The organism is Curtobacterium sp. MCBA15_004 (genome assembly GCF_001865055.2).
Taxonomy (GTDB): domain Bacteria; phylum Actinomycetota; class Actinomycetes; order Actinomycetales; family Microbacteriaceae; genus Curtobacterium.
The window spans coordinates 2,404,768-2,627,432 of sequence record NZ_CP126266.1 but is presented as its reverse complement, the minus strand read 5'-3'; the positions used below and the strand labels follow the sequence as shown (position 1 = coordinate 2,627,432).

Here is a 222,665-nt window from a genome sequence, read left to right as displayed (position 1 = left end):
TGGTCGAGGCGATCGACGGCCTGCTCGGCGTCCTGCCGGTCACCGGGGACCTGCTCGGTGACGACACGCTCGGCACGGTCACGCGCCCCGTCACGGGCGTCACCGACGACCTGCTGGGCGGCGTCGGGAGCACCGTCGGCACGCTGCCCGGCACGGTCGGCACGGTCGTGTCGCCCGTCGAGGGCGCGCTCCCGATCGGCCCCCTGCCCGTCCCGACCCTGCCCGTCCCGACCCTGCCGACAACGCCGGTGCTGCCGGGAGGCACGACCCCCGTCACCGGGACCGCGCCGGCCCCGGAGGGTGGCGGCACCACCCCGCTCGGCGCGCGTCCGTCGGACGGTGCGCCGCAGGACCTCGGTCCCGTCGGCGCCGCGTCGAACGCGGTCGCGACCCCGGCTGGGTCCGCCGCCGCCGTCTCGCCGGTCCGTGACCGGCAGGCCCGTGTCGCGGCCGCCGGGTCCTCCGGCACCGAGCAGCCGCTGTCCGCCACCCTCGGCGGCCACGCACTGCTCGTCCCCGCGGACGGCGACCGGGACGGCGCACTGCCGACCGGGACCGGCTCCACCGGTACGACCGGTGGCAGCACCTCCGGCTCCGCGGGCAGCGCCCCGGCCGGTGTGGACGGCACCACGGGCACCCAGTTCTCCCTCGCCGCGGGGTCTCGCGGCACGCTCACCGACGACGCGGTCCCCGCATCGGTCGTCGGTGACCACGACGTCGCTCCTGACTGAGGTCGGTGCGCCTGTCCGTCTCGGCAGGCATCGCACCCGTCGACCGTGACCGCGGTCGACGTCAGATCTCGATCAGGGAGTGAACGACCATGAACAAGCACGTCTGCAGAGGGCTCTGGTTCGCCCTCTTCGTCGGTGGCCTCACGATCGGAGGGGCAGCGGCAGCGAACGCCGCCACGACCTCCGGCGCCGACGGAATCGTCTCCGGCACCCAGGTCGCGCCGCACGTCGACGCACCGGTGTCCGTCACCGGGAACGCCCTCGGGGTGCTCGGCGACGCCGTCTCCGCGGCGGTACCCGCTGCTCCGGCTCCGGCCCCGGCAACCGCGCCGGCTCCGGCACCTGCACCTGCTCCGTCCACCTCGGGGGCCGGAGGCGTCGCGTCCGGCACCCAGGTGGTCCCGGAGGTGACGGCACCCGTCCAGGCAGCCGGCAACGCGGTGGCCGTCGGCGGCGACGCCGTCGCGACGACCGCACCGGCGGCGGCGGCGCCTGCTCCGGCTCCGGCAGCTCCGGCGTCTGCGGCGCCTGCTGCTCCGGCTCGGGCGACCACCTCCGGTCAGGACGGCGTCCTGTCCGGCACCCAGGTCGTCGGTGACGTCACCGCACCGGTGACGGCGACCGGCAACGCGGTCGGTGTCCTCGGCGACGCCGAGGCCACCTCGGCACCGGCTCCGTCGACGCCCGCGACCACGCCCGCGGCGACCGGCACCGCGCCGACCACCTCGGGCGCGGACGGCACTGCCTCCGGCACGCAGATCGCGCCGGTGCTGTCCGTCCCGGTCACGGTGACGGGCAACGGCATCGGGCTGCTCGGTGACGGCACCGCGACGGGGACGACCCCGACCGCGGGTGCCGGTACCGGGACCCCGGCTGCCGGTGGGTCGACCTCGGGTTCGGACGGCTTCGCTTCGGGCACGCAGGTGTCCCCGGTGGTGAGCGTCCCGGTCACGATCGGCGGCAACGGCATCGGGCTGCTCGGTGACGGCACCGCGACGGGGACGACCCCGACCGCGGGTGCCGGTACCGGGACCCCGGCTGCCGGTGGGTCGACCTCGGGTTCGGACGGCATCGCTTCGGGCACGCAGGTGTCCCCGGTGGTGAGCGTCCCGATCACGATCGGCGGCAACGGCATCGGGCTGCTCGGTGACGGCACCGCGACCGGCACCACTCCCGCGACGGGCACGACCCCTGCTACCGGCACGGGTGCCCCCGCTGCTGGTGGAACGACCTCAGGCTCGGACGGCATCGGTTCGGGCACGCAGGTCATCCCGGTGATCGACGTCCCCGTGACCGTCGGCGGGAACGGCATCGGCGTCATCGGTGACGGCACCGCGACCGGCACCACCCCGACCACGGGTTCCGGCACCGGCACCCCGACGACCGGCGGGTCGACCTCGGGTTCGGGCGGCATCGGTTCGGGCACGCAGGTCATCCCGGTGATCGGCGTCCCCGTGACCGTCGGCGGGAACGGCATCGGCGTGATCGGTGACGGCACCGCGACCGGCACCACCCCGACCACGGGTTCCGGCACCGGGACCCCGGCGACCGGTGGCTCGACCTCGGGCTCGGGCGGCATCGGTTCGGGCACGCAGATCATCCCGGTGATCAGCATCCCCGTCACCATCGGCGGCAACGGCGTCGGCATCGTCGGCGACGGCACGAGCACCACGCCGGGCACGGGCACGAACCCGGGCACCGGCACGAACCCGGGCACCGGGACGAACCCCGGCACCGGCACGAACCCCGGCACCGGGACCGACCCGGGCACCGGCACGAACCCCGGCACCGGCACGAACCCCGGCACCGGGACCGACCCGGGCACCGGCACGAACCCCGGCACCGGGACCAACCCCGGCACGGGCACGAACCCGGGCACCACGCCCGTGGTGACCACGGTCCCGACGGCGACCACCGTCCCGACCGCAGCCGGCACCGCCGAGGTGACCACCGCCTCCCGGACGACCGCGTCCACCACGGTGGCCGCCGCGACCACGGCGACCACCCGCGGCGACCAGCCGCAGCTCGCGTACACCGGGGCCGCGTCGCAGACGCTGCCCGTCGGGATCGCCCTGCTGCTCCTGCTCGCGGGTGCGGCGGCGATGGTCCTGCGCAAGCGGCTCGCCTGACAGCACGGGTCGGAGGGGCGTCGCACGCGGCGCCCCTCCGACCCGTGCCCGGGGACCGTCGTGTCTTGGTGGCGACAGAGCGTTCCCTGGGAGCGCTCGGTGTCGAACCTGTGCGCAGTGGAAGCGGTTCCCGGCCGTACAGGAAGTCGTGCGCGCCACGATGAACGGGTGCTCCACGAACTCCTGCGCATCCCGATCACGGGTCGGTCGCTCCTCGTCCCCGTCTACGTCGTCGCCGCCGTCCTCACGGCCTGGGTCCTCGTCGGCCCGGCGCGCGAGCGACACCGCGGACGCCGACTCGCGATCCGGGCCGGTGCCGGGGTCGTGGGTGCGGTCGTCGGCCTGGTCGCGGTCTGGTGGACCGGTGACGTGCAGGACCTGTTCGGTGTGGCCTTCACCCCGATCACGAGGATGTGGATCGCCTTCGCGTTCGCCGGGGTGGCGCTCCTGATCGCGGTGCTCGTGCAGGGCGGATGGCGACGTCGGGGCCTCGCACTGGTCGCCGGCGTCGCGGTCGTCCTGTCCGCGGCGCTCGGCGTGAACGTCGACTTCGGCTTCTACAAGAACGTCGAGCAGGCCGTCGCGACCAGCCCCTACCGGACGGTGAAGCTGCCGGTCGAGCACACGACGGCGTCGACCGACCTCGCCGACTGGCACGCACCGGCCGGCATGCCCCGCAGCGGTGAGACCCTGAGCGTCGCCATCCCCGGCACGGTCTCGCACTTCCGGGCCCGCAGGGCCGTGGTCTGGCTGCCGCCGGCCGCCCGCGTCGCGAACCCGCCGAAGCTGCCCGTGATCATCGCGTTCTCCGGGCAGCCCGGCCAGCCCGCCGACCTGTTCCAGACCGGCGACATGGGGCAGTTCCTCGACCACTACGCGGCACAGCACGACGGCCTCGGCCCGATCGTGGTCTCGCCCGACCAGCTCGGCGCACCGAACCGGAACCCGATGTGCCTCGACTCGCGCCGACTGGGCCGGAGCGCCACGTACGTCACGACCGACACGGTGAACTGGATCCAGGCGCACCTGCCCGTCGAGAGCGGCCCCGCGCACTGGGGTGTCGCCGGCTTCTCGGAGGGTGCGACCTGCGCGATGCAGTTCAGCGCGTCCCGCCCCGACCTGTTCGGCACCACCCTCGCGATCTCGAGCGAGCTCGGCCCGAAGAACGGCAGCCTGCAGCAGACCATCGCCCTCGGCTTCGGCGGGGACGCGGCCGCCTACCGCGCCGCGATGCCGGTCGCCGAGATGGCCGCGCACGCGCCGTACCGTGACCACCTGACGGTGTTCGGCTACGGTCAGGACGACGCCCCGTACACGGCGTCGACCGGACTGCTCCGAGCGGCAGCGGAACGTGCCGGGATGCAGACGAGCACCATCGTCTCGCCCGGCTCCGCCCACGACTGGAACACGGTGCGGTACGTGCTCGCGCACGGACTGCCGCCGGTGCTCGCGCACCTCGGTCTCCCCGCGACGGAGGGCGCACTGTGACCACGGACGAGACGACGACGACGTCGCCCCAGGCCTCGACCCCGACCCCGTCGGCCCCGCCGCCCCGCGAGCCGGGCCGCTTCGCGACCGCTGCGTCGACCGCCTGGACGGCGACGGTGCGGGCGCTGCGGCGTCGACCGGTGACCGCGGTGGTCGTGGTGCTCGTCCTGGTGACGTCGATCGTCGGCATCGCCCTGCGCGTCTCGCACGGCGTCGAGCCGACGCACTTCGGCCCGCTCCGGGTCTTCGCGGCGTCGACCGGTGTGCTCGCCCTCGTCGCGACCGTCGCCGGCGTCGTGGTGCTGCTCGGCGCCTCCGAACGGCTGATGGGGTCGTGGCGCACCGCGATCGCGTTCGTCGTGACGGCCGTGGTCGGGACCGGGCTCGGCGCACTCGTGGCGCTCCTCGACCCCGACGGTCGCCCCGTCGGTTCGCTGCTGCTCGGTCGGGCGACGAGCTTCGACCCGTGGACCGCCCTGGTCGGCACGATCGTCACCGCGAGCGCCTTCGCCGGTCCGCTCTGGCGACGACGCATCCGGGTCAACGCGTTCGCCGTGGTCGCCGCGCTGCTGCTCTACGCCGGGCACGTCTCCGACCTGTACGCCGCGTGCGCCGCCCTCGTGGGCTGGGGCCTCGGCACCCTGCTCCGCAGCGGCCCCGCACGCATCGGGTGGGTCCGCAGCTCGCACCGCGAGACCCGGGTCCTGCTCGGCACGGTCGTGCTCGTGTCCGCGGTCGGCCCGGTCATCGCCCTGGTGTCCCGCGCCCGCGTGGGCCTGCTCGCGCCGCTCGCGGCCGTCGTCGGCGCCGGGCCGGTCACCCCGGTGCGCGGCTGCCACGCCGACGGTGCGGTCGACACGTGCCTGCGCGGCCTGCTGAACTACCGCGCGACCGACCCGTGGACGCTCGTCCTCGCGGCCGCACCGCTGCTCGTCCTGGTGGTCGGCGGCCTCGGGCTCATGCGCGGGAGCCGGTTCGCGGTGTGGCTCGTCGTCGCGGTCGAGCTCGTCACGGGCATCGCCGCCGCGGTCACCTACAGCGCGGTGCCCGGCCGGGTGCAGCAGCTGCACGGCTCGGAGAACCAGGTCGTGGTCGACCTGTCGATCGCTGCCTCCATCGTCGTGCCGCTCGCGACCGCGCTCGTGCTCGTCGTGCTGCGCCGGTCCTTCACGGTGCTGCCGTCGCGTCGGCGGGTGGCGACGTTCGGCGTCGTCGTGCTCGCAGCCGCGGCGGTCATCATCGTGCTCGTCCTCGTCACCGCCGCGTCGTCGCCGCAGCGCGTGGCCGACCCGCTCCGCCTGGTCGTGGCGGTGCTCGGACCGCTGTCGCCCGTGACGTTCTGGGACCGTCTGCCGGCGATGGACCCGGCGCTCCGGTTCCTGCTCGGCGTGTCCGGCCCGGCGCTCTGGACGGTCATCGCCCTCGCCGCGATCCGTCCGACCGGGGCCGCTCCGCACGCCCTCGACACCGACGTCGTCGGCCGTGACCGCGCTCGCGCCCGGGCGCTGCTCGAGGCCGCGGGCGGGGACACGTTCGGCTGGATGACGACCTGGCAGGGGAACGCCTACTGGTTCGCCGAGGACGGTCGCGCGGGCGTCGCGTACCGCCGCACCGGCCGGGTCGCGGTCACCGTCGGGGGACCCTTCGGCTGGCCGGACGCCCGCGACCGCGCGATGACCGCGTTCGCGCGGTACTGCGACGACAACGGCTGGACGGCCGCCTACTACGGCATCGAGGCCGACGCGGCCGCGCACCTCGTCGAGCAGGGCTGGGCGACGCTCCCGGTCGCCGAGGACGCCGACCTCGACCCCCGCACGTGGACCACGACCGGCAAGAAGAAGCAGGACGTCCGCACCTCGGTGAACAAGGCGAAGCGCGAGGGCATCACGGCCCTGTGGTCGTCGTGGCAGGACCTGCCCGTCGCCACGACCCGGCAGATCGAGGCGATCTCCGAGGAGTGGGTGTCGGAGCGCGAACTGCCGGAGATGGGCTTCACGCTCGGCGGCGTCGACGAGATGCGCGACCCCGCCGTGCGCACGCTCGTCGCGCTCGACGCCGAGGGCACGGTCCTGGGCGTGACGAGCTGGCTCCCCACCTTCCGCGAGGGCCGCGTGGTCGGCTGGACGCTCGACGTGATGCGCCGCACGGCCGCGGCACCGAACGGCGTGATGGAGTTCCTCGTCGCGAGCGCCGCCGAGCAGATGCGCCAGGACGGCGTCGAGCGGCTCAGCCTGTCGGCGGCACCGCTCGCCTCGTCGTCGGACGCGCCGCCCGCGAGCGAGGGCGTGCAGAGCCTGCTCGACCTGGTCGGCGGGGTGCTCGAGCCGGTCTACGGGTTCCGGTCGCTGCTGCGGTTCAAGGCGAAGTTCGGCCCGGAGCTGCACCCGCTCGTGCTGGCGTACCCGGACCCGGTCGCGCTGCCCGCGATCGGGATCGCGGTGGTCCGCGCGTACCTCCCCGACCTGTCGGTGCGGCAGGCGGTCGCGCTGGTCCGCGGCCGCTGACGCGGTGACGGACGGGAGGCACGTGGCGGCGCCGCCACGGGCCTCCCGTCCGTCACGTGGGACCCGGCGCCGGTGGCGGACCGCGCCACCGGACCAGGCAGCCGACCAGGCAGCGGACCGGTCACCGGTCCCGCTCCCGCACACGCTGCCGGACACGTCTCCGGTCCGTGGCGCCGCGTGACGCGGTCCCGGCACCCGTGCCGGTGGGGTGGGGTATCGTCGGGTCCACGCAAGCGCTCCGGGGTCGGTGCAATTCCGAACCGGTGGTGACAGTCCACGAGCTGAGGACGGGTGCACGCCCGACCGATGTTGACCCGGCGGAACTCCGGGACCGACGGTGAGAGTCCGGACGGGAGGAAGCGCTGGCGGCCAGGACGATCCGTCGTCCCGTCCGCCGCTGCCGACGTCCGTCGCGCACACCCGGAGTCCCGTTGAGAGGACACCAGTGTTCACCGGCATCATCGAGGAACTCGGCACCGTCACCGCCGTCGAGCAGCACGGCGACTCCGTCGCGCTCACCGTCCGCGGCCCGATCGTGGTCGCCGACGCACGGCACGGCGACTCCATCGCCACGAGCGGCGTCTGCCTGACCGTGGTCGAGCAGACCGAGGACACCTTCACCGCCTTCGTCATGCGTCAGACGCTCGACATGAGCGCACACGGGTCGCTCGCCGTTGGGGACCGGCTGAACCTCGAGCGTGCCGCGTCGGTGGGGGACCGCCTCGGCGGCCACATCGTGCAGGGGCACGTCGACGGCACCGCGACCGTCCTGTCGACCAGCGACGGTGACGGCTGGCGCCGGGTCCGGTTCTCGCTCGCGCCCGACCTCAGCCCGCTCGTGGTCGACAAGGGCTCGGTCGCGATCGACGGCGTCTCGCTCACCGTCAGCGCCGTCTCCAGCGAGGACACCGACCCCGCCGACGCGTGGTTCGAGGTCAGCCTCATCCCCGAGACACTCACCGCCACGACCCTCGGTGCGCGCGTCCCCGGCGACCGGGTGAACATCGAGACCGACGTGCTCGCCCGGCACGTGCGCCGGATGCTGCGGCTCGACGCCGCCACGGTGCCCGTCCTGGAGGCACGGTGAGCGCCGTCGACGCCGCGCACGTCGAGCGCGTGGTGCCGTCGACCCCGGTGGCGGGTCCGGTGGGGTCGTCCGTCGGTGGCACGGTGTCGGGGCTGTCCTCGGTCGAGGACGCCGTCGCGGCGATCGCGGCCGGCCGCCCGGTGATCGTGGCCGACGACGAACACCGCGAGAACGAGGGCGACGTCGTCCTCGCCGCCGAGCTCGCGTCGCCCGAGTGGATCGCGTGGACCGTGGCGCACTCCTCCGGGTTCATCTGCGCCCCGGTCAGTGCGGCGATCGCCGACGCGCTCGACCTGCCGCCGATGGTCGCGCGCAACGAGGACGTCCGCGGCACCGCGTACACCGTGACCGTCGACGCGGCCGTCGGGGTCACCACCGGCATCAGCGCGCACGACCGAGCACGGACCCTGCGGGTGCTCGCCGACCCCGCGTCGGTCCGCGACGACCTGCACCGTCCGGGGCACGTCGTCCCGCTGCGGGCACGACCCGGCGGCGTCCGCGAGCGCGCCGGGCACACCGAAGCAGCGATCGAGCTCGTCACCGCGGCCGGGCTCCGGCCCGCAGCGGCGATCTGCGAGATCGTCGGCGAGGACGGCGACATGATGCGCCTGCCGGGCCTCGTCGCACTCGGGGCACGCGAGGGCGTGCCCGTCATCACCATCGCCGCACTCGTCGACTGGCTCGACGCGGCAGACCGGGCGGCGGCAGCGTCCGCGCCCCAGGAGGGAACCACACGATGAGCGGAGCCGGAGCAGCCGAGCGCGACCACGTCGACGGGACGGGGGTGCGCGTGGCGATCGTCGCCGGGCAGTGGCACGAGACCATCGCGGGCGGCCTGCTCGCGGGGGCGCAGCGCGAGGTGCAGCGCCTCGGGGCCACCGCGCAGGTCGTCCCCGTGCCGGGCAGCTTCGAGCTGCCGGTCGTCGCGAAGGCCGCGCTCGAGGCCGGGTTCGACGCGGTCGTCGCCCTCGGGGTGATCATCCGCGGCGGCACCCCGCACTTCGAGTACGTGTCCGACGCCGCCACGAGCGGACTCACCCGCGTCGCGATCGAGACCGGCAAGCCCGTCGGCTTCGGCGTGCTCACCCTCGACGACGAGCAGCAGGGCATCGACCGCGCCGGGCTGCCCGGGTCGAAGGAGGACAAGGGCGCCGAGGCGGCGCACGCCGCGATCGCGACGGCCCTGTCGCTGCGGAGCCTGCGCGAGATCGCGGGCTGACGCCGGCGCGGCGGTCGCCCCGGGCGCGCCGCGCGGTTCCACGCGGCCGCCGTTGCGGGAGCCGTGGCGCCGCGCACAACGAGAAGCACCTCGCACCACGGAATCCCGTGGTGCGAGGTGCTTCTCCTTGTGCAGCGCGCATCGAGCGCTCCGACACGGTGATCGGCGCCGGCACCCACCGGACGCAGAACGGCCCCGCACCACCGGTGCGGGGCCGTTCCGTCGAGCGCTGGGGTCAGCGCTTGCCGAACACGTGGATCGGCAGGAAGAACGAGAGCGACATCAGGATCAGTCCGCCCATGAAGACGAACGCCTGGCCGGACTCCACCTGGAAGGCGAAACCGAACAGGTACATCGATGCCAGCAGCAGCAGGATCGAGAAGAAAGCGGCGATGACGCGGCCCACGGTGGTACCTCCGGTTCGAGCGGGTGGATCGTGCCCAGTCTATCCCCAGGTGGGGCGCCGGCGGTCCACCCCGACACCGGAGCGCCGGATCACGCGCCGGGACGGGTGGCGACGAGCCGGTCGACGACGGCGAGCAGCGCCTCCATGTCGACCGAGCCGCGGTTCGGTCGGACCTCGTCGACGGTGACGGCACCGAGCGAGGCCTGGTGGTAGAGCCCGTCGCCGAGCAGCTTCACGGCCTGTGCCGTCGGCACGTCGTGCAGGGCGTCGACGAGGGCTTCGAGCCACGCGTTCTCGGTGTCGTCCAGGGTGCGCCCGGCCTCCTCGTAGCCCGCCTGCTGCAGCCGGCTGGCCGCGAGCAGGACGAGGTCGAGCTCGCTCCCGACGTACAGGCAGTTGCGGACGAAGTACCGCGCTGCGCCGTCCTCGGCCTCGCGCATGTGCTCGACGTCGATCGCGGAGAGGTCGGACAGCCGCTCGCACAGCCCCTCGACCAGGGCGGCCTTCGAACCGAAGTGGTAGAGCAGTCCGCCCTTGGACACCCCGGCCCGGGCGGCGACGGCGTCGAGGGTCGCCGGACGCTCGCCCTCCTCGCACACGATGGCGACGAAGCTGTCCAGGACACGGTCACGGGCGCTTGCCATGCGCACGAGTCTAGGGACCCGTCCGGACCCCGGCGACCGATCGGTTCCGTGAACGTTCACGAACGCCTTGTCGGGGCACTCGGGCGCCGGTAGCGTCGCGGTGACCGGATGGTCCACCACACGAACAGGAACCGCATGTCAGCGCAGACCGCGACCCCCTCGTCCACCCCGCCCACCGGGTCCGACCGCCCCGGGTGGGCGGTGCTCGGACCGGGCTCGATCGCCCGCCGGTTCCTGTCCCAGCTGCCGACGAGCACGGGTGTCCTGGTCGCCGCGGGGAGCTCCTCGGCCGAACGGGCGCAGCGCTTCGCCGACGAGGCCGCCGAGCACGGGTTCGCCGACGTCCGCGCCGGCAGCTACGAGGACGTCCTCGCCGACGAGCGCGTCGACGCCGTGTACGTCGCGACCGTCCACACCGGTCACGCCGACCTCGTCGTCCGCGCCCTCGAGGCGGGCAAGGCCGTGCTGTGCGAGAAGCCCCTCGCCCCGAACCACGGCACCGCGATGGCCCTCGTCGACGCCGCACGCCAGGCCGGTCTCCCGCTCGTCGAGGCCTTCATGTACCGCTTCCACCCGCAGACCGCGGCGCTGCTCGACCTCGTCCGCACGGGTGCGATCGGCGACGTCGTGCACGTCGACGCGTCCTTCGCGTTCCGCGCCGCGGAGCGCACCGGGCGGCTGTACGACCCCGCGACCGCGGGCGGCGGCATCCTCGACGTCGGCGGGTACCCGGTGACGATGGCCGCCGCGGTCGTGCAGGCCGCGACCGGTGTCCCCGTCGCGGAGCCCGTCGACCTCACCGCGACCGGCACCCTCGGCCCGACGGGCGTCGACGAGTGGACCGTGGCGCACCTGACCTACCGCACCGGCATCACCGCGAGCGTCCGCACCGGCGTGCGCCTGCAGGACGACAACACGGTGACCGTGCACGGCAGCCGCGGACGGATCGTCCTCACCGACCCGTGGACGCTCTCCGACGCCCCCACCATCACGGTGCACACCGTCGACGAGGAGCCGCGCACGCTGTCGTCCACCGGCGAGCACCCCTACGCCCACGAGGCCGACGCCACCGTCGCCGCCCTCCGGTCCGGAGCGGTCGAGGCGCCGCAGATGACCCACGACGAGACCCTGGCGACCGCCCGCACGCTGGACCGCTGGCGTGCGGCGATCGGTCTGCGCTACCCGTTCGAGGCCGAGACCGCCGACATCCCCACGGTCGGCGGTCGCCCCCTGCGTGTCCGCGCCGACGCCCCCATGCAGTACGGCACGCTGCCCGGCATCGACAAGCGTGTCTCGCGGCTCGTGATGGGCGTCGACAACCAGCCGGACCTGGCGCACGCCAGCGCACTGTTCGACATGTTCGTCGAGCAGGGCGGGACCGTCTTCGACACCGGCTACATCTACGGCGGCGGCGTCCTCGAGGGCAGGCTCGGCACGTGGATCCAGAACCGCGGCATCCGCGACGACGTGGTGGTCATCACGAAGGGCGCGCACACCCCGTACTGCGACCCGGAGTCGCTGAGCCGCCAGCTCCTCGAGAGCCTCGAGCGGCAGGGCACCGACCACGCGGACGTCTACATGATGCACCGCGACAACGAGGACGTGCCGGTGGGGGAGTTCGTCGACGTCCTCGACGAGCACCGCCGCGCCGGCCGCATCCGGGTGTACGGCGGCTCGAACTGGAGCCTCGCCCGCTTCGACGAGGCGAACGCCTACGCAGCGGCGAACGGCAAGCACGGGTTCGAGGTCCTCAGCAACCACTTCGGCCTCGCCGAGGCGTACGACGTGCCGTGGGAGGGCTGCCGGCACGTCACCGACGCGGCGTCGAAGCAGTGGCTCGAGGAACGCCAGGTCCCGCTGCTGCCGTGGTCGTCGCAGGCCCGCGGGTTCTTCACCGGCCGTGCGACCCCAGGGGACACCAGCGATGCCGAGCTCGTCCGCTGCTACTACTCCGACGCGAACTTCGAGCGCCTGCGCCGTGCCCGGGAGCTCGGCGAGCAGCACGGCGTGCCCGCGACGGCGATCGCCCTGGCCTACGTGCTCCACCAGCCGTTCCCGACGTTCCCGCTGTTCGGACCGCGCACCATCGCCGAGGCCCGGTCCTCGATGACGGGCCTGTCGGTGGAGCTCAGCCCGGAGCAGGTCGCCTGGCTCGACCTGCGCGACTGACGGCACGACCGACCCGGACGACGGTGACGCAGACCCCGCCGCGCGACGCGGGCACGACCTCCCCGGCCGTGCCCGCGTCGCCGCGCGCCACGATCCACGACGTCGCGGCCGCCGCCGGGGTGTCCCGCCAGACGGTCACCCGCGCCGTGAACGGCATGTACGGCATCAGCGCGGCGACGAAGGAGCGGGTCCTCGCGGCCGCAGCGGCCCTGGACTACCGCCCGTCGCGCTTCGGCCGCGGGCTCGTCACCGGGGGCGACCGGCAGCTCGGGCTCGTGGTCAACGACCTCCGCAACCCCTACTCACCGGAACTCGCCGCCGCCGTCCTCGGGCTCGCCGCCGCCCGGGGGTGGAACGTCATGCTCGCCGACGTCGGGCTCTCCGGGGACGAGGACCGCGCGGTCCGGGCGCTCGGCGCGCAGACCGACGTCGTGATCGGGTACCTCGGTTCCCGGGCCGCGGAGTGGATCGGCCACCTCGGCTCGGTCCCGGTCGTCGAGCTCGACCCCGCGGGCGAGGTCCTGCGCGCGGCCGTCCGCCTCGACGCCACCGCCGCGGTCGAGGACCTCGCCGACCACCTCGTCGCGTCCGGCGTGCGACACCCCGTCATCGTCGACGCGTCACACGACGGCCGACCGAGCAGCCGCGGGCGGCTCATGCTCGACGCCCTGCGCCGACGCGGACACCACCCCGAGATCGCGATCGCCGACGCCGCGACCGCGGAGCACGGGGCGGCGATGGCGGCCCGCGCGCTCGAACGCTTCCCCGCGGTCGACGCGGTGCTCGCCTTCAACGACGTGATGGCCCTCGGCGTGCTCGCCGCGTGCCGCCGTGCGGGCGTCGACGTGCCCGGGACCGTCCGCGTCGTCGGGGTCGACGGGCTCGCGGCCGGCACCCTGGTCGCCCCGACCCTCACGACGCTCGCGGTCGACCTCGCGGCGGTCGCCCGCGAGGCCGTCGACCTCGCCCTCGGCATGCTCGCCGGCGACCTGCCGCGCTCCGGCGCGGCGGTGCAGCGCACCGTCCGGCACCGGCTGCTGGTGCGCGAGTCCGCCTGACCGGCCGCGGCCCGGAAGGTACGCACGAGGCGGTCGGGAGGCGCGGTGCGGGGCCGCCACGGGCCTCCCGTCCGGCGTTCGGTTGCATTTGCAACTAACACCGTCCAGACGGTACACTTACGGAGTCCTGACGGGGCGCGTGTCCACTTCCGCGTCCCGTCTCGTCTGCTCCGCCGTCGACCTGGTCCGGCTCGAAGTCCCATGGAGTCCCCGTGTCCGCACTGCTCACCAGCCCTGTCGCCACCGCCGTCACCGGCAGCCGCGCCCGACGGTTCGCGGCCCTCGCCGTGCTGATGCTGCCCGTGCTGCTCATCTCGGTGGACAACACCGTGCTGAGCTTCGCGCTGCCGACGATCGCCCGCGCACTCGACCCGAGCGCGACCACGCAGCTCTGGATCGTCGACGTCTTCCCGCTCGTGCTCGCCGGGCTGCTCGTCGTGATGGGCAGCATCGGTGACCGCATCGGCCGCCGTCGCATCCTCGTGGTCGGTGGCACCGGGTTCGCGCTGTTCTCGTTCGCCGCGGCCTTCGCCACCGAGGCCTGGATGCTCGTCGCCGCCCGCGCCGCGATGGGCGTCTTCGGCGCCATGCTCATGCCCGCGACCCTGTCGATCATCCGCAACGTCTTCACCGACGCGGGGGAGCGACGCATGGCGCTCGCCGTGTGGTCGACGATGTTCGCGGCCGGCAACGCCCTCGGCCCGCTCGTCGGTGGCGTCCTGCTCGCGCACTTCCACTGGGGGAGCGTCTTCGTCGTCGCCGTCCCGATCCTCGTGCTCATGCTCGTCGGGATCCCGTTCTTCGTCCCGGAGTCCCGCGACCCCGCGCCCGGCCCCGTCGACGTGACGAGCATGGCGCTGTCCCTCGGCGCGCTCGCCCCCACCGCGTGGGCGATCAAGTCGGTCGTGCACCCCGAGGAGCGCGGCTTCGCGATCGCCCTGCTCGCGGTCGGTGTCCTGTGCGGGATCGCGTTCGTCCGTCGGCAGCTCCGGTCCCGCACGCCGATGCTCGACCTCCGGCTGTTCCAGAGCACCGCGTTCACCGGCAGCGTGCTCATGAACATGGCGGCGATGTTCTCGCTCACCGGGTTCCTGTTCTTCGTCGCGCAGCACCTGCAGCTCGTCGCCGGCCTCGACCCGTTCGCGGCGGGGGTCGTGCTCATCCCGGGCTCGGTGCTCACCATCGTCGCGGGCCTCGTGGTCGTCCCGATCGTGGCCCGGGTCGCCCCGCGCTGGGTCGTCGCCGTCTCGCTGACGTTCTCGGCCGCCGCGTACGCGATGGTGTCGGTGCTCGGGCACGGCGCCTCGGTGGTCGCGCTCGGCTTCGCGTTCGTGCTGCTCGGCATCGGCATCGGCGCGTCCGAGACCGTGACGAACGACCTCATCATCTCGACCGCGCCGGCGGACAAGGCCGGTGCCGCCTCGGCGGTGTCCGAGACCGCGTACGAGATCGGCGCGGTGCTCGGCACGGCCGTGCTCGGGACGGTCCTGGCGACCGCGTACCGGGCGCACGTCGTGGTGCCCGACGGCCTGAGCGGCTCGGCGCACACGGCGGCGCAGGAGACGCTCGGCGGCGCGGTGTCGGCGGCGTCGGACCTCGGCGGGACGGCCGGGCAGGCGCTGCTCGAGAGCGCCCGGGCCGCCTTCGACTCGGGCGTGACGATCACGGCCGGTGTCGCCGCGGTGCTCATGCTCGTCGCGGCGGCCGCCTCGGTCGTCATGCTCAAGCGCGACTGAGCTCGCCCCCGCCCGCCCCGCCCCGTCCCGCCCCGCCCACGCTCGACGCCCCGCGCCGCCCGCGGATGGAGCAGTCGATGTCGGGTCGAGCCCGTCCACCCGACATCGTCTGCTCCATCCGCGGGCGAACGGGCGAGCGGGCGAGCGGGCGGGCGAACCGGCGACGTCCCCCGGTCGGGCCCTCCGGCACGCCCGGGATCGGACGAACCTGGGAATCGTTGACCTGAACCACGGTTGAGGTCCTACGTTGGGACGTGGCCGCGCAGCCGCGGCCCACCCCACCCGGAGGAACCCCACGACTGCCATGCCCCCAGAAGCACCGGCCACCACCGCCGACGCGTACAAGGCCGCCTTCCGCGGTCACCCTGCCGGTGTCGCGGTCATCACCGCCGAGGGCCCCGACGGACCCACCGGCCTGACCGCCTCGAGCGTCGCGAGCGTGGCGGTCGACCCGCCCGTGCTCGTCTTCTCGCTGTCGACCAAGTCCGGCTCGGCCGGGGTCGTGCTCGGCGCCGACGTCTTCGTCGTGCACCTCGTCGACTCGCTCAGCGTCGGTCTCGCGAAGCGGTTCGCCGCGACCGGGAGCCCGGCCGCCGACGACCCGATGTGGGGCACCCTGCCGTCGGGCGAGCGCTACCTGCCTGGCGCCGCGACGGCCCTGCGCTGCCGCCCGCGGTCGACGACCGAGATCGGCTCGTCCACCGTCGTCGTCGCCGAGGTCCTCGACATCGTCGTCGGCCAGGCGCACGGCGAGCCGCTCGTCTACCACAACCGGGAGTTCCACTCCCTCTCCGAACGTTCCCGGCTCTCCTGAGCCGCGGAGCCCACACCGCAAACCCCAGATCGAAAGGACCTCGCAATGGCTGAGTACACCCTGCCCGAGCTGCCGTACGACTACGCCGCCCTCGAGCCGCACATCAGCGGCAAGATCATGCAGCTGCACCACGACAAGCACCACCAGGCCTACGTGACCGGTGCGAACACCGCGCTGCAGCAGCTCGGCGAGGCGCGCGAGTCCGGCAACTTCGGCGCGATCAACAAGCTCGAGAAGGACCTCGCCTTCCACCTCGGCGGCCACGTCAACCACTCGATCTTCTGGACCAACCTCGGCCCGGACACGAAGGTCCCGGAGGGCGAGCTCGCCGCCGCGATCGACGAGTTCTTCGGCTCCTTCGAGCAGTTCCAGGCCCAGTTCGCCGCCGTCGCGAACGGCATCCAGGGCTCCGGCTGGTCCGTCCTCGCCTGGGACCAGGTCGGCCAGAAGCTCGTCACGTTCCAGCTGTTCGACCAGCAGGCCAACGTGCCGCTCGGCGTCGTCCCGATCTTCATGCTCGACATGTGGGAGCACGCGTTCTACCTCGACTACCTCAACGTCAAGGCGGACTACGTCAAGGCCGTGTGGAACATCGTCGACTGGGAGAACGTCGCGGCGCGCTTCGCCAACGCGAAGTCGCAGTCGTTCGTCACGCTCTGACGTGACCCGGCGGGTCGCCTCGGGTGACCCACCACGGACGGGAGGCGCGGTGCCGGCTGGCACCGCGCCTCCCGTCCGTCGTCGTGGCGCGTGACGACCGCGATCCGGGTGCACTGACCGGGTCGCGGCCCGGCCGGCCGGCCGGGCCCTGCCCGCGCGGAGCGGCCGGGTCAGGCCGCCGTCAGGCGGGCGCCGGCCGTGACGTCGCGCGCGAGCGCGCGCAGTGCGGCGTCGACGTCGGTGTGCTCGGGGTCGACCAGCGCACCCCACTGGGCTCCGCGAGCCGCCTCGACCAGCGCGCGTGCGGTGCGTTCGGCCTCGTCCGGGCAGCGGCCGTGCGCCCGGCACCAGGCCGCGAGCTCGTCGACGCGACGGCGGTGGCAGCGCGACTCGTGGTCCCGGCCGTCCAGCGACTCGACACTGCCGAGCTCGAAGGTCAGGCGAGCGGCGAGGGCCCGCTCGCGGACGTCGAGGCCGCCGAACACGGCGACGAGGTGGTCGGCGAGGGCGTCGGCGTCGGCGCAGGGCTCGAGCGTGCGGGCCTCGACGTCGGCGGACAGGTGCTCGACGACGGCCTGGACGAGGGCCTCGCGCGACCCGAAGTGGTACACGATCGGGTACGCGCTCGTGCCGAGGACCCGCCCGAGGCTGCGGACCGAGACGTCCTCGAGCTTGGTGTCCAGGAGGTGTCGGGCGACCTTCTCGATGATCGCGGGCTTGAGCGTCGGGTCGGGCTTCCTGGGCATGGGGTCTCCGGAGGTCACGGCAGCGGATGCCCGACGGCGAGTGCGAGCATCTGAAATGTTACACGGCTCTGCCGGGGATCCGCTCCGCGCTCAGGACTCGGCGGGCTCGGCGGTGACCGTGAAGGTCTGCACGAGCCCGTCCGCCGGGGGTGCCAGGGCGACGTCGACCCGCAGCCGACCGGCGGTCCCGGGCAACCACCAGCGCAGGGACGACGGGGTCGCCGCGTGCTCCTGGACCGCGTCCGCGTGGAGGTCCGCGCCGACCCGGGCGACCGCCTCGGCCACCCGCCGACGGCGCTGCTCCCACGGCAGGTCCATCGGGACGTTCGGTGCGCACAGCTGCGCGGCGAGGGCGTCGCCCCGGGCGGCCGCGTCGGCGTCGGCGGCCTGCCAGGTCCGGAGCACCTCGGTGACCCCGACCTGCGCCGCGCGGACGGCGGCGCGGGTGCGCTCGACGCCCGGCACGCGGCCGAGCGGCGCACCGGTGGGCGGCGCGGCGGTGTCGGACGCTGCGGCACGACGGCGGGCGTCGGCGAGCAGCAGGTCGAGGGCGCGCTCGGCCGGTGCGGACACCTTGGCGCGTGTGGCGTTCTCGAAGGCCACGACACCGAGTCCGGTCTCGGTGGACCACCGCACGTGCGCGGAGAACCCCGGGTAGCCGCCCGAGTGCGAGACGAGCTCCCCGGACTCCGCGTCCTGCTCCACGAACAGGCCGAAGCCGTACGCCGTCGCCCGGGTCGAGGACGGCACGACGCTCGGCGGCACGACCCGTGCGGCCTGCTGCGCGAGCCGTCGGTCGGCGGGGGAGAGCGGTCCCGGTTCGGGCTCGGTCGTCCACGCGGACGCGAGGTGCCGGGCCCAGCGCGCGAGGTCGCCGACGGTCGAGAACAGGCCGCCGATCGCCGAGAACGCACCCGGGCCGGTCATCGGCTGTGGGGTCCAGGAGCCGTCGTCGTCCCGGAACCCCGTGACGACGTACCCGCGCGCGTCCTCGGTGCGGAACACCGTGTCGTCGAGGCCGAGCGGGCCGAGCACCCGCTCGTGCGCCGCCCGCGTGAAGGACGTGCCCGCGACCGCGGCGACGGCACGTCCGAGCAGGGCGTAGCCGGTGTTCGAGTACGCGAACCGGGTGCCGGGCACGGAGTCGAAGAGCAGACCGCCGCGGAGCACCCGGTCGAGGTCGTCGTCGGTGATCGCCTCCTGCCGGTCTGCCCACGGGTCGTCGGTCGGCAGCCCGCCGGACATCGTCAGGAGCATCCGGAGCGTCGGCACCGGGGCGTCGTCGGACGGCAGCTCGACGGCTGCGAACGCGGGCACGAGGTCGGTGATCGGCGTGTCGAGGGTCACCCGGCCCTCCGCCACGAGGGTGAGCAGGGTCGCGGCGGTGATGCTCTTGGTGCAGGACGCGATCCGGTAGACCGTGTCGGCGTCGGGTGACCGGCCGTCACCCCGGTCGCCGTGGCCGCCCGAGGCGACGAGGCCGGTGCGGTCGAACACGCCCCACACGCTGCTCGGGGCGGTGCGTGCGGCGACCCGCTCGCGGAACAGGGCGTCGACCTGCCCGAGGACGTCGTCCGACGGGGTCATGCCCGGCGCATCTCGGCGTAGGCGTCGAGGGCGCGCTGCCGACTCGCCTTGAGGTCGACCATCGGCTCGGGGCGGTCCTCGTCGGCCGGGACCCAGCGCCGCACGTACTCGCGGTGCGGGTCGAAGCGTTCGAGCTGTCGGTCCGGGTTGAAGATGCGGAAGTACGGCGCCGCGTCGAAGCCCGAGCCCGCGACCCACTGCCAGTTCGCGGCGTTGTTCGCCGGGTCGGCGTCGACCAGGGTGTCCCAGAACCACTGCTCGCCGATGCGCCAGTCGACGAGCAGGTTCTTCACCAGGAAGCTCGCCGTGGCCAGTCGGACGCGGTTGTGCATGGCCCCGGAGTGCCAGAGCTCGCGCATGCCAGCGTCGACGAGGTCGATGCCGGTGCGGCCGTACCGCCACCGGTCGAGTTCGTCGTCGTCCACGTCGCGCCACGGGAAGGCGTCGAACTCGCGGCGGACGTTCACCGTCGCGATGTCGTCGCAGTGGAAGTACTCGTTCCAGTTGAACTCGCGCCACGCGAGCTGTCGCAGGAACGCGGGTGCCTGTCGACGCTGTTCGGGCTCGAGCTCGCCGTGCAGGCGGTGCCAGACCTGGTACGGGCTGACCTCGCCCCAGCGGAGGTGCGGGGACAGGTCGCTCGTCGCGGCCATCGCCGGTTCGTCGCGCTGGTCGTAGTCCTCGAGCGACTCGTGCACGAAGTGCTCGAGCCTGCGGTGCGCACCGGTCTCGCCCGGCTCCCACGCGTCGCGGAGACCGCCGGCCCAGTCGGGGGCGGTCGGCAGCAGCCCCCAGTCGTCCAGGTCGTCGCTCGCCACGTCGGCGGGCGCTGGCAGGTCGCGGGGCTTCGGCAGCGGGTGCCGCGGCTCGGGCATGGCCTGGGCGGCCCGCCAGAACGGCGTGAACACCTTGAACGCCTCGCCCTGCCCGGTGAGCACCGTCCACGGCTCCCAGAGCAGGTTCGCCGCGAAGCTGTGGGCCTCGGTGCCGGCGTCGGTCAGGGCGGTCTTGATGCCGGCGTCCAGGTCGCGCTCGACCCGGCCGTAGCGGCGGTTCCAGTAGACGGCGTCGGCGTCGGCGTCGGCGACCAGGCGGGGGACGACCTCGGCCGCACTGCCGCGCCGCAGCACGAGACGCGACCCGCGTGCCCGGAGGTCGGCGTCGAGGGCGCCGAGGGACTGGTGCAGCCACCACCGGCTGGCGGCGCCGATCGGGCGGATGCCGGGGGAGTCCTCGTCGAGGACGACCACCACGGTCACGGGGCCGCCGTGGTCGATCGCGGCGCGGAGCGCGGGGTTGTCGGCGAGGCGCAGGTCCTCGCGCAGCCAGACGAGCGCGCCGCTCATGCGACGACCGCGTCCGCCGTGGGACGGGTGCGACGGGCCGGTCGGTCACCGGCGGCGACACGGAGCTTCGTGCACAGCTCGGTGAGCGTCCGGAGCTCGTTGTCGTCGAGACCGGCGCCGACCTGGTCGGCGATGGTCTGCGCGTGCTGCACGGCCACCGAGCGGTAGACGTCGAACCCGTGCGCGGTCAGGGCGACGATGACCCCGCGGGCGTCGGACGGGTCCGGCTGCTTCTCGACGATGCCGCGTGCCGCCAGGCGTTCCACGAGGCGGCTGACGCTCGGCTGGGTGAGGAGCAGGTGCCCGGTGAGCTCGCGCATGCGGCAGCGGCGCTCGGGCTGGGTCGACAGGTTGAAGCACACGTCGTACTCGTTGAACGAGATCTCCCCGCCGGGGAAGTCGGCGTTGAGCGCACGCATCACCGTCACCTGCGCCCGGAACAGTGCTTCCCAGGCCGCGACGGCTGTCGCCTTGTCGCTGCGGCGTGACTCGTCCACGATCGCGTTCCCTCCGGTCCAACGGTCGCTCCACACTACCGAGGGGCGGGGACACGACACCCGGCTCGGCGCGGCGACGGGGGACAGGACCCGCGGGGACCGGAGCGGGACGCGAGCACGGGCACGACCGCGTGACGGGGCCCGGGGCGTGACGGGACGCCCGGCACGCGACGGTGCGGCCCGGGCCGTGACGGGGACCCCGGGACGTGACGAGGGCCGGTCGCCTTCTGAGCGACCGGCCCTCTCCCTTGCACCAAGAGTGTCCTGCAATCACATTCCACAGGCCGTGCCACAGCAAACACTGCCTGCGGAACCGACTGTATAACGCTGCGGTAACGGCGCGCCAGCCTTCGCGGCGGTCGTTCGCTGCGAGTTCACCGGGAGCGGCCCGTACGGACCATCAGCGCCCGGCCGCGTGCCGCCCACGGACCGTCGCCGAGCGCGGCGGCGCACCGCGGGCAGCGATCGAGCGCGTCGGAGGTCGGCGGCTCAGAACAGGTCGGGGGACGGGGTGGAGGCGTAGCGCACCGCGACGTCCGCGTGCCGGTCGAAGCGGTAGCCCACGCCGCGAACGGTGCGGACGATCTCCTCGAAGGCGCCGAGCTTGGACCGGAGGCGTCGCACGTGCACGTCGATCGTGCGCTCGTTCGGCGTCTCGTCCTCGTCGTCCGACCACAGGCCCTCGATGATCGCGGCCCGGTCGACGGTCTGGCCCTCGCGCAGGACGAGGAACTGCAGGAGCTCGAACTCCTTGTACGTCAGCGGAGCGGCCTCGCCGTCGAGCGTGACGCGCTTGCGGGAGATGTCGATGACGACGCCCGTCTCCTCGGGCTCCGGCTCGACGGCCTGCTTGCGCGCGGCCACCGCGGACCGGTCCTGGAGCGCGAGGCGGACCACGTCGACGTCGCGGCCGCCGCTGCCCTCGGCGGCCACGGCCACCGCGGCGTACGTCTGCGCGGACGGCACGAGCTGCGCGGTCAGGGCCTTGAGCTGCTCGACCACGGCGGCGAGCGTCGTGCCGGCTGCGGCGGCGGCCGCCTCGTCGATGCCGACGTACAGCGCGAAGCCACGTGCCTCGGTCCCCTCGGGCAGGGCCCGGTTCCGCTGCGGTGCGACGACGGGGCTGGTGGGCACGGCGCTCGGTGCGGGCGGCGCGGCCGGCGTGCGGCGTGCGCGGATCGGCGTCACGGTGCCGAGGTCGGTCGCGGCCGGGGCTGCGGTGCGGAGGACGGTGCGGGGCTGGGTGAGCGTGAGCGACATGGTGGTTCTTCCCTGCGGGAGCTGCGCGGCGGTGCTGCGCGGCGGTGCGGATGCGTCGGTCCGGGTGCGGCTGGTCGCCGCGGTGCCCCGCGGTCCGGACGGGACCGGGGCACACCGGGAGTACGGGGACGGACTGACGTCGAGGATGGCTGTGGTCGGAGGACCGACGGCGTCGTCGAGGTGGTCGTCACCTGGGGATCACGCGCTCGCGACCGGGGTGGCGTCGCGGGGGATCCGGCTGGAACGGGTACCGATCAGGCACACATTCGACAACGCATGACCACCGTCGTCGGCATCATCGTGCCGACGGTCCCCTGTGCCTCTGGGAGGACGCGGGTGGACGGGTTCGCAGTCATGGGATGAGTATCGGCGGTATACCAACACGCTGTCAACCGTCCGCACGGACGGTGGGTGGGAGTGGACAGGGCCCCGTCCCGCAGGGCGGGAGGCGCGGGTGCGGCCCGCAGGGCGGGTCCGGACGGTGCGCGGACGGCCGGGAGGCGCGGGTGCGGCCCGCACGGCGGGTCCGGACGGCAGGCGCGCGGCCGGGAGGCGCGCGTGCGATCCGCAGGGTCGGTCCGGACGCGCGCGGACGACGCAGGGCGCGTGGCGGACCGGCACCGCGCCTCCCGTCCGCCGTCACCGGGACCGCCGCCTGCGACACGGTGGGGGAGACGACGAACGCCCCGCGGCGTGCCGCGGGGCGTTCGTCCGGAACGGGCCGGGTGGTTACTCGGCGAGCCCGTAGAGGCGGTCACCGGCGTCGCCGAGGCCCGGCACGATGTAGCCGTTGTCGTCGAGCTTCTCGTCGAGCGCCCCGAGGACGATCGACACGTTGCGGTCGCCGACGGCCTGCTCGACGGCCGCGAGGCCCTCGGGTGCTCCGAGGATGCACACGCAGGTGACCTCTTCCGCGCCGCGTGCGAACAGGAAGTCGATCGCCGCGGCGAGGGTGCCGCCGGTCGCGAGCATCGGGTCGAGGACGAAGCACTGCCGGCCGGACAGGTCGTCGGGCAGGCGCTCGGCGTAGGTCTGCGGCTCGAGGGTGTCCTCGTTCCGGGCCATGCCGAGGAAGCCGACCTCGGCCGTCGGGACGAGCTTGACCATGCCCTCGAGCATGCCGAGCCCGGCGCGCAGGATCGGGACGACGAGCGGGCGGGGCTTCGCGATCGCGACGCCCATGGTGTGGGCGACCGGGGTGTCGATCGGGGTCGCGGTGACCCGGACGTTCCGCGTGGCCTCGTAGGCGAGGAGCGTGACGAGCTCCTCGGTGAGCGCGCGGAAGGTGGGGGAGGGTGTGGTCCGGTCGCGGAGCACCGAGAGCTTGTGGGTGATGAGCGGGTGGTCGGCGACGTGGACTCGCATGGTGTCGAGCGTACCGTGCCGATGGGGCAGGATCGACGCGTGGAAGACCCTGCCGCTCGTCCCTGGCTCGACGCGATGGACCGTGCACTCGACGAGGCGCGCGCGTGCCTGGCGACCGGCGACGTGCCAGTGGGCGCCGTCGTGCTCGACGCGGCTGGGCGGGTGGTCGCCACCGGCCGGAACGAACGCGAGGCGCGGCAGGACCCGACCGCGCACGCCGAGGTGCTCGCGCTCCGTGCAGCAGCGGCGGCGACGGGGGACTGGCACCTCGAGGAGCACACCCTCGTCGTGACGCTCGAGCCGTGCCCGATGTGCGCGGGAGCGGTCCTCGCCGCCCGGGTGCCGCGGGTCGTGTTCGGCGCCTGGGACCCGAAGGCGGGGGCGAGCGGGAGCGTCTACGACATCGCCCGCGACCGTCGGCTGCCGCACCGGTCCGAGGTGGTCGGCGGTGTCCGCGAACAGGCGTGCGCCGCGCTGCTCGACACGTTCTTCCGCGAGCGGCGCTGACCGCCGCGGGCGGCGCCGACCGCCGCGCGCGACGCTGACCGCCGCGGACCGCCCGGCGTCAGTCCGCCGCGCGGATGACGATCGCCTCGGTGGGCGGACGCGGTCCGGTGCGCTGCACGTCCGGCTCGACGTAGATCACCCGGGCAGCGGGGACGGCGGTGCGGATGCGCTGCTCGACCGCGTCGATGCCGGCGGCGACGTCACCGAGCCGTCGGTCGCCGTCGACGGCGACCTTCATGCCGACCATCAGCTCGTCCGGGCCCAGGTACAGGGTCTTCAGGTGCACGATCGCGTCGACCTCGGGGCCGTCGAGCACCGCGGCCCGGATCCGCTCGACGTCGCCGGGCGTCGCTCCCTCGCCGACGAGCAGGCTCTTCGTCTCGACGCCGAGCACGAGGGCGACCGCGATGAGCAGCAGCGCGATGAGGATCGTCGCGACCGCGTCGAACACCCCGTTGCCGGTCACGGCCGTCAGCCCGACGCCGAGCAGTGCGAACACCAGGCCGGTCAGGGCGGCGGTGTCCTCGAGGAGCACGACCGGGAGCTCGGGCGCCTTCGCCCGGCGCACGAACTGCACCCACGACTGCGTGCCCTTGTGCGGCCGGGACTCGCGGACGGCGGTGCGGAGCGAGAAGCCCTCGAGCCCGACCGCGACGACGAGCACCGCGACCGGCAGCCACCAGTTCTCGAGCGGGTGCGGGTCGCGGAGCTTGTCGATGCCCTCGAGGAGCGAGAACACACCGCCCACGCTGAACAGCACGATCGAGACGACGAAGGCCGACACGTAGCGCTCGCGGCCGTGGCCGAACGGGTGCTCCTGGTCGGCCGCCGCGCGCGCCCGGCGTCCGCCGAGGAGCAGCAGCAGCTGGTTGCCGGAGTCGGCGAGCGAGTGCACGCCCTCCGCCAGCATCGCCGCCGACCCGCTGATCGCCGCGGCGACGAACTTGACGACCGCGATGCCGACGTTCGCACCGAGTGCGGCGAGGACCGCGCGGTTGCCTCCGGAAGCGCTCACAGTGACCCCTGTTCTCGTGACCTGGTGCCCGATCCTAGGCGTGGGCCGTCGGTAGGGTCGGGAGCATGACGATCGAACTGCCCCGCACCGCCATGCTCGGCGTCGGCTCCATGTCCGGCGCGGTCCTCGACGGCCTCCTCGCGGCGGGGCTCGACCCCACGACGGTCGTGCTGACCACCCGGTCCGAGGCGTCCGCCGCCGCGCACCGGGAGCGCGGGCTCGCCGCGACGGCCACCGAGACGGACGCCGACGCGAACCGGGCCGCCGTCCGCGGGGCCGGGCTCGTCGTGCTCGGCGTGAAGCCGTACGCGATCGCCGACCTGCTCGACGAGGTCGCCGCGTCGCTCAGTCCGGGCACGGTCGTGGTGAGCGTCGCGGTCGGCACCACCCTCGCCGCGATGGAGGCCCGCGTGCCCGCCGGGGTCCGGGTCGTCCGGGCGCTGCCGAACACGCCGATCGGGGTCGGTCACGGCGTCACCGGCATCAGCGCGGGCGCGTCCGGCGACGAGGACGCGATCGCGCTCGCCTCGGCCGTCTTCGCCGCGTCCGGACGGGTCATCCGCGTTCCCGAGGACCAGCTCGACGCGCTCTCCGCGGTCTCCGGCTCCGGGCCGGCGTACGTGTTCCTGCTCGTCGAGCAGTGGCAGCGTGCCGCCGAGGCGCTCGGCTTCGACCACGACCAGGCCGCGACGATGGTCCAGGGCACGCTCCGCGGTGCGGTCGAGCTGCTCGCCGCCTCCGGTCGCGAGCCGGCCGACCTGCGCCGCGCGGTCACCAGCCCGAAGGGCACCACCGAGCGCGCGGTCGCCGTGCTCGAGGAGGCCGACCTGGCCGGGACGCTCGAGCGGGCGTCGCGCGCCGCGATCGCGCGTGCCGAGGAGATCGCCCGCTCCTGACGCGGCGCTGCCGCGCACCGTGCGGGCGTGCCCGCCGTCGTCGACGCGGGCGCCGGTCCGGGACGGGGCGCGGGACGGACGGGAGGCCCGTGGCGGGCCCGCCACGGGCCTCCCGTCCGTCCTGGGCTACTCCAGGGCGGCGAAGCGCTCCAGGTCGGTCTCGGTGCCGGAGACGATGATGACGTCGTCCTCGCCGATGACGCTGTCCGGGGTCGCCGGGACGAAGGCCTTGCCGGGCGTCTTGATGCCGAGGACGGTCAGACCGTGCCGCGTGCGGATCACCGTCGTCGCGAGGTCCTTGCCGCGGACCGCGCGCGGCGGGTGCATCTTGACCACCGCGAAGTCGTCGTCGAACTCGATGAAGTCGAGCATCCGACCGGACACCAGGTGGGCGGTACGCTCGCCGGCCTCGCGCTCCGGGTAGACGACGTGGTTCGCGCCGATCCGGGACAGGATCGTGCCGTGCGACCGGCTGACCGCCTTCGCCCAGATCTGCGGGATGCCGAGGTCGACGAGGTTCGACGTGATGAGCACGCTCGACTCGAGGTGCGAGCCGACCGCGACGACGGCGATCGCGAAGTCCTGCGCGCCGATCTGGCGGAGGGCGTCGATGTCGGTGGCGTCGGCCTGGACCGCGTGCGTGACGCGGTCGGACCACTTCTGCACCAGTCCCGGATCGGTGTCCACGACGAGGACCTCGCGGTCCTGGCGCTCGAGCTGCCCCGCGGTCGCGGCGCCGAAGCGGCCGAGGCCGAGGACGAGGACCGGTGCGTCGTGGCTGACGGCACCGGTGGCGGGGTGCGGGGTACGGCGGTCGGCGCGTGCTGCGCGGCGGTCAGCCAACGATGGGCCTCTCCTCGGGACGACGGAACAGCTGTCGGCTCTGGCTGGCGGCCAGGGCGGCGGCGATCGTCACTGTACCGACCCGGCCCAGGAACATGGTGGCGGCGAGGACGTACTTGCCGGACTCGGGCAGTTCGCCGGAGATCCCGGAGGACAGCCCGCACGTGGCGAACGCCGAGATCACCTCGAACAGCACGCGGTCGAGCGAGTCCCCGGTGATCTGCAGCAGCACGACCGTGGCGACGGCGACGATCGTCGCACCCCAGAGCACGACGGCGACGGCGACGCGGAGCACGTCGGAGGGGATGCGTCGGCCGAACGCCTCCATGCTCCGGCGTCCGCGCGCCTCGGCCACGGCCGCGAGGAAGAGCACGGCCAGGGTCGTGACCTTGATGCCGCCCGCGGTCGACGCGGACCCGCCGCCGATGAACATGAGCATGTCGGTGACCAGGAGGCTCGCACCGTGCATCTGCTCGACGTCGATCGTGGCGAAGCCCCCGGACCGGGTCATGGTAGAGAAGAACAGCGCCTGGAACGCGGTGTGGCCGGCGCCCTCGCTGCCCAGCGTGCGCGGGTTCGACGCCTCGAGCGCGGTGTAGACGATCGCGCCGAGCAGGAGCAGGACCGCGCTCGTGGTCAGGGTGAGCTTGACGTGGATGGGCCAGCGGCGCGGGGTCCGCAGCTGCTTCGTGAGGGTGCGGATCACCGGGAAGCCGATCGACCCGAGGACCACGGCCAGCATCAGGAGCGACAGGAACCAGTAGTCGTGGGTGAACGGCGCGAGGCCGTCGGCGTTCGGCGCGAAGCCCGTGTTCGTGAACGCCATCGCGGAGTAGTAGAACGCGTCGCCGACCGCGGTCCAGAACGGGTAGCCGGCGACGAGCACCGACGGCAGCAGGAGCAGGCCGACCGCGACCTCGATGGTCAGGGTGCTCACCGCGACGGTGAGCAGCAGCGTGCCGACCTCGCCGAGCCGCACGGCCTGGCCCTCGGGCACCGCGCCGTGGTGCGTGCGCAGCGGGTTCGAGTCCCCGGCCGCGATGAGCTTGGCGCGCAGCCCGAGCCGGCGCGTGACGACCAGTCCGAGGATCGAGGCGAAGGTCAGGACGCCGACCGCGCCGATCTGGGTGCCGATCACCACGAGGGTCTTGCCGAACACCGACCAGTGCGTCGCCATGTCGACCGTCGACAGCCCCGTGACGCAGACCACCGACGCGGCCGTGAACAGGGCGTCCGAGAAGTGCGTCGTGGTGCCGTCCGCCGCCGCGACCGGGGTCATGAACAGGAACGTGAACAGGAACACCAGCGCGATGAACACCAGGATCGCCAGCCGCGAGGGCGACGACCGCAGGACGGCCGCGAACCGGTTCGCCTGGGCCCGTGACGCGCTCACGTGCGGCGTCAGCGGCTCGTGCCGGTCGAGCATGCGTGCGTCTCCCGGGGAACAGGGGCGAGGACAGCGGTCATGGTACATGCGCTCCGGCCCGGATAGCCTTGCCGCCATGGCCGACATCTTCACCGTCGTGGCGGACCCGACCCGCCGCGAGCTGCTCGGCGCGCTGCTGGCCGCGTACGGCGCGGACGCCACCGGCGGGGAGCTCAGCGTCGGGCAGCTCGTCGCGAAGCTCGGCGTGAGCCAGCCGACCGTGTCGAAGCACCTCCGCGTACTGCGCGACAACGGCCTGGTGTCCACCCGCGAGGAGGGCCAGCACCGCTTCTACCGACTCGACCCGGAGCCGCTCGTGCGCCTCGAGGAGTGGGTGTTGCCGTTCACCGGGGCCGTGGACGCCGACGGGACCCCGGCGACGACCGCGTGGACGCTCGACGGGCAGCCGGTCTCGGTCCGACGCAGTGCGGGTGCAGGCAAGGCCACCGTCGAGGTCGGCAACGAGCTCGGGCGCGTGATGGCCGAGGCGTCGTACCGGGCCACGGCCGCGTTCTCCGGCGCGCAGCAGGGCTGGGAGCGCGTCGTCGAGAGCAGTCGGAAGCGGTTCACGCGACGCGGCGAGGACGACTGACCCGACGGTCTGGACGCGACCTCCGTGGTTCCTGGACACGGCGACCCGCGGAGCCCTACAGTTGCGGTGACCACACAGGTCACACCAACCCCGTGCACCGCACGGGTCACCCGAAGGCGGACCATGACCGGCAGTTTCGACGACGTGCGCTTCCTCACCGTCGCTGAGGTCGCCGAGATGATGCGGGTCTCCAAGATGACCGTCTACCGCATGGTCCACGCCGGCGAGCTCCCGGCGATCCGCTTCGGCCGGTCGTTCCGCGTGCCCGAGGCGGCGGTTGCCGAGATGCTCCGCGGCGGGGGCGTCGCCGACGTCGGCTGACGCTCGTTCGACACGGCCGCCGCGCTCCGCTAGACTCGGCCGGGTTGATTTTCCGCGGTCTCTTCGGGCCCGGTGTCCACACATCAGCATCGTTCCGAGCGAGGTCCACTATGGGTTCAGTCATCAAGAAGCGTCGCAAGCGCATGGCGAAGAAGAAGCACCGCAAGCTCCTGCGCAAGACGCGCCACCAGCGTCGAAACAAGAAGTAAGTCCCGAACTTGCACTCGAAGCCCCGGTCCGCCGGGGCTTTCGTGTTCCCGGGGGCGCTCCGTGCCGCCGACGGCCGCGGGCTAGGGTGGTGGACATGCCCGCCGTGACCCTGCTGACCAAGCCCGGCTGCCACCTCTGCGACGACGCCCGACCGATCGTCGAGCAGGTCGTCGCCGAGCACCCCGGCGTCACCCTCGAGGAACGGTCGATCCTCGACGACGACGCCCTGCGCGAGGAGTACGCCGAGGACATCCCGGTGGTCCTGGTCGACGGCCGCGTCCACAGCAACTGGCACGTCGACGCCGACCGGCTCCGCCGCGCCCTCGAGCAGGCGGGAGCCCGCGCATGATCCACCACGTCGTCTCCTGGACCCTGCGCGAGGACCTCGACCGCGCCGCGTCGATCGACCGCATCCGGACGCTGCTGACCGGCCTGGTCGGGACCGTCGGGTCGATCCGCTCCCTCGAGGTCGTCGAGAACGTGGCCTCCCCGGGGAAGAACCACGACGTGGCCGTCGTGGCGACGTTCGACGACCTCGCCGGACTCGACGCGTACCAGGTGCACCCCGAGCACCAGGCCGCGGCAGCCGAGATCCGCGGACTCGTGTCGCAGCGGGCCGCCATCGACTGGCGGAGCTGAGCCGCGCCTCCCGGCCCGGACGCGACAGCGGCCACCCTCCTGCCGGAGGGTGGCCGCTGTGTCGTGGTCCGGGGGACTACGGGGTCAGGCGCGTCGGGCCCCGGAACAGGTACGTGACCTCGCGGATCGACGGTTCGTGCAGGGCGAGCATGAGCACGCGCGCGAGGCCCATGCCGAAGCCACCGTGCGGCGGGACGCCGTAGCGGAAGAAGTCGAGGTACCAGCCGAGCTCCTCCGGGTCGAGACCCTTCTCGACGGCCTGCGCCTCGAGGGTGTCGACGCGGTGCTCGCGCTGCGCGCCGGTCGAGATCTCGGCACCGTTGAAGATGAGGTCGTAGCTCTTCGTGAGCGTCGGGTCGTCCTCGTGGCGCATGTGGTAGTACGGCCGGATCGAGGCGTCGTAGTCCGTCACGAAGACGAACTCGGAGCCGTGCGTCTCCTTGGCCCACGCGGCGACGCGACGCTCGCCCTCGGGGTCGAGGTCACCGTCCGCACGGACGACCTCGTAGCCGCTGTCGGCGACGATCTTCCGGGCGTCGGCCAGGGTGACGCGGGGGAACGGGGCGGTCGGGACGACGAACTCGAAGCCGAAGACCTCCTCGATGTCCTTGCCGTGCTTCTCCTTGACCGCGGTGAAGCCGGCGACCAGGAGCTCCTCCTGCATCGCCATGACGTCCTCGTGCGAGGAGATCCACGAGAACTCGGCGTCGACGCTCGTGAACTCGGTCGCGTGGCGGCTCGTGAACGACGGGTCGGCACGGAAGGCGTCGGCGATCTCGAACACGGCGCCGAAGCCGGCCGGCTGTGCCATCTGCTTGAAGTTCTGCGGCGACTGCGCGAGGTAGGCGGTCGTCTCGAAGTACTCGAGCTGGAAGAGCTCGGCCCGCGACTCGGACGGCGACGCCATGAGCTTCGGGGTGTGCACCTCGATGTAGTCGCGCTCCACCCAGTAGGTGCGGAACGCGTGCTCCATCGTCGTCTGGATGCGGAAGATGAGGTTCTGCTTGCGGTTGCGCAGGTCGAGGAAGCGCCAGTCGAGGCGCTTGTCGAGCGAGGAGTCGTCGGCGATCGGCGTCTCCGGGATCGCCGCGCTGACGACCTCGAGCGAGCCGACCTTGACCTCGAGGCCGCCGAGCTTGACGCGCTCGTCGTGCTTGAGGGTGCCCTGCACGTGCACGAAGGTGCCGTGCGCCAGGCCGGAGATCGCGTTCGTCGTGGCGAGGGCGGCCTGGGCGGCGTCGTCGCCGTCCTCGGCCTCGCGCGTGGCGGGGTTCACCAGCTGCGCTGCGCCGGACTCGTCGCGGAGCACGACGAACTGGACCTTCTTCTGGTCGCGGACGGTCTCCACCCATCCGGCGACGGAGACGGGGCCCTCCGGGCGGGCGGCGAGGTCGGCGATGCGGGTGCGTTCGATCACGGTCGTCGAGTCTACGGCCTCCGTCCCGCCGTGGGCGCGGCCAGGGGTGGGCTGCGGCGGGTGCGCTCAGGGGAGGGCTGCGCGGAGCGTACCGAGGGTGCCGATGAACTCCTCGGCCATGCCGGCGCGCTCGACGAGCTTCGCGTGGCGTTCCCGGGCGTCGGCGAGGTACTCGTCGAGCCGGGCCGCGAGCGCGCGTTCCTCGGCCGGGCCCGCGGTGGCGAGCGCGTCGACGACGCGGAGCAGTTCGCGCATCTCGTCGAGCGTGAAGCCGAGCGGCTTCATCCGACGGATGACGAGCAGGCGCTCGAGGTCCTGCGCGGTGTACACGCGGAAGCCGCCGGACGTGCGGGCGCTCGGCACCAGGAGACCCACCTCGTCGTAGTGCCGGATCGTCCGGAGGGACATCCCGGCGCGTTCGGCGAGCTCGCCGATGTGCATGGTGTCCGTGCCGTGCTCGTCCTTCACGTCCGCCATCGTGGCAGACCTCCCTCCGTGCCCCGTCGACCGTGCCCGGTGGGGCCGTGCGCAACCCTACCCTCACGTGAGGGTAGGGTTGCGGGCGATGACCACGATCACGCACGCCCCCACCCCGCCGCGGGTCCTCGACGCCCTGCGCTCGCCGCGCCTGCTGACGCGGGAGGTCCTCGCCGGCGTCGTGACCGCGCTGGCCCTCATCCCCGAGGCGATCTCGTTCTCGGTCGTCGCCGGGGTCGACCCCGCGGTCGGCCTGTTCTCGAGCGTCGTCATCGCGGTCGTGATCTCGGTCGTCGGCGGTCGGCCCGCGATGATCTCGGCCGCGGCGGGCTCGGTCGCGCTCGTGATCGCGCCGCTCGTCCGCGACCACGGCATCGCCTACCTCGTGCCCGCGATCGTGCTCGGCGGCGTGTTCCAGCTCGTGCTCGGGTTCCTCGGGGTCGCCCGGCTGATGCGCTTCATCCCGCGGAGCGTCAACGTCGCGTTCGTGAACGCCCTCGCGATCCTCATCTTCACCGCGCAGCTGCCGAACCTGCTCGGGCACGACGTCCCGTTCGTCGTCTGGCCCCTGACCGCGCTCGGCGTCGGGATCATCGTCGCGTTCCCGTTCCTGACGAAGGCGGTGCCCGCACCGCTCATCGCGGTGGTCGTCGTCACCGCGATGACGATGGTGTTCGGCATCGCGGTCCCGACGGTCGGCGACGAGGGATCGCTGCCGACCGCCCTGCCCGGGTTCTCCGGGATCACGGTGCCGCTGGACCTGGCGACGCTGCAGGTCGTCGCGCCGTACGCGTTCGGCGTCGCGCTCGTCGGGCTCATCGAGACGCTCCTCACCGCGCAGCTCGTCGACGCGATCACCGAGACCCGGTCGAGCGCCTGGCGTGAGTCCTGGGGGCAGGGGATCGCGAACATCGCCTCGGCCTTCTTCGGCGGGACCGGCGGGTGCGCCATGATCGGCCAGACCGTCATCAACGTGAAGACCGCCGGGGCGCGCACCCGGGTGTCGACCTTCGTCGCCGGGGTGTCCGTCCTCGTGCTCACGATCGTGCTGCACGACGTCGTGGCGCAGATCCCGATGGCCGCGCTCACCGCCGTGATGCTCATGGTCTGCGTCGCCACCTTCGACTGGCACAGCATCCGACCGCGGACCCTCGGGCGCATGCCGCTCGGCGAGACCGCGGTCATGCTCGTCACCGTCGTCGTGGTCGTCGCGACCGACAACCTCGCGACCGGCGTCCTGGTCGGCGTCGTCGTCGCCGCGCTCGTCTTCGCCCGTCGGGCCGCGCACGTGGTGTCGGTCGTCCGCGAACCCGTCGACGAGCACACCGTCCGGTACCGGGTGCGCGGCGCCCTGTTCTTCGCGTCGTCGAACGACCTCGTCACCCGGTTCTCGTACGCCGAGGACCCGGAGCACGTCGTCGTGGACATGTCCGACGCGCACGTCTTCGACGCCAGCACGGTCGCCGCCCTCGACGGCGTCGAGCAGCGGTACGCGAAGCACGGAAGCACGGTCGAGGTCGTGCACCTGAACACGGCCTCGACCGCGCTGCACGGTCGACTCACCGGGCGGCTGGGCTGAGCGGTCCCGCATCCGGTGAATCCCCTGGGCGGCCGGTGGGAAGCGCAGACCGACCTAGACTGGAACCCATGCCCGCGTCACGGATCCACCTCGTCCGGCACGGCGAGGTCCACAACCCGGGGCGAGTGCTCTACGGCCGGCTCCCCGGCTTCGGTCTGAGCGAACTCGGTGCCCGGATGGCCCTCGCCTCCGCCACCGCCTGGAAGGACGCCGGGGTCGACGTCCGTCGGATCGTCGCCTCGCCGCTCCAGCGCACCCAGGAGTCCGCCGCGCCGTGGGCCGCCGCGTACGGCCTCGAGGTCGCCCTCGACGAGCGGCTCATCGAGCCGACGAACCGCTACGAGGGACAGCGACCGGGCTTCACGAAGCGCTCGATCGGCCGCCCCACGGAGTGGCCCTGGATCGCGAACCCGTTCCGCCCGAGCTGGGGCGAGGCCTACGAGTCGATCGCGAACCGCATGCTCGCGGCCGTCACCACGGCGTGGGAGAGCGTCGACGAGGGCGACGTCGTCCTCGTCAGCCACCAGCTGCCGATCTGGACCGTGCACCGCAAGCTCGCGGGGGAGCCGCTCTGGCACGACCCGCGCAAGCGCCGGTGCGACCTGTCGAGCATCACGACCGTCGAGCGTGCACCCGCCACCTCGCCCGGCCGCTTCACCGAGGTCGGGTACGCGGACCCGGCGTACGCGCTGCGTGCGTCCGCCGTCGACGAAGGAGCAGTCTGATGACCCCCCGCACGCGCATCGCCACCGTCGCTGCCACCGCACTGATCGCCGCGCTGGCGCTCGCCGGGTGCTCGTCGAACGACTCGCTGTCGAAGCAGTACGGCAGCGGGACCACGCAGAACTACATCTCCGGCGACGGCGCGGTGACCGAGGTCTCGGCTGCCGACCGGAAGGACCCGGTCGACTTCACCGCGAAGGACACCGACGGCGACACCATCTCGGCGAAGGACCTGCGCGGCAAGGTCGTCGTCCTGAACTTCTGGTACGCGGGCTGCCCGCCGTGCCGCGCCGAGGCGAAGTACCTCAACCAGGTGCACGACCAGTACCAGGGCCAGGACGTCGCGTTCGTCGGCGTGAACGTCCGCGACGAGGAGGGCTCCGCCGCCGCGTTCGAGCGCACCTTCGGGGTCGACTACCCGACCGTGCTCGACGCGAAGACCGGCACCGTGCAGCTCGCCCTGTCCGGCCAGATCGCGCCGAACGCGGTGCCCGCGACGATCGTGCTCGACAAGCAGGGCCGCGTCGCCGCCCGCGTGCTCGGCGCCGTCGACGGCCCGAGCATCCTGCAGACCCTGGTGGGCGACGAGCTCAGCGGCAAGGCCTCCTGACCCGTGTCCGGCAACCCCTTCGCCGACGCGATCCTCAGCGGGCAGATGCTCGTCGCGCTGCCCGTGGCCGCGCTCGCGGGCCTCGTCTCGTTCCTGTCCCCGTGCGTCCTGCCCCTCGTGCCCGGCTACCTCGGGTACGTCGGCGGCATCGCCGAGGGCGGGCAGCGTCGCGGTCGCGTCGTGCTCGGCGTCCTGCTGTTCGTGCTCGGCTTCACCGCCGTGTTCGTGGCCTACACGACCGTCTTCGGCGCGCTCGGCTTCTGGCTCGTCCGCTGGCGTGACCTCATCACGCAGGTGCTCGGCATCGTCGTGATCGCGATGGGCCTCGTGTTCGTCGGCCGGTTCACGTTCCTGCAGCGCACGATCAAGCCGTCGTGGACGCCCGCGACCGGGCTCGTCGGGGCGCCCCTGCTCGGCATCGTGTTCGGGCTCGGCTGGACGCCGTGCCTCGGCCCGACGCTCGCCGCGATCAACCTGCTCAGCGTGCAGACCGGCAGTGCCTGGCAGGGCATGTGGCTCGGCGTCGCGTACTGCATCGGCCTCGGTGTCCCGTTCGTCCTCGTCGCCGTCGGCGCCGGGTGGGCGACCGGCGCGATCCGGGCCGTCAAGCGCCACATGCGCACTGTCAACATCATCGGAGGAGCGATCCTGATCGTCATCGGTCTGCTCATGGTCACCGGGATCTGGTCGGCCGTCATGTCGAGCGTCGGGGCGGTGATCCAGAGCTATGTCCCCGCAGTCTGACCGCGACACCGACACCGACGCCGGCCGCGACACCGACGCCGGCCGCGACACCGACGCCGGCCGCGACGCCGACACCGGCCGCGACACCGACACCGGCCGCGACACCGACACCGTGTCCGGCGGCGACCCGATGCGGCCCTCCGACCACGTCGACAGCGCGGCCCCGACGGGCGGCGACGACGCCGGCGACGCCGGGGTGACCCAGCCGAAGCTGGGCTTCACCGGCTACGTCCGGTTCTTCTGGCGCCAGCTGACGAGCATGCGCACGGCGCTCTTCCTGCTCATGCTGCTCGCGCTCGCGGCGATCCCGGGCTCCCTCGTCCCGCAGCGCACGGCCGACCCGAACGGCGTCGTGCAGTACAAGGCCGACCACCCGCAGCTGTTCCCGGTGCTCGACACCCTCCAGGTCTTCGACACGTACACCTCGGTGTGGTTCTCGGCGATCTACCTGCTGCTCTTCGTGTCGCTCATCGGCTGCATCGTGCCGCGCACCCGGCACCACTGGCAGGCACTCCGCACCCGTCCGCCGCGGACCCCGGCCCGCCTCGGTCGGCTCGCCGGCCACCGGTCGGTGCCGGTCGACGCGACGACCGTCACCGGCGCGACCAGCACCGCGACCGGTGCGACGGCGACCAGCGCGAACGCGGCGACCAGCACCGCCACCGGCGCACCCGCGACCAGCACGACGGACGCGGGCGGCACTTCGGACGCGGCCACGGGCCTCCCGTCCGTCGACCACGCGATCACGCGCGCCGCGGCGCTCCTCAAGCGGTCCGGGTACCGCGTCGAGCGCTTCGGCGACTCGGTCAGCGCGGAGCGCGGCTACCTGCGCGAGACCGGCAACCTCGTCTTCCACACCGCGCTCGTCGGTGTGCTCGTCGCGGTCGGCCTCGGCGGCGGCTTCAGCTACACCGGGCAGCGCCTGCTCGTCGAGGGGCAGACCTTCTCGAACGTGCTCGGCTCGTACGACTCGTTCAACCCGGGACGCTGGTTCACCCAGTCCGACCTGCAGGGCTACAACCTGACGCTCGACAAGTTCACGACGACGTACGAGGAACGCAACCTCGACGCCCTCGGACAGCCGCTCGACTACACGGCCGAGGTGACCGCCCGCGAGAAGGGCGGCCAGGAGCGTACCGAGCGACTCGGCGTCAACGCGCCGCTGTCCGTCGGCGGGACGAACGTGTACCTGCTCGGCAACGGCTACGCGATGCAGGTCACCGTCCGCGACGGGGACGGCAACGTGGCGTTCAAGGACGTCGTGCCGTTCCTGCCCGAGGACTCGAACTACACCTCGACCGGCGTCATCAAGGTGCCGGACGCGAAGCCGTCGCAGCTCGGCATGGTCGGGTTCTTCTACCCGACGGCCTCGAAGCTCGGGTCGGGTGCGTTCGCGAGCGCCTACCCGGACGCGCAGAACCCGATGCTGACGCTGCAGGTGTACCGCGGCGACCTCGGGCTCGACAGCGGCGTGCCGCAGAGCGTCTACTCGCTCGACACGAGCGGGCTCGAGCAGATCGCCGGTCGGCAGTCGAAGACCGCGAGCATCGAGCTCAAGCCCGGCCAGACACAGCAGCTGCCGGACGGCACCGGGTCGATCACGTTCGACGGGGTCAAGCGGTACGTCTCCCTCGACGTGCACCACGACCCGTCGCAGGCCTGGGTCGCGGGCTTCGCGGCCCTGGCGGTGCTCGGCCTCCTCACCTCGCTGTTCGTCCCGCGCCGCCGCGTGTGGGTCAAGGCGGTGCCGCGCCGCGGTGCCGAGCACGGCGAGTACGACCTCGAGTACGCGGGCCTGGCCCGTGGCGAGGACCCCAACCTCGAGCGCGCGGTCGCGGACATCGCCCGGCGCCACCTGTCGGACCTCGGAGTTAGGATCCCTGCGTGAACGACTTGACGACGAACCTGGCGACGTACTCCGTCGTGCTGACGTACTCGGCCATGGCGGTCTACGTCATCGCCTTCATCTCGTTCGCGCTGGACATGGCGAAGCGTTCGGGTGAGGTCACCGCCGCGGCGGCCGGCCGTGCGCCCGCCGCCGAGCCCCGGACGGTCGCGACCGTCCAGGGCGGCACGGTCGTGCTGGAACGGGTCGACGAGACCACCGACGGCGGCCGGGGCGGACGCGGCACGAAGTTCGAGCGGGTCGGGATGGCGATGACCGTCCTGGCGCTCGTCCTGCACGTCGCGGCCGTCGTGCTCCGTGGCATCGCGGCCGACCGGGTGCCGTGGGGCAACATGTTCGAGTTCTCCCTGACGGGCACGGCGCTCATCACGCTGATCTTCCTGCTCGTGCAGTTCTGGCAGAACCTGAAGTTCCTCGGCGTCTTCATCAGCGGGCTCACGATCATCCTGCTCGGCATCGCGACGGTGAACTACTACGTCCCGGTCCGGCCGCTCGTGCCCGCGCTCGAGTCGTACTGGCTCGTCATCCACGTGTTCGTGGCGATCGCCGGCACCGGCTTCTTCGCCCTCGGCGCGGGGCTCGCGGTCGCACAGCTCGTGCAGACGTACCGCCAGGGGCGCCCGGTGTCGAAGCAGCTGCGGTTCATGGAGACCCTGCCCGACGCCGAGCGGCTCGAGGTCCTGACCTACCGCGTGCTGCTCGTCGGCTTCGTGCTGTGGACGTTCACGCTCATCGCCGGTGCGATCTGGGCCGAGCGCGCCTGGGGTCGGTACTGGGGGTGGGACACCAAGGAGGTCTGGACCTTCATCATCTGGGTCCTCTACGCCGGGTACATCCACGCGCGAGCGACCCGCGGGTGGCGTGGTGCGCGGTCGTCCTGGCTGGCGCTGATCGGCTTCGCCGCGGTGATGTTCAACTTCTCGGTCGTGAACGTGTTCTTCAAGGGGCTGCACAGCTACTCGGGTCTGTGACCCACACCGGTCGCTGACGCGACCCACCCCCGGACGGGAGGCGCGGTGCCGGTCGGCACCGCGCCTCCCGTCCGTCGTGTGGTGCGCGGGGCGCGGCGCGCGCGGGCGCGCGGGCGGCCGCGTTGAGCGGGCAGCACATGTCTGTCGGTGGGCGCGAGCGCGCCTTCTCGGGCCCACTCGGCGTGAGCCCGCGGCGTGTCCTGCCCATGTGGCGCAGGCCCCGCGGCGCGTCGTGCCCGGTCGTGGCGGTCCTCGCCGGGGGTCAGCCGGCCGCGAGCACCGCGTGCGTGCGTCGGAGCCGGTCCATCCACCAGGTTCGGCGCTCCGGAGCCGCGGCGTGCCGCTCGAGCAGGTCGCGTGCCACCTCGACCCGACGAACGGGGACGGCGCCGTCGACCGGCAGGAGCGGCGCAGCCGTCACGTCGCCCGTGAACATGGCGGCGGTGCCGAGACCGGCGGCGTACCCGGGGGTCATCGCCGCAGCCGCGAGGAACGCCCCCATGCCGAGTCCGACCGACGTGTCGAGCGCGCTCGAGACGACGCAGGGCAGTCCGGCCTCCGCGATGATGCGCCGTGCCGCGCTGATCCCGCCGAGGGGCTGGGCCTTGACGACCAGGACGTCGGCGGCCCCGGCGCGGGCGACCGCGAGCGGGTCGGCGGTCTTCCGGACGCTCTCGTCCGCCGCGATCGGCACGCCGAGCCCGGCCGTGCGCCGACGGACCTCGGCGAGCCCCTCGACCGTCGCGACGGGCTGCTCGGCGTACTGCAGGTCGTACGGGGCGAGCGCCTCGACGGCGGCCACGGCCTGCTCGACCGACCACAGGCCGTTCGCGTCGACCCGGACCGCGGCGTCGGGGCCCATCACCCGCCGGACGGCCGCGACGCGCGCGACGTCGTCCTCGAGGGTCGTCCCCGGCTCGGCGACCTTGACCTTCGCCGTGGTGCAGCCCGGGTAGCGCGCCACCAGGTCCGGCACCTGGTCGGGGGAGACCGCCGGCACGGTCGCGTTGACCGGGACCGTCCCGGCCGCGGGTTCGTGCTCGGTCCAGCCGAAGTCGACGGTGGCACGGAGCCATGCGGCGGCCTCGGCGTCGTCGTACTCGACGAACGGCGAGAACTCGGTCCAGCCGGCCGGACCGCGCAGCACGAGGGCCTCGCGCGTGGTGATGCCGCGGAACCGGACGCGCATCGGCAGCGCGACGACGTGGGCATCGGCGGTGAGGTCGGCGAGGTCGGGGAGCACACCCCATCCTCACGCACGCGGCGACCCCTCGTCCGCTCGTCCTGTGTCTCCGTGGTCAGGGTCTCCGAGGAACCGGCGGGCCGGCCGGTCAGGCGTTCAGCCGGCCCGCCGGTTCCTCGGAGCCGACCGCCAGGGCCGGCCACTAGCATGCGACGGTCGGTCTCCGGATCGACGGCCAAGCCGAACCAGGGCAGCACAGCACACCAGGACAGCACAGAGGGAGGGCCGGTGCCGGAACCGCACCAGCGCGCACCGCGTGCCACCGGCCCGTCGTCGACGAGCCGCACGAAGGCCACGGCCGCTCCTCGCCCCGACCCCGCCGTCCGACCGGACGCACCGCAGCGCGCGGCCGCGCCCTCGACCGCTGCCGCCCGCGCCGTCGGACGGAACGGTGCCGCGGCGCGCTCGACGACCGGTCGGGCCACGGGGGACTTCGAGCGTCTGATGCAGCGGAACACCGTCGACACGCGCACCCTCGCCGCCGCGAAGCGTCGCCGGAACCCGATCGTGGGCAAGATCGCGCTGGGTCTGGCGATCGTCTCGGCCGCGGTCGACGCGAGCGCCTTCGCGGTGTTCATGGGCGGGGACACGACCTTCGCCTTCGGGATCTGCTTCGTCGTGGTGTTCCTGACGCTGATCGCCGCCGTGCTCGGGTTCATCGCCGCCGTCGGGTCCTTCGGCCGGTGGTACGGAGCCGTCGGCGTGGTGCTGGCGTTCTTCGCGAACCCGGTGATCCTCATCGTCCTGCTCGTGGTCGTGGCCCCCGAGGCGCTCACCGGCATGTGACGCCGCGGGGCGTTCCTCCACAGGGTGCACGCGCCGCAGGCTCGTCCACAGCGTCCGTTCCCCACGGCTCGCGACCGTCGCCCGGCGATACGGTGGACGCATGGCTGCCCCTGTCTCCGACCTGTTCGACCCCGACGTCTGGACCGTGGCTCCGATCGCGGAGCAGTTCACCGACATCACGTACCACAAGCACGTGTCGCAGGGCATCGTCCGCGTCGCGTTCGACCGGCCCGAGGTACGCAACGCGTTCCGGCCGCGCACGGTCGACGAGCTGTACCGCGCCCTCGACGACGCCCGCCAGGACCCCCGGGTCGGCGTCGTCCTGCTCACGGGCAACGGCCCGAGCCCGAAGGACGGCGGCTGGGCGTTCTGCTCCGGCGGCGACCAGCGCATCCGTGGGCGGAGCGGGTACCAGTACGTCGGCGACGACGGCGCCCCGCCCGAGGGCATCGACCCGGCAGCGGCGCAGGCCTCGATGGGGCGCCTGCACATCCTCGAGGTCCAGCGGCTCATCCGGGTGATGCCCAAGGTCGTCATCGCGGTCGTCCCGGGGTGGGCAGCCGGCGGCGGGCACTCCCTGCACGCGATCTGCGACCTCACGATCGCGAGCGCCGAGCACGGGAAGTTCAAGCAGACCGACGCCGACGTGGGCTCCTTCGACGGCGGGTACGGCAGTGCCTACTACGCCCGTCAGATCGGACAGAAGCTCGCGCGTGAGGTCTTCTTCCTCGCCGAGGAGTACTCCGCCCAGCGCGCGTACGAGATGGGCGCGGTCAACAAGGTGGTCCCGCACGCCGAGCTCGAGCGCGAGGCGATCCGCTGGGGCGAGACGATCCTGGGCAAGTCGCCGACCGCGATCCGGATGCTCAAGTACGCCTTCAACGCCGTCGACGACGGCATGGTCGGGCAGCAGGTCTTCGCGGGCGAGGCCACGCGCCTGGCCTACGGCACGGACGAGGCGGTCGAGGGTCGCGACTCGTTCCTGCAGAAGCGCGAGCCCGACTGGACCGCCTTCCCCTGGCACTACTGATGACCCGTCCGCTGGTCGCGCTGAGCGCGTCGGATCCGCTGGCCGTGCTGCGCGGCCTGGAGGCGGCGCTCGCCGGCGGCCCCGCGCTGCTCCCCGTCGCCGAGGGCGGCCCGGCGCTGCCGAACCGGGCACCGGCCCACGTCGGGCTACGGGTCGCCCTGGTCGTCGAGACGAGCGGCTCGACGGGGACGGGCAAGCGCGTCGCGCTGTCGTCGGACGCCGTCCTCGCGGGCGCGGCGGCGGCCGACGCGGCCCTCGGCGGTCCGGGCGCGTGGCTGCTGGCGCTGCCGACCCACTACATCGCGGGCCTCAACGTCCTGACGCGCTCGATCACCGCGGGGACGACCCCGGTCGTGCTCCCGGCCGGGCACTTCGACGCCGGTGCCTTCGCCGACGGGATCGCCCGGCTCGACGTCGGCCCGGCCGCGCCGCGCCGCTACACGTCGCTCGTCCCGGTGCAGCTCGCCCGGGTCCTCGACGACCCCCGCGCCACCGCCGCGGCAGCGACCCTCGACGCGGTCCTCGTCGGCGGCCAGGCCACACCGGTCCCGCTGCGGGAGCGCGCCCGAGCCGCGGGCGTCCGTGTCGTGACGACGTACGGCGCGAGCGAGACGAGCGGGGGGTGCGTGTACGACGGCGTCCCACTCGGGCCCGTCCGTGCCGCGGTCGACGACGGGGAGCTGCTGCTCGCTGGGCCCGTCCTCGCGGAGGGCTACCTCGACGACCACGAGCGGACGGCGCGCACCTTCACCGAGCACGACGGACTCCGGTGGTACCGGACGGGCGACGCGGGCGAGGTCGACGCAGGCCGGGTGCGCGTGCTCGGTCGGCTCGACGACGTCCTCATCTCCGGCGGCGAGAAGGTGCCGCTCGGCGCGGTCGAGCGGATCGTCCGCGGGATCGCGGGACACGAGGGCGCGGTCGTGACCCGGCGCGCCTCGGGGGAGTGGGGCGAGGTGCCGGTCGTCGTGACGGAGCGGGCACTCGACCTCGAGACCGTGCGCGCCCTCGTCGGCGACGCCCTCGGTCGGGCCGCCCGTCCCGCCGACGTGCTGGTCGTGGACCGCCTGCCGATGCTCGCGTCGGGCAAGCCGGACCGCCGCGCGGTACGGGCGATCGCGGACCCGAGCGCCTGACGGGAGCGACGGCCGCTCGATCGCGACCGCGGTGCCGACCCGGTGGCGCGACGGACCGCCGGACGGGCTCGTCGGTGGCACGGGACAAGGTCGGTGGCGACGGCCCGGCTGCCTGTCGGTGGCGACGGCCCGGCTGCCTGACGGGGGCGACGGCCCGGCTACCTGACGGGGGCGACGGCCCGGCCGCCTGACGGGGCGACGGCCCGGCCGCCTGACGGGGGCGACGGCCCGGCCGCCTGACGGGGGCGACGGCCCGGCCGCCTGGTGGTGACGATGGCTCGGCCGCCTGGTGGTGACGACGGCCCGCCGCCCGGTGGCGACGACGGCCTGGCCGCCTGACGGGGGTGACGGCCGTGGCGAGATGGTCCCGGGCCTCCTGGCCGACGCCGGGTGACCCGCTCGCCGGACCGGCGGCCGTCCCGGGGACGCGCCACGCCGGTGGCCCGGGCGCCTCGACAGCCCGGGCGGCCACGGACGCACGGCCGACATCGGTACGATGGTCGGCCGTGGCACGTACGAAGAACACGACCCAGTCGAAGGGCCGCAGCGGCAACCCCGCGAAGGCCGCCGCCCCGCAGCGCACGAAGCGGAAGGCGACCGCCAGCGACTGGATCGGCGGCGCCCGCCTGCGCACGCTGACCCTGGGCGTCGTCCCGGTGGTGCTCGGCACCGGTGTGGCGTTCGTGGACAGCGGCGAGCCCGGTGACTTCGGCTCCTACCTCGGCAAGGACCACCACCTCGCGGTGGCGCTCCTCGCCCTCGCCGTGGCGCTGTTCCTGCAGATCGGCGTGAACTACAGCAACGACTACTCCGACGGGGTCCGGGGGACCGACGAGTTCCGGGTCGGCCCGGCTCGACTCACCGGGGCCGGACTGGCGAAGCCGAGGACCGTGCTCGTCGTCGCGCTGACCTTCTTCGGCCTCGCGGCCCTCGCGGGGCTCGTCATCGTGCTGCTGACCGGGCTCTGGTGGCTGCTGCTCGTCGGTGCCGCCGCCATCGTCGCCGCGTGGTTCTACACGGGCGGCAAGAAGCCCTACGGCTACAACGCGCTCGGCGAGGTCTTCGTCTTCGTGTTCTTCGGCCTGGTGGCCGTCCTCGGCACCCAGTTCGTGCAGATCCGCGAGGTGACGACGAGCGGGTGGGCCGCAGCCGTCGCGGCGGGCTTCTTCGCCTGCGCCGTCCTCATGGTGAACAACATCCGCGACGTCGACGAGGACCGTCAGGCGGGCAAGCGCACCCTCGCGGTGGTCGTCGGCCGTCCCGTCGCACGGGTGCTGTTCGCGCTGTTCCTGCTGCTGCCGTACGTCGCGCTGCTCTGGTTCGTGCTGCTGTACTTCCGGACCGGCTTCGCGTACTTCTCGCTCCTGCTGGCCCTGCCGGCACTCGCGATCGGGGTGTCGTCCCGCAAGCCCCGTGAACTCATCACCGCGCTGCAGCTGTCGTCGTTCGCGTCGCTGGCGTTCGGCGTCGTGCTCGGGATCACGCTCGCGATCCAGCCGTAGCGCAGGGCCGGTCAGTCCGCGTCGCGGTCCGGGTCCGGTCCGCGGTCACCGGCCGGTCGTGCGGCCTCGGTGGGCTCCGAGGACGCGGCCGGGGTGGTCGCGGACGACGCGGGCATCGCGGTCTCGCCCGGTGCAGCCGTGGTGGCCTCGGCCGAGGGCGTTCCCGGGACGGCCGGTTCGGTGTCCTCGGCGTCGACGAAGTCGTCCTCGAAGTCGCTGTCCGCGTCGCGAGCGGTGCGGCCACGGCGGGCGGCGATGCTCGCGGTCACCTGTCCTCGGAGCCCGGGCAGGGCGATGTACGACACGAGCAACCCGATGACCGCCGCGCCGATCGTCGCCCAGTACCAGGGGAGACCGACGACGAACAGGACGACGAGGGCCACGGCGAAGATGCCGAGCCGGGCCAGGGTGTAGACGAGCCACGCTTTCACCCGATGAGTCTACGGAACGTCGACCCCGTGGGAGCTGACGGGCAGGGCGGTCCCAGGCGCGACTCCTAGAATCCGGGGATGGTCCGTCTGTGGTTGGTCGTCGTCGTCGCCGCCGTGGCCTTCACGGTCTACGCGGTCATCGACTGCGCGACCATGCCGCGCGACCGCATCCGGTCCCTCCGCCGCGGGTGGTGGATCATGCTCGTCCTCGTGCTCCCCGTGCTGGGCGGCCTGCTGTGGTTCCTGCTCGGGCGCGCACCGGCGAACCGCGGACCGGGACCCCGGTACCGTGGTCCCGAAGACGACCCGGACTTCCTCGGCGGCCCCCGCGGCACCGAGCCGCCCCGCACCGACAAGGACCAGGACGACGCCACCCTCCGAGACCTCGAGGACCAGTTCCACGAACGAGACGACGACGGCCCCTCCGATCGCTGACGGCCCGCCCGGATCGGGCAGCCCGTCGACCGACTTCGCGCTGGCGCTCCTGCGCGAGCTGACGCGCGCCGGCGTGACCGACGTCGTGGTCAGTCCCGGCTCCCGGTCGCAGGCCCTCGCCCTCGCCGCGGTCGCCCTCGAACGTGCCGGTGGGACCACCGTGCACGTCCGGCTCGACGAGCGCACCGCGGGGTTCTTCGCGCTCGGCCTGGCCGTCGAGACCGGTCGCCCCGCCGCGGTCGTCACGACCTCCGGCACCGCGGTCGCGAACCTCCACCCGGCCGTGCTCGAGGCGCACCACTCCGGGGTCCCGATGGTCGTGCTCAGCGCCGACCGGCCCGAGGAGCTCCGCGGCATCGGCAGCAACCAGACCACCGTGCAGCCGGGGCTGTTCGGCCCGGCGGTCGACCACGTCCGCGACGTGCAGGCCCCGAGCTCGGGCAGCGTCGACGTCGCCACGGTCCGCGCACTCGCCCGCGAGGCCGTCGCGGTCGCGGCCGGGCACACCGGGCAGCCGGGCCCCGTACAGCTCAACGTCGCCTTCCGGGAACCGCTCTCCGCGGGCCTGGCTGCGGAGGACGTCGAGGCCGTGCCCGAGGACGAGGTCGACCTCGACCACGCCCGGCGTCGCGCCCACACCGGGTTGCCGGTGGCCGAGCTCGAGCCGGACGCCGAGCCGGGCACCGTCGTCATCGCCGGACACGACGCCGGTGCGGACGCCGAACGGATCGCCTGGGAACTCGGTGCGCCGCTGCTCGCCGAGGTGTCCAGCGGTGCCCGGTTCGGCCGCAACCTCGTCGTGGCCTACCGAGACCTGCTCCGTGACCCCGCGTTCGGCGGCGCGGTCCGCCGCGCGGTCGTGGTGGGCCACCCGACCCTGAGCCGTGAGGTGCCCGCGCTCCTGCAGCGCGACGACGTCGAGACGGTCGTGGTCCGCGGACCGGCGGCCGACCCGTACGACCCGCGCCGCGCCTCCCGGTCGACCGCGGTGACCACCGTCGTGTCCGACGTCCGCGTGACGGGCCGCACCACGGCCGCGCACCGTGCGTGGGTGGGGCGCTGGGTCGCGACGAGCCGCGCGCTCCTCGGTGACGGCGACGCAGGTCCGGACCTCGACGCCAAGCGGTCGACCGACCGCGGCGAGCGGAACCGGTACCTGCGCGACGAGGTCGCGCTGCGCCGTCGCCCCGTCGACCGGACGATGCTCGTCGACGCGGTGTGGGGCGCGACCTGGCCGCACGACCGGCTCGTGCTCGGCGCCTCGCAGCTCATCCGCGTCGCCGACGCGCACGTCGCCGGCAAGAAGCTGCGCGTCCACGCGAACCGCGGCCTCGCCGGGATCGACGGCACCGTGTCCACGGCCCTCGGGATCGCCGCCGCGCTCGAGGGCTCGACGGGGCTGATCGGCACCACGCGCGTGCTCGTCGGCGACCTGACGTTCCTGCACGACCTCGGCGCGCTCGTCACCGGGACCGAGGAGGAGACGCACCGCGTGCAGGTGGTGGTCGGCAACGACGACGGCGGCGCGATCTTCCGCGGGCTCGAGGTGGCGGAGACCACGCCCGACGAGGACATGCGCCGGATGATGACCACGCCGCAGCACGTCGACGTCGAGCGCGTCGTGACCGGGCTCGGGTGGGAGTACCGCCGCGTCGAGACGTGGGGTGACCTGGAGGCCGTGCTCACCGACCCGGCGGAGCGACTCGTGGTCGAGGTGCCGCTGGCCGAGTGAGGCCGCGGCCCGGGCGCCGGGGCGGTACGCCGGGCCCGCGCGTCGGGGCGGTGCGCCGGGCCGGTGCGCCTGGCCCGTGCGCCGGGTGGGCGTGTCCGGTGCGTCCGGTGCGTCCGGTGTGTCCGGCGCGTGCGTCGGGTCGGCGCGCCCGGCCGGCGGGTCCGGCCCGTTCGTCAGGCCAGCGCGTCGCGGATCGGGCGGAACTTCAGCGCCGTCTCGGCGACCTCCCGCGCCGGGTCGGACCCGGCGACGATGCCCGCCCCGGCCCAGGCCCGGACGGTCCCGTCGGCGGAGACCTGCGCGCTCCGCAGTGCGAGCATCCACTCGCCGTCGCCGCTCGCCCCCATCCAGCCGACCGGGCCGGCGTAGCGACCGCGGTCGACGCCCTCGAGTTCGGCGACCAGGCGCACGGCGACGTCGGTCGGCGTGCCGGCGACCGCGGCGGTGGGGTGCAGGGCGTCGGCGACGTCGAGCGAGGTCGTCCCGGGCGGGAGCGTCGCGCGCACGTCGGTGGCGAGGTGCCAGAGGTTCGGCAGCTGCAGCCGGAACGGTTCCGGGTCGGCTCGGAGGTCGGAGGCGATCGGTCGGAGCGCCTCGAGCAGGCTGGCGATCGCGAAGCCGTGCTCCTCGACGTCCTTCGCACTCGCCGCGAGGGCCTCGGCGGCGGCACGGTCGGACACGGGGTCGTCGCCGCGCGCCGCACTGCCGGCGAGGACCCGTGCGGACAGCTCGGTGCCGTCGGTCCTGGCCAGGGTCTCCGGGGTGGCCCCGACGAGACCGTCCACGGCGAAGGTGACGCACTGCGGGTAGGCCGCGGCGAGGTCGAGCAGCACGGCACGCAGGTCGGCGTCCGGCGGCAGCGTGCCGACGAGGTCCCGCGCGAGCACGACCTTGTCGGCGTCGCCCGCGGTGATGCGTCGGACGGCGTCGGCGACCGCGGCGGCGTAGGCGTCCTCGTCGACGGCGCCCGGACCGAACGCGACGGAGACGTGCCCGCCGACGACGGGCACCGGGACCGAGGTGCGCGAGAAGGTCAGGGGAGCGGGGTCGGGTGTCGTGTCGACGGCGGTCAGCCAGGCCTTTCCCCGGCGTCGGCCGATCACCACGCGGGGGACCACGAGGACGCTCTGCTCGGCCGAGTCGTCGGCGAACGCGAAGGACCCGAACGCGACCAGACCGCTGCCGCGGAGCTGCACGGGGTCGTCGACCGTGGCGGCTGCGACCAGCTCGCGCCAGGCCGCCGACGCCTGCCGCATCCGGTCCGGGCCGCTGAAGGTCCACCGGTGTGCCTCGCCGATCCCGACGATGCCGTCGCCGCCGCGGACGAAGGCGAGGGGCGCGTCGCGCAGGGTGTGCCGGAGGACGTCGCCCGGGTCGTCCAGGATCCTGGTCGAGACCGTGAGCGCGGGGGTCGCCGTGGTGGTTCGGGGCACGGATCGATCGTACGCGCGCACGGGCCGGGCGCCCCGCCGGGCCCGGCGCAGACCGGGGCCGGGCGCCCCGCCGGGCCCGGCGCAGACCGGGGCCGGGCGCCCCGCCGGGCCCGGCGCGGACCGGGGCCGGGCGCCCCGCCGGGCCCGGCGCGGACCGGGGTCGGCCGCCCCGCCGCCCACGGGCGCACGGACCGGCGCGTGCGTCCGGGACACCCTCGGCCGCGACCTCTAGGATGGTGCGGTGAGCAGAGCGGACCTGAGCAAGCAGCCGGACGAAGTGGCGGCAATGTTCGACGACGTCGCCGCGAAGTACGACCTCACGAACGACATCCTCTCGGCGGGCAACGCCCCGCTGTGGCGTGTCGCGACGGTCCGCGCGATCGACCCGCAACCGGGGGAGCGCATCCTCGACATCGCCGCGGGCACGGGCACGAGTGCCGCGGTGCTCGCCAAGAAGGGCGCGGAGGTCACGGCCCTCGACCTGTCCGCGGGCATGATCGCGGTCGGGCGGGAGCGGCACCCCGAGATCACCTTCGTCGAGGGCGACGCCGAGCACCTGCCCTTCGACGACGACACGTTCGACGCGGTCACGATCTCGTTCGGGCTGCGCAACGTGAACGACCCGATGCAGGCGATCGGCGAGATGCTCCGGGTGCTCAAGCCCGGCGGCCGTGTCGTCATCTGCGAGTTCTCGACCCCGCCGATGGCGCTGCTGCGCCTCGGCTACGGCGCGTACCTCAAGCGCGTGCTCCCGGGCATCGCCCGGCTCTCCAGCAGCAACCCGGCGGCCTACCGTTACCTCGCCGAGTCCATCGAGGCCTGGCCCGACCAGCAGGTCCTCAGCCAGTGGCTCCGCGGCGTCGGCTTCACGATGGTGGCCCACCGCAACCTGACCGCCGGCATCGTCGCGCTGCACCGCGGCCGCAAGCCCGTCGCCGGGACCGTCCGCGAGTCGGCGGCCCGTCGCGCCAAGGCCCGCCGTGCCCACCAGCACACGGGTGAGCAGCCCGGCCTCGACCAGACCGGCACGACGTCCTCGGGCTCCGAGCCGTCCGGCGCCTGACGGCCCCCACCCTTCGAACACGGAGCAGCACTTGAACCCGAGCGTCCCGGTCGCACGTCGCGCACCGAGTCTCCGCAAGTCGTTGGGGATCGGCGAACGCCTGTTCGCCAGCCCCGCCGACCGGCGCTTCATCGCCTCGGTCGACGACGGGCTCGAGCTCGTCGAGGAGGGCCTCGAGGTCGCCATGCGGTCGACCGACACCCTCGCCGACACGACCAGCCGCTACCTGCTGTCCGCCGGCGGCAAGCGCATCCGGCCGACCCTCACGCTCCTCATCGCGCAGCTCGGCCAGGGCGTCACGGACGCCGTGGTGAAGGCCGCGGTGAGCATCGAGACGACCCACCTGGCGTCGCTGTACCACGACGACGTCATGGACGAGGCACCGGTGCGCCGCGGGGTCCCGGCCGCGCACGTGACCTACGGCAACAACGTCGCGATCCTGACCGGTGACCTGCTGTTCGCCCGGGCCAGCCTCATCACCGCCGACCTCGGCGCAGAGGGCATCCGGATGCAGGCCGAGACCTTCCAGCGGCTCTGCATGGGCCAGCTGCACGAGACGACCGGCCCGCAGCCGGAGGACGACCCCGTCGAGCACTACATCCAGGTGCTCAGCGACAAGACCGGCTCGCTGATCGCGACCGCCGCGCGCGCGGGTGTCATGTTCTCGGGCGCCGACCGCGCCTACCTCGACGCCGTCGGGACGTTCGGCGAGAAGGTCGGCGTCGCGTTCCAGCTCGTCGACGACGTCATCGACCTCGCCCCGGCGACCGACAAGACCGGCAAGATCGCCGGCAACGACCTGCGCGCCGGCGTCGACACGCTGCCGCTGCTGCAGCTGCGCCGCCTCGCCGTGTCCGACGTCGATGCCGCCTCCCTGCTCGAGCGGATCGACCGGGACGTGAAGGACGCCCCGGACGAGGCCGTGCAGTCCGCGCCGTACCAGTCGGCGGTCGCCGCGCTCCGTGAGCACCAGGCGACGACCGCGACCCGGTCCGTCGCGGTGCGCTGGGCGGAGGAAGCGGTCGAGGCCCTCGCCCCGCTGCCCGACGGCACGGTCAAGCGTGCGCTCACCCGCTTCGCCGAGACGGTCGTCGACCGCAGCCGCTGACGACCCCACCGGGCGCGGGTCCACCCGCCGGGCGAGGTCCACGACACGCAGCCGCCGGCACCCACCCGCCAGCACGTACCCTCGGACAGTCCGCCGGGACGATCCCGGCCGAACGAACTGGAGACATCAGTGCCCACCCTCCGACTCGCCATCGTCGGCGCCGGCCCGGCCGGGATCTACGCGGCCGACATCCTCCTGCGCGAAGCCCACGGCTACGACGTGTCGATCGACCTGTTCGAGCAGCTCCCCGCGCCGTACGGGCTGGTGCGGTACGGCGTCGCGCCGGACCACCCGCGGATCAAGGGCATCGTCAACGCGCTGCGTGACGTGCTCGACCGCGGAGTCGTGCGGCTGTTCGGCAACGTGCGCTTCGGCGAGGACATCACCCTCGACGACCTCAAGCAGCACTACCACGCGGTGCTGTTCTCGACCGGCGCGATCAAGGACGCCGACCTCGACGTGCCCGGTGTCGAGCTCGAGGGCTCGCACGGCGCCGCGGACTTCGTCAGCTGGTTCGACGGCCACCCGGACGTGCCGCGCACCTGGCCGCTCGACGCCGAGAGCGTCGCGGTGATCGGCAACGGCAACGTCGCACTCGACGTGTCCCGCATCCTCGCCAAGCACGCCGACGACCTGCTGCCCACCGAGATCCCCGCGAACGTGTACGAGGGCCTCAAGGCGAGCCCGGTCACCGACGTGCACGTGTTCGGCCGTCGCGGCCCGGCGCAGGTGAAGTTCACGCCGCTCGAGCTCCGCGAGCTCGGCGAGCTCCGCGACGTCGACATGGTCGTGTACGACGAGGACTTCGACCACGACGAGGCGTCCCGCACCGCGATCCAGACGAACAAGCAGGTCATGGTGATGAACCGCGTGCTCGAGTCGTGGCGCGGCCGCGAGGTCGGTCAGGCGAGCCGTCGACTGCACCTGCACTTCTACGCGAAGCCGCTCGAGATCGTGGGGGAGGACGGCCACGTCGCCGCCCTGCGCTACGAGCGCACCCGTCCGGACGGCCAGGGCGGCGTCGAGGGCACCGGCGAGGTCCGCGAGGTCCCCGTGCAGGCCGTCTACCGCGCCGTGGGGTACTTCGGTTCGCCGCTGCCCGGGGTGCCGTTCGACGAGCGCTACGGCGTGATCCCGAACCACGAGGGCCAGGTCCTCGGCGAGGACGGCTCGCAGCTGCCCGGCGTCTACGCGACGGGGTGGATCAAGCGCGGCCCGGTCGGCCTCATCGGCCACACGAAGTCCGACGCGATGGAGACCGTGCAGCACATCGTGAACGACCAGGCCTCCTGGTGGACCCCAGCCGACCCGTCCCCGGAGGCGGTCCCGGCCCTCCTCCGTGCGCGCGGCGTCGCGTTCACCGACCTCGACGGCTGGCACGCCCTCGACCAGCACGAGATCGCCCTCGGTGCCGCCGAGGGGCGGGAGCGCATCAAGGTGGTCCCGCGCGACGAGATGGTCGACGTCTCCCTCCGCCGCGCGGACGCCCCGGCGAGCTGAGCCGACGCACCGCGATGACCGCCGCACACCCCGCACCGCCCGCCGCGATGCGGGGTGTGCTCGTCGCGCCCGGGCGTCTGCAGGGTGTCGACGTCGCGCGGGCGCTCGCCCTCCTCGGGATGATGGCCGCGCACGTCGGCGGTGTCGGCGAGGGGGTCGACTGGGGCGACCCGGCGACGTGGTCGGCGGTCGTGAACGGCCGGTCGGCGGCGCTCTTCGCGGTGCTCGCCGGGGTGTCGGTGGGGCTCACGAGCGGTCGGACGCGCCCGCCCGGTCCGCCCGCGATCGGTCGGGTGCGGGCGCGGCTCGCCGTCCGGGCGGGCGTGGTCGTCGCGATCGGACTGCTCCTCATGGCACTGGACACGCCGGTGTACGTGATCCTGCCGACGTACGGGGCGCTGTTCCTGCTCGTGGTCCCGGTGCTGCGACTCCGTGCCCGCTGGCTCGTCGTCGTCGCGGCGGTGTGCGCCCTCGTCTCCCCGCTCGCTGCGCTCGCGGTCGTCCCGCTCTCCGCCGACGCCGACATGTTCGGGATCCAGCTCGGCCTGGTGTACCCCGTGGTCACCTTCCTGGCGTACGTGCTCGTCGGTCTCGCGGTCGCCAGGGCCGGACTGGAGGCGCGGCGCACCCAGGTCGCGCTCCTCGCGTCCGGCACGCTGGCCGCCGTCACGGCCTACGTGGTCGGCGGTCTCCTCGCACCGGTACCGGACGAGGCCGCGCTCTCCGGCTTCGCGGGCCTGCCGTTCCTGCCGGAGGACACCACGCCGGCGGGGCTGGTCGCGCAGCTGTTCCTCTCGCCGCGGGACCACTCCTCGTCGACGGTCGACGTGGTCGGCACGGCGGGCGTCGCCGTGGCCGTGATCGCGCTCTGCACGCTCCTGGTCGACGGGCGCGGGCGGGCGGTGTCCCGGGTCGCGTACCCGCTGGCGGCGGTCGGGTCGATGCCGCTCACGGTGTACGCCGGGCACCTCGTGGTCATCGCGGCCCTCGGGGAACTGCCCGCGTCGGGGACGGCGTGGGCGCTGTTCGCGATCGGCTCGGTGCTCGTCGCCGTGGTGTGGCGGGCGTTCCTCGGGCGCGGTCCGCTGGAACGCCTGGTCGCGCGCCTGACCGGGTTGGTGCCCGCCGGGCGGTGACCCGGGTGGTCGCGTGCCGGACCGGGACGCGCCTGACCGGGTTGGTGCCCGCCGGGCGGTGACCCGGGTGGTCGCGGGCCGGGCCGGGTCGCCGCCATGCGGACCGTCGAACGGACGGTCCGCCGCCCGCTGCCGTGCCGGCCCCGTGCACCCCGCCGAGCAGCGGGGCGGACGCGGGGCGCGCCTCCCGAACGGGGCTACTGCAGGGCGGCGGTGAGCCGCGCGACGTTGTCGAGCACCTGCGACCGGCGCGGTCGTTCGAGCCACGCGTCGAGCGTGAGCTCGAACGAGGCCTCCTTGTAGGCGTCCTGCACCCTGCGCAGGGCATCGACGAACGTGCGCCCGCGGACCATGACCGACACCTCGAGGTTGAGGCTGAACGAGCGCATGTCCATGTTGCTCGACCCGATCACCGACACGTCGTCGTCGATCGTGAAGTGCTTCGCGTGCAGGATCGTCGGTGCCCGGTACAGCCAGATGCGGACCCCGGCGCGGAGCAGCTCCTCGTAGTAGGAGCGCTGGGCGTGCCAGGTCATCGCGTGGTCGCCCATCTCGCCGACGAACAGCTCGACCGCGACGCCGCGCTGGGCGGTCGTCGTGATGGCGTACAGCATCGAGTCGTCCGGCACGAAGTACGGCGACGTGATCGACACCTTGTCCTGGGCGGCGTAGAGCAGCGCGTTGAACAGGCGCAGGTTGTTCTCGCCGTCGAAGCCGGGGCCCGACGGCACGACCTGGCAGTCCAGCGCGTCGTCGCGGTCGGCCCGGTGCACGGGGTCGCTCTCCCGGAGCAGGAGCTCGTCGGTCTCGCTGTACCAGTCGGTGACGAACAGGGCGTTGAGTCCGGCGACCACGGGACCCTCGAACCGGGCGAACAGGTCCTTGTAGACCATCCCGCGTTCGATGTGCGACTTCAGGTCGTACGACGGATCGATCAGGTTCTGCGAGCCGGTGAACGCGACCGAGCCGTCGATCACCATGATCTTGCGGTGGTTGCGGAGGTCGGGCCGCTGGAACTTCCCCTGGAGCGGCTGGAGGGGCAGCATCAGGTGCCACTCGATGCCGGCCTCGTCGAGGAAGGCCAGCGTCTCCTTGTAGCCCGGGTAGCCGCGGCTCGCCCAGTGGTCGAGCAGGAACCGGACCGTCACGCCGCGGGCCTGCGCACGGGCGAGGGCCTCGAAGTACGGGCGGGTCGTGTCGTCGATCGTCGCGATGTAGAACTCGACGTGCACGAAGCGACGCGCCTGGTCGATCGCGCGGGTCATCTCCTGGACGGACTCGTACGAGTCCGGGTAGAGCTCCGCGGAGTTGCCGCCGACGAGGGGCATCGACCCGAGCTCGCGGTTGAGCTTCGTGATGCTCTCGAGCCACGGCGGCCACGGGTGGTCCCGGCGGACACGCTCGATGCCCTCGGTCTGCTCGAGGATGTACGCGTTGATCTCGGTCTGCTTCTCACGCCGTGCCCGCGGCAGCTTCGTCGACCCGATCACCAGGAAGACGATGAAGCCGATGTAGGGGATGAGGAAGATCGCGAGCAGCCACGCGGTCGCGGTCTGCGGCTTCCGGTTGTACGGGACGTAGATGATCGAGAAGACGCGGATCGCCATGTCGAGCAGGACCAGGAGGATCGTGAGTGCGACGCCGAGCCAGTGCTCCACGGGGCGGGGCGCTAGCGGAAGTTCACGAACTGCAGCGGCACGTCGAACTCTTCACCCTTGAGGAGCTGGATCGTGTTCTGCAGGTCGTCGCGGCTCTTCGAGGAGACGCGGAGCTCGTCTCCCTGGATCTGGCTCTTCACGCTCTTCGCGGCGTTGGCCCGGAGGAAGGCGCCGATCTTCTTGGCGACGTCCTGCTCGATGCCGTTCTTGAACTTCACCTCGATGCGGTACTCCTTGCCCGAGGCGAAGGGCTCGCCCGCGTCGAGGCTCTTGAGGCTGATGTCGCGCTTGATCGCCTTGGTCTGCAGCACGTCGAGGACGGCCTTGGCGCGCTCCTCGGAGTTCGCCTTGATGAGGACGTCCTCGCCGCTGAACGCGACCGAGGCGCCGGCGCCCTTGAAGTCGTAGCGCTGCTCGATCTCCTTGGCCGCCTGGTTGACGGCGTTCTCCGCCTCCATCTTGTCGACCTTGCTCACCACGTCGAAGGAACTGTCTGCCATGCCGGACAGCCTAACTGCGCGCGGGTCGGCCGGTTCGGCCCGGTGGCGGGCCTGTGGAGGAGGCGGCTCCTGTGGCCCGCTGTGCAGGAAGGACCGTGCTCGTCGCCGCCCGGACGGTGGTCACGACCACCCTCCGCTATCCGCTATGCTCTTGGAGCGCCTTCGGTTGGTGATCACACGAGCCGGGTGCGCACATGGCGAGTTACCCAAGCGGCCAAAGGGATCTGACTGTAAATCAGCCGGCGTAGCCTTCGGGGGTTCGAATCCCTCACTCGCCACCACATCGAGTGCCTCGTCCGTCGGACGGGGCATTCGTCGTTCACGGGGTGTTCGTCGTTCCCGGGGCATTCGTCGTTCCTGGGGCGTTCGTCCTTCCCGGGGCCGTGTCGTGCCGATCGGGGCCGGGTCGACCGTGCGCGTCGGTCCTGCGTTCCCGCGCACCTGCGAGGGCATCCGGTGTCGCATCCGCGAGGATGGACCCATGCCCGAAGCACCCGCCCCGTCCTGGTTCGCCGACCTCGCCGAGACCATCGCCCTCGAAGCCGCCGCCCTCGCCGCGCGACACCGAGCCGCGGGGGTCGAGGTCGCCGACCGCAAGTCGAGCATCGTGGACGTCGTCACGGCTGCCGACCGCGAGGTCGAGGAGCTCGTCCGGCGCCGCATCGCCGAGGCCCGTCCCGACGACGGCTTCCACGGGGAGGAGTCCGGCTCGGGAGCCGGCTCCTCGGGCTACACGTGGGTCGTCGACCCCATCGACGGCACGGTCAACTTCCTCTACGGCAGCGAGGCGTACGGCGTGAGCATCGGCGTCGTGCGCGGCGCCCCGGACCCCGCCACGTGGGAGCCGGTGGCCGGGGTCGTCGTCGTCCCCGCGACCGGCACCGTGTTCCGTGCCGCTGCGGGCGCCGGGGCGACCCGGGACGGCGTGCCGCTGCACGTCTCCGCCCCGCCGACCCTGGCCGAGACCCTCGTCGCCACCGGGTTCGGCTACACGGCCGACCGACGCCGGGAGCAGGTCGCCGTGCTCGCCGGGTTCATCGGTGAGGTCCGGGACATCCGCCGCGGGGGAGCGGCCTCGCTCGACTGCTGCGCGGTCGGTACGGGCACCGTCGACGCCTACTACGAACGCGGCATCAACCCGTGGGACATGGCCGCCGGCGCGGTCGTCGCGGCCGAGGCCGGTGCGGTCGTGCGGATCTGGGAGGCCGGCGGGATCCGCTCCTTCCTGTTCGCGGCGCCGTCGATCGCCGACGCGCTCGAGTCGCTCGTCCGCGGGGCGGAGCGGGACGTCCTCGGCGACTGACCCGCTCCCGTCCCGGCACCCGACCGCGCCGCGCCGTGGCCACGGGGCACGATCGTGCACGGTCGTGCAGCGGACTGGCGAGGCGGGACGGCCCCTGCTAGCGTGCTCAGGTCCCGTTACCGGCTCGTTACCAACGAGCGCCTCGCGCCCCGATCAGGATCACCACCGAACCGCATGCCCCACGCTCCGCTGCCGTCCACCCGTCCCGACGCCACCACCGGCCCCGAGCCGGTCGTGCACCTCACCCGACGCGCTCGCATCGAAGCCGAGCGTCGGACGGCCGCCGTCCCGGTGACCGCGGCGTCCGACGAGGGCGGTCTCGACGCATCGGCGTTCGGTCGGACCACGTTCGACACCGGTGAGTTCGACCGTCTCGTCGCACCGGGAGCCCCCGCCGCACCGGGAGCAGCAGCCGCGCCGGTGTCCCCGGTCGACCTCGCGCCCGCGTCGCCGGTGCTGCCGGAGCCCGTGGTCGGGGCGGTCACGCCGCCGGCCCCCACGTCGCCCGTGCCCGCGCCGGAGCAGCACGTCGCTCCCGAGCGCACGGCCTCGCCCGAGGGCCGGACCTCGCCGGAGCGCCGGTCCGCGACCGACGCCGGCCCCCGCCGTGTCCTCGGGCAGGTCCCCGCGGGTCGACGCGCTGCCCGCACCACGGCCCCCGCGCCGGAACGTCGTCGTGGCACGGCTCCCGCGCGCACGACCCCGGTCGCGCAGTCGGCGGCACGTGGGACGTCCTTCCGTCGGAACGCCTCGCGGGTCACGGCCGTCGGTGCGCTCCTGTTCGCGGCGGGCCTCGTCGTCTCGACCTCGCTGCCCGCGCAGGCGCTCTGGGTCGCGAACGGCGACACGACCACCGAGCGCACCCCGGCCCGCGCAGCGCAGACGCTCAGCGTCGGCGGCAGCACCGCGGCAGCCGAGACCACACGCGACCAGTACTCGGTGTCGGCGACGACCCAGTACAAGAACGTCGACTCGTCGGCGTTCTCGAACGACCCCGGCGGCGCGATCCAGTGGCCGTTCCTGACCGGCGTGCCGATCACCTCGGGCTTCGGCGGGCGCCAGGTCGCCGGCTGCTCGTTCTGCTCCACGAACCACATGGGCATCGACTTCGCGCCCGGCGAGGGCACCCCGATCCGGTCCGTCGCGGCGGGCACCGTCATCAAGGTGCAGGCGCACGACGGCGGCTTCGGCAACGACGTCTGGGTGCAGCACGACGTCGACGGCAAGCGGTTCGTCAGCGTCTACGGCCACATGAAGGACAACACCTTCACGGTGGTCAAGGGGCAGGAGGTCGAGGTCGGCGACGTGCTCGGCCAGGTCGGCTCCACCGGCAACTCCACGGGACCGCACCTGCACCTCGAGATCCACGTCGACGGCGTCCCCGTGGACCCGCTGGCGTGGCTCAAGGCCAACGCGAGCTAGCGGGGGAGCGGCGGCACGCCCGGGCGTCTCGTCCGGTTCCTGACCACCGTCGCGAGTCTGCTACTCTCATCTGGTGCCGCCGAGCGGCACTCGCCCCGATAGCTCAGTGGTAGAGCACTTCCATGGTAAGGAAGGGGTCGTCAGTTCAATCCTGACTCGGGGCTCCGACCCGGAGCTGCTACCGCTCCGGATCTCTGGCGGGGTAGCTCAGTTGGTTAGAGCACACGACTCATAATCGTGGGGTCACGGGTTCAAGTCCCGTCCTCGCTACAAAAGCCCAGGTCAGAAATCAAAAAGCCCCCGCCAAAGCGGGGGCTTTTTTCGTGCTCTCAGGACTGCTCTGCCCACAAACTGCCCACATTCGGTCCCGCCGCCGCATCAAGGGCATCGGCGACCGAGTTCAGGTCGTCATCGAACAGGTCCGCGTAGGTGTCCAGCGTCATCGCGGCCGATGCGTGACCGAGCATCTTCTGCACAGCCTTGACGTTGGCTCCCGCGCTGATGGCTAGCGACGCTGCAGTATGGCGCAGCCCGTGGATCGTCATCGTGGGCGACAGGCTTGCAGCCGCTAGGGCGCGGTCCCACCAGGAAGCGTCGCGCATCGTCGGCGTCAACATGAAGCTCCGATCCGGGCCGACGAACACGAGATCCGACCCAGCCTTGCCGCGGCACGCGGCGTCGAACACGGGGCTGAGGAACGCCGGGAACGGGACCGACCGCTTCTGGTGCGTCTTCGGCGTCCCCACCACTACTTGCCCGGACACGTAGACGGCGTTCTGCACGATGCTCAGGCGCCGTTTCATACGATCGACGTCCTTCACGCGGAGGGCGGAGAGCTCACCCCAACGGAGGCCCGTGTACGCCAGCACCGCAACCACCTGACCGTTGATGCCGCCTGCCGCCTTCACAAGCGCCGCGAGCTCCTGGTGGCTGAGATACGTATGCTCCTTGCTGACCTTGCGGGGGAGCGTGACCCCTCGAGCGCGGTTGGTGCCGATCTTCTTGTCCTTGACGGCCACGTCGAGGATGCCGGCAAGGATGTCGTGGCAGCGTCGAACAAGGGCTGGTGACTTCGGCTTGATCGGCTTCGGCTTCGCACGCGGGTCGCCGGCGCCGAGCTCGATGATCCAATCCTGCACGTCGGAGTGGTCGATGCTGGCCACGTTGACGCGGCCCCAACGGGGCTCGACATGCAAACGCCAGGCAGACTCGTACACGGCAAGCGATGAGGCCTTGAGGTGCGCACGGGACGCCAGCCACCGAGCGCCGAGCGCCGCTACCGTTTCGCGTCCAGCTGCCGGGTCGATGTAGTCGCCGGACGCCTTCTTCACGCGGACGGTGGCTGCGTACAGTTCCGCTTCGCGCTTCGTCGTGAATCCCCGCTTGTCGGTCTGCGATCCGTCGGGCTTGCGGTATCGAACGCGGTACCGCTTACCCTTCGCCGTCTCGTAGGGCGTCACCGTTGCCATGATGTGATCCCGTCTGTCAGTGCCATCAGGTAGCGTTCGAACACACGTTCGAATGAGGGGTTGTCAATATGCTCACTGCGGAGTCCACGCTGATGGAGGCCATCGTGGAGTCGCGCGTCACGGGCGAACCGCTCGAGGCGCTCGTTAGCCGAGTCGCTGGCGGGCACGCGCGATGATCTCGTCAGGTGCGACACCGAGAGCGGCGGCTGCCTCAATGAAGATGCCGAGGGGCATCGACCGCTCCTTCTTGAGGTAGTTGCGGGTCGAGTCGTAGGGGCGGCCGAGCTTCTTGGCGAAGTCCTTCATCGAGAGGCCGGATGCGCCGAGCTCGGCGTTGATCTGGTCGATGATGGCAGCCTGCAGCAGGTCGTCGTCGTTGGTCACAGACAGAACTGTATACCCCGAACGACCAAACGGATAGCCCAAATTGGCCAAATTTTGGCCTTGCGGTTGGTCAAACGACCACCTACGCTAGTCACATGACCAACGCAGACACCACCCGAGGCGTCGCGGATCGGATCGAGAACTACCGGAAGGTCGAAGGCCGCAGCGTTGCGTGGCTCTCGGAGGCATCCGGAATCTCGTACAAGACCCTGCGGCGCCGGATCTACGGAGCACCCGAGCAGTTCACTCTCTCGGAGCTGTCCTCCATCGCCCGGTCGCTCAACACCGACGTCGAGCACCTCGTCGTCGCTCTCGAGCCGGCGGCGTGACATGACCGACTGGATGACGCCCGAGCAGGTGCACGACGAGTACGGGTACGCCCTCGAGCACCTCAAGAAGCTCCGCTACGAGAAGAAGGGCTTCCCGTACTACAAGCCCACCGAGCGCAAGGTCCTCTACAAGCGCTCCGAGATCGACGCGTTCATCGAGAGCGCAAAGGTCACGACCAAGCAGGCGTCATGAGCCCCCGCCGTGCCGAGTACCAGGAGACGGTCTCCTACTCGCAGGCACACCTTCGACTCAAGAACGACCGAGGCCCGGCCGCGCTGCACCTCTGCGTGAAGTGTGGCAACCAGGCCCAGGAGTGGGCATACATGGGCGGATGCCCCAACGAGCGCATCGACCTGGGAAAGCGGTTCACCACCGACCAGACGCGATATCGCCCCATGTGTGTCTCGTGTCACCGGCGGCACGATCGTGCGTTGGCAGACGGACGAAGCATCAACACCTGCCCGCGCGGGCATGAGTGGAACGTCGAGAACACCGGTATCCGAAAGAGTCGCGGCCCTTCTACTGGCTTCCGATTCTGCAAGGCATGCCACCGCGAGAACTCTCGCAAACGCCGTCACTAAGAGGCGGCCTCAATCTCCCGCAAGCGCGCCGCACGGTCGGCGCTGTTTGTGGCGCACAAAAACATACGTGTCGTGACCCACGAGGACGCCCAGGAATACCGGGTGGCGGGTGGGACCGCTTCGGCGGGCAGGTACCGGACAGGCCCCGTGACCACGACACGAACCACATGGCGAATGGCCCGGTATGTCCCGGTGACCCGCCAACAGCCCTGGACGGCGTACCGCGGATCGTCCCCGCGGCAGGGCACGAGCAAATACAAGGAGGACTCCATGGCTCAGTACGCAGTGACGCTTGTGACAACCGCATCGACGGTGATCCAGGTGGAAGCCGACGACGAGGAGGCAGCAATCGTGGCTGCTTTCGATCAGGCGCCGTCTGCCGCTTGGAACTGGCCAGAGATTGGCGACTGGCAGCTGCCCAGCGAGATGTTCCCGGACGTCAACAACGCCGGCGACGACGTGCAGCTCGTCGAGCCCTAACCACCAGCCCCCGAGTCGTTCTCAGGGTCGTCCGCGTGCAAGTCGCGGCGGGGGCACAACCCACTCACCTCATCTCATCTCATCTCACAGAAGGGAGCAGTCATGCCCGCATGGCTGACCCGTTTCATCCGCACGTATCTGGTCGATGTTGACCCCGTTCCTGGGCCGTCACGTCTCGACCGTCTCGACATGATCAAGGAGGAAGCATGACCGAGCCGCAGCAGTGGTACGTGCACATCCTCGGACCCGACGACATCGAGGGCCCCTACACGATCGCCGACGCGTTCAGGTTCGCCGCTGAGGTGAACGAGGCTTCGGCCTACCGGTTGGACTCGCTGACCGATGAATCGTTCCCTGCATGGGCTGTGCCTACTCGTTCACCGCTTGGCACGACCGATCACGAACCGCAATCGACCGGCCTTCCGCAGCCGATGAACTTGACGAAGGCGGAACAGGAGTCGTTCCTCGCCGCCATGCAGGACCAGCAGCCGACCGTGCAGGTACCCGTGTCGCTGATCGAGCAGATCGAACGCGACCTCGGCGAGAACGCGTGGCACCCCGAAGACTGCCCCGGCAGCCACCCGGCGCACTGCACCTGCGCGGTGGGGCAGGCGCGCCGTGCGCTCCGCGCCCTGCTCTCGCAGCCGACCCCGACTGTCGGCTATCTGCCCTTCGACGAACGGGCCGAGTTTCCCGTAGAAGTACCCGTCGAGCCGCCCCGGATCGAGGATATGGCACCGGGGACGCTGTTCTGGGCGAAGGACGGGAAGGGTGTCTGGCGGCGGCTGTCAAAGACCAACGCATCCGTCACCTCAGTTGTGGACTTGTCGACGGGACGGCACTTCCCCGCCATCCACATCGACCCGTCCACGATCCGCGACGTGACCCCGCCGGCGGTGTCGTCGTGACCGGCCAGCAGTCGCCCGTAGACCTCGCGTCGGACCGGTTCTGGGCTGCGGTCCTCATCGTCCCGACGGCTGTTCTCGCGGTCGTCGGCACGGTCCTGATCGTCGGGAGCGCGTCGTGAGAACCGTCGCGACCCTCGTCGCCCTCTCCATGGTCGCTGCCCTGTTCGCGTCCGCCGTCGACCGGTACACGGCCGTCTGGGCTGCCCTCGCGTGGGCTGTCGTCGTCCTGTTCACCGCCGCACTGCTGCGGCTCCACAACGTCATCAACAGCCCGGAGGAGGAGCAGTGAGCACCGCAACCGAGGCGACCGTCGCCCCAGTCGGTCAGGACACGTCAGCCCTGACGCACATCGTCAACTGCCCGGACGACAAGGACAACACCGAGGCGTGGATCACTGAGGCGCGCGTGTTCGGGCTCGAGCTCACGGCTCTCTGCGGCCACCGATGGGTGCCGACCCGCGACCCGATTCGTCACCCCACCTGCCCGGAATGCGTCGACGCGGCGAACATCATCATCGCCGAGGTGGGCGCATGAGCCTCGCCGAGACCCTGGGGTTCGCGATCTCGATCCCAGTGTCGATCGCCTCCGTGGTCATGAGCGCGCGGCTCCGGCAGGACCGCGGCAAGCGATGACCGGCCACGGCATCCTCTGCGCCTGCACGGCCTGTTCGACCAACGAGGAGCACGACTACTGGTCGTGGCACATCGAGCAGGACGGCAAAGCCATCGCCCGCGCCGCCGAGCACGAGTTCGTATCCGACTGCGACTGACCCTCGCACCCCCTCTTCTCCCGCGCTTCAACCCATCCCGGAAGCGCACAACTCACCGACCCCTGAAGGAGTCACCGTGACCACCACGACCAGACCCTCAACCGCCGTCGAGCACGCCGACGAAGCACGCCGCATCCTCAGCTTCGTCCGCGCCGACGTCCTCGGATCCACCGACCACGCCGAGTACACCGCCGTCTACGCCCGCGACCCACAGGCCGTCGCCGCCGTCGCCGCCGCGCACATCGCCCTCGCCCAGTACGAGGAGCAGCGCACCGCGAACCTCATCGCCGCCGACACCACCGACCTCCTCCGCAACCCGTACGAGGTCGGGACCGCTGAGTACGCCGCGTACTGGAAGGCGCACACCGCCGCACTCGCCGAACGACTGGCGGTGCAGCGATGAGCGCCGGGAGCCTCGACATGGCCAACGGCCTGGTTGCAGGCGTGTGGGCGCTGGTGGGGGTCATCGCGTTTCTGGGATTCGCCCACTTCTTGACGCGCCCACGCGCTCAGACGGTCAGCGCCGGTTTCGACCTTGTGGTGGCGGTTGTGCTGGGGCTTCTTGCAGGAGTCGCGTTCATCGTGGCGGTGACCGTATGACCGGCCGCATCGATCTCGAACTACCCGAGTCCGAGTACCACGCGCACAGTGCCCTGTCGTCGACGCAGGCGCGGAAGCTCCTCGAGTCGCCCGCCCGGTACCGGTGGGACCGCGACCACCCGCAGGCCGGAAAGCAGACGTTCGACGTTGGGACGGCCGTGCACACGAAGGTGCTCGGTGTCGGTGCTGGCACGGTCGAGTACCCGGACGAGCACGTCACCGCATCCGGAGCGGTCAGCACGAAGGCCGCTACGGTTGCGTGGGCGGAGGAGCAGCGCGCTGCCGGGTTCACGCCCATCGCACCCGCACAAGCCGCGCGAGTCAACGGGATGGCTGAAGCGGTCCTCGCGCACCCCACCGCACGGGCACTGCTCGAGCAGTCAGGTCACTCGGAAGCGTCCGTGTTCGCCACCGACGCCGACACCGGCACGCCGATGCGGGCACGATTCGACCGCCTCAACGACGACGTCGCCATCGACCTGAAGACGACCGCGAAGACCGCATCCGTCGACGGGTTCATGCGCACCGTCGCCGCGTACGGGTACGACGTGCAGCAGGAGTTCTACCTCCACGCACTCGAACAGGCCGGCGAACCACGACGACCGTTCCGGTTCATCGTCGTCGAATCGGAAGCGCCGCACCTCGTCGCCGTCCACGAGCTCGACGTCAAATACCAGCAGATGGGCGCCGCGAAAGTCCACCGCGCCCTCGAGATGTACGCCACCTGCACCGCCACCAACACCTGGCCCGGATACGACCCCAACGTGCAACTCGTCAGCCCCCCAGCGTGGGCTGTGTACGCGCACGAGGACGAGTACGGGCCACTCCACGGAATCGAGTTCTGACCATGTCCGAATCAGACGCAGAAGTCACCATCACCATCCCCGCAAAGCAGGCAGCAGCGCAGCACATTGAACACCTGCAGTCGGTTCTCACCTCCCGCAACAAGCAGATTGAGGCGCTGACTGAACGGCTTGCGCAGGCCGAGGCCGGCGAACCAAACCAGACTGCTCTAGCTGATGCCTACAAGCGAGGATGGCGGGCGGCGTGCGATGAACTTACGGATTCCACGCAGAAGGCTGCTCGGGCACTCAGCAAGATCCGTTCGGACGCATTCGACATCTACATCAAGGGTCACGGGGGCGATATTTGATGGACATAACGGAAGCCCTCGCGCCCAACAGTGATCAACTCGACGCAATCGAACTCGTCGAGCCGCGCACGTTCACCATCGACACCGGTTCCCGCCTTGGCAAACGCGAACGGAAAGTGGTCGTCGAGATCCGACTTGTCGACTTCGACCGAGTCTGGCGTCCTAGCAAGGGCATGCTTGACGTTCTCGCCGCCTGCTGGGGTAAGGACGGCAAGCAGTGGGTTGGCCGCCGAGTCACTCTCTACCGGGACGAGAACGTGATGTACGGCCGGGAGAAGCGGGGTGGCACCAGAATCAGCCACCTTTCGCACATCGATGGCCCGCGCGACGTCACGATCCGAGCATCTGGTGAGGGTCGCACTCAGCAGTGGCACGTCGAACCGCTGGCAGCACCGACGCCGCCTCGCAACTGGATCGCCGAGCTCGAGCAGGCAGGCACCGACCTCGACGCTCTCCGCGCACTCCACGCCGCAGCACGAACGGCAGGTGCAGGCAAGGACGTACTCGAGCAGATCGCAGCAGCCGGACGAGCGGTGCAGGCAGGGGAAGCCGATGCCGAACAGTGACGAGCCAAAGCGGATGCGGCCATGGCGCTGCATCAACTGTGGTGACCGATTCGCGTCGGACCGGACCGATGAGGGAATCCACTGGACCGAGTACGACCCGCGCGATTGGGAGGTGCGCGATGCAGTGGGCTCTTGACCTCCCGTACGAACGTCCGCCCCTCAACGCGAATCAACGCATGCACTGGGCGAAGAAAGCGGCTCTGACCAAACAGGTCAGAGCCGCTTCGTTCTACGCAGCGAAGAACGCCGGTGTACTCCGCTGCGACAAGGTGCGCGTCACCCTCACATGGTTCGTTCGCACAACGACACGTCGCGATGCCGACAATGTCGTGCCGACGCTCAAAGCGTTGTGCGACGGACTCGTAGACGCAGGCATCGTTCCCGATGACACCCCCCGGGAGATGGACAAGGTCATGCCCGTGATCACTTACCGGCCCGGCCAACCATCCGGACTGCAACTACTCATCGAAGAGGTGCACGACCATGCCGTTTGAGCCCCTGCAAACCATCATCGACCGCGTCGAAAACGCCATCGAAACACGCACCGACACGGTAACCCCACCATTTTCGTCGCAACCACCATCACGTTGCGCATCGACGACGTGCAGCGACTCCAGCTCCGGATGCTGCTTAGCGTCTGGCATGTGCTTCATGGAGCTGTATTGCCTGGCAGGGCGGACTGGCGTGGATGGCGTCAAACTCGTGTCCGTGCTCAGCCAAGTACTCGAGCGCGTCGCCCTGGTGGAACTCTCCTCGACCTTTTCTGCTGCGCAGGTGGTGCCGGCATGGGCTACCACCGTGCACGCGGCGATCTGGGGAGACGACTGATGCCGCGGCCGAAGCTGATCGAGCCCACTCGGAAGCTACTGCAGCAGCTGGACACCCCATGGGTCATCGAAAACGTCGTCGGCGCCCCTCTCGAAGATGCAGTCGTCCTTTGCGGTTCCATGTTCGGCCTCGGCGCGGCCGGATTCACGCTGCAGCGACACCGACAGTTCGAGTCCAACGTCCCACTGCTAGTGCCCGGCACGCACGACCACCGTAAGCCGACCATCGGGGTCTATGGCGGGCATGTCCGATGCCGCAGCGCCAAGCACGGCTTCCGTGGTTCGACGGTCGACTTCCCCGGCATGGACAAGAAGGCGCTGGCGCAAGAAGCGATGGGGATCGACTGGATGACTATGAACCAGATGTCCGAAGCGATTCCTCCGGCGTACACCGAGTTCATCGGCGGTCAGCTGCTCGCACACGTCAGCGGTCAGGTGGCCGCATGAGCTCCGTCGCGCCCGACGGCGGCGTCCGGATCCGGATAGCCGGCCAAGAAGCCAACACCACCAAACGGTACCTGCTGAAGAACTACGCACACCTCGAGGAGGACACGTGAACGACGTCACATACGAGCAGCTGCGTCGAATTGACGCAGCAATCGACTCGGCAGGCGTCTCCCGAGCAGAAGTGTTTCTCGCTCTGCCCGAGTGCCACAAGCGCAAGTGTCAGAGCAGTCACCCCAATGGCGACGAGGTGTTCGGGCTGTTGAAGCGTCAGATCCGCGAAGCCATCCACGCCGAGTTGCAGTACCGGACGACCACGCGCCCTGACCTTGGTATTGACGACGAACCGGACGCCGCAGTCCTCACCCTTGCTCATCTGATGAGCACCTACAACGTGCACGAAGCAGGCACATACGTGCGTGCCGCTCAGCTGCTGGTCGAGGCTTATCCGGCCATCGGCAAGGCCATCGAAAAGGAGGACACGTGAGCACGTTCGAACTCCGCCCACCGCAGACCATCACCCCGGAAGGAGAAACCGTGGACAACACCGAACGAGTCGGTGTTGTCACTGACCTGGCAGCCGGCACTGCGGCTGAGCACCTCGTTTGCGCCGAGCTACTCATGTCAGGCCACCGGGCGTTCCTCGCCGACCAGAACTGCGCCTATGACGTTGCGGTGGACCTCGGCGGACGCCTCATCCGTCTACAGGTCAAGGCCACGCGAAAGCAGCGCAGCATCCCGCAGCGCGCCGAGCACATCCCGGCCTACATGTGGCACGTGCGCCGAGCAGGCAAAGGAGGCCGCCGAGTCTACGACGACGACGCGTTCGACCTGCTCGCACTCGTCGCTCTCGATGTGCAGCGCATCGCGTACCTGCCGCCGTCCGAGCAGCGACAGACAGTTCACATCCGACCGCCTGGCAGTACGGGCGGCAAGCAGTTCGATGACTACCCCTTCGTCGCAGCAATCCAGGAGGTCGCAGCGTGACCATCGCTCCTTACTACGCAGACGGACCCGTCACGGTCTACAACGCAGACTGCCTCGATGTGCTGAGGCAGCTTCCCGATGAGAGTGTCCACGCGGTCTGCACAGACCCGCCCTACGGCCTCTCGCCGGCTCCGGCACCACCGTCGAGGCGTGCCTCCGCGAGGGCTTCGACGTCATCGCGATCGAGCGGGAGGCGGACTACCTGCCGCTCATCGAGAAGCGGATCCGCAAGGACCACGCGCAGGGCCTCGACTTCGACTGGGGTGAGGCGTCATGAACAGCAGACAGCAGGCCGCGATTGACCACCTGAAGATGGTCGGCCGCGACGTCCACCGGTTCAGCTCCTACGCGATCGAGTACGGGCTCACGGAGAAGCAGATCAAGCAAGCCATCACCGATGGCGTCCGACAGGCAGAGGAAGGAGGTGGCAGCTGATGCCAAGCATGAAGTTCCACCGCGACGAGCGCGGTTGCCACATCTGGGACGCCGCAACGAACAGCCGAGGCTACGGAGTGGTCTGGTTCCAGGGGAAGGCGCACCTCGCACACCGAGTCGCCTGGTTCCTCGAGCACGGCACCTGGCCCACCGAAGGCCTCGTCATCGACCACATCTGTGAGGTGAAGCGGTGCGTCAACGTCGCTCACCTCCGCGAGCTCACGAATTCAGCCAACCTCCGCCGCGCCTACCCCCGCGGTGATGAGCGCACGGAGCGGAAGCGTGCTGGGTGGCGCCGTGCGAACGCGCGCCGCCGCGGAACCTACCGCTACACGGAAGGAGGTGAGTCCGATTCCTTGGTTCAAGATTGATGACGGGTTCTGGTCCCACCCGAAGACGCTGCAGCTCTCCGATGGTGCTCAGGCGTTGTGGGTTCGCGCCGGGTCGTGGTGCATGGCTCACCTCACTGACGGCGTGATTCCGTCGTTCGCGCTGCCAGTTTTGGGCGCAAAACGCCGATATATCGACGAGTTGGTGGGCGTTTCGCTGTGGATTGCAGACGACGGCGCGTACAGATTCCACGACTGGGAAAAGTACCAGCCGACGCGCGAGTCCGTGGAGGCAGATCGTGATGCTGCCGCGGAACGGAAGCGTAGGTCGCGGGAGAAGTCACGACAGCCGTCACGGCGTGACATGAACGTGACGGACGGTGTGCAGTCGCCCGACGCCGCGCCTTCCCCGACCCGACCCGACCCGACCCGACCCACTCCTTCTAACGAAGGAGTACCGCGCAAGCGCGCCTCACGCATCCCCGAAGGATTCGCTATCACCGACGACATGCGCTCCTGGGCTCGAGCAGAAGTACCGCTCGTGAACGTCGACGCCAAACTGGCCGAGTTCGTCGACTACTGGGTTGCTGTCCCCGGCCAAAAGGGCGTGAAGACCGACTGGATCAGCACATGGCGGAACGGGATGCGGAAGCAGCAGCAGTTCGCTGAACGCGACCGCGCCACCCGTCCAGCGCAGGTAGACCGTGACGCCTGGATGAACGCATGAGTGGCACGCAGGCCGAGCGGAACCTGCTCGGCGCACTCATCCGCGACACGCTGCAGGTTGACCGGGTGCACGGCATGGTGTCGTCGCAGGACTTCTCGGACGCACGCCTCGGCGTCGTGTTCGACGGGGTCCTCGAACGGGTCAGCCGCGGCGACGCGATCGACGCGGCGATCGTCGACGGGATGCTCGCCGGCTGGGGTGTCCGTGGCCTCGACTCGGAACCGTTCGTGTGGGCGGATCCGGCCGTGTACTCGTTCGCGGCTCCCGAGTACGCGCAGGCTGTCCGGGCTGACGCGGTGCGGCGGGAGTCGCGGAACGTCGCGAACACGATGCAGGAGGAACTCGCTGCCGGCGCCGCACCGATGGACGCGGCATCGAACGCCCTCAACCGGCTGCAGACCCTCGTCGACGGTCACTCCACGGGGATGCTGCAGACGAAGACGCTCGCGGAGATCCTTGCCGGGTCGGACGCTTACGACTGGGTCGTCCCGGGTCTGCTCGAGCGGAAGGACCGGCTGATCGTCACCGGTCCGGAGGGGTCGGGGAAGACGACGTTCGTCCGTCAGCTCGCGGTCCTGTCCGCGGCGGGCATTCACCCGGTGACGTTCGAGCACATCGAGCCGGTGCAGGTGCTCGTTGTCGATGCGGAGAACACGGAACGGCAGTGGCGTCGAGCTGTCCGCTGGTCGACCCGCCGAGCCCGCGCTGAGGGGACCGTCGATCCGGCGTTGGCGATCAACATCGTTGCCGGCAACCGGATCGACATCACCCGCGGGTCGCACCTGTCGGAGATCCACCGCCTCATCGACCGGCACAAGCCCGACGTGCTGTTCATCGGCCCGCTGTACAAGCTCGTCCCGAAGGCGATCAACAACGACGACGACGCGGCCCCGCTGATCGTCGGCCTCGACTCGTTGCGGGAGCGGAACATCGCGCTTGTGATGGAGGCGCACGCCGGGAAGTCGGCGGGTGCGAACGGGGAGCGGGACCTTCGCCCGCGTGGGTCGGCGGCGCTCCTCGGCTGGCCTGAGTTCGGGTTCGGTCTCCGGCCCGACCCGGACAACACCGGGGAGGGGAACATCGTCGCCGTGTCCCGGTGGCGGGGCGATCGGGATGAGCGGCAGTGGCCGAAGCGGATGATTCGCGGCGCCGACTGGCCGTGGGAGCCGATCGCATGAAAGTACCTAACTGCGACCGCTGCGGACGCTTCACGACGAACGCCGAGGAGTACGACGACTGGCAGCCAATGCCATGGAACGGACCCAATACGCATCGGTGGTGTGACCGTTGCAAGTTAAAGGCCGGAGAACCACATGAGCGCTGACGCATGGGACAACTTCATCGCCTCCCTCGACCCGGCAGCCGTCGAAGCTGAGCGGATGCGGGTCCACGGTGACCTCGACCAGGAACGCCCCGGCTCCCGCGCCGACCACGAGATGAAGTTCGCGCACGACTACGTCCGCAACGACTTCTGGGCCCGCATGCGCGGCGAACGCATCCGCCGAACCGTCATCAGCCAGATCGAAGACGCGGACCGGGAGATCCGGGCACGCGGATTCGACCTCGACGGAGACGACCACGACATCGAGGCGGCCATCCGGTCGTACTCGCAACAGCACCGAAAGGCAGCAGCATGAGCAAGGCAGAGATCCGAGTTGAAGGCTTCGTCTCGAAGGACCCTGAACTCCGTACCGTCAACGGCAAGTCCGTCATCGCGGTCGACATCCCGCACACGCCCCGCAAGAAGGATGGTGACCAGTGGGTGGATGCGGGCGACACCATCTGGTTCCAGGCGTCGTTCTGGGAACGGGACGCGCAGGCGATCGCAGCGTCGGTCCGGAAGGGCACGCTCGTCACCGTCACCGGACAGCCCGAGCTCAACGTGTACCCGAAGCAGGACGGCAGCTCCGGCGTCAGCGTCCGCATCAAGTTCGGGACGCTCGGGATCATCCCCCGCGAGCCACAGCAGGCCCACGGGGGCCTGAACACCGCCCCGCAGCCGCAGTGGGACGCACCACCGCCGAACGCCCCGCAGGTGGGCTCCTGGCAGACCGCCGGGGACATCGCAGACGCCGACTTCTCCAGCCCCTTTTGAAAGGCCGGGACATGACCACCATCACCCCCGTCGAGGTCGACGAGGAGACCAGCCTCGCCCTCGCGTCCGCCCGGGCCCGCCGTCGGCTCCTCGACGCCCCCGGCCTCGTCGCGTACATGCGGACCCTCGTCGTCCCCGCGCTCGGCGGGGCGAAGGACGGCATGCCCCGGGCCGCGTCGAAGGAACCACCCGCGCCGATGCACGTCGACGCGCTCGACGACTCCGACAGCGTGTACGCGCAGCTCGTGAACTGGGTCGACTACTGGGCGGAACGCCTCGACGCGAGACCGCCGGCGACCCTCACCGCGGTGTGGCGCAACGAGCAGGACGTGCAGGGGTTCCGTCCGTCCGTCACCCCGCCCGGTGCAGGGCAGCTCGTCGGGTTTCTCACGACGTGGCTGCTCATCCGTCACGACGACATCGCCCGGAACTCGTACGGCCGCGCCTACTTCGACGACGTCGCCGACATCGTCCACCGGGCGCACGGGAAGTACCCGCGCGCACCCCGCGGCGACCGGCACGTCCTCCCCAGGCCGTGCCCCGTCTGCGATCACTACGCCCTCGGCGCCGAGTGGGCCTCCGAGGACGTCGCCGACTTCGTGCTCCGTTGCGACCACTGCGGCCACGAGGAACCCGCGAAGGACCACCTCAAGCAGTCACGGGTCAAGGAACTGATCCGCGACCTCCGCGAAGAACACCAGGCAGGAGCAGCAGCATGACCGAGCAGCGCAGGACGGGCTTCAAGATCGTCGACGGACGCACGGGGCAGCGCGTCACGTCGGTCACCTACTTCAGCGAGCAGGGAGCGCGGGACGACATCACGTCCTGGCAGAACCGGCACGACCGAGGAGGGCGGCCCGACATCACCAAGGACCTGCTGCTGAACATGACGGTGGTAGAGGACGCGCGAGCCGATGCCGGATGACACCTGGTGGACGAAGCAGCAGGCGTGCCAGCGCCTCGGGATTAGCACCCGGCAGTTCGAGTACTACGTCGCCGACGGCATGCCCGTTGTGAAGCTCGGCCGCCAGGTGCACGTCCGTCGCACCATCATCCAGGCCGAGTACCGGCGACGCCGTCTCCGGCAGAAGGGCAGCCGCGCCACGCCGTGATCCGCATGCTGGCGCGCACTTCGCTGAATCTGGTACGCTTGCGCTCAGCGAACCCGTACGCAACACCGCGAACGGACACTGAAGGCCCCCGACTGATATGTCGGGGGCCTTCGTCGTACCACCCTTGGGATGGGGTGCCGGGAGCATCAGGCCAAGAGCCAGCCCCCGGTCATGGTGGTCAGCCCACCCGCAGCACACCGCGCCTGCGACAACAACCGCGGTTCGATGGGGTGTAGCTCAACCGGAAGAGCAGCGGTCTCCAAAACCGCAGGCTGCAGGTTCGAACCCTGCCACCTCTGCGTTATCCAGGGCGTCCGATCAGTTCCCGCCCTGGATCTCAACTTCCTCGGCCCGCAGGTCAACACGCACACAGCAACGCCGCCGCCCAACAGTCCGGCCGCAAGCACAACAAACGCTGCGCAGAGTCGAGGAACCCACCCAGGCCGAGACCCCCGACGGAACCCGCGACTGACGATGCGGACCGCGGACGGGTCGGCCGACCACCACAAGGAGGCGCTGATGCCAACCATCAGGGCATCACGCCTCACCCGCAACCAGGCCCTAGCACGCACCCAAGCGCGACGCATGAACGAACTCGACCGCGTCATTCGTAACGTGCTGGACCAGACCGGCGGCGGCGAGTTCCACGACACCAGCGGCTTCCACGAGCGGGACACCGAGTGGCGCCCGACGATCGGGTTCACCACCGCCCCCTGGCTCGACGCCACCCCCGGCCATGCCCGCCGACCCGCAGCCTGATCCCTACTTGTCGTCTCATCGGACGAGAAGTAACCAGAACACGCGCACCCCGCTTGAGCCCATCGGCTACGACAGCGAAGGTGCGCCGCTGTACGCCTATCAGCTTCCAGTCACCGCGCCGCCAAAGAGCAGGTGAACCACAAACACTGAACCCCCGCGACTGCGTCAACAGTCCGGGGGCATGAACGAACTGAGAAGGAGTTCGCTATGTACGACCTTAACTGTATCGTGACGTTCTGCACCAAGGCGGCGCGTCCATCTCGGCGCTACTGCAGCGGGCACGCGGAGCAAGTGCGACAGGGCAAGAAGCTGACTCCTATCGCGCATCGCCCCCATGCCAAGCATCGTCGGCCGCTCTCCTTGCGAGTGTCACCGGAGCAGCGCTTCCGTCAGATTGGATGGAGCATCAGCCCCACCGGTTGCTGGCTGTGGAACGGAACAATGAGAGGGAACGGCTACGGCTCGTTCACTCTCGCATCCGGCCAGCGGGTGGGAGCACACCGCTTTGCGGTCTACCTCGACACGGGCGTAATGCCTGCGCCTCACCAACATGTCGCGCACGCATGCGACAACCCGCGCTGCGTCAACCCCGCACACCTATCAGCAGGTTCCGCACTCGCAAACATGCAGGACATGGCAGACAAGGGCAGGAGCGCGTGGGGCGAAAAGAACGCCAACGCCAAGCTCACCATCGACGACGTCCGCGCAATTCTGATGCGGTCTGCCACAGGCGAAACGTCTCCTGCCATCGCGGCCGACTATCCCGTCAGTGCTCGATATGTCCGCAGTATCGTCGCGGGCGAACGGTGGCAGACGGCTCTTCGAGTCTCCGCATGAACTCCTCGGCAGCAGCTGACTCCTACCCCCATGCCGTCGCGTTGACCACCCCCACCCATGAGTCGCACCCAGGGGGACAGAGCATCCTGGCCGGCCCCCGAACCCGCCCTTTCATCGCACCGGACGCGAACAAATCGGCGACCGGAAACCCCAACTTGCGGGCAGGTAAACGGGGCGCATGAGCCAACGGCAGCAATAGCCGGAGCAGCGTCCCAGTCGCCCGAAGACAGGCAGTGATTCGCAATGCCACGAGCTCCGAAGAAGTGCGGCCGAACCGGATGCGAGACACGCGTCGTCGCCCGCAAGTTCTGCGACGAGCACACGCCAGTCTGGCAAGGTTCACGTCACTCCGGCTCGACACGGCAGTCACGGCAGGTGCGGCAAGTTGTCCTGCTTCGCGATCCGTTCTGCCGATGCTCAGGATGCAAGGCATGCACTAGTCACGGATGCACACGACGATCAACCGATGACGATCACGTGCACAACGTCGCATCAGGCGGCAACGCTTTCGACATCAGCAACAGGCAAGGCATGTGCAACCCCTGCCACAAAGTGAAGACCCAGGGCGAGGCATCGGCCGCTCGAAGGCGAAGCTGAACCGACCCCGGCACCCATCCCCCTCCCCACCCCCGGAATCGGACACCGGAGAGGTGCTGCACATTTTCTTCCGTACGGTTCCCCCAGATTCCGGACGCGCGGGTGCGTGGCTGAGCGTGTCGCGGGCGTTGCGGGCTTACCTCGCACAATCAGACAGTCACGACCGCTGACCGCGCACACGGGCGCTGGCGGCGCGAACCGTTACAGGAGGATGCCATGACGTTCCTGCTCGGAGTCGTATGCGGCATGTGACCGTCCATCGAGCGAAGTGGCAACGCATCCGAGAGGGACGCCCTTCCAACACCCAGGGTTAGCAGGCGTCAGACCGGCAGTATCTCGCCTCGCTGGTACACGTTCCCGGTGACGGTGATGTAGCGGCCGGTGCTGTACCGCTCGACGTGCAGCCCGTCGTCCTGGGTCCGGACGGTGCCGGGGCCGGGCTCGGCGGTGCCCCAGATGTGCAGGCCATCACCGGACGGCGAGACCTCGACATGGTGCCCCCGGTACGCCTCGAGGAACCGTGCTGCCGCCGCAGTCGGGACTCCGTCGACGAGGCAGTGGTCGAGGTCGATGCACGCGAACCCGTCGCCGAGCACAAACCCCAGACCGACGCCGGTGCTTGAGGCCGCCGCCTCCGCGTACGTCGACCAGGTCGCGGCATCCGTGCTACTCGCCGCGGTCCCGGTGGTCGTCAGCGGCACCTTTCGGGCGTCGCGTCGGACCCATCGGTCGGCGTTCGTCAGGGCCTTCGGTAGCGGGTTGCGGTGCGCGTAGACGCGGCACTTGCTCGAGCAGAACCGAGCCTGTCGGTTCTTGGCGACAATTGATCGGCCGCACCATTCGCACGCGCGCATGCTCTTATTGTAACGCTTTCTACCGCATAAACACAGGGATATCCCGACATGGGCCTGTGTTCGTTCCCGCCATGGGAGGCTCAAATTGCCCGCTCAGAAGAAGCACCCGTCAACACGGGCTCGACGCAACAAGACAGCCGGTGCTCGCACTCTTGCAGCGGTCAGTGCTGCCGGGATTCCCGACAAGCCGGACTGGGTCGACTGGACGCCTGCCGCGGTCGCGTACTGGAACGACATGTGGGCGTCGGAGATGTCTTCCGAGTGGCTTGAGTCGGACTACCACAACGTCGTCATGTGCACCTCCGCGTACAACGACTTCGTCACCGGCGAGTCCGCGAAGGATCGCAAGGATGCGATGGCGGAGCTTCGGCTGCAGCGCAAGGACCTCGGTCTCTCGCCGATGGCCCGGCGCTCCCTCGAGTGGGCTGTCGAGTCCGCTGAGCAGGCGAAGGAACGTGGCGCTGTGCGTCGCAGCACTTCGTCCTCGAGCAAGCAGCCGAAGCGCGGCGAAGACCCCCGCTCGGTGCTGCAGGCAGTGAACTGAGGACCCGATGGCGACGCTCATTGTGCCGCCGCTGGACCTCGACTTCCCAACGCTCGGCCCTGCGATCGCTGACTTCATCGAAGCGCAATGCGTGTTTGGTCCCGGTTCCCTCGCTGGACAGCCGGCGAAGCTTGACGCGGAGAAGCGAGCTGCGCTCTACCGCGTGTACGAGATATACCCCAAGGGGCATCGACTCGCTGGCCGCCGTCGTTTCCAGCGTGGTGCGATCGAGTGGCGCAAGGGCATGGCGAAGACGGAGTTCGCGGCATGGGTGGCGTACGCAGAGCTGCACCCCGACGCCCCGGTCCGCTGGGACGGTTGGGATGCGCACGGCGACCCTGTCGGAAAGCCGGTCGCCTTCCCGTACATCCCCATGATGGCGGTCACCGAGGAGCAGGTCTCCGAGCTCGCTTACGGCGTCCTGAAGTACGTCGTTGAGCACGGTGAGGGCGCCGACATGTTCGACGCGTCGCTGGATCGAATTGTGCGCCTCGACTCGCGGGGTGTTGCGGACGGAAAGTGCGTACCGGTGTCGAACTCACCCGGTTCCCGAGATGGCGCGCTGACGACGTTCCAGCACTTCGACGAGCCCCACCGCCTGTTCCTTCCCTCGGCGAAGAATGCGCACGAGACGATGAGTGCGAACCTCACCAAGCGGACCCTCGAAGACCCCTGGGCGCTGTACACCTCGACCGCGGGGCAGCCGGGGCAGAACTCCATTGAGGAAGATGTCCGCGCTGAAGCGGAGATGATCAATTCCGGCGAGATCGATGACCCGGCACTGTTCTTTTTCGCTCGCTGGGCAGGCGAGGAACACAACGACCTCACCACCATCGACCAGCGCATCGCGGCCATCGCGGACGCGACCGGCCCAGTTGGAGAGTTCGGTCCAGGCCAGTTCGAGTCGATCGCAAAGCAGTGGGACCGTCCCAAGGCTGACAAGGCATACCTCGAGCGGGTCTGGTTGAACCGTTGGCGGAAGTCCAACAGCCAGTTCTTCGACATGGTGAAGATCGCGGACAAGAACCTCCCCGCTCCCGGGCAGACGATCCCGAACGGCGCGTTCGTCGCACTCGGCTTCGATGGTGCCCGATTTAAGGACGCCACGGCCCTCGTCGCGACAGATATTGACACCGGGCTGCAGCAGCTTCTCGGCTGCTGGGAACGGCCGTACGAAGCGGACGAGTGGGAAGTCGACGAGGCCGACGTCACCGCAACGCTGACCGATGCGATGGAGCGGTTCAAGGTCTACAAGCTGTACGGCGATCCGCCGCACTGGACCGAAACACTCGGATCCTGGGCCGCGCGCTGGCCCGACCAGGTGGAGGAGTGGTGGACAGCTCGGCCAAAAACGATGGCGTACACACTCCGCGAGTACCTCGAAGCCATCGACTCCGGGTCCGTCACATTCGGCGGCTTATCGCTCCCTGATTCGGACTTCGACCCGCACGGCGACCTGATCCGCCACCTCGGTAATGCTGGCGCGAAGGAACTGCGCATCAAGGACGACGAGGGCAAGCCGCTCTACGTCATGCAGAAGCAAGACGGGCGGTTGGAGTTCAAGTTCGATGCAGCCATGGCCGCGGTCTTGTCGTGGAAAGCGTGCCTCGACGCACGGAAAACCGGCGCGAAACCGCGCGGGAAGAAGCGGGCGGTGATCCGCCGACTGGCCTGAAGGGGGTCTAGATGTCGATCGACACTACGGTCGAGAACACCCCCGGGTGGTGGTTGCAGAAGGCGTGCCGTAAGCGGGAGGGCCGCGTCGCTCGGCTGCAGAACCTCGCGAACTATCACGACGGCAACCCGCCGCTGCCCACGTCGAACGTGGCCGCGACCGATGCGTTCAAGAAGGTGCAGCGGCAGGCTCGAACGAACATGGCGGAGCTCATCGTCGGGTCGCTGCGTGAGCGCGTCAGTGTGCGGGACATCCGCACTGCTGCATCTGGTGAGAAGCCGGACTCCGAGGCCTGGGACATGTGGCTCGACAACGGCATGGACGTCGAGTTCTCCGAAGTGCTCGAGAACATGCTCGCCATGGGCGACGCCTACATGATCGTCGGGACCGACACGGATGACAACGCCGTGATCACCGGCGAGGATCCCCGCCAGGTCGTCACCATCCACAACCCCGCACGTCAGTCCGAGGTGCGGGCCGCGGTCAAGGTGTTCCACGACCCAGACGAGTCGGTCGACTACCTGTACCTGTACCTGTCTGGCGCGACGCTCGGCGTCGTCAACGCGCGAAGGTACGTCGCCCGTCGCGCCCGGAAGTCACTCGGCGCGGGCATCGTATTCTCGGCAGCATCGTTCTCCTGGGACGAAGATCGCGGCGGCAGCGACGGTGAGGAACTTCCCCACCCGTACGTGCCGGTTGTGCGCTTCCGGAACCGCAAGGGCGTCGGCGAATTTGAGCCGCACATCGACATCCTCGACCGCATCAACCACGACGTCTACAACCGGATGATCATCGCGCTCTACCAGGCGTACAAGCAGCGAGCCATCCAGGTGGACGAGGACGAGGCGGAAGACGGAAAGGGCGAGCCGGTCAACCTCGACGACGTCCTGACCTCTGACCCGGGTTCCTGGCTGCAGCTGCCGTTCAACTCCAAGGTGTGGGAGTCGTCGCAGGTTGACCTGCAGGGCATCCTGAACGCCACCAAGGACGACATCGCGCACCTCGCCGCGGTCACCCGCCGACCACTGCCAATGCTCTCCCCGGACAACCAGTCCGCAGAGGGTGCGAACTTCACCCGCGAAGGCCTCACCTTCGCCGTGGAGGACAAGCAGACACGTGCTGGGCAGGGCCTCGTCGACGTGTTCTACCTCGCGTTCCTCGCGACCGGCAAAACGGATCGAGCGGACAAGTCCCGCATCATCGTCGGTTGGAAGCCCGGGGAACGGTACTCGATCACCGACAAGTCGTCCGCTGGATCGCAAGCGGTCACCGTGCTGGCAAAGCGCACCGTCATGCGTGAGGTGTACCAGATGACGCCGACCGAGATCGACCAGGCCGAAGCGGAAGCAGCGGACGAGCTGCTGCTGAACCAGGAGGTCAACCCGGATGGCAACGCGGCTTGACCTGAACTACGACGTGCAGCAAGAAGCACTGCGGAAACAGATGACCCTGTACGTCCTCGGCATGTTCGTCGCCCTGGACAACTACCGCGACGTGGATGCGGCCAAGTTCGTCACCCAGGTAGTTCCTCGAATCGAGTCCGGGCAACGGCAGATGGCAATGCTGACCGACGCCTACATGGCCCGGTCTGTCGGTCAGCTGCTCGCGCAGGCCGCCGTGCGCGGTATCGCGTCGTACGCGACGACACTCGCGCTCCGTGGCATTGCCGGCGAGCAGGTGTTCCAACGTCCGTTCGCGAGTGTGCACAGCGAGCTCGCCAAGGGCGCGACGATGACGACGGCCGTGAATGCTGGCCGCGATCGGCTTCGCTCGTTGGTGACTACCGGATTGCAGCTGTCGAAGACCCACGCTGCCAACCGGGCAATGGAACGCGCTGGCATCGAGCAATATCAGCGAGTGCTCACCGGCCGCGAAAACTGCAGTCTTTGCGTGATCGCCTCTACGCAGCGCTACCGCGTCGGTCGGCTCATGCCGATCCATCCCGGATGCGATTGCGGCGTCCGCCCGCTTCCGGGCGGGTCGGACGAGCAGGTTATCAACCCGACGCGCCTCGAGTCGATTCATTCGGCTATCACCGCCGAGTTCGGCGACACGGATCGCGCCGCCCGCTATATCGATGGTGGCAAGGAGAGCGGCGACTACACGGATCTGCTCGTCACCTACGAGCACTCCGAGCTCGGTCCGACCCTTGCGTGGCGTGATCAGCACCACACGGTGCTCACCCCTTAGACCACCGCTCACGCGGCCTCCCCGACATGGGGACCCTCACCCCCGACATGGGAGACAACATGTTCACCTGCACCTACCGCCCCTGGCTCCGATTCGTCACCGACACCGAAACCGGTGGCGGTAGCAACGCGGACACCAGCAACGAGCCCGCCTTCCCCGCGAACACGCCCGTCAAGGACATGACCGCAGAACAGCAGGCCGCGTACTGGCAGTACCAGTCACGCAAGCACGAGGACCGAGTCAAGTCCTTCGGCGACTACACCCCCGACACCATCGCGTCGCTGGTGCAGGAGCGCGACACGCTCCGCACCGCATCGCAGACGGACCAGGAAAAGGCAGTCGACGAAGCCCGCGAGGCGGGCCGTGCCGAGGTGCGCAGCATCCTGGCGGCGGAACGCGTGAAGACCGCGTTCGAGAAGGCGCTCAACGGGCGAGTACCCGACGCCGGAGCCCTCCTCGACCTCGACCGAACCCAGTTCGTCAAGGGCGACGCCGCGGACCTCGACGCCATCACGGCGTGGGTGAACGACCACTCCACCGAGTCGACCAGTTCCGGCAAGGGACACGTCGACCTCGGCCAGGGCCGCGACCGCGGCACCAACGCTCCCAACAAGGGCGTCAGCGCTGGCCGAGAGCTGTTCACGGGCAGCAAGTCCAACAAGTCCTAGAAGGGAAACCTCATGCCCAAGCTCCGCACGGAGACTTTCGGTAGCGGCGACCAGTCGTGGCTCGGCTCGGCTCACGGTATCGGCAACTGCCGAACCGAGACGATCGACATCTCGGCGTTCACCGCTTCCACGCACTACCCGAACGGGTACATCCCGTCCGGCACCCCCGTCGCGAAGGTCAGTGGACTCCTCGTCCCCTACGACGTGACCGCGGGCACCACCACCGGTGCCGGCATCCTCGCCGGACATATCTTCACCGACCAGCCCGTCGTCGGCACGCAGGACTTCCCCGCGCCGCTGCTCGACCACGGCCGCGTGAAGACCGCATCCGTCCCGTTCGCGAACTTCGCCGCGCCCCTCACCGCGAAGAACGCCACGACCATCGTCTACATCTAGGAGGGATGACACATGGCTCTTTGGACTGACGTCATCGACCCCGCCACCCTCACCGGATACGCCCGCGAGGCGCTCTCCGACTACGAGGCGTCGCGCGGAACGCTCGCCCAGTACCTGCCCAACCGAACCGTGTCGGACATCGCCGTGCGCTTCGTCGCTGGTCAGGCCGGCCTCGTCGCGGAAGCGCAGTTCCGCGCCTACGACGCGGAGCCCGAGATCGGCAAGGCACCCAGCGGCAAGCGTGTCATGCTTGAGCTCCCCGCGATCGGGCAGAACATCCCGGTCAGCGAGTACCAGCAGCTGCGAACCCGCAACGCGACCGACGACGCGGTGCTGCAGGCAGTCCTGGTCACGACCCGGCAGGTCGTCCAGGCGGTGGCCGACCGCATGGAGCGCCTGCGCGGCACTGTGGTCGACACCGGCAAGGCGACCATCAACCAGGCCAACTTCAAGACGGACGACGACTTCGGTCGCTCGCCCGCTCACACGGTCACCGCGCCGGAACTGTGGTCGGACGCCGACGCTGACCGGCTCGGCTTCCTCGAGTCGATCTTCGACACCTACGTCGCCACCAACGGTGCCGACCCGGGGTCGATGCTCGTCTCGACGCGGGTGTTCCGCGCCCTGGCCGCAGGCAAGCAGTTCCAGACTGTCCTCGCAGGCGGCGGTGCGCGGCCCTCCACGGAGGCAGACGTCAACGCCGTCATCACCGGTGCCGGTCTGCCGCCCCTCGTGCGCTACGACCGGCGCACCTCTGCGGGCAAGGTGATCGACGACTCGAAGCTGATCCTGCTGCCGGCGCCGGTCGACGTGGACGACTTCGCTGGTACGCAGCTCGGTGCGACGTTCTGGGGTCAGACGCTGACTTCCACGGACGCCGACTACGGCATCGTCGACGCGGAGCAGCCCGGGATCGTCGCGGGTGTGTACCGCAACGAGAAGCCGCCGATGCTCGCGGAGGTCATCTCCGACGCGATCGGCATGCCCGTCCTCGCCAACGCGAACCTCTCGCTGTCCGCGAAGGTTCTGTAGCGCCACAGGTGGGGCCGCTCGCCAGGAGCGGCCCCACCCCACCCCATGGAGAACTCATGCCTGTACTGAATTGCACGGTCATCGTGCGCGACAGCAACTTCGTCTCGCACGTCTTCCTCGCGGGCGACACCCCGCCGGAATGGGCCGTCGCGAAGATCACGAACACAGCCGTATGGGAGGAAGCCGCGGCTCCTACGCCGAAGCCGTCCGAGAGTTCGCCGGTGCAGCACCCAGCGGTGAAGATCCCCCCCAAGTCGGGTCCGGGCTCGTCAGCGAAGGCATGGCGCGCCTACGCGGCAGCAAGCGGCTTCGCTGTCGAACCCGATGCAACCGCAACCGAGATCCGCGAAGCACTGCAGGAGCAGGGCGTCGCCACCGAGTAGGAGCGACCATGCCAGAGCAGCAGCCTTTCGACGCGTTCGCCGAATCGACGGACGTCTCCGCAGTCTGGGGGGAGCTCACTGCAGGGCAAGAGGCACTTGTGGACGCTTGGCTCGAGCAAGCATCGAACCAGGTGCGTCTCCTGGCCCGACAGCGCGGTGCTGACGTCGACGCGCTCGTCGCGGCAGACCGACTCTCCGCGGTCCTCGTCCGCGATGCTGTGGTGAATGCCGTCAAGCGCGTTCTCATGAATCCCGAGGGCTACCGGCAGCTGTCCCGGACCAAGGGGCCGTTCACCGAGTCGGGCACCATCGACACTGCTCTCTCCACAGGCATGATCTACATCGCCGAAGCGGACATCGCAGGACTGTTCCCCGTCAAGCGATCGCGCTTCGGATCGTTCCGGATGAAGGCTGGCCTGCTGTGAGCGGGGAAACCGTCACGATGATCACTCCCGGCGTCGAAGTCGGCCGCGACCGGTACAACAAGCCGATCTTTGCCGACCAACCTCGGCAGATCACCGACGTCGCGGTTGCGCCTGGGTCAACTTCTACCGACGAGACGACAGGCCAGGTCATCGAGACCCGCGGCCTGACTCTGTACCTGCCACCCGACGTGAAGGTCGCCCCAGAGGCCCGGTTCGTAGTGCGCGGCAAGACGTATCCAATCGACGGATCGTCGCAGGACTGGTTCAGCCCTGTCGGCTTCTCGCGCGTCTACGACTCATGGCAACCCGGCAACGTCGTCAGCCTTTCAGCCAAGGAGTACGTCGATGGCTAGCTCCCGTGTGGTCCTCAACCGTCGAGGGTTCGGCGCTGTCATGGCGTCCGCTGCGATGGAACGGCAGCTGCGACCATTCGCGGAACCCGTGGCGGCGCAGATCCCGGGCGCAACGATCGTCGCGATCCGCACGGGTGTCGGCTCTTCAAATTCTCGCGTGCGCCTCCGCGTCGAGGCGGAAGTGTGGCAGCGGGCTCGACTGATTGCCGCCATGCGCGCCGTCCTCAGCAACGCATCTCAGCGGTAGGGAGGCACCATGTACGGCGTCATCTACGGCGATCTTCTGGCACATCTGATTGTGCGCACTGATCAGCTGCTTCGTGCGCGCTCTGAAACGTTCGCACGGTCCGTGGAGGTGTCGAACCGGAAGTCAGCTGCGAGCCGGCGTGCGGTGATCTTCACCGCGTCCCCTGGCGGCGGTACCGGTGACACGTTGCGCACCGCATACGTCACTGTCGACGTCATCGCGAACGATGAGGGCGACGCTGTTGACCTCATGAACCTGACTCTCGCGCTTGTGACGTCGCGTGGTGCCGGCGGAATGGTTGACGGTCAGCCGATCGTGGCCGCGTCGCTCAACGGCGGTCCTAACGCGGATCCTGCTGCTGACGGTTTCTACGCGCAGACCGCTGAGCTCGAGCTCGCAGTCCGAGGCCGAGACCTCTAACTCTCAACTCTTCAACGCCCTGCCGTTCCGGTGGGGCGTTTTGCATGTCCGGGATCACCCGGCAGACCTCCCCTCCGAGCCGGGGACAACAGGGGCCACCGCGCCCGCAACCACCGACGAAAGGGCACCCCAGTGGTACTCAAGGCAGATAACGTACGGGTTGCCGTCACGGGCGCGGTCTACAACGCGCCCAAGACCGCCACCCGCCCCACCGATGCGACAGTCGCACTCACTGGCTACGCCGACCTCGGCTACGTCGGCGACGGCGGCGTCACCGAGACCCGCGACCGGTCCACGAACCAGATCCGCGCCTGGCAGAACGGCGCCCTGGTCCGCGAGGTCGTCACCGAGTCGTCGATCAAGTACAACTTCATCCTCCTGGAGACGAAGAAGGAGACCATCGAGCTTTACTACGGCACGAAGGTCGCCGTCGATGGTTCGGTGAAGATCAACCCGGCGAAGACGGGTGGCCGGCAGATGTTCGCCATCGACGTCATCGACGAGGACGACATCATCCGCATCGACATCCCTGACGGGGAGGTCACGGAGGTCGGCGACCAGGTCTACGTCAACGGCGAGGCGATCGGCTACGAGGTCACCGTCACCGGGTACGAGATGACGGACTCGGTCTCTGGTGAGACCTACTCGGCGGTCAAGTGGTACGGGTCCCTCGACACCACGGGAGGCAACTGACCATGGCGGCTGAGAAGAAGACCCTCGTCCGTCACACCCACACCGGGGAGATCCGCGAGGTCACCGCTGAAGAGCGAGAGAACCAGGACAAGAACTTCTGGGTCCGCATCACCGGTGACGTCAAGCCGGCCCCGGCTGAGACCGACGCCCCCGCGGAGACGTCGGACCCCAAGACCACTCCGAAGGCGACCACGCCCAAGGAGTGACCATCCGGTGTGCCGGGGCGCTCGGGCCCCGGCACACCGCCACACCTACCCGAGCACTCCACCGAGCTAGGAGAAGCACATGAGTGAGACCACCGCCGTCAAGGCGAAGCTGATCAAGGCGAAGAGCCGTCCGGCGCTCGTCGTCGAGTACGACGGCACCGAGTACACCCTCCCCGGGCGGATCCCCTCCGAGATCATGACGGTCCAGGCGAGCTTCAAGGCACCGAAGAACCCCGCGAAGGACGTGCAGGAGCAGTACCAGCGCGAGCTCGGCGTCGCGCTCGTCGACCGGTTCTACGACCTCGTCGTCCCGGACACGTTCAAGGGCGTCCTCGACATGGAAGACCTCGGCGCGGTCTTCGAGGCGTGGTCGGAGCACGTCGGCCTGGGGGAATCGAAGGACTCCGACAAGTAGCGGAGTCCTACCCCGACGAGTTGGTGTGGGAGCTGCACCATCTCGGCATCGACATCGAGGACATCGGCGACGACGAGAGCTACACCGATGAGCAGCGCGCGAAGGCGGTCGACCACGTGAAGGTCGACCGCCTTCTGCGTGTCGCGACGCGGGAACCGTCGTCTGTCTTGTTCGCGGCGCAGCACGGGTGGGCGTTCCCCGTCACCCGCGAGTGGATGGCGTCCGCGGACCTCTTTGACGCGATCCAAGCGCTCATCCAGGTCACCGCCAACAGCAAGCGGAAGCCGAAGCCGTACCCGCGGCCCTGGCCCGACTCGAACGCCGCCAGCTTCGGCAAGACCGATCTCTCCCCTGCAGACGCACGGGAGGTGCTGCGAAGGAACAAGGAGGGACTGGGACATGCCCACTGAGTCAGCCGTTGCCTACGTCAGTGTGGTGCCCCAGGCCAAGGGCGCCGGGAAGCTCATCGAGCAGCAGATCGACCCTGCAGGCCTCGGCGCGTCGGTCGGCGACAAGATGTCCGGCTCGTTCCTGAAGCGCGTCGGTTCGATGGCCGTGAAGACGACCGCCGTCATCGGTGGCGCCGTCACGGCCATCGGCGCTTCGATCGCCGCGGTCGCTGCGAAGAAGGGCATCGCTCGCCTCCTCGACATCGACGACGCCAAGGGCAAGCTCGCCGGGCTGAAGCTTTCCGCGAAGGACGTCACCACAGTGATGGACAACGCACTGACGTCAGTGCAGGGGACGGCTTTTGGCCTCGGAGATGCAGCAGGCATTGCATCGAACGCCGTCGCGGCTGGCATCAAGCCGGGCAAAGAGCTCACGAAGTACCTGTCTCTGACCGCGGACGCCGCGACCATCGCTGGTGTCTCGCTGGGCGAGATGGGCTCGATCATCAACAAGACCACCACCAGCGGCAAGGTCTACACCGACACACTGAACCAGCTCGCAGACCGAAACATCCCGATCTTCCAGTGGTTGCAGAAGGAGTACGGGGTATCTGCTGAAGCGCTGTCAAAGATGGTGTCGGACGGCAAGGTCGACGCCGCGACGTTCCGCAAGGTCATCGAGGAGAACATCGGTGGCGCGGCCCTTGAATCGGGCAAAACCGTTCGCGGCGCATGGGACAACGTGGGCGCCGCTCTCGGTCGGCTTGGTGCCATCTTTGGCGCGGGAGCCATCGCCGGGGCGCCCCAACTGTTCACCTCGATCAAGGAAGCCGTCGATCGTGGTACGAAGGCGCTGCAGCCTTACGCTGACGTCCTGAACGCAAAGGTCGTCGCGGGCATGGCGTCACTGTCCGCGTGGATCGACCGGGTCGACCTCGGGAAGATCATCACCGGCCTGTCCGGGATCTACGACCTCGTCGTGAAAGGCGACTTCTCCGGGAAGCTGTCTTCCGCGTTCGGGATCCAAGAAGACTCGCAGTTCGTCGCGTTCATCCTCGGAGCGCGAGACGCGGTCACTGGGTTCTTCTCCGCGCTCGGTGGCGGTGACGTATCCAGCGCAGTCGGGTCGGTCGGCGCCTCGTTGGCGACGCTCGGGCCGGCGTTCGCAGCTCTCGGCGCGCAGCTGCCGAGCATCGGCGGTGCCGTCGCGAAGCTCGCCGCCGCTGGCATCACGATCCTCGCAGGCGCTCTCGGGTTCCTCGCGGACCACGTCGACACAATCATCAAGTACCTCCCACTGATCATCGCCGGTTACCTCGCGTGGCGGCTCGCCTCGGCCCTCGCGACGTCCGCGACGCTGGCGCTGCGTACCGCCGAGCTCCTCGCAATCCCCGCACAGATCCAGCGCAACCTGCTCCGACTCGAGGCCGCGCGCCTCGAGTACGCGGCGTCACGCGCGACGAGCGTGAACACCGGTTCCACGGTGCTGAACACGGCGGCGACGAACCAGAACGCGAACGCTCTCGGGCGGCTGACCCTCGCGCAGCGGATCTCCGCGATCGCGACCGGCATCGGCACCACCGCAAGCCTCATCGGTGCCGGCGCCCTCCGGGTCTTCGGGTCCGCGGTGCGGTTCGCGATGGGTCCCCTGGGCATCATCATCGCAATCATCGGTGCGGTCGTCGCAGCGCTCGTCTGGTTCTTCACGCAGACGGAGCTTGGGAAGTCGATCGTGCAGACCGTCTTCGCGGCGATCCAGACTGCGGTGGCGTGGCTCGGTGATGCGTTCACGTGGCTGTGGGAGAACGCGATCAAGCCCGCGTGGGACGGGATTTCCGCTGGTGCGGTGTGGCTGTGGGAGAACGCCCTGAAGCCGGTCTTCGACGGCATCACTGCCGGCGTGCAGGCGGTCGGTGGGTTCTTCGTCGCTCTGTGGACGAACTACATCCAGCCGCCGCTCACCGCGATCGGGAACGCCGTCGGCTACCTGTGGTCGGCGTGGATCTCGCCCGTGTTCCAGCTGATTGGCGCGATCTTCAAGTGGGTCGGTGCTCTGATCGGTACCGCGGTATCCGCAATCGTCGGACTGGTCGTGGACACACTCGGCGCAGCCTTCAACTGGCTGTGGACAGCCGTCATTCAACCCGTGTTCGGCTTCATCGGCGCCTACCTCACGGTCTGGTGGGGCACCGTCTCCGCGATCTTCGGGTGGGTTGTCGGTTTCGTCCGCGACACCCTCGGCGCGGTGTTCTCGTGGCTTTGGACAGGTGTGATCCAGCCGGTCTTCGGGTTCATCGGCACCGCGATCTCGCTGTGGTGGAACGGCCTCGTTCTGCCCGTCTTCAACGCAGTCGTCGGCACCCTCCGAAACGTACTCGGACCGGTCTTCAGTTGGCTGTGGACGTCGATCATCCAGCCCGTGTTCAACGGCATCGGGTCGATCATCCGCGGCGTGTGGGAGGGCTGGCTGAAGCCGGTCTTCGACAAGATCATCGACGTCGCGAAGGTCGTCCTGCCGGCAGCGTTCCAGACGATGAAGGACGCGATTGGGAAGGCGTGGGACGCCGTCCAGGAGGTCGTGAAGGCGCCCATTCGGTTCATCGTCGAGACGGTGATCCAGAAGGGCATCATCGAGAACTTCAATAAGGCGGCGGACTTCTTCAAGACCGACCACCTGCCGAACGTGTCCCTCCCCAAGGGGTTCGCCGGCGGCGGCATCCTGCCGGGCTCGTCTCGCATGCGTGATGGCGACGACCAGCTTGTTCCCATGCGCCGCGGGGAGGGGGTCCTCGTCTCCGAGGGTCTCCGAACCGCAGCCGACCGGCAAGCGTTCCTAGCAGCGAATGCTGCCGGACGACGCGGAGTCGGTTTCGCTTCCCTCATGGGTGGTGGGTTTGCAACCGGCGGCATCGTCGGCGCCGCATCGAGCGCCTGGGACTGGCTCGCAGGCAAGGCAGGGAAGGCGTGGAACTGGGCGGCGGACGCTGCAGGAACCGCGGCGTCTGTCGTGTCTGACCCGATGGGCACCCTCGGGAAGCTCGCCGACAGCCTCATGGCGAAGATCCCCGGTGCTGGCGGCATCCTCGACCTCGCCAAGGGGGTCGGGAAGCGGATCCTCGATGGGGCCGTCGAGAAGCTGAAGGGCATCGGCGACCTCGGAGGGTTGGGTCCGTTCGGCGGTAACGGCGCGAACGGCAACATCCCCTCGACGGACCTCGCTTCGGCTCTCGGCTTCGCGCCGGGTTCCGGTGTTGCCGCGACCGGTGGCCTGCTGCGGAAGGCGGCTGCTGCAGCGTGGAACAGCGCCTACCAGGCGTCGGGCGGGATCCTCCGGCTCACGGAGGGGTACCGCGACCTCGCTGGGCAGGCGTATCGGTGGTCGCTGTTCAAGAAGGGCGGCAATCTGGCTGCCCCGGTCGGTACGTCGAAGCACGGCTATGGCCTGGCGGCGGACGTCGCGGGCGGGCAGTCCTGGCTTCGCGCGAATGGCGCGAAGTTCGGTTGGGCGAACACCGGGCTCGGGTTCGCGCAGCGTGAGCCGTGGCACTTCGAGTTCAAGGGTGTGCCTCAGCTCGCCGCTGGCGGTGTAGTTGGTCGTCGGCCGGGCGGGACGCTCGTGAACGTTGGGGAGGGCCGCTACGACGAGGCGGTGGTGCCGCTGACGCCTGCGTTCAAGGACGGGCTTGGGGCTGGCGGTCAGCGGGTGGAGGTGTACGTCCAGAACCCGTTCGGAAGCGACTACCTGCTTGCGCAGGTGTCGGAGGTAGCGGACGCACGGGTTGCTGATGCGTTCGCTGCCGATCAGCGGGTAGCTGATCGAGGGGTACGACTGCCGAGCTGATCGGCGTGAAGGGAAACCCGATGACGATCGTTGACGGCGGTAACGCGTTCTCGACGTTCACGGACGTCCTCGACGGCGGGAACGCGTTCACCGTGTACCCGCTGCCGGGGCCTGACGTGACACTCCTCGGAGGTGAGACGACCGCCCCGGCGGCGATGCTCGAGCTGACGGAGCTCCGGCCGGGGACGGCGTCGTTGACGATGTACCGGTCGTTCGCGGGGTACGACGGCCGCACCGTTGACATGACGGTGCGGTCGGCGATTCGGAAGTACGCGGTCGGAGCGTTCTCCGGTTCGGATGCGGAGATCCCAATCGGGGTGCCGGTGTCGTACTGGGCGGAGATGTTCGACGACGGCGGCACTTCGTTGGGTCGCACCGAGTCGACGACGGTCACATTCCCGAGCGCGGGCGGGAACGTGGCGTGGATTTCCGACCCGCTCGACGAGACGTCCGGTGTCCGGGTGCTGATGATCGACCAGGCAGGGAACTCGCTGTCCCGGCCCGTGTCGGGGAGCCGGTATCAGGTCGGTTTCCGGACGGTGGTGCTCGCTGGTACGCGGACGCTGCTCGTCGGGCAGGACATGTCGTTCCTGACGGAGACGGTCGCCGATCGGTTGGCGATCTACCGGCTGATGGAGGACACGGGCGGGCTGGTCCTGATCCGGTCCGCCCCGCCGAAGGACGTGCCGCGGCTCCTCTACTGCTGGGCGTCCGACCCGAAGGCGACGACGTACCAGACGGATTCGGGGATGGACCTCACCCGCTGGGTGAACCCGGTCGACGAGATATCCCCGATCGAGGGTGACGTCGCGGTCCCGCGCGTGCCGTACCAGGCGTACATGGATGCGTTCCCCACCTACGGCGACGCGATGGCCGCCTACGAGACCTACTTCGACGCGAAACGGAACCCGCCGGGAGGCTTCTGATGGTGCTGAACCTCGGCGACGACTACCTGAACGCGATCGAGCAGTCCGGTGTCCGCCGGGTCGATGTGACTGCGTTCTACGGGTCGGATCAGACGATCCCGGGCCCGAAGTACCCGACGCTCGACACGGTGCCGATCACGTCGGACGGGTCGCTCGAGTTCAGTGGCTCAGGGCAGTCGCAAGCGTCGGGGACGATCAACCTCCGACGTGACGGCGACGTGTCACTGGTTCCGAAAGCGTTCACGGACCCCCTGGCGCCGTTCGGGCAGGAAGTGGCGCTCCGGTACCACCTCGAGTTCGGTGGGCAGTCGTGGGACGTGCCGCTCGGCCGGTACCGAATCAAGTCGGTCCCGAAGGCGCAGGAGTACTTCCGCCGGTTCCCGTCGATGGCGAAGGTCGTCGGCTGGGAGGCGGAGTTGTCGATCACGGACCTGTTCGACCGGTTCGACGACGAGCTCGACTCCCCGGCACCAGCAGATGGTGCGACGAGCACCTGGGATGAGGTGGCGCGGCTGTCGCCGATCCCGATCATCCGGTCACTACCTGACCAGCCGCTCCCGTCTGGGCTGACGTACCAGGGCCGGTTGGATGCGGTCGCGCAGCTGCTTTCGAACCTCGGCGGGGAACCGCACCTTACCCGTGAGGGCGCGCTGACTGCTAGAGCGAAGGACGGGTGGCTGACGGCTACACAGACGGTCGCTACGGTCCGTGGGACGTTGACGCTGTCGGACGGCATGTCGAACGCGCTCTACAACCGGGTGAAGGTCACGAACCCGAACGACGCGACGATCATCGCGCTTGCGCAGATCGATGATCCCGCAAATCCGCTGTCGGTGACCTCGCCGTTGGGCCCGCGCACGTACGCGTATTCGTCGCCGCTGATGGATACGCAGGCGAAGGCTGCGAAGGCCGCTGAGACGGTCCTCGCGCGGGTGTCGACGCAGCAGTCCCGCAGCGTGGAGGTGACGTGCTTGCCGCGTCCCGATCTTGAGCTCGGCGACTTCATCGAGGTTGTCGACGAGGTCGCTGGCCGGAAGGTGCGTGGCGAGGTGGCGAAGATGACGTTCTCGAACGATGCGACGGCGTCAATGTCGTTGTCGCTGACGGTTGCGGGTGTTGCGTGACGGCCGCGGAAACGCAGGCGGCGCAGCTCGCTGGTCTCGGCCGGGGCGTGTCCGACTATCAGCGTGGCACGTGCGTGGCTGTGCGGTGGGAGACGCTCGAGGCGCAGGTGAACTTGCGCGGCGCGAACGTGTGGATGCCGATGACGGGTGTCCCGCCGGTGCCGCAGCGTGAGTGCTGGGTCGGGTTCCTCGGCGCGAAGCCTTTGTGCCTCGGACCGGTGCCGCGGCCGGCGCTCGGCGTCGTGCAGTCTGCTCCTGCTGCGGGCCTGGTGTCGGTGAAAGCCGACGACGACACCGTGTACTCGCTCGCGAACACGGAGCTCGAGCTGGTGGCCGGGCAGCGGGTGCTGATCCAGTGGGACGGCGGCGGCTCTGTTGTCGGTGTCCTGTCCGCGGACCCGGTGACGCACGACGACCTGATCCCGGACCCGCCGGTGATCCGCCCGCCGGACGGTGGCGCACCGCAGCCGGTCCTGTTCAACGCGACGGACTCGGGCTCGCAGAACGGGTCCGGGCTGACGGGCGCCGGGTCGTTCTGGACGGCGCAGGTGTACTGCGGTGGCTCGACGCTCGGCGCGTTCCTCTACGGCGGGCAGATGGCGAACACCATCCCCGACAACGCGAACTGCACCGGGATCCGCATCTACGTCGACGCGGTCTCCTCGCGCGGCAACCCGCCGCGGTTCGGTCTGCACTCGCTTGATGCGAAGAGCGGGCAGATCGTCGTGGACCACGTCTACCAGCCGCCTGAGGGCGGCGGCACTGGGTGGAAGACCTTGCCTGTCGAGTGGGCCGGGATCCTCGCGCGTGGTGAGCGCCGCGGGATCGCGACGGCACATGGCGGCATTCATATCTATTCGCCAGCAGGGCAGCGGAACAGCGGTGCCCTCGAAATCACCTACGGGAGCAGCTGATGGCAGGCAAGACCGGGTACGACGCAATCTCGAACACGGATGAGTTCGACCCGCCAGCCGACATCACGGCGGTCGCGAAGCACTTCGACGACCTGATCGACTTCACCGTCGACGACGCGACGAAGCTGCCGCAGTCGGGGAACTGGGTGGGCCGTCAGGCTCGAGCGCTCGACACCCGCAAGGTGTACGTGTGCACGGCACTCCCGTCGACCTGGGTGGGGGAGGAAGCGTACGCGACGTTCGCGACGAAGATCGGTGGTCTGCCGCCGAGCCCGGACACGACCTACAAGGGTGCTGGGTCGATCGTTCCGGTGTCGACTCAGACGAAGAACGCCGGCTTCCTGACGCAGGACGACAACGGGAACATCACGCTCAAGGCGGGCGCATACGACATCGAGTGGGATGCCGGGATGGGGGCTGCTTCGGCGGCGACTGGCCGCGGCGGGTTCATCCAGATCGACGGGCCGAACGGTCGTATCGCGCGTGGTGTCGTGCCGCCCGGCGAGGACGGCACGACGGCGCACGGGATGGCGTTCCTGACTGCTGCGTCACCAATCACGTTCCAGGTGCTGAAGACGAGCGCGACGGCCGACGTGACCGGCACGCTCCGGATCTTCCGGAAGGGGTGACGGCATGGGCTTCTCAGTAGGCGTCTCGTCGATCGGTGACCTCCGCGGGGTGGAGCAGTTCGTCGCGTCAGAGGAAGTCGCTGCTCAGGTCCGGTCTCTGTGCCACGAGTTCAACACCCAGGTCGCGAAGAACGGCGACCGGCTGACGGTGAACGAGGGCATCCGGTCGCGGGAACGGCAGCAGGCGCTGTACCAGGCGTGGAAGACGTACCAGAAGTACGGCCGCCCGTACGCATCGTTGGCGGCGAACCCGTACACATCAACCCATGACCACACCCGCGGGTCCGCTCTGGACTTCGGCATCACGCGCGCGGACGGATCGAACCGTGCGCTGACGCAGGCGGAGTTCGACTGGGTGCACACGAACGGTGTGCGCCGCGGCATCCGGTGGACCGGCGCGAACTTCCGGCCCGTTGAGCAGTGGCACCACAACGGCGGCTACCCGGCGACGGTGCCGCCGATCCCCGACGCGCCCATCATCGACACGATCACCCCTGAGGGAGACGACGACATGTCCACGTACGAGCTCGTGAAGGACGACAACCAGACGATCTGGTTCGTCGTCGACCGGATGGAGCGGCGCCCGCTGACGTCGCAGAAGCAGGTGGACGACTACAAGGCGTTCATCCGCGCCCGGGGTCAGAACCCGGACGACACGTACCAGGGCGACGCGATGAGCTCGTTCGGTGTGGACATCACCGCGCGGGAGTTCGAGTACCAGCTGATCCGGGACCCGAAGTCGGGGTCGATCTACCTGTCGCAGAACCGTGTGGTGCTGGTTCCCTTGGCCACCTCTGGGCAGGTCGCGGACTACCAGGACTGGCTGCGCCGCAAGGGCTACTCGGCTGACGTGAAGGACGACTCGAACCTCGCCGCTTGGGGCGAACTGATCGGAAAGTGAGACAGGACATGGACACCATTCAGAAGTACGCGAAGGCGATCGTTGCGCTCATCGGTTCTGTGCTGACGGCGGGCGTGTTCGTCCTGCCGGTTGAGGCGCAGCCGTGGGTTGGTCTCGGTCTCGCCGTGCTGACCGCGGCCGCGACGTATCAGGTGCCGAACAAGGGCGCGCCGACGGACGCGCTGGTGCAGGGCGACGGTCTCGCGGCCGGCGACGACGCACCGAAGCACCTCGCCGACTGACCGACCCGGAAGGGGCCGCACCGTGCGGACATTCATCAAGCGGCTTCACGCCGCATCCATCTGGGGTCCGAACGGTGTGGACAGCACCGACGACCGTGTCCGGTGGCTGCTCCGCGCCGGTCTGCCCCTGTTCGACCTGTTCTGCGTCGGCTTCGGCGTGTTCGGTTACCTCGGCGGCATCCCGGCGCTGCGGCAGTCCTTCGGGGAGCAGTATGCGCAGTCGTTCGGCCTCACCCTCGCCGTCACGGCGTTCGTGTGCCTGGTTGGCGTCGCGTTCCCCGCGAAGCTCTGGCGCGTCGAGTTCTGGGGCAAATGCCTCATGCTCGGCCTGCTGGTGCTGTACTCGGCCGCCGTGTTCATCGCCGGTTGGACGAACGGCGACATCGGCCGGTCCGGCGTCGCGTGGGCAATCCTCGCTATGGCGATCCTGCCGGCGTTCCGGGTGGCCGACATCGCCCGCGACCGGGAGGTGCACCAGTGGAAGTGAAGGACTGGCTCCCGTACATCGCGCCGGTGGTCGTGGCGCTGGTTGCCGGGTCGTTCGCGATCTGGCAGTCCCGCCGGTCGACACGGGTCGAGGATGCCCGCAACCGGGCGGAGCAGTCGGCGTCGCAGTTCGACCAGGCGACGGAGCTCGACAAGTACGTCAACGACCGCGTCGACGCCGCGGTCGCGAAGGCGATCGAGCCGTACGTGCGTCGGATCGAGCGGCTCGAGCACGGCTACAACCAGGTCGTCCGGACGCTGCGTTCGGTGCGGCAGGCGTTCCGTGAGTACATCCGCGCGGTGCGGGCGCAGTGGGGTCACGCTGTGGAACCGCCGGCAGTCGACGCGCACATCCGTGACTTGCTCGCGGAGGACGACCTCGACGGCACGTTCGACGGTCAGACGATGACGGCCCTCCGCGACGACATCACCGACAACAGCGCTGCGGCGCACGACTGAGAGCAGGAAGCATGGCCATCACCGATCCGGTGCAGATCAGGGTCCGCCGCGACAGCCTGGAGAACTTCCAGACCCGCAACGAGATCCACCCGGCCGGCGAGCCGCTACACGTCATCGACGCGGCGCACAACGACTGGCTGTCCGGTGACGGCGTCCGCGACTTCAACACGCTCTGGAACGACACGAACTCGATCGCGAACCGCGCCAAGGCATCGGCAACCGCCGCAGCGGCAAGTGCCGCGTCAGCAGGCGCAGCCGTCGCCGATGCCCTCGCGTCCGATGCGACCGTGAAGAACGCAGCCGCTAGTGCCGCACAGACCGCTGTCACCGCGAACCTCGCAGGCCGCAACGTACCGATCGTCCTAGCCGACGCTGTCGCCGCGGACGGAGCATTCTCGCCGGACGTGAATACCGTCGCCCTCTACCACCTCGAAAACAGCCCCTCAGATGCGTCTGGCAACGCCTATGACGCGACCACCTATTCGGTAACACCTACGTACGCCGCTGGATCGGCCCGATTCGGCGGGTACGGACAGTCCGTGGGTATCAACCGGATCCCGGACGCCGCGGACGCGTTCATCCCGATCGGCGCTGCAGCTCCGGATTTCACGATCGACGCCTGGGCACGAACCACGAAGAACGGGGTCATGGTCGTCGTTGGCCGCCCATCCGCTTACTTCATTGCGATCGACGCAAATGGATACGCCTGGGCTGGGATTGCCAACCCTGGCGGGGGCACGACAAACATCACTTCGACGGTCAAGATCAACGATGGCACTTGGCATCTGCTGAGTTTGGTGATCAAGAGCGGGCAAGGATCTGCTCTGTGGGTAGACCATGTCCAGGCGGTGTCGACAACGTCGGTCGCGCAGCGCGGGTCGAATTCGAACTCGCAACTGACGATCGGCGCGATGGGTGCCGCGTATTTGTGGCAGGGCGACATTGACGAGGTACGCCTCAGTAACGTCGCCCGCAACCCTGCCGCTGCCACTCGCACCTACCCGGCCCGCCCTTCGGGCCTGATACCCGGTCTCGTGACCTACGTCGGTTCCAGCACGCCCACCGACATGCTCAAGGGCGACGCTTGGCGGAAGGTCCCCGCATGATCAGCCCGAACGACCCCGGCATCCTGTACAGCCCGTACAACTGGGATGTGACGAGTACGAGAGCGCTCACGGTCTGCGCCGGCGCGTGGTTCCGCACCCTGTTCAATGCTGCTCTGACGTCAATCACGCTCCGGTTCGACGTGTCCCAGATGTCGACGAGCTTCCCCACGAAGATTGCATACCGGGTGAACCGCCAGGCGTGGCAGTACGTGAACGCGGCGGACACCGTTGCGCTTCAGATGCCTACGTACCCGTCGACGTGGGGGAAGACCAGCCTCGAGGTGGTGTTCCTCACCTCGAGTCAGGGGGGCAATCGCTGGACGAACTCGACGACGGCGCTACTCCTTACCGGCATCGATGTCGCGCCCGGAGGCGCAACAACGATCGCACCAACACCTCGGCCACTCGCTGGTTTCGTCGGCGGTGATTCAATCGTTGAGGGCATCAACACGATCGGTCGCGACGGCGACTCCACGCAACGCTCCGACGCGCTATACAGTTGGGCATACCAGCTGGGCGACGCGGTGGGGGCCGACATTGGCATGGTCGGCTTCGGCGGACTCGGAATGTCGCTGCCGATCAGCGGGATTCCGAAGTACCCCGACTCGTGGCAGTACCAGGCCGCCGGCATCCCTCGCACGTTCACGCGCCCGCCGGACTTCGCGCTGATCAATCTCGGCACGAATGACAAGAACAACAACGTCGACCCGGCAACCTTCAAGGCGGACTACCTACGGGCCTTGAACGCGATGCAGGCTGCGCTGCCTTCAACGGTCATCTTCGTGATGATGCCGTTCGGGCTCTACTACGGGCTTTCGATGTATCAGGACATCGTTGCTTCAAGCGCATACCCCGACAGGGCGTCCGTGATCGACACGACCGGCTGGTGGAGCAACGTCGACTCGCTCGACAGCCTCCACCCGCTCGGGTACATGGCACCGAAGCTTGCGGCGCTCACAGCGAATGCGATCCTCACCAGGCTCAAGGCCAAGCCAGTTTCGCCTGCCGAGCTTGTCTGGACTGGGACCGCCTGGGCTTAGCTGAACAGCGCAGCGAACCGTTCGATGACGGCTTCGCGTTCCGTGCTGGGTTGGCCGGGAGCGAAAGCCCGTGCCAGCTCCGCACGGTCTTGTTCGCGCACGTACCGACTGATCAGTTCAAGCACTTCCTCAGCGCGTTCCTTGTCCATGCGCTGATCCTAAGCGACGCTCACGAAAACGCCCCGCCCCTCAATATAGGGGCGGGGCGTTTTCGTCGTACCCGGCTACCTACGAGCCTTCAACGCCCGGACAGTGACGGTGTCGCGCGGCACCCACGCGCGCTGCAGCCGCCCCTGCCACGCGATCTCGACGAACACGGCGACGTCGGACCGGGCGACGGCGAACGCCTTCACCTCGGCGAGCACGCCGATCTGCTCGAACCGGAGGCCATGGACGGTGACAGGCTGCGGCGGGTCCACGGGCTCGGGGCTGCCGACCCGGTCGAGGGGGAGGGACTCGGCGGCGTAGATCGGGACGTCCTGGTGCTCGGGCGGCGCCCACCGGTGTTCGGCCATGCGGTCATCGTTGCCGCGGCCGCCGACATTGGGGTGAGTTTGGGGACGCTGCGAAACTCACAGCCGCCCCAAACTCAGGACGCGACTGCCTCCACCTGATCCGACCCGCCGGCCGGAGCAACCGTCACACGCCACGCAGACGTCACCGGCTCCTCGAACGCGACAACCGCAGTGCCCTTCGCACCAGGCTAGACATGATCGGTGCTCATCAGAACAGCCGGAAGCTGAACCCCTTGCCGAGCCGGATCGTCACGTGGCCCTTCGACGACACCGACACCGGGCCACGACGGGCAGACACCGACGCACCACGACCGGTCACGTTCAGGCGGACACCCTTGCCGAGCTTCTTGCTACGGCGGAACAGGAGAGGCATCAGTGCGACGCCCCGCGCTCGAGCACGCCCAGCAGTTCGTCGCACAGCCACGTCGCCGTCGACAGCCCCTTGCGGACCGTCGTCAGGATGCGCTTTGCCTGGTCAGCGCGGGTTGGGCGCGCCAGGGTCGTTGTCTCACTCATCGTCTTCCTCCACGTAGTCACGGAGCTTCTGCCTTCCGCTTGACGCAGCACGAACAGTTGCATCGCAGTTCTGCACCTACCTTGCGCTGTCCTGTTGAATCCCAGAGCCAACGTGTTATGAATCGGTGGCCGGTCAGCCAACACCGACACATCACAACACGTCCGCCTTCCAGCAGTCACAGAAACTGCCTTGCGCGTCCGGGTGGGCGTCGCCATGTGGCCAGAGGCAGGAATCGCCGTGCGGCGCGTTCTCGATCACGGTACGCAGCCGGTCAACCTGGTCAGCAACAGCTGCGTCATGCGCTTTGAGCCACCTGTCGAAGACTTCTTGGCGAGCAGCTACACGCGCTTTGACCGCCTCGTTGATTTCGGTCCAAGGGCCTGTTTCGGCCCAGCCGATTTCCTCGCGGATATCGTCTGCCGTAGGAGCCCGCAGCGCGTCCGTTTCCACCGGGTCAGTCATGGCCCACCCCCTCGGGTGTCGACGGCGGTGGCGTCACGTCCCAAATCGTGGACGGGTCGATGCGGTCGTTCGCAACTTCGTTTCCATACTGGTCACGCGACAGGTGGTTGAGGTATCGCCCGCCTGTGTCCACCCGCATGAGGATGCGACGCTCTGCCGGAAGTCCCGACCATGAGTACGGCTGCACCACCGCGGTGTAGCGCGTTCCCGGCGCCATATCGATGATGCTGGGCGACGCGTCATCACCAAGGTACTGATTGTTGCTCCATGCGGCGAGCGAGCGAATCTCCTCGTGCGAAAGGAAGAACGAACCATTGCCTCGACTGATGAACATTCCGTCGTTGCGCCCATGCGCGTCCAACGACACTTCTCCGGTGATGAAGTCAGCCACGAGTCCGCTCCTGCCGCTCGCCACGCGACCCAAGGTCGCCGCGTACACCCGGTGTGCGCTTCCACTGCCCACGTTCCGGATCGGCGACCGGTTCCGCCAATGCCAAAACCACGCTGAGCCGGTACTTCTCGATGATTTCCCGAATGTCCCGGAACTCGTCATGCCAGCAGGGAGCGGTCGGTTCACACCAGTCGTGCGTCACGCCCGTGATGTAGTCAAGTACCTCGCTGCGCACTTCAGCATCGCGGTTGGTGGTCGGCGCGACGGGCGGCCAAGGCGCGTGCGTTCCGTTGCCGTGGTCGTACTGCCAACCGCACTTCGGGCAGTCCACCATCTTCGGCTCGGCGACCGGCTCCGAGAGCAGGGCGTCGAACTTCGCGCGGTAGCAGTCACATGGGCGGCTCAGGTCTTCGCCGTGGTAGTCGCCGTACCGCCAGTCCTGGGTGTTGCAGGTGTCCTCGTGCGGCGCGTCCTCAATCACGGCCCGCAGGCGGTCGAGTTGGTCGGCGGCAGTACGGAGGACAGTGACCATATTGTTGATCGTTGCTGGCGGGTGGCCGCTCACGTCTTCCCATGAGTAGTCCTCCAACAGCCCGCCGATTTCCTCGCCGCGGTCCGCCATTTCCCGCATCTGATCCGGGGTGGTGGCGGTCATGCCAGCTCCTTGCCGAGCATCCGGTTCAGCTTCCGCAACAGATCGTCGTACTTCTTCGGCACGCGACCCCAACGCTGCTTCGCCTTCTCCTTGTCGACACGCTCGGCCACGATGCGCTCCAAGAGGATTAGGTCGTTGCTCGTCAGTTCCGGGATGGGGGCGGTCATTGCTGCACCTCCAACGCGTCCGCAACACGCTCCATCAAGGAGCGCCAGTACACGTCCGCATTGCTGCTCCCGATGAACGACCGGCCATGACGACGCACCGACTCGATGTCATCCGCCGTGAGCGTCGGTCCAGCCCGGAAGCTCCGCGCTTCGTCAGCAAGCGTCTCCTTGATGGCCTGCCCCTCAATGCGGTCCAACGAGTCGGCCATGTGCTCGTCAACCGTCGAGTGGCCGTCCTCATCACGGAAGAACGCCAACGCGTTGTGTGCACCCTCACGGACGCCACGCTCAAACTCAGACTGCGGGCCAACCCACAGCTGCTGAGCGGCATCCCACACGGAACCGGACGGAACAGTTGCGGGCTTGATCGGTGCTGTGTTGCTCATGAGTGCTCCTTCGAAAGTCTGTTCGAACAGTACGAGCGACCGGCGACTTCTGATTCGTCCCAATCGTTGGTACCCTTGCTACAAGCAACCATACCAAAAAGTGGGACGGTTGGGAAGTGAGGCAAAATGGCAACCGTGGCCGCCCCCAAGAAAGAGTTCACCGCGCACGGCAAGCAACGGATCGAAGCTGCGATCCAACAGCGCGCCGTGGATGAGGAACGCTTCTGGCGCACCGTTGCTGATGCCGTGTACGTCACGCAAGAGACGACGTTCGAGGACGTGGGTCAGCTACTGGGCAAGTCGAAGAACACCGTCCAGAAGTACGCCAGCCCCTTCAAGCCCTGACCGCGCTACCCTCAAACCGCACCCACCACCCAGCAACGGGATCGGAAATCAACCGGGTGCGACGAACGCCCCCACCCGACGAGGTGGGGGCGTTCTGCTGCTCATGCGTCCGCTGGCTACCTCTGTAACAAACACGCATCGGCACGCCGCTCACTTTCAAACCTGAGAGGTGCGCACCTTGTGGGCGTCGGTGGTCGAACGTACCTTCGAGCAACCACAGCCCCAAGGAGGGACAACCCGATGGATCAGAGCACCGCGCGCTCCCTGGCACGCGAAATCGGACGACGAGCGCAGGAGCTCGGCGACGGCAGCTACCTGGCGACGCTCGCCTCCGCTGACTCGTGGTCGACCGCTGACACGGTGCTCGTCCTCCGACGACGCACCCTCGGACGTGGCGGAGTCAGCGAGCCGCGCGTGTGGCTGGGTCCGGAGCGGTTCACCACGCCCGCATCTGGAACGACTGCAGTGCTCCTGCCAGCAGGCGCCGGGAGCCGATTCCCGGTGTGGCAGATGGGCCCGGACACACCCACGCAGCTGCAGGCGTCGTTCCGGGTGCCCGAGGACTGGAACACGTTCTCCGTGGAGCTCATGTTCACTCAGCTCGGAGCAGGAACCGGTGCGGCGTACTTCACCTCGAACCGGTCACAGGTCGCCGTCGGATCGTTGCTCAGTGCCGGCGACGAGAACCCGCCGGACGTCCTCGCGCAGATGCCGGGCACTGTCAACCAGCTCGCCACTGTGCAGCTGATGCGGCGGCTGAAGAACACCCGCGGTGCGCTGAACCACATCCGCGTTCAGCGGTACGCGTCCGTGGGCTCCGACACCGGCCCGACGTTGGGCTTCCTCGGCCTGATGCTGATCCGGTCGACCTAGACGGCCACGGGCGCGATGACCCCCTCGGACTCCTTCGGGAGCCTGAGGGGGTCCTTCGTCGTTTTCGCGTCGTCTGCCAGCCAGTACGCCACCCCGAGCAGGATGAAGACGAACGTCGCGGTGGCTGCTGGCTGGGACGTCCTGGTGTTCGGGCGGCGCCCACCGGTGTTCGGCCATCACAAATGCAGCAGCGGAGCCAACACCTGCGCCATGCGCGAAAACTCTGCATGCCGGTACGCCTTGAGCTGTTCCGGGTACCAAGGCGTCTCTTCGTACTGGCGCGATGCCTCAGCGAGATACCGGGCAGCAGTGTGGGAGGGCTGGGTGTCATCCGCGAGTTCAGACCACGGTGTCCGGCCGTCGCCAATGCGCATGGAACCGGACTCAGTATCGACGGCCAAGCCACCGTCACTCAGGACCGGGTTGTGGAGCGCCCAACTTGCTGCAGAATCCGCGCGAACCTCAAGGATGTCCATGTGCTGATTTTACGCCGCACCCCTGACGCAGGCCTGTAGTAGAACCCGAGTTTGGGGGCGGTGCGAAACTCGCGGTCGCCCCAAACTCAGGACGCCACCGCCTCCACCTGATCAGTCCCGCCGGCCGGAGCAACCGTCACACGCCACGCAGACGACACCGGCTGGGCGAACGCAACCACCGCCGTGCCCTTCGCGCCAGGCTGCAGATCGAACTGGCCGTACTCGTTGCTGGCGTCCACGATCGCGTTGTACTTGTCCGTGTCATCACCGGCAGCATCACGCCACGACGAGAACACGTCCTGCAGGCTCACGCTGTCCACCTGCTGACCTTCCTTCGTGATGACCGTGACGCCGTACATGTTCAGCGACGTGCTGCCGTTCGTGTTGTCGAGCTCCACCGGGACGAACGTGTACTGCGTGCCGTTCACTGACGCACGTGCAGTCTCGAGCCCGGTCAGTGCGTCGCCGCTCTGATTGCCGGACAGTTTAAACGTGCCCGACGCGCCCTGATAGTCGAACGTCCACGTCTTCGCGATGTTCTCCACCGGCACCTGCTTCGTCTCCGTCGGCGTCGGCTCAGACTCTGCAGATGTCGTCGTGCCACCTGCGCTGCAACCCGCCAGACCCATAGACGCGGCAAGGACGAGGGCGGCGATCGTGTGCTTCTTCACAGAGGCGAGTCTACGTCGAGGCTCCGTCAACATGTCAGCGGTCACGAGGCGGCACCATCTCGCCACATCGTGCCGAGTGCGCAGCGAAGTGCTCCAAGCCAATCCTTCACGACTGCGGATCCTCGTCGACGGCCTTGGTTGCGGCGACAGCAATTGCGACCTCGGCTCTGTAGAGCGCTGCCGACTGCCGCACACCCCACCCGGTGCTGATGGTCCAGTCGCCCTTCGCGAGCCGTCTGACGACGTGTGCTGGCAGGTTGAGCTCGACCTTCACGACGCCTCCCCGTTGATCGCGCGAGCCAGCGTCAATGCAAGACCCTGGGCGCTGTTATTCGCACCCAGAAGGAGGTGATGTGCGCGGTTCCAACGAATCTCTGTGTCGAGAACCGCCAGCTGCGCGTCGATGGTGCGGTGAAGGGTGACGATAAGGTCTGCTGCTGGCTTACGATCAACTTCCGCTACGAACAGGCCGTCACCATCCTGAACGTCATGCCAACGGGTGTACTCGCCGGCCACCCTCACCCACTGACCGGGCGCATCAGACGATTCGCGCAGTTCGCTCAGCCGCTTGTGCGCGCCCTGCAGTTCCTCAAGCGGGGTCATCGCCCCTCCTTTGCTTCCAGCATTCGCAGCGCGCTGCCCAGCATGCTGGACAGCGCCTGAATTGCCTTGTGGTCCTGCATGCTCCGTTCCATGAGGCCATCGATTAGACGGTCCCGTGGGTCACGTTCGGCGTCGAAAGCTTCCTGTTCAGTGGCTGCTGGCCGGCTGTGGTCGAGTAGGGTCATGACAGGTCCTTGTTCCTTTCGGTTTCGATGATCGCAGCGAGGTAGGTCGCGAGGGCGCGTTGGGCGTCGAGGAGCGTGTCGAAACTGGACGGGCCGTCCCACCGGTAGTTGTTGCTCGTATTGCGTACGTGAAAGCTGGGGGAGTTCTTCCCTCTCCAGCGCTGCACAACTTCGACTTCACACGTCTTGAACGTGACGATTTCGATCGTGGTGGATAGGTGCGAGATTCGTTCCTCCAGCGGGGTCATCCGAACACCTCGACCCCGACGACGTAGCCGAACTCGTCATAGTCGACGTTGATGCGAACGTCGCCAGCACCGGACTTCATGTGTGTTGCGCGCACCTCGCGGCCGGGGAGGATGTGCAGATACCCCATGTTGGCGTCGCTGTCCCAAGTCCAGGAAACTTCGTCGCGCTGCGGCTTAGCGTGGTCGTAGTCGCAGTCGGGCGCTGGGTCGCGCATGCCCATGTGCCAGCTGCATGTACAACGCTCAGCCATTACTGCCACCGACGTATCGGGCGTAGATCTTCGCTCGACTTTTCTTCACGGAGCGCCGCGCCGTCTCGAACTCTCCGGGCTTGCTGTCGGCGTAGATGCCCCGCTTGAGGTTGGTCGCCACTGAGGCAGGCGCATCCTCGAAGATCAGCGCCCACTCGCCAGGCCGGCTTCGGAGTGCCGCTAGCATCGCGGCCCAGTCGTACTTGATACGGGCGTCCGGCTCGGGGTCTTCCCACTTGATGTCGATCATTCGCCGTGGCCCAACGTGCGCGCCTGGTACCGCAACCACTGCTTGCGCTGCTTCGCGGCTCGCTCGCGCCGAACGCTCGCGGCCATCTCGCCGCCACTGAGATTCACGTGGGCGCCAGTGATGTTGACCACCGTGACGTCTCGATCTTCGCGCTCGCTCAGCACCTGCTGCTGGCGACGTGATGGGACGAACCGCAGCTCGTCGTCAGCGTCGCTTGTAGGTGACGCTACGTGGCTGCTGGCGAGGAAGTTGGCGAATCGAGTAGCGAGCTCGACAGGGTCCGCCCCATACTCGTGGGCGTGCTTGGCTGCGAGCTGGAGTGCCTCGATGCGGAGTTCCGTGGTTGCTTCGTTGCTGTTCATGGGCCTAGCGTACTACGGGAGTGGTCAAATGGCCACACCATTGGGCCAAATGTTCTGCACGGCTACCTGCACCGGGCGGTACGGCAGCGCACGTCACTCCATTCCCCTCTACTGGCGGCCCCTGCCCACGCTTTGCCCACAACCGCCGGCACCCGGGCGGTACCGGGCGCGACCCCGAGCCACGCTATCTGCGTGCTGACGAGCCAGAACCGCCCCATAGCAGGGGTACATGTAGAGCACACGACTCATAATCGTGGGGTCACGGGTTCAAGTCCCGTCCTCGCTACCACAAGCCCGGCGATCCGCTCGCCGGGCTTTCGCCGTTCCCGGGCGCGCGTCGTCCCCGGGCGCGTGTCGTCCCCGGGAGCGCGTCGTTCCCAGGTCCTGGTCGTTCCCGGGCGTGCGTCGTCGCCGACTGGCCCGTCCCGTTCGTCCGCGGTTCCCAGGCAGCGCACACCGCTCAGCGCGGCGGCCCGGTCAGCACTCCGGCCGACCGCAGCGCCCGCTCGAGCACCGCGTTGACCTGCTGCCACGCCGACCGTCGCCGCTGGGCACCGATGCCCCCGCCGGACACGGCCGTGCCGCTCCCGGCCGGCCGCAGCGTGATCGTGGTCGACGTCCCCGTGACGGTCGTCGACAGCTCGTAGCGTCGGAACTCCCGCGACGGGTGCACGAGCGCCCCGAGCAGGATCGTCAACACGCGGCTGCCCGCGGTGGCGGTGATCGTCCCGCCCGTGGTCTCGACCCGGTGGCCCGTCCGGCGCAGCGCAGCACCGGCCACCTCCATGGCCGCGCACCGGTCGCCGGTGTGGACCGCGAACTCGGTCGTCGTCTCCATCGTCCCTCCCCAACCGCAGAGCGCTCCCGCGTCTTCCCCGGGAGCCGCGACCTCCCCCGAAGTCGCGTTCCGAGCATATCCGACGACTCCTCGGCTCCAGCTGCGGCCCGGGCCGGGTGTCGCGGGCGCTCGGTAGACTCCCGCACGTGTCAGTGAACCCCGAGCTCGTCGGCAGGACGTTCCCGCCGGCCCAGCCCTACCTCGTCGGGCGCGAGAAGGTGCGCGAGTTCTCGCGCGCCGTGTTCGCGACGAACCCGATCCACCTCGACCCCGAGGCTGCCCGCGCCGCCGGGTACGCCGACGTCGTCGCTCCGCCGACGTTCGCCGTCGTCGTGCAGGAGGCGACCCTCGCCCAGCTCCTCGCGGAGCCGGACGCCGGGATCGACTTCTCGCGCGTCGTCCACGGTGAGCAGTCGTTCGCGTACGAGCGCCCGATCGTCGCCGGTGACGAGCTCACCGCGACCCTGACCGTCACGAGCGTCAAGACCCTCGGTGGCAACGCGATGGTGACCGCCGCGTCCGCCGTGGTCGACGCCGACGGTGCGCACGTCGTCACCGCCACGTCCACCCTCGTCGTCCGAGGAGATGACGCATGACCGCCTCCGTCCCCGCCGTCGAGGTCGGCACCGTCGTCGCCGAGCGCGAGGTCCACCTGACCCGCGACGCGCTCGTCCGCTACGCCGGCGCCTCGGGTGACTTCAACCCCATCCACTACCGCGACGACGTCGCCGCCTCGGTCGGGCTGCCCGGTGTCCTCGCGCACGGCATGCTCACGATGGGCCTCGCCGTCCAGCCAGTTGCCGAGTGGCTCGGTGACCGCGGCTGGGTCGCGCGCTACGGCGTCCGTTTCACCCGCCCCGTCGTGGTCGACCCGGAGCAGGGTGCGACCGTCGGCGTCGTCGCGAAGGTCGGCACCGTCGACGACGAGGGCCGACCGCAGCGCATCGACCTCACGGTCACCGCGGCCGGTCAGACCGTGCTCGGCAAGGCCCAGGTCACGGTGGTGTTCCACTGACCGTCTCGACGCGTCTCGCCGACCACACGACCTTCCGCATCGGTGGGCCCGCGACGACGCTCCGCACCGCGGACACGACCGACGAGCTCGTCGCCGCCGTCCGGGACGCCTGGCAGGACGACGACTGGCTCGTCGTCGGCGGGGGGAGCAACCTGCTCGTCGCCGACGCGGGCTTCGACGGCACGGTCGTGCTCGTCCGCACGCGCGGCGTCGACGCGTCGACGGACGCCGACGGCGTCACGGTCCGCGTCGCGGCCGGTGAACCGTGGGACGCGTTCGTCGCGACGACCGTCGCGAACGGCTGGACCGGCCTGGAGGCCCTCAGCGGCATCCCGGGCACGGTCGGTGCCGCCCCCGTGCAGAACATCGGCGCCTACGGGGTCGAGCTGTCCGACGTGCTCACCGCGGTCGACCTCCTCGACGCGTCGACGGGGGAGCGCACGTGGGTGCCCGCGGCCGAGCTGGCGCTCGGCTACCGCACCTCGACGCTCAAGCACGGCCGTCGCGGTGTCGTGCTCGCCGTCGAGTTCCGGCTCGGCACGGCGCCGCAGGAGGGCGTCCCGGTCCGCTACGCCCAGCTCGCCGGTTCCCTCGGGGTCGACCTCGGCACGCCGGTGGCGCCGGAGACGATCCGCGAGACGGTCCTGCGCCTCCGCGGCGCGAAGGGCATGGTGCTCGACGACGCCGACCCGGACACCTGGAGCGCCGGGTCCTTCTTCACGAACCCGATCGTGTCGGCCGCCTTCGCCGAGACGCTGCCCGCCGAGGCGCCCCGCTGGCCCGCCGGCGACCAGGTGAAGCTCAGCGCGGCGTGGCTCATCGAGCACGCCGGGGTGCACCGCGGCTACGCGGTCCCGGGGTCCCGCGCAGCGGTGTCCACGAAGCACACCCTCGCGCTGACGAACCGGGGCGGCGCGACCGCCGCGCAGGTCGCGGAGCTCGCCCGGTACGTCCAGGTGACCGTCCTCAACCGCTTCGGCGTGACGCTCGTGCCGGAACCCGTCGTGGTGGGCGAGCTGACCGACTGAGGCGGTCCGCGCCTCCCGGCCGGACCCACCGTGCCGTCGACGCGACCGGACCGACGCTCCGGACGACACGAGGCGCCCCGCCGCAGCGGGGCGCCTCGTGTCGTCCGGAGCCGGGACGTGCCGTGCGCGACTAGGAGAACAGCCGTGCCAGGCGTGCGACGCCCTCGGCGATGTCGTCGTCGCCGAGTGCGTAGGACAGGCGCAGGTAGCCGGAGGGGCCGAAGGCCTCGCCCGGGACGACCGCGACCTCGGCCTGCTCGAGGATCAGGTCCGCGAGCTCGAGCGTGGTCGTCGGCGTGGACCCGGCCCACTCGCGGCCGAGCAGCGCCGTGACGTCCGGGTAGACGTAGAAGGCACCCTGCGGGGTCGGCGTCGTGAAGCCCGGGATGGCGTTGAGGCCCTCGACGATGGCGCGCCGACGTCGGTCGAAGGCCGTGCGCATGGCCTCGACGGGCTCGGTCGGGCCGGTCAGGGCGGCGATCGCGGCCCGCTGCGACACGTTCGACACGTTCGACGACAGGTGGGACTGCAGGTTCGAGGCGGCCTTGACGGCGTCGGCGGGGCCGACCATCCACCCGACCCGCCAGCCGGTCATCGCGTAGGTCTTGGCCACACCGTTCACGAGGATCGTCGTGTCGGCGAGGTCGGGGACCGCGTCGAGGATGCCGGTGAACCGGACGCCGTCGTACACGAGGTCCTGGTAGATCTCGTCGCTGATCACCCAGATGCCGTGCTCGAGCGCCCACTCGCCGATGGCCTTCGTCTGCTCGGCGGAGTACACCGAGCCGGTCGGGTTCGAGGGTGAGCAGAAGAGCAGGGCCTTCGTGCGCGGGGTGCGCGCCGCCTCGAGCTGCTCGACCGTGACGAGGTACTCCTGGTCGCTGCCGGCGAAGACCTCGACCGGGGTACCGCCCGCGAGCCGGATCGCCTCGGGGTAGGTCGTCCAGTACGGCGCGGGGAGCAGGACCTCGTCGCCGTCGTCGACGACGGTCTGGAACGCCTGGTACACGGCCTGCTTGCCGCCGTTCGTCACGATCACCTGTGCGGGGTCGACGGCGATGCCGGACTCGCGCGCGGTCTTGTCGGCGACGGCGCGCTTGAGCTCCGGCAGACCGGTCGCGGGCGTGTAGCGGTGGTTGGCCGGGTCCTGGGCAGCGGCGACCGCGGCGTCGACCACGTGCTGCGGCGTCGCGAAGTCCGGCTCGCCCGCGGCGAAGGAGATGACCGGGCGGCCGGCGGCCTTGAGCGCCTTGGCCTTCGCGTCCACCTTGAGCGTCGCCGACTCGGCGATCGCGGCGATCCGGCTCGCGATGCGCGGCCGGTCGGCGGCAGCGGCAGGGCTGTGGTCGGACCCGTGGCGGGCGGACTCGGGGGCGGTGGACTCGGGGCCGGGGGCTGCGGTGCTCACGGCGCCAGCCTACCGGCGCGGCACGCCGGGGCACCGCCCCGAGTGGACAGCGTGTGACGGACTCCCGTACACTCGACCACCGGTGCACGGAACGCCCAGCGTGCCGGCACCGCGGGGGATCCCACAGGGATCGTCTCCCTAGGGCGGTGGCTCAATTGGTAGAGCAGCGGTCTCCAAAACCGCAGGTTGCAGGTTCGAGTCCTGTCCGCCCTGCAAGTCTGGAAGGTGTGAAGTTGGCGAGCAAGGACATGGAAACGACGGCGGACGACGTCGTCGCGAAGGCGAAGGCCGACCGCGCCGCACGCGGTGGCCCCTTCGCTGCCATCGCCCTCTTCATCCGCCAGGTCATCGGCGAACTCCGCAAGGTCGTCACGCCGACGCGCAAGGAGCTCTTCAGCTACACCGGCGTCGTCCTGATCTTCGTGATCGTGATGATGATCCTGGTGTCGATCCTCGACTTCGTGTTCGGCCTCGGCGTCGGCTACGTCTTCGGCAACGGTCCGACGGTCTGACCCCGGCACCGCCCGGACCGCCTCCGGGCGACTCGGGCGTCGGCTGGCCTCCGCGGCTTCCGACAGGAGTACGGTCACCCGAGACGGCGCCGGACGCGAAGCGATCCGACCGCACCACCGATCCGCACCACCGAACGGAAAGAACCGCAGTGTCTGACTACTCCCGCGACGACATCGACCTCGCCACGGCTGCTGAGCAGTCCTCCGAGGTCGAGGAGAACCAGGAAGGCGACGTCGAGACCGCCGAGGGCCGTTCGGTCGAGTCGGCCGAGGAGCGTGCGATCTCCGTCGAGGACGAGGACGACGAGTCCCTCGGGCTGAGCGACGAGCCGGACGACGGCACCGTCGACACCTCGATCGACGAGGCGCTCACCGCCCTGCAGGAAGCCCGTGACCCCGAGGCGGACGCCGTCGTCGACGACGCCCTCGAGATCGACACCCCCGACGAGGCCGAGGCCGCCGTCGAGGCCGTCGAGGACGAGGAAGAGACCGAGCTCGAGGACGCCACCGCGGCCGAGGCCAACGAGACGCTCGCCGCCGACGAGGCAGCCGACGCGCTCGAGGACGAGGCCGAGGCCGAGGTCGACCCGTACGACGCCTTCAAGGCCGAGCTCCGGATGAAGCCGGGCAAGTGGTACGTCATCCACTCCTATGCGGGCTTCGAGCGCCGCGTGAAGTCGAACATCGAGAACCGCATGGTCTCGATGTCGATGGAGGACTCGATCTACCAGGTCGAGGTCCCCATGGAGGACGTCGTCGAGATCAAGAACGGCCAGCGCAAGCTCGTCACCCGCGTGCGCATCCCCTCGTACGTGCTCGTCCGCATGGACCTCAACGAGGACTCCTGGTCGGTCGTCCGGCACACCCCGGGCGTCACCGGCTTCGTCGGCAACGCGCACAACCCGACCCCGCTCCGCTTCGACGAGGCCTTCGGCATGCTGAAGTCCCTCGTCCAGGTCGCCGACGCCGCACCCACCAAGGGCGGCGGCAAGTCCGGCGGTGCGCAGGCGCAGCCGCAGGCCGAGGTCGACTTCGAGGTCGGCGAGACGATCACCATCAAGGAGGGCTCGTTCGCGGGTCTGCCGGGATCGATCTCCGAGATCAAGCCGGAGAGCGGCAAGCTCACGGTCCTCGTCTCGCTCTTCGAGCGCGAGACGCCGGTCGAGCTGAGCTTCGACCAGGTCACCAAGCTCTAGCCCCTGTACCCGTCGGGTACACTGAACAGGTTTGGCCCCGCACGCTGAGCGTGCGGGGCTTCACCGCGGTCCGGATCCGCCGGGCCAGCGGGAGAGTGCACGGGTCCCCGTGCGTTCGATTCCAGGAGGAAAGCGAAACATGGCACCGAAGAAGAAGGTCACGGGCCTGATCAAGCTGCAGATCAACGCGGGCGCCGCCAACCCGGCCCCGCCGATCGGTCCGGCGCTCGGTCAGCACGGCGTGAACATCATGGAGTTCTGCAAGGCGTACAACGCGGCGACCGAGTCGCAGCGTGGCAACGTCGTGCCGGTCGAGATCACCGTCTACGAGGACCGTTCGTTCACGTTCGTCCTCAAGACCCCGCCGGCCGCCGAGCTCATCAAGAAGGCTGCGGGTGTGCAGAAGGGGTCCTCGACCCCGCACACGGTCAAGGTCGCGAAGATCTCGATGGACCAGGTCCGTCAGATCGCCGAGACGAAGCAGGCCGACCTGAACGCCAACGACATCGAGCAGGCCGCGAAGATCATCGCCGGCACCGCGCGTTCGATGGGCATCACGGTCGAGGCCTGAGCCTCCCTGCACCACACACCCCGACCCCTTCCGTGGGAGAGCCTCGCCGGCTCGTCAACCACGTAGCTCTGCAAGGAGAACACCATGGCGAAGAAGTCCAAGGCCTACCAGGCCGCGGCCGCGAAGATCGAGGCCGACAAGTTCTACACCCCGAGCGAGGCAGTCGCCCTCGCGAAGGAGACCGGCTCGGCCAAGACCGACTCGACCATCGAGGTCGCGCTCAAGCTCGGCGTCGACCCCCGCAAGGCCGACCAGATGGTCCGCGGCACGGTCATCCTGCCGCACGGCACGGGCAAGACCGCCCGCGTCATCGTCTTCGCCGTGGGCGCTGCGGCTGAGGCCGCCATCGCCGCCGGTGCCGACGAGGTCGGTGGCGACGAGCTCATCGCGAAGGTCGCCGAGGGCTACACCGCCTTCGACTCCGCCGTCGCGACCCCGGACCTCATGGGCAAGGTCGGTCGTCTCGGCAAGGTGCTCGGCCCGCGTGGCCTCATGCCGAACCCGAAGACCGGCACCGTGACCCCGAACGTCGCGCAGGCCGTCAACGACATCAAGGGCGGGAAGATCGAGTTCCGCGTCGACAAGCACGCCAACGTGCACTTCGTCGTCGGCAAGGCCTCGTTCACGCCGGAGCAGCTCGACGAGAACATCTCGACCGCGCTCGAGGAGATCGTGCGCCTCAAGCCGAGCGCCTCGAAGGGTCGCTACGTCATGAAGGGCGCCGTCTCGACGACCTTCGGCCCGGGCATCCCGCTCGACGTCAACGCGATCTGATCGACTGATCGACCGATCCACCAGGAGGGCCCGCACCGGGAACGGTGCGGGCCCTCCTGCGTGTCGGGCATCGTGTCCGGATAGCGTGGTCGGGTGCGGACCCTCGTCAACTCCCTCCGGCTGATCGTCGTCATCGCCGTGGTCGCCGCGATCCTCGGGCAGTGGCTCGTGAGCATGCGGGCGCCCGACTACTCGCCAATCGACTTCTTCGGGTACTTCACCATCCAGTCGAACGTGTTCGTCGGAGTGGCGTTCGCTGCGACCCTCGTCGCGGCGGCCCGGCGGAAGCGCTCGGCCCTCCTGCTCAGCGGGATCCGGGGCGCGGCGACGGTGTACATCGCCACGACCGGGGTCGTCTACAACACGCTGCTCGTCGGCGCGGCGGTCGAGAACACCGTGCCGTGGTCGAACGACCTGCTGCACCGGTGGATCCCGCTGTACGTGGTGCTCGACTGGCTGCTGTTCTCGGACCGGGCCCGGCTGCTGCTGCGTCACGTGTGGTGGTTCCTGCTCTACCCGGCGGTCTGGCTCGGCGTCGTGCTGGTCCGTGGGGCGACCGACGGATGGGTGCCGTACCCGTTCCTGGACCCGTCGCTCGGGTACGGCGTCGTCGCGCTGTACTGCCTCGGCGTCGCGGTGTTCATCGGCCTGATGGGCATCCTGGTCGTGGGGATGAGCCGGCTCCGTCTGGTGCGGGTGTAGCCGGGAACCCAGCGCGGCCGGCAGCGTGGTGCGGTGGTGCGGTGGTGCGGTGGTGTCGGGCCCGGCCGGACCTAGACGCGGAAGGCGCGGAGCTTGTCGAGGACCATGTCGGCGAGCTGCACGAGGCCGCGGATCTGGTCGTCGTCGCGGTCGACCCAGCGGCACTCCGGCTCGTCGGCCACGGGCACGAAGTCGTCGTGGCGCTCCCAGACGAACAGCGTGCGGTCGGCCCCGAGCACGTACTGCTGCCACCAGACCTGCCGGAGGTAGTGCCGGGGGATGCTCCGCCAGCCCTTGCCCGTCGTCTTGATCTCGGCGAGGACGAGCCGCTGCGAACCGTCGAGGCCGACCCCGTCCGGGGTGGCGAGGTGCGCGCGGTTCGTGCTGGCGTGGAACAGGTGCGCCGAGGGCTGGATGCCGTGCGTCGCGGCCACCCACGCGGCGATCGCCGGTTCGCGGTCCTTGCCGTGCTCGGTGTACGCGTTCCCGGAGAACCGGGACCCGTACCGCTTGTCGGTGACGACGGCCTCGACCGCGCGGAGCGAGGCGAGGCGGGCGACGTCGGTCGCGGTGATCCCCATCGCGCGGGCGCGGAGCCAGGCCACCCGGTCCGATGAGTGCGCGACGATCCGCTCGGTGTGTCCACGGAGCGCGGTGAACGCGTCGTGCGCCGCAGTCGCGGCGGGGGCGCCGGACGGGGCGGCGGCGGCCGTACCCGACGGGACGGTGGCGGTGGACGCGTCGGCCGTGCGGGGCGTGGCGGCGGTGTGACGCGCCTCCAGGCCGGGGGTGGGGTCGGGCCGGAACGACGGAGTCGACCCGCGGGGTGCCGGGACGACCGGGTCGAAGCCCGGGTCCAGGTCGCCCCACAGGGTGGGCTGCACGATCGTCACCGTACGATTGTCACCCCGCACGCCGACAGGACGCGAACCGACGCGCCTCGACGCCGGGGTGGTCCGCCGTGAGCGGACGGGACCGTGAGCGGACGGGACCGTGACGGACGGGACCTCGGTCAGGAGACGAGCGCCCGGCCCTCGGCGAAGGTGACGAGCTCGTCGACGCCCGCGGGGGAGAGGGCGTACCCGATCGCGAGCGCCGCGGCCCCCTGCAGCGCGGCGAACGAGCCGGCGCGGGACTGCGCGATGACGAGGTGCTCGGTGGCGAGCGGCATCGAGCGGGAGTAGACGACCTCGCGGACGCCGGCGAGCAGGTGCTCCCCGGCACGCGTGATCGAGCCGCCGAGCGCGATCACCGAGGGGTTCATCAGCGAGACGCACGTGGCGAGGACCTCGCCGATGTCCCGTCCGGCCTGTCGCACCGCGCCGATGGCGTCGAGCTCGGCGCGGTTGACGAGGTCGATGACGTCGCCGCTGGTGTGCACGTCGTGGCCCTTGGCGCGGAGCGCCCGGGCGATGGCGGGGCCGGACGCGACCGCCTCGAGGCAGCCGGTGTTGCCGCAGTGGCACGGGACGTCGCCGGCTCGGGACACCCGGACGTGGCCGATGTCGCCCGCGGTGCCCTGCGCGCCACGCTGGAGCTCGCCGTCCGAGACGATGCCCGAGCCGATGCCGGTGGCGACCTTGACGAAGAGCAGGTGGTCGACGTCGGGCCAGCCGTGCTGGCGCTCCCCGAGGGCGGCGATGTTCACGTCGTTGTCGAGCAGGACGTGCGCGGGGACGTGGTCGTGCAGCCACGCGGGGACGTCGAACCCGTCCCACCCGGGCATGATCGGCGGGTTCGCGGGGCGGCCGGTCGAGAACTCGACCGGCCCGGGCACGCCGATGCCGATCGCGACGACGTCCTCGCGGGACCGACCGACCTCGTCGAGCAGGTCGTCGATCGTCTCGACCAGCCAGGTCAGGGTGGGCACGGGGCCGGCGGCGATGTCGACGGCGGCCTCGCGGGTGGCGAGGGGGGTGGCGACCAGGTCGGTCACGGCGACGCGGCCGTGCGAGGCGCCGAGGTCGGCGGCGACGACGAGCCGGGCCCGCGGGACGAGGGCGACCTGGGCGGGGGGACGCCCGCCGGTCGACGCGGCGGTGTGCACCGGGCCGACGAGGCCGACGTCGATGAGCGCGTCGAGGCGCACGGCGATCGTCGAGCGTGCGAGTCCCGTCAGGGCGGCCAGCTCGGCACGGGTCCGCGGCACACCGTCGCGGAGGATCTGGAAGAGCTCGCTCGTCCCGACCGGAGGCGACGCTGCCGTCCGTGTCAAGTCGACCATGTCGGGAGTGAACCACAGTTCGAACGCGCCACGCAACGAACCTCGTCGAAGCGGTTGCAACTTTTGCTTGACCGCCGACAGAAGGTGGTCATAGTGTGACGCTCGATCAGCGACGATCCATCATCTCGACGAGGAGAACACCCGGTGACCCAACCCCTGTCGGTCCAGCTCTACACCGTGCGGGACGCCCTCTCGGCGGACCTGCTCGGCACGCTCCAGCGCATCGCGGCCATCGGCTACACCGACGTCGAGGCCTTCGGCTTCGTCGACCGCGCCGAGGCCCTCCGCGACGCCCTGGCAGAGGCCGGCCTCCGGAGCCCGAGCGGCCACGCCCGTCTGCTGGACGCCGGCGAGCAGGACCTGGAGCAGATCTTCCACGCGAGCACGACGATCGGCCTCGGCACCCTGATCGACCCGCACATCGACGAGTCGCGCTGGACGACGCGCGAGGACGTCGAGGCCGCCGCCCGCGAACTCAGCGCCCTCGCCCCGCGCGCCGCCGACCACGGTCTGGTGCTCGGCTACCACAACCACGCGTTCGAGTTCTCGAACCGCATCGACGGCGTCTCGGCCTACGAGGTCTTCGCGGACGCCCTGTCCGACGACGTCGTGCTCGAGCTCGACACCTACTGGGTGACGGTCGGCGGGGACGACCCGGTCGCGGTCATCCGGAAGTACGGCGACAAGGTGCGCTTCCTGCACGTCAAGGACGGCGACGGCTCGCACGACGACAAGCGGCAGGTCGCCGTCGGGAACGGCGTCATGCCGATCCGCGACATCGTCGCCGCGGCGCCCGACGCGCAGCACGTCGTCGAGCTCGACGACCACGAGGGCGACGTCCTGCAGGCCGTCGCCGACTCCTACACGTTCCTCGAGGGGGCCCGCGCATGACCACCACGGACACGACCGCCGACCAGCACGCCGCCGGGGCGACCCGGACCGGTCCCGTCGGCGTCGGCGTCATCGGCGCCGGGGTCATCTCGGACCAGTACCTCTCGAACCTCACGGTGTTCCCCGACCTCGAGGTCCGGTTCATCGCCGACATCGACGAGCCCCGCGCCGCCGCACAGGCCGAGAAGTGGGGCGTCCGCGGGTCCGGCTCGGTGGCGGAGCTCCTCGCCGACGACGACATCGAGATCGTCGTCAACCTGACCATCCCGGCCGCCCACGTCGAGGTCGCCCTGCAGGCCCTCGCCGCCGGCAAGCACGTGTGGGGCGAGAAGCCCTACGCCCTCGACCGGGAGAGCGCCGCGCAGCTCCGCGACGCCGCGGCCGCCGCCGGGAAGACCGTCAGCGTCGCCCCGGACACGTTCCTGGGCGCCGGCCTGCAGACCGCCCTCCGCACCATCCGCGAGGGCCGCATCGGCACGCCGCTGAACGGGCTCACGCTCTTCCAGAGCCCCGGCCCCGAGTCGTGGCACCCGAGCCCCGAGTTCCTGTTCGCGTACGGTGCCGGTCCGCTGTTCGACATCGGCCCGTACTACATCACCACCCTCGTGCAGGCGTTCGGCCCGGTCGCGAAGGTCACCGCGACGGCGTCGAGGTCCCGCGCCACGCGGACGATCGGATCGGGTCCGAAGGCCGGCACCGAGTTCCCGGTCGACGTGCCGACGAACCACTCCGCGCTCATCCAGTTCGAGGGCGGCGGGAGCGCGCAGAGCGTCTTCTCGTTCGAGTCGGACCGCGGCCGCACCGGCTTCGTCGAGGTCGCGGGCGAGACCGGCACGGTCGTGTTCCCCGACCCGAACGAGTTCGACGGCGACACCCAGCTCTTCGCGCACGGCGCCGAGGAACCCGAGACGATCCCCGCCGTCGGCTCCACCTACTCGCGCGGGACGGGCGTGGTCGACCTGGCCCGTTCGCTCCGCGCCGGCCAGGACAACCGGGTCCCCGGTGCCCTCGCCTTCCACGTCCTCGACGTGATGGTCTCCATCGCCGAGGCGGCAGAACGTGGTGAGACGGTGCTCGTCCAGAGCACCGTCGAGCCCTCCCCGACCCTCCCCGAGGGCTGGGACCCGGCGGAGCAGAGCCTGTCCTGACCGGACGGGGCGCGCACCGCCCGCAGGCCGGCACCGACGTCGGCCCGCACGCACACAGCAGCACCCGACACGCTCCACCCTCAGCACCATCTCAACGACGAGAAAGTAGAGAGTCATGCGCACTGCCATCCGCGCACTGGCCATCACAGCGGCCGCGGCACTGACCGTGACCGGCCTGGCGGCCTGCTCCTCCGGCGGGTCGTCCGGTTCCTCCGGCGACACGAAGACGCTCACCTACTGGGCGTCGAACCAGGGCACCTCCCTGCAGAACGACAAGGAGGTGCTCACCCCCGTGCTCGAGAAGTTCACCAAGGAGACCGGGATCAAGGTGAACCTCCAGGTCATCGGCTGGAACGACCTGCAGAACAAGATCCAGACCGCCGTCACCTCGGGCCAGGGCCCGGACGTGGTGAACATCGGCAACACCTGGGCGACCTCGCTCCAGGCCACCGGCGCCTTCCAGGAGTTCGGTGACTCGGAGATGAAGGCGATCGGCGGCGCCGACAAGTTCGGCAAGGTCGCGCTGTCCACCGGTGGCGCCCCCGGCAAGACCGTCACGAGCGTCCCGCTCTACGGCCTCGCCTACGGCCTGTACTACAACAAGCAGATGTTCAAGGACGCCGGCCTCGAGGCACCCACGACGTGGGAGGACCTCACCGCCGACGCGAAGAAGCTCACCTCGGGCGACAAGTACGGCTTCACGATCGCAGGCGGTTCGTACACCGAGAACTCGCACTTCGCGTTCATCACCTCGGCGCAGAACGGCGGCGAGTGGTTCGACAAGGACGGCAAGCCGACCTTCACCGAGAAGGGCAACGTCGAGGGCATCAAGCGCTACCTCGACCTGATGCAGTCCGACAAGGTCGTCAACCCGTCGAACGCGCAGTACGACAACGGCACGCAGGCAGTCTCGGACTTCGCGAACAAGAAGGCCGCGATGATGCTGACGCAGAACAACGCGAACGCCACCATCACGTCGCAGGGCATGACCACCGACGAGTTCGGTGTCGTCCCCTTCCCGACCACCGCTGACGGCAAGGACATCGCGTCCTTCCCGGCCGGCATCAACCTGTCGGTCTTCAAGAACACGAAGAACAAGGACGGCGCGCTGAAGTTCGTCAAGTACATGACGAGCGCGGACACGCAGGCAACGCTCGACAAGCCGTACTCGGCCCTGCCGGTGCTCGCCTCGGCTGCCGACTCGGTCACCGACGAGCAGACGAAGACGTTCCTCGACATCTACAACAACAAGGCGAAGCCGCTCCCGCTGGTGCCCGCCGAGGACCAGTTCGAGTCGACGGTCGGCAAGGCGATGAACGACATGTTCGCCAAGATCGCCACCGGCTCGACCGTGTCGGAGAGCGACATCAAGTCGGCGCTGCAGACGGCGCAGGACCAGGTCTCCCAGGCCGCCGGTTGATCCGCCTGGAGGCCCGGATCGCGTCCGCCAGGACGCGTCCGGGCCTCCACCCCCTCGCTGGTGACCCGCGGCACGTCCGTCGGTCCGCACCAGCGGTCCCACACCCGGCCACGCGCCGGGGGTGAGCCGATCGGCTCACGCTTGCCGTTCCTCCAGGCCGTCGGCCCGGCTGCTGCCGCAGCCGTCCCGACGGTCCGGGGGACGACGCACCCGATCCCCACCTCGCCGGAAGGCCACCACCCATGTCAACCTCGGTCCTGCCCGACTCCGAGCGCATCGACCTGACGCACACGAAGGGTCCGACGCTGTCGGGCCCGCAGTCGGCCCGCAAGCCGAAGCGTCACTGGTTGCCGTACGCGCTCGTCGCACCGGCGATCCTGTTCGAGCTGCTCATCCACATCGTGCCGATGGTCACCGGCATCTGGATCTCGTTCATCCAGCTCACCAAGTACTTCATCGCCAACTGGGGCGCGGCACCCTTCGCCGGGCTGCGCAACTACCAGGTCGCGATCGACTTCGACCAGGCCATCGGCAAGGGCGTGCTCAACTCCTTCCTGATCACCTGCGGCTTCACGCTCCTGGTGGTCGCGCTGTCGTGGACGTTCGGCATGGCCGCCGCGGTCGCGCTGCAGAAGCCGTTCAAGGGCCGGGGCCTGTTCCGCACGCTCTTCCTCGTGCCGTACGCGCTGCCGATGTACGCCGGGGTCATCACCTGGAAGTTCATGTTCCAGCGCGACTCGGGTGCGGTGAACCACATCCTGGTCGACCAGCTCGGGTTGTTCGGGGGCCAGGCGCCGTTCTGGCTGATCGGGTCCAACGCCTTCGTCTCGGTCGTCGTCGTGGCGATCTGGAAGACCTGGCCGTTCGCCTTCCTCATGCTCATGGCCGGCCTGCAGTCCGTGCCGAACGACGTCTACGAGGCCGCGTCGGTCGACGGTGCGAAGCCGTTCCGCCAGTGGCGCTCGATCACGCTGCCGATGGTCCGCCCGGTGAACGTGACGCTCGTGCTCGTGATGTTCCTCTGGACGTTCAACGACTTCAACACGCCGTTCGTGCTGTTCGGCTCGACCGCGCAGCCGCCGGCAGCCGACCTGCTCAGCTTCCACATCTACAACGCGTCGTTCATCACCTGGAACTTCGGCTCCGGCGCCGCGATGAGCGTCCTGCTCCTCATCTTCCTGCTCATCGTCACGGGCATCTACCTCGCCGTGACCAACCGGAGGTCCGTCCGTGCGTGAGACACTCGGCGCCAAGTCGTTCAAGATCATCACGATCGTCCTGCTGACGCTCTTCACCGTCGTCCCGCTCTACGTCATGATCACGACGGCCATGAAGCCGCTCGGCGACGTGCAGAACGACTTCACGTGGATCCCGACGAACATCACCTTCCAGCCGTTCATCGACATGTGGTCGACCGTCCCGCTGGCGAAGTACTTCGTCAACTCGCTGGTCGTCTGCACCGTCGCGACGCTGTTCTCGCTCGTCATCGCGACGTTCGCGGCGTACGGCGTCTCGCGCTGGAACTTCAAGGGCAAGAGCACCTTCACCACCGCGGTGCTCTCCACCCAGATGTTCCCCGGCGTGCTGTTCCTGCTGCCGCTGTTCCTCATCTTCACGAACCTCGGCAACGCCCTCGGCATCCAGCTGGTCGGCTCGTGGCTCGGCCTGATCATCACGTACCTGACGTTCACGCTGCCGTTCTCGATCTGGATGCTGTCCGGCTACTTCGAGACCATCCCGCGCGAGCTCGACGAGGCCGCGATGGTCGACGGGTCCGGCCCGATGGGCGCGCTGTTCCGCGTGATCCTGCCGTCGGCCCGTCCGGGTCTGGTCGCGGTCGGCATCTACTCGTTCATGACGGCGTGGGGTGAGGTGCTGTTCGCCTCGGTCATGACGAACGGCGACGGGCAGCTGCTGGCGAACGGCCTGCAGCAGTACTCGACGCAGACGAACGTGTACTGGAACCAGATCATGGCGGCCTCGCTGGTCGTCTCGATCCCGGTCGTGATCGCGTTCCTCATCGTGCAGCGGCAGTTCGTCGCCGGCCTGACCGCGGGCGCGGTCAAGTAGCACCCCCTCGCAGGAGCGACGGCCCCGGCGTCCACCGCCGGGGGCCGTCGCTCTCGCACGTCCGGAGAGGATGGAACCATGACCGGGACCCGAGGGCGGCAGCTGCTGCCCGGACAGACCAGCCGCGTGCACGTGTACGACCTGGCGTCGCGGACCAGCCGGCTCGTGTTCGCGTCGTCGTCACTGCTCGTCGAGGCGCCGAACGTGCTCGACGAACGGACGCTCGTGCTGAACGGCGACGGCGACCTGTGGCGGCTCCGGCTGCCCGACGACGGCACCGTGCTCGACGAGACCGCGTTGGTCCGTGTGCCGATGGACGGCGTCGACGAGATCAACAACGACCACGTGCTCGACCCGGCGGGCGGCTCCGTCGTGGTGAGCGCCCGCGACGGCGAGCTGTACCGCGTGCCGCTGCCCGACGGCGGACCGACCACCCGCATCACCGACGTCGCCGCGGCGCACCCCGTGCGCCGGAAGTTCTACCTGCACGGCATCGCCCCCGACGGGTCGTCGCTCGCCGCGATCGTGGGGGAGCTGTCCGAGGACGGCGTCTGGACCACCGACGTCGCCCTCGTCGACCCGGCCACGGGCGAGCCGACCTTCCTGACGCGCGACGGACACCCGGACGACGGCTGCACGGTCACGCCCGACGGCGGGACGGTCCTGTGGAACACCGAGCGGTTCACGCCGGGCACCGCGCAGCTCGCGGCCGTCCGGCTCGACGGCGGGGACCCGGTGCGGATCACGGCCGACGACCGGGTCGACTGGTTCCCGCACCTGTCACCGGACGGCGCGCACCTGCTGTACCTGTCGTACGAGCCCGGCGTCCAGGGGCACCCCGCCGACCACCGGGTCGAGCTCCGGCTGCTGCCCGGGTCGCTCGTCCGTGGTGCCCGGATCGCCGTGGTGCCGGAGACGCTCGTGGCGCTCGACGGGGGTCAGGGCACCGTGAACGTGCCGCCGTGGTCGCCGGACTCGACGTGGTTCGCGTACTGCGACTACCCGGTCGCGGGGTAGGACGGCCCGGCCGGGTCAGCCGGCGTCGCCGTAGGTCCGGCGCAGGTGCTCGGCGTAGCCGCCGGGCGTCCGGCCCGCGAACCGGCCGCTCGTCACCACGGGGAGGTCCTCGGTGTCGCGCACCCGGAAGCCGAGGGCCCGGGCCCGCGCGACGAGCCGGACGTCCTCGTGCTCGGGGACGGGGTCGAAGCCGCCGACGGCGGTGTCGACGTCCGCGCGCACGCCGAGGTTCGCGCCGTGCACGTGCCCGAGCGTCGCACCGGGCGGGTGTGCTGCCCGCCACCGGGCCAGGACGTCCGCGTCGAGGTCGTCCGCGTCGGGGACCACCGCGCCGACGAGCACGTGCGCGCCGTCGGTGAGTGCCGCGAGGTGCTGCCGCAGCCAGTCGGGGTCGACGCGCGAGTCCGCGTCGGTGTGCGCGAACCAGTGGTCCGCCGGGGCGACGGGGTCGGTGGCGGCCGTCGGGAGCGGCGTGCGTCCGGCGCCGAGCACCCGCGCGTGGGCGACGCCGAGCGCCCGAGCCCGCCCGACGCCCACGTGCGCGGAGGCCAGGACGTGCAGCGTCCGGTCGTCCCAGGTGGCGTCGGACGACCTGGCCGCGGCGACCACGGCGGCCGTGCCGTCCGTGCAGCCGTCGAGCACGAGGGTGACGCCGACCCGGACCCCGGGCGACGCCGCGCGCACGGCACGGACGGCGTCCGCGAGGGCGGACAGACAGCGTCCGACGGCGGCCTCCTCGTCGTGCACGGGCACGACGACGTCCACCCGGCGGGGCCCGACGGGGTCGGTCCGCGCGGGCACGGCGACCGCGGTCCGCCCGGTCACGGGGCGAGTCCCTCGGTGCGGGCGACGGACCGCACGTCGGGCCCCGGGAACACGCTGAGCACGAAGTCGTCCTCGACGTGGTGGACCAGCCGCGGCCGGGGCCAGCGTGCGCCGATCCGTGCGTCGACGGTGTCCCCGTCGGAGACGGCCTCGTCGTCGGGGTGCCGCCAGTGGCAGGTCACCAGCACCCCGTCGTCGTCGAGCGAGCCGAGCACGCGGTCCACGGTGCGGTCGAGGTCGTCCGGGGACAGGTAGTAGCCGACCTCGGACAGGACCACGAGGTCCCACCGGCCCGCCGGCCACTCCGCCGGGAACGCGGCCTGCTCGAACCGGGCCGCGGGCGCACGACGCCGTGCGCGGTCGAGCGGTGCCGCGGCGATGTCCGTCCCGAGCACGGCGTCGGCACGCTCGGTGAGCGCAGCGGTGAGCACCCCGGTCGCGCACCCGAGCTCGAGCGCCGACCGGAACCGTTCGCGGGGGAGGGCGGCGAGGGTGACGGCACGCTTCCGGCGCTCGTACCAGGACCCGTCGAAGTCCCACCCCTCGGGCTTCCGGGCGTAGTGCTCGTCGAAGGACGCCCGCGAACGGGACGACGGGACGGGGGTGTCGGCGAGGGTGGCGTCGGCGTCGGCGTCGTCCGTGGCCGGGTCCGGCACGAAGAACCACTCCTCGGCCCGCAGGTGGTGCGTTGCGTGCCGGTCGTCGACGACCGCCTCGTCGCCCGGCGCGGGGGAGAGCGGCTCGGTCTGCGACGGGTACGCCGCCAGCGCCCGGGCCTTCCGGTCGCGCACGGCAGCGTCGAGCGGGAGCACCCGTGCCCGCTCCCACGGTGCGGCGGACGCGTCCGGGGTGTCCCAGTGCCAGGTCCACACCGGGTACGACAACAGCGCGGTGCCGGGGGTCGCGGCGACGAGCTCCTCGGCGACCTCGCCGGCGATCCGGTGGTCGCGGTGACCGTCCCCGCGCCACGGCGCCACGACGAGCGTCGGTCGGGCCGCCCCGGCGAGGCGTGCCGCGAGGGCACGACGGAGCTCGTCGCGGTGCTCGCGGAGCCCGCCGTCCGGGACGGTCAGCTCGATGGCGCTCGCCGCGGGGTGCAGCGTGCCGAGTGCGGCGCGGAACTCGGCACGGCGCCGGGTCACGAGTGCGTCCGGCGTCGTCGTGGGGGAGTCGGGGTGGGAGCCCTCGCCCGCGGTCACGAGCAGCACGTGCACGGGGGTGCCGGCGTCGGCCGCGGTCGCGATCAGCCCGCCCGCGCCGAGGGTCTCGTCGTCGGGGTGCGGAGCGACGACCACGACCGACCCCACCCCGGCGAGGTCGACGGTCGCGGCACCGACGCCGGCCAGGAACGTCGTCCACGCCGCCGGGTCGGTCCCGGGCTCGCGGTGGTCGAAGCTCACCACGCGACACCGCCGCGCTCGAGGACGGTGCGGCCGACGCGGGCGAGGTCGCGGTCGCCGTGGTCCTGGAGCACGTAGAGCTCGAGGTCGGCGACCCGCGCCGCGACCGCGGGGTCCTGTGCGAGCGGACCGGGTCCGATCGTCCGGACGACGCGCTCGCGCACCCGGTCGGCCGCGCGGCGCACCCGCGACCGGACGGTCTGCGCGAGCAGCGGCCAGTCCGGCTCCGCACCGGGCGCGCCACCCGCGTCGACCGCGTCGATGCGGGCCGCGGCGGTGGCGACCGCGTCCTCGGCGTCCTCGAGGTCGAGGACGGTCGCCCCGAGCGCGGCCTGCAGCAGCTCGCTCTCCGGGCGGGCCCGGGCGAGGTCGCGGAGCACCCGTGCGAGTCCGACCGTGCCGCCCCACCAGCACGCCGCGACGCCGATCCCGCCCCAGGCGAACCCGGGACGACGGAGGTACCAGCCGGGTGCCCCCACTGTCTGCGCGGCGACCCCGACGAGGTCGACCGGTCCGCTCGGGACGTCCGGCATGCCGCGGGCGACCCAGGCCTCGTCGTGCACGGTGACACCGCCCTGGCGCAGCTCGACCGCGACGAGCACCCGTTCGTCGCCGAGGTGCGCCGTGACGAGGGCGTGCGAGAGCGACGACGCGAGCGAGCACCACGGCTTCGTCCCGTCGAGCACGACCGCGGTGCCGGAGGGCACGGCCGGCGACGGTCCCGGCGGAACGTCCCGGTCGGCGGACGACACCGTCGCGCCGAGCCGGAGCCCGGGCGCCTCGGCCGCGAACACGCCCCACGACGACCCGGCCGGGGCGGCGACGCCGGCCTGCGCGAGGATCGCGAGGGCGTCGAGGTGTGGTTCGAGGACCCGCGCCGCCTGCACGTCGGCCGCGGCGACCGCCGCGAGCGTCGCGAAGGACGCGCCGGCCGTGCCCGCGGACAGGAGCGGGGCGGTGGCGCCGAGCGCCCGGACCACCGCGAGCCGGTCCGCCGGGGCCGCACCGGGCCTCCCGTCCGGTCCCGCGACCGCGGTCGCGGCCCGCACCGCCCGTCCGACCGCTTCGGTGTCGACGTCCTGGGCGGACGGGGGCCAGGCGGGGGATCGCAGCACGCCGCCACGCTACGGAGCGCTCCCCGGGTGCCCTCACGGCGCCCGGCGGGGAGTCGACGGGTGATCCACAGAGCGCGGACGGTTCCTCCACAGTGCGCTCATAGGAAACCCTCGACACTGGGAGTGTGACCATCTCCCAGCCCACCGCAGCCCCGCGCCTCACCCGTGCCGACGGTTCCCCGTTGCGCATCCTCGTCGTCGACGACGAGGCCAGTCTCACCGACCTGCTCTCGATGGCGCTCCGGTACGAGGGCTGGGAGGTCAAGAGCGCGAACGGCGGGCAGGAGGCGCTGGCCACCGCGCGCGAGTTCCGGCCCGACGCGATGGTGCTCGACGTGATGATGCCCGACCTCGACGGCCTGCAGGTGCTCGCCCGGCTCCGGCAGAACGACGACGACACCCCGGTGCTGTTCCTCACCGCCAAGGACTCCGTCGAGGACCGCGTCTCCGGGCTCACCGCGGGCGGCGACGACTACGTCACGAAGCCGTTCTCGCTCGAGGAGGTCGTCGCGCGGCTCCGCGGGCTCGTCCGCCGCTCGCAGATCTCGGTCTCCGAGGCCGGGGACTCCCGCATCGTCGTCGGGGACCTCGTGCTCGACGAGGAGTCCTACGAGGTGTCCCGGGCCGGCCGCCCGATCGAGCTGACGGCCACCGAGTTCGAGCTCCTCCGCTTCCTCATGCGCAACCCCCGCCGGGTGCTCAGCAAGGCGCAGATCCTGGACCGTGTGTGGTCGTACGACTTCGGCGGCAAGTCGAGCGTCGTCGAGATCTACATCTCCTACCTGCGCAAGAAGATCGACGCCGGCGAGACCCCGATGATCCACACCGTGCGCGGTGTCGGTTACGTCATCAAGCCGACCTCCTGAGGGCGCACCCGTGACCCTCCGCCGCCGGCTCGTCCTGGTCACCGTCGCGCTCGCGGTCGCCGTCAGCACCGTGATCGGCGCGGGCAGCATCATCGCGCTCGCCTCGATCCAGCGGTCCGCCATCGACCACCAGCTGCAGTACGCGACGAACCGGGCGCAGCGCTCCGTCGAGCAGCAGGGGCCGAACGGGCCCGGGCTCGACATCGCCCGGCCGAGCGGGCAGGCAGCGGGGACGCTCACGGCCTACTTCCTCAACGGCGACGTCGTGGTCGGCAGCGTCATCGACAACGCCGGCGACCTCGGACGGCTCAGCAGCGCCGTGGTCCGACCGCTCGGCACGGTCACGGTCGACGGTCGGGCGCACACCGTGGACCTCGGCGGGGACCTCGGGCGCTACCGGGTCACGGCCGCGCCGGTCGGCCCCGCCGTGCTCGTCGTCGGCCTGCCGATGACCCCGGTGTACGAGAGCGTCGGGAAGCTCCTCGTGGTGGTGCTCGTCGTGACCGTGCTGGCCCTGCTCGCGGCCTCGGCCGTCGCCGCGCTCGCCGTCCGCCGCTCCCTGCGGCCGCTCGACCGGGTCGCCGAGACCGCCTCCGCGGTGGCACGGACGCCCCTCGACCGCAGCGACGTGCTCGACGGCGTGCGCGTCCCCGACACCGACCCGCGCACCGAGGTCGGACGGGTCGGCACCGCGTTCAACCGCATGCTCGGCCACATCGGCGCAGCGCTGCAGGCCCGGGAGCGGTCCGAGCAGCAGGTCCGGCAGTTCGTCGCCGACGCCTCGCACGAGCTCCGCACGCCGCTCGCCTCGGTGCGCGGGTACGCCGAGCTCACCCGTCGGATGGGCGGGGACCTGCCGCCAGACGTCGTCTACGCGATGGGCCGGATCGAGAGCGAGTCGATCCGGATGACCTCGATGGTCGAGGACCTGCTGCTGCTCGCTCGCCTCGACGAGGGCCGCGAGGTCCAGTTCGCCGAGGTCGACCTCACCGGCCTCGTGCTCGACGCGGTGAACGACGCCCACGCGGCCTCGCCGGCGCACGCGATCGCCGTCGACGTCCCGGACGAGCCGGTCGTGGTCCCCGGCGACGCGGCCCGGCTGCACCAGGTGGTCGTCAACCTCGTCACGAACGCACGGACCCACACCCCGGAGGGCACGCGGATCACCGTCGGCCTCACCCCGGTCGGAGCGGGCGCCGGGGGCGGCGTCGACCTGACGGTCCGGGACGACGGGCAGGGCATCGACCCCGCGTTCGTGCCGAAGCTGTTCGAGCGCTTCGCCCGGGCCGACAGCTCGCGGTCGCGGAGCGCGGGGTCGACCGGGCTCGGGCTCGCGATCGTCGACGCGGTCGTGCAGGCGCACGGCGGCTCGGTCACGGTGACGAGCGAGCCGGGCGACACCGTGTTCACGGTGCACCTGCCCGCGGTGCGGCCGGGCGCTGGTGGGGCCGCGGACGCGCGCGACGCGGTGGCGTCGGCCACCTGACGGACGGGAGGCGCGGGGCGGCGCCGCCACGGGCCTCCCGTCCGGCCGGTGGTGGGGTTCCGGCGCGGGCCTGCGTCGGGTGGTTGGGTGCGGTGCCGGTCCTGTGGTACCGTTCTCGAAGCCAAAGACCGCCGGTCGTCTGTGCGCTTGCGCGCAGACCGAAGGTCCTCACTCGTGAGGAAGCCAGCGCAGGTGTTCCGAACCACTCCTACCGTTCGCGGGGGAGCAGCTCCGAGCCTCTGCGCCGGGGCTTTCTTCATGTGTGCAGGTCCTGGGGCTAGCCGGCAAGAACCCCAAGGAGAACCATGGCGAACAAGGAAGCTGCGGTCGCCGAGCTCACGGATGCATTCCAGAGCTCGAACGCCGTTCTGCTCACCGAGTACCGCGGTCTCACGGTCGCGCAGCTCAAGGAGCTCCGCAACTCGATCCGTGAGCACGCCACGTACGCCGTGGTGAAGAACACGCTGACCAAGATCGCGGCGAACAACGCCGGCATCACGTCGTTCGACGACGAGCTCGCCGGTCCGTCCGCTCTCGCCTTCGTCCACGGTGACACCGTCGCCGTCGCGAAGTCGCTGCGTGCATTCGCCAAGGCGAACCCCCAGCTCGTGGTGAAGGGCGGTTACTTCGACGGTAACCCGCTCACCGCGACCGAGGTGGACAAGCTCGCCGACCTCGAGTCCCGTGAAGTCCTGCTCGGCAAGCTCGCCGGCGCCTTCAAGGCCTCGCTGTTCGGTGCTGCGTACCTGTTCCAGGCACCCCTCTCGCAGGCCGTCCGCACCGTGGACGCCCTTCGCGAGAAGCAGGAGTCCGCGGCCTGACCAGGCACGCGTTCATCAACCACACGTACTAGCTAGTAGTAGGAGAAAATCATGGCGAAGCTTTCGCAGGACGAGCTCATCGAGGCCTTCAAGGAGCTCACGCTCATCGAGCTCTCGGACTTCGTGAAGAAGTTCGAGGAGGTCTTCGAGGTCACCGCTGCTGCCCCCGTCGCGGTCGCCGCGGCCGGTGGCGCTGCTGCCCCCGCCGAGGAGGTCGAGGAGAAGACCGAGTTCGACGTCGTGCTCAAGTCGGCCGGTGACAAGAAGATCCAGGTCATCAAGGAGGTCCGTGGCCTCACGTCGCTCGGCCTGGGCGAGGCCAAGGCGCTCGTCGAGACCGCCGACGCCAAGGTGCTCGAGGGCGTCAACAAGGAGACGGCCGACAAGGCGAAGGAGGCCCTCGAGGCCGCCGGCGCCACGGTCGAGCTCGCGTAGTTCCGACCTCACGGTCACGAAGGCCGCTGCCCCTCGGGGTGGCGGCCTTCGTCGTGTGCGGGGGCGGGGTGGCGGCGGGTGGCGGGTGGCGGGGTGGCGCTGATCTGTCGCTTTCGCGAAAGCGACAGTTCACCGCCGACTGTTCGGGCGGAACTGTCGCTTTCCGATGGGAAACGTGCGCCGGGCGGTGAGAACTGTCGCTTTCGCGAGCACGCTGCGCGGCCGGGAGGCGCGGCGGTTGTCCACAGATCGGCTCGCGGTCGTCCGTGTGGGCACCTCCGGCGACAGAGTGCGGGCATGCATCCCGCGAACGCCGTCGACCTGTTCCGGACCGACCCCGTCGACCGAGCTGCGGCGCGGGACCTCCAGCGCCGTTGTCGGTCGGGCGACCTCGTGCGGGTCCGACACGGTGTCTACGTCGGGCGCGACGCGTGGGAGGGGCTCGACGGGCGGAGCCGCCACCTCGTCCGGATGCGTGCGGCATCCCCGCTGCTCCGTCCTGCCGCCGTCTGGGCGCTCGACTCCGCGGCGGCCGTGCTCGGCGTGCCACGGCTCGACGCATGGCTGGACCGCGTGCACGCCATGGTCCCGGGGATCGAGCACGACCTGCAGCGCGTCGGGCTCACCCTGCACGCCGGGGTCCCGCGCCCGTCGGGACGGCACTTCCACGGTGTCGGTTTCACGGACCTCGCCCAGACCACCGTCGAGATCGCACGACGGGGATCGCTCTCGACGGCGGTCGTCGTCCTGGACCACGCACTGCGCGACGGTGTGGACGTCGAGCTGCTCGGTCGGCTCGCGCTCGCGTCCGGTCCGTGGGGGAGTACCCGGGTTGCACAGGCCCTCGACCACTGCGACGCGCGGCACGAGTCGGTCGGTGAGTCGTACTTCGCCGCACGCGCAGCGGAGTTGCGGTGCCCGCCGATGGAGCCGCAGCGCGAGTTCCGTCACGCGGACGGGACGGTCGACCGGGTCGACTTCTGGCTGCCGAGGGAAGGGATCGTCGTGGAGTTCGACGGACGGCAGAAGTACGAGGACCCGGCGATGCTCGCGGGCCGGAGCAGTGCTGGGGCGGTCTGGGTCGAGAAGCTCCGCGAGGACCGCATCCGCGCCCGACCCGAGGTCAACGGCTTCGTCCGTGTCCACTGGGGTCATCTCGTGGAGCCGGAGCTGCTGCGCGCGCACCTGCGCCAGCACGGCGTCCCGTGTCGTTGATCCGACGCGGTCGCTGAGCCGCCGGATGTCCGGTGAGTCCCTCGGGAAAGCGACAGTTCGCGCCGGGGCCGCCCCGAGCCTCCCGTCAAAGCGACAGTCTCGTCCGGATGATCGGCGGCGAACTGTCGCTTTCGCGATCCGTCCGGGTGGTGGGGAACGGACCGGGGGCAGCGCGCGGGGAAGGCGGGCCCGGAGGCGCCAGGCGCCCGCGGGTCAGTGCAGGGTGCTGTGGCGGCGGCCGTAGGCCAGGTAGAGCACGGCGCCGACGACCATCCACACGCCGAACGCGATCCACGTCCCGGCGCCGAGGAACACCGCGAGCAGCACGCAGCACAGGGTGCCGAGCACCGGGACCACGGGGAACAGCGGGACGCGGTAGGAGCGCTCGAGGTCGGGGCGGGAGCGGCGCAGCACGATGACCGAGACGTTCACGAGGGCGAACGCCACGAGGGTGCCGATGCTCGTCGCGTCGGCGAGCTCGCCCAGGGGCACGAGTGCGGCCACGACGGTGACGACGATGCCGACGACGAGCGTGCCCGCGACGGGTGTCCCGGTCCGTGCGGAGACGCGGCCGAAGAGCTTCGGCACGAGGCCGTCGCGCGCCATCGTGAGCAGGATGCGGGTCTGCCCGTACAGGACGGTGAGCACGACGCTCGCGATGGCGATGACGGCACCGATCGAGAAGACGAGCGCGACGACGGGCTGCCCGGTGACCTCGACGACGATGCGGACGAGCGAGGCCTCGTCGGACGAGAACGACGTCCAGGAGCGGGCGCCGATCGCCGCGATCGCCACGAGGATGTAGAGCGCGGTGATGAGGGCGATCGACCCGATGATGGCGCGGGGGAGGTCGCGGCGGGGGTCCTTCGCCTCCTCGCCGGCGGTGGACGCGGCGTCGAAGCCGATGTACGAGAAGAACAGGCGCGATGCCGCCGCGGTGACGCCCGCGGCGCCCATCGGTGCCAGCGGCGTGAAGTTCTGCGCCTGGAACGCCGTGAACGCCACGACGACGAAGAACACGAGCAGGGCGATCTTCACCGCGACCATGAACGTGTTCACCCACGCGCTCTCCCGCGCGCCGGGCAGCAGGACGACGGTCGCGAGGAGCACGAGCACCGCGGCGGGCAGGTTCACGACGCCGCCGTCCCCGGGCGGGGCCGCGAGCGCGGTGGGCAGGTGCAGCCCGAACACGCGCAGGGTCTCGTCGACGTACTCGCTCGCACCGACGGCGACCGCGGCGACGGAGACCGCGTACTCCAGGACGAGGCACCAGCCGCAGACCCAGGCGATGCCCTCGCCCATGGTCGCGTAGGTGTACGAGTAGCTCGACCCCGACGTCGGCACGGCCCCGGCCATCTCGGCGTACGACAGCGCGGACAGGAGCGCGGACAGGAGCGCGGCGACACCGGCGACCACGAAGGAGATCCAGACCGCCGGACCGGCCAGCGGGACCGCGGTGCCGAGGACCACGAGGATGCCCGTGCCGAGCGTCGCGCCGACGCTGATCATCGTCAGGTGCCAGACCCCGAGCGACCGACGGAGCGGGCGGCCGTCGACCCCGGTGGACGCCTCGGCCTGCAGGCGCTCGACGGGCTTGCGGCGTGCGAGCTGCTCGCGGAGCGACGGGGGACGGGGCGGCGCGGACGTCATGGGACCTCGGACGGGGCGGTGGGACGGGGACGCACGATGGTGGCACGGCCCCTGAACAGGGTCAAATACGCCGGGGACGGTCGGTGTCGCAGGGCGGGGATAGGTTTGCCCCATGAGCATGGGGCACGGAGCACGCGGGGGCGGCGGTCCGCGCGGGGTCGGCCGGATCTCGAGCGGCGACACCGCCGCGCAGAAGGCCGCGAACGCCGAGGCGCCCCGGATCCCGCACCTGCTGCGCCGGATCGCCGGGCTGTTCGGGCCGCACCGTCGCGCGATCGTCCTCACCGTGGTGCTCGTGCTCGTCGGCGCCGCGGTCTCGGTCGTGCCGCCGCTGCTGACCCGGCAGGCCTTCGACCGCGGACTGTTCCCGCCGGGCGGCCGCCCCGACGTCCCGGTGCTGCTCGAGCTCGTCGGCGCGATGGTCTTCCTCTGGATCGCGAGCGCCGGCATCGGCATCTGGCAGACCTACCTGACCGCGACGGTCGGCAACCAGGTGATGGGGTCGATGCGGATGCGCCTGTTCGGGCACCTGCAGCGCATGGAGCTCGCGTTCTTCACCCGCACGAAGACGGGCGTCATCCAGTCGCGGCTGCAGAACGACGTCGGCGGCGTCGCGAGCGTGCTCAACAACACGATCTCGTCCGTGCTCGGCAATACCGTGACGGTGATCGCCGCGGTCGTCGCGATGCTGCTGCTGAGCTGGCAGATGACCGTCGTCGCCGTCGTCCTGCTCCCGCTGCTCGTGATCGCGCAGCGGCGGGTCGGCCAGGTGCGGGCGCGGATCGCGGCGCAGACCCAGGAGTCGCTGTCCGACATGACGGCGATCACGCAGGAGGCCCTGAGCGTCTCCGGCATCCTGCTCGCCAAGAGCTTCAACCAGCAGCGCAGCGAGACGCAGCGCTACGAGGACGAGAACCGCAACCAGATCCGGCTGCAGGTCCGGCAGCAGATGTCCGGGCAGTGGTTCTTCGCCATCGTGTCGATCTTCCTGTCGATCATCCCCGCGATCATCTACCTCGTGGCCGCGTGGCTCATCATCGGCGACGTCCCGATCACCGCGGGCACGATCGTCGCCTTCACCACCGTGCAGTCGCGGCTCCTGTTCCCGACGGTCGGGCTCCTCCGGGTCGTGCTCGACCTGCAGACCTCGGGTGCGCTGTTCGCCCGGATCTTCGAGTACCTCGACCTGAAGCCCGCGATCACGGACGCCCCGGACGCGCAGCAGGTCGACACCACGCGGGTCGGGCACGTCGCGTTCGACGACGTCACGTTCGCCTACCCGGACGGCGAGCCCGACAAGCCCACGCTCCGCGGGGTCTCGTTCGAGTTGCAGCCCGGGCAGTTCGCGGCCTTCGTCGGACCCTCCGGGGCGGGCAAGACCACCATCTCGTACCTCGTCCCGCGGCTGTACGAGGCGTCGTCGGGCACGGTCCGGTTCGCCGGCACCGACGTCCGCGCGCTGCAGCACGAGGACCTGATGCGGCACGTCGGCATCGTGAGCCAGGAGACCTACCTGTTCCACGCGACGATCGGCGACAACCTGCGGTACGCGAAGCCGGACGCCACCGACGCCGAGCTCGAACGCGCGGCACGGGCGGCGAACATCCACGAGACGATCGCGTCGTTCCCGGACGGGTACGACACCGTCGTCGGGGAGCGGGGCTACCGACTGTCCGGCGGCGAGAAGCAGCGGATCGCGATCGCGCGCGTGCTGCTCAAGGACCCGCCGGTGCTCGTGCTCGACGAGGCCACCAGTGCGCTCGACTCCATCTCCGAGTACGTGGTGCAGACGGCCCTCGACACGGCGGCGGCCGGACGGACCACCATCTCGATCGCACACCGGCTGTCGACCGTCCGCGACGCCGACGTCATCTTCGTGCTCGACCACGGGCAGATCGTGGAGCAGGGGTCGCACGACGAACTCCTCGGCCGCGACGGCACGTACGCGGCCCTGTACCGCCAGCAGGCCGCGCCGGTGACGGCCGACCGTCGCGGCTGACGTCCGCACGGGGGCCGTCCCGGTCGGGAGGCGCGGCGCGGCTCCGCACCGTCCGTCCGGACCCAGCGCACGCGCCTCCAGGCCCGGCGTCACCTGCCGGGACCGCGCCGCGCCTCCGGGCCCGGCGTCACCTTCCGGGACCGCGCCGCGCCTCCACGGCCGGCGTCACCCGCCGGGACCGCGCCGCGCCTCCACGGCCGGTGGGACGGTCCGGCCCGCGCTCCCACGGTCCGTCGCGCGCGCCCACGGTCCCACCCGGAAGCCGCGCGGACGACGCGGAGCGCCGCCCAGCGCGTCCCGACGCCGCCCGGACGACGCGGGGCGCAACGTCCCAGCCGTGCCGCACCCCCGCCACCTAGACTCGCCGCGTGCGCTACGCAGACTCCGTCGTCGACCTGGTCGGCGACACCCCGCTCGTCCGGCTGAACCGCGTCACCGAGGGCCTCCGCGCCACCGTCCTGGTCAAGGTCGAGTACCTCAACCCGGGCGGCTCGTCGAAGGACCGCATCGCCACGCGGATCCTCGACGCGGCCGAGGCCTCGGGCGAGCTCCGTCCGGGCGGCACGATCGTCGAGCCGACGTCGGGCAACACGGGCGTCGGCCTCGCCCTCGTCGCCCAGCAGCGCGGGTACCGGTGCGTGTTCGTGCTGCCGGACAAGGTCGGCGAGGACAAGCGCAACGTCCTCACGGCCTACGGCGCCGAGATCGTCGTCACGCCGACCGCGGTCGCGCCCGACCACCCGGAGTCCTACTACTCGGTGTCCGACCGCCTGGTGCGCGAGATCCCGGGTGCGTACAAGCCGAACCAGTACGCCAACCCGAACGGGCCGCGCAGCCACTACGAGACCACCGGGCCGGAGATCTGGCGCGACACCGAGGGGCGGATCACGCACTTCGTCGCGGGCGTCGGCACGGGCGGGACGATCTCGGGCACCGGGCGGTTCCTCAAGGAGGCGTCCGAGGGGCGCGTGCGGATCGTCGGAGCCGACCCGGAGGGCTCCGTCTACTCCGGCGGCACCGGCCGTCCGTACCTGGTCGAGGGCGTCGGCGAGGACTTCTGGCCGGCCGCCTACGACGCCGGGATCCCGGACGAGATCATCGCCGTCACCGACGCCGAGTCGTTCGCGATGACCCGCCGCCTGGCGCGCGAGGAGGGCCTGTTGGTCGGCGGTTCGAGCGGCATGGCCGTCGTCGCCGCCCTCCGCGCCGCCCGTGACCTGACCGAGGACGACGTCGTGGTCGTGCTGCTGCCGGACGGTGGCCGCGGCTACCTCGGCAAGATCTTCAACGACCGCTGGATGCGCTCGTACGGCTTCGCCGAGACCGACGACGCGCGCACGGTCGGCTCCGTCGTCGCGGGCAAGGACGGCCGGTTGCCGGACCTCGTGCACGCGCACCCGTCCGACACGGTCCGCGACGTCGTCGAGATCATGTCCACGTACGGCGTCTCGCAGATGCCGGTGCTCGCGGCCGAGCCGCCGGTCGTGATCGGCGAGGTGGTCGGGGCGGTCGCCGAGAAGGACCTGCTCGAGCAGGTCTTCACGGGCGCGGCGGCGATGACGGACGCGGTGAGCGGCTTCGTCGGCGACCCGCTCCCGCTGATCGGCGTCGGCGAGTCGCTCGCGGCCGCGCGGCGGGCGCTCGAGACCGTCGACGCCCTGCTCGTGGTCGACGACGGCAAGCCCGTCACGGTGCTCACCCGCCACGACCTCCTGACCTCCCTGTCCGAGTGACCCGCGACCACGACCCGCGACCGGGAACCGGGCGCGACCACCGGGCAGCGCCCGGGCGCGACCCGCGACCAGCCCGCCGCCAGACCAGCACGCACGACCCCGAGGAACCAGCACGCATGACCGAGTTCAGCACCCGCGCCGTCCACGCCGGCCAGACGCCCGACCCCACCACGGGCGCGGTGATCCCGCCGATCCACGTCACGAGCACCTACGTGCAGGACGGCGTGGGGAACATGCGCAACGGCTACGAGTACTCCCGCGGCGGCAACCCCACCCGCGACGCCCTGCAGACGCTGCTCGCCGACCTCGACGGCGGTGTCGCGGCGTACTCGTTCGCGTCCGGACTCGCCGCCGAGGACGCCCTGCTCCGCGCCTACCTGGAGCCCGGCGCCCGGGTCGTGATGGGCAACGACGTGTACGGCGGGACGCACCGCCTGGTGAACCGGCTGCACGTGCCGTGGGGTGTCGAGCTCGTGGTGGTCGACACCGGCGACGTCGACCGGGTCCGCGCCGCGCTCGAGGGCGCACCGGCGAAGACCGTCCTCTGGGTCGAGACGCCGACGAACCCGCTCATGAAGATCGCCGACATCGCCCTGCTGTCCGAGATCGGGCACGCGGCCGGCGCGCTCGTCGTGGTGGACAACACCTTCGCCTCGCCGTACCTGCAGCAGCCGCTCGCCCTCGGCGCGGACGCGGTGTCGTACTCGACGACGAAGTACCTCGGCGGCCACTCCGACGTCGTCGGCGGCGCCGTGGTGCTCCGCGACGAGGAGCTCGCCGCGCAGGTCGGTTTCCTGCAGTTCGGCGCGGGCGCGATCGCCTCGCCCTTCGACGCGTTCCTCACCACCCGCGGCATCAAGACCCTGCCGGTCCGGATGGAGCGGCACTCGTCGAACGCGCAGGCGGTCGCCGAGGCGCTGGTCTCCGCCCCGGGCGTCGAGCGCGTCTTCTACCCGGGCCTGCCCGACCACCCGGGCCACGAGGTCGCCGCGAAGCAGATGCGCGGCTTCGGCGGCATGCTCTCGGTCGCGCTCGACGGCGGACCGGAGGCCGCGAAGCGGTTCGTCGAGTCGACGGAGGTCTTCACGCTCGCGGAGTCCCTCGGCGGCGTCGAGTCGCTCATCGGGTACCCGAGCGAGATGACGCACGCGTCGGTCAAGGGCACGGAGCTCGCGGTCCCGGAGAACGTCGTCCGCCTGTCGGTGGGCATCGAGGACGCCGGCGACCTGGTCGCCGACGTCCTGCAGGCGCTGTCGCGCTGACGAGCCGCACGCACACCCGCCCCGTCGGCCGGCCCGCGTCGCGCAGGTGGGGACGGACCGGACGGGAGGCCCGTGGCGGCGCCGCCACGGGCCTCCCGTCCGGTCCCCGGTCGCGTCCGCCGGTCGCGCCGGTGGGTGCCCGACGGTAGCGTGACGCGGGTGGGCGACGAGGCGACGGGGCGGACCGGCATCCTGAGCGGGCGCTACGCGCTCGCGACCGTCGGCATGGTCGCGATCGTCGGGGTGGCCGCGTTCCAGAACCTCGCGATGACCACCGTGATGCCCGAGATCAGCCGCGACCTCGACGGTGAGACGCTCTACGCGCTCGCGTTCGCCGCCCCGCTCGCCGCCGGGGTGCCGGGAATGGTGCTCGCGGGCAACTGGACGGACCGTGCGGGCGGCCGGGTCGTCGCGTGGGTCTCTGCGGCGCTGTTCGCGCTCGGGACCGCGGTCGTGATGCTCGCCCCGACCATGGAGGTGTTCCTCGCCGGACGCCTGGTCGAGGGGTTCGGCGCGGGCGCGATCGACGTCGTGCTGTACGTCCTCGTCGCGCGGATCTTCCCGGCCGAGCTGCACGGTCCGGTGTTCGCGGGCTTCGCGGCCGCGTGGGTCGTGCCCGCGCTCGTCGGTCCGGCGCTCGCCGGGATCGTCACCGACGTGTGGGACTGGCACCGGGTGTTCGCCGGCGCCCTCGGCGTCGCCGTGGTGTCCTTCGCGCTGCTCGTGCCGACGCTCCGTCGGCTCCGGCCGCCCGCCGACGCGGTCCGGCCGCCGTGGCAGCGCGTCCGGATCGGGTGGTCGATCGGAGCCGCGGCCGCGATCCTGCTCCTCAACGTCGCCGCCGACCTCGGCTCCTGGGCGCGGATCGTCGCGGTGGTCGTCGGCCTCGTCGGCACCTGGGCGGCGCTCCGCCCGTTGCTCCCCGCGGGCACGTTCCGCGCAGCGCCCGGGCTGTCGTCGGTGGTGCTCGTCCGCGGGCTCGTCGCTGCCGCGTTCTTCGGCAGCGAGGCGTACGTCCCGTACCTGCTCCAGGCCCGGCACGGCCTGTCCGCATCCGCCGCGGGGCTCGCGCTGACGGTCGCGGCCCTGAGCTGGGCCGCGGCGAGCTGGCTGCACGGACGGCTCGGCGAGCGGCGGCTCACCGCGGCACGGACCTTCGGCGGTGGTCTCGTGCTGGTGCTCGTCAGCCTGCTCACGGCGCTCGCCGTGGCGACGCTCGACCTGCCGTGGTGGGTGCTCGTCGTCGGGTGGTTCGTCGGGGGAGCGGGCATGGGCGGCATCTACCCGCGGGCCTCGATGCTGACGCTGCGGTTCTCGGGCGAGGGCGACGACGGGTTCGCGAGCTCGGCCCTCACGATCGCCGACGCGTCGGGCAGCGTGGTCGGCCTCGCCGTCACCGGACTGCTCTTCGTCGGGGCCGGCGGGGCGGACGGAGCGTGGTCGTTCCCGCTCGTCTTCGTCGCGATGACCGGCATCGCGCTCGTCGCGACGGTGGCGGTCCGGCGGCTCGGACCGGTGCCGGCCGTCCCGTCGACGACGGCGACCGGGGGCACGGTGTCCGCCGCGGCCGGCGGGTAACGTGGCAGACCGACCGAGCGGAGGACCACCGTGCGCAGCGTCAGTCTGACCCGACCGGGGCGTCCGGGCCGCGTGTCCGTCGCGGCGCGGGCCGTCGTGGTGGTGGTCGCCGCGGGCACGGCACTCGCGCTCGGCGGCTGCCAGGGGCCGACGGCCGCCGCACCGACGCCCGTCCGGAGCACCGACCTGACGAGCTCGGACGGCGGCTTCGACCAGCACGCCGTCGTCGGCGTGGTGCTGCCCGCCGGCCGGGAGGCACTGGGCACCGACCTGGACCGGCGCCTGTCCGACGCGGGGTTCCGTCCGGACGTCCGGGTCGCGCCCGCCGACGACGGCCCCGGTGCACAGCAGCGGGCCGTGGCGGACCTCGTGCGCGGGGGAGCGAAGGCGCTCCTCGTCGAACCCGTCGACGCGTCCGCGCTGACCGGGGTGGTGCAGACCGCGCACGACGCCGGTGTCGTCGTGGTCTCCCTCGGGCAGGCGCTGCCCGCGAGCGGGACCGGCGGCGACGGGGTGTCCGCCGACCACCGGGTGCCGGCCGACGACGACCCGGACGTCGTGGCACGCACCGCGACCGACGTCGTGCGGACGCTGCAGCGGGGGCAACGGCCCGCGTCGGGCGACTGAAGGGCCCGGGCGTTCTCGGGTGGGGGACGGGTCCGGACGGCCCGGCTGCGTCGTCCGGTCAGTGCCACCAGGCCGGGAACGACCGCGTGATCGTGTCGACCAGCGAGCGGCGGGACCGTCGGGGGCCGCCGAGCCAGACCTCGATCGCGCCGACGAAGCCCTGGGCCACGAAACCCGCGGCGACGTCGTCGAGCAGCGCGGGTCGGTCCGCGGTCGGGAGCTCCTGGATGTGCTGCACGCTCGACACCGTGAAGTGCTCGACGAGCAGCCGGTGCAGCGAGGCGTCGGCGGAGTCGGGCAGGCCCTTGGCGTAGATGTCCCGGTGCGAGACGACGTGCTCGACGACCGCGTCGATGCCCCGTCGGGTGATCGCCGCGAGCTCGTCGGGCCCGGCGCCCCGGTCGGTCGCGGCACGGCGGGCCGCGACGTCGTCCTCGCGGATGCGGTCGAGCTCGGGGGTCAGGACGTCGGCGAGCAGCGACCCGGGCGACACCGCGTGCGAGTAGAACGTCGCGCGGTTGATGCCGGCGGCGCGGGTGACGTCGGCGACCGTGATGGTCGAGACGGGTCGGTCGGCGGCGAGGCGGAGGATCGCCGCACGCAGCGCCGCCGTGGTGTGCAGGACACGGGCATCGACCACCGTCGTCCCCCCTCTCGTCGGTGTGCGTCGGCCGCGCGGGCCGGGCAGTCCGACGCTACCGCACCGGGGGCCGCGGGACCGGTCACGGACGGGTCACGGAACGCGGTCCGGCCGTTCCGGTCGCCGACAGGTGTTCCGTGAGCGCGCACGCAGCCCGTAGGATGGTTCCACGGCCGAATCGATTCGATCCGACCCGGTCCGCGCACCGATCCGTTCGTGCCTCGGCCCGGTCCGATGACGCCGGCCTCCTCACCAGTCTCTCTCCTGTCGAAGGACCGCCCTCCCGTGACCGCGCCCGCCACCACCGGTTCGCTCCGCGTCGTGCTGCACCCCGGTGACTCGCTCACCCGGCGGCAGCGCCTCGTCTACGTCTTCGTGCTCGGGGCGCTCACCGCGCTCGGCCCGTTCACCATCGACCTGTACCTGCCGGCGTTCCCGTCGCTCGAGCGCGAGTTCGGGATCTCCGAGGGGGCGGTGCAGCTCACCCTGACCGCCACGACGCTCGGGTTCGCGTTCGGGCAGCTGCTCGTCGGGCCCTGGAGCGACAAGGTCGGGCGCCGCCTGCCGCTCATCATCGCGACGACCGTGCACGTCGGCGCCTCGATCGGGGCCGCGTGCGCGCCGAACGTCGAGGTGCTCGCGCTGTTCCGCGTGCTGCAGGGCATGGGCGCCTCGGCCGGCGGTGTCGTCGCGATGGCCACGGTCCGCGACCTGTTCGGCGGCAAGCCCCTCGTCCGGATGCTCTCGCGCCTCGCGATGGTGAACGGCCTCGCGCCGATCCTCGCCCCGCTCATCGGCTCGCAGATGCTGCAGTTCGTCAGCTGGCGCGGGGTCTTCGTCTTCCTCGCCTGCTACGGCGCCGCGGTCGTGATCGCCTCGGTGCTGCTCATCGTCGAGACGCTCCCGCCGGCACGCCGCCACGAGTCCGGGCACTCGACCATCGGCCAGCGGTACCGGGCGCTGCTGTCCGACCGGATCTTCGTCGGGGTCGCCCTCATCGGGGCGATGGTCTTCAGCGGGCTGTTCTCGTACCTCAGCTCGTCGCCGTTCCTGTTCCAGACCGTCTACGGGCTCAACGCCCAGCAGTACGGCCTGCTGTTCGCCGTGAACTCCGTCGGCGTGGTCGTCGGGGTGCAGGTCTCCTCGCGCTTGGCGCAGCGCGTCGGCCCCCAGTGGATCCTGGCGTGCTCGACCGCGACGCTGTTCCTGTCCGCCACCGCCATCGTCGTGCTCGACCAGCTCGGCGCGGGCCTGGTCGGCGTGCTCGTCCCGCTGTGGTTCTTCATCGCCGCGTGCGGGTTCTCGTTCCCGCTCGTGCAGGTGATCGGCCTCGCGGCGCACGGCAAGGAGGCCGGGACCGCCGCGTCGCTCCTCGGCGCCCTGAACTTCGGCGTCGCCGGGCTGGTCTCGCCGATCGTCGGGTGGCTCGGCATCACCGCGGCGACCCCGATGGCCGCCGTGATGGCGTGCACCGCGGCGGTCGCGATCCTGGTGCTGTGGGTCGTCGTGCGGCCGAGGACGGTCCCGGCGCTCTCGCACTGACGTCGCATGGTGCGACAGGTCCGCTGTCGTCCGACGACCGCGGAGTCGTTCCGCGTCGATCTTCGCCAGGGGCCCGGACCGAGCGCCTCCTGCGTCCGTAGGCTGCGGACATGAGCGACGCGGTGGAGCAGGCACGAGCGGCTGCGGCCGAGGCACGGGCGGCAGCGGAGGAGGCCCGCCGGCTCGCCGACGAAGCAGCCCGGCGCGCCGAGGAGCTCGCGGCAGCGCTGGAGCAGGCGGCCGGAGCACCCGCGGGAGCGACGACCGAGCGCGACGGCACGACCGCGCCCGACGCGACCACCGGGGGCGACGCGACCACCGCGCCCGTCGCGACCAACGCGCCCGTCGCGACCACCGCGCTCGACGCGACCGACTCGGCGACGCAGGCCGCGTCGACGACCGGCACCGTGCCTCCCGACCGGTCGTCCGCACCTGCCGCGCCGAGCACTCCGGCCGACACGAGCACACCCACCGCACCGAGCACGGTGCCCTCGCCCGGCCCCCTCGGCCCGGACGCGGTCGCACGGATCCGTGTCGGGTACACCGTGACCGGCAGTGCCCTCGAACTCGGCGCGCTCGTCAACGGCGAGGCGATGCCCGAGGTCCAGGTGCGGATCCCGCTCGGCATGCTGAACCGACACGGCCTGGTCGCCGGGGCGACCGGCACCGGCAAGACCCGCACGCTGCAGGTGCTCGCCGAGCAGATCGCAGCGCACGGTGTCCCGGTCTTCGCGGCCGACGTGAAGGGCGACCTGTCCGGTCTCGCCACGGCCGGCGAGCCGAGCGACAAGCTCCTCGCCCGCACCGCCGGCATCGGACAGCAGTGGCAGGGCGTCGCGAGCCAGGCCGAGTTCTACGCCCTCGGTGGGAAGGGCACGGGCGTGCCGGTCCGGGCGACGGTCTCCGGGTTCGGTCCACTGCTGCTGTCGAAGGTCCTCGGCCTGAACGAGACCCAGGAGTCGTCGCTCGGCCTCGTCTTCCACTACGCCGAGCAGGCCGGTCTGGCGCTCGTCGACCTCGCCGACCTCCGGAGCGTGCTGACGTTCCTGGTGAGCGACGAGGGCAAGCCGGAGCTGGCGGCCCTCGGCGGCCTGTCGAAGCAGACCGCGGGCGTGATCCTCCGCGAGCTCGTCACGTTCGCCGACCAGGGCGCCGACGCGTTCTTCGGCGAGCCCGAGATCGACACCCAGGTGTTCCTCCGCACCGCGACCGACGGCCGGGGGATCGTCAGCCTGCTCGAGGTGCCGGGCGTGCAGGACCAGCCCGCGGTCTTCTCGACCTTCCTGATGTGGCTGCTCGCCGACCTGTTCAACGAGCTGCCCGAGGTGGGGGACCTCGACGCCCCGAAGCTCGTGTTCTTCTTCGACGAGGCACACCTGCTGTTCGCGGGCGCCTCGAAGGACTTCACCGACCAGATCATCCGGACGGTGCGGCTCATCCGGTCGAAGGGCGTCGGCATCGTCTTCGTGACGCAGACCCCGAAGGACGTGCCGAACGACGTGCTCGCGCAGCTCGGGTCGCGGATCCAGCACCAGCTCCGGGCACACACCCCCGACGACGCGAAGGCCCTGCGGGCGACGGTGTCGACGTACCCGACGAGCGACTACGACCTCGGCGAGGTGCTCACCTCGCTCGCGACCGGCGAGGCGATCGTCACCGTCATGGACGAGCGCGGCGCGCCGACACCGGTCGCCTGGACCCGGCTCCGCGCCCCGCAGGGCTCGATGGCGCCGTTGCCGGCAGCCGACCTGGAGGCGCGGGTCGCCGCGTCCCCGCTGCTCGCCACGTACGGCACCAGCGTCGACCCCGACTCGGCCCGCGAGGTCCTGGCGCGTCGCCTCGAGGCCGCGGCGGCGCAGACCGCCGCCGCCGAGGCGGCGGAGGCCGCCGCGACCGCACAGGCCGAGGCCGAGCGTGAGGCCGCCCGAGCGGCCGCCGCGGCCGCGAAGGAGGCCGCGGCGCGGCAGCGGACCGAGGAACGCGAACGGCGTGCCGCCCAGCAGGAGTACGAGCGGGCGCAGCGCGAGTTCGAGCAGGCGGAGCGCACCGCCCGGTCCCGGCGGTCGAGCCGGAGCACGAGCCGGACGTCGACCACGCGACGTGCCGAGGACCCGCTGTCGGACCTGCTCGGGTCGTCGCTCGGGCGGTCGATCGCGAAGGAGGTCGTCCGCGGGGTGTTCGCGACCCTGCGTCGGCGGCGCTGACGGGCCCGTCCGGCCGGTTCCGGTGGTCCGCGGTGCGCCCGGCGGTCACGTTCTGCCGGACGGTCGCGGCGTGCTCGGCGGTGTGCTCGGCGGTCGCAGCGTGCGGGGCCGAGGGCTGGGCGGCGCGTCAGGCTGCGAGCAGGCGGACCATCTCGACGGCGAGGAGCCCGACGACGAGGAGCACGGCCGCGAGCGCGGCGACGAGGATGCCGGAGCGGCGCTCGTACCACGCGCGACTCGTCGGCCAGCGGCGCGCGATCTCGGCCGGCGGGACGACGCGTGGTTCCCGATCGACCCGGACGTCGAGCTCGTCGACGACGCGGTCGAGCGCGGCGTCGCCCCAGACGTCGCCGCGCATCCGGAACAGGTGCCGTCCCGCGACGTCGAACGCGAGCAGCTCACGCACCGTGCGGTCCGGCGTCGACCCGTGGGTCGAGGCGACGACGACGTGGTCGACGCGGTCGCGGGCGATCCGCCGGTTGGCCGAGACGACGCCGTTCAGCACGACCGCGTCGGCAGCGATGCCGAGGAACGCCGAGCGGAGCCGCACGAACAGGACGCCCACGACGAGCGCGAGGACCACCACGAGCGTCGCCACGAGTGCCCACCACCGCACCGGCAGCGACACCCAGACGAGCGCGACGGCCAGGGGGACGGCCGAGAAGACGATGCTGAGGACCGTCGAGCGGACGAGCGACCGGCGGGGCCGGAGCAGCACGTCGAAGGTGGGCGCACGGAGGCGTCCCGTCACCGGTACCGTCGCGTCCCCCACGTGCTCTCCTCGTGCTCGGGTGCGCGGGCAGCGTCGTACGCTCCCCGCGGGCGACGCCCCTGCCGCCCGAGATGCACCGTGTCCGACCCGTCCCGGGGCCGTCCGTCGATCACACCCTAGGGCGTCCCGGGCCAGGAGGACAGCGCGTTCCACCCCGGTGCGCGTCTACCGGCCAGCTCATGGCTGGCGGGGGGCACGGCTGTCCTGCACGCGGGGGACACGGGGGCGTGTCGGTGGTGGAGGAGGGGCATGCGGGACGCGGACGGACTCCCGGGAACGACGAAGGACACCCGTTGCCGGGTGCCCTTCGTCGTGCTGGCGGAGAATGGGGGATTCGAACCCCCGAGGGCTTGCACCCAACACGCTTTCCAAGCGTGCGCCATAGGCCACTAGGCGAATTCTCCTGGCGCCGTCTCGCGACGACACCCCATGGTACAGGTCTTCGGGGGTGTGGACGACCACGTCCCTCCACAGTCCCTCCGGCTCCCAGAGCGCCCGGCGGGCACCGGGCTAGCCTGGGGACGTGTCGACCCGCATCTTCATCACGTCCGCAGAGGGGCACACCGGCAAGAGCACCGTTGCCCTCGGTGTCCTCGAGACCCTCGCCCGGTCCGTCGGCCGCGTCGGCGTGTTCCGACCGGTCGCCCGGTCGGTCGTCGAGCCCGACTACGTGCTCGAACTGCTGCTGCAGCACAGTGCCGTCGGGCTCACCTACGACGAGGCCGTCGGCGTCACCTACGACGACGTGCACGCCGACCCGGACGCCGCGGTCGCCACGATCCTGACCCGGTTCGCCCAGGTCGAGCGTCGGTGCGACGCGGTCGTGGTCCTCGGCTCCGACTACACCGACGTGGGCAGCCCGACCGAGCTCTCGTTCAACGCCAAGGTCGCCGCGAACCTCGGCGCGCCGGTCCTGCTCGTGCTCGGCGGCCGCGACACGTCCGAGCGCGGTGCCCGTACCCCCGAGGCGATGGCGCAGGTCGCCGACGTGACGACGAGCGAACTGCGGGCGGAGCACGCCCAGCTGCTCGGCGTCGTCGTGAACCGCGCGGACCCCGACGCCCTCGAGCCGATCGTGCACAGCGTCGAGCGCGCCGTCCACGACCACCACCCGGACACCCCGGTGTGGGCGATCCCCGAGGACCGCGTCCTCGTCGCCCCGACCGTGCGGGCGTTGCTGCAGGCCACCGACGCCACGCTCGTCCGCGGCGACGACGCCCTGCTCGACCGCGAGGCGCTCGGCACGGTCGTCGCCGGCATGAGCATGGAGAACGTGCTGCCGCGGCTCATCGACGGCGGCATCGTCGTCGTGCCGGGCGACCGCAGCGACGTGCTGCTCGCCACGGTGCTCGCGAACCAGTCCGAGACCTTCCCGAGCCTGGCCGGCGTCATCCTGAACGGCGGGTTCGAGACGTCGCCGCAGATCACCCGGCTGCTCGACGGCCTGTCCAGCCCGCTGCCGATCGCGCGCAACGAGCTCGGCACCTACGACACGGCGCTGCGGATCACGCACACCCGGGGGAGGCTCGCGGCGGACTCCCCGCGGAAGGCCGACCTCGCGCTCGCGCTCTTCGAGCAGCACGTCGACGCGGACGCCCTGCGGGATCGGCTGCAGCTCACCCCGTCCGGCGTCGTGACGCCGCTGATGTTCGAGCACGGGCTGCTCGACCGGGCGCGCGGGTACGGCAAGCACATCGTGCTGCCCGAGGGCGACGACGACCGCATCCTGCGGGCCGCCTCGACGCTGCTGCAGCGGCAGGTGTGCGAGCTGACGATCCTCGGCGAGCCGACGGCCGTGCGGGCCCGCGCGACCGAGCTCGGACTCGACCTCGACGAGGCGCACGTCGTCAGCCCGTTCGACCCGGAGCTGCGCGAGCGCTTCGCCGAGGAGTACACGCGGCTCCGCGCCCACAAGGGGATGTCGATCGAGCTCGCGCGGGACACCGTGACCGACGTCTCGTACTTCGGCACGCTCATGGTGCAGCTCGGCCTCGCCGACGGCATGGTCTCCGGTGCGCGCCACACCACGGCGCACACGATCCGGCCGTCGTTCGAGATCATCAAGACCCGACCGGACACCTCGATCGTGTCGAGCGTGTTCCTCATGGCCCTCGCCGACCGCGTGCTCGTCTACGGCGACTGCGCCGTGATCCCCGACCCCACCAGCGAGCAGCTCGCCGACATCGCGATCTCGTCCGCCGAGACGGCCGCCCAGTTCGGCATCGACGCCCGGGTGGCGATGCTCAGCTACTCGACCGGCGACAGCGGCTCCGGCGCCGACGTCGACAAGGTGCGCGCCGGGACCGCGTTCGTGCGTGAGCGTCGCCCGGACCTGCTGGTCGAGGGGCCGATCCAGTACGACGCCGCCGCCGACCCCACCGTCGCCGCGACCAAGATGCCGGACTCGCCCGTCGCGGGCCGCGCAACCGTGTTCGTCTTCCCGGACCTCAACACCGGCAACAACACGTACAAGGCGGTGCAGCGCTCGGCCGGCGCGGTCGCGATCGGCCCGGTCCTCCAGGGCCTCCGCAAGCCGATCAACGACCTGTCCCGCGGGGCGCTCGTCAGCGACATCGTCAACACCGTCGCGATCACGGCCATCCAGGCCGGCACCGCGACCGACGCGGCGTGACCGACCGACCGGCACCGTTCCTCCAGGCCGGGCACCCCGTCGCGGACGCGACGCGACCCCGGACCGCGACCACCACCCGTCCGACCCAGGAAGGCACCACGCCGTGACCGCAGCCCTCGTCGTCAACTCCGGCTCGAGTTCGTTCAAGTACCAGCTCATCGAGCTCGAGGACGAGCGCACGCTCGCCTCCGGACTTGTCGAGCGCATCGGGGAGTCCTCCGGTGCCTGGAAGCACACCAACGCGCTGACGGGGGAGTCGACCTCGAACGACAGCGCCGACGTCCCCGACCACGCGGCCGGCTTCCAGGCCATGATCGACGCGTTCGCCAAGGTCGGCCCGTCCTTCGACGAGCACCCGCCCGCCGTGGTCGGTCACCGCGTCGTCCACGGCGGCACGACGTTCGACCGTGCCACGGTCGTGACGGACGAGGTCGAGGGACAGATCGAGGCGCTGAACAGCCTCGCCCCACTGCACAACCCGGCGAACCTCGAGGGCATCCGGGCCGCGAAGCAGGTGTTCTCCGACGTGCCGCACGTCGCCGTGTTCGACACCGCGTTCCACCAGACCATGCCGCCGCACGCCTACACGTACGCGATCCCCGCCGACCTCGCCGAGCGGTACCAGATCCGCCGCTACGGCATGCACGGGACGAGCCACAAGTACGTCTCCGAGCAGGCGGCCGCGTTCCTGGACCGGCCGCTGTCCGCGCTCAAGACCATCGTCCTGCACCTCGGCAACGGTGCGTCCGCCGCCGCGATCGACGGTGGCCGGTCCATCGAGACCTCGATGGGGCTGACGCCGCTCGAGGGCCTCGTGATGGGGACCCGTTCCGGCGACCTCGACCCGGCCGTCCTGCTGCACCTGCACCGCGAGGCCGGGCTCGACTTCGACGAGCTCGACACGATGCTCAACAAGCAGTCCGGGCTCCTCGGCCTCACCGGCAACGGGGACATGCGCGACGTGCAGGACGCCGCCTCGCGGGGGGACGAGACGGCCGAGGCGGCGCTCGCCGTCTACCGGCACCGCATCCGGCGCTACGTCGGGGCGTACACGGCCCAGCTCGGCGGCCTCGACGCGGTCGTCTTCACGGCCGGCGTCGGCGAGAACAACGCCCTGCTGCGTCGACGGGTGCTGGCCGGGCTCGAGCACCTCGGCATCGAGGTCGACCCGGACCGCAACGAGCTGGCGTCGCGGGAAGCACGCCGGATCTCGACGGACGCGTCACGAGTCGCGGTGCTCGTGATCCCGACGAACGAGGAGCTCGAGATCGCACGGCAGTCGGCGGCGGTCGCGCTCTGACGCGGCGGTGACGGGAGCCGCACGCCCGCACTCGGGTGCGCGGCTCCCGTCGACGGGGTCAGCTGATCGCCCGCAGGGCTGCCTCGATCGGCGTGTCTCCGCTCGTGACCTCGAACTGCACGCCCACCGCGGTGTCGTCGAGGAGCGCGTGCAACACGACCGCCGCGACGTCGGCGCGGGGGATCGAGCCGCGCGGCACCGTCGTCCCGACGGCCACCGTGCCCTGCGGCGGCGTGTCGAGCAGGGCGCCGGGCCGGACGATCGTCCACCGCAGGTTGCGCGCCCGGAGGTCCGCGTCGGCCTCGGACTTCGCGCGCAGGTAGACCTGGAAGACGTCGTCCTCGGAGCGGGCCGGCACGACCGCCCGTTCCGGGTCGTACGAGTCCGCCGCCATCGCGGAGATCATCACGTAGCGGTCGATGCCCCGCCGCTCGGCGGCGTCCGCGAGCAGGACCGCGGCGTCGCGGTCGACGGTCTCCTTGCGCTCCGCCCCGCTGTCCGGGCCGGCGCCGGCGGCGAACACGACGGCGTCCACACCGCGCAGGCGGATCGCCAGCTCGTCGTCGTCGAGCTGTTCGAGGTCGGCCACCAGTGCGGTCGCCCCCTGTCGTTCGACGTCGGCGACGTGCGCCGGGTTGCGGACGATCGCGAGTGCGTCGTGGCCGGCATCGGTGATGAGTCGAGCGAGGAGCAGGGCGATCTGGCCGTGTCCTCCGGCGATGGCGATCTTCATGCGTTCGATACTGCCCGTGACGTCCGGTAGACTTCCGGAGGCTCCTCACGTGACGCCATCCAGGCCAACTCCCCCAGGGCGGAAACGCAGCAAGGGTAACCGGGCTCTGGCGGGTGCGTGAGGAGTCTTCTTCGTTCCCGGGGCCCGTCCACAGCCCGTCGGATCCGGCGTCGAGGTGTCGGCCGTCCCGGCTACCCTTGTCGCGTGGTCACCGCCCTGTATCGCCGTTACCGGCCCGAGAACTTCGCCGAGCTGATCGGGCAGTCGCAGGTCACCGACCCGCTGCGCACCGCGCTCCGGACGAACCGCGTGAACCACGCGTACCTCTTCAGCGGTCCGCGCGGCTGCGGCAAGACGACCTCGGCCCGCATCCTCGCCCGGTGCCTGAACTGTGCCGAGGGTCCGACGGACACCCCGTGCGGTGTGTGCCCGAGCTGCGTCGAGCTCGCCCGCGGTGGGAGCGGGTCGCTCGACGTCATCGAGATCGACGCCGCGAGCCACAACGGCGTCGACGACGCACGCGACCTCCGGGACCGAGCCGTGTTCGCGCCGGCGCGGGACCGCTACAAGATCTTCATCCTCGACGAGGCGCACATGGTGACGCCGCAGGGCTTCAACGCGCTGCTCAAGCTCGTCGAGGAACCGCCGGAGCACGTCAAGTTCATCTTCGCGACGACCGAGCCCGAGAAGGTCATCGGCACGATCCGGTCCCGCACCCACCACTACCCGTTCCGACTCGTCCCGCCGGCCACCATGCTTGAGTACGTCGAGCAGCTCTGCGCGACCGAGTCCGTCTCCGTCGCGCCTGGGGTGCTGCCCCTCGTCGTCCGCGCCGGTGGTGGATCGGTCCGCGACACCCTCTCCCTGCTCGACCAGCTGATGGCCGGCAGCGAAGACGGCGCGATCGCCTACGAGCGCGCGGTCGCGCTCCTCGGCTACACCGACGCGGCCCTCCTCGACGACGTCGTCGACGCCCTCGCCGTCGCCGACCCGGCCTCCGCGTTCGCCGCGATCGACCGGGTCGTGCAGACGGGGCAGGACCCGCGGCGCTTCGTCGAGGACCTGCTCGAGCGCCTGCGCGACCTCATCGTCGTCGCCGCGACGAACGAGAGCGCGGCAGCGGTCCTGCGCGGGGTCTCGCCCGAGGAACTCGACACCATGACCCGCCAGGCCGGCGTGTTCGGCGCCACGGCACTGTCCCGGTCGGCGGACATCGCGAACCGCGCCCTCACGGACATGACCGGTGCGACCTCGCCGCGGTTGCACCTCGAGCTCATGACGGCGCGGATGCTCGTGCCCGAGGCCGACGACACCCAGCGCGGCGCGCTCGCGCGGGTCGAGCGGCTCGAGCGACGGGTGGGCGTCGGCGAGCCCGCCGAGCACCAGGCCGGAGGCGCGGCTCCCGATGCCGGGGCCCGGTCGCGTCCGGCGTCGGACGCCGGTCGGGGGACCGGCGCGGTGCCGCACTCCGCTCCCGCGACCGCCGTGCAGTCCGCTCCCGCCGCAGGCGCGCAGTCGTCGGGTGCACCGGCAGCCGGCGGTGCTCGTGCCGCCGCTCCGTCCGCCGCAGCGCCGGCGGCGCAGCGGGCCGACCGGGGTCGGGCGTCCGGCGGAGCCGGTGTGGCCGACCCCGGGGCTGCAGCGCGCGATGCCGCCGCCTCCTGGGCAGCGGTCACCCCCGGCACGGCGGACCAGGGGACGCCGAGTCAGGGCGCACCGAGCCAGGCAGCGCCGGACCAGGCAGCGCCGGACCAGGCTGCGCCGAACCAGGCTGCGCCCACCACGCACGGGTCGACCGACGACCGTCCCGCTGGATCCGCTCGCACGGCGGCCGGTGCCGGTCAGGCGGACGACGGGGATCGGACCGCCGCCCCCGGTGCCGGCACGCAGGGCCCCGGTCGTGACGAACCGTCCGGCGAGGTCAGCCCGTCGTCGACCGGCCAGGGCACCGCGGTGGGCGACGAGCCCGTCGTCCGTCCGGTCGCCGCAGTCGGGTTCCAGCAGCTGCGTGACGCCTGGCCGCAGGTCGTCGAGCACGTCCAGCACGCGAAGCGCTCGGCCTGGTCGGTGGTCGTCACCGCACAGGTGACCGCCCTCCGCGAGGACGTGCTCACCCTCACGTTCCCGAGCCAGCAGGACGTCGCCTCCTTCAAGGAGATGAGCGACCCGTCGACGAGCGTGAGTGAACTGCTGCGGTCGGCGATCCTCGACGTGCTCGGGCTCCGTGTGAAGTTCGTCGCCAAGGGCCCCGGCCAGCAGGGACAGCCGCCTGCCGGGCGACCGCCGCAGGCACCGGCGCCGCAGGGATCTGCGCCGCAGGGATCTGCCCCGCAGGGCGCGGGTCGGCAGGCTGCGGGCCAGCAGGGTGCGGGTCCGCAGGGGGCGGGCGGCCAGCAGGACCGGCAGCAGGGCGCGCAGTCGCAGCGACCGGAGCAGTCGCAGCCGGGTGCGCAGCAGCCCACGACCGGACAGCGGCCATCGACGCAGCAGCAGGCGCCGACGCAGGAGTCCCAGCAGGCCGGGCAGTCCCGTCCGGCCGAGCAGTCCCGGCAGACTGAGCAGTCCCGTCCGGCCGGGCAGTCCGGTCCGGCCGGGCAGTCCGGTGCGGCCGGGCAGTCCGGTCCGGCCGGGCAGTCCGGTCCGGCCGGGCAGTCCGGTCCGGCCAGGCAGTCCCGGCAGGCCGAGCAGTCCCGTCCGTCGCCGCAGCCGCAGCCGCAGCCCGACCGGAGCGCCGGGACCCCCGAGCCGTCCGGCTCGGCGCCGGCGCCGTCAGCGACCCCGCCTGCCTCCTCGACCCAGGCTGCCTCCTCGACCCCGGCTCCCTCGGGACCCGTCACCGACTGGGTCGTCGCCGCCATCCCTGCCACCGACCCGACCTCGGGTGCCGTCCCGGAGCACGTCGAACCGAGCTGGTCCGCGCCGTTCGGCACGACGGACACCGGTGAACCGGTCGCCCCCGTCCGGACGGTGTCCGACCCCGCCGTCGACGCCGCCCTCGCGGCGCAGCTGCGCCCGGCGTCCTCGCTCGGCGGGCAGCAGGCGGGCCGCCCCGCAGCGGCCGCAGGGGCCGCAACGCCCGACTCCGAGCGGCCACAGGCCTCCGGCTCCGCGACTGCGGACGCCCCCGTGGCCACGACCCCGGCCACCTCAGCGGGCGCGGGCGACGAGCAGTCGACGGCCGTACCGGCCGGCAACGGCACGGCCCCGACCGCAGCGTCAGCACCCACCGCACCGGGCACGGGCCCCGACGTCCCGGTCGACGACTACCCGCTCGACGACGACCCCTACGACGACGGGGCGCCGTACCCCGACCCGGGCGTCGGCGGCTCCCGCGGTGGAGCCGGTGGACCCGCGCCTGCCCGGTCCGGGGCAGCCCCCGCGTCGACGCCGTCCGCCGCCCCGGCTGCACGCCGGACCCCACCGGCCGCTCCGCCCCAGGTCCGCCGCACACCCGTGTCCGGCCGCTACGGTGAGGCAGTCGTCCGCGAGATCCTCGGTGCGCAGTTCATCGAGGAGACCGCCCTGCACGAGGAAGGCGCCTGATGTACGACGGGATCGTCCAGGACCTGATCGACGAGTTCGGCCGGCTCCCGGGCATCGGCCCGAAGTCAGCGCAGCGGATCGCCTTCCACATCCTGCAGACCGAGTCCTTCGACCCGAGCCGGCTCGCGGAGCTCCTCGCTGACGTCAAGGAGAAGGTCCGATTCTGCGAGGTGTGCGGCAACGTCACGGAGTCCGAGCGCTGCAGCATCTGTCGCGATCCGCGGCGGAACCCGGCGACCATCTGCGTCGTCGAGGAAGCCAAGGACGTCGCGGCCATCGAACGGACCCGTGAGTTCCGCGGGCTGTACCACGTGCTCGGCGGTGCGATCAGCCCGATCGACGGCGTGGGGCCCGACGACCTCCGCATCCAGCAGCTCATGACCCGCCTGGCCGACGGCACCGTCGACGAGGTCATCATCGCCACCGACCCGAACCTCGAGGGCGAGGCGACGGCCACGTACCTGAGCCGCCTGCTCGTCCCGATGGGGATCCGCACCACGCGGCTCGCCTCGGGCCTGCCGGTGGGCGGCGACCTCGAGTACGCCGACGAGGTCACCCTCGGCCGCGCGTTCGAGGGCCGTCGCGTCGTCGGCGGCTGACGCACGCCGACCACGCCGGCCCACGCAGGATCGTTGCGTCCGGCTGGGCTCCGACGCAACATCCGCGGAACACGCACTACCATTGTCGAACCGCGTCACAGTCGCGGATCCTCGTCCCCGGGAGTACCAACCAGTGGCCCTGATCGTGCAGAAGTTCGGTGGTTCGTCCGTGGCGGACGCCGAGAGCATCAAGCGCGTGGCGAAGCGGATCGTCCAGACGAAGAAGGCGGGCAACGACGTCGTCGTCGCGGTGTCGGCGATGGGCGACACGACCGACGAACTCGTCGACCTCGCGCACTCCGTCACCCCGATCCCGGCCGGTCGTGAGCTCGACATGCTCCTGACCGCGGGGGAGCGCATCTCGATGGCGCTGCTCGCGATGGCGATCAAGAGCCTCGGCGTCGAGGCGTCGTCCTACACGGGCAGCCAGGCCGGCATGCTCACCGACGCGCAGCACGGCAAGGCCCGGATCGTCGACGTCACCCCGAAGCGGGTCCGCGAAGCACTCGACGCCGGTCACGTCGCGATCGTCGCCGGCTTCCAGGGCTTCAACCGCACCACGGGTGAGATCACGACGCTCGGCCGTGGCGGCTCGGACACCACCGCGGTGGCCCTGGCCGCGGCGCTCGACGCCGACGTGTGCGAGATCTACACCGACGTCGACGGCATCTTCACGGCCGACCCGCGCGTGGTCCCGAAGGCCCGGAAGGTGGACCGGATCACGAGCGAGGAGATGCTCGAGCTCGCCGCGTCCGGTGCCAAGGTCCTCTACATCCGTGCCGTCGAGTACGCCCGTCGGCACGGCGTCACCCTGCACGTCCGCTCGTCCTTCAGCAACGCCGAGGGAACCATCGTCTACAACCCTGCAGAGGGGGAAACCGTGGAAGAACCGATCATCACCGGGATCGCCGGAGACCTCTCGGAGGGCAAGATCACCGTCGTCGGTGTGCCGGACACCCCGGGCAAGGCCGCCGAGATCTTCACGATCGTCGCCCGCGCGGGCGCGAACATCGACATGATCGTGCAGAACGTGTCCGAGGCCGTCACCGGCCGCACGGACATCTCGTTCACGCTGCCGAAGGACCAGGGGCAGGGCGTGCTGACCGCGCTCGAGGTCGCCAAGGCCGACATCGGGTACGAGGGCATCCAGTACGACGACCAGATCGGCAAGCTCGCGCTCGTCGGTGCCGGCATGCGGACCAACGCCGGCGTCTCGGCCGCGCTCTTCCGCGCGTTGCACGAGGCGTCCATCAACATCGAGATGATCTCGACCTCCGAGATCCGCATCTCGGTCGTGACCCGCGCCGACACCCTGAACGAGGCGATGCGCGTCGTGCACGCCGCGTTCGGGCTCGATGCCGACCAGGAAGCCGTCGTCTACGCCGGCACGGGTCGCTGACCCCGGCGTCGCGCCGCAGCCCGATCGACGAGCCCACCAGGAGCACCACATGAGCACCCTCACCGTCGCCGTCGTCGGCGCCACCGGACAGGTCGGCGCGGTCATGCGTCGTCTCCTCGAGGAGCGCGCCTTCCCGGCCGACCGGGTCCGCTTCTTCGCGAGCGCCCGGTCCGCCGGCACGACGCTGCCGTTCCGCGGCGAGGAGATCGTCGTCGAGGACTCCGAGACGGCCGACCCGTCGGGCATCGACATCGCGCTGTTCTCGGCCGGTGCCACGGCGTCCCGTGCCCTCGCGCCGCGGTTCGCCGCCGCCGGTGCCGTGGTGGTCGACAACTCCAGCGCCTGGCGCATGGACCCGGACGTGCCGCTCGTCGTGAGCGAGGTGAACCCGCACGCGATCGACCAGGCACCGAAGGGGATCATCGCGAACCCGAACTGCACGACCATGGCGATCATGCCGGTGCTGAAGGTCCTCGACGGCGAGGCCGGCCTCCGCCGACTCGTGGCGACGACGTACCAGGCCGTCTCCGGCTCGGGCCTCGCGGGGGTCGAGGAACTCCTCGGGCAGGCACGCGCCGCCCTCGAGCAGGACACCGCTGCCCTCACGCACGACGGGTCCGCGGTCACCTTCCCGGAGCCGGTCAAGTACGTGCGGCCGATCGCGTTCGACGTCGTCCCGCTCGCGGGCTCCATCGTCGAGGACGGCCTGGGCGAGACCGACGAGGAGAAGAAGCTCCGCAACGAGAGTCGCAAGATCCTCGAGCTCCCGGACCTCCTGGTCGCCGGCACCTGCGTGCGCGTGCCCGTGTTCACGGGACACTCGATCTCGGTCCACGCCGAGTTCGACCGTCCGCTCTCGCCGGAGCGCGCGACCGAACTCCTCGCGGGCGCACCGGGCGTCGAGCTGTCCGAGGTGCCGACCCCGCTGCAGGCGGCGGGCCAGGACCCGACCTTCGTCGGCCGGATCCGCGCGGACCAGTCGGCCCCCGAGGGACGCGGACTCGCGCTCTTCGTCAGCAACGACAACCTCCGCAAGGGCGCCGCGCTCAACGCGGTGCAGATCGCCGAGACGATCGTCGCGCGCCGCTCGGTCGCCGCGTAGCGGCGGTCGCCGACGCGACCAGCAGACGGACGGGAGGCCCGTGGCGGATCCGCCACGGGCCTCCCGTCCGTCCCGTGGTCGGCCCGCACTCGGCCGCACGACGGTAGGATCGACGGGTGGCAGTGAAGCAGGTGGACCCCATCGACGTCGTCCTGGTCGGGGGAGGGATCATGAGCGCCACGCTCGGCGCCATCATCCATCGCCTCGAACCCACGTGGAAGATCCGCGTGTACGAGCGGCTCGGGTCGGTCGCGCAGGAGTCCTCGAACCCGTGGAACAACGCCGGGACCGGGCACTCCGCGCTCTGCGAGCTGAACTACACGCCCGAGATGCCCGACGGCCACGTCGACATCGCGAAGGCCGTCACGGTCAACGAGCAGTTCCAGGTCTCCCGGCAGTTCTGGGCGCACCTCGTCGAGACCGGGGCGCTGCCGCAGCCGAGCAACTTCATCAACCCCACGCCGCACATCTCCTTCGTGTGGGGTGCCGAGAACGTCGAGTACATGCGCAAGCGGTACGAGGCGCTCAAGGACCACCCGCTCTTCGCGGGCATCGAGTACTCCGACGACCCCGCGAAGATCCGCGAGTGGGCGCCGGCACTGGTGCCCGGCCGCAAGAAGGACCAGCCCATCGCGGCGACGTACTCCGCGGCGGGTTCGGACGTCGACTTCGGGTCGCTGACGCGTCAGCTGTTCGACGAGCTCGAGATCGCCGGCGTCGAGTTCGAGCCCTCGCACCAGGTCCGGAAGATCACGCGGTCGAAGGTGTCCGAGGGCTGGGCGCTCGACGTCCGGAACGAGGTCGGACGCTCGACGCAGCGGATCGCCGCGAAGTTCGTGTTCGTCGGCGCCGGTGGTGGGGCGCTGCACCTGCTCCAGAAGTCCGGGATCCCGGAGATCCGCGGGTACGGCGGCTTCCCGGTGTCCGGTGAGTTCCTGCGCACCGACGACCCGGAGGTCGTGCAGAAGCACGCGGCGAAGGTCTACGGCAAGGCCAGCGTGGGCGCGCCGCCGATGTCCGTGCCGCACCTCGACACGCGGATCGTCGACGGGTCGGCGTCGCTCATGTTCGGCCCGTACGCCGGGTTCAGCCCGAAGTTCCTCAAGCAGGGCTCGGTGCTCGACCTGTTCCGCTCGATCCGGCCGCACAACCTCCGGCCGATGCTCAGCGTCGCGTTCTCGAACTTCGACCTCGTCCGCTACCTGGTCGGGCAGCTGCTCGCGTCGAAGGAGACGAAGTTCGACGCGCTGCGCGACTTCATGCCCACCGCCGAGCCCGAGAACTGGCACCGCATCACCGCGGGACAGCGGGTCCAGGTCATCAAGCCCGACCGTGAGAAGGGCGGGGTGCTGCAGTTCGGCACCGAGGTCATCACGTCGGCCGACGGGTCGATCGCCGGGCTGCTCGGGGCGTCCCCGGGCGCGTCGACCGCGGTCCCGATCATGTTGACGATGCTGCAGCGCTGCTTCCCGGACCGCTGGGCCGGGTGGGAGCCCGCGGTGCGCGAGATGGTGCCGACGTACGGCAAGGACCTCGGCTCGGACGCGCAGCTCGCCGACGAGACGCTCGCACGCACGGCGAAGGTGCTCGGTCTGCACCACTGACCGGCCCGTCCCGGCCCACCGCGGTTGCGCCACGTTCGAACATGTGTTCGAATGGCACGATGCGGTGGAGTGGACAGGCGATCGATGCCGAGCGGGACGACGCCCTGCCCGGCCTCGGCTCGAACAGCGGACTGGTCCGGAGCGTCACGACGCCGGAGTTCGCCGGCGTGACGTTCCACGAGGTCCTCGCGAAGAGCGCCCTCAACCGGGTGCCGGCGGCCGACGGAACGGGGACCTACGGGTGGACGATCAACCCGTACCGCGGGTGCAGTCACGCGTGCGTCTACTGCTTCGCGCGGCCGACGCACACCTACCTCGAGTTCGACGGCGGCGCCGACTTCGACCAGCAGATCGTCGTGAAGACCAACGTCGCCGACGTCCTGCGTCGGGAGCTGCGCCGGCCGAGCTGGGACCGCCACCCCGTCGCCCTCGGGACGAACACCGACCCGTACCAGCGCGCCGAGGGGCGGTACCGGTTGATGCCGGGCGTGATCCGGGGACTGGCCGAGTCCGGGACGCCGTTCAGCGTCCTGACCAAGGGCACACTGCTGCGCCGGGACCTGCCGCTCCTGGTCGAGGCCGCCCGTTCCGTCCCGGTCGACCTCGCGATGTCGATCGCGGTCTACGACGACGACCTCCAGCAGCAGGTGGAGCCCGGGACCCCGACGACCTCCGCGCGGTTGGCGACCGTCCGTGCGATCCGTGACGCCGGTCTCGACTGCGCCGTGTTCCTCATGCCCGTCCTGCCGTTCATCACCGACACCCGCGCGCACCTCGACGACGCCGTGGGTCGCGCCGCCGCGGCCGGCGCGACGAGCGTCATGTACTCGGCCCTGCACCTGCGACCGGGTGTGAAGCCGTGGTGGTTCGCGTGGCTCGAGCGGACCAGGCCCGACCTGGTCGCGCGCTACCGCTCGATGTACCTCGACAACACGTACGCGCCGGCCGACTACCGACGGTGGCTCGCCGAGCGCGTGCGGCCGATCCTGCGGGCGCACGGGGTCGACCTCGGACGGGTCGACCCCGCCACCGGGTCGATGGGGTTCCGTGACCGGCCGGACACGATGCGTCCGGCGCCGCTGCTGCGTCCGAGCGTGTCGTCCGCGTCGCCCGAGGAGCAGTCCCGCCCGTCGGCGTCGCCGCTGAAGCGCGCCGACCCGGGGTGGGACCGTCGCGCTGCGGCCGTGCCGGCGCCGTCGGGCCCGACCCTGTTCTGAGGAACGTCCGTGTTCCGCGTCCGGGGGACACCGCGTGTCAGCGATCGGCGGTACCATCGGGCGAGTCGCCGAACCGCGCTCGATTCGGGGTACACGGCCACCGCTCCCGGTGGCCGGGTCCGGCGGCTCAGACGTCTCCCGGAAGGACCCACCGCACGTGCTCGGCATCCCCACGCACCTCGCGCCCCGCGTGAATGCCTGGTCGACCGTGCGCGCCTTCCACGCCGCCGCCGTGGGCTCGGTCGTCGCAGCCGCGGTCGTGCTGCTGCTCTGGGGACTCGCTGACCCGCAGGTCCGGGTCGGGAGCGCCGTCCTGGCGCTGCTGCCGATGCTCGTGATGGTCGGTGTGCACGTGCAGTTCGCCACCTGGCGGTCGGCGGTGGCCTTCCTCGTCGTGGGCGGCCTCTGCACGTGGTGGTTCGCGTCCGCCGTCCAGGACCAGGTCCCGGCCGGCTGGGTGATCGGCTACCTGCTGTCCCTCGCGGTCATCCCGCTCGTGCTCGTCGGCGGAGCGGGCGCGGTACCGGGCCGGGTCGTGCTGTGGTCGGTCGGCGGGTTCCTCGTCGGTCGGACCGCGACGTCCGTCGCCCTCGTGCAGGCCGGTGCGCCGCCGCAGCCGCTCGTGCTCGCCTGGGTGACCCTCGGCTTCGTGGTCGCCCTCGTGCTCGTCACCAGCCGCAACACCGCCCGGTCGGAGCGGGTCCAGCCCGAACTGCTCCGCTCGGCCCGCGAGGAACACGTGTCCGCCTACCGTGCGGGCGTCGAGGCCGAGGCCGCCGCGATCCTGCACGACACCGTCCTGAACCACCTCGGCGCGATCGCCCTCGCACCCTCGGGTCCGATGGACCCCCAGCTCGCACGGACGATCGAGTCCGACGTCGCGATGCTGACCGGCAGACAGTGGCTCGGCACGGACACGAGCGACGCGGAGCCCGAGCCGGACGCCGTGTCGCGCGCCTTCGAGGCGATGGTCGACGAGCACCGGGCCGAGGGGCTCGACGTCGTCGTCACGGGGGACGCCGGTGTCCTGGGCTCCCTCGGGAGCGACGCGTCGACCGCGCTGCTGCGCGCGGTGGGGCAGTGCCTCGCGAACGTCCGGAAGCACGCCGGCACCGACAGCGCCGAGGTCAGCGTGTTCGACGACGGCTCCTCGTGCACCGTCATGGTCGTCGACGACGGCCGCGGCTTCGACGAGCAGGAGACGGGTGCCGACCGCATGGGCCTCCGTGGTTCGGTCCGCGAGCGCATCGGTCGTGTCGGCGGCGACGTCCAGGTCTGGTCGTCGCCGGGGTCGGGGACGAGCGTCATGATGACCGTGCCCCGGTCCTCGTCCGCGGGCGAGCACGCCTCGGTCGGTGCCGGGCCCGACAGCGGGCGCCTGCGCTCCTCCGGGTCGTTCACCTGGCCGCCGCCCGGGTTCGACGGGGTCATCGACCGGGGGACCGGTCGGTGAGCCGCGTCGACACGACTCGTCTGCACGCCCGCGGTGACCGGACCGCCCAGCAGTACGACCCGCTCGGTGCGATGGGGTCGCGACCGCTCGCCGTCGTGCTCGGTGCCGGTGCGGTGCTCTGGGCGCTGCTCGTCTCGGTGTTCGACCGCGACGTGGTCGGGAGCCCGACCCTCAGCGCCGTGACCGTCCTCCTCCTCGCCGCGTCGGGGGTCGTGGTGGTCGTGGCGTCCTCGCCGTTCCGGGCCCCGTTCCCGCGGTGGGCGTTCGCCCTGCACGTCGCCCTCCTCGCCGCGGCCGCGGCGACCAGCGTGGCCGCGCAGTGGGGGCCGGACCGGAACGCCCTCAACGACTTCATGTGCCTGCTCACCGCGACCGGGATCGTCATGACCGCTCCGTACCGTCCGTGGCGCGACCTCGCCGTCGGGGGAGTGGTCCTCGCCGTCGTCGACGGGGTCGCGTGGGGTGTCGCCGCCTCGGTCTTCCCGCACGCCACACCCGTCTCGGTCGCAGCGTTCCTGGCGGCGGCTCCGACGCTCGTGCTCACCGGTGCGTCGGTCGTGTTCGCGTGGACGTTCGCCGGCCTCGCCGAGCGGGTGCAGATCCGTGCGGGTTCGTACTCGGTGGCGCGCGCCGAGCGGGACGGCATCGCGGCCAGTGTGCAGCAGGAGCGATCGAACGTCCTCGCCCGCGACGTGGCCCCGTTCTTCGCCGAGCTCCGCGACCGCGAGGTGATCACCGACGCCGACCGGGCGCGGGCACGGGCGATCGCGGACGGCATCCGACGCGGCATGGTCGCCGACGCGGACCGGACCTGGTTCGAGCACGCGGTCGCGGTCGACGGCGGGAGCACCACGGCCGTCGACGACCCGGAGGGCCTCATCGCCACGCTCGACGCCGACCAGCGCACGGTCGTCCGCACCTTCCTGCGTGCCGCGTTCGACGACGAACACGTCGACCCCGCGGGCTTCCACGCGACCGTCCGCCGCACCCCCACGCTCGACGGCGTGCCCGCGCGCGTCGCCGTCTCCATCGACCTGACCGTCGACGACTCCGACGTCGGCATCCACCGCACCTTCGACCCCTACTTCGCGGTCCTCCGCGTGACCTTCCCCGACCTCGACGTCGCGGTCCGCCCGTCGTCCCTCGCACTAAGGTTCTCCTATGACCAGCACTGACCCGACCCGGACCTCGGAGGGCGTGCCCCCGCTCCCGCAGCCCGGAACCCGACGCGTGCGGCTGGCGATCCTCGACGACCACGAGGTGCTGCTCGACAGCCTCTCGAGCTGGATCGCCGTGAACGCCTTCGACTTCGACCTGGCCCTCACCGCGCACACGTGGCTCGAGATGGTGCACAGCGAGAACTTCCCGACCGACCTGGTCTTCCTCGACTTCCAGCTCAAGGAACCCGTGTCGATCGAGGCGCGCGTCCGCACCTGCCGTGCGGCGGGCGCGAAGGTGATCGTCCTGTCGAGCGTCGACAGCCGTGAGTCCCGCGACCGTGCCCTCGCGGCCGGAGCGGCGGCGTTCCTGTCGAAGTCGCTGCCGATGCGCGAGGTCATGGACATCGCCCGCGAGGTCATGGGCGTCTCCCGCGAGACCCCGCCGCAGCGCGACTGGCGTCCGCTGCCCACCGGGGCGAACGCGCACCAGCGGCCCAAGCTCAGCAACGGCGAGGAAGAGGCCCTGCGGCTGTACGTCTCGGGCTACTCGACGAACGAGGTCGCCGCGCAGATGAACGTGCAGTACGAGACCGCGAAGACCTACCTGCGCCGCGTCCGCGAGAAGTACAGCAAGGTCGGGCGTCCGGCGTCGAAGAAGTCCGACCTGATCCGTCGGGCGGCCGAGGATGGGTTCCTCGCGTAGTGGCGAAGCTCTACTTCCGCTACGGGGCGATGAACAGCGGCAAGAGCACCGGGCTGCTGCAGGCCGCCTACAACTACGAGGAACGCGGGCAGCGCGTGCTGCTCGCGAAGCCGTCGGTCGACACCAAGGCCGACGGCGCGATCGTGTCCCGGCTCGGGGTGACGCGGTCCGTCGACCTGGTGTTCGGTGCCGCTGACGACGTGCGCGCCGCGGTGGCCGACGCGGGGGCGACCGACCCGGAGTCCGACCGGCTCGACGGCGTGGTCCGACCGGTGAGCTGCGTGCTCGTCGACGAGGCCCAGTTCCTCACCCCGCGACAGGTCGACGACCTGCTCCGGATCGCCGTGCTCGACGGCATCCCGGTCCTCGCGTACGGCATCCGGACCGACTTCCGCACCGAGGCGTTCCCCGGCAGCGCGCGCCTGCTCGAGGTCGCCCACTCGCTCGAGGAGTTGAAGACCATCTGCCGCTGCGGCCGGAAGGCCGTCTTCAACACCCGGAAGGTCGACGGCCGCTTCGTCTTCGACGGCTCGCAGGTGGCGATCGACGGCGCCGGGGTCACCTACGAGTCGCTCTGCGCGAACTGCTACCTCAGCGAGTCCGGTGGCCGCCTGGACGGCGACCTCGGGCACTGACCCCGGACGCTGACCACGTCGTGTCCGGGCCGGTCCTGCGGGGCCCGGCCACCGGGGTGGTCGGGCCACGGTCGGACGGGAGGCGCGGGTCGGCGCCGCCCCGTGCCTCCCGTCCGGAACGGGGCCGGGACGGCCCCGCGCGCACGGCGGTCGGCGAGCCGACCGGAATGCCCGACGGATGCCCGCGGTTGCCTCCCGCATGAGCGACGCAACCGTGCACCTGTCCGTCCTCGACCTGGCCACGCGTGAGTACGGCCAGACGAACACCGAGGCCCTGCAGGGCACCATCGACACGGCGGTGCACGCCGAACGGCTCGGCTACGAGCGGATCTGGGTCGCCGAGCACCACGGCATGCCGGGCATCACCTCGTCGGCGCCCGCGGTGCTGCTGAGCGCCGTCGGTGCGGCGACCTCCCGGATCCGCATCGGGTCGGGCGGCGTGATGCTGCCGAACCACGCGCCGCTCGTCGTCGCGGAGCAGTTCGGGACCCTGCGCGCGCTGTACGGGGACCGCGTCGACCTCGGCATCGGGCGCGCACCGGGCACCGACGGCGCGACCGCGATGGCACTGCGCCGCACCGACCGGCTCGACGTCGACGACTTCCCGCAGCAGCTCGCCGACCTGATCGGCTTCTTCACGGGGATGGACGCCGAGAACCCGCTGTCGCGCATCCGGGCGGTCCCCGGGTACGGCGACGTGCCCGAGTTCTGGCTGCTCGGGTCCTCCGGGTACAGCGCGCAGGTGGCGGGAGCGCTCGGCGTCTCCTTCGCCTTCGCGCACCACTTCGCGTCGGACAACACCGAGGCGGCGCTCGCGCTGTACCGCGACTCGTTCCGGCCCTCGCGCTTCCGGCAGACCCCGAACGCGCTCATCGGCGTGCAGGTCGTCACCGACGAGGACCCGGCGGTCGTCGAGGAGCAGAGCGCCCCCGGGATGATCTCGTTCATCCGGATGCGCCAGGGGATGAAGCCCGAGCCGGTGTCGATGGACGAGGCGCGCGCGTACACGTTCTCGGACCTCGAGCGTCGGTTCATCGCCGCGCGCACCGAGCGGCAGGCGTACGGTTCGCGGGACCATGTCGCGGCGAAGATCAACGAGCTCGTGGCGTCCACGGGTGCGGATGGTGTGATCGTCGCTCCTGGGGCTGCCCAGGCGCGCTACCGGCACCAGGCGCTCGACGTCGTGGCGTCGCTGCAGGCCGAGGGGCGGCTCGTGCCGGCGGGGGTCGCCGCGGCGTAGCTGCTCGGCGGGAGAGCGGGCGACGGCGCGCGGTCCTCGCGGCGTCGGCGCGCGGCCCTCGCGGCGTCGGCCCGCGCTGCCGTCTCGGCGTGAGCCCCGGGCTGTGGGCCGGGACGCGCGATGCGCGGGAACGCGCCGCAGCGCCTCGTGCCGCGCGGTGCCGGCGCACAACCGGAGGCACGTCGCACCACGGGATCGCGTGGCGCGACGTGCCTCCGGTTGTGCCGGAGCAGGTCGCGCCACGCAGGCGCGCACCGAGCGCCCCGCACCGGACGGGCGGCGCGCACCGCGCACGGGCGGCGCGCTGCTGGGCGTCTGCGCGCACGGGCGGCGCGCTGCTGGGCGTCTGCGCTCTCGGTACAGGGGTGACAGGTCCGCACACGACAGGTCCGGACATGACAAGAGGCCCTGGTTCCGGAGAACCAGGGCCTCTTGCGTACTGTCTCAACACAGTGTCGGGGTGACAGGATTTGAACCTGCGACCTCCTCGTCCCGAACGAGGCGCGCTACCAAGCTGCGCCACACCCCGCGGTGTGATCACTCCGAACCGGAGCAACCCCAGAAGTCTACCGGATGATCGGGGGTGCTCACGACCATCGCGGTGACGCCCGGGCGCGTCGTCCGGACGCGTCAGTCCGTCCGCGCGGTCAGGGTCACGACGACCGCCTCGGGGCGGCACGAGAACCGCACGGGCGCGTAGATCGACGTCCCGATGCCCGCAGAGACCTCGAGCCACGACCAGTGCGCCCGGTGCTGCCACTTGTGCAGCCCGCTGACGTACCGGCGGGGCAGGTCGGAGTTCGTGACGAGCGCCCCGACGCCCGGCACCTGGACCTGGCCGCCGTGGGTGTGCCCGGCGAACACGACGTCGGCACCCTGGTCGACGAACGCGTCGAGCACGCGGCGGTACGGCGCGTGCGTGATGCCGATGGCGACGGGGGAGGGGCCGTCCTCGTCCTCGGTCCACGGGACCGTGCTGCGCATCTCGTCGACGTTGGTCGGCAGCAGGTCGAGTCGGTCCCAGCCGCGGTGCGCGTCCGAGGTACCGAACAACTCGAAGCGCGAGCCCTTGAGTTCGATCGCGTGCGCCTGGTCGTTGACGTCGAGCCAGCCGAGCGACTCGAAGAACGCCGTCTGCCGGTCGACGTCGAGTTCGACCGGACGGGCGCCTGAGTGGTGCCGACTCGGCCCGGTGAAGTACTTGAACGGGTTCCGGGGCTGCGGACCGAAGAAGTCGTTCGAGCCGTGCGCGAAGGCGCCCGGCACGCCGCGGAACGGCTCGAGTGCGTACTCGATCGCCGCGTTGGCCGTCGGGTGGCCCAGGTTGTCGCCGGTGTTCACGACGAAGTCGGGCTCCACCAGGCTCAGGTCGCGCAGCCACTGCTGCTTGTCGGCCTGCCAGGGTGCCATGTGGATGTCGGACAGGTGCAGCACCGTGACGTCACGGGAGCCCGGCGCGAGGACGGGCACGGTCTCCCAACGGATGCCGAAGCGGCGACGCTCGACGAGGGTGCCCCACGCCGTCGTCGCCGCTCCGATGGTCGCGCCCGCTGCGATGATCCCGAGCGCCGCGCGACCGCGGGTCACTGGCAGCCCTTCGGAGCCTTGCCGTCCTTGTCGCCGAACAGCTGCAGCGTCACGGGCGTGGACTTCGCCGCGCTCGTGCCGGCTCCGGGGTTCACCCCCGCGACGGTGCACTCCGCGCCACCGGCGGCGAACTGGTCCGACACGGCGACCGAGGTGAACCCGGCACCGCCCAGGGCGCCCTGCGCGTCGCGGAGGCTCTTGCCCGCGACGTCGGGGACGGTTGCCTGCGAGCCGTCCGTCGTGTACACCGTGACCGACGAACCGGCCGAGAGCAGCGATCCGGCACCGGGGGAGGTGCTCGACACCGTCCCGGGCGTCCCGGACCCCGGCTGCGCGCCACCGTCGACGTAGGTGAAGCCGGCGCCGGCCAGGATCGAACGGGCCTCGTCGGCCGTCTTGCCGGTCACGTCGGGGACGTTCTGGCTGTTGCCGCGGAGGGCGGCCTGCGACGGGGTCGGGAAGGGCCCGGCCTCGTACATGGCGTTGATCGGGATCATCGCCTGCTGCCAGACGTGGGCACGCTGCGACGCGTAGGAGCCGTACCCGGCTCCCGGGAGGTAGTGGCGGAGGTTGTTCTTGCCACCGTCGGTGTTGCCCTGCCAGTAGGCGGTCGCGACCTTCGAGCTCGCGCCGACGAGCCAGATCTGGTCGGCGTCGTCGGTGGTGCCCGTCTTCGCGAACAGCTGCGTGCCGTCCGGGGTCTGGGCGCCGACCGCGGTACCGGACTGGATCGTCCCGCGCATGGCGAACGCGGCCGATGCGGCGACACCCGGGTCGAGCACCTGCTTGCACTGCTTCGGCTGACCGCCGAGGTCCTTGCCCTCGGCGTTCTTCACGTTGTCGATGGCGATCGGGGCGCAGTAGGTGCCGTTGTTCGCGATCGTCGCGTACGCCGACGCCATGGTCAGGGGCGCGATGTTGTTCGTGCCGAGGATCGACGACGGGTAGGCGTTCAGCTCGGTCTTCTCGTCGGCCGAGTGCACCCCGAGGTCCTGCGCGGTCTGCCGGATGTCGCAGAGGTCGAGCTTCGCGGCCATCGAGGCGAACGCCGCGTTGACCGACAGCGCCGTGGCGCGGGCGACGGTGAAGTTGCCGTTCTCACCCGCGGAGTCGTTCTTCGGCGCCCAGGCGGAGTAGATCGTGTCGCCACACTGCGTCCAGCGCGAGGTGTTGTGCGGCGTCCCGTTCACGGACTCGTTGAGGCCGTGACCGGCCTTGAGCCAGTCGAGCAGCGTGAAGACCTTGTAGGTCGAGCCGACCTGGAAGCCGATCGACCCGCCGTACTCCTTGTCGACGCTGTAGTTGATCGACGTCGCGGTCGGCGGTGACTGCAGGGACTGGTCGTAGTCCTTGTTCTGCGCCATCGTCAGGATCCGGCCGGTCGAGGCCTCGACCGAGTTCAGGGCGCCACCGAGCTTGAAGCGGCTCTCGGTGTTCGGGTCGAACTTGTTGAGCAGGTCCTTCTGCTGACCGTTGAGGTCGAGGTTCAGGGTCGTCTGCACCGTGAATCCGCCGTTGCGCCACGCGGTCGCGCGGTCCTTCTCGGTCGCGCCGAGCTGGGACATCTGCTTGACGACCTTGACGGCGTAGTCGCAGAAGAACTGCGAGCCGTTGCCCGCGGCCGACTGGCAGCCCTGGCTCGGCTGCGTCAGGCGCACGTAGTCGGCCGGCTTCGAGGCGATGGCCTGGTCGTACTGCTCCTGCGTGAGGTGCTTCTGCGCGAACATCGACTTGAGGATCACGTCGCGACGGGCGACGTTGGCGTCGTAGTACTTGGGGTCGGACAGGTTGCGCGTGTTCGGCGACTGCACGATCGCGAGGATCGACGCGGCCTCCTGGGGGCTGAGGTCGGTCGCGCTCTTGTTGAAGTAGTGCTGCGCCGCGGCCTGCACGCCGTAGGTCTGGTCACCGAAGTAGGCGATGTTGAGGTACCCGGTGAGGATCTCCTTGTGCGAGTACTTCTTCGCCAGGCCGATCGCGAGCTTCATCTCCTCGAGCTTGCGGGGGATGGTCTGCTCGACCGCGTCGTTGTAGGCCTTCTGGCGCTCCTCCTGCGAGGGCAGCTCGAGGGCCTGCTGCATCTTGATGTTGCGCACGAGCTGCATCGTGAGCGTCGAGCCACCGCCGGACTCGCCGAGCCCGCCCGCGAGGGATCCGACACCGGCACGGACCAGGGACGTCATGTCGACGCCGCCGTGGTCGTAGAAGCGCTTGTCCTCGCCGTCGATGGCCGCGTTCTTCAGCTGGTCGCTGATCTGGTCGAACTGCAGCTCCTGGCGGTTCTGGTCGTAGACCGTCGCAAGGTGGACGGACTGGCCGCCCGAGTACGCCAGGACCTCGTTGCGCTGCGGCAGGTCACCGATCTCGATGTACTCCGGCAGCGACTCGAACACGCCGATGGTGGAGGTCGTGGTGACCCCGGCGACCGCGATCGCGGGCGTGACGCCGATGGTCACCAGCAGGCCGGCGAGCGCGCTGAAGCCGACGAAGCCGATGAAGGCGCCGATCGCAGAGACGGGCTTGGTCCGCGAGGCAGACGTCTTCTGGGCAGACATAGGATGCAGCCTAAACGACACCCCCGACCGGAAGGCTGGCAAGGATCTCCATGATGCGCTGGGAATACCTCACGACGCCGCTGATCATCCACAACACGACCGCGATCCTCAACAACTTCGGGGACGAGGGCTGGGAGCTGGTCCAGGTCGTCACCGGCCCCGAGGGCGGGCTCGTCGCCTACCTCAAGCGTCCGAGGGCCGAGGCGTGAGCGTCGCCGCCCGACTGTCCGAGCTCGGCCTGACGCTGCCGCCCGTCGCGGCACCCGTCGCCGCCTACGTCCCGGCGGTCGTGTCCGGGCACCACGTGTACACGGCGGGACAGCTCCCGTTCGTGGACGGAGCCCTCCCCGTCACGGGCAAGGTCGGCGCCGACGTCGACGCCGAGACCGCGACCGCGCAGGCGCGGACCGCGGCGCTCAACGCCCTCGCGGCCGTCGAGTCGGTCGCCGGGTCGCTCGACCGGGTCGCCCGGGTCGTCAAGGTCACCGTGTTCGTGGCGTCCGACCCCTCCTTCACCGGCCAGCCCGGGGTCGCCAACGGCGCGTCCACCCTGGTCGGCGACGTCTTCGGTGAGGCCGGCGTCCACGCGCGCAGCGCGGTGGGCGTCGCCGTCCTGCCGCTGGACGCACCGGTCGAGGTCGAGCTCGTCGTCGAACTGACCGACTGACGGCGGTTCCCCGCCCCGTCACGCAGGTCGCGCCTCCAGTCCGGTCGGACGGGAGGCGCGACCTGCGTCCGGCGGCCTACATCAGTTCCGCGATGGTCGCCATGATCGTCGGGTCCGCCAGCGTCGTCGTGTCGCCGATGCGGCGGCCCTCTGCCGCGTCGCGGAGCAGACGGCGCATGATCTTGCCGGACCGCGTCTTCGGGAGCTCCGGCACGACGACCACCTGGCGTGGTTTCGCGATCGCGCCGATCCGCTTGCCGACCCAGTCGCGCAGTTCCTTCGCGACCGCGTCGCGGTCCGCGCCCTCCGCCGCCTCGGCGGTGAGGATGACGAACGCGACGACGGCCTGACCGGTGGTCTCGTCGGCGGCGCCGACGACGGCGGCCTCGGCGACGCCCTCGTGGCCGACGAGCGCGGACTCGATCTCGGCCGTCGACAGGCGGTGGCCCGACACGTTCATGACGTCGTCGACGCGACCCTGCACCCAGATGTCGCCCTCGCCGTCGAGCCGCGCACCGTCGCCCGCGAAGTAGCGGCCGGGGAAGCGTGACCAGTAGGTCTCGACGAAGCGGTCCGGGTCGTTCCAGATGCCGCGGGCCATCGACGGCCAGGGCTCGGTGATGGTGAGGTACCCGCTCTCGCCGGGGTCGGCGCGGTGGCCGTCCTCGTCCACGATCTCCGCGACGATGCCGGGCAGCGGGGTCTGGGCGGCGCCGGGCTTGAGCTTCGTGACGCCCGGCAGCGCCGAGATCATGATGGCGCCGGTCTCGGTCTGCCACCACGTGTCGACGATCGGCGTGCGGTCGTGGCCGATGACCTGGCGGTACCACTGCCACGCCTCGGGGTTGATCGGTTCGCCGACGCTGCCGAGCAGTCGGAGGGACTCGAGGCTGCGGGCCTCGGGGATCTGCCGTCCGGCCTTCATCGCGGCCCGCACCGCGGTCGGGGCGGTGTAGAGGACGGTGACGCCGTAGGTGTCGACGACGTCCCACCACCGGCCGGGCTTCGGCTCGTCCGGGGTGCCCTCGTACAGGACCTGTGTGACGCCGTTCGCGAGCGGCCCGTAGACGACGTAGGAGTGCCCGGTGATCCAGCCGATGTCGGCCGTGCACCAGTAGACGTCCTTCTCCGGGTGCATGTCGAAGACGTTGCGGTGCGTGTACGCGGCCTGGGTCAGGTAGCCGCCCGAGGTGTGCACGATGCCCTTCGGCTTCCCGGTCGTGCCCGACGTGTAGAGGATGAACAGGGGGTTCTCGGCCGGGAACGGCTGCGCCTCGTGCTCGGGGGCGGCCTTCGCCAGCTCGTCGTGCCACCAGCGGTCGCGCTCGGTCCACCCGACCCGGTTGCCGCCGCGCTTCACGACGAGGACGTGCTCGACGGAGTCGGTCCCGGGGCCCGCGAGCGCCTCGTCCACCGCCGGCTTGAGCGGTGAGACGGCACCGCGTCGCCAGCCGCCGTCCGCGGTCACGACGACCTTCGCGCCGGCGTCCTCGATGCGCGTGCGGAGGCTCTCGGCGCTGAAGCCGCCGAAGACGACCGAGTGCACGGCGCCGATCCGGGCGACCGCGAGCATCGTGACGACGGCCTCGGGGATGAGCGGCAGGTAGACGACGACGCGGTCGCCCGCACCGACGCCGAGGTCCGTCAGCATGTTCGCCGCGCGCTGGACGTCGGCGGTCAGTTCGGCGTAGGTGATCCGACGCGTGTCGCCCGGTGCGCCCTCGAAGTGGATCGCCACCCGGTCGCCGTTTCCCGCGCGCACGTGGCGGTCGAGGCAGTTCTCGGCGACGTTGAGCGTGCCGTCGTCGAACCACTTCGCGAACGGGGCACCGGACCAGTCGAGGGTCCGGGTGAACGGCGTGCGCCAGTCGAGCAGGGTCCGGGCCTGGTCGGCCCAGAACGCCTCGCGGTCGGCGGCGGCCGACTCGTGCAGGTCCGCGTGGGCGACGGCGTCCGCGACGAACTCGGCGGGCGGCGCGAAGGTCGGGCCGTCCTCGTGACGGGCGTCGGCCTGGGTCGGTGTGGACATCGGGGTCCTCTCGCGTCGTTGCGGCAGGGGTGCAGTCGGAGACTACCCCTCGGGGAGGGGTGGGCCGGCGGGGCGGCCGGGGTGTGTGCGCTGTCCGGGCGGTGTCCGGGTCAGCGTGGGTGGATCGGTTCGGCCGGGTCCGGGGTTGCCGAGCACGGGGCGTCATGGGGTACACTTGTCCTCGCCGGACTCGTTTCCGGTGGCATCGGCTCGGATTCCCCCCAATCCGCTGGTGTCCAGGCGGCACCAGTTCCCCCCAACCGGTGCCGCCTCTTCTTTTTCCCCGACGGGTGTCGCAGAACCCGCCGTGCGGTCCGGGCGCGATCCGCGCGCTGGTGCCGAACGGTGGACAGGTCTGTCCACGCGTCGACGGACATGCGCCGCGGCCGTCGAGCCCGGAGCGAGGTACTTGCGAGGGCCTCCCGAGCTCCCGTCGGTGTACCGCGGTGCCCTGCCCGCCGGTCAGCCGAACGGGGTACGGGATTGCGTTTCGGGGGACAAAACAGCCATCGGCTGGGGACAGCGGCGAACGATCCACGTGCTGGTCCGCGGTGCGCCGTCCGTGCCGAGGCGCTGCCTACCGTGCCGTCCATGCACCGACACCGAGCCGACGGACCGCCCGACCCCGCGCCACGACGTCGCGCCGCCACGACGCGGGGCGCCGGCCGTGAGCGGGACGGGCCAGCGGGCGGTGGGAGCACCGGCATCCGCAGGGTCGACCCGGTCGGTGGCAGCGACGACCGGGCGACCGCCCCCGTGACCGTTGCCGCGACCGGACGGGCGACCGCTGCCGTGACCGCTGCCGCGACCGGACGGGCGACCGCTGCCGCGACCGGACGGGCGACCGCTGCCGCGACCGGACGGGCGACCGCTGCCGTGGCCGGACGGGCGACCGCCGCCGTCACCGGAGCGGTCGGTCGAGGCGCCGGCCCGTCGCCCGTCGTCGACCGGCCGCCCGTGCCGGCCCGGTCGGCGGTCGCCGTGCGCTCGGCGGTCGACTGCCCGGCTCGGGACCCACGCGCGGCGGTCGCGGGACGGACCGACGACGGCGGGCGCCCGGACGGCGCCGCACCCGAGCGGCGGGGCGCCCGACGGAGCAGGACCGCCGTCCACGACCCCCCGTTCCTGCCGCGCGTCGGCAGCCCCACACGCCGACGGGCGGTCGACGCGGCGGCCTTCGAGGAGCTGGCGGCCCTCGTCGCGGACGCCGAGGTGACCGACGTGCTGGTCGTCGGCGACTCCGGCACCTGGGTGGACCGCGGACTCGGACTCGAGCGGGCCGGGCCGATCCTGCCAGAGCGGCGCGTCCGTGCGCTCGCGGCCGAGCTCGTGGCGCTCGGGGGACGCCACGTCGACGAGACGACCCCGTGCGCGGACGTCCGGTTCGGCGACGGGATCCGGGTCCACGCCGTCCTCGCACCCGTCGCGGTGCACGGCACGGCGCTCTCGGTCCGACTCCCGCGGCCGGAACGGCCGACGTTGGCGGCCCTCGAACGCACCGGCGCCTTCCGGCTCGTCGGGCGCACGCTGCTCGAGGACGCCGTCGCGGCGCGGCGGAACCTCGTCGTCACCGGGGCGACCGGCAGCGGCAAGACGACCGTGCTGGGCGCACTGCTCGCCGCCGTGCCCAGCACCGAACGGATCGTGACGGTCGAGGACCTCGCAGAACTGCGGATCGACCACCCGCACGTCGTCGCGCTCGAGGCACGTCAGTCGAACGCGGAGGGCGTGGGCGCGATCGGGCTCGACCGCCTGGTGCGTGAGGCGCTGCGGATGCGCCCGGACCGGATCGTCGTGGGGGAGTGCCGCGGCGCGGAGGTGCGCGAGCTCCTGTCGGCCTTGAACACCGGGCACGACGGCGGTGCCGGCACGCTCCACGCGAACGGCCTGGCCGACGTCCCGGCGCGACTCGAGGCGCTCGGTGCGACCGCGGGGTGGAGCCCGGACGCCCTCGCGCGACAGGTCGTCAGCGCCCTCGACCTCGTCGTGCACGTGGAACGGCACGGTCGGTGGCGCGGCGTCACCGCGCTCGGGGCGTTCGCACTCGAGGACGGCCGGCTCGTCGTGCGCCGTGTGGACCGGTGACGCCGGACGGTCCGGCCGCGGCCCGGGTCCTCGACCGCGTCGCGGTGCTCGTCGGCGCCGGCGTCCCGCCACCGCGCGCCTGGGAGCTGGTCGGCGGTCGGCCGGCCACGGGCGGTCCGGCGTGGAACGACGTCCGTCTCGTGCTCGACGTCGCGGAACGGAGCGGCGCGCCGACGGCGGGGACGCTCCGTGGGCTCGCGTCGGCGATGCGCCGGACGTCCGCCGCCGACCGGGCCGTCCGGGTGGCGCTGGCCGGCCCCCGGGCGAGTGCACGCGTCGTGCTGGCGCTCCCCGCGTTCGGCATCGGGCTCGGCGCCGCGTGGGGTGCCGGGGCCGTCGAGGTGCTGCTGACGCGGCCGGTCGGCTGGACCTGCGTGGTCGTGGCGGGCGTCCTGGTCGCCGTCGGTCGACGGTGGTCCGGTGTGCTGGTCCGGCGGGCGAGCCCGGACGGGCGGATCCCCGGCGTCCTGCTCGACGCGTGGGCCGTGGCGCTCGCCGGGGGCGGGTCGTGGTCGAGCGCAGGTGCCACGGTGGCGGCCGTGCTCGCCGAGCACGGGTTCGACGGCGTCGAGCGTCCGGCACGAGGCGGTTCGCCGGCCGTCGCCCGGGGGCGGGACGCCGCGGCCGACGCCCGCCTGCACGAGGTGCTCGACCTGAGCCGACGCGCCGGGGTCCCGGCGGTCCCCCTGCTGCGTGCCGCTGCCGAGGACGTCCGCGACGACGCAGCCGCCGCGGGTCTCGCAGCCGCGGAACGCCTCGGCGTCCGGCTCGTCCTGCCCCTGGGGGTGTGCGTGCTGCCCGCCTTCGTGCTCGTCGGGGTGGTGCCGGTCGTCGTCGGCGTCCTCTCCTCCACCGTCGGCGGCCTCGGCTGACCTGTCCACAGGAAGCGGGATCGGCGCTCTGCGGCAGGCGGAGATCGGCGATCGTCGGAGGACCAGACACCGAGCGGAAGGAGCAGGACGTGCAACAGACCATCAACCAGGAGGACACCATCGGACACGAGCGTCGTCGCCGGGGCGTCTCGGTGGTCGACCTCGGCGACGACCGCGGGTCGGCGACGGCGGAGTACGCGGTCGTGATCCTCGCGGCGGTCGCCTTCGCCGGGGTGCTCGTCGCGGTGATGCGTTCGGGTGAGGTCCAGCAGATCCTCACGGACCTGGTCCGCGGGGCCCTCACGCCGTGAGCGGCACGACTGCTCCGGCCGGTCGGCGTCCGCGCGGAGCCCGCCCGCGACTGGACCGGCGTCCCGGGGACCGGGGGAGTGCGACCGTGGAGTTCGCGGTCGCACTGCCCGTCGTCACCCTCGTGGTGCTCGGTCTCGTCACCGCGGTCGTCCTGGTCGACCGCGTGGGCCGGATGCAGGCCGCCGCGGGGGCGGCGGCGCGCGCGCTCGGCCGTGCCGACGAGGCGGCCGCGACCCGGGCGGTCAGCACCATCGCCCCCGGTGCGAGCACCACGGTCCGCCGGGTCGACGGCATCGTCTGCGTCGACGTGCACGGGAGCGCCGGCGGCCTGTTCGCCGCGGTGCCCCTGCGCGCCACCGGCTGCGCGGCGGACGGCGGCCGGTGAACCGCGGGCTCGCGCGGTCCGAGCGCGGTTCGGCCACGGTCGTGCTCGTCGCCGCGGTCGCACTGGCGTTGCTGGTCGGCTCGGCAACCGTCCTCGGCGCCCGTTCCCGGGTGCTCGGCGTGCAGGCCCAGGTGGCCGCGGACGCCGGGGCGACCGCGGCCGCCGCTGTCGCGGTCGGTCGGGTGCCGGGGCGTCCGTGCGTCGTCGCCGACCGTGTCGTCGCGGCCGGCGGTGCGCGGTCGACCTCTTGCGAGACTGCGGGCGCGACCGCGCGTGTCGCCGTCGAGACCGGCTCCGGACCGTTCGTCGCCGACGCGGTCGCCGTCGCCGGTCCCGCCGCCGGGTCGCCCGAACACAGTGTGTATGGTGTGCACGTCGGCCCCCGGTCACCGTCGTCCCGGTCGACCCGGACCTCGTTGCGGTCCAGGGCCGGCGCGCACCATCGATCAAGGAGTCACGTGCCAGGCACGAAGAAGCTCGTGATCGTCGAGAGCCCCGCGAAGGCGAAGACGATCGCGCAATACCTCGGTGACGGATACGAGGTCCAGGCGTCAGTCGGACACATCCGCGACCTCGTCGAGCCCAAGAACCTCCCGGCGGAGCTCAAGAAGGGCTCGCTCGGCAAGTTCTCCGTCGACGTGGACAACGGCTTCGAGCCCTACTACGTGGTGTCCGACGCGAAGAAGAAGACGGTCTCCGAGCTGAAGCGGGCGTTGAAGGACGCCGACGAGCTCTTCCTCGCGACTGATGAGGACCGCGAGGGCGAAGCCATCGCGTGGCACCTCCTCCAGGTGCTCAAGCCCAAGGTCCCCGTGAAGCGCATGGTGTTCCACGAGATCACCAAGGAGGCCATCCAGCGTGCGCAGGAGGCCACCCGGGAGCTCGACACGGCGCTCGTCGACGCGCAGGAGACCCGGCGCATCCTCGACCGGCTCTACGGCTACGAGGTCTCGCCCGTGCTCTGGCGCAAGGTCGGTCCCGGCCTGTCCGCCGGCCGCGTGCAGTCGGCCGCGACCCGTCTCGTCGTGGACCGCGAGCGCGAGCGCCTCGCGTTCGTCTCGGCGAACTACTGGGACCTGACCGCTCGGTTCGAGAAGGTCGGGGACACCGCGTTCACCGCGCGGCTCGCCCGGCTCCAGGGGACCCGCGTCGCCTCGGGCCGCGACTTCGACGACCGCGGCACGCTCAAGGGCGAGGCCGTCCGGCTCGACGAGGCGTCGGCCGCCGCGCTGACGACCGTCCTCGAGCAGGCCGGCGACGCCGTCGTCCGCAGCGTGGAGTCGAAGCCCTACACGCGCCGTCCCGCAGCGCCGTTCACGACCTCGACCCTGCAGCAGGAGGCGGCGCGCAAGCTCCGCTTCTCCGCCCGTCAGACGATGAGCGTCGCGCAGGGGCTGTACGAGAACGGCCACATCACCTACATGCGTACGGACTCGTCCTCGCTGTCGCAGCAGGCCGTGACCGCCGCCCGCAAGCAGGCCTCGGCGCTGTACGGCCCGGAGACGATCCCGGACAAGCCGCGCAGCTACAGCGGCAAGAGCAAGAACGCGCAGGAGGCGCACGAGGCGATCCGCCCCGCCGGCGACACCTTCCGGACACCGTCCGAGATGAACGGCGTCCTCCGCGGCAACGACTGGAAGCTCTACGACCTGATCTGGAAGCGCACCGTCGCGTCCCAGATGGCGGACGCCAAGGGGTCCACGGCGTCGGTGGTCCTCGGGATCACGTCGTCCGACCCGGTCGCCGGGGTCGCCGCCACGGCGAACGGCACCGACGCGGAGTTCACCGCGTCGGGCACCGTGATCACCTTCCGCGGCTTCCTCAACGCCTACGAGGAAGGCCGCGACGAGGACCGCCACGCCGGCGGGGCCGACGGCGCGGACGCCAAGCTGCCGCAGATGGCGCAGGGCGACCACCTCGGCGTGAGCGAGGTCGAGGCGAAGGGGCACGACACCTCCGCACCCCCGCGCTACACCGAGGCGAGCCTCGTCAAGACGCTCGAAGAGCTCGGGATCGGTCGTCCGTCCACGTACGCGGCGATCATCTCGACGATCATGGACCGCGGCTACGTCACGCAGCGGGGCAGCGCTCTCGTCCCGAACTGGATCGCGTTCAGCGTTGTCCGGCTCCTCGAGGACCACTTCTCCGACCTCGTGCAGTACGACTTCACCGCGAGCATGGAAGAGGACCTCGACCGCATCGCGAGCGGTGAGGAGGACCGGTCCGACTGGCTCAAGGAGTTCTACTTCGGCGGCGGCGACCACCGCGGGCTCCGGACCGTCATCGACAACCTCGGTGAGATCGACGCGCGCGACATCAACTCGGTCGAGCTCGCTCCCGGCCTGACCCTGCGCATCGGTCGCTACGGCCCCTACATCGAGGTGCCGAGCGACGACCCGGAGAAGCCCCGACGGGTGAACGTCCCGGAGGACCTCGCGCCCGACGAACTGACGGTCGACAAGGCCAAGGAACTCGTCGACGCGCCCGTGCTCGGGGACCGCGTGGTCGGTGTGAACCCGGAGACCGGCAAGGAGGTCCTCGCGAAGGACGGCCGGTTCGGCCCGTACGTCACCGAGCGCACCCCCGAGCCCGAGCCGGTCGTCGACCAGGCCACGGGCGAGGTCGTCGAGACCCCGGCTGCGACGGCCGACGCCGCAGCGGCGACGGACGGCACGACCGCGGCGAAGACGACCGCGAAGAAGGCCCCGGCGAAGAAGACCACGAAGAAGCCCGCCGCGCCGAAGGAGCGCACGGCGTCCCTCTTCAAGTCGATGGACCCGCAGACGGTCGACCTCGAGACCGCGCTCAAGCTCCTCGACCTGCCGCGCGTGGTGGGCAAGGACCCGGAGTCGGGCGAGGACATCACCGCGCAGAACGGTCGCTACGGCCCGTACATCAAGAAGGGGACGGACACCCGGACCCTCCCGAGCGAGGACGCGATCTTCGACGTCGACCTGCCGGGCGCGCTCGAGCTGTTCGCGCAGCCGAAGTACGGCGGACGCAAGGCCGCGACGGCAGCCCTCAAGGAGTTCGACGCCGACCCCGTGTCCGGCAAGCCGATCAAGGTCAAGGACGGCCGCTTCGGTCCGTACGTGACCGACGGCGAGACGAACGCGACCATCCCGCGTGGCGAGGACGTCGAGACCGTCGACCACGAGCGTGCGATCCAGCTGCTCGCGGACAAGCGTGCCAAGGGTCCGGTGAAGAAGAAGGCGCCGGCCCGCAAGCCGGCCGCCAAGACGGCCAAGAAGAAGTGACCGGCAGCTTCATCACCCTCGAGGGCGGCGACGGCGCCGGCAAGACGACGCAGGCCGCCCTCCTGACCGACTGGCTCGGGGCGCACGGCCGGACCGTCGTGCGCACCCGGGAGCCGGGCGGCACGGACCTCGGGCAGCGGATCCGCGAGATCGTCCTCCACGAGCGCGGTCACGTCGCCCCGCGTGCCGAGGCCCTGCTGTACGCGGCCGACCGGGCGCACCACGTCGAGACCGTCGTCCGTCCGGCGTTGGCCCGCGGCGAGGTCGTGCTCCAGGACCGCTACGTCGATTCCTCGGTGGCCTACCAGGGCGTGGCGCGTGACCTCGGCGCCGAGCAGATCCGTTCGGTGTCCGACTGGGCCGCGGACGGGCTGGTCCCGGACCTGACCGTCCTGCTCGACCTCGACGTCACGGTCGGACGAGCGCGCGTGTCCGCGGCCCGGGGAGACACCTTCGACCGTCTCGAGTCCGAGGCGGCCGTGTTCCACGAGCGGGTCCGTCGCGCCTTCCTCGACATGGCCGCCGCGGAACCCGCGCGGTTCCTCGTCGTCGACGCCGCCGCCGACCCGGACGTCGTGCAGCAGCACATCCGGGAGGCCGTCGCTCCGCTCGTCGGGATCGCCGAGGAGGACCCGTCGTGACGGTGGTCGACGGCAGGATGGCGTCGTGAGTGTGTGGGACGGCCTGACCGGGCAGGACGACGCGGTCGCTGCGCTCCGCAGCGCCGCCGAGGGTCCCGAGGACACCGGCGGCATGACCCACTCGTGGCTGATCACCGGTCCGCCCGGGTCGGGTCGCTCGAACGTCGCCGCCGCGTTCGCCGCCGCACTGGTCGGTTCCGGCCCGGACGACGACCACACGCTGCGCCTCATCACCGCCGGGACACACCCCGACGTGTCGGTGCTGACCACCCAACGGGTCATCATCACCATCGAGGAGATCCGCAAGCTCGTCACGTCGTCGTACTACTCGCCGTCCGTCGGGCGCTACCGCGTCGTCATCGTCGAGGACGCGGACCGCATGACGGAGCGCACGTCGAACCTCCTGCTCAAGGCGCTCGAGGAACCGCCTGAGCGCACGGTCTGGATCCTCTGCGCGCCGAGCGAGGCCGACCTCCTCCCGACGATCCGGTCCCGCGTCCGCTCGGTCCGGCTGCGGGTCCCCGGCATCGACTCGGTCGCCGACCTCATCGTCGCGCGGACCGGGGTCGACCGGGAACTCGCCACCGACGCCGCGCGGCAGGCACAGAGCCACATCGGCATGGCGCAGCGCCTCGCGACGAGCGCGGACGCCCGTGACCGGCGTCGCCGGACGCTCACCACCGTGCTGCGCGTCCGGTCCGTGGGCGACGCGGTCCTCGCGGCCGCGGAACTCCTCGCGGTCGCCGACGAGGACGCGAAGGCCATCACCCAGCAGCGCGATGCCGAGGAACGCGACGCCGCCCTCCGCTCGCTCGGCGTCGAACCCGGCGGGACCGTGCCGCCGGCACTCCGATCGCAGTTGCGCGCGATGGAGGAGGACCAGAAGCGTCGTGCGACCCGGAGCCTGCGCGACGGGCTCGACCGCATCCTGGTCGACGTGTCCTCGCTCTACCGCGATCTCCTGCTGCTCGGCCTCGGCGTCCCGACGGAGCCCGTCAACGAGTCGATGCGCGCCGAGCTCGACCGCGCGCTCGACGCCGTGCCGCCCGCTTCGGCACTCGAGGTCCTCGACGCGGTGTCCCTCGCGCGGAACCGGATCGCCGCGAACGTCGCGGCACTGCTGGCCCTCGAGGCACTCCTCGTCACGGTCGCCCGCGCGACCCGCTGAGCCGTCGGCGCCGGCCGGGAACGGTCCGCCACGCACGGGCTCCCGCCCGTTTCGCGTTCACCCGCCCCGGCCTGTATAGTCGTCTCCCGTGCCACTCCGGCAACGGAGTGTCCGCCGCCTTAGCTCAGTCGGTAGAGCGATTCACTCGTAATGAATAGGTCGTCGGTTCGATTCCGACAGGCGGCTCCGCCACGAAGCCCCGTCCGCACCGGTCACCACCGGAGCGGCCGGGGCTTCCGCCGTCTCAGCAGGAGTCGTCTCAGCAGCGTCGTCCCGGCGGGGGCGTCCCGGAAGGCGTCGTCCCGGCGGGGGCGTCCCGGAACCGGCGGGGGCGTCCCGGAAGGCGTCGTCCCGGCGTGGGCGCCTCCGCGGGCGTCGTCCCCACGGCCCCACGGCCATCCACCACCGTCCTGGTAGACAGGACCCATGACGGTTCGCTGGGGAGTCATCGGCACGGGTGGCATCGCCCACTCCTTCGTGGCGGACTGCACCGCCGCGGGCATCACCTTCGTCGCGGTCGGCAGCCGCAGCCAGGAGCGGTCCGATGCCTTCGCGGCCGAGCACGGCATCCCGCACGCACACGGGTCGTACGAGGCGCTCGTCGCCGACGACGAGGTCGACGCGGTCTACGTCGCCACCCCGCACTCCCGGCACGCCGAGGACGCCCTGCTCGCGATCGGCGCGGGCAAGCACGTGCTCGTCGAGAAGGCGTTCACCATCACCGCGGCCGAGGCCCGACGCGTGGTCGACGCGGCCCGCCGCGCGGACGTCGCCGTGATGGAGGCGATGTGGACCCGCTTCCTCCCGCAGTCCCGGATGATCCGGCAGGTCCTGGCCGAGGGTCGCATCGGCCGCCCGCGGGTCGTCGAGGCCACCCACCACCAGGCGCTGCCGAGCGATCCGGCACACCGGCTCAACGACCCCGCGCTCGGCGGTGGCGCGATGCTCGACCTCGGCGTCTACCCGATCTCGTTCGCGGTCGACGTGCTCGGCGTCCCGACGGCCGTCAGCGCGTCCGGCACCCTGAGCGAGCAGGGGGTCGACACGCAGATGGGCGTCGTGCTCACCCACGAGGGCGGCGCGCAGTCCGTGCTCCACTTCGCCCTCGACGTCCGCAGCCCGAACACGGCGTCGGTCATCGGCGAGGACGGCCGCATCGACGTCGACGCCACCTGGTACACGCCGACGACGTGGCGGATCCGGGACCGGGACGGTGCGGTGGTCGAGGAGTTCGACGGTCGCGAGGAGCTCGCGGGCTACGCCCACGAGGCACGTGCGTTCGAGGAGATGGTCACCTCCGGGACGCACGAGGGCGGTCCGATGGACCCCGAGGAGACCGTCGCCGTGATGGCCGTGATGGACGAGGCCCGTCGGCAGGTCGGCGTCCGCTACGCGGCCGATGCGGAACCGGGTCTGGAGGCTCCTCCCGCTGTTCCGTAGGATCGGTCACGATGTCCGACCAGCAGCCCTCGCCGCAGTCCGTCCCCGACCGCGTCCGCGCGACGGTCGCCGCCCTGCGGGCCTCCGTGGCCCGGCGTCCCGTCCCGTGGATCGCCGGTGCGCTCGCGGGCGTCCTCGTGCTCGGTTCCGGCGGCGCGGTGGCCGTGGCGTCGGCGACGATGCCGGGGGACCGGACGGACGGTCGCTCCACCGCGGCGGCCGGAGCGCGCGCGACGCGTCCGGCCTCGGCGACCCCGACACCCACGCCGACGCCGACCGCGGACACGCGTGCCCTCCCCGCCACCGTGGGCGGACCGGACCCGCTGCGGACGTGCACGATCGACGCCGAGGCGTCCGCGCCCGGCCTCGGTGCCTTCGAGGGGTACGTCATGAACGCGGCGACGGGCCAGGTGCTGTTCTCGCGCAAGGGCGACCAGCCGGCGCAGACCGGCAGCGTGATGAAGACGCTGACGACGGCGACCGCCCTGTCGGTCCTCGGGGGCGACCACCGCATCCCGACCACCGTGACGAAGGAGTCGGACGGCACGATCGCGATCGTCGGACACGGCGACGCCACCCTCTCGGTCGGCGGCGGCACCGTGTACCCGGGTGCGCCGACCCTCGCCCAGCTCGCGCAGCAGGTGAAGGCCTCGCTCGGCGACGCCCCGGTGTCGACCATCGTCACCGACGACACGTACTGGAACGACAGCGACGCCTGGGACCCGACCTGGCCGGTCAGTGAGCGGACGATCGGGTACCAGCCCGAGGTCACCGCCCTGATGGTCGACGGCGACCGGGCGAACCCCGCGGCCGCCACCTCGCCGCGGTCCACCGACCCGGTCGGCCGTGCGGGCGCCGCGTTCCGCACGGCACTCGCGAACGCCGGCGTGGTGGGCGCCGGGAACGCGCAGATCGTGCAGCGCGCGACGACGAGCTCGGACACCATCGCGACGGTGTCCTCGCAGCCCGTCTCGACGCTCGTCGGGCAGATGATCCCGAACTCCGACAACACGCTGGCCGAGATGCTCGCCCGTGTCTCCTCGAAGGAGTCCGGCTCGGACGGTTCGGCGGCGTCCCTGACCGGCGTGTACCAGAAGGCCCTCGCGTCCTACGGCGTCGACCCCGCGGGCATCGTCATCAAGGACGGTTCGGGGGAGAGCGCGTCGAACGCCGTCTCGCCGGACTTCGTCGCGCACCTCATGGTCCAGGTCGCGGCCGGGTCGAAGGGCCTCGGCACGCTGGCGCAGTCGCTGCCGGTGGCGGGCCAGTCCGGGACGCTCGCGAGCCGCTTCACGGGAGCGAACGCGGTGGCGCGGGGCAAGGTGCACGCCAAGACCGGGTGGATCGACAGCGCGAACACCCTCGGCGGGTACATCGACGCCGCGGACGGCACCCGGCTGACGTTCGCGTTCTACGCCATCGGGTCGACGCGAGCGGCGGCGCTCCCGGCCCTCGACGCGGTCACCACGGCCGCCTTCCGGTGCGGCGGGCAGCTCACCGGCTCCTGATCCGCGTTCGCCGTCCGCGGAGTCGACGGCAGGTCGTGACCGGGCCCCACGGACGCGGAGCCGGCGGGTGCAGGATGGACGCATGGCCAGGGCACTGCTCGTCGTCGACGTCCAGAACGACTTCACCGAGGGCGGTGCACTCGGGGTGACCGGTGGCGCCGCACTCGCGAAGCGCATCAGCGTCTTCCTCGGTCGACACGCCGACGAGTACGACCTGGTCGTCGGATCGCGTGACTGGCACCACGGCGACGACGACAACGGCGGGCACTTCGCCGGGCCGGCGGGTCCGGACTTCGTCGACACGTGGCCCGTGCACTGCGTCGGCGGTACCGAGGGCGCGGCGTACCACCCCGACCTCGACACGAGCGTCGTCGACGTCGACGTGTACAAGGGCCAGGGACGGCCGGACTACTCGGCGTTCCAGGCGGTCACCGAGGACGGCACGCCGCTGCCGGAGCTCCTGGCCGAGCGGCGGGTGACCACGGTCGACATCGTCGGCATCGCGACCGACCACTGCGTCCTCGCGTCGGCGCTCGACGCGCGCGCCGCAGGGTTCGACGTCGCCGTGTACGAGGACCTCGTCGCGGGCGTCGACCCGGACAGGAGCGCCGCCGCGCTCGACGACATCAGGGCGGTCGGCGGGCACGTCGACCGCAGCGACACGGACGAGGGGCTCGCGAGCCCCGGAGGAGCAGTACTGTGACCGACACCACCGACACGGACCCGACGACCGCGGACGCGGCCGCCCCCGGCACCACGACGACCGTCGCCGACGAGCACGTCTCGGTCGACGGCGTCCCGACCGGCCTGTTCATCGGCGGCCGGTGGCGGGCGGCGTCCGGCGGTGCGACCTTCCCGGTCCGCGACCCCTCCACCGGTACGGTCCTCGCCGAGGTCGCCGACGCGACGCCCGAGGACGGCACGGCGGCCCTCGACGCTGCGGCCGCAGCGCAGGCGGGATGGGCTGCGACGCCGCCGCGCACGCGCTCCGACGTCCTGCGCCGCGCGTTCGAGCTGGCGCACGAACACGAGGACGACCTCGCGGCCCTCATGACGCTCGAGATGGGCAAGCCGCTCGCCGAGTCGCGCGGCGAGGTCGCCTACGGTGCGGAGTTCCTCCGCTGGTTCTCCGAGGAGGCCGTGCGCATCCACGGCGACTACCGCACGAACCCGGAGGGCACCGGACGCGGCATCGTGCTCCGCCGACCGGTCGGCCCGGTCTACGCGATCACCCCGTGGAACTTCCCGCTCGCGATGGCCACGCGCAAGATCGGCCCGGCGCTGGCCGCCGGCTGCACGGTGGTCCTCAAGCCCGCCGAGCTCACCCCGCTGACGACGCTGTTCCTGGTGGAGCTGTTCCGTCGCGCCGGGCTCCCGGACGGGGTCCTCAACGTCGTCCCGTCGCTCGACGCGAAGGAGCTCTCGGCACCGCTCCTGGCCGACCGCCGCCTGCGCAAGCTCACCTTCACGGGGTCGACAGCGGTCGGTTCGGCACTCCTCAAGCAGGCCGCCGACACCGTGCTCAGGACGAGCATGGAGCTCGGCGGCAACGCGCCGCTGCTCGTGTTCGACGACGCCGACCTCGACGAGGCGGTCGCCGCGGCGATGCAGGCCAAGTTCCGGAACACGGGCGAGGCGTGCACGGCCGCGAACCGCTTCTTCGTGCAGGAGGGCATCGCGGACGCGTTCACCGCTGCCCTCACCGCGAAGGTCGAGGAGCTGCGCGTCGGTCGTGGCACCGAGGACGGCACGACCCTCGGTCCGCTCATCGACGACCGTGCGGTGGACAAGGCCGCCCGGCTCGTCGACGACGCCGTCGCGCGCGGCGCCCGGCTCGTCACGGGCGGGGAGCGGGTCGACCGCCCGGGCACGTACTTCGCACCGACCGTGCTCGACGACGTCCAGCCGGGGTCCGACGTCCTGACGACCGAGATCTTCGGGCCCGTGGTGTCGATCACCCGCTTCGCGACCGAGGAGGAGGGTGTCCGCCTCGCGAACGACACCGAGTACGGCCTGGTCGCCTACGCCTTCACGTCGGACCTCCGTCGTGGGCAGCGCCTGGCCGAGCGGCTCGAGACCGGCATGCTCGGCCTGAACACGGGCGTGGTGTCGAACGCCGCGTTCCCGTTCGGCGGCGTGAAGTCCTCGGGGCTCGGCCGCGAGGGCTCGCACGAGGGCATCGAGGAGTACCTGGAGTCGGTGTACGTCCTGACGCCCGACCCCTTCGCCGCCTGACCCGTCCCCGGGTCTCGCGACCCGCGGGGCCGGACCGGCCGGGACCGCCCCCGGCGCCTCAGACCAGGAGCTGGTGCTTCGCCAGGTCGCGGTACAGCGGCGTGGACTGCACGAGCTCGGAGTGCGTCCCGGTCCCGACGACCCGGCCGTGCTCGAGCACGACGATGACGTCCGAGTCGACGACCGTGGACAGCCGGTGCGCGATCACGAGCAGCGTGCGGTCGGTGGCCACGGCGTCGATCGCGAGCCGCATCTTCTGCTCGTTCACGCCGTCGAGCGAGGACGTCGACTCGTCGAGCAGCAGGATCGGGGGAGCGGCGAGCAGCGCCCGGGCGATCGCGAGCCGCTGGCGCTCGCCACCGGACAGCATCACGCCGTCCTCGCCGACCTGTGCGTCGAGGCCCCGCGGGTCGCGGTGCAGGACGTCGCCGAGGTTCACCGCCTCGAGGACGCGCACGCACTCCTGCTCCGAGGCGTCGGGGGAGCCGAGCAGCAGGTTCGCCCGGATCGTGCCCGCGAGCACCGGGGCGTCCTGCTCGACGTAGCCGATCTGGGCGCGCAGCTCCGCGCGGTCGAGCCCGCGGACGTCAACGCCTCCGAGCCGGATCACCCCCGAGGTCGGGTCGTAGAAGCGCTCGATGAGCGCCAGGGTGGTCGACTTGCCGGCACCCGAGGGACCCACGAGCGCGACCCGGGCGCCGCGGGGCACCCGGAAGGAGACGTCGTCCAGCACCACGTCGTCGTCGGCGCCGGCGTCGTTGACCGGCACCGCGCCTCCAGGCCGGGCCGTCCCGCCGGCACCGCCGGCGGCCTCGGATCCGCCACCCGCACCGGCTGCACCGTCCGCACCCGACGCGTCCGTCGTCCGCGCGTACCGGAAGGTGACGTGCTCGAACGCGATCGCGTCGTCGGTCTCGATCGCCGGTGCGGTGCGGACCGCGGCGTCGTCCTGGTCCTCGGTCGGCAGGTGCAGGATCTCCTCGATCCGGCCGAGCGCCCCGAGTGCCTGCGCGACGGCGACGGCCGCGCCGAGCGCCTGTCCGAGCGGCATCACCATCATGAACAGCAGCAGGATGAACGTGATGAGCGTGGCGATGGTGATCTGCCCGGCGGCGACCTGCGCGCCGCCGACCCCGAGGACGGCGATGAACGCGACCTGCATGACGATGCTCGCGACCGGGACGACGAAGGCCGACATCTTCGCGATGTCGAGCCCGCGGCGGTAGGCCTCGGTGGCGTGGCCGTCGACCTCGGCGACCTCGCGCGCGGTGGCACCCGCGGCACGGATGGTCCGGACGGCGCCGATGCCGCGCTCGACCGCGGCGGTGAGGTCGCCGACCTTCTCCTGCGCGCGCTTCGAGGCGATCCGGATGCGCCGACTGAGGCCGCCGACGACGACGATCGCGACGAGCACGATGACGACGGTGATGCCGAGCAGCAGCGGGTCGATGACCGCCATCGCGATGATGGCGCCGACGAAGGTGAGCGCGCCGCCGATCGACTCGATCAGGCCCTGGGTGAGCACGGCCCGCAGCAGCGTGGTGTCGCTGCCGACGCGGGACACGAGGTCGCCGGTGCGTCGGGTGTCGAACTCCGAGATCGGCAGGTTGAGGATGCGCGCGATGAGCTTGCGGCGCGTCGCGAGCACGACGCCCTCGCCCGCGCGCTGGAGCAGGAAGTGCTGGACGCCGTTGAGCAGTCCGGACACGAGCACCAGGGCCACGAGCGCCCAGACGAGCACCGAGAGCGTGTGCCCGTGCTGCACCGCGGTGACGACCTGGTTCACGAGCAGCGGCTGCGCGAGGGACGCCCCGGCGCCGAGGACGCTCAGCACGATGATGACGACCATCGCGGGCTTGTTCTCGAACAGGTAGGTCAGCAGACGGCCGAAGCTGGCACGGGGCCCGTCGGACTGCTTCCGGCGTGTGAAGGGGAGGCTCATCGTTCCTGGTTCCTGCCGCCCGGGCGGGGTGTGGCGGCCGTCGACCATCCTCGCACCGACCGGTGGGTGCGCGCTGCGCGCGGGCCGCTCACGTCGGTCGGGGGCCCTCCCGACCACGCGTCGTCGAGCGGGTGGACCGGCGCGGACGGCGGGTGGCGTGCGGTGGACGCGACCCGACGTCGGACGGGAGGCGCGGTGCCGGCCCGCACCGCGCCTCCCGTCCGCAGGGGGTCGCGTCAGCGACCCGTGGTCGCGCCGTCCTGCGCGGTCACGTCGGAGTCGCCGAGCCGCGCGTGCTTCGTCTCGCGCACGAAGAGCAGGGCGACGAACGTCACCACCGCGGCGGCCGTCAGGTAGAGCCCGACCAGGAAGATGTTCCCGTCCGGCTGCCACAGCTTCAGCGCGATCGTGGGTGCGAGCGAGGCGCCGATGATCGATGCGATGTTGTACGCCAGCGCGGAGCCGGTGTAGCGGACGTTCGTCGGGAAGAGCTCGGGCAGGAGTGCACCCATCGGGCCGAAGGTCAGGCCCATGAGCGACAGCCCGACGATGAGGAACGTGACGACGGTGATCGGTCCGGTGGCGGCGGCGAACCAGAACTGGAACGTCAGGCCGAACAGGGCGATGCCGACCGTGGTCGGGATGAGCGTGCGGCGACGGCCGTACTTGTCGGCCAGCCAGCCCGCGATGGGCGTGCAGATACCGAAGAACACGACGCCGATCATGAGCAGCGTGAGGAACTCGCCGCGGCTGTAGCCGAGCCCGAGCTTCACGAGCGGGGTCGGCTCGGCGGGGTTCGTGCCGTAGTTGAGCGTGAACGTGGTCATGAAGTAGAAGAGGACGTACGTCGCGACCATGCCGAAGGTGCCGACGATGACGGCCTTCCACGAGGTGCGGAACACCCGGCCGAGCGGGACCTTGGCGACCGAGCCGGTCTCCTGCACGTCGCGGAACACCGGGGACTCGACGAGCTTGAACCGCACGTAGAGGCCGACGAGCACGAGGACGGCGGAGAGCAGGAACGGGATGCGCCAGCCCCACGCCTGGAAGTCGGCGTTCGGGGTGCCGTCGGCACCGGCGGGCATCGCGGCGTTGATCGCGATGAACAGGCCGTTGGCGAGCAGGAAGCCGATCGGCGCGCCGAGCTGCGGCATCGAGCCGAACACGCCGCGCTTGCCCTCGGGGGCGTTCTCGGTCGCGAGCAGGGCCGCGCCGGACCACTCACCGCCGAGCCCGACGCCCTGCGCGAAGCGGAGCACGGCGAGCAGCACGGGCGCCAGGACCCCCACGCTGCCGAAGGTCGGCAGGCAGCCGATCAGGAAGGTGGCGGCGCCCATCACGAGCAGGGACGCGACGAGCGTGGCCTTGCGGCCGATGCGGTCACCGAAGTGCCCGAACAGGACCGACCCGACGGGCCGGGCGAAGAACGCGAGCGCGAACGTGACGAACGAGGACAGCTGCGAGGCCGTCGGGTCCTCGTTCGGGAAGAACAGCGTCGGGAAGACGAGGACGGCGGCGGTCGCGTAGACGTAGAAGTCGTAGAACTCGATCGACGTGCCGACGAGGCTGGCGATGACGACCCGCGAGCGCGGGTTCGTCGCCGGAGCGGTGTCGGTGGTGGACGGGGTGGCCGGTGCGGCGGACATGGGGCACGGACTTTCGCGGGGAGCGCTCGGGCGAGCGCGGCGGTGTCCCGAAGCTGCGGACACCGATCGGCTCGCGCGGGGTGGCGCGGGCACCGGTCGGGTGCGTTCGGTTGGGGAGGACCGCTCGTGACGGAGCACCCAGGCTACGACACATGTCGGCCACCTGCGAATCCGCCGAGGAACCGCCGTGTGGGTCCGCGCAGGGCGGATCGCCGCTGCTGCTGCTGCTGCCGCTGCCGCTGCCGCTGCCGCTGCCGCTGCCGCTGCCGCTGCTGCTGCTGCTGCCGCTGCCGGTCAGCTCGCGGTGCTGGTGCCGGTGCCGCTGCCGCTCAGCTCGCGGCGCCGGTCTGCAGGTGCGCGGGGAGCTGGTGGCCCATCCGGTCGCGCTTGGTGTCGAGGTAACCGGCGTTCTGCGCGACGACGCCCACGACCAGGGGCACGAGCGCCTCGACCGTGATGCCGTGCTCCTCGAGCTGGCGGCGCTTCTCGGGGTTGTTCGACAGCAGGCGGACGCTCGTGATGCCCATGTCGGCGAGGATGCCGGCCGCACCGCCGTACTCCCGGGAGTCGGCGGGCAGCCCGAGCGCGAGGTTCGCGTCGAGGGTGTCCAGGCCGTCCTCCTGCAGGCGGTACGCCTTGAGCTTGTTGATGAGGCCGATGCCGCGCCCCTCCTGCCCACGCAGGTACACGACGATCCCGCCCTCGACGGCGATCGTTTCCAGGGCGGCGTCGAGCTGCGGCCCGCACTCGCACTTCAGCGACCCGAAGGCCTCGCCGGTCAGGCACTCCGAGTGCACGCGGACGAGTGCGCCGTCGGTCGGCATGGACCCGTCGGCCCCGCGGCCGATGATCGCGACGTGCTCGGCGCCGGTGACGAGGTCACGGTAGGCGCGCATCTCGAAGGTGCCGTGCGTCGTCGGGACGGTCGTGGCGACCTCGAAGCGGACCGGGCTGCCGGGGGCGGGGGAGGTGCGGGGGTCGGTCATGGGGTGCTCCGGTCGGTACGGGCCCCGCCGTCACCGTGCTGTCCGACCGCGGGCTGCTCGACACGGGGTCGAACGCGGTGCGGTCGGGCACGGACCAGCAGGTCGGGGCCGAGGCTGGTGGTCGATGTCACGTCCAACTGGTGGCGCTCGCCGATGCTTCCCACGCCGACGTCGCCGAGGGCCGTGCGGGGACCGCCGAGCAGCACGGGCGCGAGGTACACGAGGACCTCGTCGACGAGGCCCGCGGCGACGAGGGCGGACGCGATGGTCGGGCCGCCCTCGACGAGGACGGAGTGGACGCCGTGGTCCCGCAGGCCGTGCAGGGCCGCGGCCAGGTCGTGGCCCGGCAGGACGAGCAGGCCGCGCGGGTGGCGGCGGACGGCGGCGTCGGCGGGGACCGGGCGGTCGCCGAGCACGACGGGGAGCGGCTGGTCGGCGAGCAGTTCGCCGCCGTCGCCGCGCGCGGTGAGGCTCGGGTCGTCGGCGAGGACCGTGCCCGTGCCGACGAGGATCGCGTCGTGGGCGGCCCGCTGCTCGTGCACGTGCTGCCGTGCGGCGGTCCCGGTGATCCACTTGCTCGTGCCGTCGGCGGCGGCAGCGCGGCCGTCCAGGCTCGACGCCCACTTCACGGTCACCCAGGGCCGGCCCTGGCGCACCGACAGGAGCCAGCGCTCGAGGAACGCCTCGGCCTCGTCGGCGAGGACCCCGGACACGACCTCGACGCCGGCGGCGCGGAGGCGGTCGGCACCACCGCGGGCCTGCACCCCGGGGTCGTCGACGGCGTAGACGACGCGGCCGATGCCGGCCTCGACGAGGGCCACGGCGCACGGGCCGGTGCGGCCGGTGTGGTTGCAGGGTTCGAGGGTCACGACCGCGGTCGCACCGCGCAGCTGCTCGGCGGGCACCTTCGCCATCGCGTCGACCTCGGCGTGCGGGGTCCCGGCACCCTTGTGCCAGCCCTCGGCGAGGACGTCACCGGCGGGGGAGAGGACAACCGCACCGACCCGGGCGTGGTCGCCGACCGCCGGCCCGAGCGCGGCGAGCTGGAGCGCACGCCGCATGGCTCGGACCTCGGCCGGACGAGCCGACGGAGCGGTGGTGGTGGTCACGCTCCGACACTACCCACCGGCGTTCGGTGACGCGTCACCGTGCTGTCCCCTGTCAGCGAACGTCGCCGGGGCGTCCGACCACCGCTGCGGGCCACGGACGGTCGGAGGCCGGTGCGCCGTCGGCACGACGGAGCCCGGTCCAGGCGGTCGTCGGGCCGCCGTCGCGGTCGGGGACGCGGGCCGGCGCGGTCCCGGTGTACGAGAACCCGGCGCGGCGGGCGACCCGGGCGGAGCCGGTGTTGCCCTCCCAGCACTCCCAGTACACGTCGGGTGCTCCCTGGGAGAACGCCCACGCGACCACGAGCTCGACCGCCTCGTGCACCAGTCCGGCACCGCGCGCGGACGGGGCCAGCCAGAAGCCGAGACCCCGGTACGACGTGCGGTAGCTGACGACCCCCTCGAGCCAGGTCGACCCGGCGCGACGGATCGCCCACGTGTACTCCTGGTCGGACGCCCACCCGGGGCCGACCAGGGCGTCGACGAAGGACCGCGCGTGGTGCTCCGTGTACGGCGTCGGCACCGTGGTCCAGCGGACGACGTCGGGGTCCTGGCAGCCCGCCGTGATCGCCGCGGTGTCGGCCCGGGTGGGCACGTCGAGGCGCACCCGGGCCGACGACAGCGTGACGGGCAGCACGTCAGCGCCGGGTGCGGGGCACGAAGCCGATGCGGTCGTACACCCGCGCGAGCGTCGACTCGGCGATCGACTCGGCACGCTCGGCTCCGAGGGCGAGCAGCCGGTCGAGCTCGGCCGGGTCGTCCAGGAGTTCGAGGGTGCGTGCACGCACCGGCTCGAGCTCGGCGACGACCGCGTCGGCGACCTCGCCCTTCAGGTCGCCGTAGCCCTTGCCGACGAAGGACGCCTCGAGCTCGGCCACCGGCGTGCGGGTGAACGCCGACAGGATCGCGAGCAGGTTCGTCACACCCGGCTTCGCCTGGCGGTCGGCGCGGATCTCGCGTTCGGTGTCGGTGACGGCCGAGCGGATCTTCTTGGCCGTGCGCTTCGGGTCGTCGAGCAGCCGGACGAGGCCGTTGTCGGACGCGGCCGACTTGCTCATCTTGCTGGTCGGGTCCTGCAGGTCGTAGATGCGGGCCGTCTCGGTCCCGATCTGCGCCTTCGGCACGACGAAGGTGTCGCCGAACCGGGAGTTGAACCGGGTCGCGAGGTCGCGCGTGAGCTCGACGTGCTGCCGCTGGTCGTCGCCCACGGGCACCACGGCGGTGTCGTACAGCAGGATGTCCGCGGCCATCAGGATCGGGTACGTGAACAGGCCCACCGAGGCGGCCTCGGCGCCCTGGCGCGCGGACTTGTCCTTGAACTGGGTCATCCGGCTCGCCTCGCCGAAGCCCGTGAGGGTGTTGAGCACCCAGGCCAGCTCGGCGTGCGCCGGGACGTGCGACTGCACGAACAGCGTCGACTTCGCCGGGTCGATGCCCGAGGCGATGTACTGCGCGGCCGTCGCCCGGGTGCTCGCGCGGAGCTCGGCCGGGTCCTGCGGCGAGGTGATCGCGTGCATGTCGACCACGCAGTAGATGGCGTCGTGGTCGTCCTGCAGGTCGCGCCACTGCATGAGCGCCCCGACGTAGTTGCCGAGGTGGAGGGACCCGGCAGAGGGCTGGATCCCGGAGAAGATGCGCGTCTTGGTCATGGCGGTGTCCTGGTGGTGCGTGGTGCTTGGTGGGAGGAGGGTCAGAGCTCGTAGTCGACGACCACGGGGGCGTGGTCGGACCATCGCTGGTCGTACGCGTCGGCCCGGTCGACCGTGTAGGTGCGGACCTTCTCGGCGAGCTCGGGGGTGGCGACCTGGTAGTCGATGCGCCAGCCGGAGTCGTTGTCGAAGGCCTGTCCGCGCCACGACCACCACGTGTAGGGGCCGGGGACGTCGCCGGCCTGTGCGCGTCCGACGTCGACCCAGCCGAGGCCCGGGCCGGTGGAGCCGTCGGCGCCCTCGACCGCTTCGCCCTCGGCCCCGAAGAACCGCGAGAAGTAGGCACGCTCGCGGGGGAGGAACCCGGCGCGCTTGACGTTGCCCTTCCAGTTCTTGATGTCGCGCTCGTCGTGACCGACGTTGAGGTCACCGACGACGACCGCGAGCGGGTTGTGCGCGCGGAGGGCGGGCAGCCGCTCCGTCATCGCGTCGAGGAACTTCCACTTCTCGTCCTGCTTCTCGGTGCCGACCTCGCCCGAGTGCACGTACGCCGAGACGACCGTGACGGTGCTGTCGCCGACCTCGTAGTCGGCTTCGATCCAGCGTCCGGCGGAGTCGAACTCGGCGGGACCGAGCTCGACCCGGTGCAGGTGCGCGCGCTTGCGGGAGGCGATCGCGACGCCGGCGCGGCCCTTCGCCGTCGCCGGGTCGTGCACGACGTCCCACTCGTCGCCGAGCAGTCCGGTCAGGTCGTCGGTCGAGGCGCGGACCTCCTGCAGGGCGAGCACGTCGACGTCACGGGTGGCGAGCCAGTCGCCCATGCCCTTCCGGAACGCGGCGCGGACGCCGTTCACGTTGACGGATGCGAGGCGCAGGCGTGTCATGCCGACCACCTTATCGGCGGGCGCCGACGGCCCGGTCCGGACCGCGGACGCGGCAGCGGGCTGGCGGGTCAGCGGGACGACGGACGCGGTCGGCGCGGTGGACCGGCCGGACGACGGACGGGAGGCGCGGTGCCAGCTGGCACCGCGCCTCCCGTCCGTCCCGTGGTCGCGTCGAGGACGCGACCTGCGCGCTCAGGCGGCGTCGTGGTCCGTCTGCAGGAACTCGACCAGGCTGTCCGCGGTCGCCTCGGCGTCGTCGCCGGTCACCGTGAGGACGACCTCGTCGCCGTTCTCGATGCCCAGGCCGAGCAGGGCGAGGATGCTGCCGGCGTTGCCGGACTTGTCGCCCTTGGCGATCGTCACCTGGTGGCCGGACGCGGTGACGGTCTGGACGAAGAGGGAGGCCGGGCGGGCGTGCAGGCCGGAGGCGCTCGCGACGGTGACGGTACGGGTGGCTTCGGACATCGATGTGCTCCTGTCGACGGGTGGTGCGCTCATGCTAGCGAGCGCGCGGTGGGGGTTCCGGGCGTGCCCGGACGGTCAGTCGCGGCCGGGCCAGAGGACCTCGGTGCCGGCGGCTTCGACCTCGCGCACGAGGTCGGCGTTGACCGCGGGGTCGGTGATGATCGTGTCGATCGCGGCGAGCGGTGCGACACGGCCGAACTCCTCGCGACCGAACTTCGTGTGGTCGGCGAGCAGGATGCTCCGACGGGCGGCCTTGATCATCGCGCTCTTCACGGCGGCCTCGGCGACGTTGTGCGTGGTCAGGCCGCGCTCGGGCGTGATGCCGTTGATGCTGATGAAGGCGACGTCGACGCTCACCATGCCGATGAGCTGGTGCGTCCAGGTGCCGACACCGGCGAGCGAGTCGCTGCGGATGTTCCCGCCGAGCAGGTGCAGGTCGATGCCGGCCCGGTTCGCGACCGCCATCGCGACGGGCAACGAGTGCGTGACGACCGTGAGGCCGCGGTCGGTGGGCAGCATCTCGGCGAGGCAGATCGTCGACGTGCCGGCGTCGATCATCACCGACCCGTTCTCGGGCAGCTCCTCGAGCGCGGCCTCGGCGATGACCATCTTCTCGGCCTGGTTGATGCCGCCGCGGTCGCCGACGCCGGGGTGCAGCGTGATGCGCTCGACCGGGATCGCCCCGCCGTGCGCCCGACGGACCAGTCCGCGGCGCTCGAGGCTCGTGAGGTCGCGCCGGATCGTCTCCGGGGTGACGGCGAGCAGTTCGGCCAGGTCCTTCACGTCGACCCGGCCGTGCGCGCGTGCCTGCTCGACGATGCGCTGGTGGCGCTCTGGTGCGTACATGGACCTCGTCGTCTCGGTCGGGGCTGGGGTGCTGGGGTGCTGGTGGCGCTGGCGGTGCTCCGGACGCTCGGGGTGCGGTGCGTTCCCGGCGTGCTCGGAACGGAACGGACACGACCGGGCACGATCGCGCCGGATCGCCCGTCGGATGATCGTCCGGCAGACGCAAACGGGCATCTGTTTCTGCATTTTTATCCCCGGATGTGTTTGTTTGTCAACGTGGATCGGGGTAGGGTTGCGTCCACGCCGCCGCGGTCGGGTTCCTTCTGATGCGCTGCGACGCGCACCCACCACCGCACCTCCGTGTGAGATGAAGGAGTCTCGAATGACCGAACTGCTCGGCACCGGCGTCGGCCGTGGCGTCGCCCACGGCCCCGTGCTCCGCATGGCGGACCCGCTCGGCGAACCGTCGACGGCACCGCTCGAGGGTTCGGCCGCGGATGCGAAGCAGGCGGTCCACGACGCACTCGCCGTCGTCGCGGACGACCTCAACAAGCGCGGGGCGCTCGCCGGTGGCGACGCCCAGGCCGTGCTCGAGGCGCAGGCGCTCATGGCGCAGGACCCGACCCTCCTCGACGACGTGCACGCCCGCATCGACGGTGGCACCAACCCCGAGCGTGCGGTGTTCGAGGCCTTCGGTCAGTTCCGCGACCTGCTCGTCGGCATGGGCGGCTACATGGGGGAGCGCGCGGCCGACCTCGACGACGTGGCCCAGCGCATCGTCGCCAAGCTCCGCGGCGTCCCGGCCCCCGGCGTCCCCGAGTCCGACACCCCCTTCGTGCTCGTCGCCCGCGACCTCGCACCGGCCGACACCGCCCTGCTCGACCTCGACAAGGTGCTCGCGCTCGTCAGCCGCGACGGCGGCCCGACCTCGCACACGGCGATCCTCGCCCGGGCGAAGGGCATCACGGCCATCGTCGGCGTCACCGGCGCGGACGCCCTCGCCGACGGCACGCACGTGGTCGTCGACGCCGCGGCCGGCACCGTCGTCACCGACCCGTCGGACGCGCTCGTCGCCGACGTCGACCAGCGCATCGCCGACCGCCTGGCCGCCGCGGCCGCACCGCTCACCGCCGGTGCCCTCGCCGACGGCCACACCGTCCCCCTCCTCGCGAACCTCGGCAGCCCCGCCGACGCCGCGGGAGCCGTCGCTCTCGGTGCGGAGGGCGTGGGGCTCTTCCGCACCGAGTTCCTCTTCCTCGACGCGCCGACCGCCCCGACCGTCGCGCAGCAGACCGAGTCGTACCGACAGCTGCTCGAGGCGTTCCCCGGCAAGAAGGTCGTCGTGCGCGCGCTCGACGCCGGCGCCGACAAGCCCCTGCCGTTCCTCACCGACAAGGACGAGGAGAACCCGGCGCTCGGCCGTCGCGGGCTGCGGGCCCTCCGCAACCACGAGGAGGTGCTGCGTGACCAGCTCACCGCCCTCGCGCAGGCCGACGCCCAGACCGAGGCCGACCTCTGGGTGATGGCCCCGATGGTCGCCGACGCCGAGGAGACCGAGTACTTCGTCGACCTGGCCCGTGAGCTCGGCATCCGCACCGCGGGTGTCATGGCCGAGGTGCCCTCGCTCGCGCTCATGGCCGAGCAGGTCTTCACGTCCGCCGACTTCGTGTCCATCGGCACGAACGACCTGACCCAGTACACGATGGCCGCCGACCGCATGCTCGGCACCGTCGCGAGCTACCAGGACCCGTGGCACCCGGCCGTCCTGCGCCTCGTCGCGCAGCTCGGCCAGGCCGGCCGCGACGCCGGCAAGCCCGTGGGCATCTGCGGCGAGGCCGCGGCCGACCCGCTGCTCGCCGTCGTCCTCGTCGGCCTCGGCGCCACCACCCTCTCCATGACCCCCGCGGCCCTGGCCGACGTGCGCGCCGAACTCGGCAAGCACACGCTCGACCAGGCCCGCGAGATGGCGACGGCGGCACTCGCCGCGAGCACCGCGGCGGCGGCCAAGACCGCCGCGGCTGCCGCGCACGCCGCCTAGCCGCAGCACCACCGCAGCACCCGACCCACCAGCAGCACCGCACCACCTCCCTCCACCACTGCAGCACCCATCACAGAAAGCCAGGCACATGACAACGTCGTCCGTTGCAGCGCCCGACGCTCCCGCGAAGTCGCGGGGTGGCGCACGCGTCGCCGTGCAGAAGTTCGGCACGTTCCTCTCCGGCATGGTGATGCCGAACATCGCGATCTTCATCGCGTGGGGCCTCATCACCGCGTTCTTCATCGAGACCGGCTGGACGCCCGTGGGCGTCCTCGGTGGCTTCGGGGAGACGAACGGGGTCGCGAACATCGGCCTCGTCAGCCCGATCCTGACGTACCTCATCCCGCTCGCGATCGCCTTCCAGGGCGGCCGCATGATCTACGAGACCCGCGGCGCCGTCGTCGGTTCGATCATGGCCATGGGCGTCATCATCGGCGCCAACGGCACGATCATGATCCTCGGCGCGATGATCTGCGGGCCCCTCGGCGCGTGGCTCATCAAGCAGATCGACAAGATCTGGGACGGCAAGATCAAGCCCGGCTTCGAGATGCTCGTGAACAACTACGCGGCCGGCATCCTCGGCTTCGTGCTCGCGCTCATCGGCTTCTTCTGGCTGGCGCCCCTGTTCAAGCTCATCGCGGAGGGCCTCGGCGCCGCCGTGAAGTTCCTCGTCGACAGCTCGCTCCTGCCGCTCGCGAGCGTCATCATCGAGCCCGCCAAGGTCTTCTTCCTCAACAACGCCATCAACCACGGCGTGCTCGACCAGCTCGGCGCGCAGCAGGTGCAGCAGTCCGGCAAGAGCATCCTGTTCCTGCTCGAGGCGAACCCCGGCCCCGGCCTCGGCATCCTGCTCGCCTTCACCTTCTTCGGTGTCGGCATCGCCCGCTCGACCGCCCCCGGCGCGATCCTCATCCAGTTCTTCGGCGGCATCCACGAGATCTACTTCCCGTACGTGCTGCAGAAGCCGGTGCTGTTCATCGCCGTGATCCTCGGTGGTGCCACGGGCGTCGCCACGAACGTCGCGTTCCAGTCCGGCCTCGTCGCCCCCGCGTCGCCCGGCTCGATCTTCGCGGTCCTCACCGCGACGGCGAAGGACAGTTTCGTCGGCGTCATCCTGTCGGTCGTGCTGTCCGCAGCGGTCTCGTTCGCGGTCGCGTCGTTCTTCCTGCTCGCCAGCCGCAAGCGCGACCTGGCGAACGGTGGCGGCGACATGTCCGCCGCGATGGCGAAGCTCCAGGCGAACAAGGGCCGCGACGTGAACGCCGCGACCTCGGGCCTGCTCGGCACCAACGCGCCGGCCACCGACGAGGAGGCCGAGGCCACGCTCGGCGGCGTCGGGTCGGCGACGACCACGGCGACCCGCGTGCAGAACGTCGTGTTCGCCTGCGACGCCGGCATGGGGTCGAGCGCGATGGGCGCCAGCGTCCTCCGCAACAAGGTGAAGAAGGCCGGCATCGAAGGGGTCACGGTCGTCAACAAGGCGATCGCGAACCTCGACGGCACCGAGGACCTCGTCATCACCCAGGAGGAGCTGACCGACCGGGCGAAGCAGAAGGTCCCGAACGCACAGCACGTGTCGGTCGGCAACTTCATGAACGCGCCGCAGTACGACCAGGTCGTCGACCAGCTCAAGAACCAGTAACACAGTGCAGTATCGGAGGGGACGGGTGCAGACCCGTCCCCTCCATCACGTTCCGCCAGAAGAAGGAGAACCCCCGATGCCCGTCCTGCAGGAGAGCCAGATCCGCATCCACACCGAGGACACCGCCCCGACCAAGTCGGAGGCGATGAAGGAGGCGGCCGAGATCCTCGAGGCGGCGGGCGCGGTCACGGCCGACTACTACCCGGCCATGCTCGAGCGCGAGAAGAGCGTCTCGACGTACATGGGCAACTTCCTCGCGATCCCGCACGGCACGAACGACGCGAAGGACGCCATCAAGTCGTCCGCGCTGTCGTTCATCCGCTACGCCACCCCGATCGACTGGGACGGCAACCCCGTGCGCTTCGTCGTCGGCATCGCGGGCGTGAACAACGAGCACCTCGACATCCTGTCCAAGATCGCGATCGTGTTCTCGGACGAGGACGAGGTCCAGAAGCTCACCGACGCCCCCGACACCGCCGCGATCCTCGCGATCCTCGGCGAGGTCAACGAGTGACCACCGGTACCGCGGTCCACTTCGGCGCCGGCAACATCGGCCGCGGTTTCGTCGGGCTCCTGCTCCACGAGGCCGGCTACGAGGTCGTCTTCGCCGACGTCGCCGCCCCGCTCATCGACGCCCTCGCCGCCGCCGACTCGTACACCGTGCACGAGGTCGGCCAGGGTGCGCAGGACCACGTCGTCACGGGCTTCCGTGCCGTGAACAGCGCGCAGGACGAGGACGGCGTGGTGGCCGAGGTCGCAGCGGCCGACGTCGTCACGTGCGCCGTCGGTCCGACGGTCCTGAAGTTCATCGCCCCGGTCATCGCCCGTGCCCTCGTGCAGCGCCCGGCCGACGCCGCGCCGCTCGCCGTGATGGCGTGCGAGAACGCGATCAACGCGACCGACCGGCTCCGCGAGTTCATCGTCGACGCGCTCCCCGCCGAGTCGCGCGACGAGGCACTCGCCAAGGCCGTGTTCGCGAACACCGCGGTCGACCGGATCGTCCCGGCCCAGCCCGAGGGCGGCGGCCTCGACGTCACGGTCGAGACCTACTTCGAGTGGGCGATCGACCGCACCCCGTTCGACGGCCACGAGCCGACGATCCCGGGTGCGCACTACGTCGACGGCCTCGCCGCGTCGATCGAGCGCAAGCTGTTCACGGTCAACACCGGCCACGCCACGGTGGCGTACCACGGCTTCCTCGCCGGGGCCGACAAGATCTCGGACGCGATCGCGATCCCGGCGGTGCGCTCGGCGCTCGAGTCGGTGCTCGCCGAGACGAGCGACCTGCTCGTCCGCCGCCACGAGCTCGACCCCGAGGTGCACCGCTCCTACGTCGAGGCGATCATCGGCCGGTTCGAGAACCCGCACCTGCCGGACACCGTGACCCGCGTCGGGCGTCAGCCGCTCCGCAAGCTGTCGCGCGACGAGCGCTTCGTCTCGCCCGCGGCCGCCCTCGCCGAGGACGGCACCGAGCCCACGGCGCTGCTGGATGCGATGGGCGCCGCCCTCCGCTTCGACGTCGCCGACGACGAGCAGAGCGTCGAGCTGCAGCAGCTGCTGCACTCGGACCGCGCGGACGCCGACGTCGCGAGCGAGATCACCGGACTCGACGCGCAGCACCCGCTGCACGCCGCGTTCGCCGAGCGGGTGCGCGCCGCGCGCGCCTGAGACGCGACCACCCCACGAGACGGGAGGCGCGGTGCCGGCCGGCACCGCGCCTCCCGTTCGTCCGTGGTCGCGCCCGTCGCGACCCGCAGTCGGGACGCGGGATGTCTGCGAGGCCGGCGGAGGCCACCGGATACCCGTGGCCGCGCTCGGCGGCCGCGTGGGGTCCGGCGTAGCGTCGACGGCATGGCGAAGCACTGGGTGGCACCGCGGTTCGGCGGCAGCGAGGTCCTGGAACTGGTCGACACCGAGGTCCCGGAACCCGGGCCCGGCGAGGTCACGATCGACGTCCGCGCCGCCGGCGTGAACCCCGCGGACACGAAGCACGTCCGGCAGGGCGACCCGGCGGACCTGCCGGTGCCGATCGGCTACGAGGTCGCCGGCGTGCTCAGCGCCGTCGGACCCCACACGGAGATCGCCTCCGGCGGGGGAGCGGTCGGCGACGAGGTCCTGGCGTTCCGCGTCTCGGGTGGCTGGGCGGAACGCATCACCGTGCCCGCCGCCGACGTCTTCGCCAAGCCCACCGCGCTCGGCTTCGCCGAGGCGGCCAACCTGCTCCTCGCCGCGACCACCGCCGCCGACATGATCCGCGTCACGCGTGCGGAGGGACGCGACACGGTGGTCGTGCACGGCGCGTCCGGTGCGGTCGGCGTGAGCCTGCTGCAGCTGCTCCGCCCGCTCGGCACGCGCGTGATCGGCACCGCCTCCGAGCGCAACGCCGACACCGTCCGACGCTTCGGTGGCGAGTGGGTCGCGTACGGCGACGGACTGGAGGCACGCATCCGTGACCGCGCACCCGACGGTGTCGACGTGGCACTGGACTGCGTCGGGACCGACGAGGCCGTCGACGTCTCGCTCGCCCTGGTCGCGGACCGCAGCCGCATCGTCACGATCGCGGCCCCCGGCCGCGCGCAGTCCGACGGCATCCGTGCCGTCGGCGGCGCGCAGCCCGAGAGCGCTGCGTTCCGGGACTCGGTGCGCCAGCGCCTGATCGACCTCGCCGGGGCCGGGGAGCTCGAGGTTCCGGTGGCACGGACCTTCCCGCTCGCCGAGGCCCTCGCCGCGGCGCACCTGCTCGAGTCGCAGCACCCGGGCGGGAAGCTCGCGCTGCTGCCCTGAGGCCGGGGACTCCGGGCCCCCGAGATCCCCGGCGCTCGCGCGTCCGCCGCGCGTCCTCCGTGCGAGGGACGCCCGCGGAGCCCAGAGCCTGCCAGACTGCGGGGGACAGTCACCACTCGGGAGGGACAGCAGTGAGCAACCAGGATCCGTACGGCGGGCAGCAGCCCGGAGGACAGGACCACTCGGGCGCGGGGGCGCAGCGGCCGGACGGGCAGCAGCCGTACGGGCAGCAGCCGTACGGACAGCAGGGCTCCGCGCCGGACCCGTACGCGAAGCCGCAGGCCGGGCAGCAGCCGTACGGCCAGGCGCCGTACGGCCAGCCGCAGCAGCCGTACGGGCAGGCACCGTCCGGGCAGGCGCCCTACGGCCAGCCGCAGCAGCCGTACGGGCAGGCACCGTACGGGCAGCAGCCCTCTGGCGGGCAGGCACCGTACGGCCAGGCTCCGTACGGCCAGGCACCGCAGTACGGGCAGGCCGCCGTGCCCCGCGGTGCCACCGCGACCGAGCCGCCGATCTGGGCGCCCTGGTACGGCATCCCGTTCCCGCAGGCGTTCCGCCGGTTCTGGAAGAAGTACGCGCGGTTCGACGGGCGAGCCAGCCGCAGCGAGTTCTGGTTCTGGGCGCTCTGGTACGCGATCGGCTCGTTCGCGATCGGGTTCGTGGGCGGGATCTTCGACGCGGCGCCGGGCCTGTCGAACGTCAACGACGGCCTGACGACCCTCTGGGCGCTCGCCTGCGCCGTGGGGTTCATCGCGCTGACCATGCGACGCCTGCACGACGTCAACCTCTCCGGGTACTTCACCCTGTTCTTCATCATCCCGCCGATCGGGGTGCTCTTCGCGCTCATCGTCGGCTTCCTCGCGACCGACCCGCAGGGACAGCGGTTCGACCGGCCCGACCGCATGTGACGCCCGGATCGGCGGATCTGGTTGACTCGTGGGGTACACAGGACCACACCACGAGGGGGACCACATGACCTACCAGCAACCCGATCCGCCGTACGGGACCGCGCAGCAGCCGGCCGGCGGCCACGGCCAGTTCGGCGCCGGCAACGTGACCGGTGCCGGCGGGGAGCCGCCGCTCTGGGCGCCGCGACACGGTGCCTCGTTCGGGCAGGCGGTCGGCCGGTTCTTCCGCAAGTACGCCACGTTCAGCGGTCGCGCGAGCCGCAGCGAGTTCTGGTGGGCGTACCTGGTCGTGGCAGCCGTGCCGACGATCCTCGTGACGATCGCACTGGTCTACCGCTTCTCGACCATCCAGTACGACACCGTCGACTTCGGTGACGGCCAGGTCTACCGCAGCCCGAACGCGCCGGGGCCGCTCTTCTTCGTGCTCATGGCCCTCCCGGCCCTGTGGTGGCTCGCGACGATCGTGCCCACGCTGGCGCTCGGCTGGCGGCGTCTGCACGACGCCAACCTGCCCGGCGCGCTGTACCTCATCGCGGTGTTCGTCGGCATCGTCGGCATCGTGTTCGGTCTGCTGCCGTCGAACCCCGAGGGTGCGCGGTACGACCGCCCGGGGGCCGCACGATGACCGACGACCGCACGCCGCGGTGGGGGCAGCCGGACGGCCAGCAGCCGGAGGGCCAGCAGCCGGACGGCCAGCAGCCGGACGGCCAGACCCCGCAGTCCGGCCAGCCGCAGCAGCCGCCGCAGCCGAACGGCCAGGCTCCGCATTACGGGCAGCAGCCGTACGGCCAGGCCCCGCAGCCCGGCCAGCAGCCGTACGGTCAGCAGTCGTACGGCCAGCAGCCGTACGGGCAGCAGCCGTACGGCCAGGTCCCGCAGTACGGGCAGCAGCCGTACGGACAGCAGCCGTACCCGCAGTTCGTCCCGTCCGGCCCGATCCCGCGCGACGCGAGCGGCGCCCCGCCCCTCTGGGCCCCCTGGTACGGCATCGGCTTCCTCGACGCCGTGACCCGCTTCTTCAAGAAGTACGCCCGGTTCGACGGTCGCGCCAGCCGCAGTGAGTTCTGGTACTGGGTCCTGGCGAACGCGATCGTCTCGACGATCCTGCTCGGCGGCTACATCGCCGGCGTCATCGCGTGGGCCGCATCCTCGGCGACGACGGTCGACGAGTACGGCAACACGACGACGAACGGGTCGGTCCCGGTCGTCGCCCTCCTGTTCCTCGCGCTGTACGGCCTGTGGTGGCTCGCGACGATCGTGCCCACCTTCGCGCTCGGCTGGCGACGGGTGCACGACGCGAACCTCGCCGGGCCGTTCTGGCTCATCTCGCTCGTGACCGGCATCGCGGGCATCGTCTTCGGTGCGCTCGAGTCGAACCCGGCCGGGGCGCAGTACGACCGTCCCGACGGACCGCCCCCGGGCGCGTACGACGGCGGCCACGACGCTGCGGGGCTCCCGAAGGCCTGACCCGGACCACGACCAGCGACACAGCGGGGCGCGGTGCCCGAGACCGACCGGAGTGGTCGGCCGGACGCCGCGCCCCGCTGCCGCTATGGTGATGGCGACCGGCCACCCGGACCGGCCTGCAGCACACACACAGCTCCCGAGGGGGAACCCCATGACCACCGCCCAGCCGTACAAGCCCGCCGCACCGGCATCCGACCGTTACAGCGTCCTCGCGATCGTCGGGTTCATCCTGGCGTTCCTCGTGAACATCGCCGGGCTCGTCGTGAGCATCATCGCGCTCACGCAGATCAAGCGCACGGGTGAGCGTGGCCGTGGCCTCGCGCTCGCCGGCATCATCATCAGCGCCCTGTCGTTGGTCATCTCGATCATCTCGATGATCGTGCTCTTCTCGGCAGCGGCGTCGATGCAGGGCACGACCGGCTACTGAGCCCGACCGTTCCCGCACGACGAAGCGGCCCGTCCTCAGGGGGCGGGCCGCTTCGTCGTGGTGCGGTGGGACGTCGGGCGGTCAGACCACCCGCAGCCGGACCAGGGAGCCGTCCACGACCAGGTCGCGCACCGTGACCGACGGGTCCGCCGTCGCGAACCGGAGCGCGCCTCCCGGCTGGTCGAACCAGGGCTGCACGAAGCGCACCTCGACCAGGAAGGGCCGCTCGACGACGTAGCGGTGCACCTCGGGCGCCGCCGCGACGTGCGGCGGCAGGGAACGCTGGGGGAGCGGGGTGTCGAGCGGGTGCAGGAGGTACCCGTCCGGGCCGCCCACGCGGTCGACCGGGACGCCGGCCGGCACCTGGATGCGGAGGCCCTCGTCGCCGGCCTGGGCGACCTGCTGCGCGAGCTGCGGGTAGGTCGTCGCCGCGCGGTCGCGGAGGCCGTCGAGCTCGTGCCGGGGGATGTCCCGCGGTGCGGGGAACGGCCGGTTCAGGAAGCGACGCAGCATCTCGACCGCGTCGGCCTCTCCCCGCGCGGTCGCGAGGCGTCGGGCGGTGCCGTAGTCCACGACCTCGAGCGCGAAGTCGCCGGACCCCGCGGCCCCCGCGTCGTCCTGCGCCGGGGTGATCCGCAGCGCGCCCTCCACCGGCGGCTCGTGCAGTTGCTCACCGGGGAGCTGCACGTAGCGCACGGTGTAGCCGAGCTGGTCGAGGATGGGGCGGGTCTCCGCGAACGTCATGCGCGCGAGCCTACCGGTCGGGTCCCGGCCGTCCGCCGAGACCGTGCCGCGTGCGCTGCCACGGTCACGCGCCGCCACGCATGATCGCCTGCTTGACCTCGGAGATCGCCTTCGTCACCTGGATGCCACGGGGGCAGGCGTCGGTGCAGTTGAAGGTCGTGCGGCAGCGCCACACGCCCTCCTTGTCGTTGAGGATGTCGAGGCGGACGTTCGCGGCGTCGTCGCGCGAGTCGAAGATGAAGCGGTGCGCGTTCACGATCGCGGCCGGCCCGAAGTACTGGCCGTCGGTCCAGAACACCGGGCACGACGAGGTGCACGCGGCGCAGAGGATGCACTTGGTGGTGTCGTCGAAGCGGGCGCGGTCGGCGACGGACTGCACGCGCTCCTTGCCCTTCTCCGGCTTGCTGTTCGCCTGCAGGAACGGCTGGACCTCGCGGAAGGACTGGAAGAACGGCTCCATGTCCACGACCAGGTCCTTCTCGAGCGGCAGGCCCTTGATCGCCTCGACGTAGATCGGCTTCGACACGTCGAGGTCCTTGATCAGCGTCTTGCACGCCAGGCGGTTGCGGCCGTTGATGCGCATGGCGTCCGAACCGCACACGCCGTGCGCGCAGGAGCGGCGGAAGGTCAGCGACCCGTCCTGCTCCCACTTGATCTTGTGCAGCGCGTCGAGGATGCGGTCCGTCGGGAGCATCATGACGTCGAAGTCCTGCCAGCGCGGCTCGTCGTCGACGTCCGGGTCGAACCGCCGCACGATGACCGTGACGGGGAACGATCCGGGAGGGGCGTCCTGCACGGTGTCGGTGCGGGGCGCGTCGGAGACCAGGGTGTCGGTCATCAGTACTTCCTCTCCATCGGCTCGTAGCGCGTCATGACGACGGGCTTCCAGTCGAGCGTGATGTGGTCGTCGGCGAGGGACGAGTGCGGGTCGCCCGTCAGGTACGCCATGGTGTGCTGCATGTAGTTCTCGTCGTCGCGCTTCGGGAAGTCGTCGCGCATGTGGCCCCCGCGGCTCTCCTTGCGGTTCCGGGCGGAGAACACGACGACCTCGGCGAGGTCGAGCAGGAAGCCGAGCTCGACGGCCTCGAGCAGGTCGGTGTTGAAGCGCTTGCCCTTGTCCTGGACGGCGACGTTGCGGAAGCGCTCGCGCAGGGTGTGGATCGTCTCGGTCATCTTGCCGAGCGACTCGTCGGTGCGGAACACCTGGGCGTTCTTGTCCATCTCCTCCTGCAGTTCCTTGCGCAGGACGGCGATGCGCTCGGTGCCGGTCGAGGCACGGAGCTGGTCGAGCATGTCGCGGACGCCGGCGGCCGGGTCCTCGGGGAGGGGGAGGAAGTCGGCGGTCTGCACGTAGGCGGCGGCGTTGTTGCCGGAGCGCTTGCCGAACACGTTGATGTCGAGCAGCGAGTTCGTGCCGAGACGGTTCGAGCCGTGCACCGAGACGCACGCGCACTCGCCGGCGGCGTACAGGCCGGGCACGACGGTCGTGTTGTCGTACAGGACCTCGGCGTTGGTGTTGGTCGGGATGCCGCCCATCGCGTAGTGGGCGGTCGGCATCACGGGCACCGGCTCGACCACCGGGTCGACACCGAGGTACGTCCGCGCGAACTCGGTGATGTCCGGCAGCTTCGTCTCGAGCACCTCGGCACCGAGGTGCGTGCAGTCGAGCAGCACGTAGTCCTTGTTCGGTCCGGCGCCGCGGCCCTCGGCGACCTCCTGGACCATGCAGCGCGCCACGATGTCGCGCGGCGCGAGGTCCTTGATGGTCGGGGCGTAGCGCTCCATGAAGCGCTCGCCCGAGGCGTTGCGGAGGATGGCGCCCTCGCCACGGGCACCCTCGGTGAGGAGGATGCCGAGGCCGGCCAGGCCGGTCGGGTGGAACTGGAAGAACTCCATGTCCTCGAGCGGCAGGCCCTTGCGCCAGACGATGCCGACGCCGTCGCCGGTCAGCGTGTGCGCGTTCGAGGTCGTCTTGTACATCTTGCCGAAGCCGCCGGTCGCGAAGACGACGGCCTTGGCGTGGAACACGTGCAGTTCACCGGTCGCGAGCTCGTACGCCACGACGCCGGCCGGCTGCTCACGGGTGACGCCGTCGTCGCCAGTGACCTCGACCATGACGAGGTCGAGCGCGTAGAACTCGTTGTGGAACTCGACGCCGAGCTTCACGCAGTTCTGGAACAGCGTCTGCAGGATCATGTGGCCGGTGCGGTCAGCGGCGTAGCAGGCCCGGCGGACCGGGGCCTTGCCGTGGTCGCGGGTGTGGCCGCCGAAACGGCGCTGGTCGATCTTGCCCTCGGGCGTGCGGTTGAACGGCAGGCCCATGTTCTCGAGGTCGATGACGGCGTCGATCGCCTCCTTCGCCAGGATCTCGGCGGCGTCCTGGTCGACGAGGTAGTCGCCGCCCTTGACCGTGTCGAAGGTGTGCCACTCCCACGAGTCCTCTTCCACGTTGGCGAGCGCCGCGGCCATGCCGCCCTGCGCCGCACCGGTGTGGGACCGGGTCGGGTACAGCTTCGAGATGACGGCCGTCTTCGCCTTCGGGCCCGCCTCGATCGCGGCACGCATGCCCGCGCCGCCCGCGCCGATGATGACGATGTCGTGCTGGTGGTGGTGAACGGTGGTCTCGGTCACTGGGGCCTTTCCGGGGTGGAGATGTCGCGCGTCGGGGTGCGTCGCGCGGCGTTCGTGCTCGTGGGACGTGCTGCGTCGGGCCGCGGCGGGAGGGCTACTGCGCGGGGCAGAACGAGGGCAGGTCCGCTGCGGCGGCGCCCGCGGGGCACGGGTCGAACGTCCAGCAGACGAGCAGGCCGAGGACGACCAGCGCGACGCAGGCGATGGCGACCGCGAGCAGGAGGGTCTTCCGGATGCCCGGCTTGGCGACGTAGTCGTTGATGATCGTCCGCATGCCGTTCGAGCCGTGGACGAGCGCCAGGACGAGCATCAGGGAATCCCACACCTGCCAGAACGGGCTCGCCCACTTGCCGGCGACGAAGGCGAAGTCGATCTGCTTGACGCCCTCGCCCGCGACCATGTTCACGAAGAGGTGGCCGAAGATGAGCACGACGAGCAAGACACCCGACCCGCGCATGTAGATCCACCCCCACTTCTCCCAGTTGGTGGTGCGGCGTGCTGCGGCGGCGGAGCGCGGTGGCTCGACGGTCTGCGTGGTCATCTTCTGGTCCGTCCCTTCGCCTACTGGAAGTCCGCGACGAGGTTCATGAGCTGGCGCGGGAGGAAGCCCGCGATGAGGATCGCCCACACGACCAGGACGACCCAGAACATGGTGCGCTGGTACTTCGGGCCCTTCGACCAGAAGTCGACCGCGATGATCCGAAGACCGTTGAGGGCGTGGAAGACGATCGCCATGACGAGGGCGATCTCACCGATGTTCATGATCGGCGTCTTGTACGTGCCGATGACCGCGTTGTAGGCCTCGGGCGACAGGCGCACCAGTGCGGTGTCGAGGATGTGCACGAGCAGGAAGAAGTAGATCGCGACACCGGTGATCCGGTGGAGCACCCACGACCACATCCCCGTGGACCCGCGGTACAGCGTTCCTTCGAGCTTCCGAGATGCGCGAGGCGCCTCGATCGTCACCCGCGGTTCGGCGGTCGCCGTCCCGCTCGCGGTCTGCTCGGCCATGAGCAAGTCCTCCCATAGGACGGGCTCGGCGATCGGCGAGCCCTTGCCGTTCGTGTTCGTGTGGAACACGACCCATCCTATGCGCGTGCGCTGACCTTCTCGTCCCACCCGGCCCGCGCGGTGCGCGAGACCGCGGGCGGCGCGCCGATCGTGCGGGCGCTGTCGTGGTGCGCGAGGAGCTGGTCGCCGACCGTCTCCCAGGTCGTGCCCTCGACGCGGAGGCGTCCGGCCGAGCCCATCCGCGCGGCGGTCGCGGGGTCGCCCACGAGCCCGAGCACGGCGCGTCGGAGCGCCTGTGGGACGTCCGGGTCGTAGAGCTCCCCGTCGAGCCCGGGCGCCACGAGGTCGAGCGGGCCGCCCGCAGCCGGGGCCACCACCGGGAGCCCGGTCGCGTGCGCCTCCTGCAGGGTCTGGCCGAACGTCTCCGCCGGACCGGTGTGCACGAACACGTCGAGCATCGCGTACGCGTCGGCCAGCGCCTCCCCGCGGAGCGGCCCCGTGAACGTGACGTCGAGGTGCCGGAGCCGCCGCTCGAGGGACGCGCGCGAGGGCCCGCCGCCCGCCACCACCACCCGGATGCCGGGCACCCCGCCGAGCTCGGCGAGCCGCTCGACCTCCTTCTCCGGCGCGAGCCGCCCGACGTAGCCGACGATCGTCTCGCCGCCCGGGGCGATGCGGCGTCGCGCCGCCCGCACGGCGTCCGACCGGCGGCGGTCCGGGTGGAACAGCGTCGTGTCGACGCCGCGGCCCCACCGCGCGACCCGCGGCACGCCGTCCTCGGCGAGCATCGCCGCGGTCGCGCTCGACGGGGCGAGCGTCAGCGAGGCCCCGGCGTGGATGCGGCCGAGGATCCTGCGCACCAGCGGGACGGTCGCGGTCAGGCCGTTGCGGCGGGCGAACCCGGCCACGTCGGTCTGGAAGACGGCGACGGAGGGGATGCCGAGCCTCCCGGCCGCCGTGATGGCGCGCCCACCCAACAGGAACGGACTCGCGGCGTGGAGCACGTCGGCGCCGGAGGCGGCGAGGATCGTGTCGAGCACGGGGTGGGGGAGGGCGACCGGGAACTGGCGGTACGCCACCGCCGGGACGCGGTGCACGTCGAAGGAGCGGTACCGCTCGAGCTGCGTCCTCGAGCGGAACTGCGCGAGTCCGGGGGTGTCCGGCGCGATGACGACCGCGCGGTGTCCGCGGCGTTCCAGGTGGTCGAGGACCGCGAGGACGCTGGTGGTCACGCCGTTGAGGGTGGGCAGGAAGCTCTCGGTCACGACGGCGACGGTCCGCTGGACCGTGTCGCGCTCCACGCTGCGTGCGTTCATGGCACGGCCCATGCTGCGGCGCGTCCGTGACCGGGCGGGGCGGCGCGCGTGAACGCGCGGCAGGCAGGAGGTGAACAGCGGCCGGGAGGCGCGGTGCGGTCCCGGTGGGCGGGGCGCGGTCGGGCAGGTGGTGCGGTGGACGCCGGTGGCGCGCGGTGGCGCGGTGGCGCGGTGGCGCGGTGGGCGCCGGTGGCGCGCGGCGGCGGAGGCGGTGGCGGGTGGTGCGGTCTCCCGCACGGAGCGTGCGGGAAGCGACCGATGGGTGCCCGGTGACACCGGTACGGTGGGCGGGTGGAACACGAACTCGAGGACTTCTACGCGATCATCCCCGCCGGCGGCATCGGCTCCCGGCTGTGGCCGTTGTCGCGCGCCGACGCGCCCAAGTTCCTGCACGACCTGACCGGGTCGGGCACGTCGCTGCTGCGGCAGACGTGGGACCGGCTCGCCCCGCTCGCCGGAGACCAGCGGATCATGGTCGTCACCGGGCGCGCGCACCGCGCCGCGGTCGAGGCGCAGCTGCCCGGGGTCGCCGACCACAACGTCGTGCTCGAGAGCGAGCCCAAGGACTCCACCGCCGCGATCGGCCTGGCAGCGGCGATCCTGCACCGTCGCGAGCCGGACGTCGTCATCGGCTCGTTCGCCGCCGACCACGTCATCGGCGACGCACGCGGCTTCCGTCGCTCGGTCCGCGAGGCCGTCGCCGCAGCCCGCGCCGGGTACGTCACCACGATCGGGATCACCCCGACCGAGCCCGCGGTCGGCTTCGGGTACATCCACGCGACCGAGGGGACCCTCGACGTCGACGGCGCCACCACGGTGCACGGCGTGCGCTCCTTCGTCGAGAAGCCCGACCTCGACACGGCACGCGGCTACCTGGAGGAGGGCAACTACCTCTGGAACGCGGGCATGTTCATCGCGCGCGCCGACGTCCTCCTCGCCGAGCTCGGCCGGACGAAGCCCGAGCTCCTCGCCGGCATCGAGGAGCTCGCCGCCGCGTGGGACACCTCGTCGCGCGGTGCGGTCGTCGACGCGGTGTGGCCCGCCCTCGAGAAGATCGCGATCGACTACACCGTCGCCGAGCCCGCCGCGGCCGCCGGTCGGATGGCGGTCGTCCCCGGTGACTTCGACTGGGACGACGTCGGCGACTTCGCCTCGCTCGCGAAGCTGCAGTCCGGTGGACGGGCGAACAACCTCGCCGTGCTCGGTGACGGTGCCCGGATCCTGGCCGACTCGTCGAGCGGCATCGTCGTCGCGCACAGCCAGCGGCTCATCTCGCTCATCGGTGTGGACGACATCGTCGTCGTGGACACCCCCGACGCCCTGCTCGTCACGACGAGCGAGCACGCGCAGCGCGTCAAGGGCGTCGTCGACGCGCTGAAGCTCAGCGGTCGGGGCGACGTGCTCTGAGCGACAGCACCGGTCGGTGCCGTCGTTTTTCACGCCTCCGGTCCATGGGTGCCGCGCGTCGCCGCGTCCGGTAATGTGTCAGCCGAGGGGAACGATGCGGGGGAGTGATCGTGGGGGACATCGCGTTCGACGTGCACGAGGCGAGGTCGGCGGCGCGGGTGGCGCGTCGGGCGGCCGAGACGCTCCGCGGGCAGGCTGGCCCTCGCTCCGGGGCGGTCGGAGGGGCACTCGATGACTTCGAGGGCGCATACGCCGAGCGGTTCGGAAGCGCCGCGGCGATCGAGGCCGAGGACCGAGCACGGTTGGCGGGGGTGCTGGTCGACCTCGCCGACCAGATCGACGCCGCCGTCGATGCTGCTGAGCGTGAACGGCAGCGGCTGCGTGACCACGCCGAGTGGAAGGCACGTGATGCCGACCGGAAGCGGGCGGCATCCGGGGCCGAGGCCTTCGCCGGTGCCGCGGGGCGATCGGTCGTCGACGCCTGGGAGAGCTTCACCGACCCCGAGCCGTCGACCGAACCCGAACCGAGGCCGGAGGTCGACGCCGAATTCCGTGGTCGCGAGCGTGCGCGTTACGGAGACGGAGCGAGTCGTGGTCGGAGCTCTGCCGACCCGAGCGCGCTCCGCGCCTTCGTCACGACGGCCTCCGGACTGGACTCCGCCGCGTCGGCCGAGTCCGAGCGCGTGCGATCGGCGTGGTCGTCCTTCCGGTCCACCTGTGCCTGGGTCACGGTCGATCGCGCGAGCATGCCGGAGGGCTTCGAGGGCTACGTGCGCGAGAACGACGAGGACCGGAGCTGGATCGGCAGGATCGCCGACGCCTTCGAGGCCGCCGGCGGCAGCGGCTCGCTGTCGAACGTCGCTCTGGACATCGCGGCGACCGGCCAGGCCGCGCCAGCCCTCCAGCGGCTGTTCCAGGCGGACCTGACGCCGGCGGAGATCGCGGAGCGCTGGGCCGCGCTCGGGCTGGCGAGGGCCGACGCCGCCGTGTTCGACGGACTGCCGACGGACGTGCTCGCACGAGTCGGGAACCTTGAGGGTGTCCCGTACTGGGCGCGGAGTACGGCGAACGCCCTCGTGCTCAACCAGCGACTCGTCGAGGTCGAGCGCCAGATCGAGCAGCTGGAGGGGACAGTCGCGTCAGCGGGTGACGGCTCACGGGCGTTGGCGCAGGAGCTCACGGCGCTGTACGCGGACCGCAAGGCCCTGCGGAACATCAACGCTGCGCTGACGAAGAAGGGCTCCGACGGCAAGCGCTTCCTCATCTCGCTCACCGATCATCACCCGCCGCTGGCTGCCGTTTCGATCGGGGATCTCGACCGTGCACAGTCGGTGACCTGGGCTGTCCCGGGGATGGACACCACGACAGCGGACATGACAACGTGGGCGAGGGCGGCTCAGAACATCGCAGACGAGCAGACCGATGTCGCAGGCGCTCCGGATCGAGCAGTGGTCGCCTGGGTCGGTTACGCCACACCGGGGCCCGAGGACGTGCTCCTCATGGACAAGGCGAAGAAGGGCGGCCAGCGGCTCGCCGACTCGATTCGCGGGTTCTCAGCCGTCCGTGGAACTGATCACGTCGAGACGAACGTGGTGGCGCATTCCTACGGCACGACCACCGGCGCGGTGGCCCTGGCCGAGCGGGGTGTCCACATCGATCGATTCGTCGCGCTCGGTTCTGCTGGGCTACCCGATGGTCTCGACGGTGCGGAGCAGCTGCACGCGGACCACGTCTTCGCGGCTCAGGCGAAGGACGGCCCCACCGGCAATACCGGGGAGGGTGACGAATGGGCAACGTTCGGCCGGGAGAAGAGCTTCGGCCATCACGTGGACCCGACCGCGCAGAGTTTCGGAGCGACCGTGTTCGGCGCCGACGGCGGGACAGGAAGCGAGGGGCAGACCCTCTCGTCGGTCTTGCACCACGCTCCGGTGTTCAAGGACCACCGGGGCTACCTGGACCGTGGTACCGAGTCACTCCACAACGTCGCACTCGCCACCACAGGTCAGGACGAGTTGCTCACCGGGACGCGGTCTCAGTGACCCGGTCCGACGAACGAGGAGGCACATGAACGCACGACACTCTGCCTGTCGCACCATGGCGACGACGGCAGTGCTCCTGGCACTCGTCGTCGCAACCGCCGGATGTGCCGGGCAACAGCGTGGTGCACCCCGACCGACCGAAAGGACGTCTTCCATGGACGCGGACACTGCGAAGCGCACCATGATCGACATCGTCGATCAGACGACCGCCGCGCTCGGCGGCGAGTGGGAAACGCGGACGTCTCCTGACTACGTCGAGAGCTGCCAGCTGTCGAGCGACGAAGAAGGCGCCCGGTGGGTGTACCGAGTTGCTCGATCAGAGTCCGGTGACGCGGAGGCGGATGCTGCTGCAGCCTCCGACATCTGGAGGTCCGCCGGTATGACCGTGGACCGACTCGCCGACACCAAGGGGCCAGCGATGGTCGCGCGCGGCGGCGATCGCGTCGAGACGATCCGGTTCTTCGCCTTCCCCGACAACTACAGCATCCAAGCGCTCTCGACGTGTTTCGCCGGCAACGCAGACGAGATCGAGGAGCAGCAGGCGGACGAATGACTCGCGATCCGACGATCGCGGTGTCCTGGATGCCGGATCAGGGGTCGATCCCGGCTGACCTGGTACGGGGACGGGGACGGGGACGGGGACGGGGACGGGGACGGGTACGGTCGTCCCGGCCCTGGGGGCCGGAACGAACCGGGGGAGTGCTGGCGGGGGAGATCACGGCGGAAGTCGGCACGGTACGGGGTCGGACGCGCCGCGCGACCGGTGGGTGTCTCGCAGCCGTGGCGGTCGTCGGCCTCCTCGGCGGGTGCGCGCTTCTGCACCCGGATGCGAGGACGACACGAGCATCGGCGCCCACGGTGGACGCGGACACCGCGAAGCAGCAGATGGTGGCCGCCGTGGACGACGCCACGGGGCTCCTCGGCGGCGACTGGCAGGCCCGGACCGGCCCGGACTACGCCGAGGACTGCACCCTCCCGAGCGGCGAGCAGGGCGCGCAGTGGCGGTACCTGACGGGGAGCACCCGCACCGGGGACCCCGCCGCCGACGGCGCGCGTGTAGCGGAGTACTGGCGCGGACAGGGCATGGACGTCGTCGTGCGCGGCTCGGCCGACGAACCGGCGGTCTTCGCCAGTGGGGGTGGGGAGATCTCCTCGATCAGCGTGTACACCCCCTCCGGCAACACCACCGTCCAGGCCCTCTCGCTGTGCTTCCCCGGCGACGCCGACCGCATGGCCGAACGGGACGCGGACGATGCGCCGCAGCCGTGAACGTCGCCGCCACGCACCCGGCCGTCGTGTAACCCTTCCGTGCACGATCGCCGACCCGCACGGAAGGGTGTAGCGCTCCACCACGAAATCGCCCTCGTGTCCCGCGGAGTGGGGACCGCCCGTGCCCTCCCGTTACGGGCGCGTTTCGGCGGGGTCGCGATCCCGTAACTGATCCCAGCACCCGCTCAGGGGCGTTCTGTACCGGCCCGACGGTCGTGTACTGTCGCCACGATCGCCCGGAACGCACGTGGTCCGGGCACCGCTCCCCGGAGGAACCAACCCGTGACATCTCGTACCCGTCAGGTCGTGCTCAGCGGCATCGCGCTCGCCGGCACCATGGCAGTCCTCGCTGGCTGCTCGGCCGCCCCGTCCGAATCCGCGTCCTCGAAGAAGAGCGACTTCCGACCCTGCATGGTCTCCGACGCCGGTGGCTTCGACGACAAGTCGTTCAACCAGCTCGGGTTCGAGGGCATGAAGGACGCTGCGTCCGACCTCGGCGCGACCTACAAGTCGGCCGAGTCGAAGGACGCGACCGTCTACGACTCGAACATCCAGCAGCTCGTCGGCCAGAACTGCAACCTCATCGTCACCGTCGGCTTCAACCTGGCCGACGCGACGAAGAAGCAGGCCGCGGCGAACCCCGACACCGACTTCGCGATCATCGACGACAACTCGATCGACGCGAAGAACGTCAAGCCGATCACGTTCGACACCTCGCAGGCCGCCTTCCTCGCCGGCTACGCGGCGGCGTCGTACTCGAAGTCCGGCGTCGTCGGCACCTTCGGCGGCATGCAGATCCCGACCGTCACCATCTTCATGGACGGCTTCGCGGACGGCGTCAAGTACTTCAACGCGCAGAAGAAGAAGGACGTCAAGGTCGTCGGCTGGGACGTCGACAGCCAGAAGGGCTCCTTCACGGGCGGCTTCGACGCCGGCACGCAGGCGAAGGCCGTGGCGCAGACGCTCCTCGACCAGGACGCCGACGTGATCCTGCCCGTCGGTGGTCCGATCTACCAGTCGGCTGCCGAGGCGATCAAGGACGCGAACAACGGTTCGGTGCTGATCGGTGCCGACAGCGACCTGTACGAGGCCGACCCCCGCTACAAGGACATCGCGTTCACGTCCGTCGAGAAGGGCATGCGCCCCGCCGTCAAGGACGTCGTCGAGCAGGCCGCCGGCGGCAAGTACTCGAACACCCCCTACGTGGGCACGCTGAAGAACGACGGCGTCGGCATCGCCCCGTTCCACGACTACGCGTCGAAGGTCGACTCGGGTCTGCAGGGTGAGCTGGACAAGATCAAGTCGGGCATCATCGACGGCTCGATCACGGTCGAGACCAAGGCGACCGTCAAGTAACACGACCGATGCGGGCGGGGGACCAGTCCTCCGCCCGCATCGACGTGCCCCCGCACAAGCACCGACAGAAACAGACTCAAGCGAACATGAAGCTCGAACTCCGCGGCATCACGAAGCGGTTCGGTCCCCTCGTCGCCAACGACCACATCTCGCTCACCGTCGAGCCGGGTGAGGTGCACTGCCTCCTCGGCGAGAACGGTGCCGGCAAGTCGACCCTGATGAACGTCCTGTACGGCCTGTACCAGGCCGACGAGGGCGAGATCCTCCTGGACGACGTCGTCCAGGACTTCGACGGACCGGGTGACGCCATGCGCGCCGGCATCGGCATGGTGCACCAGCACTTCATGCTCGTGCCGGTCTTCACCGTCGCCGAGAACGTCATGCTCGGTCAGGAGCAGACCTCCTTCGGCGGACGCCTCGACCTCGCCGGTGCGCGCGCCCGCGTCCGGGAGATCAGCGACCGCTTCGGCTTCGACGTCGACCCGGACGCCCGCGTCGAGGACCTGCCGGTCGGCGTGCAGCAGCGCGTCGAGATCATCAAGGCGCTGTCCCGCGACGCGAAGGTGCTCGTGTTCGACGAGCCCACCGCAGTGCTCACGCCGCAGGAGACCGACGAGCTGATGGGCATCATGCGCCAGCTCCGCGCAGCCGGCACCGCGATCGTCTTCATCACGCACAAGCTGCGCGAGGTGCGCGAGGTCGCCGACCGGATCACGGTCATCCGCCTCGGCGCCGTCGTGGGCGAGGCATCGCCGACCGCGACGAACAACGAGCTCGCAGCCCTCATGGTCGGCCGTGCGGTCTCGCTCGTGGTCGACAAGGCACCGGCCGCCGGCGGCGAGGACGCCCTCGTCGTCGACCACGTCACCGTCACCGACCCGTCCGGCGTCGTGCTCGTCGACGACGTCTCCTTCACGGTCCGCCGCGGCGAGGTCCTCGCCATCGCGGGCGTGCAGGGCAACGGGCAGACCGAGCTCACCGAGGCGATCATCGGCCTCGAGCCCGTGCACGCCGGGCGGATCGTGCTCGACGGCAAGGAGCTCACCGGCCGCACCGTCAAGCAGGTGCTCGACGCCGGGGTGGGCTTCGTCCCCGAGGACCGGAAGGAGGACGGGCTGGTCGGCGAGTTCACCATCGCCGAGAACCTCATGCTCGACCGTGCCGACCACGACGAGTTCGTCCGCGCGGGCACCATCCGAGCCGCCGAGCGTGACGCGTTCGCCGACGAGAAGATCGCCGAGTTCGACATCCGGACGCCGTCCCGCGCCACCGCGGCCGGCCGGCTCTCCGGCGGTAACCAGCAGAAGATCGTCCTCGCACGCGAACTGAGCCGCGAGCTGCGCCTGTTCGTCGCCGCCCAGCCGACCCGCGGCATCGACGTCGGCTCGATCGAGTTCGTGCACAAGCGCATCGTCGCCACGCGCGACACCGGCGTCCCCGTCATCGTCGTCTCCACGGAGCTCGACGAGGTCGTGGCCCTCGCCGACCGGATCGCGGTCATGTACCGCGGCGGCATCGTCGGCATCGTCCCCGCGGACACCCCCCGCGACGTCCTCGGCCTCATGATGGCCGGGGAACTCCCCGAAGGAACGAAGCAGGTCGCATGATGGCCGGAGAACTCCACAGCACCAACGCAGCAGGAACGGAGCTGGCAGCGTGAGCAACACGCCAGACCACACGCAGCAGCCGGCGACCCCGGTCGAGACCCCCACCGACGACCGCCTGCAGGACGTCGAGGCCACCCCGCACCTGATGACCGACTCCGCGGACGACACCGAGCGACGCGCCGGTGGCGACCGCTGGCGTGCAGCCGCGCAGCAGATCGTGAACGGCTCCGTGCTCGTCACGGTCCTGGCGGTCGTGCTCGCGCTCGTCGCGTGCGGTGTCCTCATCGCCCTGACCGACGAGAACGTCCGCGCGGCGGCCGGGTACTTCTTCGCCCGGCCGACCGACACGCTGCAGGCGATCGGCACCTCGGTCGGCGGCGCGTACGCCTCGCTGTTCCAGGGCTCCGTCATCAACTTCGGTGCGCCGTCGTTCGCCCAGGCGGTCGTCCCGATCACCCGGTCGATCGACTACGCCGTCCCGCTCGTCGCGGCCGGTCTCGGCATCGCGCTGTCCTTCCGCGCGGGCCTGTTCAACATCGGCGGCCAGGGCCAGATCCTGATGGGCGCCGCGGCGGCCGGCTGGGTCGGCTTCTCGTTCGACGGCCCCGCCGCCGTGCACATCCCGCTCACCGTCCTCGCCGGCATCGTCGGCGGTGCGGTGTGGGGCGGCATCGTCGGCGTGCTCAAGGCACGGACGGGCGCGAACGAGGTGGTCGTCACGATCATGCTCAACTACGTCGCGCTCTACCTCGTCAGCTTCATGCTGCGCACCCCGGGCCTGCTGCAGGCCCCGGGCAGCGCGAACCCGATCTCGCCCGCGACGAAGGAGAGCGCGGTCTTCCCGGCGCTGTTCGGCCCGCGCTACGGCGTGAACGTCGGGTTCATCGTGGCGATCATCGCGGTCGTCGTGGTGTGGTGGCTCGTCAACAAGTCCTCGCTCGGCTTCCGCTTCCGCACGATCGGTGAGAACCCCCGTGCCGCACGCGTGGCCGGCATGAGCGTCCCCGCGCTGACGATCTGGGTGCTCGTGATCTCCGGCGCGCTCGTCGGCATCGCGGGTGCGTACCAGGTGCAGGGCGCCGTGACCTCGGGCTTCACGTCCGGCATCGACGCGGGCATCGGGTTCGACGCGATCACGGTCGCGCTCCTCGGGCGCTCGAAGCCGTGGGGCGTGTTCTGGGCCGCCATCCTGTTCGGCGTCCTGAAGAACGGCGGCTACGCCATGCAGGCCGCGAACGGCATCCCGATCGACATCGTGGGCGTCATCCAGGCCCTCATCGTCCTCTTCATCGCCGCCCCGCCGCTCGTCCGCGCGATCTTCCGGATCCCGCAGCCGGGAGCGCGTCGCCGCGTCCGCACGAAGACCAGCAAGAAGGCGGTCGCCGCATGAGCACCCTGAGCCCCACCGCCGTCCCGGCCCTGCCCGCGGACCGTCCCGTCGAGACGACCCGGAGCTGGAAGACCCCGATCGCGTACGGCGTCTTCACGCTGCTCGCGCTCGTGCTCTTCGGCTTCGCCCGCCGTCCCGGCACCGCCACCTTCCGGCTCTCGACGTCCGGTGACTTCTTCGCGCTGCCGAACGTGCCGCTCCCGGCGGCCGCGACCGGCGTGGTCGTCATCGTCCTGCTCGCGATCGCGACGGTCTACGCCGTCGTCGAGACCCGCGGGTCGCGCCGCGTCCCGCTCTGGGTCACCGCGCTGTTCGCGCTCGTCTTCGTCGTCGGCTTCCTCAGCTGGGCCGTCGCGGGCGACTCGATCACCATCCCCGGCATGCTCGTCGGCGCGCTGAGCCTCAGCGTGCCGCTCGTGTTCGGTGCGCTCGGCGGCGTGATCTCGGAGCGCGTCGGCGTCGTGAACATCGCCATCGAGGGCCAGTTCCTCGCCGGCGCGTTCACCTCGGCGATGATCGCCTCGCTGACCGGCTCCGCGTGGGTCGGGCTCGTCGGCGCCCTCGTCGCGGGTGTGCTCGTGTCGTTCGTCCTCGCGGCGTTCAGCATCAAGTACCTCGTCGACCAGGTCATCGTCGGTGTCGTCATCAACGCCTTCATCTCGGGTCTGACCGGCTTCCTGTACTCGCAGGTGCTCTCGCCGAACCAGCAGACGCTCAACGTCGGCATCCGGTTCCCCCGCATCGAGATCCCGGTCCTGCACCAGATCCCGGTGATCGGACCGATCTTCTTCGAGCAGACCGTCGTCGTCTACCTGGCGTACGTCGCCGTCGCGGTGGTCACCTTCGGTCTGTTCAAGACGCGCTGGGGCCTGCGCCTCCGCGCGGTCGGCGAGCACCCGCAGGCCGCCGACACGGTCGGCATCAACGTCGCGCGCACCCGGTTCTGGAACGTCTCGCTCGCGGGTGCGGTCGCCGGTCTCGGCGGTGCGTACTTCACGCTCGACGCCGCGGGCGGCTTCACGAAGGACATGACCGCGGGCGCGGGCTACATCGCCCTCGCCGCCGTGATCTTCGGCCGGTGGGACCCGATCCGCGCGACGCTCGCGGCGCTGCTGTTCGGCTTCGCCTCGAACCTGCAGAACACGCTCGCCGCGGTCGGCTCGCCCGTCCCGAGCGAGTTCCTGCTCATGCTGCCCTACGTCGTCACGATCTTCGCGGTCGCCGGCCTGGTCGGGCAGTCGCGCGGACCGGCGGCCGCCGGCAAGCCGTACACCAAGAGCTGACGGACTGGAGGCGCGGCACATGACCGACACGCACGCTGCGGGTGGCGACGGGGTCGCCACCGACCCCGAGACGGGCGAGCCGACCTGGACGGACCCGGCCACGAGCCTCCAGGCCGGTCCCGGCACCGACGTCGACGTGACCGTCGACGTCGACTGGGCCGTCCTGCGGGAGGCGGCGACCGCCGCCATGCGGCGCGCCTACGCGCCGTACTCGTCGTTCCCGGTGGGGGCCGCGGCCCTCACCGACGACGGGCGCGTCGTGTCCGGCTGCAACATCGAGAACGCGTCGTACGGGGTCACCCTGTGCGCCGAGTGCTCGCTCGTGTCCCAGCTGCACATGACCGGTGGCGGCAAGCTCGTCGCGTTCACCTGCGTGGACGGCGACGGCGCGACCCTGATGCCCTGCGGGCGGTGCCGGCAGCTGCTGTTCGAGCACTCGGCCGAGGGCATGCTCCTCGAGACCGTCTCCGGCATCCGCACCATCGACGAGGTCCTGCCGGACGCCTTCGGGCCGCGGACCCTCGCCACCTACCAGGAAGAGCACTGACATGGCCGTCGAGCCGTTCGACACCGTCGACCTGATCCGCACCAAGCGCTCCGGCGACGCCCTCAGCACGCCCGAGATCGACTGGCTGGTCGACGCCTACACGCGCGGCTACGTCGAGGACCCGCAGATGGCGGCCCTCGCGATGGCGATCTTCCTGAACGGGATGGAGCGCCGTGAGATCAAGGACCTGACGCTCGCGATGATCGCGTCGGGGGAGCGGATGTCGTTCGGCTCGCTCGGCAAGACGACCGTCGACAAGCACTCCACCGGTGGGGTCGGGGACAAGATCACCCTGCCGCTCGCACCGCTCGTGGCGTCGTTCGGCGTCGCGGTCCCGCAGCTGTCCGGCCGCGGGCTCGGGCACACCGGCGGGACGCTCGACAAGCTCGAGTCGGTCCCCGGCTGGCAGGCGTCGATCTCGAACGACCGCATGATGCAGGTCCTCGCCGAGGTCGGGGCGGTCATCTGCGCCGCGGGCTCCGGACTGGCACCGGCGGACAAGAAGCTCTACACGCTCCGGGACATCACCGGGACGGTCGAGTGCATCCCGCTCATCGCGTCGAGCATCATGTCGAAGAAGATCGCCGAGGGCACCGGGGCGCTCGTGCTCGACGTGAAGTTCGGTTCCGGCGCGTTCATGCCGACCTACGAGGCCTCCAAGGAGCTCGCGCAGACGATGGTCGACCTCGGGAACGACGCCGGGGTGGCGACCTCGGCGCTCCTCACCGACATGGGCGTGCCGCTCGGCCTGACCATCGGCAACGCCCTCGAGGTGCGCGAGTCGGTGGAGGTGCTCGCGGGCGGTGGCCCGGCCGACGTGGTCGAGCTGACCGTCGAGCTGGCGTCGGAGATGCTGCGGCTCGCCGGTCTGCCGGACGCCGACCCGGCGGCCGCGCTGGCCGACGGCCGGGCGATGGACACCTGGCGGCGGATGATCGCGGCGCAGGGCGGCGACCCCGCGGCGGACCTGCCGGTCGCCCGCGAGCAGCACGTCGTCACCGCGACCGAGTCCGGTGTGCTCGTCCAGCAGGACGCGCTGCCGTTCGGCATCGCCGCCTGGCGTCTCGGCGCCGGTCGGGCCCGGGCGCAGGACCCCGTGCAGGCGGGCGCGGGCATCGAGCTGCACGTGAAGCCCGGCGACACCGTCACGGCGGGGCAGCCGCTGTGGACGCTGCACACCGACGAGCCGGAGCGGTTCGAGCGGGCGCTCGGGTCGCTCGAGGGCGCGTGGGCGATCGGGGCCGCGGCGGAGCCGCGCGGGCCGATCGTGCGGGAGCGCATCACCTCCTGAGTGGGCGGGGCGGCCGACCGCGCGCGGTCGGGGCGTCCGGGCGCGCGGCGTGTGCGCGGTCGGTGCGTCCGGGCGCGCGGCGTGTGCGCGGTCGGTACGGCCGGGCGCCGTCGGCGGTGGGTGTGCGTGGCCCGCGCGCGGTCGGTGCGCACCGGTAGCCTGGGACGCATGAGCGCCGACGCCCCCACCTACCGCCTCCCCGACGCCGGAGCGGTCATCGACGACCTGCCCAAGGTGTCGCTGCACGACCACCTCGACGGCGGGCTCCGTCCCGCGACGATCGTCGAGCTGGCGGACGAGGCCGGCGTCACGCTCCCGACGACCGACCCCGAGGCGCTCGGGCAGTGGTTCGCCGACCAGTCCGACTCCGGCTCACTCGTCGAGTACCTGAAGACCTTCGACGTCACCACCTCGGTGATGCAGACCGCCGAGCAGCTGCACCGCGTCGGCAAGGAGTTCGTCGAGGACCTCGTCGCCGACGGCGTCGTGTACGGCGAGGTCCGCTGGGCACCCGAGCAGCACCTCCGCGGCGGGCTGACCCTCGACGAGACGGTCGAGGCGGTCCAGGCCGGCATCGCCGAGGCCGTCCAGGCCGCCGACGGCGCCATCCGCGTCGGGCAGCTCGTCACCGCCATGCGCCACGCCGACCGCTCGCTCGAGATCGCCGAGCTCGCCGTGCGCCACCGCGACCGCGGCGTCGTCGGGTTCGACATCGCCGGCGCCGAGGCCGGGTTCCCCGCCTCCGGACACCGCGCGGCGTTCGAGTACCTCGCGTCCGAGCTGTTCCCCGTCACCGTGCACGCGGGCGAGGCCGACGGGCTCGCCTCGATCCGCTCAGCCCTGGTCGACGGACGCGCGCTCCGCCTCGGTCACGGCGTGCGGATCTTCGAGGACGTCACGCTGTCCGACGCGGGTGACGGGTCGACCCTCGCGTCCCTCGGCGAGGTCGCGTCGTGGGTCCGCGACCGCGAGATCCCGCTCGAGGTGTCGCCGTCGTCGAACCTCCAGACCGGTGCCGTCGCGGCCTGGGGCGACGACCTGGCCGACCACCCGTTCGACGTGCTCTACCAGCTCGGCTTCCGGGTCACGGTGAACACCGACAACCGCCTCATGAGCCGCACCTCGCTGTCCCGCGAGCTCGCGCTGCTGGCCGGCACGTTCGGCTACGACCTCGACGACCTCGCGGCGTTCCAGATCAACGCCGCGCTCGGGTCGTTCCTGCCGCTCGAGGACCGCGAGGAGATCATCGCGACCATCACGGCCGGGTACCAGGAGGCCTGAGGCACATGCCGCTGCCACCACTGCCGGACACCGCCGTCGTGCTCGGCGCCGTCGTGTCGACCTGGCGCGAGGCACTGGAGCGCACGGGGGAGGCCCTCGTCGCCTCGGGTGCGGCCACCGAGGCGTACACGCAGGCGATGATCGACCTCGTCGACGAGCACGGTCCGTACATCGTGATCTCACCCGGGCTGGCGTTCGCGCACGCCCGACCGGGGCCGACGGTGCGCCGGGACGGCCTCGCGGTGGTGACGCTGCGCGAGCCGGTCGTGTTCGGGCACCCGCACAACGACCCGGTGTCCGTCGTCCTCGGGCTCGCGGTGGCCGAGGTCGGCGCGCACCTCGAGTCGATCGGCGAGATCGCCAACACGTTCAACGACCCCACGGTGACCGGGCGGCTGGCAGCGGCCTCGTCGGCCGACGAGGTCCGGGCGATCCTGGGGGTACCGGCGTGAAGATCGTCACCATCTGCGGCGCGGGCATCGGCTCGAGCGGCATCCTCAAGGTGAACGCCGAGAAGGCGCTCGAGTCGCTCGGCCTCTCCGCCGCCGTGGTCGCGGCGGACGTCGCCTCCGTCCGGGCCGCGGCCGACGACGCGAACGTCATCCTGACGAGCGCCGAGTTCGTCGAGGCCATCGGGGACACCTACGCCGAGGTCATCGTGATCCGGAACCACTTCGACCAGGGGGAGATCACGGCGGCCGTCGACCGGGCGCTCGGGGAGCACTGAGCGGTCTCCTGCCCGCCCTCTAGAGTTGGGGCATGAGCACGGAGAACCCGCTGAACGACCCCACCACCGACCCGTTCGAGGTCGCCCGCGACGCCGCCGCCGTCATCGCCGACCGGTCCGGCATCGAGCGGCACGACATCGCCCTGACGCTCGGCTCCGGCTGGGGCAAGGCGGCCGACCTCATCGGTGAGACCGTGTCCACCATCGACGCGGCCGACGTCCCCGGCTTCAGCGCCTCGGCGGTCCCCGGCCACTCCGGTACCGTCCGGTCGATCCGCCTCGCCGACGGCCGCCACGCCCTCGTGATCGGCGCACGCACCCACTACTACGAGAACCACGGGGTGCGCCGCGTCGTGCACAGCGTCCGCACCGCCGCGGCCACGGGTGCGTCGGTGATGGTGCTCACCAACGGCGCCGGCGGCATCAAGGAGCACTGGAAGCCCGGTACCCCGGTGCTCATCAGCGACCACATCAACCTGACCGCGGACAGCCCGCTCGAGGGCGCCACGTTCATCGACCTGACCGACCTGTACTCGGCGCGGCTCCGCGCGGTCGCGAAGTCGGTCGACCCGTCGCTCGACGAGGGCGTCTACACGCAGTTCCGCGGCCCGCACTACGAGACCCCGGCCGAGGTGCAGATGGCCAAGGCGATCGGCGGCCACATCGTCGGCATGTCGACCGCACTCGAGGCGATCGCCGCGCGGCAGGCCGGCATGGAGGTCCTCGGGTTCTCGCTCATCACGAACCTCGCCGCTGGCATCCAGAAGACGCCGCTGTCCCACGCCGAGGTGCTCGAGGCCGGCAAGGAGGCCGAGCCGGTCATCGCCGACCTGCTCGCCCGGGTGGTGACCGCCCTGTGACCCGGCACGACGGTGCGTCGGACGGCTCGATCGCCGACGGCGACCTGACCGGCACCGAGCCCGACACCGCGGAGGCGGGGACGGGCT

General features: G+C 71.2%; 238 protein-coding genes, 8 tRNA genes, 1 other RNA gene, 1 pseudogene and 1 riboswitch (2 of these 249 only partly in view). Of the genes and pseudogenes, 177 read left to right on the top strand and 71 right to left on the bottom strand.

All coding sequences use genetic code 11. The features are described from left to right. From QOL16_RS12360 to ribH, 7 genes are all read left to right on the top strand, one after another. Positions 1-731, top strand: partial view of a hypothetical protein gene (locus tag QOL16_RS12360; protein ID WP_071284363.1) — the 3' portion only. Its footprint begins 664 nt before the window's first position; 731 of the gene's 1,395 nt are visible here — the last part of the coding sequence; the start codon falls outside the window, past its left edge; its stop codon occupies positions 729-731. An 89-nt stretch (positions 732-820) separates the two neighbouring features. Next, complete coding sequence (locus QOL16_RS12355; protein ID WP_305410905.1) at positions 821-2,860, top strand: cell wall anchor protein; 2,040 nt, start codon at positions 821-823, stop codon at positions 2,858-2,860. Positions 2,861-3,028: 168 nt separating this feature from the next. Then, positions 3,029-4,348, top strand: coding sequence for an esterase family protein (locus tag QOL16_RS12350; RefSeq protein WP_254780304.1), 1,320 nt, complete (start codon positions 3,029-3,031; stop codon positions 4,346-4,348). Beyond that, complete coding sequence (locus QOL16_RS12345) at positions 4,345-6,852, top strand: bifunctional lysylphosphatidylglycerol flippase/synthetase MprF (protein ID WP_083230378.1); 2,508 nt, start codon at positions 4,345-4,347, stop codon at positions 6,850-6,852. The genes QOL16_RS12350 and QOL16_RS12345 overlap by 4 nt, the downstream gene beginning before the upstream one ends. A 231-nt stretch (positions 6,853-7,083) precedes the next feature. Then, positions 7,084-7,217, top strand: a riboswitch (FMN riboswitch). 80 nt (positions 7,218-7,297) lie between these two features. Continuing rightward, entirely contained in the window at positions 7,298-7,939 is a 642-nt protein-coding gene (locus QOL16_RS12340) for a riboflavin synthase (RefSeq protein WP_065964370.1), read from the top strand. Beyond that, positions 7,936-8,679: a 3,4-dihydroxy-2-butanone-4-phosphate synthase gene (gene ribB, locus QOL16_RS12335; protein ID WP_065964372.1), complete on the top strand. Its 744-nt coding sequence runs from the start codon at positions 7,936-7,938 to the stop codon at positions 8,677-8,679. The genes QOL16_RS12340 and ribB overlap by 4 nt, the downstream gene beginning before the upstream one ends. After that, a complete protein-coding gene (ribH, locus tag QOL16_RS12330; protein WP_065964375.1) occupies positions 8,676-9,158 on the top strand; it encodes a 6,7-dimethyl-8-ribityllumazine synthase in 483 nt (160 codons plus the stop codon). The genes ribB and ribH overlap by 4 nt, the downstream gene beginning before the upstream one ends. Positions 9,159-9,393: 235 nt before the next feature. Here the strand turns inward: ribH and QOL16_RS12325 are convergent, their stop codons facing one another. Together QOL16_RS12325 and QOL16_RS12320 are read right to left on the bottom strand one after the other, a co-directional pair. Beyond that, on the bottom strand, positions 9,394-9,564 hold the full coding sequence (locus QOL16_RS12325) for a hypothetical protein (protein WP_171898823.1): 171 nt from the start codon (positions 9,562-9,564) through the stop codon (positions 9,394-9,396). Between the two features lie 89 nt (positions 9,565-9,653). Continuing rightward, the gene (locus QOL16_RS12320; protein WP_065964377.1) at positions 9,654-10,208 is read right to left on the bottom strand and encodes a TetR/AcrR family transcriptional regulator; all 555 of its coding nucleotides are present in this window, start codon (positions 10,206-10,208) and stop codon (positions 9,654-9,656) included. A 135-nt stretch (positions 10,209-10,343) separates the two neighbouring features. Between QOL16_RS12320 and QOL16_RS12315 the strand changes: the two genes are divergently transcribed. The 5 genes from QOL16_RS12315 to QOL16_RS12295 all read left to right on the top strand — a co-directional run bounded on the left by QOL16_RS12315 (position 10,344) and on the right by QOL16_RS12295 (position 16,645). After that, the gene (locus QOL16_RS12315) at positions 10,344-12,377 is read left to right on the top strand and encodes an aldo/keto reductase (protein WP_071285100.1); all 2,034 of its coding nucleotides are present in this window, start codon (positions 10,344-10,346) and stop codon (positions 12,375-12,377) included. 23 nt (positions 12,378-12,400) lie between these two features. After that, complete coding sequence (locus QOL16_RS12310) at positions 12,401-13,435, top strand: LacI family DNA-binding transcriptional regulator (RefSeq protein ID WP_254780303.1); 1,035 nt, start codon at positions 12,401-12,403, stop codon at positions 13,433-13,435. Positions 13,436-13,647: 212 nt separating this feature from the next. Next, a complete protein-coding gene (locus tag QOL16_RS12305; RefSeq protein WP_071245655.1) occupies positions 13,648-15,171 on the top strand; it encodes an MFS transporter in 1,524 nt (507 codons plus the stop codon). 304 nt (positions 15,172-15,475) lie between these two features. Then, positions 15,476-15,985 carry a flavin reductase family protein gene (locus QOL16_RS12300; protein ID WP_065960717.1) on the top strand — a complete coding sequence of 170 codons (510 nt, stop codon included), beginning with the start codon at positions 15,476-15,478 and terminating at the stop codon, positions 15,983-15,985. Between the two features lie 45 nt (positions 15,986-16,030). Further along, entirely contained in the window at positions 16,031-16,645 is a 615-nt protein-coding gene (locus QOL16_RS12295; RefSeq protein ID WP_065960721.1) for a superoxide dismutase, read from the top strand. 170 nt (positions 16,646-16,815) lie between these two features. On the opposite strand, the gene QOL16_RS12290 is transcribed toward QOL16_RS12295, so the two are convergent. The 6 genes from QOL16_RS12290 to upp form a co-directional block, all read right to left on the bottom strand. Beyond that, the gene (locus QOL16_RS12290; RefSeq protein WP_065960723.1) at positions 16,816-17,391 is read right to left on the bottom strand and encodes a TetR/AcrR family transcriptional regulator; all 576 of its coding nucleotides are present in this window, start codon (positions 17,389-17,391) and stop codon (positions 16,816-16,818) included. A 90-nt stretch (positions 17,392-17,481) separates the two neighbouring features. Next, positions 17,482-18,978, bottom strand: coding sequence for a serine hydrolase (locus QOL16_RS12285; protein WP_071285096.1), 1,497 nt, complete (start codon positions 18,976-18,978; stop codon positions 17,482-17,484). Further along, positions 18,975-20,324, bottom strand: coding sequence for a deoxyribodipyrimidine photo-lyase (locus QOL16_RS12280; protein ID WP_065960727.1), 1,350 nt, complete (start codon positions 20,322-20,324; stop codon positions 18,975-18,977). Before QOL16_RS12280 ends, QOL16_RS12285 begins: the two co-directional genes overlap by 4 nt. Beyond that, the gene (locus QOL16_RS12275; RefSeq protein WP_139266476.1) at positions 20,321-20,821 is read right to left on the bottom strand and encodes a MarR family winged helix-turn-helix transcriptional regulator; all 501 of its coding nucleotides are present in this window, start codon (positions 20,819-20,821) and stop codon (positions 20,321-20,323) included. Before QOL16_RS12275 ends, QOL16_RS12280 begins: the two co-directional genes overlap by 4 nt. Positions 20,822-21,310: 489 nt before the next feature. Beyond that, positions 21,311-22,081, bottom strand: a complete 771-nt coding sequence (locus tag QOL16_RS12270; protein ID WP_065960731.1) for a winged helix-turn-helix domain-containing protein — start codon at positions 22,079-22,081, stop codon at positions 21,311-21,313. A gap of 729 nt (positions 22,082-22,810) precedes the next feature. Next, positions 22,811-23,446, bottom strand: a complete 636-nt coding sequence (gene upp, locus QOL16_RS12265; RefSeq protein WP_071285094.1) for a uracil phosphoribosyltransferase — start codon at positions 23,444-23,446, stop codon at positions 22,811-22,813. A gap of 75 nt (positions 23,447-23,521) precedes the next feature. Here upp and QOL16_RS12260 point away from each other — a divergent pair, with 75 nt between their 5' ends. Then, positions 23,522-23,953 carry a nucleoside deaminase gene (locus tag QOL16_RS12260; protein ID WP_065960735.1) on the top strand — a complete coding sequence of 144 codons (432 nt, stop codon included), beginning with the start codon at positions 23,522-23,524 and terminating at the stop codon, positions 23,951-23,953. 58 nt (positions 23,954-24,011) lie between these two features. Here QOL16_RS12260 and QOL16_RS12255 read toward each other — a convergent pair whose 3' ends face one another. Next, positions 24,012-24,968: a cation diffusion facilitator family transporter gene (locus tag QOL16_RS12255; protein WP_065960737.1), complete on the bottom strand. Its 957-nt coding sequence runs from the start codon at positions 24,966-24,968 to the stop codon at positions 24,012-24,014. 65 nt (positions 24,969-25,033) lie between these two features. Here QOL16_RS12255 and proC point away from each other — a divergent pair, with 65 nt between their 5' ends. Continuing rightward, positions 25,034-25,864, top strand: a complete 831-nt coding sequence (gene proC, locus QOL16_RS12250; RefSeq protein ID WP_065960738.1) for a pyrroline-5-carboxylate reductase — start codon at positions 25,034-25,036, stop codon at positions 25,862-25,864. Between the two features lie 126 nt (positions 25,865-25,990). Here the strand turns inward: proC and QOL16_RS12245 are convergent, their stop codons facing one another. Both QOL16_RS12245 and QOL16_RS12240 read right to left on the bottom strand, forming a co-directional pair. Then, complete coding sequence (locus QOL16_RS12245) at positions 25,991-26,707, bottom strand: TrkA family potassium uptake protein (RefSeq protein WP_065960740.1); 717 nt, start codon at positions 26,705-26,707, stop codon at positions 25,991-25,993. Continuing rightward, complete coding sequence (locus QOL16_RS12240) at positions 26,700-28,133, bottom strand: TrkH family potassium uptake protein (RefSeq protein WP_065960743.1); 1,434 nt, start codon at positions 28,131-28,133, stop codon at positions 26,700-26,702. Before QOL16_RS12240 ends, QOL16_RS12245 begins: the two co-directional genes overlap by 8 nt. Before the next feature lie 76 nt (positions 28,134-28,209). Between QOL16_RS12240 and QOL16_RS12235 the strand changes: the two genes are divergently transcribed. The 5 genes from QOL16_RS12235 to QOL16_RS12215 all read left to right on the top strand — a co-directional run bounded on the left by QOL16_RS12235 (position 28,210) and on the right by QOL16_RS12215 (position 29,895). After that, positions 28,210-28,725, top strand: a complete 516-nt coding sequence (locus tag QOL16_RS12235; RefSeq protein ID WP_083395116.1) for a helix-turn-helix transcriptional regulator — start codon at positions 28,210-28,212, stop codon at positions 28,723-28,725. Positions 28,726-28,848: 123 nt separating this feature from the next. Further along, positions 28,849-29,046 (top strand): helix-turn-helix domain-containing protein, encoded by a 198-nt coding sequence (locus QOL16_RS12230; protein ID WP_065960746.1) that lies wholly within the window; start codon positions 28,849-28,851, stop codon positions 29,044-29,046. A gap of 110 nt (positions 29,047-29,156) precedes the next feature. Beyond that, the gene (locus tag QOL16_RS12225; RefSeq protein WP_003792170.1) at positions 29,157-29,255 is read left to right on the top strand and encodes a 30S ribosomal protein bS22; all 99 of its coding nucleotides are present in this window, start codon (positions 29,157-29,159) and stop codon (positions 29,253-29,255) included. A 95-nt stretch (positions 29,256-29,350) separates the two neighbouring features. After that, positions 29,351-29,605, top strand: coding sequence for a glutaredoxin family protein (locus QOL16_RS12220; RefSeq protein WP_065960748.1), 255 nt, complete (start codon positions 29,351-29,353; stop codon positions 29,603-29,605). Continuing rightward, complete coding sequence (locus QOL16_RS12215; protein WP_065960751.1) at positions 29,602-29,895, top strand: Dabb family protein; 294 nt, start codon at positions 29,602-29,604, stop codon at positions 29,893-29,895. Before QOL16_RS12220 ends, QOL16_RS12215 begins: the two co-directional genes overlap by 4 nt. 76 nt (positions 29,896-29,971) lie before the next feature. Here QOL16_RS12215 and aspS read toward each other — a convergent pair whose 3' ends face one another. Both aspS and QOL16_RS12205 read right to left on the bottom strand, forming a co-directional pair. Continuing rightward, positions 29,972-31,312 (bottom strand): aspartate--tRNA(Asn) ligase, encoded by a 1,341-nt coding sequence (gene aspS / locus QOL16_RS12210; protein WP_065960752.1) that lies wholly within the window; start codon positions 31,310-31,312, stop codon positions 29,972-29,974. 66 nt (positions 31,313-31,378) lie between these two features. Next, positions 31,379-31,753 (bottom strand): MerR family transcriptional regulator, encoded by a 375-nt coding sequence (locus QOL16_RS12205; protein ID WP_253181569.1) that lies wholly within the window; start codon positions 31,751-31,753, stop codon positions 31,379-31,381. 124 nt (positions 31,754-31,877) lie between these two features. On the opposite strand from QOL16_RS12205, the gene QOL16_RS12200 reads away from it, so the two are divergent. From QOL16_RS12200 to ccsB, 6 genes are all read left to right on the top strand, one after another. Beyond that, the gene (locus QOL16_RS12200) at positions 31,878-33,368 is read left to right on the top strand and encodes a SulP family inorganic anion transporter (protein ID WP_071245690.1); all 1,491 of its coding nucleotides are present in this window, start codon (positions 31,878-31,880) and stop codon (positions 33,366-33,368) included. Between the two features lie 68 nt (positions 33,369-33,436). Beyond that, a complete protein-coding gene (locus tag QOL16_RS12195; protein WP_065960757.1) occupies positions 33,437-34,093 on the top strand; it encodes a histidine phosphatase family protein in 657 nt (218 codons plus the stop codon). Further along, complete coding sequence (locus QOL16_RS12190; RefSeq protein WP_065960758.1) at positions 34,093-34,701, top strand: TlpA disulfide reductase family protein; 609 nt, start codon at positions 34,093-34,095, stop codon at positions 34,699-34,701. Before QOL16_RS12195 ends, QOL16_RS12190 begins: the two co-directional genes overlap by 1 nt. Before the next feature lie 45 nt (positions 34,702-34,746). After that, entirely contained in the window at positions 34,747-35,445 is a 699-nt protein-coding gene (locus tag QOL16_RS12185) for a cytochrome c biogenesis CcdA family protein (RefSeq protein WP_071285098.1), read from the top strand. A 130-nt stretch (positions 35,446-35,575) separates the two neighbouring features. Next, positions 35,576-37,333 (top strand): cytochrome c biogenesis protein ResB, encoded by a 1,758-nt coding sequence (locus QOL16_RS12180; protein ID WP_139266475.1) that lies wholly within the window; start codon positions 35,576-35,578, stop codon positions 37,331-37,333. Next, positions 37,330-38,322: a c-type cytochrome biogenesis protein CcsB gene (ccsB, locus tag QOL16_RS12175; RefSeq protein ID WP_253181565.1), complete on the top strand. Its 993-nt coding sequence runs from the start codon at positions 37,330-37,332 to the stop codon at positions 38,320-38,322. Before QOL16_RS12180 ends, ccsB begins: the two co-directional genes overlap by 4 nt. Before the next feature lie 262 nt (positions 38,323-38,584). On the opposite strand, the gene QOL16_RS12170 is transcribed toward ccsB, so the two are convergent. Further along, a complete protein-coding gene (locus QOL16_RS12170; protein ID WP_071285091.1) occupies positions 38,585-39,565 on the bottom strand; it encodes an o-succinylbenzoate synthase in 981 nt (326 codons plus the stop codon). Between the two features lie 228 nt (positions 39,566-39,793). On the opposite strand from QOL16_RS12170, the gene QOL16_RS12165 reads away from it, so the two are divergent. The 4 genes from QOL16_RS12165 (at position 39,794) to QOL16_RS12150 (ending at position 44,019) form a co-directional block, all read left to right on the top strand. After that, a complete protein-coding gene (locus tag QOL16_RS12165) occupies positions 39,794-40,351 on the top strand; it encodes a hypothetical protein (protein WP_071285090.1) in 558 nt (185 codons plus the stop codon). Positions 40,352-40,451: 100 nt separating this feature from the next. Beyond that, positions 40,452-41,381, top strand: coding sequence for a 1,4-dihydroxy-2-naphthoyl-CoA synthase (locus QOL16_RS12160; RefSeq protein WP_071285089.1), 930 nt, complete (start codon positions 40,452-40,454; stop codon positions 41,379-41,381). Then, positions 41,381-42,517 carry an AMP-binding protein gene (locus QOL16_RS12155; RefSeq protein WP_071285088.1) on the top strand — a complete coding sequence of 379 codons (1,137 nt, stop codon included), beginning with the start codon at positions 41,381-41,383 and terminating at the stop codon, positions 42,515-42,517. The genes QOL16_RS12160 and QOL16_RS12155 overlap by 1 nt, the downstream gene beginning before the upstream one ends. Before the next feature lie 506 nt (positions 42,518-43,023). Next, positions 43,024-44,019, top strand: a complete 996-nt coding sequence (locus QOL16_RS12150) for a 1,4-dihydroxy-2-naphthoate polyprenyltransferase (RefSeq protein ID WP_071245705.1) — start codon at positions 43,024-43,026, stop codon at positions 44,017-44,019. A gap of 11 nt (positions 44,020-44,030) precedes the next feature. On the opposite strand, the gene QOL16_RS12145 is transcribed toward QOL16_RS12150, so the two are convergent. Further along, positions 44,031-44,450, bottom strand: coding sequence for a DUF4229 domain-containing protein (locus tag QOL16_RS12145; protein ID WP_071285087.1), 420 nt, complete (start codon positions 44,448-44,450; stop codon positions 44,031-44,033). Positions 44,451-44,528: 78 nt separating this feature from the next. On the opposite strand from QOL16_RS12145, the gene QOL16_RS12140 reads away from it, so the two are divergent. Both QOL16_RS12140 and menD read left to right on the top strand, forming a co-directional pair. Continuing rightward, positions 44,529-44,885: a PLDc N-terminal domain-containing protein gene (locus QOL16_RS12140; protein WP_071285086.1), complete on the top strand. Its 357-nt coding sequence runs from the start codon at positions 44,529-44,531 to the stop codon at positions 44,883-44,885. Further along, positions 44,878-46,617, top strand: coding sequence for a 2-succinyl-5-enolpyruvyl-6-hydroxy-3-cyclohexene-1-carboxylic-acid synthase (menD, locus tag QOL16_RS12135; RefSeq protein ID WP_071285097.1), 1,740 nt, complete (start codon positions 44,878-44,880; stop codon positions 46,615-46,617). The genes QOL16_RS12140 and menD overlap by 8 nt, the downstream gene beginning before the upstream one ends. A gap of 173 nt (positions 46,618-46,790) precedes the next feature. On the opposite strand, the gene QOL16_RS12130 is transcribed toward menD, so the two are convergent. Beyond that, positions 46,791-48,050 (bottom strand): isochorismate synthase MenF, encoded by a 1,260-nt coding sequence (locus QOL16_RS12130; RefSeq protein ID WP_065960777.1) that lies wholly within the window; start codon positions 48,048-48,050, stop codon positions 46,791-46,793. 241 nt (positions 48,051-48,291) lie between these two features. Here QOL16_RS12130 and QOL16_RS12125 point away from each other — a divergent pair, with 241 nt between their 5' ends. From QOL16_RS12125 to QOL16_RS12110, 4 genes are all read left to right on the top strand, one after another. Then, entirely contained in the window at positions 48,292-49,113 is an 822-nt protein-coding gene (locus tag QOL16_RS12125; RefSeq protein ID WP_071245716.1) for a demethylmenaquinone methyltransferase, read from the top strand. 31 nt (positions 49,114-49,144) lie between these two features. Next, the gene (locus QOL16_RS12120; protein ID WP_071245718.1) at positions 49,145-50,221 is read left to right on the top strand and encodes a polyprenyl synthetase family protein; all 1,077 of its coding nucleotides are present in this window, start codon (positions 49,145-49,147) and stop codon (positions 50,219-50,221) included. A 129-nt stretch (positions 50,222-50,350) separates the two neighbouring features. Beyond that, positions 50,351-51,721 carry an FAD-dependent oxidoreductase gene (locus QOL16_RS12115; RefSeq protein ID WP_065960784.1) on the top strand — a complete coding sequence of 457 codons (1,371 nt, stop codon included), beginning with the start codon at positions 50,351-50,353 and terminating at the stop codon, positions 51,719-51,721. A gap of 14 nt (positions 51,722-51,735) precedes the next feature. Next, positions 51,736-52,857: a heparan-alpha-glucosaminide N-acetyltransferase domain-containing protein gene (locus tag QOL16_RS12110; RefSeq protein WP_083395034.1), complete on the top strand. Its 1,122-nt coding sequence runs from the start codon at positions 51,736-51,738 to the stop codon at positions 52,855-52,857. 197 nt (positions 52,858-53,054) lie between these two features. On the opposite strand, the gene cls is transcribed toward QOL16_RS12110, so the two are convergent. Together cls and QOL16_RS12100 are read right to left on the bottom strand one after the other, a co-directional pair. Then, complete coding sequence (cls, locus tag QOL16_RS12105) at positions 53,055-54,464, bottom strand: cardiolipin synthase (RefSeq protein WP_071284769.1); 1,410 nt, start codon at positions 54,462-54,464, stop codon at positions 53,055-53,057. Positions 54,465-54,526: 62 nt separating this feature from the next. Beyond that, the gene (locus tag QOL16_RS12100; RefSeq protein ID WP_065960788.1) at positions 54,527-55,015 is read right to left on the bottom strand and encodes a YajQ family cyclic di-GMP-binding protein; all 489 of its coding nucleotides are present in this window, start codon (positions 55,013-55,015) and stop codon (positions 54,527-54,529) included. A gap of 196 nt (positions 55,016-55,211) precedes the next feature. On the opposite strand from QOL16_RS12100, the gene QOL16_RS12095 reads away from it, so the two are divergent. The 5 genes from QOL16_RS12095 (at position 55,212) to QOL16_RS12075 (ending at position 58,010) form a co-directional block, all read left to right on the top strand. Further along, a tRNA-Tyr gene (locus QOL16_RS12095) sits at positions 55,212-55,296 on the top strand. 200 nt (positions 55,297-55,496) lie between these two features. Next, entirely contained in the window at positions 55,497-56,318 is an 822-nt protein-coding gene (locus QOL16_RS12090; protein WP_071245767.1) for an inositol monophosphatase family protein, read from the top strand. A 174-nt stretch (positions 56,319-56,492) separates the two neighbouring features. Further along, a complete protein-coding gene (locus QOL16_RS12085; RefSeq protein ID WP_071284701.1) occupies positions 56,493-57,740 on the top strand; it encodes a M23 family metallopeptidase in 1,248 nt (415 codons plus the stop codon). 92 nt (positions 57,741-57,832) lie between these two features. Next, positions 57,833-57,904, top strand: a tRNA-Thr gene (locus tag QOL16_RS12080). A gap of 32 nt (positions 57,905-57,936) precedes the next feature. Continuing rightward, positions 57,937-58,010 (top strand) — tRNA-Met (locus QOL16_RS12075). 59 nt (positions 58,011-58,069) lie between these two features. Here the strand turns inward: QOL16_RS12075 and QOL16_RS12070 are convergent. Both QOL16_RS12070 and QOL16_RS12065 read right to left on the bottom strand, forming a co-directional pair. Further along, a complete protein-coding gene (locus QOL16_RS12070) occupies positions 58,070-59,209 on the bottom strand; it encodes a tyrosine-type recombinase/integrase (protein WP_071284702.1) in 1,140 nt (379 codons plus the stop codon). A 144-nt stretch (positions 59,210-59,353) separates the two neighbouring features. Next, a complete protein-coding gene (locus tag QOL16_RS12065) occupies positions 59,354-59,593 on the bottom strand; it encodes a helix-turn-helix transcriptional regulator (protein ID WP_071284703.1) in 240 nt (79 codons plus the stop codon). 95 nt (positions 59,594-59,688) lie between these two features. Here QOL16_RS12065 and QOL16_RS12060 point away from each other — a divergent pair, with 95 nt between their 5' ends. The 30 genes from QOL16_RS12060 to QOL16_RS11915 all read left to right on the top strand — a co-directional run bounded on the left by QOL16_RS12060 (position 59,689) and on the right by QOL16_RS11915 (position 73,532). Continuing rightward, on the top strand, positions 59,689-59,922 hold the full coding sequence (locus QOL16_RS12060) for a helix-turn-helix transcriptional regulator (protein ID WP_071284704.1): 234 nt from the start codon (positions 59,689-59,691) through the stop codon (positions 59,920-59,922). A gap of 1 nt (position 59,923) precedes the next feature. Beyond that, positions 59,924-60,115, top strand: a complete 192-nt coding sequence (locus tag QOL16_RS12055) for a helix-turn-helix domain-containing protein (RefSeq protein WP_071284705.1) — start codon at positions 59,924-59,926, stop codon at positions 60,113-60,115. A gap of 659 nt (positions 60,116-60,774) precedes the next feature. Beyond that, complete coding sequence (locus tag QOL16_RS12050) at positions 60,775-60,984, top strand: hypothetical protein (protein WP_139266407.1); 210 nt, start codon at positions 60,775-60,777, stop codon at positions 60,982-60,984. 206 nt (positions 60,985-61,190) lie between these two features. Continuing rightward, entirely contained in the window at positions 61,191-61,892 is a 702-nt protein-coding gene (locus QOL16_RS12045; RefSeq protein ID WP_071284707.1) for a hypothetical protein, read from the top strand. Next, positions 61,889-62,011, top strand: coding sequence for a hypothetical protein (locus QOL16_RS12040; protein WP_302847183.1), 123 nt, complete (start codon positions 61,889-61,891; stop codon positions 62,009-62,011). Before QOL16_RS12045 ends, QOL16_RS12040 begins: the two co-directional genes overlap by 4 nt. After that, entirely contained in the window at positions 62,008-62,181 is a 174-nt protein-coding gene (locus QOL16_RS12035) for a hypothetical protein (RefSeq protein WP_175473085.1), read from the top strand. The genes QOL16_RS12040 and QOL16_RS12035 overlap by 4 nt, the downstream gene beginning before the upstream one ends. After that, positions 62,178-62,426: a DUF3039 domain-containing protein gene (locus QOL16_RS12030; protein WP_071284708.1), complete on the top strand. Its 249-nt coding sequence runs from the start codon at positions 62,178-62,180 to the stop codon at positions 62,424-62,426. The genes QOL16_RS12035 and QOL16_RS12030 overlap by 4 nt, the downstream gene beginning before the upstream one ends. A 94-nt stretch (positions 62,427-62,520) precedes the next feature. Further along, positions 62,521-62,661, top strand: coding sequence for a hypothetical protein (locus tag QOL16_RS12025; RefSeq protein WP_175473086.1), 141 nt, complete (start codon positions 62,521-62,523; stop codon positions 62,659-62,661). Between the two features lie 76 nt (positions 62,662-62,737). After that, on the top strand, positions 62,738-63,064 hold the full coding sequence (locus QOL16_RS12020; protein WP_071284709.1) for a hypothetical protein: 327 nt from the start codon (positions 62,738-62,740) through the stop codon (positions 63,062-63,064). A 17-nt stretch (positions 63,065-63,081) separates the two neighbouring features. Beyond that, positions 63,082-63,261: a hypothetical protein gene (locus QOL16_RS12015; RefSeq protein ID WP_139266408.1), complete on the top strand. Its 180-nt coding sequence runs from the start codon at positions 63,082-63,084 to the stop codon at positions 63,259-63,261. Further along, on the top strand, positions 63,258-64,106 hold the full coding sequence (locus QOL16_RS12010) for a PD-(D/E)XK nuclease-like domain-containing protein (RefSeq protein WP_071284711.1): 849 nt from the start codon (positions 63,258-63,260) through the stop codon (positions 64,104-64,106). The genes QOL16_RS12015 and QOL16_RS12010 overlap by 4 nt, the downstream gene beginning before the upstream one ends. 2 nt (positions 64,107-64,108) lie before the next feature. Next, the gene (locus QOL16_RS12005; RefSeq protein WP_139266409.1) at positions 64,109-64,414 is read left to right on the top strand and encodes a hypothetical protein; all 306 of its coding nucleotides are present in this window, start codon (positions 64,109-64,111) and stop codon (positions 64,412-64,414) included. Continuing rightward, a complete protein-coding gene (locus tag QOL16_RS12000; protein ID WP_139266410.1) occupies positions 64,414-64,980 on the top strand; it encodes a hypothetical protein in 567 nt (188 codons plus the stop codon). Before QOL16_RS12005 ends, QOL16_RS12000 begins: the two co-directional genes overlap by 1 nt. Positions 64,981-65,156: 176 nt before the next feature. Then, the gene (locus tag QOL16_RS11995; RefSeq protein WP_175473087.1) at positions 65,157-65,474 is read left to right on the top strand and encodes a hypothetical protein; all 318 of its coding nucleotides are present in this window, start codon (positions 65,157-65,159) and stop codon (positions 65,472-65,474) included. Then, complete coding sequence (locus QOL16_RS11990; protein ID WP_175473088.1) at positions 65,464-65,808, top strand: hypothetical protein; 345 nt, start codon at positions 65,464-65,466, stop codon at positions 65,806-65,808. Before QOL16_RS11995 ends, QOL16_RS11990 begins: the two co-directional genes overlap by 11 nt. After that, positions 65,808-66,254: a hypothetical protein gene (locus QOL16_RS11985; RefSeq protein WP_071284715.1), complete on the top strand. Its 447-nt coding sequence runs from the start codon at positions 65,808-65,810 to the stop codon at positions 66,252-66,254. The genes QOL16_RS11990 and QOL16_RS11985 overlap by 1 nt, the downstream gene beginning before the upstream one ends. A 106-nt stretch (positions 66,255-66,360) precedes the next feature. Next, positions 66,361-66,738, top strand: a complete 378-nt coding sequence (locus QOL16_RS11980) for a hypothetical protein (protein ID WP_139266411.1) — start codon at positions 66,361-66,363, stop codon at positions 66,736-66,738. After that, a complete protein-coding gene (locus QOL16_RS11975; RefSeq protein WP_071284717.1) occupies positions 66,735-67,238 on the top strand; it encodes a hypothetical protein in 504 nt (167 codons plus the stop codon). Before QOL16_RS11980 ends, QOL16_RS11975 begins: the two co-directional genes overlap by 4 nt. A 273-nt stretch (positions 67,239-67,511) precedes the next feature. Then, positions 67,512-67,673 carry a hypothetical protein gene (locus QOL16_RS11970; protein ID WP_175473089.1) on the top strand — a complete coding sequence of 54 codons (162 nt, stop codon included), beginning with the start codon at positions 67,512-67,514 and terminating at the stop codon, positions 67,671-67,673. Then, positions 67,673-68,044, top strand: coding sequence for an HNH endonuclease signature motif containing protein (locus tag QOL16_RS11965; protein WP_071284718.1), 372 nt, complete (start codon positions 67,673-67,675; stop codon positions 68,042-68,044). The genes QOL16_RS11970 and QOL16_RS11965 overlap by 1 nt, the downstream gene beginning before the upstream one ends. An 82-nt stretch (positions 68,045-68,126) precedes the next feature. Then, a complete protein-coding gene (locus tag QOL16_RS11960; protein ID WP_139266412.1) occupies positions 68,127-68,729 on the top strand; it encodes a hypothetical protein in 603 nt (200 codons plus the stop codon). Beyond that, positions 68,726-69,907 carry an AAA family ATPase gene (locus tag QOL16_RS11955; RefSeq protein WP_071284719.1) on the top strand — a complete coding sequence of 394 codons (1,182 nt, stop codon included), beginning with the start codon at positions 68,726-68,728 and terminating at the stop codon, positions 69,905-69,907. The genes QOL16_RS11960 and QOL16_RS11955 overlap by 4 nt, the downstream gene beginning before the upstream one ends. 135 nt (positions 69,908-70,042) lie before the next feature. Beyond that, a complete protein-coding gene (locus QOL16_RS11950) occupies positions 70,043-70,366 on the top strand; it encodes a hypothetical protein (protein ID WP_071284720.1) in 324 nt (107 codons plus the stop codon). Beyond that, positions 70,363-70,824: a single-stranded DNA-binding protein gene (locus QOL16_RS11945; RefSeq protein ID WP_071284721.1), complete on the top strand. Its 462-nt coding sequence runs from the start codon at positions 70,363-70,365 to the stop codon at positions 70,822-70,824. Before QOL16_RS11950 ends, QOL16_RS11945 begins: the two co-directional genes overlap by 4 nt. Before the next feature lie 11 nt (positions 70,825-70,835). Continuing rightward, positions 70,836-71,543 carry a hypothetical protein gene (locus QOL16_RS11940; RefSeq protein ID WP_071284722.1) on the top strand — a complete coding sequence of 236 codons (708 nt, stop codon included), beginning with the start codon at positions 70,836-70,838 and terminating at the stop codon, positions 71,541-71,543. Continuing rightward, on the top strand, positions 71,540-71,749 hold the full coding sequence (locus QOL16_RS11935) for a hypothetical protein (RefSeq protein WP_071284723.1): 210 nt from the start codon (positions 71,540-71,542) through the stop codon (positions 71,747-71,749). The genes QOL16_RS11940 and QOL16_RS11935 overlap by 4 nt, the downstream gene beginning before the upstream one ends. Beyond that, a complete protein-coding gene (locus tag QOL16_RS11930; RefSeq protein ID WP_071284724.1) occupies positions 71,739-71,936 on the top strand; it encodes a hypothetical protein in 198 nt (65 codons plus the stop codon). Before QOL16_RS11935 ends, QOL16_RS11930 begins: the two co-directional genes overlap by 11 nt. Positions 71,937-72,163: 227 nt before the next feature. Further along, positions 72,164-72,235 (top strand) — tRNA-Trp (locus QOL16_RS11925). A gap of 220 nt (positions 72,236-72,455) precedes the next feature. Then, on the top strand, positions 72,456-72,695 hold the full coding sequence (locus tag QOL16_RS11920) for a hypothetical protein (RefSeq protein ID WP_139266413.1): 240 nt from the start codon (positions 72,456-72,458) through the stop codon (positions 72,693-72,695). 207 nt (positions 72,696-72,902) lie between these two features. After that, positions 72,903-73,532 carry an HNH endonuclease gene (locus QOL16_RS11915; protein ID WP_139266414.1) on the top strand — a complete coding sequence of 210 codons (630 nt, stop codon included), beginning with the start codon at positions 72,903-72,905 and terminating at the stop codon, positions 73,530-73,532. Between the two features lie 917 nt (positions 73,533-74,449). On the opposite strand, the gene QOL16_RS11910 is transcribed toward QOL16_RS11915, so the two are convergent. Next, positions 74,450-74,983 (bottom strand): hypothetical protein, encoded by a 534-nt coding sequence (locus tag QOL16_RS11910; RefSeq protein WP_071284726.1) that lies wholly within the window; start codon positions 74,981-74,983, stop codon positions 74,450-74,452. Positions 74,984-75,068: 85 nt separating this feature from the next. Between QOL16_RS11910 and QOL16_RS11905 the strand changes: the two genes are divergently transcribed. The 26 genes from QOL16_RS11905 (at position 75,069) to QOL16_RS11780 (ending at position 96,687) form a co-directional block, all read left to right on the top strand. After that, positions 75,069-75,527 carry a hypothetical protein gene (locus tag QOL16_RS11905; protein WP_071284727.1) on the top strand — a complete coding sequence of 153 codons (459 nt, stop codon included), beginning with the start codon at positions 75,069-75,071 and terminating at the stop codon, positions 75,525-75,527. Between the two features lie 7 nt (positions 75,528-75,534). Beyond that, complete coding sequence (locus tag QOL16_RS11900; RefSeq protein WP_071284728.1) at positions 75,535-77,202, top strand: large terminase; 1,668 nt, start codon at positions 75,535-75,537, stop codon at positions 77,200-77,202. An 11-nt stretch (positions 77,203-77,213) separates the two neighbouring features. Next, the gene (locus tag QOL16_RS11895) at positions 77,214-78,605 is read left to right on the top strand and encodes a phage portal protein (protein ID WP_071284729.1); all 1,392 of its coding nucleotides are present in this window, start codon (positions 77,214-77,216) and stop codon (positions 78,603-78,605) included. Beyond that, positions 78,589-79,392 carry a hypothetical protein gene (locus tag QOL16_RS11890; protein WP_071284730.1) on the top strand — a complete coding sequence of 268 codons (804 nt, stop codon included), beginning with the start codon at positions 78,589-78,591 and terminating at the stop codon, positions 79,390-79,392. The genes QOL16_RS11895 and QOL16_RS11890 overlap by 17 nt, the downstream gene beginning before the upstream one ends. Positions 79,393-79,439: 47 nt before the next feature. After that, a complete protein-coding gene (locus tag QOL16_RS11885; RefSeq protein WP_139266415.1) occupies positions 79,440-80,060 on the top strand; it encodes a hypothetical protein in 621 nt (206 codons plus the stop codon). 12 nt (positions 80,061-80,072) lie between these two features. Then, positions 80,073-80,456: a hypothetical protein gene (locus QOL16_RS11880; protein ID WP_071284732.1), complete on the top strand. Its 384-nt coding sequence runs from the start codon at positions 80,073-80,075 to the stop codon at positions 80,454-80,456. Between the two features lie 12 nt (positions 80,457-80,468). Beyond that, positions 80,469-81,488, top strand: a complete 1,020-nt coding sequence (locus tag QOL16_RS11875; RefSeq protein WP_071284733.1) for a major capsid protein — start codon at positions 80,469-80,471, stop codon at positions 81,486-81,488. An 83-nt stretch (positions 81,489-81,571) separates the two neighbouring features. Next, positions 81,572-81,871 (top strand): hypothetical protein, encoded by a 300-nt coding sequence (locus tag QOL16_RS11870; RefSeq protein ID WP_175473091.1) that lies wholly within the window; start codon positions 81,572-81,574, stop codon positions 81,869-81,871. Between the two features lie 8 nt (positions 81,872-81,879). Then, complete coding sequence (locus tag QOL16_RS11865) at positions 81,880-82,296, top strand: Gp19/Gp15/Gp42 family protein (RefSeq protein ID WP_071284735.1); 417 nt, start codon at positions 81,880-81,882, stop codon at positions 82,294-82,296. Next, positions 82,293-82,649, top strand: coding sequence for a hypothetical protein (locus QOL16_RS11860; RefSeq protein ID WP_071284736.1), 357 nt, complete (start codon positions 82,293-82,295; stop codon positions 82,647-82,649). Before QOL16_RS11865 ends, QOL16_RS11860 begins: the two co-directional genes overlap by 4 nt. A gap of 256 nt (positions 82,650-82,905) precedes the next feature. Continuing rightward, positions 82,906-83,316, top strand: coding sequence for a hypothetical protein (locus tag QOL16_RS11855; RefSeq protein ID WP_071284737.1), 411 nt, complete (start codon positions 82,906-82,908; stop codon positions 83,314-83,316). 132 nt (positions 83,317-83,448) lie between these two features. After that, positions 83,449-84,009: a hypothetical protein gene (locus tag QOL16_RS11850; protein ID WP_071284738.1), complete on the top strand. Its 561-nt coding sequence runs from the start codon at positions 83,449-83,451 to the stop codon at positions 84,007-84,009. 2 nt (positions 84,010-84,011) lie between these two features. Next, a complete protein-coding gene (locus QOL16_RS11845) occupies positions 84,012-84,215 on the top strand; it encodes a hypothetical protein (protein ID WP_071284739.1) in 204 nt (67 codons plus the stop codon). Between the two features lie 79 nt (positions 84,216-84,294). After that, positions 84,295-84,630 (top strand): hypothetical protein, encoded by a 336-nt coding sequence (locus QOL16_RS11840; RefSeq protein WP_071284740.1) that lies wholly within the window; start codon positions 84,295-84,297, stop codon positions 84,628-84,630. Between the two features lie 23 nt (positions 84,631-84,653). Further along, positions 84,654-85,040 (top strand): hypothetical protein, encoded by a 387-nt coding sequence (locus tag QOL16_RS11835; RefSeq protein ID WP_139266416.1) that lies wholly within the window; start codon positions 84,654-84,656, stop codon positions 85,038-85,040. Beyond that, a complete protein-coding gene (locus QOL16_RS11830; RefSeq protein ID WP_083395038.1) occupies positions 85,030-88,860 on the top strand; it encodes a tape measure protein in 3,831 nt (1,276 codons plus the stop codon). The genes QOL16_RS11835 and QOL16_RS11830 overlap by 11 nt, the downstream gene beginning before the upstream one ends. Before the next feature lie 20 nt (positions 88,861-88,880). Beyond that, entirely contained in the window at positions 88,881-89,786 is a 906-nt protein-coding gene (locus tag QOL16_RS11825; RefSeq protein ID WP_071284743.1) for a hypothetical protein, read from the top strand. Then, the gene (locus tag QOL16_RS11820; RefSeq protein ID WP_071284744.1) at positions 89,786-90,910 is read left to right on the top strand and encodes a hypothetical protein; all 1,125 of its coding nucleotides are present in this window, start codon (positions 89,786-89,788) and stop codon (positions 90,908-90,910) included. Before QOL16_RS11825 ends, QOL16_RS11820 begins: the two co-directional genes overlap by 1 nt. Positions 90,911-90,984: 74 nt before the next feature. Beyond that, the gene (locus QOL16_RS11815; RefSeq protein ID WP_139266417.1) at positions 90,985-91,824 is read left to right on the top strand and encodes a hypothetical protein; all 840 of its coding nucleotides are present in this window, start codon (positions 90,985-90,987) and stop codon (positions 91,822-91,824) included. Then, positions 91,824-92,453 (top strand): hypothetical protein, encoded by a 630-nt coding sequence (locus QOL16_RS11810; protein ID WP_071284746.1) that lies wholly within the window; start codon positions 91,824-91,826, stop codon positions 92,451-92,453. The genes QOL16_RS11815 and QOL16_RS11810 overlap by 1 nt, the downstream gene beginning before the upstream one ends. Before the next feature lie 4 nt (positions 92,454-92,457). Next, entirely contained in the window at positions 92,458-93,354 is an 897-nt protein-coding gene (locus QOL16_RS11805) for a D-alanyl-D-alanine carboxypeptidase family protein (protein WP_071284747.1), read from the top strand. Positions 93,355-93,362: 8 nt separating this feature from the next. Further along, positions 93,363-93,596, top strand: a complete 234-nt coding sequence (locus tag QOL16_RS11800) for a hypothetical protein (RefSeq protein WP_071284748.1) — start codon at positions 93,363-93,365, stop codon at positions 93,594-93,596. 76 nt (positions 93,597-93,672) lie between these two features. After that, complete coding sequence (locus QOL16_RS11795) at positions 93,673-94,083, top strand: hypothetical protein (protein WP_071284749.1); 411 nt, start codon at positions 93,673-93,675, stop codon at positions 94,081-94,083. After that, the gene (locus QOL16_RS11790; RefSeq protein WP_139266418.1) at positions 94,074-94,541 is read left to right on the top strand and encodes a hypothetical protein; all 468 of its coding nucleotides are present in this window, start codon (positions 94,074-94,076) and stop codon (positions 94,539-94,541) included. The genes QOL16_RS11795 and QOL16_RS11790 overlap by 10 nt, the downstream gene beginning before the upstream one ends. 11 nt (positions 94,542-94,552) lie before the next feature. Next, on the top strand, positions 94,553-95,647 hold the full coding sequence (locus QOL16_RS11785; protein WP_071284751.1) for a LamG domain-containing protein: 1,095 nt from the start codon (positions 94,553-94,555) through the stop codon (positions 95,645-95,647). Next, entirely contained in the window at positions 95,644-96,687 is a 1,044-nt protein-coding gene (locus tag QOL16_RS11780; RefSeq protein WP_071284752.1) for an SGNH/GDSL hydrolase family protein, read from the top strand. Before QOL16_RS11785 ends, QOL16_RS11780 begins: the two co-directional genes overlap by 4 nt. Here the strand turns inward: QOL16_RS11780 and QOL16_RS11775 are convergent. From QOL16_RS11775 to QOL16_RS11735, 9 genes are all read right to left on the bottom strand, one after another. Then, a complete protein-coding gene (locus tag QOL16_RS11775; protein ID WP_175473092.1) occupies positions 96,684-96,836 on the bottom strand; it encodes a hypothetical protein in 153 nt (50 codons plus the stop codon). The two genes, QOL16_RS11780 and QOL16_RS11775, sit on opposite strands and share 4 nt — an antisense overlap. 75 nt (positions 96,837-96,911) lie before the next feature. Further along, complete coding sequence (locus QOL16_RS11770) at positions 96,912-97,202, bottom strand: hypothetical protein (protein WP_071284753.1); 291 nt, start codon at positions 97,200-97,202, stop codon at positions 96,912-96,914. A gap of 208 nt (positions 97,203-97,410) precedes the next feature. After that, the gene (locus QOL16_RS11765) at positions 97,411-97,575 is read right to left on the bottom strand and encodes a DUF4236 domain-containing protein (protein ID WP_083395041.1); all 165 of its coding nucleotides are present in this window, start codon (positions 97,573-97,575) and stop codon (positions 97,411-97,413) included. Beyond that, on the bottom strand, positions 97,575-97,718 hold the full coding sequence (locus QOL16_RS11760; RefSeq protein ID WP_175473093.1) for a hypothetical protein: 144 nt from the start codon (positions 97,716-97,718) through the stop codon (positions 97,575-97,577). Before QOL16_RS11760 ends, QOL16_RS11765 begins: the two co-directional genes overlap by 1 nt. A 151-nt stretch (positions 97,719-97,869) precedes the next feature. Continuing rightward, complete coding sequence (locus QOL16_RS11755; RefSeq protein WP_139266419.1) at positions 97,870-98,181, bottom strand: hypothetical protein; 312 nt, start codon at positions 98,179-98,181, stop codon at positions 97,870-97,872. After that, positions 98,174-98,572: a hypothetical protein gene (locus tag QOL16_RS11750; RefSeq protein ID WP_071284755.1), complete on the bottom strand. Its 399-nt coding sequence runs from the start codon at positions 98,570-98,572 to the stop codon at positions 98,174-98,176. Before QOL16_RS11750 ends, QOL16_RS11755 begins: the two co-directional genes overlap by 8 nt. After that, positions 98,565-99,227 (bottom strand): hypothetical protein, encoded by a 663-nt coding sequence (locus tag QOL16_RS11745; RefSeq protein ID WP_071284756.1) that lies wholly within the window; start codon positions 99,225-99,227, stop codon positions 98,565-98,567. The genes QOL16_RS11750 and QOL16_RS11745 overlap by 8 nt, the downstream gene beginning before the upstream one ends. Then, positions 99,224-99,394: a hypothetical protein gene (locus tag QOL16_RS11740; RefSeq protein ID WP_175473094.1), complete on the bottom strand. Its 171-nt coding sequence runs from the start codon at positions 99,392-99,394 to the stop codon at positions 99,224-99,226. The genes QOL16_RS11745 and QOL16_RS11740 overlap by 4 nt, the downstream gene beginning before the upstream one ends. Beyond that, positions 99,391-99,780, bottom strand: coding sequence for a hypothetical protein (locus tag QOL16_RS11735; RefSeq protein ID WP_139266420.1), 390 nt, complete (start codon positions 99,778-99,780; stop codon positions 99,391-99,393). The genes QOL16_RS11740 and QOL16_RS11735 overlap by 4 nt, the downstream gene beginning before the upstream one ends. A gap of 135 nt (positions 99,781-99,915) precedes the next feature. Between QOL16_RS11735 and QOL16_RS11730 the strand changes: the two genes are divergently transcribed. Next, on the top strand, positions 99,916-100,125 hold the full coding sequence (locus QOL16_RS11730; RefSeq protein ID WP_139266421.1) for a hypothetical protein: 210 nt from the start codon (positions 99,916-99,918) through the stop codon (positions 100,123-100,125). 240 nt (positions 100,126-100,365) lie between these two features. Then, complete coding sequence (locus QOL16_RS11725; protein WP_071284759.1) at positions 100,366-100,998, top strand: hypothetical protein; 633 nt, start codon at positions 100,366-100,368, stop codon at positions 100,996-100,998. 176 nt (positions 100,999-101,174) lie between these two features. On the opposite strand, the gene QOL16_RS11720 is transcribed toward QOL16_RS11725, so the two are convergent. The 10 genes from QOL16_RS11720 to QOL16_RS11675 all read right to left on the bottom strand — a co-directional run bounded on the left by QOL16_RS11720 (position 101,175) and on the right by QOL16_RS11675 (position 104,882). Next, positions 101,175-101,474, bottom strand: a complete 300-nt coding sequence (locus QOL16_RS11720; RefSeq protein WP_139266422.1) for a hypothetical protein — start codon at positions 101,472-101,474, stop codon at positions 101,175-101,177. A gap of 86 nt (positions 101,475-101,560) precedes the next feature. Then, on the bottom strand, positions 101,561-102,145 hold the full coding sequence (locus tag QOL16_RS11715; RefSeq protein ID WP_071284761.1) for a hypothetical protein: 585 nt from the start codon (positions 102,143-102,145) through the stop codon (positions 101,561-101,563). Between the two features lie 106 nt (positions 102,146-102,251). Continuing rightward, positions 102,252-102,419 (bottom strand): hypothetical protein, encoded by a 168-nt coding sequence (locus tag QOL16_RS11710; RefSeq protein WP_175473095.1) that lies wholly within the window; start codon positions 102,417-102,419, stop codon positions 102,252-102,254. Next, a complete protein-coding gene (locus tag QOL16_RS11705) occupies positions 102,416-102,748 on the bottom strand; it encodes a hypothetical protein (RefSeq protein ID WP_071284762.1) in 333 nt (110 codons plus the stop codon). The genes QOL16_RS11710 and QOL16_RS11705 overlap by 4 nt, the downstream gene beginning before the upstream one ends. Then, complete coding sequence (locus tag QOL16_RS11700; protein ID WP_139266423.1) at positions 102,745-102,933, bottom strand: hypothetical protein; 189 nt, start codon at positions 102,931-102,933, stop codon at positions 102,745-102,747. The genes QOL16_RS11705 and QOL16_RS11700 overlap by 4 nt, the downstream gene beginning before the upstream one ends. Beyond that, positions 102,930-103,181 (bottom strand): hypothetical protein, encoded by a 252-nt coding sequence (locus QOL16_RS11695; RefSeq protein WP_071284763.1) that lies wholly within the window; start codon positions 103,179-103,181, stop codon positions 102,930-102,932. The genes QOL16_RS11700 and QOL16_RS11695 overlap by 4 nt, the downstream gene beginning before the upstream one ends. Then, positions 103,178-103,402, bottom strand: coding sequence for a DUF2283 domain-containing protein (locus tag QOL16_RS11690; protein WP_071284764.1), 225 nt, complete (start codon positions 103,400-103,402; stop codon positions 103,178-103,180). Before QOL16_RS11690 ends, QOL16_RS11695 begins: the two co-directional genes overlap by 4 nt. 22 nt (positions 103,403-103,424) lie before the next feature. Next, complete coding sequence (locus tag QOL16_RS11685) at positions 103,425-103,682, bottom strand: hypothetical protein (RefSeq protein ID WP_071284765.1); 258 nt, start codon at positions 103,680-103,682, stop codon at positions 103,425-103,427. Next, positions 103,679-104,044: a hypothetical protein gene (locus tag QOL16_RS11680; protein ID WP_071284766.1), complete on the bottom strand. Its 366-nt coding sequence runs from the start codon at positions 104,042-104,044 to the stop codon at positions 103,679-103,681. Before QOL16_RS11680 ends, QOL16_RS11685 begins: the two co-directional genes overlap by 4 nt. A 460-nt stretch (positions 104,045-104,504) precedes the next feature. Beyond that, positions 104,505-104,882 (bottom strand): hypothetical protein, encoded by a 378-nt coding sequence (locus tag QOL16_RS11675; RefSeq protein WP_071245724.1) that lies wholly within the window; start codon positions 104,880-104,882, stop codon positions 104,505-104,507. Positions 104,883-105,028: 146 nt separating this feature from the next. Here QOL16_RS11675 and QOL16_RS11670 point away from each other — a divergent pair, with 146 nt between their 5' ends. Genes QOL16_RS11670 through QOL16_RS11660 form a run of 3 tightly spaced genes read left to right on the top strand, consistent with a single transcriptional unit; the run spans position 105,029 to position 106,925 of the window. Next, positions 105,029-105,478 carry a MaoC family dehydratase N-terminal domain-containing protein gene (locus QOL16_RS11670; protein ID WP_065960793.1) on the top strand — a complete coding sequence of 150 codons (450 nt, stop codon included), beginning with the start codon at positions 105,029-105,031 and terminating at the stop codon, positions 105,476-105,478. Then, a complete protein-coding gene (locus QOL16_RS11665) occupies positions 105,475-105,897 on the top strand; it encodes a MaoC/PaaZ C-terminal domain-containing protein (RefSeq protein ID WP_065960794.1) in 423 nt (140 codons plus the stop codon). The genes QOL16_RS11670 and QOL16_RS11665 overlap by 4 nt, the downstream gene beginning before the upstream one ends. Beyond that, a complete protein-coding gene (locus QOL16_RS11660) occupies positions 105,894-106,925 on the top strand; it encodes a UDP-N-acetylmuramate dehydrogenase (RefSeq protein ID WP_071284767.1) in 1,032 nt (343 codons plus the stop codon). The genes QOL16_RS11665 and QOL16_RS11660 overlap by 4 nt, the downstream gene beginning before the upstream one ends. 130 nt (positions 106,926-107,055) lie before the next feature. Here QOL16_RS11660 and QOL16_RS11655 read toward each other — a convergent pair whose 3' ends face one another. Next, complete coding sequence (locus tag QOL16_RS11655; protein ID WP_071248586.1) at positions 107,056-108,237, bottom strand: pyridoxal phosphate-dependent aminotransferase; 1,182 nt, start codon at positions 108,235-108,237, stop codon at positions 107,056-107,058. 236 nt (positions 108,238-108,473) lie between these two features. Between QOL16_RS11655 and QOL16_RS11650 the strand changes: the two genes are divergently transcribed. From QOL16_RS11650 to QOL16_RS11625, 6 genes are all read left to right on the top strand, one after another. Beyond that, positions 108,474-108,546: transfer RNA gene (locus tag QOL16_RS11650), tRNA-Trp, on the top strand. Positions 108,547-108,560: 14 nt separating this feature from the next. Next, positions 108,561-108,845, top strand: a complete 285-nt coding sequence (gene secE / locus QOL16_RS11645) for a preprotein translocase subunit SecE (RefSeq protein WP_139197545.1) — start codon at positions 108,561-108,563, stop codon at positions 108,843-108,845. A 149-nt stretch (positions 108,846-108,994) separates the two neighbouring features. Next, entirely contained in the window at positions 108,995-110,041 is a 1,047-nt protein-coding gene (gene nusG, locus QOL16_RS11640; RefSeq protein WP_071284692.1) for a transcription termination/antitermination protein NusG, read from the top strand. 139 nt (positions 110,042-110,180) lie between these two features. Continuing rightward, positions 110,181-110,612: a 50S ribosomal protein L11 gene (rplK, locus tag QOL16_RS11635; protein ID WP_017888638.1), complete on the top strand. Its 432-nt coding sequence runs from the start codon at positions 110,181-110,183 to the stop codon at positions 110,610-110,612. An 84-nt stretch (positions 110,613-110,696) separates the two neighbouring features. After that, the gene (gene rplA / locus QOL16_RS11630) at positions 110,697-111,386 is read left to right on the top strand and encodes a 50S ribosomal protein L1 (RefSeq protein WP_065960804.1); all 690 of its coding nucleotides are present in this window, start codon (positions 110,697-110,699) and stop codon (positions 111,384-111,386) included. 93 nt (positions 111,387-111,479) lie between these two features. Continuing rightward, entirely contained in the window at positions 111,480-112,088 is a 609-nt protein-coding gene (locus QOL16_RS11625; RefSeq protein ID WP_071284691.1) for a Pr6Pr family membrane protein, read from the top strand. Positions 112,089-112,159: 71 nt separating this feature from the next. On the opposite strand, the gene QOL16_RS11620 is transcribed toward QOL16_RS11625, so the two are convergent. Together QOL16_RS11620 and QOL16_RS11615 are read right to left on the bottom strand one after the other, a co-directional pair. Next, positions 112,160-112,717, bottom strand: a complete 558-nt coding sequence (locus QOL16_RS11620; RefSeq protein ID WP_065960835.1) for a YqaJ viral recombinase family protein — start codon at positions 112,715-112,717, stop codon at positions 112,160-112,162. A gap of 383 nt (positions 112,718-113,100) precedes the next feature. Further along, on the bottom strand, positions 113,101-114,312 hold the full coding sequence (locus QOL16_RS11615) for an ROK family transcriptional regulator (protein ID WP_171898724.1): 1,212 nt from the start codon (positions 114,310-114,312) through the stop codon (positions 113,101-113,103). Positions 114,313-114,456: 144 nt separating this feature from the next. Between QOL16_RS11615 and QOL16_RS11610 the strand changes: the two genes are divergently transcribed. The 6 genes from QOL16_RS11610 (at position 114,457) to QOL16_RS11585 (ending at position 120,858) form a co-directional block, all read left to right on the top strand. Beyond that, positions 114,457-115,203, top strand: coding sequence for a sugar phosphate isomerase/epimerase (locus QOL16_RS11610; protein WP_071284690.1), 747 nt, complete (start codon positions 114,457-114,459; stop codon positions 115,201-115,203). Continuing rightward, on the top strand, positions 115,200-116,351 hold the full coding sequence (locus QOL16_RS11605) for a Gfo/Idh/MocA family protein (protein ID WP_071284689.1): 1,152 nt from the start codon (positions 115,200-115,202) through the stop codon (positions 116,349-116,351). The genes QOL16_RS11610 and QOL16_RS11605 overlap by 4 nt, the downstream gene beginning before the upstream one ends. Before the next feature lie 115 nt (positions 116,352-116,466). Continuing rightward, positions 116,467-117,771 (top strand): ABC transporter substrate-binding protein, encoded by a 1,305-nt coding sequence (locus QOL16_RS11600; RefSeq protein ID WP_065960810.1) that lies wholly within the window; start codon positions 116,467-116,469, stop codon positions 117,769-117,771. A gap of 242 nt (positions 117,772-118,013) precedes the next feature. Beyond that, positions 118,014-119,009: a carbohydrate ABC transporter permease gene (locus QOL16_RS11595; RefSeq protein ID WP_139197544.1), complete on the top strand. Its 996-nt coding sequence runs from the start codon at positions 118,014-118,016 to the stop codon at positions 119,007-119,009. After that, positions 119,002-119,841, top strand: coding sequence for a carbohydrate ABC transporter permease (locus QOL16_RS11590; protein ID WP_065960812.1), 840 nt, complete (start codon positions 119,002-119,004; stop codon positions 119,839-119,841). The genes QOL16_RS11595 and QOL16_RS11590 overlap by 8 nt, the downstream gene beginning before the upstream one ends. A gap of 78 nt (positions 119,842-119,919) precedes the next feature. Continuing rightward, entirely contained in the window at positions 119,920-120,858 is a 939-nt protein-coding gene (locus tag QOL16_RS11585) for a hypothetical protein (RefSeq protein WP_071284688.1), read from the top strand. Between the two features lie 15 nt (positions 120,859-120,873). Here the strand turns inward: QOL16_RS11585 and QOL16_RS11580 are convergent, their stop codons facing one another. Genes QOL16_RS11580 through QOL16_RS11570 form a run of 3 tightly spaced genes read right to left on the bottom strand, consistent with a single transcriptional unit; the run spans position 120,874 to position 124,198 of the window. Beyond that, the gene (locus QOL16_RS11580; protein ID WP_254780271.1) at positions 120,874-121,683 is read right to left on the bottom strand and encodes a glycosyltransferase family 2 protein; all 810 of its coding nucleotides are present in this window, start codon (positions 121,681-121,683) and stop codon (positions 120,874-120,876) included. Next, the gene (locus tag QOL16_RS11575; protein ID WP_254780269.1) at positions 121,680-123,083 is read right to left on the bottom strand and encodes a bifunctional PIG-L family deacetylase/class I SAM-dependent methyltransferase; all 1,404 of its coding nucleotides are present in this window, start codon (positions 123,081-123,083) and stop codon (positions 121,680-121,682) included. Before QOL16_RS11575 ends, QOL16_RS11580 begins: the two co-directional genes overlap by 4 nt. After that, positions 123,080-124,198 carry a hypothetical protein gene (locus QOL16_RS11570; protein ID WP_071284686.1) on the bottom strand — a complete coding sequence of 373 codons (1,119 nt, stop codon included), beginning with the start codon at positions 124,196-124,198 and terminating at the stop codon, positions 123,080-123,082. The genes QOL16_RS11575 and QOL16_RS11570 overlap by 4 nt, the downstream gene beginning before the upstream one ends. A 125-nt stretch (positions 124,199-124,323) precedes the next feature. Between QOL16_RS11570 and QOL16_RS11565 the strand changes: the two genes are divergently transcribed. The 5 genes from QOL16_RS11565 (at position 124,324) to QOL16_RS11545 (ending at position 129,021) form a co-directional block, all read left to right on the top strand. Beyond that, positions 124,324-125,064, top strand: a complete 741-nt coding sequence (locus tag QOL16_RS11565; RefSeq protein ID WP_065960817.1) for a response regulator transcription factor — start codon at positions 124,324-124,326, stop codon at positions 125,062-125,064. A 10-nt stretch (positions 125,065-125,074) separates the two neighbouring features. Continuing rightward, positions 125,075-126,550, top strand: a complete 1,476-nt coding sequence (locus tag QOL16_RS11560) for a HAMP domain-containing sensor histidine kinase (RefSeq protein WP_071284685.1) — start codon at positions 125,075-125,077, stop codon at positions 126,548-126,550. Positions 126,551-126,855: 305 nt separating this feature from the next. Next, positions 126,856-127,371 (top strand): 50S ribosomal protein L10, encoded by a 516-nt coding sequence (gene rplJ / locus QOL16_RS11555; RefSeq protein WP_058741931.1) that lies wholly within the window; start codon positions 126,856-126,858, stop codon positions 127,369-127,371. 51 nt (positions 127,372-127,422) lie between these two features. Continuing rightward, a complete protein-coding gene (rplL, locus tag QOL16_RS11550; protein ID WP_065960820.1) occupies positions 127,423-127,806 on the top strand; it encodes a 50S ribosomal protein L7/L12 in 384 nt (127 codons plus the stop codon). 297 nt (positions 127,807-128,103) lie between these two features. Next, complete coding sequence (locus QOL16_RS11545) at positions 128,104-129,021, top strand: type IV toxin-antitoxin system AbiEi family antitoxin domain-containing protein (RefSeq protein ID WP_071284684.1); 918 nt, start codon at positions 128,104-128,106, stop codon at positions 129,019-129,021. A gap of 213 nt (positions 129,022-129,234) precedes the next feature. Here QOL16_RS11545 and QOL16_RS11540 read toward each other — a convergent pair whose 3' ends face one another. Next, positions 129,235-130,671 (bottom strand): APC family permease, encoded by a 1,437-nt coding sequence (locus QOL16_RS11540; protein ID WP_071284683.1) that lies wholly within the window; start codon positions 130,669-130,671, stop codon positions 129,235-129,237. A 118-nt stretch (positions 130,672-130,789) separates the two neighbouring features. On the opposite strand from QOL16_RS11540, the gene QOL16_RS11535 reads away from it, so the two are divergent. The 5 genes from QOL16_RS11535 (at position 130,790) to QOL16_RS11515 (ending at position 137,870) form a co-directional block, all read left to right on the top strand. Further along, positions 130,790-132,670 carry an ABC transporter ATP-binding protein gene (locus QOL16_RS11535; protein WP_083395033.1) on the top strand — a complete coding sequence of 627 codons (1,881 nt, stop codon included), beginning with the start codon at positions 130,790-130,792 and terminating at the stop codon, positions 132,668-132,670. Positions 132,671-133,038: 368 nt separating this feature from the next. Beyond that, positions 133,039-134,403: a cystathionine beta-synthase gene (locus QOL16_RS11530; protein WP_065960289.1), complete on the top strand. Its 1,365-nt coding sequence runs from the start codon at positions 133,039-133,041 to the stop codon at positions 134,401-134,403. A gap of 116 nt (positions 134,404-134,519) precedes the next feature. Next, positions 134,520-135,665, top strand: coding sequence for a cystathionine gamma-synthase (locus QOL16_RS11525; RefSeq protein ID WP_071248510.1), 1,146 nt, complete (start codon positions 134,520-134,522; stop codon positions 135,663-135,665). Between the two features lie 159 nt (positions 135,666-135,824). Then, the gene (locus QOL16_RS11520) at positions 135,825-137,243 is read left to right on the top strand and encodes an MFS transporter (protein WP_071284681.1); all 1,419 of its coding nucleotides are present in this window, start codon (positions 135,825-135,827) and stop codon (positions 137,241-137,243) included. A 30-nt stretch (positions 137,244-137,273) separates the two neighbouring features. Continuing rightward, on the top strand, positions 137,274-137,870 hold the full coding sequence (locus tag QOL16_RS11515) for a substrate-binding domain-containing protein (RefSeq protein WP_083394061.1): 597 nt from the start codon (positions 137,274-137,276) through the stop codon (positions 137,868-137,870). 58 nt (positions 137,871-137,928) lie between these two features. Here the strand turns inward: QOL16_RS11515 and QOL16_RS11510 are convergent, their stop codons facing one another. Beyond that, on the bottom strand, positions 137,929-138,510 hold the full coding sequence (locus QOL16_RS11510) for a TetR/AcrR family transcriptional regulator (RefSeq protein ID WP_065960297.1): 582 nt from the start codon (positions 138,508-138,510) through the stop codon (positions 137,929-137,931). A 285-nt stretch (positions 138,511-138,795) separates the two neighbouring features. On the opposite strand from QOL16_RS11510, the gene QOL16_RS11505 reads away from it, so the two are divergent. Together QOL16_RS11505 and QOL16_RS11500 are read left to right on the top strand one after the other, a co-directional pair. Next, positions 138,796-140,052 (top strand): multidrug effflux MFS transporter, encoded by a 1,257-nt coding sequence (locus QOL16_RS11505; RefSeq protein ID WP_253181550.1) that lies wholly within the window; start codon positions 138,796-138,798, stop codon positions 140,050-140,052. Positions 140,053-140,162: 110 nt separating this feature from the next. After that, positions 140,163-142,256 carry a helicase HerA-like domain-containing protein gene (locus tag QOL16_RS11500; protein ID WP_071284680.1) on the top strand — a complete coding sequence of 698 codons (2,094 nt, stop codon included), beginning with the start codon at positions 140,163-140,165 and terminating at the stop codon, positions 142,254-142,256. 127 nt (positions 142,257-142,383) lie between these two features. Here QOL16_RS11500 and QOL16_RS11495 read toward each other — a convergent pair whose 3' ends face one another. Together QOL16_RS11495 and QOL16_RS11490 are read right to left on the bottom strand one after the other, a co-directional pair. Then, positions 142,384-143,028 carry a hypothetical protein gene (locus tag QOL16_RS11495; protein ID WP_139266404.1) on the bottom strand — a complete coding sequence of 215 codons (645 nt, stop codon included), beginning with the start codon at positions 143,026-143,028 and terminating at the stop codon, positions 142,384-142,386. A 316-nt stretch (positions 143,029-143,344) separates the two neighbouring features. Then, positions 143,345-143,432: transfer RNA gene (locus QOL16_RS11490), tRNA-Ser, on the bottom strand. 119 nt (positions 143,433-143,551) lie between these two features. On the opposite strand from QOL16_RS11490, the gene pta reads away from it, so the two are divergent. Then, positions 143,552-145,660, top strand: a complete 2,109-nt coding sequence (pta, locus tag QOL16_RS11485; protein ID WP_071284678.1) for a phosphate acetyltransferase — start codon at positions 143,552-143,554, stop codon at positions 145,658-145,660. A gap of 103 nt (positions 145,661-145,763) precedes the next feature. After that, a complete protein-coding gene (locus QOL16_RS11480; RefSeq protein WP_071284677.1) occupies positions 145,764-146,960 on the top strand; it encodes an acetate/propionate family kinase in 1,197 nt (398 codons plus the stop codon). 58 nt (positions 146,961-147,018) lie between these two features. Here the strand turns inward: QOL16_RS11480 and QOL16_RS11475 are convergent, their stop codons facing one another. Then, positions 147,019-147,693: an SDR family oxidoreductase gene (locus QOL16_RS11475; RefSeq protein ID WP_071284676.1), complete on the bottom strand. Its 675-nt coding sequence runs from the start codon at positions 147,691-147,693 to the stop codon at positions 147,019-147,021. Positions 147,694-147,729: 36 nt separating this feature from the next. Between QOL16_RS11475 and ffs the strand changes: the two genes are divergently transcribed. From ffs to QOL16_RS11415, 12 genes are all read left to right on the top strand, one after another. Further along, an RNA gene (gene ffs / locus QOL16_RS11470) (signal recognition particle sRNA small type) lies at positions 147,730-147,826 on the top strand. A gap of 71 nt (positions 147,827-147,897) precedes the next feature. Continuing rightward, a complete protein-coding gene (locus tag QOL16_RS11465) occupies positions 147,898-151,236 on the top strand; it encodes a DNA polymerase III subunit gamma and tau (protein WP_305410865.1) in 3,339 nt (1,112 codons plus the stop codon). Further along, a complete protein-coding gene (gene recR / locus QOL16_RS11460) occupies positions 151,236-151,835 on the top strand; it encodes a recombination mediator RecR (RefSeq protein WP_065960312.1) in 600 nt (199 codons plus the stop codon). The genes QOL16_RS11465 and recR overlap by 1 nt, the downstream gene beginning before the upstream one ends. 133 nt (positions 151,836-151,968) lie before the next feature. Further along, complete coding sequence (locus QOL16_RS11455; RefSeq protein ID WP_065960315.1) at positions 151,969-153,234, top strand: aspartate kinase; 1,266 nt, start codon at positions 151,969-151,971, stop codon at positions 153,232-153,234. A 49-nt stretch (positions 153,235-153,283) separates the two neighbouring features. Next, positions 153,284-154,336: an aspartate-semialdehyde dehydrogenase gene (locus QOL16_RS11450; RefSeq protein ID WP_065960317.1), complete on the top strand. Its 1,053-nt coding sequence runs from the start codon at positions 153,284-153,286 to the stop codon at positions 154,334-154,336. Between the two features lie 116 nt (positions 154,337-154,452). Beyond that, positions 154,453-155,940, top strand: coding sequence for a malate:quinone oxidoreductase (locus QOL16_RS11445; RefSeq protein WP_083395030.1), 1,488 nt, complete (start codon positions 154,453-154,455; stop codon positions 155,938-155,940). 59 nt (positions 155,941-155,999) lie between these two features. Further along, entirely contained in the window at positions 156,000-157,157 is a 1,158-nt protein-coding gene (locus QOL16_RS11440) for an Rv2578c family radical SAM protein (RefSeq protein WP_071284675.1), read from the top strand. Between the two features lie 157 nt (positions 157,158-157,314). After that, positions 157,315-158,610, top strand: coding sequence for a sensor histidine kinase (locus QOL16_RS11435; protein WP_071284674.1), 1,296 nt, complete (start codon positions 157,315-157,317; stop codon positions 158,608-158,610). Then, on the top strand, positions 158,607-159,785 hold the full coding sequence (locus QOL16_RS11430) for a hypothetical protein (protein WP_065960323.1): 1,179 nt from the start codon (positions 158,607-158,609) through the stop codon (positions 159,783-159,785). Before QOL16_RS11435 ends, QOL16_RS11430 begins: the two co-directional genes overlap by 4 nt. Further along, the gene (locus tag QOL16_RS11425; protein ID WP_253181551.1) at positions 159,772-160,473 is read left to right on the top strand and encodes a response regulator transcription factor; all 702 of its coding nucleotides are present in this window, start codon (positions 159,772-159,774) and stop codon (positions 160,471-160,473) included. Before QOL16_RS11430 ends, QOL16_RS11425 begins: the two co-directional genes overlap by 14 nt. Then, entirely contained in the window at positions 160,473-161,108 is a 636-nt protein-coding gene (locus QOL16_RS11420) for a thymidine kinase (protein WP_065960325.1), read from the top strand. Before QOL16_RS11425 ends, QOL16_RS11420 begins: the two co-directional genes overlap by 1 nt. A gap of 199 nt (positions 161,109-161,307) precedes the next feature. Beyond that, entirely contained in the window at positions 161,308-162,348 is a 1,041-nt protein-coding gene (locus QOL16_RS11415; protein ID WP_071284673.1) for an LLM class flavin-dependent oxidoreductase, read from the top strand. A gap of 455 nt (positions 162,349-162,803) precedes the next feature. On the opposite strand, the gene QOL16_RS11410 is transcribed toward QOL16_RS11415, so the two are convergent. The 3 genes from QOL16_RS11410 to QOL16_RS11400 form a co-directional block, all read right to left on the bottom strand. Beyond that, positions 162,804-162,877 (bottom strand) — tRNA-Pro (locus QOL16_RS11410). A gap of 101 nt (positions 162,878-162,978) precedes the next feature. Next, positions 162,979-163,935, bottom strand: a complete 957-nt coding sequence (locus tag QOL16_RS11405) for a metallophosphoesterase (RefSeq protein WP_065960329.1) — start codon at positions 163,933-163,935, stop codon at positions 162,979-162,981. Beyond that, positions 163,932-166,490 (bottom strand): transglycosylase domain-containing protein, encoded by a 2,559-nt coding sequence (locus QOL16_RS11400; protein WP_065960331.1) that lies wholly within the window; start codon positions 166,488-166,490, stop codon positions 163,932-163,934. The genes QOL16_RS11405 and QOL16_RS11400 overlap by 4 nt, the downstream gene beginning before the upstream one ends. Before the next feature lie 50 nt (positions 166,491-166,540). Here QOL16_RS11400 and QOL16_RS11395 point away from each other — a divergent pair, with 50 nt between their 5' ends. Both QOL16_RS11395 and QOL16_RS11390 read left to right on the top strand, forming a co-directional pair. Continuing rightward, positions 166,541-166,699, top strand: a complete 159-nt coding sequence (locus QOL16_RS11395) for a hypothetical protein (protein WP_171898715.1) — start codon at positions 166,541-166,543, stop codon at positions 166,697-166,699. Beyond that, positions 166,696-167,157 carry a RidA family protein gene (locus QOL16_RS11390; RefSeq protein ID WP_071284672.1) on the top strand — a complete coding sequence of 154 codons (462 nt, stop codon included), beginning with the start codon at positions 166,696-166,698 and terminating at the stop codon, positions 167,155-167,157. Before QOL16_RS11395 ends, QOL16_RS11390 begins: the two co-directional genes overlap by 4 nt. 76 nt (positions 167,158-167,233) lie before the next feature. Here the strand turns inward: QOL16_RS11390 and acs are convergent, their stop codons facing one another. Then, positions 167,234-169,186 carry an acetate--CoA ligase gene (gene acs, locus QOL16_RS11385; protein ID WP_071284671.1) on the bottom strand — a complete coding sequence of 651 codons (1,953 nt, stop codon included), beginning with the start codon at positions 169,184-169,186 and terminating at the stop codon, positions 167,234-167,236. A 591-nt stretch (positions 169,187-169,777) separates the two neighbouring features. On the opposite strand from acs, the gene QOL16_RS17270 reads away from it, so the two are divergent. From QOL16_RS17270 to QOL16_RS11325, 12 genes are all read left to right on the top strand, one after another. Continuing rightward, positions 169,778-171,271 carry a TadA family conjugal transfer-associated ATPase gene (locus tag QOL16_RS17270; protein ID WP_083395029.1) on the top strand — a complete coding sequence of 498 codons (1,494 nt, stop codon included), beginning with the start codon at positions 169,778-169,780 and terminating at the stop codon, positions 171,269-171,271. Next, entirely contained in the window at positions 171,268-172,143 is an 876-nt protein-coding gene (locus QOL16_RS11375; protein WP_065960336.1) for a type II secretion system F family protein, read from the top strand. Before QOL16_RS17270 ends, QOL16_RS11375 begins: the two co-directional genes overlap by 4 nt. Positions 172,144-172,262: 119 nt before the next feature. Continuing rightward, positions 172,263-172,454: a DUF4244 domain-containing protein gene (locus QOL16_RS11370; RefSeq protein ID WP_065960394.1), complete on the top strand. Its 192-nt coding sequence runs from the start codon at positions 172,263-172,265 to the stop codon at positions 172,452-172,454. 86 nt (positions 172,455-172,540) lie between these two features. After that, on the top strand, positions 172,541-172,840 hold the full coding sequence (locus QOL16_RS11365; protein ID WP_065960338.1) for a hypothetical protein: 300 nt from the start codon (positions 172,541-172,543) through the stop codon (positions 172,838-172,840). Between the two features lie 458 nt (positions 172,841-173,298). Then, positions 173,299-176,097: a type I DNA topoisomerase gene (gene topA, locus QOL16_RS11360; RefSeq protein WP_065960396.1), complete on the top strand. Its 2,799-nt coding sequence runs from the start codon at positions 173,299-173,301 to the stop codon at positions 176,095-176,097. After that, the gene (gene tmk / locus QOL16_RS11355; RefSeq protein ID WP_071248470.1) at positions 176,094-176,738 is read left to right on the top strand and encodes a dTMP kinase; all 645 of its coding nucleotides are present in this window, start codon (positions 176,094-176,096) and stop codon (positions 176,736-176,738) included. The genes topA and tmk overlap by 4 nt, the downstream gene beginning before the upstream one ends. A 25-nt stretch (positions 176,739-176,763) precedes the next feature. Next, positions 176,764-177,906 (top strand): DNA polymerase III subunit delta', encoded by a 1,143-nt coding sequence (locus QOL16_RS11350; protein WP_065960341.1) that lies wholly within the window; start codon positions 176,764-176,766, stop codon positions 177,904-177,906. Positions 177,907-178,019: 113 nt separating this feature from the next. Further along, positions 178,020-178,092 (top strand) — tRNA-Thr (locus QOL16_RS11345). Between the two features lie 240 nt (positions 178,093-178,332). After that, on the top strand, positions 178,333-179,346 hold the full coding sequence (locus QOL16_RS11340; protein ID WP_065960343.1) for a Gfo/Idh/MocA family protein: 1,014 nt from the start codon (positions 178,333-178,335) through the stop codon (positions 179,344-179,346). Positions 179,347-179,357: 11 nt separating this feature from the next. Continuing rightward, entirely contained in the window at positions 179,358-180,854 is a 1,497-nt protein-coding gene (gene dacB / locus QOL16_RS11335) for a D-alanyl-D-alanine carboxypeptidase/D-alanyl-D-alanine-endopeptidase (protein ID WP_083395027.1), read from the top strand. An 82-nt stretch (positions 180,855-180,936) separates the two neighbouring features. Further along, positions 180,937-181,557 (top strand): isochorismatase family protein, encoded by a 621-nt coding sequence (locus QOL16_RS11330; protein WP_065960345.1) that lies wholly within the window; start codon positions 180,937-180,939, stop codon positions 181,555-181,557. Between the two features lie 104 nt (positions 181,558-181,661). Beyond that, positions 181,662-183,089, top strand: a complete 1,428-nt coding sequence (locus tag QOL16_RS11325) for an NAD-dependent succinate-semialdehyde dehydrogenase (protein ID WP_071284696.1) — start codon at positions 181,662-181,664, stop codon at positions 183,087-183,089. A gap of 58 nt (positions 183,090-183,147) precedes the next feature. On the opposite strand, the gene QOL16_RS11320 is transcribed toward QOL16_RS11325, so the two are convergent. The 9 genes and pseudogenes from QOL16_RS11320 to QOL16_RS11280 all read right to left on the bottom strand — a co-directional run bounded on the left by QOL16_RS11320 (position 183,148) and on the right by QOL16_RS11280 (position 192,613). Continuing rightward, positions 183,148-185,031 carry an ABC transporter ATP-binding protein gene (locus tag QOL16_RS11320; RefSeq protein ID WP_071284670.1) on the bottom strand — a complete coding sequence of 628 codons (1,884 nt, stop codon included), beginning with the start codon at positions 185,029-185,031 and terminating at the stop codon, positions 183,148-183,150. 236 nt (positions 185,032-185,267) lie between these two features. Further along, the gene (locus QOL16_RS11315) at positions 185,268-186,677 is read right to left on the bottom strand and encodes an MFS transporter (RefSeq protein ID WP_071284669.1); all 1,410 of its coding nucleotides are present in this window, start codon (positions 186,675-186,677) and stop codon (positions 185,268-185,270) included. Positions 186,678-187,006: 329 nt separating this feature from the next. Continuing rightward, positions 187,007-187,630, bottom strand: a pseudogene (gene ribA, locus QOL16_RS11310) (GTP cyclohydrolase II); the annotation flags it as partial. A gap of 29 nt (positions 187,631-187,659) precedes the next feature. Beyond that, entirely contained in the window at positions 187,660-188,724 is a 1,065-nt protein-coding gene (ribD, locus tag QOL16_RS11305) for a bifunctional diaminohydroxyphosphoribosylaminopyrimidine deaminase/5-amino-6-(5-phosphoribosylamino)uracil reductase RibD (protein ID WP_071284667.1), read from the bottom strand. Positions 188,725-188,824: 100 nt separating this feature from the next. Then, positions 188,825-189,406 (bottom strand): GNAT family N-acetyltransferase, encoded by a 582-nt coding sequence (locus QOL16_RS11300; RefSeq protein WP_071284666.1) that lies wholly within the window; start codon positions 189,404-189,406, stop codon positions 188,825-188,827. A 1-nt stretch (position 189,407) separates the two neighbouring features. Further along, a complete protein-coding gene (gene trpS, locus QOL16_RS11295; RefSeq protein ID WP_065960358.1) occupies positions 189,408-190,418 on the bottom strand; it encodes a tryptophan--tRNA ligase in 1,011 nt (336 codons plus the stop codon). A 41-nt stretch (positions 190,419-190,459) separates the two neighbouring features. Continuing rightward, entirely contained in the window at positions 190,460-191,302 is an 843-nt protein-coding gene (locus tag QOL16_RS11290; protein ID WP_065960360.1) for an exodeoxyribonuclease III, read from the bottom strand. A 192-nt stretch (positions 191,303-191,494) separates the two neighbouring features. Beyond that, positions 191,495-191,767: an HPr family phosphocarrier protein gene (locus tag QOL16_RS11285; RefSeq protein WP_065960361.1), complete on the bottom strand. Its 273-nt coding sequence runs from the start codon at positions 191,765-191,767 to the stop codon at positions 191,495-191,497. Positions 191,768-191,842: 75 nt separating this feature from the next. Continuing rightward, positions 191,843-192,613 carry a DeoR/GlpR family DNA-binding transcription regulator gene (locus QOL16_RS11280; RefSeq protein ID WP_065960363.1) on the bottom strand — a complete coding sequence of 257 codons (771 nt, stop codon included), beginning with the start codon at positions 192,611-192,613 and terminating at the stop codon, positions 191,843-191,845. Positions 192,614-192,935: 322 nt separating this feature from the next. Here QOL16_RS11280 and ptsP point away from each other — a divergent pair, with 322 nt between their 5' ends. The 9 genes from ptsP (at position 192,936) to QOL16_RS11235 (ending at position 201,819) form a co-directional block, all read left to right on the top strand. Continuing rightward, positions 192,936-194,591: a phosphoenolpyruvate--protein phosphotransferase gene (gene ptsP / locus QOL16_RS11275; protein WP_071284665.1), complete on the top strand. Its 1,656-nt coding sequence runs from the start codon at positions 192,936-192,938 to the stop codon at positions 194,589-194,591. 88 nt (positions 194,592-194,679) lie between these two features. Then, positions 194,680-196,233: a PTS mannitol transporter subunit IICB gene (locus QOL16_RS11270; RefSeq protein WP_065960367.1), complete on the top strand. Its 1,554-nt coding sequence runs from the start codon at positions 194,680-194,682 to the stop codon at positions 196,231-196,233. A 76-nt stretch (positions 196,234-196,309) separates the two neighbouring features. Then, complete coding sequence (locus QOL16_RS11265; RefSeq protein WP_031274425.1) at positions 196,310-196,747, top strand: PTS sugar transporter subunit IIA; 438 nt, start codon at positions 196,310-196,312, stop codon at positions 196,745-196,747. After that, a complete protein-coding gene (locus QOL16_RS11260) occupies positions 196,744-197,901 on the top strand; it encodes a mannitol-1-phosphate 5-dehydrogenase (RefSeq protein WP_071284664.1) in 1,158 nt (385 codons plus the stop codon). The genes QOL16_RS11265 and QOL16_RS11260 overlap by 4 nt, the downstream gene beginning before the upstream one ends. A gap of 183 nt (positions 197,902-198,084) precedes the next feature. Further along, the gene (locus tag QOL16_RS11255) at positions 198,085-199,017 is read left to right on the top strand and encodes an NADP-dependent oxidoreductase (protein ID WP_071284663.1); all 933 of its coding nucleotides are present in this window, start codon (positions 198,085-198,087) and stop codon (positions 199,015-199,017) included. Positions 199,018-199,148: 131 nt separating this feature from the next. Next, a complete protein-coding gene (locus tag QOL16_RS11250) occupies positions 199,149-199,925 on the top strand; it encodes a DUF805 domain-containing protein (RefSeq protein ID WP_071284662.1) in 777 nt (258 codons plus the stop codon). Between the two features lie 64 nt (positions 199,926-199,989). Further along, entirely contained in the window at positions 199,990-200,550 is a 561-nt protein-coding gene (locus QOL16_RS11245; RefSeq protein ID WP_083395024.1) for a DUF805 domain-containing protein, read from the top strand. Next, on the top strand, positions 200,547-201,392 hold the full coding sequence (locus tag QOL16_RS11240) for a DUF805 domain-containing protein (protein ID WP_083395023.1): 846 nt from the start codon (positions 200,547-200,549) through the stop codon (positions 201,390-201,392). The genes QOL16_RS11245 and QOL16_RS11240 overlap by 4 nt, the downstream gene beginning before the upstream one ends. Before the next feature lie 151 nt (positions 201,393-201,543). Beyond that, complete coding sequence (locus tag QOL16_RS11235) at positions 201,544-201,819, top strand: DUF4190 domain-containing protein (RefSeq protein WP_065960372.1); 276 nt, start codon at positions 201,544-201,546, stop codon at positions 201,817-201,819. A gap of 81 nt (positions 201,820-201,900) precedes the next feature. Here the strand turns inward: QOL16_RS11235 and QOL16_RS11230 are convergent, their stop codons facing one another. The 6 genes from QOL16_RS11230 to QOL16_RS11205 form a co-directional block, all read right to left on the bottom strand. Then, positions 201,901-202,563 (bottom strand): TNT domain-containing protein, encoded by a 663-nt coding sequence (locus QOL16_RS11230; RefSeq protein WP_065960375.1) that lies wholly within the window; start codon positions 202,561-202,563, stop codon positions 201,901-201,903. Between the two features lie 64 nt (positions 202,564-202,627). After that, positions 202,628-203,401, bottom strand: a complete 774-nt coding sequence (locus QOL16_RS11225) for a succinate dehydrogenase iron-sulfur subunit (RefSeq protein ID WP_065960376.1) — start codon at positions 203,399-203,401, stop codon at positions 202,628-202,630. Beyond that, on the bottom strand, positions 203,401-205,194 hold the full coding sequence (sdhA, locus tag QOL16_RS11220; RefSeq protein WP_065960377.1) for a succinate dehydrogenase flavoprotein subunit: 1,794 nt from the start codon (positions 205,192-205,194) through the stop codon (positions 203,401-203,403). Before sdhA ends, QOL16_RS11225 begins: the two co-directional genes overlap by 1 nt. A 94-nt stretch (positions 205,195-205,288) precedes the next feature. Then, positions 205,289-205,735: a succinate dehydrogenase, hydrophobic membrane anchor protein gene (gene sdhD / locus QOL16_RS11215; protein WP_071284661.1), complete on the bottom strand. Its 447-nt coding sequence runs from the start codon at positions 205,733-205,735 to the stop codon at positions 205,289-205,291. Between the two features lie 20 nt (positions 205,736-205,755). Continuing rightward, entirely contained in the window at positions 205,756-206,205 is a 450-nt protein-coding gene (gene sdhC / locus QOL16_RS11210) for a succinate dehydrogenase, cytochrome b556 subunit (protein WP_083394065.1), read from the bottom strand. Between the two features lie 77 nt (positions 206,206-206,282). Continuing rightward, positions 206,283-207,521, bottom strand: coding sequence for a glycosyltransferase family 1 protein (locus tag QOL16_RS11205; RefSeq protein WP_254780267.1), 1,239 nt, complete (start codon positions 207,519-207,521; stop codon positions 206,283-206,285). 291 nt (positions 207,522-207,812) lie between these two features. On the opposite strand from QOL16_RS11205, the gene QOL16_RS11200 reads away from it, so the two are divergent. Beyond that, positions 207,813-208,928 (top strand): mannose-1-phosphate guanylyltransferase, encoded by a 1,116-nt coding sequence (locus QOL16_RS11200; protein ID WP_071248428.1) that lies wholly within the window; start codon positions 207,813-207,815, stop codon positions 208,926-208,928. Between the two features lie 29 nt (positions 208,929-208,957). Here QOL16_RS11200 and QOL16_RS11195 read toward each other — a convergent pair whose 3' ends face one another. Then, positions 208,958-209,317, bottom strand: a complete 360-nt coding sequence (locus tag QOL16_RS11195; RefSeq protein ID WP_139266402.1) for a hypothetical protein — start codon at positions 209,315-209,317, stop codon at positions 208,958-208,960. 381 nt (positions 209,318-209,698) lie between these two features. Here QOL16_RS11195 and QOL16_RS11190 point away from each other — a divergent pair, with 381 nt between their 5' ends. The 14 genes from QOL16_RS11190 to QOL16_RS11125 form a co-directional block, all read left to right on the top strand. After that, a complete protein-coding gene (locus QOL16_RS11190; protein ID WP_305410853.1) occupies positions 209,699-210,967 on the top strand; it encodes an alpha/beta hydrolase in 1,269 nt (422 codons plus the stop codon). 181 nt (positions 210,968-211,148) lie between these two features. Further along, positions 211,149-211,520, top strand: a complete 372-nt coding sequence (locus QOL16_RS11185; RefSeq protein WP_139197540.1) for a hypothetical protein — start codon at positions 211,149-211,151, stop codon at positions 211,518-211,520. 305 nt (positions 211,521-211,825) lie between these two features. Then, on the top strand, positions 211,826-212,236 hold the full coding sequence (locus QOL16_RS11180; protein WP_065960598.1) for a hypothetical protein: 411 nt from the start codon (positions 211,826-211,828) through the stop codon (positions 212,234-212,236). 282 nt (positions 212,237-212,518) lie between these two features. Continuing rightward, entirely contained in the window at positions 212,519-213,592 is a 1,074-nt protein-coding gene (locus QOL16_RS11175; protein WP_071284658.1) for a BMP family protein, read from the top strand. A gap of 86 nt (positions 213,593-213,678) precedes the next feature. After that, the gene (locus QOL16_RS11170; protein ID WP_071284657.1) at positions 213,679-215,199 is read left to right on the top strand and encodes an ABC transporter ATP-binding protein; all 1,521 of its coding nucleotides are present in this window, start codon (positions 213,679-213,681) and stop codon (positions 215,197-215,199) included. Positions 215,200-215,248: 49 nt separating this feature from the next. After that, positions 215,249-216,589, top strand: a complete 1,341-nt coding sequence (locus QOL16_RS11165; protein WP_370692524.1) for an ABC transporter permease — start codon at positions 215,249-215,251, stop codon at positions 216,587-216,589. Next, complete coding sequence (locus QOL16_RS11160) at positions 216,586-217,872, top strand: ABC transporter permease (RefSeq protein WP_065960604.1); 1,287 nt, start codon at positions 216,586-216,588, stop codon at positions 217,870-217,872. Before QOL16_RS11165 ends, QOL16_RS11160 begins: the two co-directional genes overlap by 4 nt. A gap of 19 nt (positions 217,873-217,891) precedes the next feature. Then, the gene (locus tag QOL16_RS11155; protein ID WP_370692523.1) at positions 217,892-218,419 is read left to right on the top strand and encodes a cytidine deaminase; all 528 of its coding nucleotides are present in this window, start codon (positions 217,892-217,894) and stop codon (positions 218,417-218,419) included. Position 218,420: 1 nt separating this feature from the next. After that, entirely contained in the window at positions 218,421-219,710 is a 1,290-nt protein-coding gene (locus tag QOL16_RS11150) for a thymidine phosphorylase (RefSeq protein ID WP_071284656.1), read from the top strand. Positions 219,711-219,878: 168 nt separating this feature from the next. Next, positions 219,879-220,991: an adenosine deaminase gene (locus QOL16_RS11145; RefSeq protein ID WP_065960607.1), complete on the top strand. Its 1,113-nt coding sequence runs from the start codon at positions 219,879-219,881 to the stop codon at positions 220,989-220,991. Positions 220,992-220,996: 5 nt separating this feature from the next. Beyond that, complete coding sequence (locus tag QOL16_RS11140; protein ID WP_071284655.1) at positions 220,997-221,443, top strand: PTS sugar transporter subunit IIA; 447 nt, start codon at positions 220,997-220,999, stop codon at positions 221,441-221,443. Next, on the top strand, positions 221,440-221,718 hold the full coding sequence (locus QOL16_RS11135) for a PTS sugar transporter subunit IIB (RefSeq protein WP_065960609.1): 279 nt from the start codon (positions 221,440-221,442) through the stop codon (positions 221,716-221,718). Before QOL16_RS11140 ends, QOL16_RS11135 begins: the two co-directional genes overlap by 4 nt. A gap of 32 nt (positions 221,719-221,750) precedes the next feature. Then, positions 221,751-222,578 (top strand): purine-nucleoside phosphorylase, encoded by an 828-nt coding sequence (locus QOL16_RS11130; RefSeq protein WP_071284654.1) that lies wholly within the window; start codon positions 221,751-221,753, stop codon positions 222,576-222,578. A 44-nt stretch (positions 222,579-222,622) separates the two neighbouring features. Further along, positions 222,623-222,665: the beginning of a phospho-sugar mutase gene (locus QOL16_RS11125; protein ID WP_370692575.1), read on the top strand. The gene runs 1,649 nt beyond the window's last position; 43 of the gene's 1,692 nt are visible here — the first part of the coding sequence; it begins with the start codon at positions 222,623-222,625; its stop codon lies off the right edge, out of view.

What these genes read in the sequence shown, in the direction of transcription:
- QOL16_RS12050 (WP_139266407.1), top strand. Translation starts at nt 60,775, where the DNA reads ATGGCTCAGTACGCAGTGACGCTTGTGACAACCGCATCGACGGTGATC.
- QOL16_RS12195 (WP_065960757.1), top strand. Translation starts at nt 33,437, where the DNA reads ATGCCCGCGTCACGGATCCACCTCGTCCGGCACGGCGAGGTCCACAAC.
- QOL16_RS11995 (WP_175473087.1), top strand. Translation starts at nt 65,157, where the DNA reads ATGCACTGGGCGAAGAAAGCGGCTCTGACCAAACAGGTCAGAGCCGCT.
- QOL16_RS11170 (WP_071284657.1), top strand. Translation starts at nt 213,679, where the DNA reads ATGAAGCTCGAACTCCGCGGCATCACGAAGCGGTTCGGTCCCCTCGTC.
- QOL16_RS12010 (WP_071284711.1), top strand. Translation starts at nt 63,258, where the DNA reads ATGACCGGCCGCATCGATCTCGAACTACCCGAGTCCGAGTACCACGCG.
- QOL16_RS11155 (WP_370692523.1), top strand. Translation starts at nt 217,892, where the DNA reads ATGACCGACACGCACGCTGCGGGTGGCGACGGGGTCGCCACCGACCCC.
- QOL16_RS11965 (WP_071284718.1), top strand. Translation starts at nt 67,673, where the DNA reads ATGCCAAGCATGAAGTTCCACCGCGACGAGCGCGGTTGCCACATCTGG.
- QOL16_RS11525 (WP_071248510.1), top strand. Translation starts at nt 134,520, where the DNA reads ATGACCGAGTTCAGCACCCGCGCCGTCCACGCCGGCCAGACGCCCGAC.
- QOL16_RS12200 (WP_071245690.1), top strand. Translation starts at nt 31,878, where the DNA reads ATGACCACGATCACGCACGCCCCCACCCCGCCGCGGGTCCTCGACGCC.
- QOL16_RS11320 (WP_071284670.1), bottom strand. Translation starts at nt 185,031, where the DNA reads ATGAGCCTCCCCTTCACACGCCGGAAGCAGTCCGACGGGCCCCGTGCC.
- QOL16_RS12100 (WP_065960788.1), bottom strand. Translation starts at nt 55,015, where the DNA reads ATGGCAGACAGTTCCTTCGACGTGGTGAGCAAGGTCGACAAGATGGAG.
- QOL16_RS11285 (WP_065960361.1), bottom strand. Translation starts at nt 191,767, where the DNA reads ATGTCCGAAGCCACCCGTACCGTCACCGTCGCGAGCGCCTCCGGCCTG.
- QOL16_RS11535 (WP_083395033.1), top strand. Translation starts at nt 130,790, where the DNA reads ATGGGGCACGGAGCACGCGGGGGCGGCGGTCCGCGCGGGGTCGGCCGG.
- QOL16_RS11990 (WP_175473088.1), top strand. Translation starts at nt 65,464, where the DNA reads ATGCCGTTTGAGCCCCTGCAAACCATCATCGACCGCGTCGAAAACGCC.
- QOL16_RS11245 (WP_083395024.1), top strand. Translation starts at nt 199,990, where the DNA reads ATGACCTACCAGCAACCCGATCCGCCGTACGGGACCGCGCAGCAGCCG.
- QOL16_RS11240 (WP_083395023.1), top strand. Translation starts at nt 200,547, where the DNA reads ATGACCGACGACCGCACGCCGCGGTGGGGGCAGCCGGACGGCCAGCAG.
- QOL16_RS11665 (WP_065960794.1), top strand. Translation starts at nt 105,475, where the DNA reads ATGACCGCCTCCGTCCCCGCCGTCGAGGTCGGCACCGTCGTCGCCGAG.
- acs (WP_071284671.1), bottom strand. Translation starts at nt 169,186, where the DNA reads ATGTCCACACCGACCCAGGCCGACGCCCGTCACGAGGACGGCCCGACC.
- QOL16_RS11945 (WP_071284721.1), top strand. Translation starts at nt 70,363, where the DNA reads ATGAGCAAGGCAGAGATCCGAGTTGAAGGCTTCGTCTCGAAGGACCCT.
- QOL16_RS11585 (WP_071284688.1), top strand. Translation starts at nt 119,920, where the DNA reads ATGACCGGGACCCGAGGGCGGCAGCTGCTGCCCGGACAGACCAGCCGC.
- QOL16_RS12225 (WP_003792170.1), top strand. Translation starts at nt 29,157, where the DNA reads ATGGGTTCAGTCATCAAGAAGCGTCGCAAGCGCATGGCGAAGAAGAAG.
- QOL16_RS11280 (WP_065960363.1), bottom strand. Translation starts at nt 192,613, where the DNA reads ATGTACGCACCAGAGCGCCACCAGCGCATCGTCGAGCAGGCACGCGCG.
- QOL16_RS11265 (WP_031274425.1), top strand. Translation starts at nt 196,310, where the DNA reads ATGCCCGTCCTGCAGGAGAGCCAGATCCGCATCCACACCGAGGACACC.
- QOL16_RS12295 (WP_065960721.1), top strand. Translation starts at nt 16,031, where the DNA reads ATGGCTGAGTACACCCTGCCCGAGCTGCCGTACGACTACGCCGCCCTC.
- QOL16_RS11890 (WP_071284730.1), top strand. Translation starts at nt 78,589, where the DNA reads ATGGCAACGCGGCTTGACCTGAACTACGACGTGCAGCAAGAAGCACTG.
- QOL16_RS12230 (WP_065960746.1), top strand. Translation starts at nt 28,849, where the DNA reads ATGACCGGCAGTTTCGACGACGTGCGCTTCCTCACCGTCGCTGAGGTC.
- QOL16_RS11705 (WP_071284762.1), bottom strand. Translation starts at nt 102,748, where the DNA reads ATGACCCCGCTTGAGGAACTGCAGGGCGCGCACAAGCGGCTGAGCGAA.
- QOL16_RS11755 (WP_139266419.1), bottom strand. Translation starts at nt 98,181, where the DNA reads ATGACTGACCCGGTGGAAACGGACGCGCTGCGGGCTCCTACGGCAGAC.
- QOL16_RS11805 (WP_071284747.1), top strand. Translation starts at nt 92,458, where the DNA reads ATGGGCTTCTCAGTAGGCGTCTCGTCGATCGGTGACCTCCGCGGGGTG.
- QOL16_RS11205 (WP_254780267.1), bottom strand. Translation starts at nt 207,521, where the DNA reads ATGAACGCACGCAGCGTGGAGCGCGACACGGTCCAGCGGACCGTCGCC.
- QOL16_RS11915 (WP_139266414.1), top strand. Translation starts at nt 72,903, where the DNA reads ATGTACGACCTTAACTGTATCGTGACGTTCTGCACCAAGGCGGCGCGT.
- QOL16_RS11895 (WP_071284729.1), top strand. Translation starts at nt 77,214, where the DNA reads ATGTCGATCGACACTACGGTCGAGAACACCCCCGGGTGGTGGTTGCAG.
- QOL16_RS11440 (WP_071284675.1), top strand. Translation starts at nt 156,000, where the DNA reads ATGCGGTGGAGTGGACAGGCGATCGATGCCGAGCGGGACGACGCCCTG.
- QOL16_RS17270 (WP_083395029.1), top strand. Translation starts at nt 169,778, where the DNA reads ATGCACCGACACCGAGCCGACGGACCGCCCGACCCCGCGCCACGACGT.
- QOL16_RS11960 (WP_139266412.1), top strand. Translation starts at nt 68,127, where the DNA reads ATGGCTCACCTCACTGACGGCGTGATTCCGTCGTTCGCGCTGCCAGTT.
- QOL16_RS11880 (WP_071284732.1), top strand. Translation starts at nt 80,073, where the DNA reads ATGCCCAAGCTCCGCACGGAGACTTTCGGTAGCGGCGACCAGTCGTGG.
- QOL16_RS11735 (WP_139266420.1), bottom strand. Translation starts at nt 99,780, where the DNA reads ATGAGCAACACAGCACCGATCAAGCCCGCAACTGTTCCGTCCGGTTCC.
- rplL (WP_065960820.1), top strand. Translation starts at nt 127,423, where the DNA reads ATGGCGAAGCTTTCGCAGGACGAGCTCATCGAGGCCTTCAAGGAGCTC.
- QOL16_RS11840 (WP_071284740.1), top strand. Translation starts at nt 84,295, where the DNA reads ATGAGTGAGACCACCGCCGTCAAGGCGAAGCTGATCAAGGCGAAGAGC.
- QOL16_RS11395 (WP_171898715.1), top strand. Translation starts at nt 166,541, where the DNA reads ATGATGCGCTGGGAATACCTCACGACGCCGCTGATCATCCACAACACG.
- QOL16_RS12180 (WP_139266475.1), top strand. Translation starts at nt 35,576, where the DNA reads ATGCGGCCCTCCGACCACGTCGACAGCGCGGCCCCGACGGGCGGCGAC.
- upp (WP_071285094.1), bottom strand. Translation starts at nt 23,446, where the DNA reads ATGCGAGTCCACGTCGCCGACCACCCGCTCATCACCCACAAGCTCTCG.
- QOL16_RS11140 (WP_071284655.1), top strand. Translation starts at nt 220,997, where the DNA reads ATGCCGCTGCCACCACTGCCGGACACCGCCGTCGTGCTCGGCGCCGTC.
- QOL16_RS11415 (WP_071284673.1), top strand. Translation starts at nt 161,308, where the DNA reads ATGAGCGACGCAACCGTGCACCTGTCCGTCCTCGACCTGGCCACGCGT.
- QOL16_RS12005 (WP_139266409.1), top strand. Translation starts at nt 64,109, where the DNA reads ATGTCCGAATCAGACGCAGAAGTCACCATCACCATCCCCGCAAAGCAG.
- QOL16_RS11235 (WP_065960372.1), top strand. Translation starts at nt 201,544, where the DNA reads ATGACCACCGCCCAGCCGTACAAGCCCGCCGCACCGGCATCCGACCGT.
- QOL16_RS12085 (WP_071284701.1), top strand. Translation starts at nt 56,493, where the DNA reads ATGCCCCACGCTCCGCTGCCGTCCACCCGTCCCGACGCCACCACCGGC.
- QOL16_RS11700 (WP_139266423.1), bottom strand. Translation starts at nt 102,933, where the DNA reads ATGACCCTACTCGACCACAGCCGGCCAGCAGCCACTGAACAGGAAGCT.
- proC (WP_065960738.1), top strand. Translation starts at nt 25,034, where the DNA reads ATGACGATCGAACTGCCCCGCACCGCCATGCTCGGCGTCGGCTCCATG.
- trpS (WP_065960358.1), bottom strand. Translation starts at nt 190,418, where the DNA reads ATGACCAAGACGCGCATCTTCTCCGGGATCCAGCCCTCTGCCGGGTCC.
- QOL16_RS11780 (WP_071284752.1), top strand. Translation starts at nt 95,644, where the DNA reads ATGATCAGCCCGAACGACCCCGGCATCCTGTACAGCCCGTACAACTGG.
- rplA (WP_065960804.1), top strand. Translation starts at nt 110,697, where the DNA reads ATGGCGAAGAAGTCCAAGGCCTACCAGGCCGCGGCCGCGAAGATCGAG.
- QOL16_RS12270 (WP_065960731.1), bottom strand. Translation starts at nt 22,081, where the DNA reads ATGTCGCTCACGCTCACCCAGCCCCGCACCGTCCTCCGCACCGCAGCC.
- QOL16_RS11775 (WP_175473092.1), bottom strand. Translation starts at nt 96,836, where the DNA reads ATGGACAAGGAACGCGCTGAGGAAGTGCTTGAACTGATCAGTCGGTAC.
- ribH (WP_065964375.1), top strand. Translation starts at nt 8,676, where the DNA reads ATGAGCGGAGCCGGAGCAGCCGAGCGCGACCACGTCGACGGGACGGGG.
- QOL16_RS12055 (WP_071284705.1), top strand. Translation starts at nt 59,924, where the DNA reads ATGACCGACTGGATGACGCCCGAGCAGGTGCACGACGAGTACGGGTAC.
- QOL16_RS11720 (WP_139266422.1), bottom strand. Translation starts at nt 101,474, where the DNA reads ATGGACATCCTTGAGGTTCGCGCGGATTCTGCAGCAAGTTGGGCGCTC.
- QOL16_RS12190 (WP_065960758.1), top strand. Translation starts at nt 34,093, where the DNA reads ATGACCCCCCGCACGCGCATCGCCACCGTCGCTGCCACCGCACTGATC.
- QOL16_RS11680 (WP_071284766.1), bottom strand. Translation starts at nt 104,044, where the DNA reads ATGAACAGCAACGAAGCAACCACGGAACTCCGCATCGAGGCACTCCAG.
- QOL16_RS11910 (WP_071284726.1), bottom strand. Translation starts at nt 74,983, where the DNA reads ATGCGCGCGTGCGAATGGTGCGGCCGATCAATTGTCGCCAAGAACCGA.
- recR (WP_065960312.1), top strand. Translation starts at nt 151,236, where the DNA reads ATGTACGACGGGATCGTCCAGGACCTGATCGACGAGTTCGGCCGGCTC.
- QOL16_RS12280 (WP_065960727.1), bottom strand. Translation starts at nt 20,324, where the DNA reads ATGAGCGGCGCGCTCGTCTGGCTGCGCGAGGACCTGCGCCTCGCCGAC.
- QOL16_RS11595 (WP_139197544.1), top strand. Translation starts at nt 118,014, where the DNA reads ATGTCAACCTCGGTCCTGCCCGACTCCGAGCGCATCGACCTGACGCAC.
- QOL16_RS11820 (WP_071284744.1), top strand. Translation starts at nt 89,786, where the DNA reads ATGGTGCTGAACCTCGGCGACGACTACCTGAACGCGATCGAGCAGTCC.
- QOL16_RS12160 (WP_071285089.1), top strand. Translation starts at nt 40,452, where the DNA reads ATGGCTGCCCCTGTCTCCGACCTGTTCGACCCCGACGTCTGGACCGTG.
- QOL16_RS11400 (WP_065960331.1), bottom strand. Translation starts at nt 166,490, where the DNA reads ATGTCTGCCCAGAAGACGTCTGCCTCGCGGACCAAGCCCGTCTCTGCG.
- QOL16_RS11970 (WP_175473089.1), top strand. Translation starts at nt 67,512, where the DNA reads ATGAACAGCAGACAGCAGGCCGCGATTGACCACCTGAAGATGGTCGGC.
- QOL16_RS11935 (WP_071284723.1), top strand. Translation starts at nt 71,540, where the DNA reads ATGACCGAGCAGCGCAGGACGGGCTTCAAGATCGTCGACGGACGCACG.
- QOL16_RS12235 (WP_083395116.1), top strand. Translation starts at nt 28,210, where the DNA reads ATGGCCGACATCTTCACCGTCGTGGCGGACCCGACCCGCCGCGAGCTG.
- ribD (WP_071284667.1), bottom strand. Translation starts at nt 188,724, where the DNA reads ATGCGGCGTGCGCTCCAGCTCGCCGCGCTCGGGCCGGCGGTCGGCGAC.
- QOL16_RS11865 (WP_071284735.1), top strand. Translation starts at nt 81,880, where the DNA reads ATGCCAGAGCAGCAGCCTTTCGACGCGTTCGCCGAATCGACGGACGTC.
- QOL16_RS12260 (WP_065960735.1), top strand. Translation starts at nt 23,522, where the DNA reads ATGGACCGTGCACTCGACGAGGCGCGCGCGTGCCTGGCGACCGGCGAC.
- QOL16_RS12315 (WP_071285100.1), top strand. Translation starts at nt 10,344, where the DNA reads ATGTCAGCGCAGACCGCGACCCCCTCGTCCACCCCGCCCACCGGGTCC.
- QOL16_RS12240 (WP_065960743.1), bottom strand. Translation starts at nt 28,133, where the DNA reads ATGCTCGACCGGCACGAGCCGCTGACGCCGCACGTGAGCGCGTCACGG.
- QOL16_RS11845 (WP_071284739.1), top strand. Translation starts at nt 84,012, where the DNA reads ATGGCGGCTGAGAAGAAGACCCTCGTCCGTCACACCCACACCGGGGAG.
- QOL16_RS12185 (WP_071285098.1), top strand. Translation starts at nt 34,747, where the DNA reads ATGCTCGTCGCGCTGCCCGTGGCCGCGCTCGCGGGCCTCGTCTCGTTC.
- sdhC (WP_083394065.1), bottom strand. Translation starts at nt 206,205, where the DNA reads ATGGCCGAGCAGACCGCGAGCGGGACGGCGACCGCCGAACCGCGGGTG.
- QOL16_RS11540 (WP_071284683.1), bottom strand. Translation starts at nt 130,671, where the DNA reads ATGACGTCCGCGCCGCCCCGTCCCCCGTCGCTCCGCGAGCAGCTCGCA.
- QOL16_RS12060 (WP_071284704.1), top strand. Translation starts at nt 59,689, where the DNA reads ATGACCAACGCAGACACCACCCGAGGCGTCGCGGATCGGATCGAGAAC.
- QOL16_RS11185 (WP_139197540.1), top strand. Translation starts at nt 211,149, where the DNA reads ATGATCGACATCGTCGATCAGACGACCGCCGCGCTCGGCGGCGAGTGG.
- QOL16_RS12015 (WP_139266408.1), top strand. Translation starts at nt 63,082, where the DNA reads ATGGCCAACGGCCTGGTTGCAGGCGTGTGGGCGCTGGTGGGGGTCATC.
- QOL16_RS11130 (WP_071284654.1), top strand. Translation starts at nt 221,751, where the DNA reads ATGAGCACGGAGAACCCGCTGAACGACCCCACCACCGACCCGTTCGAG.
- QOL16_RS11785 (WP_071284751.1), top strand. Translation starts at nt 94,553, where the DNA reads ATGGCCATCACCGATCCGGTGCAGATCAGGGTCCGCCGCGACAGCCTG.
- QOL16_RS11920 (WP_139266413.1), top strand. Translation starts at nt 72,456, where the DNA reads ATGCCAACCATCAGGGCATCACGCCTCACCCGCAACCAGGCCCTAGCA.
- QOL16_RS12205 (WP_253181569.1), bottom strand. Translation starts at nt 31,753, where the DNA reads ATGCACATCGGCGAGCTCGCCGAACGCGCCGGGATGTCCCTCCGGACG.
- QOL16_RS12300 (WP_065960717.1), top strand. Translation starts at nt 15,476, where the DNA reads ATGCCCCCAGAAGCACCGGCCACCACCGCCGACGCGTACAAGGCCGCC.
- QOL16_RS11330 (WP_065960345.1), top strand. Translation starts at nt 180,937, where the DNA reads ATGGCCAGGGCACTGCTCGTCGTCGACGTCCAGAACGACTTCACCGAG.
- QOL16_RS11745 (WP_071284756.1), bottom strand. Translation starts at nt 99,227, where the DNA reads ATGACCGCCACCACCCCGGATCAGATGCGGGAAATGGCGGACCGCGGC.
- QOL16_RS11950 (WP_071284720.1), top strand. Translation starts at nt 70,043, where the DNA reads ATGAGCGCTGACGCATGGGACAACTTCATCGCCTCCCTCGACCCGGCA.
- QOL16_RS12215 (WP_065960751.1), top strand. Translation starts at nt 29,602, where the DNA reads ATGATCCACCACGTCGTCTCCTGGACCCTGCGCGAGGACCTCGACCGC.
- QOL16_RS11160 (WP_065960604.1), top strand. Translation starts at nt 216,586, where the DNA reads ATGAGCACCCTGAGCCCCACCGCCGTCCCGGCCCTGCCCGCGGACCGT.
- QOL16_RS11290 (WP_065960360.1), bottom strand. Translation starts at nt 191,302, where the DNA reads ATGACACGCCTGCGCCTCGCATCCGTCAACGTGAACGGCGTCCGCGCC.
- QOL16_RS12045 (WP_071284707.1), top strand. Translation starts at nt 61,191, where the DNA reads ATGACCGAGCCGCAGCAGTGGTACGTGCACATCCTCGGACCCGACGAC.
- QOL16_RS11855 (WP_071284737.1), top strand. Translation starts at nt 82,906, where the DNA reads ATGTACGGCGTCATCTACGGCGATCTTCTGGCACATCTGATTGTGCGC.
- cls (WP_071284769.1), bottom strand. Translation starts at nt 54,464, where the DNA reads ATGGCGATCCGCGTCTTCTCGATCATCTACGTCCCGTACAACCGGAAG.
- QOL16_RS11725 (WP_071284759.1), top strand. Translation starts at nt 100,366, where the DNA reads ATGGATCAGAGCACCGCGCGCTCCCTGGCACGCGAAATCGGACGACGA.
- QOL16_RS11315 (WP_071284669.1), bottom strand. Translation starts at nt 186,677, where the DNA reads ATGTCCGCCGCACCGGCCACCCCGTCCACCACCGACACCGCTCCGGCG.
- QOL16_RS12290 (WP_065960723.1), bottom strand. Translation starts at nt 17,391, where the DNA reads ATGCCCAGGAAGCCCGACCCGACGCTCAAGCCCGCGATCATCGAGAAG.
- QOL16_RS11605 (WP_071284689.1), top strand. Translation starts at nt 115,200, where the DNA reads ATGACCACCACGGACACGACCGCCGACCAGCACGCCGCCGGGGCGACC.
- QOL16_RS12355 (WP_305410905.1), top strand. Translation starts at nt 821, where the DNA reads ATGAACAAGCACGTCTGCAGAGGGCTCTGGTTCGCCCTCTTCGTCGGT.
- QOL16_RS11230 (WP_065960375.1), bottom strand. Translation starts at nt 202,563, where the DNA reads ATGACGTTCGCGGAGACCCGCCCCATCCTCGACCAGCTCGGCTACACC.
- QOL16_RS11545 (WP_071284684.1), top strand. Translation starts at nt 128,104, where the DNA reads ATGCATCCCGCGAACGCCGTCGACCTGTTCCGGACCGACCCCGTCGAC.
- QOL16_RS11810 (WP_071284746.1), top strand. Translation starts at nt 91,824, where the DNA reads ATGGCAGGCAAGACCGGGTACGACGCAATCTCGAACACGGATGAGTTC.
- QOL16_RS12110 (WP_083395034.1), top strand. Translation starts at nt 51,736, where the DNA reads ATGACCGCCGCACACCCCGCACCGCCCGCCGCGATGCGGGGTGTGCTC.
- QOL16_RS11270 (WP_065960367.1), top strand. Translation starts at nt 194,680, where the DNA reads ATGACAACGTCGTCCGTTGCAGCGCCCGACGCTCCCGCGAAGTCGCGG.
- sdhD (WP_071284661.1), bottom strand. Translation starts at nt 205,735, where the DNA reads ATGACCACGCAGACCGTCGAGCCACCGCGCTCCGCCGCCGCAGCACGC.
- QOL16_RS11600 (WP_065960810.1), top strand. Translation starts at nt 116,467, where the DNA reads ATGCGCACTGCCATCCGCGCACTGGCCATCACAGCGGCCGCGGCACTG.
- QOL16_RS11885 (WP_139266415.1), top strand. Translation starts at nt 79,440, where the DNA reads ATGGGAGACAACATGTTCACCTGCACCTACCGCCCCTGGCTCCGATTC.
- QOL16_RS11675 (WP_071245724.1), bottom strand. Translation starts at nt 104,882, where the DNA reads ATGGAGACGACGACCGAGTTCGCGGTCCACACCGGCGACCGGTGCGCG.
- QOL16_RS12285 (WP_071285096.1), bottom strand. Translation starts at nt 18,978, where the DNA reads ATGACCCCGTCGGACGACGTCCTCGGGCAGGTCGACGCCCTGTTCCGC.
- QOL16_RS11685 (WP_071284765.1), bottom strand. Translation starts at nt 103,682, where the DNA reads ATGATCGACATCAAGTGGGAAGACCCCGAGCCGGACGCCCGTATCAAG.
- QOL16_RS11875 (WP_071284733.1), top strand. Translation starts at nt 80,469, where the DNA reads ATGGCTCTTTGGACTGACGTCATCGACCCCGCCACCCTCACCGGATAC.
- QOL16_RS11690 (WP_071284764.1), bottom strand. Translation starts at nt 103,402, where the DNA reads ATGGGCATGCGCGACCCAGCGCCCGACTGCGACTACGACCACGCTAAG.
- QOL16_RS11475 (WP_071284676.1), bottom strand. Translation starts at nt 147,693, where the DNA reads ATGAAGATCGCCATCGCCGGAGGACACGGCCAGATCGCCCTGCTCCTC.
- QOL16_RS11930 (WP_071284724.1), top strand. Translation starts at nt 71,739, where the DNA reads ATGCCGGATGACACCTGGTGGACGAAGCAGCAGGCGTGCCAGCGCCTC.
- QOL16_RS12155 (WP_071285088.1), top strand. Translation starts at nt 41,381, where the DNA reads ATGACCCGTCCGCTGGTCGCGCTGAGCGCGTCGGATCCGCTGGCCGTG.
- QOL16_RS11150 (WP_071284656.1), top strand. Translation starts at nt 218,421, where the DNA reads ATGGCCGTCGAGCCGTTCGACACCGTCGACCTGATCCGCACCAAGCGC.
- rplK (WP_017888638.1), top strand. Translation starts at nt 110,181, where the DNA reads ATGGCACCGAAGAAGAAGGTCACGGGCCTGATCAAGCTGCAGATCAAC.
- QOL16_RS11145 (WP_065960607.1), top strand. Translation starts at nt 219,879, where the DNA reads ATGAGCGCCGACGCCCCCACCTACCGCCTCCCCGACGCCGGAGCGGTC.
- QOL16_RS11615 (WP_171898724.1), bottom strand. Translation starts at nt 114,312, where the DNA reads ATGGTCGACTTGACACGGACGGCAGCGTCGCCTCCGGTCGGGACGAGC.
- QOL16_RS11985 (WP_071284715.1), top strand. Translation starts at nt 65,808, where the DNA reads ATGCCGCGGCCGAAGCTGATCGAGCCCACTCGGAAGCTACTGCAGCAG.
- QOL16_RS11450 (WP_065960317.1), top strand. Translation starts at nt 153,284, where the DNA reads ATGAGCACCCTCACCGTCGCCGTCGTCGGCGCCACCGGACAGGTCGGC.
- QOL16_RS11830 (WP_083395038.1), top strand. Translation starts at nt 85,030, where the DNA reads ATGCCCACTGAGTCAGCCGTTGCCTACGTCAGTGTGGTGCCCCAGGCC.
- QOL16_RS11695 (WP_071284763.1), bottom strand. Translation starts at nt 103,181, where the DNA reads ATGACCCCGCTGGAGGAACGAATCTCGCACCTATCCACCACGATCGAA.
- QOL16_RS11940 (WP_071284722.1), top strand. Translation starts at nt 70,836, where the DNA reads ATGACCACCATCACCCCCGTCGAGGTCGACGAGGAGACCAGCCTCGCC.
- QOL16_RS11770 (WP_071284753.1), bottom strand. Translation starts at nt 97,202, where the DNA reads ATGGCCGAACACCGGTGGGCGCCGCCCGAGCACCAGGACGTCCCGATC.
- QOL16_RS12000 (WP_139266410.1), top strand. Translation starts at nt 64,414, where the DNA reads ATGGACATAACGGAAGCCCTCGCGCCCAACAGTGATCAACTCGACGCA.
- QOL16_RS12070 (WP_071284702.1), bottom strand. Translation starts at nt 59,209, where the DNA reads ATGGCAACGGTGACGCCCTACGAGACGGCGAAGGGTAAGCGGTACCGC.
- QOL16_RS11800 (WP_071284748.1), top strand. Translation starts at nt 93,363, where the DNA reads ATGGACACCATTCAGAAGTACGCGAAGGCGATCGTTGCGCTCATCGGT.
- rplJ (WP_058741931.1), top strand. Translation starts at nt 126,856, where the DNA reads ATGGCGAACAAGGAAGCTGCGGTCGCCGAGCTCACGGATGCATTCCAG.
- QOL16_RS12220 (WP_065960748.1), top strand. Translation starts at nt 29,351, where the DNA reads ATGCCCGCCGTGACCCTGCTGACCAAGCCCGGCTGCCACCTCTGCGAC.
- QOL16_RS11765 (WP_083395041.1), bottom strand. Translation starts at nt 97,575, where the DNA reads ATGCCTCTCCTGTTCCGCCGTAGCAAGAAGCTCGGCAAGGGTGTCCGC.
- QOL16_RS11825 (WP_071284743.1), top strand. Translation starts at nt 88,881, where the DNA reads ATGACGATCGTTGACGGCGGTAACGCGTTCTCGACGTTCACGGACGTC.
- dacB (WP_083395027.1), top strand. Translation starts at nt 179,358, where the DNA reads ATGTCCGACCAGCAGCCCTCGCCGCAGTCCGTCCCCGACCGCGTCCGC.
- QOL16_RS11740 (WP_175473094.1), bottom strand. Translation starts at nt 99,394, where the DNA reads ATGACCGCCCCCATCCCGGAACTGACGAGCAACGACCTAATCCTCTTG.
- QOL16_RS12090 (WP_071245767.1), top strand. Translation starts at nt 55,497, where the DNA reads ATGCCCGAAGCACCCGCCCCGTCCTGGTTCGCCGACCTCGCCGAGACC.
- QOL16_RS12025 (WP_175473086.1), top strand. Translation starts at nt 62,521, where the DNA reads ATGACCGGCCACGGCATCCTCTGCGCCTGCACGGCCTGTTCGACCAAC.
- QOL16_RS12320 (WP_065964377.1), bottom strand. Translation starts at nt 10,208, where the DNA reads ATGGCAAGCGCCCGTGACCGTGTCCTGGACAGCTTCGTCGCCATCGTG.
- QOL16_RS11900 (WP_071284728.1), top strand. Translation starts at nt 75,535, where the DNA reads ATGGCGACGCTCATTGTGCCGCCGCTGGACCTCGACTTCCCAACGCTC.
- QOL16_RS11955 (WP_071284719.1), top strand. Translation starts at nt 68,726, where the DNA reads ATGAGTGGCACGCAGGCCGAGCGGAACCTGCTCGGCGCACTCATCCGC.
- ptsP (WP_071284665.1), top strand. Translation starts at nt 192,936, where the DNA reads ATGACCGAACTGCTCGGCACCGGCGTCGGCCGTGGCGTCGCCCACGGC.
- QOL16_RS11255 (WP_071284663.1), top strand. Translation starts at nt 198,085, where the DNA reads ATGGCGAAGCACTGGGTGGCACCGCGGTTCGGCGGCAGCGAGGTCCTG.
- QOL16_RS11500 (WP_071284680.1), top strand. Translation starts at nt 140,163, where the DNA reads ATGAGCGACGCGGTGGAGCAGGCACGAGCGGCTGCGGCCGAGGCACGG.
- QOL16_RS11425 (WP_253181551.1), top strand. Translation starts at nt 159,772, where the DNA reads ATGACCAGCACTGACCCGACCCGGACCTCGGAGGGCGTGCCCCCGCTC.
- QOL16_RS11225 (WP_065960376.1), bottom strand. Translation starts at nt 203,401, where the DNA reads ATGACCGACACCCTGGTCTCCGACGCGCCCCGCACCGACACCGTGCAG.
- QOL16_RS12140 (WP_071285086.1), top strand. Translation starts at nt 44,529, where the DNA reads ATGGTCCGTCTGTGGTTGGTCGTCGTCGTCGCCGCCGTGGCCTTCACG.
- QOL16_RS11760 (WP_175473093.1), bottom strand. Translation starts at nt 97,718, where the DNA reads ATGAGTGAGACAACGACCCTGGCGCGCCCAACCCGCGCTGACCAGGCA.
- QOL16_RS11340 (WP_065960343.1), top strand. Translation starts at nt 178,333, where the DNA reads ATGACGGTTCGCTGGGGAGTCATCGGCACGGGTGGCATCGCCCACTCC.